Below are 218,372 nucleotides of genomic sequence, written 5' to 3' on the forward strand. Positions count from 1 at the left end.
CGATGTTCAGGGCGTTGGTGACCACGGTGAGCTGGGCGCCCTCGGCGCTGGTGTTGAGGTCCGGCCGGACGGCGAGGGCCCGGGCCACCTCGGTGCTGGTGGTGCCGCCGTTCAGGCCGACCACGGTGCCCGGGGACACCAGCGCTGCGGCGGCCGCCCCGATCCGCTGCTTCTCGGCCGAGTGCTTGGCGGTCTTGTAGCGCAGCGGCAGGTCGTACGACACCCCGTTGGCGACCGCCCCGCCCCGGGTACGCGTGATCATCTGCTGCTGGGCGAGCTGGTCGAAGTCACGCCGGATGGTGGCCTGGGAGACGTCCAGGCGCTCGGCCGCCTCCTCGACGCTGACCCGGCCGCTGTCGGTCAGCATCTCGAGCAGGGCGTTCCATCGGGCGTACCGGTCCACCTCGGGGGCCTCCCCTGACTCTGCACGAACGGTGATTGATTGCGTGCACAGTAGTGCGCGAAACTACCAAGGCGCAAAACCCTGACCTGCGCAATCTGGGAGGCGGTTGCCACAGCCACCCCGGTTCGCGCAGAATGACGCGCGAAAGGCGGCCATAACGCGCCGTATTGCGCAAGGTCTCCCCTTGGCGAGGAGTTGTCATGGCGTACGTGCACGCGGAGATCGCGAGCCAGCCCGACTGCTGGCGGGAGGCCGCGCGGCTCGCCCCGACGGTCGCCGACCGCCTGCCGCGCCCCGGCGAGCGGGTCGCCGTCGTCGGTTGCGGCACGTCGTGGTTCATGGGGACGGCGTACGCCGGGCTGCGCGAGCGCGCCGGCCAGGGCGAGACGGACGCCTTCCAGGCCAGCGAGTTCCCCGCCGGCCGCCGCTACGACCGGCTCATCGCCATCACCCGCTCCGGCACCACGACCGAGGTGCTGGACCTGCTCGCCGCCCTGCGCGGCCAGCTTCCCACCACGGTCCTGGTCGGCGACCCGGTCTCCCCGGCGGTCGAGCTGGCCGACGCCGCGGTGACCATGCCCTTCGCCGACGAACGCTCGGTCGTGCAGACCCGGTTCGCCACCACCGCGCTCGCGCTGCTCCGCGCCCACCTCGGCGAGGACCTGGGCCGACTGGCCGCCGACGCCGAGGTGGCCGTCCGGGCCCCGCTGCCGCTCGACCCGGCCCGGGTCGAGCAGGTCACCTTCCTCGGGCGCGGCTGGACGGTCGGGCTGGCCCAGGAGGCCGCGCTGAAGTGCCGCGAGGCCGCCACCTTCTGGGCCGAGGCGTACCCGGCGATGGACTACCGGCACGGCCCCATCTCGATCGCCGCCCCGGGCCGGCTGGTCTGGGCGTTCGGCGGGATCCCCGACGGGCTGCCCGAGGACGTCGCGGCCACCGGCGCCACCTTCGTGCACAGCCGTACCCACGGCTGCCACACGGTGCTGACCAGCTGGGCGGCCGGGCGTACCCCGGTCGACCCGATGGCCGACCTGATCCTCGCCCAGCGCTTCGCCGTCGCGCTGGCCACCAGCCGCGGCCTCGACCCGGACGCCCCCCGGCACCTGACCCGCTCCGTGGTGCTCGCATGAGCGAGCGCCAGCGAGCGAATCATCAACTCAGTGCGTTGGTGCCTCACGGCGTCGGCGAGCGAAGCGAGACGACGGCGTGAGCTCAGGCGACGAGGTCGTCGTCGCGTTGGACGTGGGTGGCACCGGGATGAAGTGCGCCCTGGTCCGCCCCGACGGCCGGACCGTGCACGCCGAACGGCACGCCACCGAGGCGGCGCGCGGCCCCGAGGCGGTGATCGGGACGATCCTCGACGTCGCCGAGGGACTGGCCGGCAAGGCCCGCGCCGCGGGACTGACCCCGGCGGCCTGCGGAATCGCCGTACCGGGGGTGGTCGACGAGGCCCGCGGGGTCGCGGTCTGGTCGGCGAACGTGGGCTTCCGGGACGTACCGCTGCGGGAGCTGGCGCAGGCCCGGCTCGGCCTGCCGACGGCGCTCGGCCACGACGTGCGGGCGGGCGGCCTGGCGGAGGCCCGCCTCGGCGGCGGCCGCGACGGCGGCCACGTGCTCTTCGTCGCGATCGGCACCGGCATCGCCGCCGCCCACGTGGTCGACGGGTCGGCCGCCGTCGGCGCGCACGGCGCCGCCGGGGAGATCGGCCACATCCTGGTACGCCCCGACGGCCCGCGCTGCGGCTGCGGCCGCCCGGGCTGCCTGGAGGCGGTGGCGTCGGCCTCGGCCATCGGCCGCCGGTACACCGAGCTGTCCGGTGCCCCGACCACGGCGGCCGAGGTGGCGGACCGGGCGGCGGCCGGTGAACCGCTGGCCGGCCGGGTCTGGCGGGAGGCGGTCGAGGCACTCGCCGACGGGCTCGCCACCGCCCAGGCGCTCTTCGACGTCGAGACGATCGTGATCGGCGGCGGGCTGGCCCAGGCCGGGCCCCGACTGCTCGACCCGCTGCGCGGGGCGCTACGCGAACGGCTGACCTTCCACCGCGAGCCGCGCCTGGTCGCGGCCGCCCTCGGCGACGAGGCCGGCTGCCTCGGCGCCGCCCTGCTCGCCCTGGACGCCCGACCCTGACCGTGGAGAAGGAGAGCCGATGACCCTGCGCGTGACCGGCAAGGTGGTGACCCCGACCGGCGTGACCCGGCAGGGCTGCGTCGAGATCGTGGGTGACCGGATCCGGGCCGTCGCCGAGTACCCGTCGGTGCGCGACGGGCACTGGATCGTGCCGGGCTTCGTGGACATGCACACCCACGGCGGGGGCGGGCACACCTTCACCACCGGCGACGTCGAGTCGGCCCGCGAGGCCGCCACGTTCCACCTGCGGCACGGCACCACCACCCTGCTGGCCAGCCTGGTCAGCTCCCCGTTCTCGTTGATGCGGGAGGCGACCACCGCGTTCCGGCCGCTGGTCGAGTCCGGCGTGCTGGCCGGCGTCCACTTCGAGGGGCCGTACCTGTCGGCGGACCGCTGCGGCGCGCAGAACCCGGAGTTCCTCCGCGACCCGTCCACGGACGAGCTGGCGGAGCTGATCGAGCTGGGCGGCGGCGCGGTCCGGATGGTCACCCTGGCCCCGGAGCGGGACGGCGCGCTGGAGGCGATCAAGCTGCTCGCCTCGCGCGGCGTGGTGGCCGCGGTCGGGCACACGGACGCCACCTGGGAGCAGACCCGGGCCGCCGTGGCCGCCGGCGCGAGCGTCGGGACCCACCTGTTCAACGGGATGCGCCCGGTGCACCACCGGGAGCCCGGACCGGTGATCGCCCTGCTCGAGGCGCCGAACGTGGTCTGCGAGCTGGTCGCCGACGGGGTGCACCTGCACGACGGCATGCTCGCCTTCGCCACTTCGGTGGCCGGCGCGGAGCGGGCTGCCCTGATCACCGACGCGATGGCCGCCGCCGGCATGCCCGACGGCGAGTACGAGCTGGGCGGGCAGGCGGTCACCGTGTCCGGCGGGGTGGCCCGGCTGAGCCGGGACGGCGCGATCGCCGGCAGCACCCTGACCATGGACGCCGCCCTGCGGCACGCCGTCGCGGCGGGCATCGCCGTGCCGGACGCCTGCCGGATGGTCGCCACCACCCCGGCCCGGGCGATCGGCCTGGGTGACCAGATCGGTGCGCTGCGGCCCGGGCTCCGGGCCGACCTCGTCGTGCTCGACGACGACTTCAACGTGGTCCGGGTGATGCGCGGCGGCGCCTGGGTGGAGTGACGCCGCGGGCCGCGGCGCGGGGCGAGTCGGCGTCAGCCGGTGGTGGGGACCTCGACGCCGAGCACGGCCTGCTCGTCGGGGCGGTGCACCAGCACGTCCGACAGGTAGGACTGCACCGCGTGGCGCATGCCGACGTCCCGGCCGGCCCGCTCGGACAGCAGCCACTTGTGCTCGATGATCTGGGTGAACAGCTCCTGCGGCTCCAGCTTGCTGCGCAGGTGCGCCGGCACCGCCCGAACCACCGGCTCGAACACCTCGGTCAGCCAGCGGTGGGCCGCCTGCTGCTCGTCGGTCAGGTCACTCTCCACCCGGTACGCGTCCAGGTCGTTGAGGAGCTTGCGGGCCTGGTTCTCCTCGGCGTCCAAGCCGGTGAGGCGGAGCAGCCGCCGGGTGTGGTAGCCGACGTCGACCACCTTCGGCCGGACCCGGTACCGCCCGTCGCCGGCGGTGGACATGGCCACCTCGGCGACGTCGAAGCCCAGCTCGTTGAGGCGGCGGATCCGCCCCTCGATGTCGTGCCGGGCGTCCCGCTCGATCTGCTGCTCGTAGGTGATCTCGTGCCACAGCCGCTCGTACCGCTGCACGACCTCCTCGCAGACCATCTCCGGGTCGATCGACTCGTGCAGCAGCCCGGCGGCCTGCAGGTCCAGCGCCTCGCCGAAGATGTTGACCCGGGCGATCTCCAGGTCCTCGCCGCGCTGCCCGTTGGAGAGCGAGCGGTGCAACGCCCCGGTCTCGGCGTCCACCAGGTACGCGGCGAACGCCCCGGCGTCCCGCCGGAACAGGGTGTTGGACAGCGAGCAGTCGCCCCAGAAGAAGCCGGTCAGGTGCATCCGGACCAGCAGCACCGCCAGCGCGTCGAGCAGCCGGTTCATGGTCTCCGGCCGCAGCGTCCGGGAGAAGAGCGCCCGGTACGGCAGGGAGAACTGGAGGTGCCGGGTGATCAGCACCGGGTCCAGCGGCTGGCCGTCGTCGCCCTGCCGGTCCGCCACAATCGCGACCGCCTCGACCGACGGGAAGTCGATCCGCTCCAGGGCCCGGAGCAGGTCGTACTCCCGCTCGGCGACCCGCTCGCCGGTCTCCTTCACCGCGTAGACGTAGTCGCCGAGCCGGACGAAGCGGACGATGTGCCGCGAGATGCCCTGCGGCAGCGCGACCAGGTGCTGGGCAGGCCACTCCTCCAGCGGGGTCGACCAGGGGAGGTCGAGCAGCGCCGGGTCGACGAGGGCCGAGGTGATCCGCACGGCGACAAGTGTGACGCTTCCCCCGGTGCGGCGCTTCCCATCGTGGGCCGGCCCACAGCCGCGCCGCCCGCCCGCGCCCGGGCGACGGGGGCAACGGCCGGTAGCGTGGTCGCGTGCGGGAGACCACGGGAGTACGCGAGAAGCTGCGGCTCCGGCCCGTCCGGCCGGCTGGCTGGTGGTGGGACGGACTGCTGCTCGCCGCCCTGGTGGCGCTGACCGTGACACTCGCCACCGGCCACCTCCTCGGGGTGGACCGGGCGGTCGCCGACTGGGCTGCGGACCACCGCCCCACCGCCGCCCGATGGACCGCCATGCTCCTCAACCTGCTGGGTCAGGGCACCCCGCTGACGCTGCTCGCGGCCGGGCTGGGGGTGCTGGTGGCGATCCGGCTCCGCTCGGTCCGCCCGGTGCTGCCACCGGTCGCCGGGTTCGTGCTGACCTACCTGACCATCGGGCCGTTGAAGGTGTGGACCGCGCGGCCGGCGCCCAGCGCCAGCGTCAAGGAGCCGTTCCTGCCGCCGGACCAGACGTTGCCGCTGTTCCAGCACGACCTGCCGGTGCGCTTCGCCCAGTCGTACCCGTCGGGGCACGTGGCCAACGCGATCGTCTGGTACGGCGTGCTCGCCCTGCTCCTGGCGCCGCTGCTGCGCACCTTCGGCCGAACCGTCCCGCCCCGGCTGGTCACCGCGGTCCGGGTGCTGCCGCCGCTCATCGTGCTCTGCACGACCACGTACCTCGGCTGGCACTGGCTGACCGACTCGGTCGCCGGGCTGCTGCTCGGCCTGCTGCTGGACCGGCTGCTGCACCGGGTGCCCTGGGACAGCCTGCCGCTACCCCGGGCGCTGCGGAGGTGGGACCGCCCGTTCATCGCGGCCTCGTAGCCGGTCACTCCTCCGGCTGACGCGGCACCGGGGTGCCCGGCGGCTCGGGCGGGAGCGGAGTGGTCTCCCGGAGCAGGGCGCTCAGCCCGGCGCGCCGGGCCACCACGGTCAACCGGTCCCCCGCGTTGATCACCATCCGCGGGTCGGCGGACCACTCGGTGCGCTGCCCGGCGCGGGTGTACGCGAGCAGCCGCACCTCGCCGGGGCGGGCCACCGCGGCGAGGGGGCGGCCGTCCAGCGACGAACCCGCCATGACCGGCACGTCGGTGACCAGCAGCGCGTGCCGGTCGACCGGGATGGTGGCGATCACCGCGCGGTCCAGCAGCGCCGCCGCGAACGCGGGCGCGGCCAGGTACGACACGCTGCGGGAGATGCCGATGCCGAACGCCTGCTGGATCCGCTCGGCGAAGTCGCCGTCGAAGAGTCGCAGCACCACCCGCAGATCGGGGTCGAGGCTGCGGGCATTCAGCGCGGCGCGCAGGTTGGCGCCGTCGTCGGTGGAGACCACCACCAGCGCCTGGCACGTCGCCACCGAGGCGGCCCGCAGCGTCTCCTCCTCGCCGGCGTCCCCGACGATCAGCGGCACCCCGAGCCGGTGCGCGAGCGCCGCGCCCCGGGCGTCCGGGTTGCGGTCGATGGCGACCACCTCGACCCCGAAGTCGTGCAGTTGCGCCATCACCCGGGTGCCGATGTTGCCCAGCCCGACCACCACCACATGGCCCGTACGGTCGGGTTGGATCCGGCCGTTGTGCAGGGCGAGCCGGGCATTGACGATGCCGTCGACCACGGCGGCCGTGATGAGCGGGATCAGCGCCAGCCCGGCCAGGGTGAGCACCACCTGCATGATCTGGGCGGCGACGCTCTTGCCGAGGTCCGGGTCCTGCCCGCTCAACGAGGTGACCAGGGTGAGGTAGAGGGCGTCGGACCAGTTCACGTGCGCGGCGCCGGAGTTCAGCCAGCCGAGGACGGCGATCATCGCGAGCAGCACCAGCACCGCCACGCCGATCTTGCGGGTGGCGAAGCTGCGGACCGCGCGGAGCAGCACCATGGCGGGCTGCCGGCGCCGCCGGGCCCGGACCAGCCGGCGGGCGGCCAGCTCGGCACCGGCCGGCTGCCCGGTCGCCTCGGCCAGCACCACGTCGGCCGCCGCCTCGTCGGCGGGCAGCACCCGGATCAGCTCGGGGTCGGTGGTGACGGCCAGCCCGGTGAGCACGTCCTGCGGGCGTACGTCGGCGCGGCGGGCCACGTAGAGGGTGCGTCCGGCGTGCCGGAAATGGGTGGGGGCCAGCTCGCCGAGCGCGGCCGCGACGAACGCCGGGGCGGCCATCGAGGCGTCGGAGAGCACCGCCGAGTCGGGGAAGAGCTGCCGCAGGCCGTTGGCGAGGCTGGTGTTGAACATGCGTACCACCAGGCGGAGCCGGGGCTCGACCTCCCGGGCGCAGAGCGCGGCGTGCATGTTGCCCACGTCGTCCTGATGCAGCAGGGCCAGCCCGTCCGCGCCGGCCAGCCCGGCCCGGCGGAAGGCGGCCTCGTCGAGCCGGTCGGCCAGGACCACCTGGACGCCCTCGATGTCCCGGCCGTCGGGCCCCTCGGAGCGGCGGCGCTCGGGCACGATCAGCGTGACCCGGATCTGCCCGGTGGGCGAGTCGGTGGCGAGCAACGACCGGACCACCCAGTACGCCAGCGGGTCGGAACCGCAGACCACGTAGTGCGGACGGACCTCGCCGTTCATCCGGAGCCGCCAGCCGGCGCGGCGCGCGCGGTCGCGCAGGGGGTCGGCCATGCTCGGATCGTAGTCACCCGCTCGCGGTGCGCGCAGCCCCATGATCGTGAACGCATGGCGTCCCGGGGTACGGGTAGATGGAGCGCCATGCAGACGTTCCTCCCGTACCCGGATTTTCTGGCGAGCGCCCGGACGCTCGACCAGAAACGACTGGGCAAGCAGCGGGTGGAGGCCATCCAGGTGCTGCGCGGGCTGACCTGGCCGACCTACGGCTGGCGCCACCATCCCGCCGTGAAGATGTGGGCCGGGTACGAGGAGGCGCTGACCCGGTACGGGCTCGACATGTGCGCCGTGTGGGGCGAGCCGGGGCGGGCGGACACCTGCGCGGCCACGCTGACCACGGATCTCGCCACCGCCTGCGGCGTCACCACCGTCCGTACCCAGCTGGAGCTGGCCGAGGCCGGGGAACTGCCGCCCTGGCTGGGCCGGGAGGACCTGCACCGCAGCCACCGGTCGTCGCTGCTGCGCAAGGACCCGGCGCACTACGGCCCCCAGTTCGCCGACGTCCCGCCCGATCTGGAGTACGTCTGGCCCCCGTCGGATCGTGAGCGCCGCTGTCTGAGCTGAGGGAGGGCCGGGCCGCTGGCCGCGCCAGGGATCGAAATGCGTTGCCCGCCTTTCCGGCCCCGATCTACCGTGAGCGCGCAAGGTCAACCACCGCTCCGGGAGCCGTCGATGTCGCTGCCACACCGCACCACCGTGCCGTCGTGGCTGCTCAACGTCGGTTGCCGAGCCGAAGGTCCCCGCCCGGGGTGGCCCGACTGACGCGTGCGCCCGTACGCGCCACAGCCGCCCCGTCGCCAGGACCGGGCGGCTTTTTGCTGCCCGCCACCGATCGTGAAGGGAGAGCCCGGTGGACGCCGTCCTCGTTGTCAACGCCGACCTCGGCCCGCTGCACCGGGTCACCGTCCAGCACGCGATCCGGATGCTCTGCCGTCGGGTCGCCGAGATCCACGAGGCCGAGCCGGATCAGGTGATCGGGATCTTCCCGGTCCCCCGGGTGGTCCGCCTGGTCCGGTACGTGGTCACCCGCTGGCGGTTCAGCGCCGGGCCGGCCTGGTCGCGGGGCGGGGTGCTGCGCCGCGACGGCCGGCGCTGCGCGTACTGCGACGCCCCGGCCAGCACGATCGACCACATCCTGCCCCGCTCGCGCGGTGGCCGGAACACCTGGAAGAACACCATCGCCGCCTGCTACGAGTGCAACCAGCGCAAGGGCGACCGGACGCCGGCCGAGGCGGGCATGCCGCTGCGGCGCGAGCCGGTGACGCCGACCTGGGCGGCGCTCGCGGGGCGGTGACGACCGGCCGGCGGGCACAGGGGGTCGCGTCGGGGGTACGCCTCCGGCGCGGCGCCCGCCGGTCCCACCGGGCGTCCCTGGCTCAGACCGTCACACGACCGTCAGGGACGGCCGGGTGGCGCCCAGCCGAAGCGCGGCGGCCGGCGTTCGTTGGCCGCCGCCACTCCCTCGCGGGCCTCGCCGCTGGCCCGGACCTGGCCGTGCCACCAGGCGATCCGCGCGTCGTCGGCGCGCCCGTCGACGATCTCCTTGGCCGCCGCGACGGTGAGCCGGGAACGCTCGGCGATGGCCCCGGTGACCGCCGCCACCCGGGCGGCCAGCGCGCCGGCCGGCAGCACCTCGTCGACCAGGCCGATGCGCAGCGCCCGCTCGGCGTCGACCAGCTCGCTGGTGAAGAGCAGGTGCTTGGCGGCGGACGGGCCGACCAGCCGGGCCAGCCGCCGGGTGGTCGGCGCGGGATAGACCAGCCCCAGCCGCGCCGGGGGTACGCCGAACCGGGCGTCCGCCGCGGCGAGCCGCAGGTCGCAGGCGACGGCCAGTTGGCAGCCGCCACCGACGCAGGCCCCTTCGACGGCGGCCACAGTGGGCTTGCCGAAAGCGGCCAGCCGTTCCTCGGCGGCCACCGCGATGCTGCCGTCCCCGGCCTCCAGCAGTTCGTCCAGGTCGCCGAGGTCCGCACCGGCGCAGAAGGTGCCGTCGGCGCCGGTCAGCACCAGCGCGCGCACCGCCGGATCCGCCTCCAGGCCGTCGAGCAGCACGGGGAGGTGCCGCCACATCGCCGGGGTCATCGCGTTGCGGCGGGCCGGGTTCCGGATCACCACGGTCGCCACCGGCCCGGTCACCGTGACGGTCAGCTCCGCGTCCGACATGTCTCCCCCTCCGCCGCCGGTCCGGCTGACCATAACGGCGCGGGCCCGGCGACCACCCGTGTGGGGTGGCCGCCGGGCCCGCCGACGGTTCGGTCAGGTCAGGAGACGTTGACCGCGGTGTCGTCGATCACGAAGGACGTCTGCAGCGAGACGTCCTCGGTGCCGAGGAACTTCAGGGTGACGGTCTGGCCGGCGTACGCGGCCAGGGAGAACGACTTCTGGCTGTACCCCGTGGCCTTGTTCAGGTTCGAGTAGGTCGCCAGGGTCGCCAGCACCGTCCCGGACGAGTTGAGCACCTGCACCCGGAGCGTGTCGTACGCGATGCTGGTGGTCGTCTCGGCCGAGTCGATGTGCAGCCAGAAGCTGAAGTTGTACGTCGTGCAGCCGGTCGGCAGGGCGACCGCCTGCGCGACGTTCTCACTGCTGCTGTAGCCGTAACCGTTCAGCCAGGCGAACCGGGTGCCACCGTGCGCGGTCTGGCCGGCGAACGAACCGATCGCGGTGGTGTTGCCCGTCCACGGGCTGGTCCCGGTCTCGAAGCCCGGGTTACCCAGCTTCTGCCCGGCACCCGTGCAGCCACCACCGGTGCCGTTCACGGTCAGCAGGTAGGTCGCCGAGTGGTTCACCGAGGTGCCGGTGCCGGTGACGGTGACCGAGTAGCTGCCGGGCGGGGTGCTCGCCGAGGTGCTGATGGTGAGGGTGGACGAGCCGCCCGAGGTCACCGAGGACGGGTTGAACGACGCGCTGGCGCCGGTCGGCAGGCCGGACGCGGAGAACGTCACGGTCTGCGCGGTGCCGCTGGTGGTCGCGGTGGACACGGTGGTGGAGATCGCGTTGCCTGCGGTCACCGAGCCGGAGGTCGGCGAGAGCGTGACGGAGAAGTCGTTGCCGGTCGATCCGCAGGGCGCGTCGTTGCCGGCCACGTTCACCGCGGTCCACGCCGCCTGGACGGCCTTGTACTCCGTGGAGCAGTTGCCGTACAGGTCGGTCGCCGCCCGCAGCGTGTACGCCCGGGCGGTGTTCGCCGGGTTGCTGGTGTTGACGTACGTCGTGTTGGAGGTGAAGTACACGTCGAGCGCGCGGTACCAGATCTTCTCCGCCTTGGCCCGGCCGATGCCGGTCATCGCCGGGGCGGAGCCGCAGAGCGGCGAGGTGCCGTACGCGGTGGAGCCGGTGCCCTCGGCCAGGTTGAAGTAGAAGTGGTTGCCCGGGCCGGACGAGTAGTGCACGTCGACGTTCTTGGTGCTGGTCGACCAGCAGGTGTGCGACGCGCCGTCCAGGCCGGGGTTGTACATGTAGCGCAGCGGCGTGCCGTTGCCGTTGATGTTGATCTTCTCGCCGACGTCGTAGTCGCCCGGGTCGCTCGGCGCGGCGGCGTAGAACTCCACCATGTTGCCGAAGATGTCGCTGGTGGCCTCGTTGAGGCCGCCGGACTCACCGGAGTAGACCAGGCCGGCGACCGCCTCGGTGACGCCGTGGCTCATCTCGTGCCCGGCCACGTCCAGGGAGACCAGCGGACGGGCGTTGCTCGACCCGTCGCCATAGGTCATCTGGGACCCGTCCCAGAAGGCGTTGACGTAGTTGCTGCCGTAGTGCACCCGGCTCGGCACGCCGGCGCCGTTGCCGAAGATGCCGTTGCGGCCGTGCACGTTCTTGAAGTAGTCGAACGTCTTGGCGGCACCGAAGTGGGCGTCCACGCCGGCCGACTGCCGGTTGGAGTTGGCGCCGTTGCCCCAGACGTTGTCGGCGTCGGTGAAGGTGGTGCAGGTCGACGTGCCGTTGTTCATGTCGCAGGTGCGGCCGTTGCCGTGCGACGGGTCGACCATCTGGTAGGTGCTGCCGGAGAGCGTCGTGTCGATGCTGACCGTGCCGGTGTAGATGCCCTGGCCGCTGCCGACCACCGTCTCGATCTCGTCGTACGAGCCGATCACCTTGCCCGTCGTGGCGTCGGTGATGACGTGCAGCTTGGACGGCGTCTGCTTGTCCGCCTTCCAACCGGCGGCGACGGTCTCCCAGGCCAGGCGGCCCTTGCCGGAGCTGGCGTCGACGAAGAGCTCCGGGGCGCCCACCGAGGTGAGCGTGCCGGAGAAGGTCTTGCGCGCGCTCGCCGCGGCCGCGGCCGAGCTGACCTTGGCCGTGGTGCTCAGGGTGAGCGGCGCGTCCAGGCCGACCGAGGCGCCGGTCATGGTGCCGTTCGGGGCGGTGTGGATGACGAAGTCACCGCCGTAGACGCGCAGGCCGTGGTAGGTCCGGGTGTACTTGGTGTGCGACGCACCGTTCGAGTCCGTCTTCGTCCGGACGGCCTGGTAGGCCTCCCCGCTGGCGCCCTGGACGGCACCGGGGTTTGCGCGGAGCAGGCTCTCGGCACGAGCTGCGGCAGAGGACTCGGGGGCGGGGGCACTGGGAGTTGCCGCGTACGCCGAGGTGGTGACGCAGGTCAGCACGCCACTGGCAAGCAGCGCGGCGCTGACGGCGGCAAGGGGTCTTTTCACGGGCCCTCCTGACAGGAGAAAGTTGTGACGGGGGTAGTCACTGATGTAGATATAGTGATACATCGAAGAAGATGGAAGAGGGCGAACGCTTTCCTGCCGGCAACATTGGCCGTTCGGATGAGGTGGCCCAGGTTGGCGGAACCGGAGGGCCTCACCGTGCGTCCGAGCGGCATGAGAACAGCCCCCGTCGCGGCGGTCATCCTCGCCGTGCTTCTCGCCCCGCTCACCGGCTGCGCGCAGGCCGGCGGGACGACCGCCACGGAGACCGGCGGGACCACCGCCGCCTCGACCGGCGGACCGACCGCCTCGCAGCCCGGCGGCACCGCCACTCCGGCCACCCCGCCCGCGACGGCCACCGACGCCGGCTCGCCGGGCCGCCCGGGCGTCGACGTGGTGCTGACCAGGACCGGCGGGATCGTCGGGCTGGAGGACACGCTGACCGTGACGCCCGACGGCCACTGGACCAGGGTCGACCGGGCCGGGGCCTCCCGCACCGGCCAGCTCAGCCCCGCGGAGCTCGACCGGCTGCGGCAGCTCACCGCCGACCCGCGCCTGGTCGCCAAGGCCACCGCCACCAGGACGACCATGTGCGCGGACGCCTTCACCTACCGGCTCACCGTGGGCCCGGTGACCACCGGCTACGTGGACTGCCCGCCGGAGGTCACCCCGCCCGCCGCCACCGCCGCCGTGGTCGAGCTGCTCACCGGCCTCCTCGACTGACGCCACGGCCCCGCGGCCTGCCGGGGATCGCCCACACGTGGTCGTGCCGGGCGGCGACGGCCATCGCACGAAAGAGTGGTCATCCCGCTCGGATGACCACTCTTTCCGTGAATCAGGCGGGGCGTCCTAGCTCGCCGCCTCCCGCAGCGTCCGCCGCAGCGTGGCCGACACCCAGCCCCAGCCGGCCACCACCGCCACCGCGAAGACCACCATCGCCACCGGGTGCCCGCCGGCCATCAGCGCCAGCCAGGCCGCCGTGAAGAAGCCTCCGGTCACGCCGCTGTACACCGCCCAGCCGCGCTCACCGCGCCGGGCGAAACGGCGCGCGGCCACCAGACAGGCCGCGATGAGCGCCGTGAAGGCGACCGCCCCGGCGCCGAAGTGGGCCGCACCGTGCCAGCTGACCTCGCCCGGACCGCGCGGCGTGCCGGCCGGGAAGCCGTCCAGCGGATCAGCCACGAAGATCCCGGCCAGCACCAGCCCGACGCCGTACTGGCCGATCAACCAGGGTCCGCTGACCGGACCGAGGCCGGGGTGCGGGATCCGCCGCAGGGCCAGGGCCGCCCCGACGCAGAGCAGGCCGGCCACCACGAAGTTGCTGATCTGCACCCAGCCCAGGTCGCCGGTGCTGAGCACGCTCACCGGGTGTCGGCGTGGATCGAAGCCCTCCCGGGTCAGCGCCTGGACCAGCGCGACCGCCACCCAGAGCGGACCGGCCAGGACGCCGCCCGCAAGCAGGGCCCGCTCCGCGGTCACCCGGTCGATGGACCGTTCGATCGCCTCGGTCACCGGCCCGCTCCCCTCAGGCCCGCGGGAACATCTGGCCGATGCGGATCTTGTTGCCGAACGGGTCCCGGATGCCGAAGTCGATGCCGTACGGCTGCTCGGTCGGCTCGTCGTAGACGTCCACGCCCTTCGCCACCAGGTCCTCGTACGTCTTGTGGGCGTCGTCCGTGGTCATGAAGAGGTGACCGCCGAGCGCCCCCTTGGTGAGCAGCTCGCGGACCTGCTCGGCGGTGGCCGGGTCGAGGGCCGGCGGCCCGGGCTTCTCCAGCAGGATCTCGCGGTCCGGCTCGCCCGGCAGGTTGACCGTGAGCCAGCGCATGAAGCCGAGGTCCGCGTCGGTGTTGACCTCCATGCCGAGCTTGCCGACGTAGAAGTCGAGGGCCTCGTCCTGGTCGAGAACGTAGATCTGGGAGCGGGAAATCGAGTTCATCGTCATGCCGAAGACGCTAGGCCAGATCGCCGGTCCCCTGCTTATCCAAAACTGATGGATTGGCTGGTCAGGTGGGGATGCTCGGGCGCATCCACGCCTTGATGAAGCAGTTCGGCACCGCCGCCGGCACCGTCTTCCGCGTCCGGTACGCCGAGGGCGGCTCGCCGACGATGTCCCGGAAGGTACGGCTGAAGGTGCCCAGGCTGCCGAAGCCGACCGCGTGGCAGATCTCGGTGACCGGCTGATCGGTCCGCACCAGCAGGTACATGGCCCGCTCGACGCGCCGGCGTTGCAGGTAGCGGTGCGGGGTCTCGCCGAAGGTGGCGCGGAAGGTGCGGATGAAGTGCGCCTCGGAGACGTGCGCGATCCGGGCCAGCGCGGGAATGTCCAGCGGCTCGGCGTACGCCCGGTCCATGGCGTCCCGGGCGCGCAGCATCGCGCGGTTGGACTCCTCGGCCGCCCGACTCACCGGCCCGCTCCCGCCACCCCGTCGTCGACCACCAGGTCGAGGGCCCCGAGCTGGTCGGGTTCGGCCACCACCTCGATCCCGATGATCCGGTCGGTGACGGTGAAGCTGAGCGCCAGCCGGATCCGGCCGTCCACGACCACCACCGCCCCCGGCATCCCGTCGACGAACGCGGGCACCGCGCCCTGGGCGCGGCCGTTGAAGAAGTCGGCCACCGGGGAGGAGCCGCGGAGCTCAGCGGTCCCGCCCATCCGCACGGCGGCGGCGTCGCCGCGCAGCACCACGTACGGGTCGAGGAGGCTCACCAGGTCGTCGAAGCGGCCCTCCCGCGATGCGGCGAGGAAGGCCTCGACGACCCGGCGCTTCCGGACCGGGTCGGCCTGCGGGTCGGCCGAGCGGGTCTGCACCCGGCGCCGGGCGCGGCTGGCGATCTGCCGTACGGCGATGGAGCTGCGGTCGACCACCGGCGCGATCTCCTCGAAGGAGACGGCGAACATGTCGTGCAGCACGAACACCAACCGCTCGGTCGGGCCGAGGGTGGTCAGCACCACCTCGAGCGCCTGACCGACCGACTCGGAGAGCAGCGCCTCCTGCTCCGGGTCCCGCCCCCCGGGCGCCTCGGTGGCCGGCTCGTCCCCCGCCACGTCCGCCGCCTGTTCGTGCCGGACGCTGCCGGACCGCAGCCGGTCCAGGCAGACCCGCCCGACCGTGGTGGTCAGCCAGCCCGGCAGGTTGTCGATGGTGTCCACGTCGGCGCGGCTGAGCCGCAGCCAGGTGTCCTGCACGGCGTCGTCCGCCTCGGCCGACGAGCCGAGCATCCGGTGGGCCACGGCGCGCAGCCGCGGACGCTGCTCCTCGAAACGCTGGGCCAGCAGATCGGTGTCGCTCACGCCTCGCCATCCCGACCGGACGCGGCCCTCGGGTGACCGCTGTCACATCTGTCACGCCATCCGCCCCACGCTCGACATCCAGGCGACGGACGACAACGCGGCGGCGATGAACGCCGGCCAGCCTAACAAGACAGGACCAACGGACATGGCTCTCGAAGCACGTATCCAGAACCCCGCGGCGCTGCTCCCGGACGCGGTGAAGGGGGTCAACCTGCTCTACAAGGCCGCGCACTCGGCGGGCGTACCGGCCAGCACCCTGGAGCTGGTCCACCTGCGGGCCAGCCAGATCAACGGATGCAGCGCCTGCGTCGACTCCGGGGCGCGCAACGCCCGGAAGAACGGGGAGACCGAGGAGCGGCTGTTCGCGCTGGCCGCCTGGCGCGAGACGCCGTACTTCACCGACGCGGAGCGGTCGGCGCTCGCCCTGGCCGAGGCGGCGACCCGGCTCGCCGACCGGAGCGACCCGGTGCCGGACGACATCTGGGACGAGGCGGCCCGCCACTTCGGGGAGAAGGAGCTGGCGGCGCTGGTGCTCTGGATCGCCACCACCAACTTCTTCAACCGGATCAACGCGACGACCCGCCAGCCCGCGCCGCAGAACTGGGGCTGACCGCCGGCGTACACCCCGCGGGCGGTCGTGGTTCGACGGCGACCGCACCGCGGGGCCGGGTCATGACCGGCGGTCGTCCGGCGGCGGGGCCGCCTTCGAGGCCTGCTGGGCGGCCTCGATCACCTCGGTGAGGGCGGCGTGCAGCTTCCGGAGGTCGTCGAGCGGCATGCCGAGCCGCTCGACGATGGCCGGCGGGATCCGCTCGGCCCGGCTGCGCAGGGCCCGGCCCTTGGCGGTGAGCGTCACGGCGAGGCTGCGCTCGTCGGCCGGGTTCCGCTCCCGCTGGAGGTAGCCGCTCACCTCCAGGCGTTTGAGCAGCGGCGACAGGGTGCCCGGGTCGAGCTGCAGCAGCCGGCTCAGGTCGCGCACGGAGAGCGGCCCGTGCTGCCACAGCGCGAGCATCACCAGGTACTGCGGGTGGGTCAGGCCCATCGGTTCGAGCAGTGGGCGGTACACCGCCACCACCCCGCGGGCCGCGACGGACAGGGCGAAGCAGACCTGCTGCTCCAGAGCCAGCGGGTCGTCGATCCCGCTCAGGTCACCCGATCCTGCACCGCTTCTCGCCACCCTGTTACCGTACCAATAGTTGGTGCACCAATCATTTGCCCACCAACGAGCGGACGCGGGACGGAGCGTGGACGATGGCTGCCGAGGAGAAGAAGGCACCCGGCGAGGGCGGACGCATCCTGTCCTGGGTGTTCAAGAACCTGGCCGGCCCGCCGACCGTGGAGAACGCCGTCCAGGGCGGCTCCCAGCAGGCCCGCGACCTGTGGAAGCAGGACCTCGAGCGGCGTAAGCAGTGGAGCCGGGAGGAGCGGGAGCGCAAGCGCGCCGAACGCGAGGCCCGCCGTTCCAACTGAGGACGGCGGGCAGCCAGGTGCGGAAACCGGCGGTGCCGTTGGAGCCCCCGGCCGGGATCGAACCGGCGACATCTCGCTTACAAGGCGAGTGCTCTGGCCAGCTGAGCTACAGGGGCGCGTGGTGCCGTGGTCAGCATAGCGACTGAGGCCCGGAAATCCCGTTCCGCACGGCTCCCCAGCACGGAAAACGTCAATTTCGTGACCTCGACGCCGACGTATCGACACCGGGCCGCCCGACAGCCGTGGGGATTGATGCCTCGACGTGCCCGACTGACCGGAATGTGTATGCGGTCCGTCCCATCCCACGCACCCCGTCTTGGCACGATCGGAAAACCCGTTTACGGTGCAGTGACACGGACGACACCTCCGGTCCGCCTCGGCTGCCTGGGGTGACCGCCCGTTGGCCGGCACCGTGGGTGCCGGTCGCTCCTTCCACTCGGATCGTCCGGCACGTTCCTGCCGGTGAAAGGAAGCGCTCCACCATGGCTACGGTCACCTACGCGAAGGCGTCCCGGATCTACCCGGGCACCGAGCGCCCCGCCGTCAACAAGCTCGACCTGGAGATCGGCGACGGGGAGTTCCTCGTCCTGGTCGGCCCGTCGGGTTGCGGCAAGTCCACCAGCCTGCGGATGCTCGCCGGCCTCGAGGACGTCGACGACGGCGCCATCTACATCGACGACCGGGACGTCACCCACCTGCCGCCGAAGGCCCGCGACATCGCGATGGTCTTCCAGAACTACGCGCTCTACCCGCACATGACGGTGTACGAGAACATGGCGTTCGCGCTCAAGCTGCGCAAGACCTCGAAGTCGGAGATCGACCGGCGGGTCAAGGAGGCGGCGGCGCTGCTCCAGCTCGAGGACTTCCTCAACCGCAAGCCGAAGGCGCTCTCCGGTGGTCAGCGCCAGCGGGTCGCCATGGGCCGCGCGATCGTCCGGGAGCCGCAGGTCTTCCTCATGGACGAGCCGCTGTCGAACCTCGACGCCAAGCTCCGGGTGCAGACCCGTACGCAGATCGCGTCGCTCCAGGCCAAGCTGGGCGTCACCACCGTGTACGTGACCCACGACCAGGTCGAGGCCATGACCATGGGTCACCGGGTCGCGGTCATGCTCGACGGCGTCCTCCAGCAGGTGGACACCCCGCGGGCGCTCTACGACACCCCGGCCAACGTCTTCGTCGCCGGCTTCATGGGCTCCCCGGCCATGAACATCAAGACGGTGCCGCTGAGCGAGCAGGGCGCCGAGTTCGCCGAGATGCACGTGCCGCTGACCCGCGAGCAGGTCGAGGCGGCCAAGGCCGAGGGCGGCGACGGCAAGGTCACCGTCGGTTTCCGGCCGGAGGACTGCGACCTGGTCAGCCCGACCGAGGGCGGCATGCCGGTCGTGGTCGAGCTGGTCGAGGACCTGGGCTCCGACGCCAACGTCTACGGCCACGCCGCGCTCGGTGGCAGCTCCGAGCGGTTCGTCGTGCGGACCGACCGCCGCACCATGCCGAACATGGGTGACACCGTGTTCGTCAAGCCGCGCCAGGGCCGCAGCCACGTCTTCCACGCCGCCACCGGCAACCGGATCTGACGTACGTAAAAGGGGCGGTCCGCCACGGCGGACCGCCCCTTTTCGTGTCTTCCGAGAAGGGCGTCAGACCTCGACGGCGCGGCGCCGGGCGACCTCGGCGAGGGTGACCGCAGCGGCGACGCTGGCGTTGAGCGACTCGACGTCGGAGATCATCGGGATGCGCACGGTCAGGTCGCACGTCTCGCCGACCAGCCGGGACAGCCCGCGGCCCTCCGAGCCGACCACCACGACCAGCGGGCCGACCGCGGCCTCCAGGTCGTACAGGTCGGTCTCGCCGTCGGCGTCCAGGCCGACCACGACGAAGCCGGCGTCCTTGCACGCCTTCAGCGACCGGGTCAGGTTGGTGACCTGGGCGACCGGCACCCGCGCGGCCGCGCCGGCGCTGGTCCGCCAGGCGGTCGCCGTGATCCCGGCCGCCCGCCGCTCGGGTACGAAGACGCCCTGCGCGCCGAACGCCGCGGCGGACCGGATCACCGCGCCGAGGTTGCGCGGGTCGGTGACCCCGTCCAGCGCGACCAGCAGCGGGCACGCCTGCTCCAGCGCCGCTGCCATCAGGTCCTCGAACGGCTCGTATGCGAACGGCGGGACCTGGAGGCCGACGCCCTGGTGCAGCACCCCGCCGGTCATCCGGTCCAGCTCGGCCCGGCTGACCTCCAGGAGCGCGATGCCCCGGTCGGCGGCTGTCCGGACGATCTCGTTGATCCGGTCGTCGACGTCGATGCCCTGCGCCAGGTAGAGGGCGGTGGCCGGCACCTGGGCGCGCAGCGCCTCCAGCACCGGGTTCCGTCCGACCAGCAGCTCCGGGCTGTCCTTCGCCGGGTTGGACCGGCGGCCCGGAGCGACCCGGGGACCGCCCCGGGCGGCCGGCTTGCCCTTGCCACCCTTCACCGGGACGCCGGCGCGGCTGCCCTTGCCCCAGGTGGTGTCCTTGCTGCCCGGCTGGCCGATCTTGGGGGCGCGCCCCTCCTCGGCCGCCGAGCGGCGCTCCTTCTCCTGCTTCCAGGCGGTGCGCTGGGGCAGCTTCTCGGTGCCCGAGTATGCCTTGTGCCAGGGTCGCTCGTCGGCGGGCAGGGTGCGGCCACGGCCCGCGAGGGCGTCCTTGTTCTTGCCGCCGGAGCCCTTCGGGGCGCATGCCTTCGGCGTCAGTCGCCGGCCACGGCGCTGCGAGTTGCCGGCCATCAGTCCTGCTCTCCAATAGTCCAACGGGGGCCCTGGGGGGTGTCCTCGACCACCACGCCGGCCTGCTTGAGCTGGTCGCGTACGGCGTCGGCGGCGGCCCAGTCCTTGCGGCTGCGGGCCTGGGCGCGCTGCTCCAGGGCCAGCGCGATCAGGGAGTCCACCACGCCACGCAGGTCGCTCGCGCGGCCACCGCCGGTCCAGGCCGGGTCCAGGGGGTCGACGCCGAGGATATCCAGCATCGCCCGGGCGGCGGCCAGGGTCGTGCGGACGGTCACATCGTCGCCGGCGGCCAGCGCGCTGTTGCCGTCCTTGACCACCTCGTGCAGCACGGCCAGGGCGGCCGAGGTGTTGAGATCGTCGTCCATCGCGGCGGCGAAGCCGGCCGGCATTTCGCCGCGCTGCCCGCCGCCGACCCGCTCGGCGGCGCGCTGCACGAAACCCTCGATCCGCCGGTACGCGACGGCGGCGTCGCGCAGCGAGTCCTCCGAGTAGTCGATGCGGGACCGGTAGTGCGCGGCGACGTAGTAGTAGCGCAGCTCCACCGGGCGCACCCCGAGGGACGCCACGTAGTCCAGATCGAGGGTGTTGCCCAGCGACTTGCCCATCTTGGCGCCGCCGATGCTGAGCAGCCCGTGGTGCACCCAGTAGCGGGCGAACGCCAGGTCGGCCGCCTGCGACTGGGCGATCTCGTTCTCGTGGTGCGGGAAGGTCAGGTCGAGCCCGCCGCCGTGGATGTCGAACTCCGCGCCCAGGTAGCGCCAGCACATCGCCGAGCACTCGATGTGCCAGCCGGGCCGGCCCCGGCCCCACGGCGACGGCCAGTACGCGTCCGCCGGCTCGTCCGGCTTGACGCCCTTCCACAGGGCGAAGTCGCGCGGGTCGCGCTTGCCCCGCTCGGGTGTGTCCCCGGCGGGCTGCATGTCCTCCGGCGACTGCCCGGACAGCGACCCGTACGCCGGCCAGGAGGCCACGTCGAAGTAGACGTCGCCGGAGCCGTCGGTGGCCGGGTAGGCGTGCCCGGTCTCGATCAGCCGGGCGATCAGCTCGTGCATCTCCGGGATGTGCCCGGTGGCCCGCGGCTCGTAAGTCGGCGGCAGCACGTTCAACGCCCGGTACGACTCGACCAGGATCTGCTCGTTGGCGTACGCGATCGACCAGAACGGCCGCTCCTGCTCCACCGCCTTGACCAGGATCTTGTCGTCGATGTCGGTCAGATTGCGGATGAAGGTCACCTCGAAGCCGGAGGCGAGCAGCCAGCGCCGCAGCACGTCGTAGTTGACGCCGGAGCGAAGGTGGCCGATGTGCGGCGGGGCTTGGAGGGTGAGACCACACAGGTAGACCCCCACCTTGCCGGTTTCCCGCGGGACGAAGTCCCGCACCGATCGGGCGGCGGTGTCATACAGGCGTAGCGTCACCGTACAAGGGTAGCCGTCCGCGACATTTCGAGGTTGTGCGGAGCCGGTCGTACGCTGCGTGCTGTGGACACGGCGGCACGGGCGGGAGAGACGGCCCAGACCCTGGACCGGGGGCTGCGCCTGCTGCACCTGGTCGCGGACGCACCCGGCGGGCTGACGGTCACCGAGGCGGCGAACCGGCTGGGCATCGGCCGGGCGGCGGTCTACCGGCTGGTCGGCGCGCTGACCGGGCACGGCATGCTGCGGCGCGACGGTGCGGGCAAGCTCCGGCTCGGTGCGGGCGTGCTGCACCTGGCCCGCCGCGCCCAACCACTGCTCGCCGAGGGGGCCCTGCCGGCGCTGCGGCGGCTGGCCGAGCAGACCGGGGCGACGGCCCACCTGACCGTGGTCGAGGGAGGTGAGGGGGTCGCCCTCGCCGTGGTGGAGCCGAGCTGGACGTCGTTCCACGTGGCGTACCGGACCGGGTCCCGGCATCCGCTGGAGCGGGGCGCGGCGGGGCGGGCCATCCTCGCCGGCCGGTCGGGCGCCGCCGGCCCGGTGAGCACCAGCGGCGAACTGCAGTCCGGGGCGTACGGAGTGGCCGCGCCGGTGCTCGGCGTGCCCGGGTTGGAGGCGAGCGTCGGGGTGGTGTCGCTGACCCCGCTCGACGTGGCGGTGGTCGGCGACCAGGTCACCGTCGCCGCCCAGGCGATCGCCACCGCCCTCGCCTGACGCACCGCCCCGCCCCGCCCGATCGGCGAAGCGGCGGTATCCCCCAGGCCGGATACCGCAATGTCAGCGAAGCGGCGGTAGCCGAACATGCGGGATACCGCCGGGTCCGCGACGTGGCAGGCGCTCCCAGTCCGGCCGCGCTTGTCGGTCGGCGCGGGCGGGCCCGTCCCCAGGCCGGATGTCCGGGTCGGCCGTCCCGAGGCCGGCAGGCAGCCGGCTTCCGGACAGCGCCCGCCTTCCGCCAGGTCGGCGCACTGGCGGTATCCGCCGACTCCGGACACCGCCAAACCGGCGACAGAGCGGCAATGCGCGCCCACCGGAGTAAAGGCGGTGGCCACCGCGGGGCCTCTACCACAACGTGCGGGCGGTGTGGCGGTTGTCCACAGGGCGGGGCAGCGAGACCGGCCACCGTTGTCCACAGGGATATCCCTCGCCCGAGCTGCGCCGCCAGGCTTGTTCCCATGCCTCCTCATCCGCACCGGCCGGCCGAGTTGGCCTGGCAGGTCTTCCGTGGCTCGGACGTGGTCCAGCGTGGGCTGCTGACCCGGCATCAGCTCCGGGGCGCATCTTGGCTCCGCATCCGGCACGACGTCTACGCCGACGCCCGGCTCGACCGTGACCACGCGCTGGCCTGCCGGGCCGCCCTGCTCCGGCTGCCACCGGGCACGCTGATCGCCGGGCCCTCGGCCGCGTACCTGCACGGCGTGGCGCACGCCGCTGGTTTCGGGGACGACGTGCACGTTCTGCTGCCGCCGATGGCCCGTGCCGACTCCCAGCCTGGCATCCGGGTCCACCGCATCCGTCCGGACGTGTCCCCCACCTGCGCAGGCCTCGTCATCGCCGGCAGCGCCACCGCCGGGGTGCCGGCGACCGCCAGCAGCAGCGTCGACCGGACACAGATCGCCGCCACGACCACTGACCAGACGAGCACCTCTAGCCGCACCGTCGACCAGATGAGCGCCTCTGCCCGCACCGCCGACCAGACGAGCACCGCGAGCATCGCCGCCGGTCGGATCGACAACACCAGCCGGTCCATTCCGGCGTCGGCGCTCGCCACCTCCGTTCGACCGGTCAGGCGGGCTGCCCCGCCCATCGCCCGTCGGGCCGGCCAGGTCGGAGCAGACCCGATTCGCCCTGGCCGTTCGTCCTGGGTGCCGCGCAGCGACCCGGCGGCGTGTGCCTGGGAGACCGCGGTGTGGGCCGACCCGGTGCGGGCGGTCGGCATCCTCGACGCGCTGCTGGCTCAAGGTGTGGTCAGCCGGAGCACACTCGCCGACATAGCGGACCGCAACGCTGGACGACCCGGTGGCCGACGCGCGAGTTGGGTGTTCGGGTTGGCGGATCCGGCGGCGCAGTCACCGCCGGAGTCGCACCTACGGGTCCGCCTGGTGCTGGCCGGGTTGCCGCGACCGGTCGCGCAGCACCCGGTCCGGTTCGACTCCGGGCTGGTCCTGCATCCTGATCTGGCCTGGCCGCAGTTCCGGGTCGCCGTCGAATACGACGGCACATGGCACGCCGACGCCGACCAGCTGCACCGCGACCGGCAACGGCTCAACCAGGTCGTCGGTGGCGGCTGGCTGGTGCTGCACGTGACCAGCCGCCGCCTGCACCGGGATTTCACCGCCGTGGTCCGCGAGGTCCGGGCCGCGCTCGTCGCCCGGGGATGGCGAGCGTGAGATGCGCCGAAACGTCGATGTGGCGGTATCCCGGGCACCTGGATACCGCCACATCGCCGACACGGTCCGCGGTCGCGGCGCCGGCGCGGGCCCCGCGGCGGGAGGGTGCGGCTGAGGGCCGGAGGACGAGTCAGGGGCGGGCGAGGAGATCGAGAAGGAGGTCGGGGAGGTCGGCGAGCGTGGACACCTCGGCGTCCGGGGTCAACCCGGAGGGGCGGGGCAGGCCGGCCCGGTTCAGCCAGACGGCGCGCAGTCCGACGCGCTGCGCCGCCACCACGTCGTGCGCTGGCGAGTCCCCCACGTACACGATCCGCTCGGGCGGCAGTCCGGCCGCCGTCACCACGGCGGCGTAGAACTCCGGCGCGGGCTTCTTCGGCAGGCCGTTCTCGTGCGCGTACAGCTCGAAGGTGAACTGGCCGGCGAGCCCGCAGCGTTCGGCGCGGCTGTTGCCGTTGGTGGCCAGGCCCAGCAGGTGCCGCGGGCGCAGCGCGGCCAGCGCGGGCACCGCGTCCGGGAACGGCCGGCTCAGCGCGAAGCGGCGGGCGAAGAAGAGCGCGGCGAACTCGTCCAGGTGCTCGTCGAGGCCGGCCCGGGCCAGCGACCGGGCCAGCGCCGCCCGCCGGATCTCCTGCACCGGCGCGGCGCTCAGCGCGCCGAACACCGCACCCCAGTCCGACTCCAGGTCCGCCAGGGAGACCTCGGCGGCCGCCGGGGTCCACCGCCGCATCTCCTCGAGCACGGCCACCAACGCGCCGGTGACCGCCGGGCGCAGGTCGATCAGGGTCTCGTCGGCGTCGAAGACGACCGCGGTACGCGGTGCGCTCACCGCTCGCCGGCCAGCGCTGGCTCGGCCGGGGCCGCCGGGACCGTCTCCGGCGTGCGCAGCTCGTCCAGCCGGACCAGGGCGACCCCGACCACGATCAAGGCCCCGCCGAGCAGCTGGACAGCGGTCGGCAGTTCGGCCAGCACCAGCCAGGCGATCAGCACCGCGAACATCACCTCGGTCAGCCCGACGAAGGAGGACAGGCGCGCGCCGAGCAGCCGGGCTCCCGCGACCCCGGCCAGATACGCGACCACCGCGGCGATCAACGACAGCCCGGCGATCGGCACCAGCCAGCTCACCTGGTGCCCGGCGAAGGTGACGTCGGCGGTGTCGGCCCGCAGCGGCAGCAGCCGGGCCATGCCGAGCAGGGCGAGTGCCAGCGCGCCGATGGCCATCCCGCCGCTCGCCATCACCACGGACGGCAGCGCGGCGTCCACCCGACCGGCGATGACGTAGTAGCCGGCCAGCCCGACCCCGGCGCCGAGCCCCCAGAGCACCCCGATCGGGTCGAGCCGTCCGGCGCCGGTCAGGTCCAGCACGAACACCAGCCCGCCGAGCGCGGTTAGCGACCCGATCACGGTGAGCAGTCGGGGTCGCTGGCCGTGGACCAGCCACATCCAGCCGACCACCAGCACGATGCCCAGATATTCCAGCAGGAGCGCGACACCGACCGGCAGGTAGCGGACCGCGTTGAAGAAGCACGCCTGGGCCACCGCCACCCCGAGCAGTCCGAACACGACGATCGTGCCGGCGTTGCGCCGCAGCACCGGCCACCGCCCGCGCAGTGCCAGCAGCGCCGGCACGGCCAGCACCAGCGCCGCGATGCCGACCCGGGCCAGCACCACCGCCTCGGCGGACCAGTCGCCGGCGATCAGGGAACGGGCGAAGCTGCCCGAGGTGGCGAACGTGAGCGCGGAGAGCAGGGCCAGGCCGAGGCCGACGCCGGACCGTTCACGCATCGACAGCTCCTTGATCGAACGACCGGTCATTGGTGAAACATGGTTATGCTGATGACGCTAGGCCGGCATCCTGACAGGAGTCAAGTTGCTATTCGCCCATGACACCGAGTGTGGCCTGGTCGCCGCCGCGGGACTGGTGAACACCGCCGGGCCGGACCGGGAGGGCCTGCCCGACGTGCCCGCCCTCGACGAGTTCATCGCCGCGCACGGCTGGTCCGGCCGGCACGAGCACACCGACGCGGAGCTGCGCGAGGTCCGCGCGCTGCGCCCCCGGCTCCGCCGGATCTGGTACGCCGACACCGACGAGGTGGTGGCCATCGTCAACGGGCTGCTTCGCGAGTCGCACGCGCTGCCCCAGCTCATCCGGCACGACGGCGAGCCGTACCACCTGCACGCCGTGCCGCGCGACGCGCCGCTGGCGACCCGGATGGCCGTCGAGGCCGCCATGGCGATGGCCGACCTGGTCCGCACCGGTGAGCTCAGCCGACTACGCCTGTGCGACCACCCGGACTGCGACAAGGTGCTGGTCGACCTCTCGAAGAACCGGTCCCGCCGGTTCTGCGACACCGGCTGCGGCAACCGTGCCGCCGTGAGCGCCTACCGGGCCCGCAAGGCGGCGGCCCACTCCTGACCTGCCCGGGGCCAGTCCTCCCGGCGCAGCTCGCACTCGACCTCGCCGTGCTCGGTCCCCTGGATCGGGTCGTCGAAGGTCAGGTGGAAGGACGCACCGCAGCCGGCCTTTGCGCCGGGCAAGGTGGTCGCGTCAGCGCGGCGGTGCCGCGACGAAGGCGCGCCAGGCGTACGGGTCGAAGGCGAGCACCGGCCCGGCCGGGTCCTTGCTGTCCCGCACCCCGACCACGCCCGGCAAGTTCGTCGCCACCTCGACGCACTGGTCGTTGGAACCACTCCGACGGCTCTTACGCCACCGGGCACCGGTCAACTCCATGATTCCGCCACTTCCCTCAGCCGCTCGATCGATTCCTGCGGCGGCAGTGCCACGGCGAGGGTAGCCTCCCAGGTCCGTTGCAGTCGCATGAGATCAGCCGACCTGTCCAGCTCCTGCCCGCCGATCTGGCCACCGAGGAAGGCCAACTCCACTCCGTCAGCCATGCTGGCGAGGATGAATGGGCCGTTCAGGCCTGGATACTCCTCTGCAGCCCACGGCACGACGTGGATCCGGACGTGCGGATGCTCGGCGGCGAGGCGGGCCAGGTGCAACACCTGGTCGCACATGACCTTTCGACCGCCCACCCGCCGTCGCAGCACCGCCTCGTCCATCACAGCCACGAGCCGAGGTGGGCGCTCGGCGTAGAGCACCCCTTGGCTGTCCATCCGGTCGGCGAGCCGCCGCTCGACTTCGTCGGGGTTGAGCAGCGGATCGGATTCGAAGACTGCTCGCGCATACAGCTCGGTCTGCAACAAACCTGGAACGTGGAGCGGGTCGAACCAGCGCAGGGCCCACGATTCCGCCAGGATCGCCCGCCAGCCGAGGATCCAGGGCTGGGCTCGGTCGAGGCTGACCAGGTCGGTGAGCATACGGCCGAAGAGGCCACCGGTGTCGAGAGCCTTGTCGAACTGTTCCAGGTATTTGGGTGTGGGCGGCTGCTGGCCCAGTTCCACCGCGCTGATCATCGACGGTGAGTAGTTGACCGCTTTCGCCAGCTCGTCCTGACTCCAGCCCCGACGAACCCGTGCCCGGCGTAGTTCCGCCACCAGGAACGCCGCCGCGGTCATCTGCCCACCCGCCATCTCCAGCCGCCCTCCAGGAACCGATTGATCGACTCCAGCGCCGCGCCACCGGCGAATCGGCCCACCCCATAGGCCCTCGGACAGCGCGGACAAACCCTTCCGACCGTAGCGGTGTCCTCACCAGACTGTGAAGCGCGACGCCCGCCGCTCATCCCCAGAGGGGCCGGCGCGATCGCAGTGGGACCGCCCGCTCCCCCGGCGGGGCGGTCCCACCAGCCGGGGTGATGTCGCAAACGATTCAGCTCCACAGGAGGGACAAAGCCATGCCCCGGTCGTCCTCGAACCAGCGCCCGGTCCCCCTCGCGCCCCGCCACCGCCGGACCTGGCGCGGCCTGCGCCGGTACTGCTCCTGCGGCCTACGCTGGCGCACCTGCCCGGACCGGCATGCGGCCGTGCCGATCGAGCACGCCGCCCCCGGGGAGCCGAGCCGCCCAGCGTGGGCCAACGCCACGGTGGCGAACCCGCAGGTCGGCCGCGCCGGGCGGCTCACCCTCGCCCAGTCCTGGCGGGCCAACGGCGGCCGGTGGTGACCGGCCCGACGGCGCCGGCGCGGCCGCACCTGCCGCTGCGCCCACTCTGGCTCTGCCGGTCCTGTGCGACCCCGTGGCCGTGCGCCGCCGCCCGCCTCACCCTCGTCCGGGAGTACGCCGACGACCCGGTCGCCCTCGCCGTCTACCTGTGCGGGGTCCTGCACGAGGCGACGGCCGACCTGTATCTCCTGCATCCGAACGACCCGCCCGACCCGGCCGCGCTCTTCGACCGCTTCCTCGGGTGGGCACGGCGGCGAGGCGTGCCGTGAACCGGGTCAGGGGTGGGTCATCCGGAGCAGGTCCAGGGCCTCGTCGAGCTGGGCCTCACTGAGCTTGCCCGAGGCGACGTGCCCCCGGGAGAGCACCACCTCCCGGATCGAGACCTGCCTGGCCAGCGCCTCCTTGGCGATCGAGGCGGCCTCGTCGTACCCGAGGTGGCGGTTGAGCGGGGTGACGATCGACGGCGAGCCCTCGGCGTACGCCAGGCAGACCTCGGCGTCCGCGACCAGGCCGACCACCAGGCGGTCGGCGAAGAGGCGGCTCGACGCGGCCAGCAGCTTGATCGACTCCAGCAGGTTGCGGCCCATCACCGGGAGCATCACGTTCAGCTCGAAGTCGCCCTGCGAACCGGCGAACGCGACCGTGGCGTCGTTGCCGATGACCTGCGCACAGACCTGCCGCATCGCCTCGGCGACCACCGGGTTCACCTTGCCGGGCATGATCGACGAGCCGGGTTGGAGATCGGGGATGCGCAGCTCCCGCAGGCCGGCCCGGGGGCCGGAGCCCATCCAGCGGATGTCGTTGGCGATCTTGTACAGGCCGACCGCGATGGTGCGGAGCTGGCCGGAGGTCTCCACCAGCGCGTCCCGGGCGCCCTGCGCCTCGAAGTGGTTGCGCGCCTCGGTCAGCGGCAGCCCGGTCGACTCGCGCAGCTTCTCGATCACCCGGCCGGCGAAGCCGAGCGGGGTGTTGATGCCGGTGCCGACGGCGGTGCCGCCGAGCGGCAGCTCGGCCAGCCGCGGCAGCGCGGACTCCAGCCGCTCGATGCCGTAGCGGACCTGGGCGGCGTACCCGCCGAACTCCTGGCCCAGCGTGACCGGGGTGGCGTCCATCAGGTGGGTACGTCCGGCCTTGACCACGGTCTCGAACTCGGCCGCCTTCTCCTCCAGCGCCCCGGCCAGGTGCTTCAACGAGGGGATCAGATCCTCCACCACGAACTGGGTGGCGGCCAGGTGGATCGACGTCGGGAACACGTCGTTGCTGGACTGCGAGGCGTTGACGTCGTCGTTCGGGTGCACGTTCCGGCCCAGCTCCCGGCTGGCCAGCGTGGCGATCACCTCGTTGGCGTTCATGTTGGACGACGTGCCGGAGCCGGTCTGGAAGACGTCGACCGGGAACTGGTCGTCGTAGCCGCCGTCGGCCACGTGCGCGGCGGCGGTGGTGATCGCCTCGGCCACGTCCGCCTCGATCACCCCCAGCTCGCCGTTGACCTGGGCGGCGGCCCCCTTGATCTGCGCCAGCGCCTTGATCTGGGCCGGTTCCAGGCCCCGCCCCGAGATCGGAAAGTTCTGCACCGCACGCTGGGTCTGCGCCCGCCACAACGCCTCGGCTGGGACCTCCACCTCGCCCATCGAGTCGCGTTCGATCCGGTAGCCGGTCGCCTCTGGAGTCGTCACGCGTACCATCCTGCCGCGCTGATCGCCGGACCGCAGGGAAAGCTGGTCGGGGCCGCGCTCGTCAGCTCAACTCCGCGAGCAGTCTTGCCGTGCTCTGCTGGTCCGGGGACTCGACCTGCCGGAACAGGGCCAGCGCCCGGCTCGCGTACGTCCGGGCGGCCTGCGGATCGGTGGCGCGCAGGCAGCGGGCCATCCCGTCCAGTGCCCGGGCCTGCTCGTAGCGGAGCCCGAGCTTGGTGGCGTCCTGGAGGACCCGGCGATGCAGGTCGAGCGCCCCCGGCCCGTCCCCCTGGTCGAACAGCGCGCGGGCCAGCAGGTTGCGGGACGCGCACTGGCCGCTCCGGTCACCGGCCCCGGTCATCGCCAGCAACGCCTCGCGGTGCCGGAGCGCCGCCTGCCCGGGGCGCCCCGCGCGGCGTTCCATCACCCCGATCTCGTTGAGCACCTCGCCCTCGCCGAACCGGTTGTGCTCCCTGCGCTTGAGTAGCAACGCCAGTCCCAGCAGCCGCCGGGCGGGCACCAGGTCCCCCATCCGGTGCCGGATCATCCCGAGGTGCCCGAGGGCGTTGGCCGACATGCGCAGGTCGGGGCCGCGCCGGGGGAGCAGGAGCTGGTGCCTGGCGGTCCGTAGCGCCTCCTCGTAGCGGCCGTGGTGCAGCAGTGCCATCGACAGGTTGTTGAGCAGGCTCCCCAGCACCCCGGTCTCGTCCGGGTAGCGGGCCAGTCGTACCGCGGCCTGGATGCACTCCTCGGCGCGGCGATACTCGTCGCCGCTGAGGTATGCGCCGCCCAGGTTGCCCAGCATGATCCGCAGGTCCCGGTGCAGGCCGGCGCGGCGGTACCGGTCGAGGACGGCCTCCATCAGCCGGATCGCCTCGGCGAACCGGGCCAGCCGGTAGTGGGCCGACGCGAGGTAGTTCATGGTCATCGCCGCCGCCCCGTCGTCGCGCAGCGCCTCCGCGGCACGCAGGGCGATGGTGTGCGTCTCGACCAACTCGTCGAGATGACCCCCGTCGAAGTACGACCGCCAGCACACCCGGGCCAGCTGCCAGCAGTGCCGGAGGAAGCCCTCGGTCTCGGCGAGCCGGACCAGGGCGGTCAACGCCGCCCGGTTCTCGTCGAACCAGCTACGGCCCTGGTCCAGAGTGGCCGCGACCAGGTCGGGGCGCGGCGGCGGTGGCAGGCGGTCCAGGGCGTCGGTGACGACCAGTTCCATCGTCCGGGCGATCGCAGCCGCCACGTGCAGGTGGTGATCGAGCAGCCGTTCCATCCCGGCTCGGCACTCGCCGGCTCGATCCGGATCCGTCAGCAGCCCTCGGGCATACTCCCGCAGCAGATCGTGCAGCCGGTACCGGCCCGGCTCCACCTCCTCCGCCAGATGGGCGTCGACCAGTTCGTCGAGCAGATCCGGCACATCGGATAGGGGCAACTCGGCGAGCGCCGCAGCCACCCGGTTGTCGAACCGGACGCCGGGATGCAGCCCGAGCAGCCGGAAGAGCCGCTGCGCCGGAGGCGACACCTGGGCGTACGAGAGGGCGAAGGCCTGCCCGACGGAGCGCTCGCCGGCCGCAAGCTCAGCCAGGGGGTCCCGTCCGGCCGCCAGGCGCTCGGCCAGGTCCGCGATCCGCCACGTCGGACGGTGCGCCAGGCGGGTGCCGGCCAACCGGATCGCCAGTGGCAGGTGACCACAACGGCGGACCACCTCGGCGGCGGCCTCCGGCTCGGCGGCCACCCGGTCCGGGCCGGCGATCCGGGCGAGCAACTCGACCGCCTCGTCGGGCTTCAGCACCGGGAGGGACGACGGCCGCCCGTCGTCGAGCCCGATCAGCCGACGCCGGCTGGTGATCAGGACGAGATTGTCCGGCCCGTTGGGCAGCAGCGGCGCCACCTGCACGCTGTCGGCCGCGTTGTCGAGCACCACCAGGGCCCGCCGGTCGGCCAGCTCGCTGCGCCACATCGCCAGCCGGTCGTCGAGGTCGAGCGGTACCCGCTCGGGCGGCACACCGAGCTGGCGGAGCAGCACCGCCACCGCCGCGGCCGGGGCCAGTGGGTTGCGCTCGCTGTGCCCGTGCAGGTCGATGAAGACGTGCGCGTCGGGGTAGCGGTCACCCAGGGCGGTCGCCACGTGTACGGCCAGAGTGGTCTTGCCGCTGCCGGCCATCCCGTCGATGAGCTGGACCCGGGCCCCGTCCTCCTCGATCTCCTTCACCAGCCGGGCGACGGTCTGCTGCCGCCCGGTGAAGTCGCTGATCGCCCGGGGCAGCGAGCGGACCGGCACCGCGGCCGGGCTCGCCGGAGCGCCGAACGCCGTTTCCCCGGCGAGCACCCGCTGGTGCAGCTCCTGCAGCGCGGCACCGGGCTCGATGCCCAGCTCCTCGGCGTAGATTCGGCGGCCCTCGCGATAGACGGCGAGCGCGTCCGCCTGCCGGCCGACCGCGGACAGCGCGAGCATGAGCTGGCCGCGCAGCCGCTCCCGCAGCGGATGCCGCTCCACGCTCTCGGCCAGTTCGTCGATCAGGTCGGCTGCCTGGTGCAGCCGCAGTTCGACGTCGACGCAGTCCTCCAGCGTGGCGATGCGCTGCTCGTCGAGGGCCTGCGCCCGGCGCCGTACGCGTCGGCTGGCGATCCCGCTCAGCGCCGGGCCGCGCCAGAGGGCCAGCGCGGCCCGGTAGTGCTGGCGCGCCTCGGTGGGCTGGCCGGCGGCCACGGCGGCCCGACCGGCCTCGACCGTACGGGCGAAGGCCGCCGCGTCCAGATCGGCCGGGTCGACCCGGATGCCGTAGCCGACCGGGTCGGTGACGATGGTCTCGGGCGGCAGCCCGAGCAGGGCGAGCCGCTGCCGCAGCCGCGACACGCAGATCTGGAGCTGGGCGCGGGCGGTGGCCGGCGGTCGCTCCTCCCAGAGCGCGTCGACCAGTTCCTCGATGGGCACCACCCGGCCGTTGCGCAGCAACAGCATGGCGAGCACGGTCCGGTCCCGGCCCGCGGTGACGGTGGCCTCGCCATCGCCCACCCGCAGGGGTCCCAGGATCCCGAACCGCATCTGCTTCCCGTACGCCTTCCTGTGCAACTTCGAGCAGAGTAGCCCGGCGGTCACAGGTCGCCGCGCCCGGACGATAGCGATCTGATAGCGGATCGACAGCGCCAGCCCCGAGACTCTTCCCGGGTTGTCGGCGACGACATCCGACGGGGGCGGTGCGCCCGCTGGGAATCCCCCCTCCCGGCGGGCGCACCGACGTCATTGAGCGGGACGACGGCTGCCACGGCCTGGCCGAAAGTCGGGGGCGACCCACGCAGTTATTCACTTAAGATCGTGAAAATTCCTTCACTCCATTCGGAGGCACTCACCTTGCACGTCAACGGGGGTTCCCCCGGCGTGCCCACCGCACGCCGGTGGCGCGTACCGCGCCGTTTCCTCACCATGGGCCTCTCGGCCCTGCTCACCACCGCAGGCGCCCTGGCCGTCACCGGCCAGCCGGCCGCTGCCGGCGTGAGCCGCTGGGTCGTGCCGACCAGCATGAGTTACATCGACGCTCGCCAGCCCACGACGGCCTTCCCGATCGCCGCCGGCGCGGAAGCGCCGGTCGGGACCTGGGAGGCGGACGGGGCCAAGCACACCTCGCGGGCCTACTTCACCTTCGATCTCACGCCCTACCTGGGCAAGGAGATCGTCAACGCCGAGCTGCAGACGGGCGAGACCGCGGTCGACGACTGCACCAAGCCGCGCGAGCTGGAGCTGTGGCGTACCGACACCCCGGCGGCCACCCCCACCTGGGCGGACGCCCCAGCGGTCCGCGAGAAGGTCGGCGATCTGGCCCCCGACTTCACCCCGTGCCCCGCGAGCTATCTGGAGATGCTGGTCACCGCGGCGGTGCAGCGGGCTGTCGACGAGGGGCGGGACTCGCTCACCCTGATGGCCCGGATCGCCGGGGACCACGAGGAGGGCAAGCACCTCAGCCGGCGGATCAAGCGGCCGGGCATCTCGCTGACCGCGAACGCCGCACCGAACGTGCCGGGGAAGCTGACCGTCTCGGGCCTGGCCTGCGCCGACGGCCTGCGGATCGGCACCACCACGCCGACCTTCTCGGCCGAGGTGACCGACCCCGACATGGTGGACGGCCACGCAGGCGACCAGGTGACGGCCACCTTCGCCTGGTGGCCGGTCGACCGGCCGGAGCAGCGGACCGAGTGGACGTCGTACTCGAGGTACGCGCCGGCCCGGTTCACCTACGCGGTCCAGCCCGGGCTGATGGTCAACGCCGGCACGTACGCCTTCGCGGTGAAGGCCGCCGACCAGCGGGCGGACTCCGGCTGGTCGCCGGAGTGCCGGTTCACCGTCGACACCAAGGTCCCGCCGACGCCCAAGGTCACCTCGACCGACTACCCGTCCGGCTGGAACTGGCCCGGGTCCGGCGGCGTCGGCATCCCCGGCCAGTTCACCTTCACCGCCACCGGCGCCGACGACGTCGCTGGTTTCCGGTACGGCTTCTGGTACGCGACGACGTACGTCGCCGCCGACGCGACGGGCACTGCGACGGTCTCCATCACGCCGGAGCAGGACGGCCCGACCCGCCTGTACGTGCAGACCGTGGACAAGACCGGCAACCGCTCCCCGGACACCGTCTACGAGTTCATCGTGCGCAACACGGCGCCGACGGTCACCGATGGCGACCCGGATGCGCGGCTGGGCCACCCCCGCACCTTCACGTTCGCGCCGAACATGACGGGCGTGGTGGAGTATGTCTGGCAGCTCAACGACGGCGCGGAGCACACCGTGGGGGCCGACGCCGAGGGCCGGGCCACCGCCGTGGTGACGCCGACGACGGCGTGGAACACCCTGCACGTACGCAGCCGCACCCGGGATGGCCTGGTCTCCGGGGACGCCGCCTACAACTTCTACGTCCGGAGCGAGCCCCTGGTCAGCTCGGCGCAGTGGCCGCTGGACGGGTCGGTCGGCGCGCCGGTCGGCACCAAGGGCAGCTTCGTCTTCAAGCCGGGCATGGACGGCGTCGCCGAGTACGTCTACTCGATCAACTGGGGTGAGCAGGTGACCGTGCCGGCCGGCGAGGACGGCAGCGCGACAGTCAGCTACACCCCGGAGTCGGCGTACTGGCACAGCATCCAGGTGTTCAGCCGGACCGCCGACGGCGACGAGTCGGCCACCGCCGACCTGTCGTTCGAGGTGGCCTCGCTCGCGCCGACGGCCGAGTCCGCGGTCTACCCCCGCAACGGCACCGGCGGTGGCCCGGGCGTGCCGGGCACCTTCACCTTCCGCCCGCACGAGGGCAGCACCGGTGTCACCTCGTACGTCTACACGTTCCGCGGCGAGCCGGAGCGGACCGTCGCGGCGGGATCGGACGGCACGGCCACCATCGAGTGGACGCCGAGCGGTACCTACGACGAGATGTGGGGCGGCTGGACCGAGCTGCAGGTGCGGGCCCGGACGGCCGACGGGGTGACCACTGATCCGGACTTCTACTCGTTCCGCGTGGACCCGCTGAGCCCGATGGTCTCCTCCGATGTGTTCATCTGGGGCGGCACCGCGACGGTCGGCACAACCGGTGATTTCACCTTCACCGCCCAGCTGCCCGGCACCACCGAGTTCGTCTACTCGTTCGACGGGGGCCCAGAGCAGATCGTGGCTGCCGATGTGGCCGCCACGGCCCGGGTGGGCTGGACCGCTGGGTCGCCGTACAACCACGAGCTGGTCGTGCGCAGTCGCACCGCGGCCGGGGTGACGTCCGGCCCGGCGTACTACCAGATCTGGATCGACCAGGGCTGACCACGGACAACCGAAGGGGCGCCGGGTGGATTCCACCCGGCGCCCCTTTCGGGTCCGCGTCAGCGCCGCCCGACGGTGAGCACCGGCTTGGTGACCTCGGCGAAGAAGTCGTTGCCCTTGTCGTCGACGACGATGAACGCGGGGAAGTCCTCCACCTCGATCTTCCAGACCGCCTCCATGCCGAGCTCGGGGTATTCGAGCACCTCGACGTGCTTGATGCAGTCCTGGGCGAGCCGGGCGGCCGGGCCGCCGATCGAGCCGAGGTAGAAGCCGCCGTGCTGGTGGCAGGAGCGGGTGACCTGGGCCGAGCGGTTCCCCTTGGCCAGCATCACCATCGACCCGCCGGCCGCCTGGAACTTCTCCACGTACGCGTCCATCCGGCCGGCCGTGGTCGGGCCGAACGAGCCGGAGGCGTAGCCCTCGGGGGTCTTGGCCGGACCGGCGTAGTAGACGGCGTGGTCGCGGAGGTACTGCGGCATCGGCTCACCGGCGTCCAGCCGCTCGGCGATCTTGGCGTGTGCGATGTCCCGGGCCACCACCAGCGGGCCGGTCAGCGACAGCCGGGTCTTCACCGGGTACTTCGACAGCTCGGCGCGGATCTCGTCCATCGGCCGGTTGAGGTCGACCCGGACCACCTCGGACGCGTCGAGCTGCGCATCGGTCACGTCGGGCAGGTAGCGCGCCGGGTCGGTCTCCAGCCGCTCCAGCCATACCCCGGACGGAGTGATCTTGGCGACGGCCTGCCGGTCGGCGGAGCAGGAGACGGCGATCGCCACCGGGCAGGAGGCGCCGTGCCGGGGCAGCCGGACCACCCGCACGTCGTGGCAGAAGTAGCGCCCGCCGAACTGCGCGCCGATGCCGAAGTTGCGGGTCAGCTCCAGCACCTCGGCCTCCAACTCCAGGTCACGGAAGCCGTGCGCGCTCATCGAGCCGGAGGTGGGCAGGGTGTCCAGGTACTTGGCGGAGGCGTACTTGGCGGTCTTCAGCGCATACTCGGCGGAGGTGCCGCCGATGACGATGGCCAGGTGGTAGGGCGGGCAGGCCGCGGTGCCGATCAGCCGCAGCTTCTCCTCCAGGAACTGCATCATCCGCGTCGGGTTCAACAGCGCCTTGGTCTCCTGGTAGAGGTAAGACTTGTTGGCCGACCCGCCGCCCTTGGCCATGAACAGGAACTTGTACGCGTCCGGGTGCCCGTCCGGGTCCTCGGCGTAGAGCTCCACCTGGGCGGGCAGGTTGCTGCCGGTGTTCCGCTCCTCCCACATGGTCAGCGGGGCGAGCTGCGAGTAGCGCAGGTTCAGCCGGGTGTACGCCTGGTAGACGCCGCGCGAGATGGCCTCGGCGTCGGTGCCGTCGGTGAGCACGTGCCGGCCGCGCTTGCCCATCACGATCGCGGTGCCGGTGTCCTGGCACATCGGCAGCACCCCGCCGGCGGCGATGTTGGCGTTGCGCAGCAGGTCCAGCGCGACGAACCGGTCGTTCGGCGAGGCCATCGGGTCGTCGATGATCGACCGGAGCTGGGCCAGGTGCGCCGGGCGCAGGAAGTGGGCGATGTCGTGCATCGCCTCGGCGGTCAGCGCGGTCAGCGCGGAGGGCTCCACGGTGAGGAAGCGACGGCCACCCGGGCCGTTGACGACGTCGACGCCCTCGTCGGTGACCAGGCGGTATTCGGTGTGGTCGGGACCGGTCGGCAGCAAGGGGGCGTACGAGAACGCGGCGGCACTGCTCATGACGGAAAAGCCTAGGGCAGCGGCGTCGATCGGTGGCACCCGCCGGGGGCGTCCTGGGATGCCGCTCTCACCCGCCGTTGCCCGCCGAGTCGCACAGCTCCCGCTTCGGTCCGCAGTTCCCCTGATCCGACGGGGGGACAGAGGTGCTGCCATCCGGGTTCGGGCCGGGCGCGCCGTCGTCGTTGACCGGCGGGGGCGCCACCGACGTTCCGGCGCCCCAGCGGACGTACCCGATCTCCCGACCCTCCCCGATGATCATGCCGTTCGGGCCGACCGCCAGGGCGTTCGCCGAGGTGCGCAGCACGGCGAGCTCCCGTCCGGTACGCGGGTCGACCGCGACCAGCCGGGACGGCTTCTCCTCGCCGATCACCGCCGCGTACGGGGTGAGGGCCGCCCCGCTCTTCGATCCGGCGGCCCGGGTCCACCGGTTTTGGTCGACCGACAGCTCCCGGCCGAGGATCGAGCGCTTGTCCGCGCTGCGCACCAGCGCGTACCGGTCGTCGACGGCGAGCAGCTTCTCACCGTCCGCGCCGACGTGGAGCAGCCGGCCGTCGTACCCGTCGAGCACCGCCTCGCGGCCGTCCGGGGCGACCCCGATCAGCACGTTCCGGGCACCCTGCGGGTCCTCCCGCTGCACGCAGCCGGCGTAGTCCGCGGTCCGCAGGTTCACCCCGCTGCGCTGCCACACCTGCCGGCCGGTCGCCGGGTCGACGGCGGAGACGGCGAAGTAGCAGCTGCCGTCCCGGGAGGTGGCGTTGATCCGGAGCAGCCGGCCGCCGATCACGGCCAGCCGCTCCTCCCGGCCGGGCTGGACGTTCTGCAGCACCCGGCCGGTGGCCGTGTCCACCACGTGCACCCGCCCGTCGACGGGGAAGCCGAGCAACGGCGGGACGTCCTCCGGCCCGGCCACGCCGCCGTCGATCCGGGGAGCGCTCAGCCGCCGGGTGCCGAGCAGGTCCGGGTTGTCGGCGAGCAGCCCGCTGTGCACGCCGGGCAGGAAGGCGGTCCACAGCGGCTTGGTGCCGCGCGGTTCCCAGGCGCTCAGCGTGCAGTCGGTGGCGTCCGCGCAGCGCGCGTCGAGCAACAGGTTCCGGTAGGTCCAGACCGCTACCGCCCGGTCGTCGCTCCGGCGCACCGCACCGCTGGTCGGGTCGAGCAGTTCGTACCCCTTCACGAGGAGCTTGCCCACGGCGACGACCGGGTCCCGGTCGCCGCCGGCGACCGCCGCCCAGTCCGCCTTGCGCTCCCAGAGCTGGGTGCCGGTGGCCAGGCTGCGCGCCTCGACCCGGGTGCGTTGCTCGACGACGACGGTGTCGCCGGCGATGGTGACGCTCTTCGGCGTGCCGCCGACCCGCTGCTGCCAGACCACGTCCGGCTCGGCGATCGGCTCGCTCCGGTCGACCCAGTCCCACATGGTCGGGAACGGGTTCCACACGCCGGTGGCGGCGAGCACGATCACGGTGATGAGCCCCAGCAGCAACCAGCCGCGTACGCCAAGGCCCTTCACACCGCACACGGTAGCGACGATCACCGCGCCGCCGAGCCCGCGCGGCTGCGTGTCGCGCCGGTTTCTGCGCCGGCCAGCGTGTTAAGAGGGGCGCCGGGCCGCGTAAGGCGTCAGGCCGGGGCCCGGCGGGCGGCGGAGCGGACCAGGGGAAGCGTGCGGTAGGGGATCTGCTCGGCGAGCGCGATGATCGTGGAGGCGCGCCGGATCCCCTCCGACGAGACGATCTGGTCGATCACCCGCTGCAGGTCGGTGTTCGACCGGGCCACGATCCGGCAGAGCAGGTCGCTGGAGCCGGTGATGGTGTGCGCCTCCAGCACCTCGGGGATGGCGGCCAGGTGCGCGGTGACCGGATCGTGGCCGTGCCGCTGGCTGATCTCCAGGGTCACGAAGCTGGTCACCCCGAAGCCGATCGCGGCCGGGGCGATGTCCGGGCCGAAGCCGACGATCACCCCCCGGTCGACCAGCTTGTCGAGCCGAGCCTGGACGGTGCCCCGGGCCACGCCGAGCCGGCGGGAGCACTCCAGCACCCCGATCCGCGGCTCCTCGGCGAGCAGTTCGAGCAACCGCGCATCCAGTTCGTCGAGCTGTACATCCTGACCAGCGTTCATGGGGTTTCACTTTACGGATTGCACAAGCTGACCAGCAATTCTGGCAACTGTTGCCCAACCGCGGCGGGAAAGCAATCCTCGCCACAACAGCAGTCAACGGCGGCCCACGAGGCCGGCCGGTACGCAAGGGAGGCCACCATGACCCAGGCGATCGACCGACCCCAGTCGACCGAGGAGGTCGACGTCGACGCCCTCGTCGGCGCCGTCGACCACGACATCAGCCGGGACCCGTTCCCGGTCAAGGGTCTCGACCACGTGCACTTCCTGGTGGGCAACGCCAAGCAGGCCGCCCACTACTACTCCACCGCGTTCGGCATGACCTGCGTGGCGTACCGGGGCCCGGAGCAGGGCTACCGGGACCACGCCCAGTACGTGCTGACCAGCGGCTCGGCCCGGTTCGTGCTGACCGGCGTGGTCCGCCCGGACGCCGAGGGCGCCGAGCACGTGGCGAAGCACAGCGACGGCGTCTCCGACATCGCGCTGGAGGTGCCGGACGTGGACGCCGCGTACGCCCACGCCACCGCCCAGGGCGCGACCGGCCTGGTCGAGCCGCACGACCTCAGCGACGAGCACGGCACCGTCCGGCTGGCGGCCATCGCCGCGTACGGCGACACCCGGCACACCCTGGTCGACCGGTCCCGCTACACCGGCCCGTTCCTGCCCGGCTTCGTGGCCCGCGGCCCGATCGTGGACCGGCAGCCGATGATCGACGCGGGCATCCAGCCGAAGCGCTTCTTCCAGGCCGTCGACCACGTGGTCGGCAACGTGGAGCTGGGCCGGATGGACGAGTGGGTCGAGTTCTACAAGCGCGTCATGGGCTTCAGCAACATGGCCGAGTTCATCGGTGACGACATCGCCACCGACTACTCGGCGCTGATGAGCAAGGTGGTCGCGAGCGGCACCCGCAAGGTGAAGTTCCCGCTCAACGAGCCGGCCGTCGCCCGCAAGAAGTCGCAGATCGACGAGTACCTGGAGTTCTACCAGGGCCCGGGCGCCCAGCACATCGCCGTGGCCACCAACGACATCCTGGCCAGCGTCGACGCCATGCGGGCCGCCGGCGTCGAGTTCCTCGACACCCCGGACTCCTACTACGAGGACCCGGAGCTGCGCGCCCGGATCGGCAAGGTGCGGGTGCCGATCGAGGAGCTGCAGTCCCGCAAGATCCTGGTCGACCGGGACGAGGACGGCTACCTGCTCCAGATCTTCACCAAGCCGGTGCAGGACCGTCCGACCGTCTTCTTCGAGCTGATCGAGCGGCACGGCTCGCTCGGCTTCGGCAAGGGCAACTTCAAGGCCCTGTTCGAGGCCATCGAGCGGGAGCAGGAGAAGCGCGGCAACCTGTAACACTGTCCGCGTGACCCAGCCTCCCTCGAACGCGTATCCGCCGCCCGCCGGGCCCCCGCCCGCGGGCGGCGGCTTCGCGCCCCCTTCCGGACCGCCGTACGCGCCCCCCGCGCAGTACGCCCCGCCGGCGTACGCCGGGCTGCCGGGGTACCCCCCGCCCGCGCATCCGCCGTACCCGGGATTCGTGCCGCCGGCGCTGGCGCCGAACGGTCAACCGCTCGCCAGCTTCACCGACCGGCTGCTCGCCTGGCTGATCGACACCGCGGTGGCGAGCGCCCTCGCCATGGTGCTCTTCCTGCCGGTCTTCGTCTGGCTGGTGGTCCGGATGGTGGACCAGATGCCGCCGCCCGGCCCGGACGGGACGGTGGCCGAGCTCGACCCGTCGGTGCTCATCACCGACGTCTTCCTGCCGGTGCTCCTCGCCGAGCTGGGGATCTTCGCGCTCCTGCTCGTCTTCTACTGGCTCTACCACGTGGAGTACGCCCACCGGACCGGCCAGACGCTCGGCAAGAAGGTGATGAAGATCCGCATCGTCCCGGTCGAGCCGGGCGCCACCCTGACCCGGGGCGCGCTGGGCAAGCGGTACCTGGTGGAGTTCGTCGCCGGCTCGCTGGTGCCGTTCCTCAACTACCTCGACGGCTTCTGGCAGCTCTGGGACAAGCCCTGGCAGCAGTGCCTGCACGACAAGTTCGCCGGAACCGTCGTCGTTAAGGTTGCACCGTGAGCGTGAGGAGTGAGCCGGGTTTGCGAGCCCCGCAGTCGCGAACTGAGATGGCACCGTGAGCGTGAGGAGTGAGCCGGGTTTGCGAGCCCCGCAGTCGCGAACTGAGATGGCACCGTGAGCGAGCGCAACGAGGCACGACCGTGAGCGTGGAACCCGGCTGGCACGTGGACCCCGCCGACCCCGAGACCCGACGGTACTGGGACGGCGAGGGCTGGATCGGCGCGCCGATCCCTGTCGACGCCACCCCGCCCGAGGGCCCGCCGCCACCCGAACCGTCCCCCGCCGCCGCGCCGGCCCCCACCGCCCCGGCCCAGCCCCCCGCCGCGCCGTATCCAGGGCAGCCGGTCGGCGGGCCGTACCCCGGGCAGCCGACCGCCGGGCCATACCCTGGGCAGCCGGTCAGCGGGCCGTACCCCGCGCAGCCGGTCGGCGGGCCCTACCCCGGGCAGCCGGTCGGCGGGCCGGCCCAGTGGCCGGGGCAGGCGAGCGGACCGGGCCAGCCGGCGGGACCGCCGCCGGGCTGGCCGTACCCGACCTGGCCGGTACGCCCGCCCGCGCCGCAGCCGCACGGGCTGCCGCTCGCGTCGTACGGCGCGCGGCTGGTCGCCCGGCTGATCGACCTCGGCGTGGTGTTCCTGCTCAACGTCGTGGTGAACGGCTGGTTCGTCTGGCACCTCCTCGGGGCGTGGGCCGCTCCGTGGCAGGAGTACTGGCACCGGGTCAACACGGGTGACCTCAGGAACACCGAGCCGCTGCCACCCCCCAGTGAGCAGGCCACCGGGCTGCTGGTCGCCATCCTGCTGATCGCCACCGCGCTCTGGTACGCGTACGAGGTGCCCTCGATGGCCGCCCGGGGACAGACCTTCGGCAAGCGGGTGATGGGCGTCCGGGCGCTGCCGATCGAGGCCGACCAGCCGCTCGGCTTCGGCCGGGCCACCCGGCGGTGGAGCACCCTCGGCCTGCCGACGCTGCTCTGGTACTGCTGCGGCTTCGGCCTGCTGCTGCAGTTCGTCGACGCGGTCTCCCCGCTCTTCGACCAGCCGCTGCGCCAGGCGCTGCACGACAAGCGGGCGCAGACCGTGGTGGTCCAACTCCCCCGCATCAGGCCCGAAACCCGTACCACCTCGCGCGACAGCGCCAATCCCCCGGGAGACACCCCATGACCGACACCGGACGTCACCAGCCTCCGCTGCGGCTGACCCGCGCCGACCTGGACGCGCTGCCCAACTACGTGCCCGGGCGCAGCCCGGCCGACCTGGCCCGCGAGCTGGGCCTGCCCGAGGCGATCAAGCTGGCCAGCAACGAGGTTCCCTACGGCCCGCTGCCGGGCGTGGTGGAGGCGGTCGCCGAGGCGATGGCCGGCTCGCACCGCTACCCGGACATGGGCGTGGTGGCGCTGCGCCAGGCTCTCGCCGAGCGGTGCGGCGTGGATCCCGACCGGATCGCCACCGGCTGCGGCTCGGTGGCGCTGGCCGAGCACCTGGTCCGGGCCACCTGCCTCCCCGGTGACGAGCTGCTCTACTCGTGGCGGTCGTTCGAGGCGTACCCGATCATCGCGGCGACCAGCGGCGCGACCAGCGTGCGGGTGCCGAACGACGCCGGCCACGGCCACGACCTGGCCTCGATGGCGGCGGCGGTGACCGACCGGACCCGGATGATCCTGGTCTGCAACCCGAACAACCCGACCGGCACGGCGGTCCGCAAGGCGGAGCTGGACCGGTTCCTCGACACGGTGCCGGACGACGTGCTCGTGGTGATCGACGAGGCGTACCGGGAGTTCGTGACGGACCCGGAGGTGCCGGACGGCCTGAGCTACCTGGACCGCCCGAACGTGGCCGTGCTGCGCACCCTCTCCAAGGCGTGGGGGCTGGCCGGCCTGCGGATCGGCTGGCTGGTCGCCGAGCCGAGCGTGGCCGCCGCCGTCCGCAAGGTCGTCACGCCGTTCTCCACCAGCCTGGCCGCCCAGGCCGGCGCGCTCGCCGCGCTGGCCCAGGCCGACGAGGTCGAGCGCCGCTGCGCGCTGGTCGTCGCGGAGCGGGACCGGGTCACCGAGGCGGTGCGCAAGCTCGTCCCGGACGTGCCGGCCAGCCAGGCCAACTTCGTCTGGCTGCCGCTCGGCGAGCGGGCCGTCGAGTTCGGCCGGGCGTGCGAGGCGCGGGGCGTGATCGTCCGGCCGTTCCCGGGCGACGGGGTCCGGGTCACCATCGGCACCCCGGCCGAGAACGACGCCTTCCTGGCCGCCGCCGAGGCGGCGCTGGCCTGACTGAAGGACGGCCCCCGGCGGTGCGGGGCCCCGCCGACCACACCGCCGGCTCGGCCGCCCCGCAGCGGTCGGCGGAGCCGGCGGTCAGGGGGACGTTCCCGTCGCCGCCAGCAGCACCGCCTCCGGCATCAGGTAGTACGCCTGGTCGTCGTCGTCCGGGGTCGCCCGCTGCCGGACCCGCTCCACGGCGACGTAGCCGTCCGCCGCGTACGCCCGGCCGGGCATCCAGCCGACCCCGTCGTGGCCGAGGTCCAGGACGAAGCGGGACCGTTCCGCACCGGTCGCCGGATCGAGGGTGACCAGCTCGTTCCGCTCGGTCAGCAGGTGCACCCGGCCCGGCTCGACCGCGATGATCCGTATCGGCCCCAGGTCCGCCCGGCGCCACAGCTCCTTGCCGGTGCGCGCGGAGCGGCCCGTGATCAGCCCCGCCGACGTGCCGACAGCCCACTCGCCGTCGAGTTCGGTGTCCGTGCCGTCGAGGGCGGGCGCGGCGACCGGGTCGCCCGGGCCGACCAGCCAGCCCCGACCGGTGCCGTCGCCGGGGCCGGAGACCCGCAGCCCCCGGCAGTTCGAGTGCCCGTCCCGGCAGCCCACGGGGGCCACCACCAGGTCCTCCGGGCCGCCGGGCGGCTGCCAGCGGGTACGTACCGCGCCGGTGGCGGCGTCCCGGAACTCGACCCGCGCCGGGCCGTCGCAGGCGTCCACCGCGAGCAGCTCGCCGGCCACCGTGGTCCCCACCTCGGTACGGCAGTCGCCGCCGACGTCGGCCCGCCAGAGCCGCCGGCCGTCGGCCAGGTCGTACCCGCCGACCCGGCCCGGGCCGGCCGCGACCAGCACCCGCCGGCCGTCGGCGGTACGGGTGGCGTACAGGCCGGCCGGGTCCCAGACAGTCGAGGCGTAGGTCCGGCGGGGCTTCGGCACCGCTCCCGGCACCGGCCCGTCGGCCCGCCAGGCGACCCGTCCGGTACGCGCGTCGAGCGCCACGAGGAGCCCGTCCGACCAGCGGCTGACCACGGTGGTGTCGTCGGCGAGCACCCCGACGAGCTGCGCCGGCCAGCGGCGGTACGACCAGAAGGGGGTCACCCGGTGCTGCCCGTCGACCGGCTGGTCGGCGTACACCTGGCGGTTGCCGGCGTAGACGCGGAGCCGGCCGTCCACGACCAGCGGCGCCACCGGCAGGCGGCCGATCACCCCGGTCTGCGGGCTCGGTGCCGGCGGGTACGCGCCCCGGGCGACCGTGTCGACCTCGGCGGGCGCGAGCACCCGGTAGGCCACGGCGGCCGCCGCGCCGACGGCCAGCACCGCCGCGAGCGCCATCGTGATCCACCGCCGCCCCTCGGGCCACCTCATGCCGCACCTCCGCCCGGCACCCTACCCACCGGCGGCGCCAGGTCCCAGCGAGGTGGGGCGGGTCAGGCGGCCTCTGCCGAGCGGGTGGGCCCGACGGCCTGCGCCAGGTCGGCGAGGTCCCGCCGGAGCGCCCCCTCCACGGCCCGGGCGGCCAGGCCGCCGAGGATCAGGGCCAGCATCCGGCCGTATCGTGCGGTCGGCACGGCCTCCTGCTCGACGGTGACCTCGGTGCAGCCGCGCCGCCGGCGCTCGACCCTCCGCAGCGTCCAGGTGATCCGGTAGTCCGCGCCGGCACCCCGCGAGCTGAGCACCAGCCGTCCCGGGGCGACCGCCTCGACCACCACGAACTCCTCCGGCGCCTCGGCGCCGTCCGGCCGGACCCGGGTCTCCCGCCAGGCGGTGCCGGGCCGGAAGTCCCCGGGGGTGAGGACGTCGACCGCGCCGACGGCGGAGAGCCACCGGGAGCGCGCGGGCAGATCGGTGAGGAGCCGCCAGACCTCGACATCCTGCGCTTCGATGAATGCGGAAACCGTGACCGTCGACATGGCACCTCCCGTGTCGTCCACGGTACGGCGCGTGAACGGGAAACGGGGAGCCTGGGGTGACATTTCCACCACCGGTGCCCGGGGGCAGGACACCGGGCGTGCGGCGGGCGGGGGTCAGCGACGGAACGCGTCGGCCCGGATCGCGGTGACGAACGCCGTCCAGCCCGGCGGGCGGACCGCCAGCCTCGGCCCGCTCCGATCCTTCGAGTCGCGCACCCCCACCACGCCGTACGCGGCGACCACGTTCGTCGCCACCTCGACACAGAGACCCTGGTCGTTGGAGCGGCTGCTGGTGCGCCAGACGGCGCCGGTCAGCTCGGTCATCCTCGTTCCCTCCTGTTCCGCTCGGGTGCGCCCCGGCCCGCACCGCCGGGGCGTACCGGATCCCGGACGATCAACGCGGGACGCAACGGCCCCGGTCGCACAGCCGGTGCGACCGGGGCCGGAGGGTGAAGACCCTGCTCAGCGGGGCGGAATGATGGTGCCGGTGACCTCGCCGAGGGCGATGGTGGTGCCGTCCCGGCCCGGGGCGGTGGCGGTGACGGTGACGGTGTCGCCGTCCTCCAGGAAGGTGCGGGTGGTGCCGTCGGCGAACTTGACCGGCTCGGTCCCGCCCCAGGTCAGCTCCAGGAACGAACCGACCTGGCCGCGCTCCGGGCCGGAAACCGTGCCGGAGGCGTAGAGATCCCCGGTACGCAGCGACGCCCCGTTGACCGTGAGGTGGGCGAGCTGCTGGGCCGGGGTCCAGTACATGGTGGCGAAGGGCGGCTCGCTGACCCGCTCGCCGTTCCACTCCACCGACAGCGTCAGGTCCAGCCCGAGGTGCGGGACGTCCTGCAGATAGCCCTGCACCGGCGGGTCCTGGTCGGGGGCGGGGACGAAGGCGTCGGCCAGCGCGTCCAGCGGGGTCACCCACGCCGAGACCGAGGTGGCGAAGGACTTGCCCAGGAACGGGCCGAGCGGCTGGTACTCCCAGGCCTGGATGTCGCGGGCGGACCAGTCGTTGACCAGCACCACGCCGAAGACGTGGTCGGCGAAGTCCGCGACGGACACCCGGTCGCCGAGCCGGCTCGGCAGGCCGACCACGAAGCCGACCTCGGCCTCGATGTCCAGGCGTACGGAGGCGCCGGTGGTCGGGCCCTGCGGGGTGGCCCGCTGCCCGGTGGGCCGGACCACCGGGGTGCCGGAGACCACCACCGTGCCGGCCCGGCCGTGGTAGCCGATCGGCACGTGCTTCCAGTTCGGCAGCAGCGGCGGCTGGCCCGGCCGGAAGATCTGCCCGATGTTGGCCGCGTGGTGCTCGGACGAGTAGAAGTCGACGTAGTCGGCCACCTCGAACGGAAGCAGCAGCTCCGCCTCGCGCAGTGGCACCAGCAGCGGCTCCACCGCCGGGCGGTGCGCGGCGTCGGTGAGCTGCTCGGTGACCCGCTGCCGGACGGCGGTCCACTGCGGACGGCCGAGCGCCATGAACTCGTTCAGCGTGGGCCGGCCCAGCGCCCCGGCCGCCAGCACCAGGCCGGCGGCCTCCGCGCCGGCCAGGTCCAGCACGAAGTCGCCGATGCGTACGCCGATCCGCGGCTCGCGGTCGCCGTGCCGGAACACCCCGTACGGCAGATTGGTCACCCCGTACGCCGAACCCTCGGCACCCGTCACCCAGGTCATTCCTGAAAGCCCCCGTTCACCAGCCCCAGCCGGATCAGATCGGTCAGTGGTTCCTCGATGCTGCACGAGCCGTACCCGACCCAGAGCGGGCGCTCGGTGTCCCGGTGCGCCCGGATCAGCTCTACCACCCGTACCGGGTCGGTGGCGGCGAGCAGCTCGGCGACCGCGTCCACCTCACCGCCGACGGTGGCGGCGAGCGCCGCGGCGAGCACGTTGACGAAGCCGTGGTGGGTGAAGCCGGTCTCCGGATCCCGGTGGCGGATCGCGTGGTGCAGCCCGGCGGTCAGCTTGAACGGCAGCTGCCGGTCCCGGCAGGCGCAGATCACCGCGGCCAACTCGACCGGGGTGGGGAAAAGCTCGGCGGCCAGCCCGCCGGTGCGGAACTTGGCCGCGACCGGCAGCCCGCCGGCCCGCGCCTCGGCGAGCGTGTCCAGGGCACCCAGCAGGCCGAAGGTCAGCGGGATCTCCGCGTAGACCCGGGTGCCGTCGAGCCGCTCGGCGAGTTTCAGCAGCTCGGTCAGGCCGGGCTGCGGGTCCTCACCGCGCTTGGCGACCGGCACCTCGATCTGCCGGGCCGTGACCCCGTCCGGCGCGAGGAACGACAGCGCGAAGGGCACGCCCGCGACGCCGGTGTCGCCGATCAGGCCGGTGACGAATCCCTCCGCCGGATCGACCAGCCCGCTGAGTTCACCGGCGGCGACGGCGGAGGCGGGCAGCAGGAGCGGGCCGACGAGGTCGGCATACCAGGCGGTGCGATGCCCCCGGTGGGCGACCACCGCCTCCGGCAGCGCGGCGCTGCCGGGCGGGAAGACCGCAGCGTCGTCCACCAGGCCGGCGAAGAGTCGGGGCACCTGCGTTGACACGAGACAAGAATGTACGGGACGCTACGAGGAACGGACAACCGCGTCCGATTATCGGACGCTTCTGGCCGGAGAACGGGACATATCGGGAGGCGAGATGCCGTACTACCGCAGGGTCGGTGAGGTGCCCCGCAAGCGCCACACCCAGTTCCGTCAGCCCGACGGCACCCTCTACGCGGAGGAACTGGTCGGCCAGGAGGGCTTCTCCTCCGACTCGTCCCTGCTCTATCACCGGCACGCGCCGACCGCGATCGTCGCCGCCGAGGAGTTCACCCCGCCCGCCGTCACCCGGGTGCCGAACCTCCCGCTCAAGCCGCGCCACCTGCGTACTCACAAGCTCGACGGGGCCGGTGCCGACCCGGTGCTCGGCCGGCAGTACCTGCTCGCCAACGACGACGTGCGGATCGCGTACGTGCTGGCCGACCGGCCGTCCCCGCTGTTCCGGGACGCCACCGGTGACCACTGCCTCTATCTGGAAGCGGGCTCGCTGCGGGTGGAGTCGCCGTTCGGCGTGCTGGACGCGGTGGCCGGCGACTACGTCATCATCCCCACCTCGACCATCCACCGGCTGGTGCCCACCGGCGACGGGCCGGCCCGGCTGCTCGCCATCGAGGCGGCCGGGCACATCGGCCCGCCCAAGCGCTACCTCTCCGTACGCGGGCAGTTCCTGGAACACTCGCCCTACTGCGAGCGGGACGTCCGGGGGCCGGACGCGCCGCTGCTGGTGGACGACGAGGACGTCGAGGTGCTGGTCCGGCACCGTCGGGGTTGGACGAGGTACGGCTACGCCCACCACCCGTTCGACGTGGTCGGCTGGGACGGGCACCTCTACCCGTGGGCGTTCTCCATCCACGACTTCGAGCCGATCACCGGCCGGGTGCACCAGCCGCCGCCCGTGCACCAGACCTTCCAGGGCCCGAACTTCGTGATCTGCTCGTTCGTGCCGCGCAAGGTGGACTACCACCCGGACGCCATCCCGGTGCCGTACAACCACCACAACGTCGACTCCGACGAGATGCTCTTCTACACCGGCGGCAACTACGAGGCCCGGCGCGGTTCCGGCATCGAGCAGGGCTCGATCTCGCTGCACCCGTCCGGCTTCACCCACGGCCCGCAGCCGGGCGCGGCCGAGCGCTCCATCGGGGTGGACTTCTTCGACGAGCTGGCGGTCATGGTGGACACCTTCCGCCCGCTGGACCTCTGCGACGCCGCGTCGGCCTGCGAGGACGACGGGTACGCCTGGACCTGGGCGCGGCGGGTCAGTTGACCGGGCGGGTGAGGACGGCGAATTCGGCGACCAAGGTCACCGTGATGGTGGCCACCAGGGGCCAGGGGCCGCCGACCAGCGCGTAGAGGACCAGCAGCAGGGGCGCGGCGGCGACCGCGTAGACCGCCAGGGCGAGGCTGCGATCGGCCCGCAGCAGCCCGGGCAGGATGGTGTTCAGCAGGGCCGGCGTCCGGGCCGCGTACCGCCACACCACCAGCGCCCCGCCGAGCGCGGCCAGCACGGCGAGGACCCGGGAGAGACCCGGTGCGCCCGGGGCCAGGAAGGCCACCACCACGGTGGCGACCAGCGACCAACCGGCGCCGTAGAGCACCAGCCGGCGCAGGCCCGCGGAGATCGTCCGGCCGGCGTCGAGTCGCGCCGGGTCCATCGCCGCCGCCTGCGTCAGGTGCTCCAGCGCCTCCGCGTAGCGGCGCTGCTCCAGCCGGATCACGCCCATGTCGTGCCGCGCCTCGGCGAGCTGCGGGTCGAGCCGCAGCGCCTCCCGGTAAGCCCGCTCGGCCAGGTCGTACAGCTCCAGCCGGGCCGAGACCAGGCCGAGCACCAGGTGCGCCTGCGGTGCCTCGGGCGCCAGCTCCACCCCCCGCCAGGCGGCGTCGAGCGCCTGCTGCCCGTTCCGCGAGCCGGCCAGGATGGCGGCGGCGCTGCGCTGGGCGTACGGGTCGGTCGGGCCGAGCGCCAGGATCTCGTCCGCGGTGCTCGCGGCGGCCTTCCACCGTGCCAGGTCGACCAGGGCCATCCCGCGCGCCACCAGCGGCGGTACGGCCCCCGGCGCCGCGGCCACGGCCGCCTCGGCGGCGTCCAGCGCCTCGACCGCCCGGTCGGCGGCGAGGTGCACCTGGGCCAGCATGGTCAACGCCTCGGCGTTGCCGGGGCCGGTCGCGAGCGCCGAGCTGAGCTCCCCGGCGGCCTCGTCGTACCGGCCCAGCTCGGCGAGGAGCTGTGCGCGCTGGAGGTAGCCGTCGGCGGCGGACTGGTCGGGGGCGGCGTCACTCGGCATCCCGGCGAGCGTAGCCGCCCGCGCCCCGCCCCGCCGACCTACTCCGTCGGGGCCTCGTACACCAGGGCGACCGCGATGCCGGTCAGCCCTTCGCCACGGCCGGTGAAGCCGAGGCCGTCGGTGGTGGCGGCGGAGACGGTGACCGGAGCACCCACCGCCGCGGAGAGCACCCGCTGCGCCTCCTCCCGGCGCGGCCCGATCTTCGGCCGGTTACCGATCACCTGGACCGACACGTTGCCGATCCGGAACCCCGCGGCCTGGACCCGTCGGGCGCTCTCGGTGAGCAGGGCCACCCCGGAGGCACCCGCCCACTCCGGCTGGTCGACGCCGAAGTTCGCGCCCAGGTCGCCGAGGCCGGCGGCGGAGAGCAGCGCGTTGCAGGCGGCGTGCGCCGCCACGTCGGCGTCCGAGTGACCGGCCAGGCCGTCCTGGTCCGGCCAGTGCAGGCCGGCCACCCAGCACGGCCGCCCGGGCGCGAAGGCGTGCACGTCGGTGCCGATGGCCACCCGAGGAACGATCATGACCCGAGGGTACGCCCGGATCAGTCCAGCCAGCCGGAGACGTGGCTGTCGGGGACGGCGACGCGCTGGAGGTGATGCTCGGGGTGTCCAGCGTCAAACTAGGCGGCGGTGACCTGAAGGGTCTCGCCGTGGACATCGCGAAGCTGGCGCTAACCCGCCTGGCCGGCTGAGAGCAGGTGCTCGGCGAGGGCCAGGTCGAATGGCCGGGTGACCTTGAGGGCGTACTCCGAGCCGGGCACGCAGACCACCGGCACGCCCTGCTTCTCCACCAGGCCGGCGTCGTCGGTCAGCGGATCGCCGGCCGTCGCGTGGGCGGCGGTCAGCACCGCCCGGCGGAAGCCCTGCGGGGTCTGCACGGCCCGCAGGGCGGACCGGTCCACCGTGCCGAGGACCAGCTCGCCCGCGCCGACCTCCTTGATCGTGTCGACGACGGGCAGCACCGGGATCACCGCATCGTGCCCGGAGCGGACGGCTGCGGCCACCGACTCGATCAGCTCCGGCGGGGTCAGCGCGCGGGCCGCGTCGTGCACCAGGACGATCTCCGGGCCGGCGGGGACGGCGGCCAGCGCGGCGGCCACCGACGCCTGGCGCTCCGGGCCGCCGGGCACCACGATCACCGGGGCCACCGGCGCGAGCATCGCCTGGACCGAATCGACGTCGGCGGCCGGGGCGGCCACCACGACGGTGTGCACGGAGGGCGCCGCCGCGATCCGGCGTACTGCGTGCACCAGCAGCGGCTCGCCGGCGAGCGGGCGGAGCGCCTTGGGGGCGCCGGGGCCGAGGCGTACGCCGGCACCGGCCGCAGGAACAAGGACCGCGACGTCACCGCGCGGATTGAGCTGCGCGGTCACGTCGCGGTCCTCGGATTTCTTTGCTACGGGGTGGGTACCGACGATGCTGTGGACCTCAGGCCTCGGTCAGCACCTTGTCGAGCAGCGTCTCCGCCTCGTCCTTGGTGCTCTTCTCGGCCAGCGCGACCTCGCCGACGAGAATGTCGCGGGCCTTGGCGAGCATGCGCTTCTCACCCGCGGACAGACCCCGCTCCCGCTCCCGGCGCCACAGGTCGCGGACGACCTCGGCGACCTTCAGCGGGTTGCCGGAGGCCAGCTTCTCCAGATTCGCCTTGTAACGCCGCGACCAGTTGGTCGGCTCCTCGGTGTGCGGTGCGCGGAGCACGTCGAAGACCTTGCCGAGGCCCTCTTCGCCGACCACCTCACGCACACCCACGATCTCGGCGTTCTCAGCGGGCACCCGGACCGTCAGGTCACCCTGCGCGACCCTCAGGACGAGGTACTGCTTGGGCTCGCCCTTGATGACCCGAGTCTCGATTGCCTCGATGAGTGCGGCCCCGTGGTGGGGGTAAACAACGGTCTCGCCGACACTGAAAACCATAGGTTCGAAACCCCTTTCGCTGTGTCTAGGGTAACACGCTCAGGCACCGATGTCTCACCGCTGTCCTGACCGTTGGCGCAGCTCAGGGGCCCTGTGAGAGGTATTTCTTCAGCTTGACAGGCGGTCAAACCGACGGTTTCCACACGCTCCGTGACCAACGGATGACAACCCGATGCGGGTGACGGAGCGTGGATGTCTAGGGCGATGCGCTCCTCCCATGGTAGCCCGGGAATCCCGAGTGCGCCCAGGTGTGGCGGTACGCCGACCGGTGCGGGACCCTGGGAGGTGGACGCGACGTCCGCTCACCGAGACGGTTCCTGGGGGTCCGATGGGCATGCCTGACGCTGAAGGCCAAGGGCCGCCGGACGGGCTGCCCGACCTGCCCCCGGAGTGGGGTCGGGTGGTCGTCCCCGACGACGCCTCGGCCCTCGCCGAGGAGGCCCGGCAGGTCCGTCGCGAGCTGCGCCGCCGGACCGGCCGCACCGCCCGACCGGCCGGCCGCCCGCCGCTGGGGCTGCCACTGCTGGTCCTGCTGGTGTCCGTGTTGATCACCCTCACCGGGCTGGCCGCGGTCACCTGGCCCCGCTCCTCGCGCTCCGGCGGCAGTCCCACGGTCGTCCCCTACCCGAGCAACTGGGTGGCGGTCGGGCCGCTCCCCGCGCTGGACCTGGTCGGCGCCGACGAGTCCCCAGTGCCGCTGCGCAGCCTGCTGCCGGCGATGATCGTCCTGGTGGACGCCTGCGCCTGCGCCGAACAGGTCACCCAGGCGGCGGCCGCCGCACCCCCGGGCGTCACCGTGGTGACCGTCACCGAGGGCCGCCAGGCCGAGCCCGCCACCGCCCCCGGCGTACGCACCCTCGCCGACCCGGCCGGCGGTCTGCGCGCCTACTCACACCTCGCGGCCCGCCCCGGCACGGCCCCCGCGCTGCTGGTGGATCGGGAGGGCACCCTGGTGCGGGTCGTACCCGAGCTGGGCCAGGTCGAGCAGTATCGCGACGACCTGGCCCGTATCGCCGGCTGACCGACCGGTCAGGACCTGGTCAGGAGCCGGGCATCCAGGTCGACCTCGCCGTCGGCCACGGTGAACCGCACCAGCAGCGGGCCGCCACCGCCGGCGGTGAGCGGGCGGGCGAGCGGCGTCTCCGCACAGGTCGTGGTCAGTGGCGTGCTGTCCTGGTCCGAGCCGGAGTAGGCCACCGTCAACGTCCCCGGGCCGGTGCAGGACACCGCGAGCAGGTGGCGCTCGCCGGCCGACGGATTGGTCTGCCGGACCAACGGAGCGTCACCCGCGCCGAGGTGGGACCGCTCCGACCAGAGGGCGTGCGGGCTGAACGCCTCAGCGGCGGCGCCCGGCTCCTGATGGACGACCAGGCCCTCGTCCGGGTCGGCCTCCGGCCCCAGGGACACCTGTCCGGTGTCCGGGTCGACCAACACCCGCCTGGTGTCCGGGTCGGCCAGCCGCACCCCGGGCTCGAGGAAGGCATCCGCCGACGGGCTGGGTGAGGCGCCGGTCGGGCCGAGCACCGGTGCGGCCTGTCGCCACCACCAGCCACCGGCGGCCAGCCCGGCCACCGTCAGCCCGGCCAGCAACGCACCCCGTACCCGGTCGTCGGCGCCCATGCGGTCAGGGTAGCCGCGCGGCCCGGCCGGCACCGTCCCGCGCCACCGGCCGGTCACCCGGTGCGGTCGAGCAGGGCGGCGTACAGGGTCAGGCCCGGTCCGAACGCGAGCATCACGATCCGCTCCGGCGGCGTCTGGGCCCGGCGCAGCCGATCCAGGATCAGCAACACGGTCGGAGACGAACAGTTGCCGTGCTCGTCCAACGTGGCCCGGGACGCCGCGAGCGCGTCCGGCGGCAGGGCCAGTTCCGCGTCCACCACGTTGAGGATGCGCGGGCCGCCCGGGTGCACCGCCCAGCCGTCCACCTCGGAGACCGTCCGCCCGTGCCGGGCCAGCAGCTCGTCGACCAGCCCCCGGACGTGGCGCGAGAGCACCTGCGGGACCTTCGGCGACAGCCCCATCCGGAAACCGGTGTCGGTGACGTCCCAGGTCATGTGGTCGGCGGTCGAGGTGTCGGTGACCGAGGTGACCTCCCGCAGCGCGTACCCCCGGCCGCCGGGGACGAGCACGGCGGCGACCGCGGCGTCCGAGAAGAGCGCGTGCGAGACGATCTGCTGGGTGTCCACCCGGACGCCGGCGGGCTGGATGTGCAGGCTGGTCAGCTCGGCGCAGAGCAGCAGCGCCGGGCGGCCGCGGGCGCTGACGAAGTCGCTGGCCGCGCCGAGCCCGGGCAGGGCCGCGTAGCAGCCCATGTGGCCGACGAACATGCGCTGGGTGTCCGGGGCCATGCCCAGGTCCCGGGCGAGCAGGATGTCCAGCCCCGGGGTGGCGTACCCGGTGCAGGAACAGACCACGAACAGCCCGACGTCACCGGCGTCCAGTCCGGCGGCGGTGAGCGCACGGCCCACCGCCTCCTTGCCGAGCGGCAACGCCTCGACCTGGTAGCGCCGCATCCGACGCTCGGTCGGCCACTCGGAGACGTCCTCCAGCAGCGGGTTCACCGCCGCCTGTCGCCGGGACACCCCGGAGTTGGCGAAGATGCGCTCGGCCAGGGCGTGCGTGGTCCCGGAGAAATGCTTCGCGAAGAAGCCGTCCCAGAGCTCGTCCTGCGTCGTGGTCGGCGGCAAGGCCGTACCCACACCCGCGATCACCGGCACGGCCATGTCGCCCACCTCTCGTTTCCGATCCCACGCTTCACCAACGACCATCTCCCGTGCGCGACTGCGGGGTTCGCAAGCCCGGCTCACTCCTCGCGGTCACCAACGACCATCTCCCGGTCGCGACTGCGGGGTTCGCCCGCCGCGCTCACCAACGGCCGGCGCCCGTCGCCGGTGCTGGCCCGCCGCGCTCACCAGCGGGGCGTCGCGCCGTCGCGGTCCGGGTCGCCGCCGAGCGCGGCGATGCCGAGCCAGTCGGCGCAGACGTCGGAGGTCGCCGGGTGCAGCGAGCCGCACCGGGCGTCCCGGTAGAGCCGCTCCAGCGGGTGGCCCCGGCGGGTGGCCGAGGTGCCGGCGGCCTCCAGCATGGACGCCGCCACGTCGGCGGCGGTGGTGCCGGCCAGCAGCTTGGCCCGCCACACCCAGCGGTTGGTCTCCGGGTCGCCGGGCGCCTCGTCGACCCGGCGGGCCGCCTCGGCCACCACCAGCTCGGCCGCCGCGACCGCCGCGTCCGCCCGGCCCAGCCGGGCCCGGACCGCGGGCAGGCCGGCGAGGTTACGGGCGTTCAGGTGCTCGGCCGCCGCCTCGATCGCCGCCCGGGCCACCCCGACGTAGACGGCGGCGTAGCTGGCCACCAACCAGTGCGGCATGAGCTGGGCGACCACCAGGGCCAGTCCCTCCACCCCGCCGAGCAGCCGGTCGGCGGGCACGGTGACGTCCAGATGCAGGTCGTGCGAGGAGGTGGCGCGCATGCCCAGCGAGTCCCAGGTGGCCTCGACGGTGATGCCCTCGCCGGCCGGCACGAGGAACTGGGAGACCACCGACTGGTCGGCGGCGCTGCGGGCGGCGACCAGATAGCCGTCCGGATGCCCGGCACCCGAGCAGAAGGTCTTGCTGCCCTTGATGTGCCAGCCCCCGTCGACCGACTCGTACACCGTGCTGAGCTGCGACAGCCGGGCGCCGGCGCCGCGCTCGCTCATCGCCACCGCGTACCAGGCGCCGTCGGCCGCGGCGCGGAGCAGCCGGTCCCGGGCGGCCAGCGCCTCGTCCGGTACGCCGAGCGCCTCGGCCAGTTCCTCGGTGACCGCGCCGAGCGCCCCGGTGACCGAGGCGTGCATGTTGAACACCAGCGCGGTGGCGCCGTTGCCCCGGGCCAGCTCGGTGGCGACGGCGGCGTACTCGGCGAAGCTGGCGCCCGCGCCGCCCAACTCCCGGGGCACCATCAGCCCGAAGAGCCCGGCCTCCCGCAGGTCGGCGAAGTCGTCGACCGGAAAGGAGCCGTCCCGGTCGTGGCCCGCCGCGCGGGCAGCCAGTCGCGGTGCCAACCGGCGGGCCGCCTCCAGCGCGTGCACAGTCATGTAGAGCCCCCTTCTCGACGTCCCCGCTACCCCGGCCCGGCCCCGGCTACCCGTTCCGGACCCCGTGGCCCTGGTAGAGCACGGCGCGGGACCAGGTCGGCACGATCCGTGGCGTCCGCCCCGCCGGACGGTCGGCGGCGCCACTGCGCATCCGGCGCAGCAGCCAGGCCAGCGTCCCGCCCAGCTCCGGCCGGATCCCGCGCAGCCGCAGCGCGACGCCGTGCCGGGCGCACTCGGCGACCAGGGCGTGGGCGTCCACGAACAACCGTGGATCGTGGATGCCGCGCGGCACGGTGGGCAGCCGTTCGCCGATCTCCACCGCGATCAGCCGGGCCAGCACGGTGTCGTTGAGGGTGTCCAGCACCAGCAGGCCGCCCGGACGCAGCAGGCGACACGCCTCGGCCACCGCGCGGCGCCAGTCCGGCACGTGTTCCAGCAGTTCGCCGGCCGAGACCACGTCGGCGCAGCCGGCCGCGAGCGGGACGGCGGTGGCGTCGGCGCGGAGCGCGGTCACCCCGTGCGCGGCGGCCTGGACAAGGGCGGAACGGGTGAGGTCCACCCCGAGGTGCCGGTAGCCCTTGCCGGCCAGGTGCGGGGCGAGCAGCCCGGCGCCGCAGCCGAGGTCGACCAGGACGGCGTCCGGCCTGGACGCCGGGGGCACCAGGTCGGCCCGGGCCCGGGCCAGCCAGTGCAGCATCGCGAACGCGCCGTCGGGCCGCCACCACTCGCCGGCCAGGTCGTCGTACTGGCGGGGGTCGTTGGGTGGCAGCACCCGGAGCGGGGTGGACACGGGGGCCGCGTCGCGCATGGACAGAGCGTGACACGACTCCCCGGTAACGACCAGACTTCTCTTATGTCGTCGTCGGTGTTAGGGCTGGTCAGGGCGAGCCATCCGGAGCCGGCCGCCGCGGTCACCGTGGTGGCCGGGCTGCTGGCCTGGGGGGTCGGGCACCGACCCGTCGGGATCGCCGTCGTGGTGCTCACCGTACTGGCCAGCCAGCTCGCCGTCGGCTGGAGCAACGACCTCATCGACGCCGACCGGGACGCCGCGGTGGGACGTACCGACAAGCCGGTGGCCAGCGGCCTGATCGGGCGGCGTCCCCTCGCCCGAGCCGCGGTCGCGGCCGCCGTCGCCACCCCGCTGGCGGCGCTGCTCACGGGTGGCACGGCGGCGCTCTGCGTGACGCTCGGGCTGGTGTCGGCGCTGCTCTACAACTGGCCGCTGAAGTCGACCCCGGTGTCCGTGTTGCCGTACGCGGTCTCCTTCGGCACGCTGCCCGCGTTCGTGGTGCTGGCCCTGCCCGGCGCGCCCGCACCCCCGGTCTGGCTGGTGACCGCCGCCGCCTGCCTGGGCGCCGGGGCCCACTTCGCCAACGTCCTGCCTGACCTGGCCGACGACGCCCGGACCGGGGTGCGCGGGCTGCCGCACCGGCTCGGCGCGGCGGGCAGCCGGGTGGCCGCCGCCGCGCTGCTCCTCGCGGCCACCGTCATCCTGGTCGTCGGGCCGCCCGGGCCGCCGTCGTGGGCGGGCCTGTCGGCGGTCGCCGCCGCCGTCCTGGTGCCGGCCCTCGGCTGGTACGCCGGACATGCCGCGGCCCGGGCCGGTGGCCGGCAGGTGGCCGCCTTCCGGGCGGTGATGCTGGTGGCGCTCATCGATGTGGTCCTGCTGGTGGCGAACGGACGGGTGGTCTGACGGATCCCCGGAAGGTGGCATAACCGGGTCGGCGTGCGGGCCTCGATCAGCCCCAACTACCCTGGAGCGCGGTCTGCGCGGGTATGACCACCCCGTGCCCGGCGTACGGCCGGGTGGGGATCGTGACGAGGAGGACCGACGTGACGCGCTCGATCAGGGGTTCCCGGCGGGCGGCCCTGTTGCTGGCCGGTACGGCGGCGGCGACGAGTCTGCTGCTGTCCGGGTGTGGCGCCGGCCAGGTGGCCGAGACCGCCAAGAAGATCCCGTCGGTGCAGGGCGTCAACGTCCAGACCCCCGACAACGTCTACGCGGTGCGCGGCCTGTACGTGCAGTTCCCCGGCGTCGAGGGCTACCAGGCGGGCGCCAACGCCCCGCTCAACATGGTGATCTACAACGACAGCGCGTCCCCGGTCACCGTGACGGTCACCACCGACAGCGCCCGGGACGTGGTGCTGGCCGGTGCCACGCCGAGCGGCGCCCAGGCGAGCCCGAGCGAGTCGGCCACCGAGCCGGCGTCCGCGTCGCCCAGCCCGACCGAGCCGTCAGCCTCCGCCAGCGCCGCCGAGTCCGCCAGCGCCTCGGCCAGCCCGTCGGCCTCGCCGAGCGAGTCGGCGCCGACCCAGCCGGCCCGGATCGAGATCCCGGCGCTCGGCTACGCCCAGCTCAACACCAACAGCGGCCGCTTCCTCCAGCTCGTCGGCCTGAACGACAAGCTGCTCTCCGGCCAGCAGGTCGACCTGATCTTCGACTTCGGCAACGGCAAGACCATCAAGACCGCGGCCCCGGTCGGCGTCCCGCTGACCCCGGCCGCGCGCCCCTCGCCGGTCGTGCAGCCCCGCGAGGAGGAGGGTGGCGCCGGCCACCCCGGTGGCCTGGTGGAGGGCGGCGGCCACAGCTGATCGACCCGTTCATCGACGACACCGCCGGTGTGGCCAGCGCCACGCCGGCGGTGTCGTCGTTTCCGGGTGGGCTTTCGTCGTACCGCCCGGTTAGCGTCCTGGGGTGAGCACCTCCCGATCGACGTCCCCCCGCACCACCGCCGCGACCGGCCGGAGCCGGGGCGCCGCCCGCGAGCCGCGCCCGGCGTACGAGTGCGACGCCTGCGGCCACCAGCCACCCAAGTGGGTCGGGCGCTGCCCGGAGTGCGGCGAGTGGGGCTCGGTGGTCGAGTGCACCGTCACCGGGCCGCTGGTCTCCGGCCGGGTGGTCAGCTCCCGGATGCCCGCCGAGCCGGCCCGCCCGATCGCCACCATCAGCGCCGCGCCGGCCCGGGCCCGGCCGACCGGGGTCAGCGAGCTCGACCGGGTGCTCGGCGGTGGCCTCGTGCCCGGTGCGGTGGTGCTGCTCGCCGGCGAGCCGGGGGTCGGCAAGTCGACGCTGCTGCTCGACGTCGCCCAGCAGTGGGCGGCCAACGCCGGCAGCCCGTCGCTGGTGGTCAGCGGCGAGGAGTCGGTCAGCCAGGTGCGGCTGCGCGCCGAGCGGATGGGCACCCTGCACGAGCAGCTCTATCTGGCCGCTGAGAGCGACCTGTCGGCGGTGCTCGGCCACCTCGACGCGGTCAAGCCGGGGCTGCTGGTGCTCGACTCGGTGCAGACGATCTCGACCACCGGTACGGAGGGCGTGCCGGGCGGGGTGACCCAGGTCCGGGCGGTCACCGCGGCCCTGGTGGCGGTCGCGAAGGAGCGGGGCATCGCCACCGTGCTGGTCGGCCACGTGACGAAGGACGGTCAGGTCGCCGGCCCCCGGGTGCTGGAGCACCTGGTCGACGTGGTGCTGCACTTCGAGGGCGACAAGCACTCGTCGCTGCGGATGGTCCGCGGGGTGAAGAACCGGTTCGGCGCGGCGGACGAGGTGGGCTGCTTCGAGATGCACGAGGGTGGCATCAGCAGCCTGGCCGACCCGTCCGGGCTCTTCCTGACCCGCTACGCCGAGCCGGTGCCGGGCACCTGCGTCACGGTGGCGATGGAGGGCCGGCGGGCCCTGGTGACCGAGGTGCAGGCGCTGATCGGGGCCACCGTGGCCGGCTCGCCGCGGCGTACGGTCTCGGGGCTGGACGGGGCCCGGCTGGCGATGGTGCTGGCGGTGCTGCAGCGGCGGACCGAACGGCTGACCCTGCACGACCGCGAGGTGTTCGCCGCCACCGTGGGCGGCATCCGGGTGGTGGAGCCGGCGGCCGACCTGGCCGTGGCGCTCGCGGTCGCGTCCGGCGGCCTCAACCTGGCCATCGCCCCGCACCTGGTGGCGATCGGCGAGGTCGGGCTCACCGGCGAGGTGCGCCGGGTCGGTGCGGTCCCCCGCCGGCTGGCCGAGGCGGCCCGGCTCGGTTTCCGGTTGGCCCTGGTGCCGCCGGGTTGTGGTCCGACCAGCAGCGGGGTGACTCAGGACAACATGCGGGTGATCGAGGTCACCGACGTCCGCGCGGCACTTCAGGCGGCCGCCCGCGCGTCCGCGGAGTGACGCGTGGGACGGCGGGGGCGGACCGGCTGGGCGATTTCGGGACACCGGGCGCACCCGGTTGTTGATCACCGAAGTAGGACATCGTGACACATCACAGTAACCACGAGAGCACCCACCGCACGGCAGTCCGTAGACTGTGCCCGTGCCGATCGACCGCGATGCCACCAAGCCCGCCGCGGCGACGCCGCACGCCCGCACCGGCGCGGTGGGCTCCCCCGCCCGTCCGATCAACGTGACCGTCACCGGAGGCGTCGGCGCCGGCGGAGATCCGCTGCGCGCCAACCTCGCCCTGATGGCGCCGGGCACCGCGCTGCGCGACGGGCTCGAGCGCATCCTGCGCGGCCGCACCGGCGCGCTCATCGTGCTCGGCTACGACAAGGTGGTCGAGCAGATCTGCACCGGCGGCTTCCCGCTGGACGTGGAGTTCTCCGCCACCCGGGTCCGCGAGCTGTGCAAGATGGACGGCGCCGTGGTGCTCTCCAGCGACGGCACGCGGATCGTCCGGGCCGCGGTGCACCTGATGCCCGACCCGTCCATCCCCACCGAGGAGTCCGGCACCCGGCACCGCACGGCCGAGCGGGTGGCCCGGCAGACCGGCTACCCGGTCATCTCGGTGAGCCAGTCCATGCGGATCATCAGCCTCTACGTCAACGGCCAGCGGCACGTGCTGGACGACTCGGCGGCCATCCTGTCCCGCGCCAACCAGGCCCTGGCCACCCTGGAGCGCTACAAGCTCCGCCTGGACGAGGTCTCCGGCACCCTCTCCGCCCTGGAGATCGAGGATCTGGTGACCGTACGCGACGCGGTGGCCGTGGTGCAGCGGCTGGAGATGGTCCGCCGGATCGCCGACGAGATCGCCGGATACGTGGTGGAGCTGGGCACCGACGGCCGGCTGCTCGCCCTCCAGCTCGACGAGCTGATGGCCGGCGTGGACGCCGACCGCACCCTGGTCATCCGGGACTACCTCCCGGTCGGCCGCAAGTCCCGCACCCTCGACGAGGCGCTGGTCGAGCTGGACCTGCTCAGCGCCACCGAGCTGATCGACCTGGTGGCGGTGGCCAAGGCCATCGGCTACCCGTCCGCCTCCGACGCCCTCGACGCGGCGGTGAGCCCGCGCGGCTTCCGCCTGCTGGCCAAGGTGCCCCGGCTCCCCACGGCCGTGGTCGACCGGCTGGTGGTGCACTTCGGCAGCCTCCAACGGCTGCTCGGCGCCACCGTGGAGGACCTGCAGGCGGTCGAGGGAGTGGGCGACGCCCGCGCCCGGGGGGTCCGCGAGGGTCTGTCCCGGCTCGCCGAAGCGTCCATCCTGGAGCGGTACGTCTGAGCCCGCGCCCGCCCCGGCCGCCGGTCAGCCGGCGTCCGGTCAGCCGGCGTCCGGTCAGCCGGAGATGGTCAGCTTCACCGGCTCGCTGAGCTTGGTGCCCACCCGGGCGAAGACCTGGTACGCGCCGGGCTGCGCGTACGGGCCGTCGGCCAGACCGTTCGCGCACTTCGTGCTGTACCGGCCGTTCCAGCCCAGCTCGTAGGAGCGCTCGAAGTTCGGGGTGAACGACTGCACGTCCGAGCCCTTGCCGGTGCCGCAGGTGTCCGAGGACCAGACCTTCTCCGCGCCGACCTTGACGAACAGTTCCTGGAGGTCGGCGCCCACGTCCCGGCTGCAGGTACGGTTCGACACGTTCTTGACCTTGAGCCGGAGGGTGACCACCGTGCCCTGCCGGGCGGTGGCCGGCAGGGCCACCGGGGTCACCCGGATCTCGGAGTCGGCACAGGTGCCGTCGTCGACCACCGGGGCGGCCGGCACGTCGTTGGACCCGCCGCCGCTCTGCCCGCTGTCCGAGCCGCCCGAGTTGCCGCTCGAGTCGCCGCCGGCGTCGCCGGGCGTCGGGGACGGGCTGCCGGAGGTCGGCGTCAGCACCGACCCGGTCGGCTGCGGCGCCGGCCCGGACGCCTTCGCCGAGGGATCGGCACCCGTCGCGCCGGTGTTGTTGCGCTCCGTACCGGTGCAGGAATAGAGCAGGACAATCAGGAAGAGAAGCCCCGCTCCGAGCACGACGGCGCGACGCCGCCAGTACACGGCGGGTGGCAGGGGGCCGACCGTCAGACGCATGATGCGTTCACCGTAGCGGCGTACCGCACGACGCGGCGCGCGACGCGCCGGTACGGGCGAACCCGGCCGAGTCGGCCCTCCACACTCGACGGCAAGTCGTCACCGAACGGCTCCGGGCGGGCGCGCAGCGCCATGACCAATACCGCTCAGAGATAGACCTTGCGCTGGTAGACGGCGTGCGCCCCGGCGACCCGGTCGAGAAAGAGCAGTCCGGCGCAGTGGTCGATCTCGTGCTGGAGCGCCCTCGCCTCGAACCCGTCCGTCACCAGCCGCACCGGCGCGCCGCTGCCCGGCAGCACCCCCTCGACCACGAGCCGGCCGGCCCGCTTCACATCGCCGGTCAGGTCGGGCACCGACATGCAGCCCTCCCGGCCGGCCTTCCAGCGGCTCGCCTCCACCACCTTGGCGTTGCAGAGCACGAAGGTGCCGTGCACCGTGACCGCCTTCGGGTGGCCGGTGACGTCCACCGCGAACACCTGCGCGCCCACCCCGACCTGCGGCGCGGCGAGGCCGACACAGCCCGGCGACACCCGCATGGTGGCGACCAGATCGGCGGCGAGGCGGATCACCTCGGTTGAGGTCGGGTCGACCTCCGGCCCGGGACGGCTGAGCACCGGGTCGGGCGCGGCGACCACCGGACGCACCTCGCCCGGCACGCCGAGCGCCTCGGGGGTCCAGCCACCCAGGCCGACGTACTCGGCGGTCACAGCAGGTCCGGGTCCGCCGGCCGGAGGCTGACGCCCACGCCCAGCTCGGCAGCGGTACGGGCCAGCCTGCCGGCCACCTCGTCGGAGCTGCCCGGCGGCAGTTCCACCTCGGCGACCACCACGTAGAGGGACCCGGTCAGCCGGGTGCTCAGGTCGGTGACGTTGCCGCCCGCGTCGGCCAGCACCCGGGTCATCGCCGCGACGATGCCCATCCGGTCCGCGCCGTGCACCGCCATCACGTACGGCTCACCGGCCGGCGCGGTCCGCCCGTCGGGGGTGACCGCGCGTACGGTGGCCAGCAGTTGGCCGTCCGCGGCGAGCGGGGCCAGCGCGGCCTCGACCTCGGCGGCGGCCGGGCCCACGCAGATCAGGGTCATCGCGAAGTGTCCGCGCAGCCGGGTCATCGTGGAGTCGGTGAGGTTCGCGCCGAGCCGCGCGAGTGCCTCGGCGACGTCGGCCACGATGCCCGGCCGGTCCCGGCCGATGACGGTGATCGCGAGCTCGTTCATCCGGACATTCTGCCCCGTCGGCCCTGGTCGGCCGCGTGGGCCCGGCCCGCCCGCCCATCCTGCGGGAAAGCCGTCCGTGACATGATCGGCGGCGCGATGTCTGAGCCCACCTTCGCCACCCTGGTCAGCCGGTGGTACGAGCGGAACGCCCGCGACCTGCCGTGGCGCAAGCCGGGCGTCGGCGCCTGGGCCATCCTGGTCAGCGAGGTCATGCTCCAGCAGACACCGGTGGTCCGGGTGCTGCCCGCTTGGGAGGCGTGGCTGGCCCGCTGGCCCGTCCCGGCCGCGCTCGCCGAGGACACCCCGGCCGAGGCGATCCGGATGTGGGGCCGGCTCGGCTACCCCCGCCGAGCCGTCCGGCTGCGGGACTGCGCGGTGGCGATCGTGGAGCGGCACGGCGGTGCGGTGCCGGACCGGCTGGACCAGTTGCTGGCCCTGCCAGGCGTCGGGACCTACACGGCCCGGGCGGTGGCGGCGTTCGCGTACGGGCAGCGGCACCCGGTGGTCGACACCAACGTGCGCCGGGTGGTCTGCCGGGCGGTCGCCGGGGAGCCGGACGCCGGACCGGCCACCCGCCCCGCCGACCTGGTGGCCACCGAGGAACTGCTGCCGGCGGAGCCCGCCGCGGCGGCCCTGGCCAGCGCGGCGTTCATGGAACTCGGCGCCATGATCTGCACCGCCCGCGCACCCCGCTGCGCGATCTGCCCGGTCGAGTCCGTCTGCGCCTGGCGGGCGTCCGGGCAGGAGGCCCCGGCCGGCCCGACCCGCCGCCCCCAGCGCTACGCCGGCACCGACCGCCAGGTACGCGGCCTGCTGCTCGCGGTGCTCCGCGAGGCGACCGGCCCGGTGCCGCACCAACGGCTGGACCAGGTGTGGCACGACGACGTGCAGCGGGCCCGGGCCCTGGCCGGGCTGGTCACCGACGGGCTGGTCGAACCCGTCGGCGAGGAGTCCTTCCGCCTACTCGGCGACGGCCCCCCGATCCCCCTCCCCCGCCCCTGATCCCACCCCGGGCCGTGGCGACACCCGGTCGCCGACCTGGCGGCATCACGCCACCGCGAGGGCACCGAATCGCCGACCTGGCGGCATCACGCCGCCGCCGGCCGCCGGGTCGCCGACCTGGCGGCATCACGCCGCCGCAAGGGCACCGAATCGCCGACCTGGCGGCATTGCGCCGCCGCGGACACACCACATCGCCGACCTCGCGTCGATCAAGCGCGACGGCGAGGCGGCCGGTTTGCGCCGAGCCGGCAAGGCGGTCCGGCGAGACGGTGCGGCGGGGCAGGGCGGGGAACGAAAAGGCGACGGCCCCGGTGGCTTTCGCCGACCGGGGCCGTCGCCCTGCCCGATGTGCCTTACTCGTCCGCGCCCGCGGTGGCGGCGCCACCGAGGTCCGCCGGGACGGCGTCCGGCACGGCCACCGGCCGGTCGGCGCCCCGGAAGACGAGCTTGGACTTGTCGATGTTGCTCGGGTCGCCCTCGCAGTCCACCACCACGATCTGACCCGGGGTCAGCTCGTTGAAGAGGATCCGCTCGGAGAGGTTGTCCTCGATGTCGCGCTGGATCGTACGACGCAGCGGCCGCGCGCCCAGCACCGGGTCGAAGCCCTTCTTCGCCAGGTACTTCTTGGCGTTGTCGGTCAGCTCCAGGCCCATGTCCTTGTTCTTCAGCTGGGTCTCGATCCGCTGGATCATGATGTCCACGATCGAGAGGATCTCGTTCTCCCGCAGCTGGTGGAAGACGATGGTGTCGTCGATCCGGTTCAGGAACTCGGGCCGGAAGTGCTGCTTGAGCTCGTCGTTGACCTTCTGCTTCATCCGGTCGTAGTTCGACTCGGAGTCCTCAGAGGCCTGGAAGCCCAGCGAGACCGCCTTGGCGACGTCCCGCGTACCGAGGTTGGTGGTCAGGATGATGACCGTGTTCTTGAAGTCCACGATCCGACCCTGGCCGTCGGTGAGCCGCCCGTCCTCCAGGATCTGGAGGAGCGTGTTGAACACGTCCGGGTGGGCCTTCTCGATCTCGTCGAACAGGACCACCGAGAACGGCCGACGACGCACCTTCTCGGTCAGCTGCCCGCCCTCGTCGTAGCCGACGTAGCCGGGAGGGGCACCCACCAGCCGGGACACCGTGTACCGGTCGTGGAACTCGGACATGTCCAGCTGGATGAGGGCGTCCTCGCTGCCGAACAGGAACTCGGCGAGCGCCTTGGAGAGCTCGGTCTTACCCACACCGGACGGGCCGGCGAAGATGAACGAGCCGGACGGGCGCTTCGGGTCCTTCAGGCCGGCCCGGGTACGCCGGATCGCCTTCGAGACCGCCTTGACCGCGTCCTCCTGGCCGATGACGCGCTTGTGCAGCTCGTCCTCCATGCGCAGCAGGCGCGAGGTCTCCTCCTCGGTCAGCTTGTAGACCGGGATGCCGGTCCAGTTGCCGAGCACCTCGGCGATCTGCTCGTCGTCGACCTCGCTGACGACGTCCAGGTCACCGGCCTTCCACTCCTTCTCCCGCTGGGCCTTCTGGCCGAGCAGCTGCTTCTCCTTGTCGCGGAGCTGAGCGGCCCGCTCGAAGTCCTGCGCGTCGATCGCGGACTCCTTGTCGCGGCGCACCTGGGCGATGCGCTCGTCGAAGTCACGCAGGTCTGGCGGCGCGGTCATCCGGCGGATGCGCATCCGGGCACCGGCCTCGTCGATCAGGTCGATCGCCTTGTCCGGCAGGAAGCGGTCGGAGATGTACCGGTCGGCCAGGGTGGCGGCGGCCACCAGGGCGGCGTCGGTGATGCTCACCCGGTGGTGCGCCTCGTAACGGTCCCGCAGGCCCTTGAGGATCTCGATGGTGTGCGCCAGCGAGGGCTCACCCACCTGGATCGGCTGGAAGCGGCGCTCGAGAGCGGCGTCCTTCTCCAGGTGCTTGCGGTATTCGTCGAGGGTGGTGGCGCCGATGGTCTGCAGCTCGCCACGGGCCAGCATCGGCTTGAGGATGCTGGCGGCGTCGATCGCGCCCTCGGCGGCACCCGCACCCACCAGGGTGTGGATCTCGTCGATGAACAGGATGATGTCGCCGCGGGTGCGGATCTCCTTGAGCACCTTCTTCAGGCGCTCCTCGAAGTCACCGCGGTAGCGCGAGCCGGCCACCAGGGCACCGAGGTCCAGCGTGTAGAGCTGCTTGTCCTTCAGCGTCTCGGGCACCTCGCCCTTGATGATCTTCTGGGACAGCCCCTCCACCACGGCGGTCTTGCCCACGCCGGGCTCACCGATCAGGACCGGGTTGTTCTTGGTACGGCGGGAGAGCACCTGCATGACCCGCTCGATTTCCTTCTCGCGCCCGATGACCGGGTCGAGCTTGCCCTCGCGGGCGGCCTGGGTCAGGTTGCGGCCGAACTGGTCCAGCACGAGGCTGGTCGACGGCGCGGCCTCACCCGGCGCGGCACCCGCCGCGGCCGGCTCCTTGCCCTGGTAGCCGGAGAGCAGCTGGATCACCTGCTGGCGGACCCGGTTGAGGTCCGCGCCGAGCTTGACCAGCACCTGGGCGGCGACGCCCTCACCCTCGCGGATCAGGCCGAGCAGGATGTGCTCCGTGCCGATGTAGTTGTGGCCGAGCTGCAGCGCCTCGCGCAGCGACAGCTCCAGCACCTTCTTGGCCCGCGGCGTGAACGGGATGTGCCCGCTCGGCGCCTGCTGGCCCTGGCCGATGATCTCCTCGACCTGCTGGCGGACGCCCTCGAGGGAGATGCCGAGGCTCTCCAGGGCCTTTGCCGCGACACCCTCACCCTCGTGGATCAGGCCCAGCAGGATGTGCTCCGTACCGATGTAGTTGTGGTTGAGCATCCGGGCCTCTTCCTGGGCCAGGACGACAACCCGTCGCGCTCGGTCGGTGAACCGCTCGAACATGCCCTCGTGCTCCTCACGTGCCGTGCGCCTTGATGGTCTAGATCTTGGCGGGGCCGGTGCGCGGACGTCCGGGACGGGCGTCCGTGCCTCCTTACTCTATCGCCGCGGACCGACTCCGCTGAGGTCGTGCGACCCCGCAAATGGCCGTTCACGCGTCGTTTCTGACAACCGTCCACGCTCAGGAGGTGTTCCGGTACCCCTGCCTGTACGCGCAGAGCGAAATTCGACCGTGGGTGGAAAAGCCCGGTCGGGGGCTCCCCGGACGTCTCCGGGCCGGGGCGGGCGGCGTCGGTGCCGGCCGCCGGTCATCCACAACCTGTGGACAAGTTCTCCACTGCCTGTGGACAACTTGCCCCACGACGGTTTTCTTCCCGGTCCCGGCCCAGGTTTCCCGGCACTCGACCGCCGCTCCCGACGGCCCCGGGACGGACCGGACAGACGGCGCGGCGGGGCGGAAACGGCGACGCCGGCCCGGAGTGGCACTCCGGTCCGGCGTCGTAGTCGCCTGGTAGGGCTCGTCGGCTCAGTGGCCCGCCTTCGCGTGGTACTCGTCGACGATCTCCTGCGGGATGCGGCCCCGGTCCGAGATGTCCTTGCCGGCCTTCTTGGCCCAGGCCCGGATGGCCTTGTTCTGCTCGCGGTCGGCGGTCGCGCCGCCCCGGCCACGCGCGGCCCGGCCACCGACGACCACCCCGCCGCGCCCGACCTTGGTGCCGTGGGCGATGTACTGAGCGAATACGTCGCGCAATTTCTCGGCATTGGGAGCCGACAGGTCGATCTCGTACTGCACGCCGTCGAGCGCGAACTTGACGGTCTCGTCAGCGTCCCCGCCGTCCAGGTCATCGACCAGCTTGTGAATGATCTGCTTGGCCACAGCCCCACATTCCTTTCGAGCAGGGTGGTGCTCCTGTTATTACACCGAGCACGATAACCCGCCCGACACTTGCCGCGTCAATAGGACCCGGTAACGACCCGGTGGTGCTTCGCGGCTACTCGGGGCGGACCAACGGGAACAGGATGGTTTCCCGAATTCCCAGGCCGGTCAGCGCCATCAAGAGCCGGTCGATTCCCATTCCCATACCGCCGGCCGGCGGCATTCCGTACTCCATCGCCCGGAGAAAGTCCTCGTCCAGTCGCATGGCCTCGTCGTCGCCGCGGGCGGCGAGCTGCGCCTGGGCCACCAGCCGCTCCCGCTGCACCACCGGGTCGACCAGCTCGGAATACGCGGTACCCAGCTCGAAGCCGAGCACGTAGAGGTCCCACTTCTCGGCCAGGCCCGGCTCCGTGCGGTGCGCCCGGGTCAGCGGGCTGGTCTCCTCCGGGTAGTCGAGCACAAAGGTGGGCGCCTGCAGCGACGGGACGACCAGTTCCTCGAACAGCTCCTCGGCCAGCTTGCCCGGACCCCACTTGGGGTCGACGCCGAGCCCGACCTTGTCCGCGTACTCGACCAGGCGGGACCTTTCCGTGCGCACGGTGACCTCCTCACCGAGCGCTTCGGAAAGAACACCGAACAGCGTCACCGACCGCCACTCGCCGCCGAGATCGAACTCGCGACCGTCGCCGTGGGTCACCACCGTCGAGCCACCCACCGCGATCGCGGCCTGCTGCACGAGATTACGGGTCAGCTCGGCCATCGTGTTGTAGTCGCCGTACGCCTGGTAGGCCTCGAGCATCGCGAACTCGGGCGAGTGCGAGGAGTCGATGCCCTCATTACGGAAGTTGCGGTTGATCTCGAAGACCCGGTCCACACCGCCGACCACGGCACGCTTGAGAAACAGTTCCGGCGCGATTCGCAGATACAGATCGGTGCTGAGCGCATTGCTGTGGGTCACGAATGGGCGGGCCGCCGCGCCACCGTGCAGCAACTGGAGCATCGGGGTCTCCACCTCGACAAAGTCCTGCGCGTGCAGGGTGTCGCGGAGGCTGCGCACGGCGGCGGCGCGGGTGCGTACCATCTGCCGCGCCTGCGGCCGGACGACCAGGTCCACGTAGCGCTGGCGGACCCGGGCCTCCTCGCTCAGCGGCTTGTGCGCCACCGGCAGGGGGCGGAGCGCCTTGGCGGTGACCGCCCACTCCTCGACCAGCACCGACAGCTCGCCGCGCCGGCTGGTGATCACCTCACCGGTGACCCCGACGTGGTCGCCGAGATCGACCAGGCGCTTCCAGTCCTCCAGCCGCTCCGGGCCGACCCGGTCCAGTGAGAGCATCGCCTGCAGTTCGGTGCCGTCACCGTCCCGCAGCGTGGCGAAGCAGAGCTTGCCGGTGTTGCGTACGAAGATCACCCGGCCGGTGACCGAGACCCGGTCGCCGGTGGCGGTGTCGGTGGGCAAATCGGCGTACTGCGCCCGGATCCGGGCCAGCGTGCTGGTCCGGGGGTATCCGACCGGGTACGGCTCGACGCCCTCGGCGAGCATCCGGTCCCGCTTCTCCCGGCGGACCTTCATCTGCTCCGGAAGGTCGTCGGCGGGGTCGACTGGCACGGCGTTCTGCTCGGTCACGGCACGCTTCCTCAAGCCTTGGCGAAAAATCGGCGGGTCAGCCCATGAGCGTACTCAAGCGGCCTGCTGGCCGTTACGGGATAACCTGCCGCTCATGACGGACCCCACTCAGGCGCTCTCCTTCGGCACGGCCGCCGCCGAGTACGACCGGTTCCGCCCCCGCTATCCCGAGGCAGCCCTGCGCTGGGCACTCGACGGGCTCGCCGTGCCGGCCAAGGTGGTGGACCTGGGCGCGGGCACCGGCATCCTCAGCCGCGGCGTGCTCGCGCTCGGGCACGAGGTCGTACCGGTGGAACCGGATCCGGGAATGCGGGCGCAACTGGCGGTCGCCAGCCCGGGCACGACGGCGCTGGCGGGCAGCGCCGAGGCGATGCCGCTGCCGGACGGGTCGGCGGACGCCGTCCTGGTCGGCCAGGCCTACCACTGGTTCGACAAGGAGCCCGCGCACGCCGAGATCGCCCGGGTGCTGCGGTCCGGCGGCACCTTCGCCCCGATCTGGAACGTCCGCGACGAGCGGGTTACCTGGGTGGCGGAACTGACCCGGATCGCGCACCTCGGCGACACCGCCGGCGACGTGACCGAGAAGTACGGCGACTTCGGCCCCGCCTTCGAGCCGGTCGAACTGGGCGAGTTCGCCCACACCACCACACTCACGCCCGACGAGGTGGTGGGCATGCTGCACACCCGCTCGTACTGGCTCACCGCCTCGCCGGACGAGCAGGAGCGCGTCGACCGGGAGTTGGGGGAACTCTTCGCCACCCACCCCGACCTGGCCGGCCGGGAGACCGTCGAGCTGCCCTACCAGACCTTCGTCTTCAGAGCCCGACGGCGCTGAACCACGAAGGGTTTCCGGGCAGCCCGGCCGGCGGAGGGATCAAGCGTGACCGCCCGGAGCCGGCCGGGCTGCCCGGAAACCCCACCCCCAGGCTCAGAGGTTCCGCTCATAAACCATCCGCAGACCGATGAGCGTGATCATCGGCTCGTGGTGGGTGATCGTGCGGCACTCGTTGAGCACCAGGGCGGCCAGGCCACCCGTGGCGATCACCGCCTTCACCTCGCCCAGCTCCTCGGTCATCCGCTCGACGATCCGGTCCACCTGGCCGGCGAAGCCGAAGTAGAGGCCGGCCTGGAGGCACTCGACGGTGTTCTTGCCGATCACCGACCGGGGCATGGTGGCCTCCACCTTGCGCAGCTGGGCGGCGCGGGCGGCCAGCGCGTCGAAGGAGATCTCGATGCCCGGCGCGAAGGCGCCGCCGAGGAACTCACCCCGGCCGCTGATCACGTCGAAGTTGGTGGTCGTGCCGAAGTCCACCACGATCGACGGCCCGCCGTAGAGGGTGTACGCGGCCAGGGTGTTGACCACCCGGTCCGCGCCGACCTCCTTGGGGTTGTCGATGGCGAGCTGCACCCCGGTGCGTACCCCGGGCTCGACGATCACGCTCGGCAGGTCCGCGTAGTAGCGGGCCAGCATGGTGCGCAGCGAGCGCAGCGCGGCCGGCACCGTGGAGCAGGCGGCCACCCCGGTGATCTCCACGGCGTCACCGGCCAGCAGTCCCCGGAACATCAGACCCAGCTCGTCGGCCGTGGAGCGGGCGTCGGTCTTGATCCGCCAGGAGTGCACCAGCTTGTCGCCGTCGAAGGTCGCCAGCACGGTGTTGGTGTTTCCGATGTCGATGCAGAGCAGCACGCTGGCAGCCTAGACGGCGCTCGCGCCGGGGGTGAGCGCGAGGAGTGAGCCGGGATTGCGAGCCCCGCAGTCGCGAACGAAGCCCAGCACAGCTCATTCCGTGCGCAAATCCAGGGCGATGTCCAGGATCGGCGAGGAGTGGGTCAGCGCGCCCACCGAGAGGAAGTCCACCCCGGTCGCGCCGTACTCGGCCGCCACCGGCAGGGTCAGCCCACCGGTCGCCTCCAGTTCGGCCCGGTCGCCCACCGCCGCGACCACCTCGCGCAGCTGCGCCGGGGTCATGTTGTCCAGCAGCAGGAAGTCGGCGCCCGCCTCGACCGCCTCCACCGCCTCGGCCAGGGTGTCCACCTCCACCTGCACCGGCACGTCCGGGAACGCCTCCCGGACCCGGCGGTAGGCGGCGGCGATCCCGCCCGCGGCGACCTTGTGGTTGTCCTTGATCATGGCGACGTCGTGCAGGCCCATCCGCTTGTTGGTGCCGCCGCCGGCGCGGACCGCGTACTTCTCCAAGGCGCGCAGGCCGGGGGTGGTCTTGCGGGTGTCGAGCACCATCGCCTTGCTGCCGGCCAGGGCGTCGGCCCAGGCCCGGGTGTGGGTGGCCACCCCGGACATCCGGCACAGCAGGTTGAGCGCCGTCCGCTCGGCGGTGAGCAGCAGCCGGGTCGGGCCGGCCACCGTGGCCAGCACGTCGCCGCGGGCCACCCGCTGCCCGTCCTGCGCCACCAGCGACACCTCCACCGTACGGCCGGCGCCGGTCACCTCGCCCACCAGCTCGAACACGGCCGCGGCCACGGCCAGCCCGGCCACCACGCCGTCGGCCCGGGCGACCAGGTCACCGGTGCCGTGCTGGGCGGCCGGGATGGTGGCGACGCTGGTGACGTCGAGGAAGTCGGGACCCAGGTCCTCGGCGAGCGCATCGACGATCACCCGCCGTACCCGCTCCGGGTCCAGGCCACCGGCCCGCAGGGCCCCCTCCGTCGACTCCCTCACCGTTCCTCCCAGCGCTCGGTCAACCGTCCCTCGGTCCCGACCCCGGCGACGAGATGGCCCAGCCACCGGTCGTCGGCCGTTGGGAAGTCCTCCCGCCAGTGGCAGCCCCGGGTCTCCCGACGGGTGTACGCGGCGGCGACCAGCGCCGACGCCACGGTGATCAGGTTCGTCGCCTCCCAGTCGGCGGTACGCGGAACCCCCCGGCCCTGACCCAGCTCGGTGAGCGTGCCGGCCGTCGCGGCCAGACTCCGCGCCGAGCGGAGCACGCCCGCCCCCCGGGTCATCGCCCGCTGCAGGGTGGCGGTGGTCGCGGCCGGCACCACCCAGCCCTGGCCACCCACCCAGGCGCCGGTCTCGGCCGGCTTCGCCTGCTCGGGCAGCCCGGCGGCGACGTCCTCGGCGATCCGGCGGGAGAAGACCAGCCCCTCCAGCAGCGAGTTGCTGGCCAGCCGGTTGGCACCGTGCACCCCGGTGCAGGCCACCTCGCCGCAGGCGTACAGGCCGGGGATCGAGGTGCGGCCGTGCAGGTCGGTACGGACGCCGCCGGAGGCGTAGTGGGCGGCCGGGGCGACCGGGATCAGGTCGGTCGCCGGATCCACCCCGATCGCCAGGCAGGACGCCACGATGGTCGGGAAGCGCCGGGCCAGGAAGTCCCCGCCGAGGTGCCGGGCGTCCAGGAAGACGTGGTCCGCGCCGGTGGCCAGCAGCACCCGGTGGATGCCCTTGGCGACGACGTCCCGCGGGGCCAGCTCGGCCAGCTCGTGCTGGCCGACCATGAACCGCTTGCCGTCGCCGTCGACCAGGTGGGCGCCCTCGCCGCGCAGCGCCTCGGAGACCAGCGGCTGCTGGGCCCGGGCGGCGCCGGGCGCGCCGGCCGGCACGATCAGCGCGGTCGGGTGGAACTGGACGAACTCCACGTCGGTGACCGCCGCGCCGGCCCGCATGGCGAGCGCCACGCCGTCGCCGGTGGAGACCGCCGGGTTGGTGGTGGCCGCGAAGATCTGGCCCATGCCGCCGGTGGCCAGCACCACCGCCCGGGCCAGGAGCGCCCCGACGCCGTCCTCACTGCCCTCGCCCAGCACGTGCAGGGTGATCCCACAGGCCGGGCCGAGCCCGTCCGGACCGTCCCCGGGGGCGCGCAGCAGGTCCAGCACGAGGGCGTGCTCGACCAGCCGGATCCACGGATCGCGGTGGACCGCCGCGTGCAGCGCCCGCTGCACCTCGGCCCCGGTGGCGTCGCCGCCGGCGTGCACGATCCGGTCCGCCCGGTGGCCGCCCTCGCGGGTGAGCATCAGCGAACCGTCCGGGTTCCGGTCGAACTCGGCCCCGATCCGCATCAGCTCGCGCAGCCGGGTCGGGCCCTCCTCCACCAGCACCCGGACCGCCGCCGGGTCGCACAGGCCGACCCCGGCCACCTCGGTGTCGTACGCGTGCGCGGCCGGGGTGTCGGCCGGGTCGAGCACGGCGGCGATGCCGCCCTGCGCCCAGCGGGTCGAGCCCTCGTCCATGTTGACCTTGGTGACCACCGTGACGTGCAGCCCCGCCTCGCGCAGGTGCAGCGCGGCGGTCAGCCCGGCGACCCCGGAGCCCACCACGATCACGTCCGTGGTCTCCACCCAGCCGGGTGCGGGCGCGGCCAGCAGCCTGGGCAGGGCCGGCAGGTCGACGGTCGGAAGGTCCATGAGCACAGTCAACCCGAACGTCCCTCGCCCCGGGCGGCGGGGGCGGGACGAGTGGTTTCGGCTACCTCGTCCGCACCGGCAGGCCGGCCGGCCCGGCACCCTTCAGGGAGGCGGTGACCGTCCGGTCGCTGAGCCACAGGTAGCAGCGGACACCCCGGTCACCGACGGCCCACCGGCCGGCGCCGGGCGGGCGTACCACCACACCGCTGCGGAAGCGCAGGGCCGCATCGTCGGGCACGCCGACGTACCGGGCGAGGACGCTGTTGCAGCCGGCGTAGAGCGGGACCCAGTCGGCGTCCCTCGTCGGGTACGGGCGGTCCGGCGCCGGCCACACCCCGACGAACTCGGCGTCGTGCACGGTGCCGCAGTCCACCGGGGACAGCGTCTGCACCCGCCGGGCGTCGCTGCCGGTGCGCTGGCAGCCCAGCCGCAGCGCGGACGGCCCCTTCAGCGCGTCCCGCAGGCTGCCCGTCCGGGTCACCACCTGCGCCGCCGCCTCGACCGTGGTCAGCTCGGTCAGGTCGCAGCGGTACCACCGGGAGCCGGCCGCCCAGCCGGGCCCGGTGGGCAGGGCCACCGCCAGCCGCAGCCGCCCGGCCCGCCAGTTGTCGCCGACGTACCCGCTGGCCCGGGCGTCGCAGTCGGCGAACGCCGTACGCAGTTCGGGCGAGGCGGGGGCCGGCGGGGCGGTGCGGTCGGCCGGGAAGGCGCCCACGTGCACCGTCTCCACCCGGTGCGGCAGGTCGCAGCCCACCGGGTCGTAGCCGGCCAGGCTGACCGTGGCGGTGAAGTCGGCGACCTGGCAGACCCCGGCCGCCGGGGTGAACGCCCCGGCCGCCGGCAGCGCGGCCCAGTCGTCGGTGAGGTCCCCGTCCAGCCCGCCGGCCCCGGCGCAGCCGGCCAGGGCGGCCCCCGCGACCAAGGCGGCGACCAGGATCGTCATCGCACGGCGCATCGCGGCCTCCCCCAGCGACGACCGTCAACCCGACGGTCCGCCCAGGGTAGCCGGAAATGACCTTCCGGTGACAGACCGTGCTGCCCGGGTCAGTTCAGGGCGGCGGCGAGGGGGTTGGGCACCGGGTCACCGGCGGTGCCGGCGGCGGCGGTGGTCGGGTCGGCAGTCAGGTCGACCACCTTGTTGTCGGCGTCGACGTGCACCACCCGCGGCTGGTACGTCCGAGCCTCGGCGTCGTCCATCTGCCCGTACGAGATGAGGATCACCAGGTCACCGGGGTGCACCAGGTGCGCCGCGGCGCCGTTGATGCCGATCACGCCGCTGCCCCGCCGCCCCGGGATCACGTACGTCTCCAGCCGGGCCCCGTTGGTGATGTCGACGATCGCCACCTGCTCGCCGGGGAGCAGGTCGGCCGCGTCGAGCAGCTCCTCGTCCACAGTCACCGAGCCGACGTAGTGCAGGTCGGCCTGGGTCACCGTGGCCCGGTGGATCTTCGACTTGAGCATGGTCCGGAGCATCGGGTCCCTTTCCGGGGTGTGGTGGTGCGGTTCAGGAGCGCGGCGCGAGCCGGATCGCCGTGTTGTCGATCAGACGGGTGGTGCCCACCCAGGCGGCGATCAGCAGCCGCGCCGGACCGGCTACCGGCCCCGGCTCCAGGTCGGCGTCGGTGAGCACCAGATAGTCGAGGCGGGCGCCGGGCGTACCGGAGTCGAAGGCGCGGTGGGCGGCGGCCAGCACCCCACCCGCGTCCGCGCCCTGCTCGGCGGCCTCGACGCCGGCCCGCAGCGCGGCCGACAGGCTCAGTGCCGAAGCCCGCTCCTCGGGCGACAGGTAGCGGTTGCGGCTGGACAGGGCCAGGCCGTCCGGCTCCCGTACGGTCGGCACGCCGACGATCTCGGTCGGCACGTCCAGGTCGCGGACCATCCGCCGGACCAGGGTGAGCTGCTGGTAGTCCTTCTCGCCGAAGAAGGCCAGGTCGGGCCGGGTGAGCTGGAGCAGCTTCAGCACCACGGTGAGCACGCCGTGGAAGAAGCCCGGGCGGCTCAGCCCCTCCAGGTCCTCGCCGAGCGGGCCCGGGCTCGGCCGGACCGTCGGCTGGCCGTTCGGATACATGTCGGCCACCGCCGGGGCGAAGACCACGTCCGCGCCGGCCCGCCGGCAGATCTCCAGGTCGGCGTCGAGGGTGCGCGGATAGCGGTCGAAGTCCTCGTTCGGGCCGAACTGGAGCGGGTTCACGAAGATCGTGACGAGCACGTGGTCGGCCTGCTCGCGGGCGGCCCGGAGCAGCGTCTCGTGCCCGGAGTGCAGCGCGCCCATGGTCATCACCACGCCGACCGTGCCGGTCAGCCTGTCCCGCGCCGCCGCCAGTTCCTTGCGCGTGTGCACCAGCTCGGTCACAGCGTCACCTCAGTTCGCGACTGCGGGGCTCGCAAGATCGGCTCACTCCTCGCGCTCACGCAGCCACCTTCCCGTAGATCCCGGTCAGCACGTCCAGCAGCGACTCCGCGTCCGTCGGGCGCAGCCGGCCGGCTGCGATGGCGCGGTCTGCCGTCCGCCGGGCCAACGCCAGATAGGGGGCCACGGATTCCGGCGCGGTCGCCGCCAGCCGCTCCAGGTGCCGGCGTACGGTGCCGGCATCGCCCCGGGAGACCGGGCCGGTGAGCGCGTCGTCGCCGAGCCGCAGGGCGTTCTCCAGGGCTGCTCGCAGCAGCGGGGCGAGCACCTTCTCCGGCCGGTCCACCCCGGCGTCGCGCAGCCGGTCGGCCGCCTCGTTGACCAGGGTCACCAGGTGGTTGGCGCCATGCGCCAGCGCCGCGTGGTAGAGCGGGCGGTCGGCCTCCGCCACCCACTCCGGCACCCCACCCAGGTCGGCGACCAGCCGGGCGGCGAGCGGACGCAGCTCCGGCGGGGCGGTCACCCCGTACGAGATGCCGGGCAGGCGGGTCAGGTCGTCCGGCGTACCGGTGAAGGTCATCGCCGGGTGCAGCGCGAGCGGCCGGGCACCGACCGCGGCGGCCGGGGCGAGGACGGCCAGCCCGTGCGCGCCGGACGTGTGCGCGACCACCTGGCCGGGGCGCAGTGCGCCGGCCTCGGCCAGGCCGGCGATCACGCCGGCCAGGGCGTCGTCGGGGACCGCCACGATCAGCAGGTCCGTGGCGGCGCGGGCGACCGCGGTCACGGACCGGTTCGGGGTCTGCGGCAGCAGCAGCGCCAGCCGCGCCTTCGCGGCCCCGGAGGCGCCGGAGGCGGCGGCCACCCGGTGGCCGGCGGCGGCGAGGGCCGCGCCGAGCACGGCGCCGACCCGGCCGGCGCCGAGCACGCCGACGGTGAGGGCACGCGGAAAGACGAGCGGGGCGCCGGCGGGGGCGCCACCCGGCGGTACGGCGAGCCCGCGCGGGGCGGCCGGACGCGGGCGCAGCGGTGCGCTCATGACAATCGATCCAGTCCTCGATGGGGGTACCGGTCGATCGCAAGTATGCGCCGGGGTCACGGACCCTGAACAAGCATGTGTGAAAACCTTCACCGAGCGTGTGGAACGCGGAATTCTGGGCACCGGGCGAGCCGCCTCCGACACCGGCCGCGGCCCGGTCGTACCGTCAGCGGGTGACCTTCCCCGAGCAGCCGCTGCCGTGGCGAGCGGCGATGGAGCGGGCGCTCTACGGTCCCGGCGGATTCTTCGTCTCCGGTGCCGGGCCGGCCGCCCATTTCCGCACCAGCGTGCACGCCTCCCCGGTGTTCTCCGCGTGCCTGCTGCGCCTCCTTCTTGATCTCGATCGTGCGCTGGGTCACCCCCCTCGTCTCGACGTGGTGGACGTGGGGGCTGGGCGGGGTGAGCTGCTTCGGGCGCTGCTCGTGGGGGTTTCCGGGGAGCCCGCCCGCTCCGGGCGGTCAGGCTTGATCCCTCCGCGGGCGGGCTCCCCGGAAACCCTGACCGCCACGGCCGCCGCCCGCCCGTCACCCTCCGGGCTCGGGTCGCTCTCCGCCGGGCCGTCGCCCGACGCACCGGTTCCGCTCGCCGACCGGGTACGCCTCACCGCCGTCGAGAAAGCGCCCCGCCCCGAGGACCTCCCGGCTGAGATCGACTGGCTGGACGAGATCCCGGACGGAATCACCGGACTGCTGCTGGCCACCGAGTGGCTGGACAACGTCCCGCTGGACCTGGCCGTGGACACTCCCGAGGGCTGGCGGTATCTGCTGGTGGACCCGACGACCGGTGAAGAGTCGGTGGGTGACCTGGTCGACGCCGCGGATGCCGACTGGCTGGACCGGTGGTGGCCGCTGACCGGAAGCGACGGTGCCGGCTTGACCGGGTCCGGGTTCCGGGCGGCCCGGCCGGCGGAGGGATCAAGCCTGACCGCCCGGAGCCGGTCGGGCCGCCCGGAACCCCCCACGGGAGCAAGAGCCGAGATCGGGAGGACCCGGGACAAAGCCTGGGCCGACGCCGTCCAGCGAATCGAGAAGGGCTGCGCGCTGGCCGTCGACTACGGGCACCTGAGGGACGGCCGGCCGGTGGACGGAACGTTGACCGGGTATCGGGATGGGCGGCAGGTGCCGCCGGTGCCGGACGGGTCGTGTGACGTCACCGCGCACGTCGCCATGGACTCGGTCGCCGCTGCCGGTGAGCGGGTCGCCGGGTGTGCGTACACCTTGATCACGCAGCGCGAGGGGCTGCGGGCGCTCGGGGCCGACGGCGGGCGACCGCCGCTGAGCCTGGCCGCCCAGGATCCCGCCGGGTACGTCCGGGCGCTCGCCGCCGCGTCGGCGGTGGCCGAGCTGACCGACCCGGCCGGCCTGGGCGGGCACTGGTGGCTGCTGCAACCGGTCGGCGTCTCGGTCGCCCCGGTCATGCCCGGCGGGGATCCCCGCGCCTGCCCGGGATGACCGTCATGGTTGGGCTGCCGGCTTGATCCGCGCTCGTGGCACGATGACGGGCATGACCACGGACGCCGGCGACCTCCGCGAACTGACCGTCGGCACGGGCGCCGGCGGGGAGCAGCTCGGCACCGACATGGTGCTCAACATCGGCCCGCAGCACCCCTCCACCCACGGCGTGCTGCGGCTGCGGCTGGTGCTCGACGGCGAGCGGGTGGTCTCCGCCGAGCCGATCGTCGGCTACATGCACCGGGGCGCGGAGAAGCTCTTCGAGGTACGCGACTACCGGCAGATCATCGTGCTGGCCAACCGGCACGACTGGCTCTCGGCCTTCGCGAACGAGCTGGGCGTGGTGCTGGCCGTGGAGCGGCTGATGGGCATGGAGGTGCCCGAACGCGCGACCTGGCTGCGGATGGCGCTGGCCGAGTTGAACCGGGTGCTCAACCACCTGATGTTCCTCGGCTCGTACCCGCTGGAGATCGGCGCGATCACCCCGATGTTCTACGCGTTCCGCGAGCGGGAGACCCTGCAGACGGTGATGGAGGAGGTCTCCGGCGGCCGGATCCACTACATGTTCAACCGGGTCGGCGGCCTGAAAGAGGAGGTGCCGGCCGGCTGGACGGGCCGGGCCCGGGCGGCCATCGGCGAGGTGCGCCGGCGGATGCCGGACCTGGACCAGCTGATCCGACGGAACGAGATCTTCCTGGCCCGGACGGTCGGGGTGGGCGTGCTGTCGGCGGCGGACGCTGCCGCGTTCGGCGCGTCCGGGCCGGTCGCCCGGGCTTCCGGCCTGGACCTGGACCTCCGCCGGGACGACCCCTACCTGGCGTACGACCAGCTCGACGTGCCGGTGGTGACGAAGACCGCCGGGGACTGCCATGCCCGCTTCGAGGTGCTGCTCGACCAGGTGTACGCCTCGCTCGACCTCGCCGAACAGTGCCTGGACCGGGTGGACCGGCTCACCGGGCCGGTGAACACCCGGCTGCCCAAGGTGGTCAAGGCCCCCGAGGGGCACACCTACGCGTGGACCGAGAACCCGCTCGGCATCAACGGCTACTACCTGGTGTCCCGGGGCGAGAAGACGCCGTGGCGGCTCAAGCTGCGCACCGCCTCGTACGCGAACGTGCAGGCGTTGGCGACCCTGCTCCCCGGCTGCCTGGTGCCGGACCTGATCGCGATCCTCGGCTCGATGTTCTTCGTGGTCGGCGACATCGACAAGTAGCCCTCGGCTTCGGGGCGGCGGCGTCAGCGCCAGCGGTCGGCGGAGCGGGGGCTGACGGCCCGGGCCGCCTCGCCGCGCGGCGGGTAGCCGTGCCGGTCGTCGCCGTACCGCGCCGGTTCCGGCTCGGCCTGGTGCCACTCGGGCTCCACCTGGCGCCACTCGACCTGCCCGCTGCGCTGCGCCGGGGGACGCCACTCGTCGGGTACCCGCACCCCACCGACCGGCAGGGCCGGCCGGTTCTCCCCCGCCCAGCCGGATCCCGCGTCGGCGGGCGCCGCGTGGCCCCGGTGGGGCTCGCGGACGGACGCCCAGCGATCCTCGACCCGGTACTCGGTGCCGGCGCCGTCGGCGTGCACCGCGGCGTGCCGCTCCCCGACCCGGAGCTGCCGGCCATGCTCGTCGTCGCGGACCGACGCCCAGCGGTTCCCCGCGCGCAGCTCGGACCAGTACTCGCCGTCCGGATCGTCGGAGGCGGCCCGGCCGGACGGCGCGGGCGAAACCTCGGTGCCGTCCGGCGACGTCCAGCCCGCCCGCGGGCCGGCCCAGGAGCGCTCGTCCTGCGTCGCCGACCAGGACTGCTCGGCACGGCCTCCGGCCCGGCTCGTCGACCACTGCTGGTCGCCGTCGCGGTCCGCCGACCAGGACCGCTGGTCCGCCGGTCCGGCCGGTTCCGTGGACCGGTCCCGCTCACCGCCCTGGCCGGACCATGCGCCGCCGTCCCGCGCCCCACCCTGCCCGGACCAGGCGCCCCCACCCTGCCCGGACCAGGCGCCCCCGTCCCGCGCCCCACCCTGCCCGGACCAGGCGCCACCGTCCCGCGCCCCACCCTGGCCGGACCAGGTGCCGCCGCCGTGGCCGGTCCGGCGGTCGCCGGACGGCCAGGCGTGGTCGTCCTCCGCCTCTCGGTGCCCGGACCAGGGGCGTTCCTCCGGCTCCGCGCCGGTCCACGGCCGCTCCTCTGGCACCGGGGACCAGCGGCCGGCGTAGCCGCCGTAGTGGCCACCGGTGGCCGGATCCGCGGCACCGTCCACGATGGTGTGCCGGGTGGTGACGTGCACGGTCTCGGTGCGATGCACCACCCCGACCTGCCGGGGTTCCGGCCGCCCGTCCGGCTCCGGCGTACGCGGGGCGCCGTAGACGCCGGGCTGCGAACGGTCGGCGGGCGGGGCAGGCCGCTCCGTGCCGTAACGGGTGCCGGACTCCGGGCGGCGGGCCGGCTCGTCCTCGTCCCGGCCGGCGGGCTGCCCCCAGCCCGGCTGCTCGGGGGCGGCGTAGCTGGCCCGGCCGTCGTCGTAGGTCTCGGTGGACGGCACCCGGGCACGGCCACCGGCGGGTTCCGCGGCGGCGGGGCTGCCGGTCCCGGCGGCGGCCGCCGCCGCCGTCGCGTCCAGCCGGCGGCGCAACGCGGTGACCGTCTCCTGGGTCCGGTGCGCCTGGTCGAGCGCCTGGTTGCCACGCTGCGCGGCCGCCACGATCTCGCTGCGCAGCTCGTGGCGAAGCTGCTCGATATCCTCGCGCACCTCCTCGACGCCGGCCGCGCCGCCGGTGCCCTCAGGGCGCAGCGCGATGGAGAGACCGATCAGTACCACGGCGAGGATCGCCAGCACGGCACCGAACCGCAGCGGACCGCCGCCGTCGGCGACCAGCAGGAGAAGCGCCGCCAGGGGCGCGAGCGCCACCCCGATCCAGAACAGCACGTTCAGTAGCGATGGCGTGCGCTTTTCGGCGGGGGCGACCGGGGCGGGCATGGCTGAGCAGACTACCGAGAGTTGCCCCGGTAGGGAACGGGCCGAAAGCACCGATGTAACGACGGCGACCAGGCATTCGCTGCTGGGCGTCCCGGCCGGGTCCGGTCGCCGACGGACCGGGTTCGGTCCGTCGACGACCGGCGACTTTCCAGGTCGGCGGCACGGCGCCAGAGGCGCCGAGCCGGTCGCGGGAGGTCAGCTCGCGGCGAGCGCGGCGTCGGAGGAGAAGACCAGGCCGACGCTGGCCGCCCCGGTCTTCAGCGCGTTCTTGGTCTGCGGGCCACCCGCGTCCAGCGAGCTGAACGAGCCGGCCTTGAAGTCGTAGACCTGGACCAGGCCGGCCTGGCACTTCGGCCGCTGCGGGCACTCCGGCGGGCCGGCCAGCACGGTGGCCTGGCCGGAGCACTTGCTCGCCAGGTCGGAGAGCGTGGCGAGCTGGTATTTGTCGGCGAAGGCCTTGGTGACCGCGAAGGCGTTCTGGTCCTGGGCCTGGGACGGCTGGCCGAAGGTGATGCCGACCTTGTCGCCCGCCGCCGTCAACGCGCTGACGGTCTTGTCCAGCTCGGGGGAGGAGATCGGCTCGGCGTCCTTGCCGTTGGCCTTGGTGTTGAGGAACTCGGCCATGGTGGCCGCGTACTCGGGGACGACCTGGATCTCGCCCTTTTCCAGGGCCGGCTCGTAGAGCTCACGGTTGCCGATCGTCTGCACCTTGACCTGGTAGCCGGCCGCGGTGAGCGCGATCTTGTAGAGCTCGGCGATGGTCTGGCTCTCGCTGAAGTTGCCCGCGCCGACCGTGACCTGGCCACCCGGGCCCTGCTCCACACCCTGGGTGACGCCGTTGGCGTCGGCGAACGCCTTCGCCGCGACCTGCGGGGTCTTCCGGTCGACGTCGACCGCCCGGTTCAGCTCGATCAGCTTGGGGGTGTCGAGCTTCGCGGAGACCTTGTCCAGCGCGGCGACCAGCTGCGGGGTGGCGGCCTTCTTGTTGATCGCGGGGAGGACGTTGTCGGTGTTCTGCAGCTTCTTGTCGTCGGTGAGGACGACCAGCTGGTCGCCCGCGACCGGGGCGCAGCCGGCCCCGGAGGCACCCTGCTGGGGGGCGTCGGTGCCCGAGGAACCGGCGTCACCGCAGCCGGTGAGCAGGCCCGCCGCGGTGAGGGCGCCGAGCGCCCCGACGGCCAGGCGTGTACGTGCGCGCATCGATTGCCCGCCTTCCGTGTCCCGGCGCGACCCGTCTCGGGCCGGCCGCGTGTCCGACGGGCGATCCGGTCGGCCGCCCGCGATTCCAGCCAATATCCTCCGGGCCGGACCGACAAACTCCGAGCCGATTTCGTCACCGGATCGTCACCCGGCACGCGGTTTGGCCCGGTTCAGGCGCCCGCAGTGGCGTCGGTCACGCGCCGGTTCGCCGCCCCTCGGGCCCGCCGCAGCGGGCGCGGCGTCACGGCCCGCTCCACCAGCGCGAGCACCCCCTCGACCAGCAGCGCCAGCCCGGCGACCAACACCCCGCCGGCGATGATCTGGCCACCGCCGGCCGCGATGTCCAGCCCGAAGCCGGCCCGGATGATCTGCCCCAGCCCGCCGCCGTTGACGAAGGAGGCCAGCGCCGCGGTGGCGACCACCTGCACCGCGGCGGTACGGAACCCGGCGGCCAGGTACGGCACCGCGAGCGGCAGCTCCACCCGGCGCAGCAACTGCCCGCCGGACAGCCCCATGCCGCGCGCCGCGTCCCGTGCCTCCGGGTCGGCCTGCCGCACCCCGGTGTACGCGTTGGCCAGCAGCGGCGGCACCGCGAACACCGCGAGCGCGACCACCACGGCCGGGCGGCCGAAGCCGAGGAACGTGAGCGGCAGGATGGTCAGCAGCGCGAGGGTGGGTACGGCCAGCGTGACGTTGGACACCAGCAGCACGGCACCACCGCCCCGGCCGGTGTGCCCGAGCCAGAGCCCGACCGGCCAGGCCACCAGGCAGCCCAGCAGGACGGCCAGCGCGGAGATGCTCAGGTGCTCGCCGAGCCGGTCCAGGATGCCGCCCGGGTTCGTCCAGTTCAGCGGGTCGTTCAGCCAGACCACGGCCTGCTCGACGGGGTTCATGCGGCCCGCCGCCGGAGCCAGGGGGTGAGCAGCCGACCGACGCCGGCGAGGACCAGGTCCAGCACCAGCGCCAGCAGGACGCAGAGCACCGTGCCGGTCATGATCTCCGCCTTGTAGAAGTTGTTCTGGAAGCCGGCGAAGATGAGCTGCCCGAGGCCGCCCCGGCCGACCACCACCCCGACCGTGACCAGCGCCACCGTGGAGACGGTGGCCAGCCGTAGGCCGGTGAGGATGCCGGGCAGGGCCAGCGGCAACTCGATCCGGAACAGGCGGCCCCAGCGGCCGTACCCCATCCCCTCGGCGGCCTCCCGGACCTCGGGCGGCACCTGGTTGAGCCCGGCCAACGCGTTGCGCACGATGACCAGCAGCGCGTACAGCGCCACCACGCTGAGCACGGTGACCGCGCCGATGCCCAGGTATGGCGCGAGGAAGGCGAACAGGGCCAGCGACGGGATCGTGTACAGCGCCCCGGCCAGCGCCAGGATCGGCCCGGACAGCGACCGGAACCAGTACGCGGCCACCGCCAGCGGCAGCGCCACCAGCGCGGCGATCAGCACGGCCCGGCCGGTCAGCCAGGCGTGCTCGCGCAGCGCCGCGAGGATCGTGTCAGAGTTGTCCCGCACGTACTGCCAGGAGAACCACGGGTTACCCGGCGCGGCCCGGTAGCTGAGGTGGAGGGACACACGTGGACGTTACCCCGGGATCCGCCGGCGGACACAGCGCGGCATCGATCACTCTCGAGCGCATCCGCAAGCGCTACCCCGACGGCACGGAGGCGGTGCGGAAGCTGAGCCTGGAGGTGAAGGCCGGCGAGCTGGTGGTGCTGATCGGCCCGTCCGGCTGCGGCAAGTCCACCGTGCTCCGCATGATCAACCGGCTGATCGAGCCGACCGACGGCCGGATCCTGCTCGGCGACGACGACGTCACCCGGGTCGACCCGGTGGCGCTGCGCCGCCGCATCGGGTACGTCATCCAGAACGTCGGCCTCTTCCCGCACCAGACGGTCGCCGCCAACGTGGCGACCGTGCCCGGGCTGCTCGGCTGGCCGCGCGGGCGGACCCGGGACCGGGTGAACGAGCTGCTGGAGCTGGTCGGCCTCGACCCGGCACAGTTCAGCCGGCGCTACCCGCACGAGCTCTCCGGCGGCCAGCGGCAGCGGGTGGGGGTGGCCCGCGCGCTCGCCGCCGACCCGGTGGTGCTGCTGATGGACGAGCCCTTCTCGGCGGTCGACCCGATCGTCCGGACCCGGCTGCAGGAGGAGTTCCTGCGGCTCCAGGCCGAGGTCCGCAAGACCATCGTGCTGGTGACCCACGACCTCGACGAGGCGGTGCGACTGGGCGACCGGATCGCGGTGCTCTCCGAGGGCGGCCAGCTGGAGCAGTACGACACTCCGGCCGCCCTGCTCGGGTCGCCCGCCTCGCCGTTCGTGCGCGAGTTCGTCGGCGCCGACCGGGGCATCCGCCGGCTGGCGGTCACCCCGGTCACCCACGAGGTGCTGGAGCCGCTCCCGGCCGGTGACGGGTCGGACCTGCCGGCGGTGCCGCTGGGCGGCTCGGCGTACGACGCACTGGCCGCGCTGCTCAGCTCGGCCGCCGAGCACGCCGTGGTCACCAAGGAGGGGCGGCCGGTCGGGCTGCTCAGCCGGTCCCGGCTGCTGGAACTGGGCGCCGTGGCGGACTGAGCGGCGGCGGGGGCGGAACGCCGTGAGTCGCCTCAGGCGCGGCCGCCGAGGCTGGCCAGGCCGATGATCCAGCCCGCGAAGAAGCCGTAGCCGACCCCGGCGCTGGCGGTCTGGAAGGCGCCGAGGAGCGATCCGCCCGGCCCGAGGAGGGTGGCCAGCAGCCCGGCGAACCCGCCGGCCAGGGCGTACGCCGCCCAGCCGGAGAGGAACTGGCTGGCCGAGCCCTGCACCCGGGCCACCTGTGTGGCCGGCAGCAGGTAGAGGAGGGCGGCGGCCAGGACCACCAGCAGGATCGCCCGCAGGTCGGCGGCGAGCACCCCCTGGGACGGGTCGTCGGCGTGCAGCCGCCAGGCCGGCCAGGCGAGCAGCCGCAGAAACCAGCCGCCGGCCCCGTTCGGGTCGGTGTGATCCTGCACCCAGCCCACGTACACCGGGCTGCCGCACACGCCGACGAGGAGGAGCGCGGCGAGGGCGCCGGTGCCGGCGGCCGTGCCGTACCTGCTGACGATCCGGGGGCGGTTGCGCAGCGCCATGGGACGGTCGGTGCCCGACGCACCCCGCCGGGCAAACCTGCGCGCGACCGCCCTGGGTCGGCGGACGGCCATCCGTCAGTGCTTCAGCAGGTAGTCGATGAACGCGGCCCGCAGCAGCGGGGCGGACTCCTCGTAGCCGTGGCCGGTCAGCTCCCGCCACAGCGCGTTGGCCTCGTCGATGGTCGGCCCGACCGAGTTGGGGGCGCCGTCCAGGGCGGCGGCCTCGTCCGAGTTGGGCAGGTGCCGCAGCACCGACCAGAAGAACCCGACGTCGCGGCGTTCCCGGGCCAGGGCGAACGCCTGCTCGCGCAACTCCTCGGTGGAGAGCCTGTCGAGCTCGCCGAAGGTACGGCCGCCGGCGCCGGTGGCATTAGTCTCGCTCATGCCACCGCCTCGCTTCGCTCGGCGACGGCATGAGGCACGACCGGGCTGTGCTGATGATTCGCTCGCTGGCGCTCGCTCATGCCGCCGAGCCTAACCGGCGAGATCAGGTTCGGCCCGTCATCGCCGGCGGCGACCGCGACCGACCCGTCCGGTGCCGTCAGCGGTCGTCGGCGTCCCAGCGGCGCGGCTCGCTCTCCCAGCGCGGGGCGTCCCACCTGTCGACGGTCGGGTCGGTCCGTACCGGCAGCACCGAGGGCCAGTCGTCGGCCGGCTCCGGCGGCCGGGTCAACGCCCAGCCGGAGCTGATCGTGGGATCGCCGGGCGGCCCCAACTCCGCCGGGACGAGGGCCGGCCGCGGCCGGCCGAACTTCTCGACCAGCCGGGTGACCAGCAGCCCGACGCCGAGCGTCGCCCCGCCGACGGCCCACCGGCTGATCGTCCAGCCCTGCGCCGCCGCCCAGACCAGGAAGACCTCCACCAGGCTCACCGCGAACAGCGTGCCGAAGATCCCGCCGCGCCGGCCGTACGCGCTGGTGCCGCCGAGCATGGCGGTGCCGACCGCCAACACCGACCAGTCCAGCCCGGTGGCCGGCGCGACCGGGCCACTGCCGTTCGCCGCGATCAGCATGCCGCCGAGCATCGCCAGCACGGTGGAGCCGATCATGGCGAACGCCGCCACCGTGGCGGCCACCGCGCCCCGGCGCCGGGCCGGGTCGGCGACCGGCCGGAACCGCCCGACCAGCCGCCGGATCGGCCGTATCGCGCCGAAGAGCCCGCCGAGCACGGCCACCGCGGCGAAGCCGATGACGAGGTACAGGGCGGTGGGCCGGGGGTCGTACCCGCCCTGGACCACGACCGGGCCGGTACGCCGCTCGATGTAGACGATCACACCGGCCGCACCGGCCAGGCTCGCCGCCCAGGCCGGCACGTGCAGCACCACCACCGCCAGGGCCAGCGCCAGCCCGCCGAGCACCGCCACCGCCAGCGCGGGGAGCAACGCCTCCCGGACGCCCCGGTCGCCCTGCTCGGCGAAGTGCAGGGCGGCGGCCACCGCGACCGGGCCGACCGCCAGATTCACCACGGCGGCGCGCAGGCTCAGCCCGGCGGCGAGGGCGAGCAGCCCGAGCCCGGCCACGGCGACCAGGAGGGTCTTCAGGCCGCTGTCGCGCAGCGCGTCCGCGTCCGCGCGCCAGAGCAGCCAGGTCAGCCCGGCCAGCCCGGCCAGCAGCAGGAACTCCCAGACCACGTGTACGGCGATCCGGTCGCGGCCGGGTTCGCCGTGCGCGGGGTCGTCGAAGACGTTCTCCAGCACGGCGGCGGGCACCCCGGACGACTCGGCCCGGCCCGTTTCGTCGTACCCCATGACCCGCGCCTCCCACGTCGCCCGGCCGTGCCGCCCGACGCTCGGGCGGACCGGCGGCGGCCGTTGCTCTCCGGTCGCCAGGCACGGTACCTGCGGGCGCGGATGGTGGGAACCCCTGATCAGAGGCGGCCGCGCGGAGTCTCCCGGTCGCCGGGATCGCGGTCCTCGTCGTCCTCCTGCTCCGGCACCCGGCAGGACCGCTCCAGCCAGAGCGCCGCCGCGACCAGGGCGAGCGAGGCGACCAGCCCGGCCACGGCGGCCGGCCGGTCGCCGACGGCGGCGTTGGTCCGCTCGACGAAGAGCCACCCGGTCAGCCCGGCGTAGAAGCCGGCGAAGATCGCCCCGGCCAGCGATGACGCCTTGGCCAGCACCACGAACCGGGCGACCAGCAGCGGATTCACCGGGTCCCGCCCGGGTCGGCGTTCGATCCGGCCGCGGGTGTTGACCGCCGCGTACCCCTCGAGCACGGCGAGGCCGGCCAGCGTGACCACCGGCAGCCAGGGCAGGTTCGGCGCGCTGGGGTAGTAGAAGCTGCTGATCAGTAGCCAGGCCAACGCGGCGGCGGCCAGCCCGGCCACCACCAGTGTGGAGATCCGGGTGGGACCCATCCGCCATCGTTCGGGGTCGCGCGGGAACTGCGCCTGACTCATGCGGTCGCCTCGCTCCGCTCGGCACCCGCCTGAGGCTCCGCGGCACAGTGCCGGATGATTCGGTCGCGGCGCTCGCTCATGCCGCCCGGCTCCACTGGGTCATGGGTCCGACTGTAACGCCAGATCCGGTCGAGGGCTGAGTTCCAGGGCGTCCCCGGCCAGCGGCTCGGCGTTGAGCAGGTCGGTCAGCCAGCCGTGCCCGGGCAGCCGGCCGTGCGGTTCGATGTCGATCCACGGCCGCAGCACGAAGGCCCGCAGGTGGGCGCGGGGGTGCGGCAGAGTCAGCTCCGGGTCGTCGCTCAGCACGGGCGCACCGGCGTCGTCCCAGACCGCGATGACATCGACGTCGAGGGTGCGCGGCCCGTACCGGCGCTCCGGGTCCCGGGTCCGCCCGGCCGCCCGCTCCGCGGCCCGGGCCCGGGCCAGCCAGTCGCCGGGGGTCGCCGCCGGGTCCCCGACCAGCATCGCCGCGTTCAGGTACGCGGGCTGGTCGGCGTCCCCCCACGGTGGAGTCTCGTAGACGCCGGAGACGACCAGCACCGCGTCGCCGAACGCGGCCACCGCCGCGCGGAGGTGGGCCAGCCGGTCACCGAGGTTGCTGCCGATCGACAGCACGGCCCGGGTCATCGGGTACGCCGCATCGTCACGGCCACGTCCCGGAAGGTGTGCGGGATCGGGGCCTCGGGCTTGTGGACGGTGACCGCGGCGGCGGCGACCAGCGGTTCGGCCAGGCAGACCGCGAGCAGCCGGTCGGCGAGTGTCTCGATCAGGTTGACCGGCTCGCCGGTGATCACGGCGACCAGCCGCTCGGCCAGCTCGCCGTAGTGCACGGTGTCGGTCACCTCGTCGGAGCGCGCGGCCGGGGCGAGGTCGAGTTCGAGCACCGCGTCGACCACGAACTCCTGCCCCTGGGCACGCTCGAAGTCGTACACCCCGTGCCGGCCGTGGGCGCGCAGGCCGGTCAGCTCGATCCGGTCGGTCACCGGTCCCCCTTCGTTCGCGACTGCGAGGCTCGCAAAACCGGCTCACTCCTCGCGCTCACCGTGCCCCCTTCGTTCGCGACTGCGGGGCTCGCAAACCCGGCTCACTCCTCGCGCTCACCGGTCCCCCTCCCGCATGGTGGTCGCCAGGCACGGGCGGCCGGTGGCCCGCCAGACGGCGAGCGCGTCGGCGGTGCCGCGGACGTCGTGCACCCGTACCCCCCAGGCCCCGGCCGCCACGGCGAGCACGCTGGTGGCGATCGTGGCCGCCTCGCGGCCGGAGGTGGGCCGGGGGGTGCCGTCGGCGTCGGCGAGCAGCCGGCCCAGGTACGACTTCCGGCTCGACCCGAACAGCAGCGGGAAGCCGAGGTCCACCAGCTCGGGCAGGCGGGCGCTGAGTTCCCAGTTGTGCGCGGCGGTCTTCGCGAAGCCCAGTCCGGGATCGACGATGATCTTCTCGGCGGCGATCCCGGCGGTGAGCGCCTCGTCCACCCGCTGGCTCAGCTCGGTCCGGACGTCGGCCACCACGTCGCCGTAGCTGGCCAGGTCGCGCATCTCGCGTGAGTGCCCCCGCCAGTGCATGAGCACCCAGGGGCAGCCGGCGTCCCGGACCACCCGGGCCATGTCCGGGTCGGCGAGGCCGCCGGAGACGTCGTTGACCACGTCCGCGCCGGCGGCGAGGGCCGCCTCGGCCACCCGGGCCCGGCTGGTGTCGATGCTGACCGGGATGCCGGCGGCGCTCAGCTCGCGGATGACCGGCAGCACCCGGGCCGTCTCGGTCTCCGCGTCGACCCGGTCGGCGCCCGGCCGGGTGGACTCGCCACCCACGTCGACCAGGTCCGCGCCGGCCGCACGCAGTCGCACTCCGTGTCCGACGGCCGCGTCGAGATCGGCGTACCTGCCGCCGTCGGAGAAGGAGTCGGGCGTGACGTTGAGGACGCCCATCACCACCGGGGCCTGCGCCCGTACCAGCTCGGTCACGACCCGACAGTACCGGTCGCCAGCAGGGCTTCCGGCGGCCCGGGCGGCAACCGGCCACGACGGCCCTGACATGCGGATTAGAACAGGTGTACGATCGGTCGTCCGGGTCGCTCCGGGTCGACTCTTCGCGGGTTGTCGCAAAGGGGGCCGGCCCGTACGCTTTGGAATTGCCCAGCATCGAGATGGCGAAGCCTGGAGGGAGGGCCGAAGCGGGAAGAATCCCCCCAAAGCTCGCCACTCTCCGTGGTGGGTGACGAACACAGCGTCGCGCACGCTGTGCCCAATGAGCACCATCCCGCCAGGCTTGCCTACTGCACCGCCGCGGCGCCGCCGGCCGCGACATGGGGAGGTTTCCAGTGATCGCCACCGAGCTCATGGGGGCGGCGACGGCAGCCGTCGACCACGCGCTCCACACCCTGGCGTCGACTCCACTCGCCGAGCCGGCCCCCAAGGGCATCGCCACCGAGAGCATCGTCAGCTTCTTCGCCAGCAAGATCGCGCCGATCCTGCTCGCGGTGCTCGGCGTCATCTTCATCGGGCGGGCCAGCCGGGGCGAGATCTCCAAGGTGCTGACCAGCTCCGCGATCGCCATCGTCGGCCTGGCCTTCATCGCCGGCGCCGCCACACTCTTCTTCGTCGGCGACTACCTGATCAACCTGATCTTCGAATAGGCGCGGGCGACCATGCGGCTGCGCACCGACGACGACATCTACCGGGCTCGTCTCGTCTACCTCGGGCCGCCCGGGTACACCCTGCCCGTCCACCTGCCGTACGCCCAGTACGGCCTGTTCATGCTGCTCGTACCCCTCTACATGTTCATCCACTGGCTGTTCACGTTGCAGGTGGAGCTCTTCCCCGCCTGGGAGATCTCGCTGGCCATCGTGACCACCTCGTTCATCTTCCGGCACGTCGACCCGGACCGACCGGCGCGCATGGTCATCCGGACCGCGCTGACGGACTGGCGACGCACCCGGGAGCCGGCCGCCGAGCTGCGCGACCCGCGGCTGGTGGCGAGCCGGATCAGGATCCGGGAGGAACTGGCATGACCGGGCGTACGCCGCCGGCGCGGACGAACGACGCGGGTGAGGCGGTCGCATGAGTCGCTCTTCCACGCCGGGTTCCCCGGCCGGACGTCCGGCCGGGCCGCACGGTAACCGAGCGCGATCGTTCGAGTACCCGCAGGACGAGGAGCTCGACGAGGTCGCGCTCGACCCGGCCCTGGTCACCAGCCCCGGGCAGGGTCGGGTCGGGGTCTTCCAACCGCCCCGCCCGGTGTCGCCCCGCCCGCCCGGCTCGGAGCAGCGGATGCCGGCGGCCGGCGACAGCGGCGACATCGACTCGCCGTTCCTCGACCTGTTCGGCGGCGCGCAGCCCGGCGTACGGCGCCCGGCCCGAGCCGCCAGCCCGCCGGCCGGTCCACCTCCCGCGACGGAGCCGACGCCGGTGGTGGCGCCGCCCCGCCGGGGCGTCGGGCGGGAGGCGCTGCCCATCCCGCACCAGCCCGCCGCCCCGGCCGAACCGCTCCCGCCGTCGCAGGGCGAGCACGGTGGCGCACCGGAGGACGAGCCGCCCAGCGCCCGGCGCCGGGAGAGCGCCCCCGGCGTACGGCCGGTGGGCCGACCCCGGGAGGCCCCCGAGGCCGCGCCGTCGCACGGCGCCTCGCCGGTGGAACGGCCGGCCGCCCTCGACCCGGCACCCGCCCGTACCCGGGTACCGCACCAGGCCGGCGACCGGCTCCCCGCGCTCCGGCCGACCACCGAGCCGGACCTGGCCGACCCGGCGCCCCCGGTCGACCGCCCGGCCCGCCGCACCGACCGGCGCGTGGAACCGGCCACCCGGTCGAACGGTCGCGAGGTGGCCACCGCGCCCGGCCGGGAGGTGACCCCGCCGCGGCAGCGGTCCGCCGAGCTGAGCAGGAAGCCCGTCAAGCCGGTTCGGGTCCGCCCCCCGAAGATTAAGTTCGGCGACCGGGACCCGTCGGTGGAGCTGGCTGTCACCGAGATCGCCGGTCACCTCACCTTCACCCCGAACACGGTCACCGCCTGGTACTGGCTGCCCGAGGTGCGCTGGGCGTTCCGCCCCGACGCCGAGCGCGAGGCGCTGCTCTCGGCGATCTCCGAGCAGTACGCCGGCCTGGCCGGCTTCCGGCTGCACCTGCGACGCACCACCCGGCCGTTCCCGGCCGACGAGTGGGCCCGCACCATCGACGCGCACACCGCCGCGCCGCTGCCCGACGTGCCCGGTACGCCCGGCTGGGCCGACCACCTGGTCGCCGCGCAGCGGCACCTGATGGCGGTCAACCACGCCGAGGGGCAGACCTACCTCGGGGTCACCTTCGCCCGCCGGTCGCTGGGCGACTCCCTCACCGAGCGGCTGCTGCGCACCTTCGGCCGGGGCACCGCCGACGGCGAACGCCGCCGGCTGGGCCGCACGGTCGAGCAGTTCGACGAGGTGCTCGGGGCGTTCGGCATGCGGGGCCGCCGGGTCACCGCGCAGGAGCTGGAGTGGCTGCTCTACCGCTCCGTCGCGCTCTGCATGGCGCCACCCGGCGCGCTCTCCCCGGTGACCAACGGCCGGTGGGAACGCGGCGACCTGCTCGCCCTCACCGAGCAGGTCGAGCGCTACCGCACCCCGTACGGCTCGACGGTGAAGCTGGTCAACCGGATGACCGGCGAGGAGCGGCACGTGGCCGTGCTCGCGGTCGGCCGGATGGAGCCGCTGGAGATCCCCGAGCGGCACGAGCCGTGGCTGCACTTCCACGAGCGCCTGCCATGGCCGATGGAACTCTCCACCCGGGTGGACATCCTCGGCCCCGGCGACTCCTTCCGGAACCTCGAGCACCGGCTCCGGATGATCCGCTCCCAGCAGCTCGACTACGCCGAGCACGGCATCGACGCCCCGCCGGAGCTGGAACGGCTCGCCAAGCGGGCGCTGGTGATCGGCGACGAGATGACCACCGGCCTGCCGGTCGACTCGGCCCGCGCGCACGGCTGGCACCGGATCGCGGTCGGCGGCCGGACCCGCGAGGAGTGCCTGGAGCGGGCCCGGCGGCTCATCCAGCTCTACTCCCGCGAGCTGCGGATCTCGCTCCAGCATCCGAAGAACCAGGACTGGCTGGCCCGCGAGTTCATCCCCGGCGAGCCGATCGCCAACACCGGTTACGTCCGGCGGATGCCGGTCAACCTGCTCGCCGCGGCGCTACCGCAGGCCGCGTCCACGGTCGGCGACCGGCGCGGCGACCTGATCGGCCGCACCGCCGGCACCTGCCGCCGCCCGGTCTTCCTCGATCTGCACTTCCCCATGGAGGTGCGGGAACGCTCCGGGCTCGCCGTCTTCGTCGCCGAACCCGGCGGCGGCAAGTCGACCCTGCTCGGCGCGCTCGGCTATCTGGCCGCCCGACGCGGCGTCCAGGTGACCCTGCTCGACCCGTCCGGCCCGCTGGCCCGGCTCTGCGCGATGCCCGAGCTGGCGCCGTACGCGCGGGTGCTCAACCTGACCGGCTCCGACCAGGGCACCCTCGCCCCGTACGCGCTGATCCCGACGCCGCTGCGCAGCGAGTTCGCCGCCGGCTCGGCGGGTGACCGGGAGTTCGAGATCGCGGTCTCCAACGCCCGCGCCGAGCGCCGGATGCTGGTGCAGGACATCTGCATGATGCTGGTGCCTCCGCAGGTGGCCCGGGAGGCGTCCACCGCCACCCTGTTCCGGCACGCCGTACGCCAGGTGCCGGCCGAGGAGACCGCCACGCTGGACGACGTGGTCGCCTGCCTCCAGGGGCTCGACGACGACGCCGGCCGGGAACTGGCCAACCTGCTGCTGGACACCGCCGAGATGCCGCTGGCCATGCTCTTCTTCGGCCGACCACCGGAGGGGCTGCTCGGCGCGGACGCCGCGCTCACCGTGATCACCATGGCCGGGCTGCGGCTGCCCGACCTCAAGATCGAGCGGGAGTACTGGTCGGCCGAGGAGGCCCTCGCCCTGCCCATGCTGCACACCGCGCACCGGCTGGCCGTCCGCCGCTGCTACGGCGGCTCGATGTCCTCCCGGAAGCTGGTCGGCCTGGACGAGGCACACTTCATGGAGGGTTGGCGTTCCGGGCGGTCGTTCCTGGTCCGCCTCGCCCGCGACTCCCGCAAGTGGAACCTCGCCGCCCTGGTCGCCTCGCAGAACCCGAAGGACATCCTCGGCCTCGACGTGCAGAACCTGGTCTCCACCGTCTTCGTCGGCCGGATCGCCGAGGACACCGAGATCGCCTCCGAGGCGCTGCGGCTGCTGCGGGTGCCGGTCAACGACGGCTACGAAGCCACCCTGGCCTCGCTCTCCCAGGCGGACTCCGGATCGGCCGCCCGGCTCGGCTTCCGCGAATTCGTGATGCGCGACGTCGACGGGCGGGTGCAGAAGGTCCGGGTCGACGTGTCGTACGTGGACGGACTGCTGGACCACCTGGACACGACCCCCGCCGCCGCCCAGGCAGCCGGGCAACTGCCGACCGTCCTGGCTGATCTGGAGGCGTGACATGGCGAGGGCCCGGGCACGGATCACGGCGCTCCTCCTCGCGCTCGGCGTACTCGCCGTGGCCACCATCGCCTGGCCGGTGGTCGGGGCGACACCCGCGTACGCCACCGAACCCACCCCGGCACCGGCCGAACTGTGTACCACCAAGCAGTGGCAGGCCGACTTCCGCGCCTGCGTAGCCAAGCTGAACGCAGTCACCGAGGATGCGGCGACCTGCCGCAACGCACCCGTACCCGGCGCGCCCGACTCGGGCCTGGCCGGCTGGTTCGCCTCCCGCCCCGACTCCGCCAAGCTCCCCGGCCCCAAGGGGCTCTACAGCGACTACGGCTACGCCGGGTACAGCTACACGACGTACGACATCGACGGCGGCTGCGCCTCGGCCGTGCTCCACCCCGACTACCGCTTCACCACCATGGTCGCCAACGGCGAGTTCATGTTCGCCAACGCGGTCATCGGCGCGTCCAACGCGTTGCGTGAACGGGCCTGGGACCCGCGCTCCATGTGGGCCTGGGCCGACCCACTGGTGGAGCAGGCCACGAAGGCCGTCTACCAGAAGGTGTTCAGCGTCTTCGGCATCATCACGCTCTGCGTGGTCGGCCTCTACCTGCTCTGGCGGTCACGCCAGTCGGACATGAGCAACGCCATGACCACGGCCGGCTGGGCGTTGCTGGTGATGGTGGCGGTGACCGCCCTGGCCGCCTGGCCGGTGAAGTCGGCGAACGTCGCCGACAGCACCCTGATCACCACCCTGGGCGTGGTGCACGACGCCGTCGGGCCGGGTGCCCGGGACACACCTGCCGACCAATGCGACGACTCGACTCGGGATGCGTGCAAGGACCACCGGCCGCCCGCCGTACGGGCCAGCGACACCGCTACCGAGACGATGCTCTACCGGAACTGGCTGCGGGGCGTGCTCGGCTCGGCCGACAGCGAGACCGCCAAGAAGTATGGTCCGGCGCTCTACGACGCCAAGTCGCTCACCTGGGAAGAAGCGGAGAAGCTCCGCCAGAACCCCGCGACGCGGCAGGCCACCATCAAGGCCAAGCAGCAGCAGTGGGCCCGAGTCGCCGAGCAGATCAAGACGGAGGACCCCGAGGCGTACGAGTACCTCCAGGGCGTCCGCGACATGGACCGGATCGGGGCCGGGTTCATCGCGGTGCTGGCCTCGCTCCTCTTCGCGATGTTCGACCTGACCGCCTCGCTGCTGGTGCTGCTCGGCTTCCTGATCTTCCGCTGGGCGGTGATCGCCGCGCCGATCCTCGGCACGGTCGGTCTGCTGCGTCCGGCGAGCGCCGGCCTCCGCCGGCTGGCGAACGCGGTGGTCGCGGCGGTCTTCAACATCGCCATCTTCGGCACCGGCGCGGCGATCTACCTGTTCGCGGTCGACCTCATCATGAACACGCCCGCCCTGCCCGGCTGGCTCCAGGTGGTCCTGGTCTGGCTCTGCGGCGTGGTGGGTTGGCTGCTGCTCCGCCCGTACCGGCGGATCACTCAGCTCGGCGGCAAGGACAGCAGCGAGGCGATCAGCTCGGCCGGCTCCTGGCACCGCCGGTTCTTCCGCGACATGCGGGTGGCGGCGCGGCTGGACGTGGCCGAGCCCGGCGGCACCGCCGAGCCGACGATCGGCCGGCGGCGCGGCGTCGCGCTCGAGCAGAGCAGCCTCCGGCCGGAGGCCCGGCACGAGGACCCGTCGCACGCCGGGGTCGCCGAACGCCAGCGGCCGGACGGGCGGGAGCGAGCCGAGGAGACGCCGGCGCCCGAGCCGCAGGGCGGACGCCGCAGCACCACGCCACGCCCCCGCCGGCAGCCGGCGAGTTGGACAGCGCCCGACGTGCCCGAGGAGGCTCCCTCCTTCGCCGTCTACCGGCCGGGCTCGACCGACCGCGCGCCGGCCGACCCGGCCCCCAGGGTGCGCTCCGAGGCGCGGTGAGGCCGATGCGTCGGGCGCTGGAATTCCTGGTCACCCGGGTCCTGCGGTCCCGGCTCGGCGTCGCGCTCGTGATCGCCGCCCTGGTCTTCGGCGTGATCGGCGCGGCCCGGCTGTTCTCCGGTCCGGTCGACCCGACCGCCGGCCTGAGCAACCGGCCACGCGAGCCGATCAGCACGGTCGACCCGGAGGCCGGTGACGACGGCGTGCTGGCGAGCTCGGCGCCGCCGCCCTCGCCGAAGACCCGGCCGGGCGAGTTGACCCCCGAGCAGACCGCCGGCCGCTTCACCACCGCCTGGCTGACCGGCCCCGGCAGCAGCGGGGAGGACTGGCAGAGCCGCCTGCGGCCGCTGTCCACGAGCGCGCTGACCGAGAAGCTGACCGGCGCGGACCCGGAGAGCGTGCCGGCCCGGCGGGTGGCCGGCCAGGTGACCCTCCGGCCCCGGACGGAGTCGTTCGTGGAGGTGCTGGTCCCGCTCGACAACGGCCGGCTCCGGCTGGAACTGGTGGTCTCGGACGGGCGGTGGCTGGTGGACGTGGTCGACTGGGAGCGGCAATGAGCGCCGCGGCGGACGAGACGGTCCCGCGCCGGCGGTTGCGGCTCGGCGTGCTGGTCACCGCGCTGACCACGGTGCTCGCCCTGCTCTGCTGCGTCGGCGGCGCCGGCGCGTTCTTCCTCACCGAGCTGGGCGGCGACGAGAAGGACGGCCTGACCGCCGGCCTGGGCTGCGACGCCGCCTACCAGGTCGACGTCACCGGGGACATGCCGCGCTTCACCGAGTACGGCGAGGGGCAGCTGCGCAACGCCGCCGTCATCATCAAGGTCGGCCAGGACATGAAGGTGCCCGCCCGGGGCTGGGTCATCGCGCTGGCCACCGCCATGCAGGAGTCCGCCCTGCGCAACCTCGCCAACAGCACCGTGCCGGCGTCGCTCAGGCTGCCGCACGAGGGCGTCGGCTCCGACCACGACTCGCTGGGCCTGTTCCAGCAGCGGCCCGGTTGGGGCAGCGTCCAGCAGCGGATGACGCCGTCCTACGCCGCGGGCAAGTTCTACGAGAAGCTGCTAAAGGTGCCGAACTGGCAACGGCGCCCACTGACCGTGGTGGCGCAGCGGGTGCAGGTCAGCGCCTTCCCGGACGCGTACGCCAAGCACGAGGACCTGGCCGGCCGGATCGTCGACGCGCTCGCCGGGGGCGCGGCCCGCACGGTGGAGATCGCCGGAAAGGCGGTCTGCGACGCCGCCGCCGGCGCCCGGATCGCCGCCTCCGGCTGGACCGCTCCGCTCCCGGGCGGCATCGTCTCCGGCTTCCGCACCACCGAACGCCCCAGCCACAACGGGGTCGACCTGGATGCGGACAAGAGGACGCCGATCCACGCCGCGGCCGCCGGCCGGGTGCTGGTGGCCCGCTGCGACCCCGACCGCTCGGGACGGCGGGACTGCGACCGGGACGGCTGGCCGGGCAAGGGCGGCTGCGGCTGGTTCGTGGACATCCTGCACGCCGGCGGTTACGTCACCCGCTACTGCCACCTGATCCAACGGCCCGCGGTGGCGCCCGGGCAGGCCGTGGCGGCGGGCCAGGTGATCGGCTACTCCGGCAGCAGCGGAAACTCCTCCGGTCCGCATCTGCACTTCGAGGTGCACACCGACGGCGACCGGTCCAGCCGGGGTGCCATCAATCCTGTGCCGTTCATGCGGGAGCGCGGCGCACCGCTGGTCGGCACCGCGTGAGGCTCGCCGGCACATGAGCAATCCCCTGCCCGACCCCTTCGCGGACCAGCCCGACTGGGCGCCGCGGCCGCCCCGACCGGTCGAGATCGTCCCCGCCGCCGGCCGCGTCGACCTGCGGGGCCGTCGGGTGCTGGTCGGCCTGCCCGGCCTCGGCTGGCGCGGCGACCTGCGCGCCGACGAGCAGGTGGTGCAGGGCAGCCGGACGTACGTGCCGGTCATCCCGGAGCACGAGTGGTACCGCGCCGAGGCGGAGCAGGTGGAGGTCTTCGCGCCGCTGGTGCCCGTGGACCGGGTCTGGGTGGAGACGGTGGGCGGGCGGGAGCCGGCGGCCCGACCGGCCGGGTCGGGTCTCCGGCTGGTCTCCCTCGACGCGCCCACCCGTCGCCCGCCCACCCCGGTCGTCGAGGCGGACTCGGTGGCCGGCCGGCGCGTTGTGCACGTGACGGGAGCGACCGAGCAGCGCGACCTCCGCGCGGTGACCGAGACCTACGCCGGCGCGGACGGGGACATCTGCGTCCGGGTGGCGCCGGAGCTGGAGTGGTACCGGTGGGCGTGGCGCGGCCAGGCACCGATCACGTTGGAGGTCCCGGTCCACCTGCTCTGGCTCGAATGAGCCGAGCTCACCCGATCCTTTTGCCCCCGCAGACGCGCCAACCATCCTTGTCGACCACCTGGAACTGCCAGTCCTCGCGTCGGCTGCTTCGCATCTGGCCGTTCGCCGAACTGGAAATGGTCAGCGTGGTGGTCACCGATTCGCCATCACCGTTTTTCACGCTGGTGAGCGGCCCCCAGCTGACCCGGACGACCACGTTGAAGTTCGCTTCGCGCCGTTCCAACTCCTCCCGCAGACCACGGACTGCATTCAGATCATCCCCGGCGTCACAGGCGAATTCCTGGGCCTTCGTGTCGTTGCGGTCCAACAGGAACGCACGAAGGTAGTTGTCCACCACCACGTCGGGGGCGCTGCGGTCGGGCGCGGTGGCGCGGTCGTACAGCACGAAACCGACGACGGCACCGCCGGCACAGAGCAGCGCCAGCACCCCGGCGACGACCGTGAGGGCGGTACGCAGCGGCCGGCGCGGACGTTCCGGCGCCGGGGCCGGCGCGGGCGGCGCCAACTGCTCGGGCGGGGTCCGCTGCGCCGGTACGCGGGAGACCTGGGAACCGGCGGGGGGCTGCACTGATTCCACCTCCTGAGGTTATCGGCTGCGCGCCGCGTACCCAATGCCCCAGATCCCCGGATCGTGGCGAACCGCCGGGCCGGCCGCCGCCGGTGTGGACGCCCCCGGCGGCGCGGTCGGGCGGGATCGGGTGAGCCGGCTCACCACCACGGCAAAGACCGGCGCAGCGCCGACCGACATCCCGGTGGACGGCCCTCGGCTGGGATACCGTCACACCTCGGGGAGGAGATGTCGGCCTCGGGAAGAGAGGTGGACGCGGTGGCGAGTCCGAAGGCGCGAGCCGGTCGGGCCGCCGCGCTGCATCGGCGGGCCGAGGCCGCCGCGACCGCCGCCGCCGGCATCCTCGACGAGATCCGTCCGGCGCCCGCGGACCATCACCGGCAGTACGAGTTGGCGGAGCGGCTCCGGGCGGCGGCGGCCCTCGCCGCACCCGGCTGGGCCGGCGATCCGCTGGAGACCCTGGCCGTGGCCACCCCGCCCGGGGACGGCCCGCCGCCCGTCGTCCGGGTCGGCACCGCCGCGCCACTGGACGACGCCCGGTTCCCCGCGCTGGTGCCGCTGTTCGGCAGTGGACATCTGAGCATTGATGCCGGCGCCGACGATCCGCGGGTGGCCGGCCTGCTCCGGGCCCTCCTGCTCCGGCTGTTCGCCGCGACGCCGGCCGGTGCCCTGCTGGCCCGCGCGGTCGACGGCACCGGCGCCGGGGCGACCTTCGCCGGGTTCGCGGCGCTCGCCGATGCCGGGCTGCTGCCCCCGCCGGCGACCGACGTGGCGGGACTCCGGGCGGTCCTCACCGAGGCCGAGCAGTGGGTGGCCGCGGGCACGGCCCGGCAGCGTGGGCACGACCGTACGTTGTTGCTGGTGGTGGCCGCGCTGCCCGACGGCACGGCCTCCGCCGATCTCACCCGGATCGGGGAACTGGCCGCCCAGGGGCATCGGGCCGGGCTACACCTGGTGGTGGCCGGCTGGCCGGCGGAGGACCTACTGCCGCAGGCCACCCCGCTGGCGGTGCGCACCGCGTACGCGTTGCTCGGCGATCCGCCGGGCGCGGGCTTCAGCAGCCCGGGCGCGGAGCCGCCCGGCGGGCTCAACTGCCCGGTCTTCGTGGCGGAGGACCCGCCGGAGGAACTGGTCGTCGGGGTCTGCCTGCGGCTGGCCCGGCAGATCGAGGACGGCAGCCGGCTCGCCCTGACCGACCTGCTGCCAGCGGGCGAACTGTGGGCCGACAGTGCGGTCGACGGGCTGTCCACCATGGTCGGTGACGCCGCCGGGCGACCGGTCAGCCTCGGCTTCACCGAGCTGACCCCGCACTGGCTGGTCAGCGGCCGTTCCGGGGCGGGGCGGTCGGCGTTCCTCACCAACGTGCTGTTCGGCTTGTCCGCCCGCTACGGCCCCGACGAACTGGCCCTCTACCTGGCCGATCTGGGCGACGGCGAGTCCTTCGTGGAGTTCCTCCAGACCGAGCGGGACCGCTCCTGGGTGCCGCAGGTCCGGGCCGCCGGGATGGCCGCCGACCGGGAGTATGTGGCGGACCTGCTCGGCGAACTGACGGCGGAGCTGCGTCGCCGGGAGGAGGCCGGCCGGCGGGCCGGCGGGCAGCGCTACCCGGAGCTGCGCCAGCACCAGGAGCTGCCCCGGATCGTCTGCGTGATCGACAACTTCCCGTTGCTGCTGCACGAGCGGGACCGGTTGGCCACCGACACCCTGGCCCGGCTGGACGCGCTGGCCCGCGCCGCCCGGGCGTACGGGATCCATCTGGTCCTGGCCGGCGAGGGCGACCTCGGCATCGGCGGCCCGCGCGACCCGTTGCTCGGCCAGTTCCCGGTCCGGGTGGCGCTGGCCGGCGGCTCGGCGGTGCTGGAGCCGACGAACGACGCGGCCGCCGGCCTGCCGGTGGGCAGCGCGGTGGTGAACACGGCCGGCGGGCTGGGCGGGCCGCGCGGGGCGACCCGGGGCCACGAGCGGATGATCCGGTTCCCGGACCCGCACGCGGATCTTGAGGTCCTCGCCGAGCTGCGGCACCGGCTCTGGTCGGCCCGGCCCGAGAACGCCACCCCGCCGGTGGTCTTCGCCGGGTACGCGCGCCCGCTGCTCGCCAACGACCCGCGCTACCGGGCCGCGCTGGCCGGTCGGGCGCACACTCCGGCCGCGTTGCCGGGCCGGGCGGTGGATGTGCGCCGCTCGACGGTGGCCGTACCGCTCGGGCCGGCGGCCGGCCGGAACCTCGCCGTGCTGGGCCGGGACGAGGAGGCGGAACGGCTGCTGCTGACCGCCGCACGGAGCGTGGCGGCACACCACGGCGCGGCCCGGTTCGTGCTGGCACCACTGGCGCACGGGTCGGTCGAGCCCGCTGCGGCGCTCGCCGCCGAGCTGGCGGAGCGGCACGAGGTCGACACCGTCGACGTGGCGGGCCTGCGGGCGGCGATCGAGGCGGACGAGCCCGGCTACCTCGTGGTGTTCGGGTTGGACGTGCCGGACGCGGCCGAGCTGCCGCCCGATCGGCTGCGGTCGCTGCTGCTGGAGGGGCCGCCGGCCGGGCGGCACCTGCTCGGCTGGTGGCGCTCGGTGGGGCCGCTGGTCGGGGTGCTCGGCCCGGAGGGCGAGGTGGACAAGCTCACCGCCGTGGTGGTGACCGACGTGCCGGGCAGCCGGCTGGAGCAGCTCTTCGACCGGCCTGTGCTGTGGCGGCCCCGGCCAGGGCGGGCGATGCTCTGGGACGGCCCGGGCGAGCAGGGGACGGTGCTGGTGCCGTTCGGGGAGGGGCCGGTGCCGTGAGCGCGGACGTTCGGCTCGGCAGCGTGACGCCGCGCGCCGCCGGGGAGCGAAGCGAGGCGACGGCGTGAGCGAGACCGGCACGCCCGTGCCCACGCCCCGGTCCGGCGGACCGACGGCCGACGTCGACCCGGCCGAGGCGGCCTGGGCGGACTACGTCGCCGCCGCCCGGCAGCTCGACGGGGTACGCCGGGCGGCGGCGACCGCCGCCAGCGAGCAGGCCCGGTCGGTGGCGGCGGCCCGGGAGGAGCTGACTGCCGTCCGGGAGCGGCTGGCCCCGCAGCAGTCGCGGCTGCGGGAGCTGGGCGTACCGGCGATCTCGCTGGTGCCGACGCCGCCGGAGGTGACCGAGGCGGCCCGGTCGATGGCGGCCGGTCCGGCGGCGGTGCTGGCCGGCCTGCGGACCGCCCACGGGTGGGCGGACGCCGCCGACGACACGCTTGCCGCGCGCGGCCTGCCCCGGCTGGCGCGCTGGCCGGCGCGCCCCCGCAACCTGCTGGTGTACGGGCCGCTGGCGCTGATCGTCCCGCTGATCCAGGTGGTGCTCTTCCTCGCCACCGGCACCAGCCCGGCGAGCGTGCTGGCGCTGGTGGTCGGGCTGCCGATGCCGGCGGTCGCGTTCATGGTGGGCTGGCTGGCGGTCGGACGGCTGTTCCGGCCCCGTCCGGCGGACCGGGTGGACCGCACCCCCCGGTTCGGCGCGTTGGTGTGCCTGGTCCCGGCGGTGCTGGCCAGCGCCGGGATCGTCCTGGCCATGCTGGCCGCCTGAGCGCGGCCCGCCGCCCGGACGACGACGGGCGCTCCGCCGCAGGAGGGCGGCGCATGCTCCGGGCAGTCGCCCTACGACGGCGGCCGCGCGCTCCGGGGCGGGAGCACGCGGCCGTCGGGATGTCGAGCGGTCAGCGGGGGATGATCAGGGACATCGCCTCGGCCCGGGACTTGGCGTCGTGCTGGAGGGTGCCCCGCACCGCCGAGGTGATCGTTTTGGCGCCGGATTTCTGGATGCCGCGCATCGCCATGCACATGTGCTCGCACTCGAGCACCACCACGACGCCGCGCGGGGCCAGCCGGCTCATCAGCAGGTCGGCGATCTGCGAGGTGAGCCGCTCCTGCACCTGCGGTCGGCGGGCGAAGACCTCGACCAGCCGGGCCAGCTTGGACAGGCCGGTGATCCGGCCGTCCGGCCCGGGGATGTAGCCGATGTGCGCGCTGCCCCGGAACGGGAGCAGGTGATGCTCGCAGAGGCTCATCACGTCGATGTCCCGGACGAGCACCAGCTCTTCGTGGTTGGCCTCGAAGGTGGTGCTGAGCACCTGCGCCGGATCGACCCGCAGGCCGGCGAAGAGTTCGGCGTACGCGCGGGCGACCCGGGCGGGTGTCTGCTGGAGGCCGTCCCGGTCCGGGTCCTCACCGACGGCGATGAGGATCTCCCGGACCGCCTTCTCGATCCGCGCGAGGTCGATGGTCTCCTCCACCGGACGCCCGGTCAGCTTGCCGCTGATCAGGCGCGCGGCGACGTAGTCCAGGCCGTCCTCGCCATCGGGCTCGGTCGCGGAGACGGCCAGCTCCCGGTTAGGGGAGCTGGCCGTCGGGTCGGTGCTCAGTGGGTACCGTCCGAGTTGTTCGCGGACCCGCCGACCGAGGCGCCGTCGGCCTGGGCCTGCGCCTTCAGGGCCTCCTTCTCGGCGGGGGTGAGCACGGGCGGCTCGGTGGAGGGCTGGCGCTTGCCGAAGCCGTGGTACGGGGCCATCGGCGGGCGCTTCGCCACCCGGGCGCAGATCCGGGCCATGTCGGCCGTGGAGAGGGTCTCCTTCTCCATCAGCTCGAGCACGATGTTGTCCAGGACGTCCCGGTATTCCACCAGGATCTCCCAGGCCTCGTCGTGCGCCAGCTCGATCAGCGCCCGCATCTCGCCGTCGATCTCGGCGGCCACCGCGTCCGAGTAGTCCCGCTCGTGGCCCATGCTGCGGCCGAGGAACGGCTCGTCGCCGCTGGTGCCGTACTTGATCGCACCGAGCTTGGAGCTCATGCCGTACTGGGTGATCATCGCGCGGGCCAGTTGGGTGGCCTTCTCGATGTCGTTGCCGGCACCGGTGGTCGGCTCGTGGAAGACCAGCTCCTCGGCGGCCCGCCCGCCCAGCGCGTACGCCAGGGTGTCGACCATTTCGGCCCGGGTCTGGGTGTACTTGTCCTCGGTCGGCAGGACCAGGGTGTGGCCCAGCGACCGACCCCGGGACAGGATCGTCACCTTGTGCACCGGCGCGGCGTGCGGCAGCGCCCAGGCGACCAGCGCGTGCCCACCCTCGTGGTACGCGGTGATCTTCTTCTCCTGGTCGCTCATCACCCGGGTCCGGCGCTGCGGACCGGCGATCACCCGGTCGATCGACTCCTCCAGGGAGTCGTTGGTGATCGCCCGCTGGTTCTTGCGGGCGGTGAGCAGGGCGGCCTCGTTGATCACGTTGGCCAGGTCGGCACCGCTGAAGCCGGGGGTACGCCGGGCGACCGAGTCGAGGTCGACGTCGGGCGTGAACGGCTTGCCCTTGGCGTGCACCCGCAGGATGGCCTTGCGGCCCTCCATGTCGGGGGCGTCGACCGGGATCTGCCGGTCGAAGCGGCCCGGACGCAGCAGCGCCGGGTCGAGGATGTCCGGCCGGTTGGTGGCGGCGATCAGGATGACGCCGCCCTTGGTGTCGAAGCCGTCCATCTCGACCAGGAGCTGGTTGAGGGTCTGCTCCCGCTCGTCGTGGCCGCCGCCCATGCCGGCGCCACGGTGCCGGCCGACGGCGTCGATCTCGTCGACGAAGACGATCGCCGGCGCGTTCGACTTGGCCTGCTCGAAGAGGTCGCGGACCCGGCTGGCGCCGACACCGACGAACATCTCCACGAAGTCCGAGCCGGAGATGGAGTAGAACGGCACCCCGGCCTCACCGGCCACCGCCCGGGCGAGCAGGGTCTTACCGGTACCGGGCGGGCCGAAGAGCAGCACGCCCTTGGGGATCTTGGCGCCCAGGGCCTGGTACTTCGCCGGGTTCTGCAGGAAGTCCTTGATCTCGTGCAGTTCCTCGACGGCCTCGTCCGCCCCGGCCACGTCCGCGAAGGTGGTCTTCGGCGTGTCCTTGGTGATCATCTTGGCCTTGGACTTGCCGAAGTTGAGCACCCGCGAGCCGCCGCCCTGCATCTGCGACATGAAGAACAGCAGCAGGAGCACCAGCAGGGCGATCGGTAGCAGGTTGACCAGCAGGCTCACCCAGATGCTGTCCGACGACACCTTGGTGTCGGCCGGACCGGTGATCTTGTTTTCGGACTTGGCCTTGAGAACCTCGTTCCAGACCTGGTTGCCCACCTCGTACGGGAACTGAGCCTGGATCTTGTCGGTGGTGGTGTCGTCGAACTTGGCCTTGTCCTTCAGGTCGAGCTGGAGCGTCTGCTCCTTGTCCTGGAAGACGACCTTCTCGATGCCGCCCTTGTTGAGCTGCTCGAGCGCGACCGACGTGTCCACCCGGTGGTAGCTGGGGCCAGCGGTGAACAGCTGACTGAGTACAACGGCGCCGAGGATGACCAGGATGATCCAGACCACCGGTCGGCGGAAGAAACGCGTACGTTCCATACTGTCGTCGGGCATCGAGACGCCCGCATCCTCCTGATCGACGTCCTGACCGTCTGAATGGTGTCGCCGCCTCGGGCGGCGGCCGCAGCCGCCGTGCGGGCCGGCCCCGACCCCGAGGCGCGCCTACTGCCGCGCCGCGGTCATTCGACGGTACACCGTTCGTGCCAGATGTGAGCTCGCGAGCCCGGCACTTACGCGTACGGCGAACCCGGGTTTGAGCCGGCGTGGCGGGGAGCTCCCCACCCGGCCCGCCCGAGCGCCCGGTCACGCGGTTCGAGGGGTCGGGCATGGAGGGTGCCTCCACGTCACCGACATCTACCGTAGACCGGAAGGCTGAAAGCCCGCTGAACGTCCGCTTGACGTAACCAGAGTCTCCCCGGACGGGTCCGGCCGGCGGGGGGCTCAGGCCCGGGCGTACACCTCGGGCTTCAGGACGCCGACGTAGGGCAGCTCCCGGTACCGCTCGCCGAAGTCCAGGCCGTAGCCGACGACGAACTCGGTCGGGATGTCGAAGCCGACGTACTTGACCGGAACGGGCACCTTGACCGCGTCCGGCTTGCGGAACAGGGCGACCACCTCGACGCTGGCCGCGGAGCGGGACTCCAGGTAGCGCAGCAGCCAGGAGAGGGTCAGGCCGCTGTCGACGATGTCCTCGACCACCACCACGTGCCGGCCGGCGATGTCCCGGTCCAGGTCCTTGAGGATCCGGACCACGCCCGAGGAGGTGGTGCCCTGGCCGTACGAGGAGATGGCCATGAAGTCCAGCTCGGCGGGCGGGCCCTGGCGGCCCAGCGCGCGGGCGAAGTCGGCCATGAACATGACCGCGCCCTTGAGCACGCAGACGAGCAGGAGACCGTCGTCGACGTGCGCGTAGTCCGCCGAGACCTGCTTGGCGAGTTCCGCCGTCTTCTCGCGGATCTGCGCCTCGGAGATGATCACGTGGTCGATGTCGGCGTCGTACCAGGAGCCGTCAGCCATGCTCCTAGCCTGCCGTACGCCGGATCTCCTCCGTCGGCGGGGCCGCCCCTTTTGGCGCGGTCCCGCCAGGGGATTTTCGGTACGGGACGGGCAAATCACCTCAGCAGGTACGGGAGTTCCACCGGCGGCCGTCGTCGGTGGGCTTCCAGTCGGCCGAGTCCCGCGAGTCCGCGGTCAGCCCGGCGGCGCTCGCGACGACGAGGGAGAGCAGCAGGAGCAGGAGCAGGAGGACGGTCATGGCGGCGCTCACTTTCATGTGGTTGATGTCGGTTTCGCCGCCGGTGCGCACCGGATGTAACCAGTCTGCCCCCGGATTCCCGGCTCGGACAGCGGCAGGAATGCCACTGGGCATCGATTTCCTGCCACCTGTCGGGTTACCCTCGTCACATGCTCCGATCCGTGGCCGTCATCGCCCTCGACCAGGTCGCCGCGTTCGAACTCGGCGTCCTCGCCGAGGTTTTCGGCACCAACCGCACGGCCGACGGCTTCCCCGGCTACCGCTTCGACGTCTGCACCGTCGACGGCCGGCCGGTCCGCAGCCGCTCCGGCTTCCTGCTCACCCCGCACGCCGATCTGAGCCCGGTGGACGAGGCGGATCTGGTGGCCGTGCCGGCGCACGCCGAGGGGGCGCCCGTCCCGGAGCCGGTCCTGGCCGCGCTGCGCCGGGCCGCCGACCGCGGCGCCTGGCTGCTCAGCGTCTGCTCCGGCGCGTACGTGCTGGGCGAGGCGGGACTGCTCGACGGGCGGGACTGCACCACCCACTGGCGGCACGTGGACGACCTGCAACGCCGGTTCCCGGCGGCCCGGGTGCAGTGCAACTCCCTCTACGTCCAGGACGGGCGGCTGCTGACCAGCGCCGGCACCGCCGCCGGGATCGACGCCTGCCTGCACCTGGTCCGCCAGGAACACGGCTCGGCGACCGCCACCCGGCTGGCCCGGCGAATGGTCGTCCCCCCGCACCGCGACGGCGGCCAGTCTCAGTACGTCGAGGCACCGATCCCGAAGGCGCCGGAGGCACCCACCCTGGAACCGGTGCTGGAGTGGCTGATGGGCCACCTGGACCGGTCGGTGACCGTGGACGAGTTGGCCGCCCGGGCCGGCATGGCGCCGCGTACCTTCGCCCGCCGGTTCCGCGCCGAGACCGGCACCACCCCGCACGACTGGCTCACCAACCAGCGGGTGCTGCTCGCCCGGCGGCTGCTCGAGGAGACCCGGCTGAGCGTGGACAGCGTCGCCGACCAGGCCGGCTTCGGCGACGCGGCGGCGCTGCGACACCACTTCACCCGCCGGGTGGGCACCACCCCGCACGCCTACCGGACCACGTTCCGGGAACGGGTCGAGGCCTGATCACCAGCCCAGCATCGCGCCGTCGACCCGGGACTCGGACCCGGCCACGTACCCGCCGGACGGCGAGCGCCAGATCGCCTGGCCGTACCCGAAGACCGACGGCTCCGCCGCGACGGTGACCTCGTGCCCGCGGGCCCGCAGGCCGGCGACCAGCTCCGGGTCGAGCGCCGGCTCGACCAGCAGGGTCCGCCCCGCGTGCCAGTACCAGCGCGGGGCGTCCAGGGCGGCCTGCGGGTCGCGCCCGTCGTCCAGGGTCCCGGAGACCAACTGCACGTGCCCCTGCGGCTGCATGTGCCCGCCCATCACACCGAACGGGCCGACCGGAGCGCCGTCCCGGGTCAGGAAGCCCGGGATGATGGTGTGGAACGGGCGCTTCGCCGGACCCACCACGTTCGGGTGGTCGGGGTCGAGCCGGAAGCCGAGGCCCCGGTTCTGCAGCGCGAAGCCGTGCCCGGGCAGCACCACGTGCGAGCCGAAGGCCAGGTAGGTGGACTGGATCAGGCTGACCATCATGCCGCCGGCGTCCGCCGTGCAGAGGTAGACGGTGCCGCCGCGCTCCGGCTCGCCGGCCACCGGCTCGCCCGCGCGCCCGGTGACCAGCGCCCGGCGGGCCGCCGCGTACGCCGGGTCGAGCAGGGCCGCCGTGGGCACCTCCGCCCGTTCCGGGTCGGCGACGTACGCGTGCGCGTCGGCGAAGCCGAGCTTCACCGCCTCGATCTGCCAGTGCAGCCGTTCCTCCGGGCTCAGCGCGGCCAGGTCCACCCCGTCCAGGATGTCCAGCGCCAGCAGCGCCGCGATCCCCTGCCCGTTCGGCGGCAGCTCCCACACCTCGTGCCCGCGGTAACGGACGCACACCGGATCCACCCAGGTGGACCGGTGCCGGGCCAGGTCGTCGCCGGTGACGAACCCGCCGGTCCGGGCCGCGTGCCCGTCGAGCGCCGCCGCGATCCGCCCCCGGTAGAAGTCCTCCGCACCGCTGTCGGCGATCCGCCGCAGCGTCCCGGCCGCGTCCGGGTTGCGCCACCGCTCGCCCGGTCGCGGCGCCCGCCCGCCCACGGTGAACACCCGGCGGAACTCGGCGTACTCCGCGCCCACCAGCCCGTCGTGGGCGGCGACGCCGCGCGCCCAGGTGGCGGCGGTGCCGGCGGCGACCGGGTAGCCGTGCTCGGCGTAGCCGATCGCGTCGGCGAAGAGGTCGGCGAAGGGCAGCGACCCGAACCGGTCGTGCAGGTCCCGCCAGCCGGCCGGCGCGCCCGGCACGGTCACCGGCAGCCAACCCCGGGCCGGCATGCTCGGCCCGGCCGCCTGCGCGCCGCCGAGCGCGTCGACCGGTGGCGCGCCCCGCCGGCCGGTCGCGGCCAGCACCAGCTCCCGGGTCAGCGCCGCGGGCGACCGGCCGGAGGCGTTCAACCCGTGCAGCCGCTAGCCGTCCCAGACGATCGCGAACAGGTCGCCGCCGATGTCGTTCGACGGTGGCTGCACCACGGTCAGGGTGATCGCGGTGGCCAGCGCGGCGTCGACGGCGTTGCCGCCGCGCCGCAGCACGGCCAGGCCCGCGGCCGCCGCGAGCGGCTGGCTGGTCGCGACGGCACCGTTGGGGGCGAGGAGCGGCTGTCGGGGGTACGCCATCCGCCCTGTCTACCGCCTCCGGCGGCTCCCGGCGAGACCCCGGCCCGCTGGCCACCGCCACCTCGGCGATGTGGGGGCATCAGTGGTCGGCGGTCAAGGCCACCTCGGCGATTTCGCGGTCCGCCGCTCCGCCTCGGCGACCTGGCGGCATCCCGCTGCCAGGTCACCCCGAGCTCGGCGAACTGGCGGGCCGCGGCACCCGGAGGCGGGCGGCCACCGGGTCAGGTGGTCAGGCGGCCGTCGCGGCGGAGCACCGGCAGCCCACCGGGCAGGTGCACGGCGCCCTGTCCGTGCCAGTCGGTGACCAGGGCGTCCAACGCGGCGACGTGCCGGTGCGACAGGGCGGCCGGAACGGCGCCCAGTTCCCGGGCCCAGGCGTGCAGCACCCGGGTGCGGACCGCCGGCGGCAGCGCGGCCAGCGCCTCGACCGCGAGCCCGCCCCCGGCCGCCCGTACGTCGGCGAGCGCGGCGGCGGCGCGGGCGTCGAGGGCGGCGGCGTCGGCCGCCACCAGGCGGGCGGTCCGGGCCAGGTTGTCCACCACCCCCGGGCCGAGCGCGCGGACCAGCGCCGGCAGCACCTCGGCCCGGACCCGGGACCGGGCGTACGCCGGGTCGGTGTTGTGCGGATCGTCCCACGGGGTGAGCCCGAGCGCCGCGCACGCCTTGCGGGTGTCCTCCCGGGAGACGTCGAGCAGCGGACGCAGCAGCGGCACCCCGGCCAGCTCGCGGCGCTCCGGCATGCCGGCCAGGCCGCGCGGGCCGGCGCCCCGGGCCAGCGCGAGCAGCACCGTCTCGGCCTGGTCGTCGCGGGTGTGCCCGAGCAGCACCGCGACGGCCCCGTGCCGCCGGCCGGCGGCGACCAGCGCCTCGTACCGGGCCTCGCGGGCGGCCGCCTCCGGGCCGCCGGTACGCCCGTCGACCCGCACCGGCACCGCCTCCACCGGATCCAGACCCCGCTCGCGGGCCCACCCGGCCACCGCCTCGGCCCGCTCCGCGGAGCCGGGTTGCAGGCCATGGTCGACGGTCACCAGGCCGGCGCGCCGGCCGAGGCGGGGTGCCACGAACGCGGTGGCCGCGGCCAGCGCGAGCGAGTCGGCGCCGCCGGAGCAGGCCACCAGCACCGGCCCGTCCCCGGGCAGCCCGGTCAACGCCCGGCGGACGGCGACCCGGACGGCGGCGACCGGCGGGGCGAGCACGGCCACGGGCTCAGGAGGCGGCCGGGGTGGCGCCGGTCGGCCCGTGCACCCGGGCCACCCAGGCGTCCGGGTCACCCAGCTCGTCCAGCCGGGGCAGGGTCAGCGGCGAATCGAAGATCTTGTTGAAGCCGGCCATGCCGACCCGGTCGACCACGCCGTGCACGAACTTCCGGCCCTCGGCGTACTGGCGCATCTTGACCTCGATGCCGAGCAGCCGGCGGATCGCCTTCTCCAGCGGGTTGCCCGACTCCCGGCGCCGGTTGAACGCCGCGCGGATCGACTCCACGCTCGGGATGACCTGCGGGCCGACGCCGTCCATGACGAACTCGGCGTGCCCCTCCAGCAGGGTCATCAGCGCGGTGAGGCGGTCGAGCACGGCCCGCTGCGCCGGGGTCTGCACGATGTCCAGCACGCTCGCCCGGCTGTCTGGGTCCTTCACCGCGTCGGAGAGCGTGGCGATCCCCCGGCGCAGCCGTTCCACCAGGTGTTCGCCCGCCTGGGCGGCGTCCACGAACGCCTGCACCTCGCTCAGGAAGTACGCGCGCATCCACGGCACGGCGGTGAACTGGGTCCGGTGGGTCACCTCGTGCAGGCAGACCCAGAGCCGGAAGTCCCGGGAGTCGGCCCCCAGCTTCCGCTCCACCTCGACGATGTTCGGCGCCACCAGCAGGAGCTGGCCGGGGTCGCCGGCGAAGACCTCGTACTGGCCGAGCACCCGGCCGGAAAGGTACGCCAGCACGGTCCCGGCCTGCACCCCGGTGAGCCGGGAGCCGATCGCCTCGGTCAGCGGCCCGGGGCGCTTGTCCCCGGAGAGGCGGTTCACCAGCGGGCTGATCACCTCGCGCAGCCCGGCGATGTTCGCGGCCGCCCAGTCCCGGCGGTCGACCACCCGCACGGGCGGGTGGGTGACCTGGGCCCGCAGGCCGGTGTAGTCGGCGACGTGCCCGGCCGCCTCCTCGGTCAGCCGTCGCAGCTCGCTGACCACGTCGGTGGCCTCGGCGTACGACACCCGGGGGCCCGACTTGCCCAGTGCCCCCGCGGTGGCGGCGGCCAGATCCCAGTCCACGAACTGCGCCATGAACCCACCGTACCCGCGCCGCGACACCCCGACCTGCGCTCGCGCCCGCCGATCGACGCCGGTCGCGCCGGTCAGCGGCAGCCGCAGCGGGCCAGCGCGGAGCTGATCCGGTCGAGGGCCTCCCGGGTCTCGTCGAGGCTGCCGGTGGTCCGATCGGTGAGCACGGCGAAGGTGAGCAGCCGGTTGTCGGCGGTGGTGACCAGGCCGGCGATCGCGTTGACCCCGGTCAGCGTGCCGGTCTTGGCCCGGACCACGCCGGCCCCGGCCTTGGTCACCGACGCCTGGTAGCGGTCGCCGAGGGTGCCGGACCAGGCGCCGACCGGCAACCCGCCGAAGATCGCCGCCAGCTCGGGGTGGCTGCCGTTGCCGGCGAGGGCGATCAGGTCGGTGAGCAGCGACGGGCTGATCCGGTTGGTCCGGGACAGGCCGCTGCCGTCCGCCAGACTGATCTCGTCGGCCGGCAGGCCCAGCTCGCCGATCACCTGATCGGTTGCGGCCGCACCCCCGACGAACGACGCCGGTTTGTCCTTGGCGAGGGCCACCTGCCGGGCCAGGTACTCGGCGATCACGTTGTCGCTGTCGCTGATCATGATGTCGACCAGCCGGACCAGCGGCAACGACTCGACCTTGCCCAGCTCGGCGCCGGGCGCGGGCGCCGCCCCGGCCGAGGCGCCGGGGGCGCTGCCCCGCTTCACCTCGGCGGCGGCGCCGGAGAGCCCGAGCAGCTTCGCGAACTGCCGGCCGGCGGTCAGGTCCGGCTGGGGCACCCGCTCGGCCGCGCCGTGGGTGTCGTCGAAGTTCTTCCGGGCCCCCTCCGGGTCCTTCCGGGCGGCGTCCGTCGTCAGCGCGCTGATCGCCGCGCCGAACCCGCCGGTGGGGATGTCGTCGTCCCAGCCGGGCTCGTACACCGGGCCGCTGAACAGCGACGAGTCGACGGTGACCTTCGTCGGGGCGGTGCCGCCGAGCGCCTTGCGGACCTGGGCGGCGAGGTCGTCCAACCGCGCCGCGTTCGGGTAGAAGCCGTTCTTGTCGACCGCGAGGGTCGGGTCGCCGCCGCCCACCAGGACCACCTCGCCGGGGGTCGCGCCGGCCACCGCGCGGGTGGGGATCCGGTACGCCGGCCCCCGGGCGACCAGCACCGCGACGGCCGTCGCCAGCTTGGTCACCGACGCGGGAACGGTGGGGGTGTCCTGGCCGCGACCGTAGAGCTGCTGGCCGGTGCTCACGTCGGCCACCGACAGGTTCACCCGGTCACCGAGCGCCGCGGCGCCGACCAGCGGTTCGAGCGCGGCGCGTAGCCCGTCGGGGGTCGGCAGCGGCGCGTTGGCGTCGAGGCCGGCCAGCACGGCCGGCGGGTCGGGCTCGGGTGGCTGGGCGCTCGCCCGGGGCGCGCCGGCCTCGCCGCCCAGCCAGCCGGCGAGCGGGCCGGGGCGGACCACGACCAGCCCGACGGCCGCCAGGGCGATCACCAGCACGGTGGCCAGCACCGTCAGCAGCCGCACCCGGCTCCGGCGCGGGGGCGGGGGCGGGGGCGGAACCGGTGCGGGACCGTACGGCGGGGCGGGTGGGCTCACCGGCATCCCACCGGCCGGCGGGCTCACCGGCACCCCACCCGGCGTGTCGTGCGTGGGCCAGTTCAGCAGGCCCGGGCCGTACTGCCCCGGGTCGGCCCGGCCCACCGGGTTGGCGCCGTACCCCTGGGGGCCGCGGCCGACGGAGGCGGACCCGGTCGCCCGCCCCGGGGTACGCGGAAGATGCGCGTCGGGGACCGGTACCCGGCCGGTGGCGCCGCCGGAACCGGAACCGCCGAAGTTCCGCCCGTCAACCCCCTCCGGGCGGTAGTGTGAATCTTCCCTCCCCACGACCCCCTCCTCCCCCGCTCAAAAGCACCCTGGGTGACACTACTTCGGTCCGAACACTATGCGGCGGCCGGAGCCGGCGGGGGTCATTCACCCTTCCCCGGGAGCGGCGCCACTGGTTTCCGTTAGCCAGCGTGGGCAAACGAGGGAGCGTGCGAGATGGATTTCGACGTCACGGTTGAGATCCCCAAGGGTCACCGCAACAAGTACGAGGTGGACCACGCGACCGGCCGGATCCGGCTGGACCGCACCCTCTTCACCTCCACGCAGTACCCGGCTGACTACGGCTTCATCGAGGGCACCCTGGGCGAGGACGGCGACCCGCTGGACGCGCTGGTGCTGGTCCCCGAGCCCACCTTCCCGGGCTGCCTGATCCGCTGCCGCACCATCGGCATGTTCCGGATGACGGACGAGAAGGGCGGCGACGACAAGGTCCTCTGCGTCCCCTACGAGGACCCGCGCCAGGAGCACCTGCGGGACATCCACCACCTGGGCGAGTTCGACCGGCTGGAGATCCAGCACTTCTTCGAGGTGTACAAGGACCTCGAACCGGGCAAGTCGGTCGAGGGCGCGACCTGGGTGGGTCGTACCGAGGCCGAGGCCGAGATCCAGGCCTCGTACCAGCGCGCCAAGGAGGCCGCCGAGCGCGGCGAGCACCACTGATCTTCGACGTCGACGGGCCCGGGCCGCTCAGCCGAGCGACCCGGGCCCGCGCGTTGGCTCAGCCGAGCAGGCCGCGGGCCCGGTCGTAGAGGTCGAGCACCGCGCAGGCCACCGGCACCAGGGACACCACCAGCGCGGTGTCGGTCAGGTCGGCCAGCCGACCGAGGTACGGGGAGACCGGCCGCTGGGCGTACCGGGCGCCGGCCGCCACGGCGACCAGGGCCAGGGCGAGCCCGCCGACGGCCAGCGCGAGCCGGCCGGTCGGACCGGCGCGGTCGGCGAGCACCGCGCCGAGCAGGGCGTACCCGGCCAGCCCGGCGGCCACTGCGGGCACCCGGTGGCGGACCGCCACGAAGAGCCGGGAGCGCAGCAGCAGCACCGCGCAGCCGGCCGCCGCCAGCAGCCGCCCGGCCAGCCCGCCGGCGGTGGCGAGCACCACCGTGGCGGCGACCGCCAGCACGGCGTGCCCGAGCAGCATCCCGGTCAGCATCTCCTCGGTCCGGGCCACCGCCGCGTGCACCCGCCCCTGATCCGGCAGGTCGCGGACCCCGTCGGGAGCGCCGGCCGGGGCGGTGACGGGCAGGGTGATCGGCGGCAGCGGCAGCTTGCCGAGCCGGATGGCCAGCAGGGGCAGCCCGCCGAGCGCGAAGACCAGCCCGCAGAACAGCACGGCGGCGGCGCCGGCCGGGTCGAGCAGGAACCCGCCGAGGGCGGCGAGCACGCCGCCCGCGCCGGTGGTCGCGCCGGCCACGACGACCCGGGACCGGCTGGCCACCCCGAGCAGCCCGAGCCCCGACACCAGGAGCAGCGCCACCGAGCCGGCCAGCAGCTCGGGCGCGCCGACCCAGCGCAGCGGCCCGAACGGGCCGACCGGGTCGCCGGAGCCGACCGCGAGGGCGCCGGCCGCAGCGGCGTACGGCAGGGCGTACCCGCCGAGGGTCGCGCCGGTTGGCGCGTCCCCGTACGCCCGGGAGGCGGCGGTGGCGGCGAGCACGAGGAGCAGGGCCACCGCGGTGGCGACCGGCCAGCCGCTCCGGTGCTCGGGCCCGGCGGCGAGCACGGCGAGCAGCCCCACGGCGAGCGGCACGCCCGCCCCGGCCAGCGTGGCGGCCCGGGTGGCCGCGGGCGACCAGGCGGCACCCCGGCGGCGCGCGCCAACGGCGATCGCCTCGACCACGTCGTCGTACTCCAGCTCGGGCCACTCGGCGCGGGCCGGGACGAGGTGCAGCACCTCGCCGTCGCGGACGCCCTGGGGCAGCAACGCCTGCGCCGTGGCCAGCACCGCGCCGTCGGTGCGGCGCAGCACCCAGCCGCCGTGCCGCTCCCCGTCGTCGGCCAACCCCTCGCCGGCGTGCCGGAGCACCTCCGGCAGCAGCTCGGCCAGGGGGACCTGCTCCGGCAGGGCCACGTCCACCCGGCGCTGCGGAGCGCTGATGGTGACCCGGACCAGCCCGCTTGTCATCGATATCTCTCCATGGTGAGCGGCAACGGCGGCTGACGGACGACAGGACTTTACCTACGATGAGCCAGGCTCAGGTTACCGAGAGCCATGGGAGGTTGTGTGTCCACTGTGGTCATCAAGCGGCCGGCACGCCGTCCGGCGCCGGAGATACCGGCCGGCGAGCTGCCCGTCGAGGCACCACCGGAGATCCCGGTGGCCACCGGCGGGCGCTGGCAGCAGGCGCTGATGGTGCTGCCCATGCTCGGCGGCACGGTGGCGATGGCGATGATGTTCGGCCGGGGCGGCGGGGCCTACTCGTACGTGGTGGGCGGCATGTTCGGGCTCTCCTCGCTGGCGATGCTGGTGACCTCCTGGGGCAGCGCCGGCCCGAGAAAGTCGGAGCTGATGGCCGCCCGCCGGGACTACCTGCGGCACCTGGCCGCACTGCGGCGCCGGGTCCGGGAGACCGCCGGGGCGCAGCGGGCCGGGCTCTACTACCGGCACCCCGACCCCGGCCGGCTCTGGTCGACAGTGGACAGCCATCGGGTCTGGGAGCGGCGGCCGGGCGACCCCGATTTCGCCGTGGTCCGGGTCGGGGTCGGACCGCAGACGCTGGCCACCCCGCTGGTCCCCCCGGTCACCCGGCCGCTCGAGGAGCTGGAGCCGATGACGGCGGGGGCGCTGCGGCGCTTCCTCGACGCGTACGCGGTGGTGCCGGACCTGCCGGTGGCGCTGTCGCTGCGCAGCTTCGCCCGGGTGTTCGTGCGTGGCCCGGACCTGCGACAACTCGACCCACGCGGGCCCGGCTCGCCGGCCGCGCAGGCGCTGGCCCGGGCCATGCTCACCCAGCTCGCCGTCTTCCACGCCCCGGACGAACTGCTGATCGCGGTCTGCGCCGGTCCCGAGCGGCGGGCGCGCTGGGAGTGGGTCAAGTGGCTGCCGCACGCCCACCACCCGAACCGTACCGACGCGCTCGGCCCGGTCCGGCTGGTCACCAGCTCCGCCGCCGAGCTGGAGCGGCTGCTCGACGAGGTGCTGGCCAGCCGCTCCCGGTTCAGCCCGGCCGGTCCGGCCACCGACGGCCCGCACGTGGTGGTGGTGCTCGACGGCGGCGACCTGACCGGGGCCACCGACCTAGCCGGGGACGGCGGCATCGACGCGGTCACCGTGCTCGACCTGGACACCCCGCCGCCTCGCCTGCTCGACCGGTACGCCCTCCTGCTCGACCTGGCCGACGGCCGGCTGCATTCGCACTCCGCCGAGGGGCACGCCGAGGTCGGCACCGCGGACGGGCTGGCCCTCGCCGACGCCGAGGCCGTCGCCCGCCGGCTCGCCCCGCTGCGCCTCGCCGGCACGGTACGCGGACCCGACGCCCCGCCCGGCGCCGAACCCGGCCTGCCCGAGTTGCTCGGCACCGGTGACCCGGAGAACTTCACGGCCGAGCAGGGCTGGGCCCCCCGGGCCGCTCGGGACCGGCTGCGGGTGCCGATCGGGGTGGGCGCCGACGGCGGTGCGATCGAGCTGGACCTCAAGGAGTCCGCGCAGGACGGCATGGGCCCGCACGGTCTGCTCATCGGCGCGACCGGCTCCGGCAAGTCGGAGCTGCTCCGGACGCTGGTGCTCGGGCTGGCCGCCACGCACAGCTCGGAGCAGCTCAACTTCGTTCTGGTCGACTTCAAGGGCGGGGCCACCTTCGCGCCCTTCGAGCGGCTGCCGCACACCGCCGCGGTGATCACCAACCTGGCCGACGCGCTGCCCCTGGTCGACCGCATGGTCGACGCGATCAACGGTGAGCTGACGCGCCGACAGGAGTTGCTCCGCCGGGCCGGCAACTTCGCCAGCCTGCGCGACTACGAGCGGGCCCGGGCGGCCGGCAGCCCTCTCGCCCCGCTGCCGTCGCTGCTGCTCATCTGCGACGAGTTCTCCGAACTGCTCTCGGCCAAGCCGGACTTCATCGACCTCTTCGTCCAGATCGGCCGGGTCGGCCGGTCGCTCGGCGTACACCTGCTGCTGGCCTCGCAGCGGTTGGAGGAGGGGCGACTGCGCGGGCTGGACACGCACCTGTCGTACCGGATCGGCCTGCGGACCTTCTCGGCGCTGGAGTCCCGGACGGTGCTCGGGGTGCCGGACGCGCACGAGCTGCCCCGCTCCCCCGGGCACGGCTACCTGCGCTCGGGCACCGACCCGCTGGTCCGGTTCAAGGCCGCGTACGTCTCCGGCGCGGTGCGCCGCCGGTCCGACCCAGCGGGTAGGCCCGGTGCCGGACCGCCCCGGCTGCACGCCTTCTCCACCCATCCGGTGCCGTTGCCCGAACCGGCCGCCCCGGCCGCGCTCCCCGCCGCGGAGGAGGTGACCGAATCCCTGCTCGACCTGCTGGTCGGGCGGCTGGCCGGGCAGGGCCCGCCGGCGCACCAGGTGTGGCTGCCGCCGCTGGACGAGTCCCCCGCCCTGGACGAGCTGTTCGGTCCGCTGGGTCCCGACCCGGTTCGCGGGCTGACCGTGGGCAACCCCGAGCTGCACGGCGCCCTCCAGGTGCCGGTGGCCGTGGTGGACAAACCGCTCGAGCAGCGGCGGGACCTGTACTGGCTGGCCCTGGACGGGGCGGCCGGGCACGTCGCCGTGGTCGGCACCACCCGCAGCGGCCGGTCCACCCTGCTGCGGACGCTGATCTGCGCGCTGGCGCTCACCCACACCCCGGCCGAGGCACAGGTCTACTGCCTGGACCTCGGCGGGGCGCTCGCCGCGCTGCGCGACCTGCCGCACGTGGGCGGGGTCAGCGGGCGCGCCGACGCCACCGCCGTACGCCGGACCGTGGGCGAGATCGCCGCCCTGCTGGCCGAGCGGGAGCGGCGCTTCGCCGAGGCGGGCGTGGAGTCGATGGCGGCCTGGCGCCGGCGGCGGGCGGCGGCGCTGGCCGGCGGGCAGCCGGGCACCGACCCGTTCGGCGACGTCTTCCTGGTCGTGGACGGCTGGAACAGCCTGCGCAACGACTACGAGGACCTGGAACCGCTGGTCACCGAGTTGGCCACCCGGGGCCTGGCCTACGGGGTGCACGTGGTGGCCACCGCCCTGCGCTGGTCGGACTTCCGGCCGGCGATCCGGGACCTCTTCGGCTCGCGGCTGGAACTGCGCCTCGGCGACCCGGCCGACTCGGTGGTGGTGAAGCGACCGGTCGCCGCGACCGTGCCGGAGGAGCAGCCGGGACGCGGGATCACCGCGAGCGGCCTGCACTTCCTCGCCGCCGAGCCGCGCGTGGCCGGCCTGGGCGCGGAGACCACCGACCTGGTCAAGGCGGTCGCCGGGGCCTGGGCCGGGCCCTGCGCGCCCCGGGTCCGGCTGCTCCCGCCGGTGCTGCCGTACGCCGAGCTGGACCAGCAGGCGACCAGCGGGCTGGCCTTCCCGATCGGGGTGGCCGAGGCGGACCTGCGCCCGGTGGTGCTGGACTTCGCCACCGAGCCGAACTTCGTGGTCTTCGGCGACGCCGAGTGCGGCAAGTCGTCGTTCCTGCGCGCGCTGGCCACCTCGATCGTCAACCGGTTCACCCCGGAGCAGGCCCGGGTGATCCTGGTGGACTACCGGCGCAGCCTGATCGGCACGATCGAGACGGCGCACCTGATCGGGTACGGCACGGCCGCGCCGCACACCACCGAGCTGATCGAGTCGGCGGCCGGCTACCTGCAGGGGCGCCTCCCCGGACCGGAGGTCACCCCGGCCGAGCTGCGCAGCCGGTCCTGGTGGACCGGGCCCGAGCTGTTCGTGCTGGTGGACGACTACGACCTGGTGGCCGGTGGCCCCAGCAACCCGTTGCGCGCCCTGGAGGAGCACCTGCCGCACGCCCGGGACGTCGGCCTGCACCTGGTGCTGGCCCGCCGCTCCGGCGGTGCCGGCCGGACCTCGTACGAGCCGATCATCCAGCGGCTGCGGGAACTCTCCACCGCCGGTCTGGTGATGTCGGGCGCCCCGGAGGAGGGCCCGCTCGTCGGTCAGGTGAAGGCCGGTCCGCTACCGCCCGGCCGGGGCCGCCTGGTCACCCGCCGGGAGGGCGTACGCCTGGTGCAGCTGGCCCACCTGCCGGCCGGGTGACGGTGTCCGTGACCGGCACCGTGGCGTACGGGAAAACCGGTAATCTCCGAGCAGCATGTTTCGGTGGCGATGAACGGCTGGGGAATGTGACCGGGGATCGGCAGTCAGCGAGGGCGGCCCGACGGCTCGTCGGGCGCGCGCTGCTCGGTGCGGCGGGTGCGCTCGCCACCGTGGCCGGCCCGCTGGCCCCGCCCGCGCACGCCGCCCCGGCCACCGCCGCCCCGGGGCCGGCCTGGCTGTCGCCGGCGCCCAGCCGGGTGGACCAGGTCCGCGAGGAGCAGTGGCAGCTCGACGAGTTGCGGGCGAAGACCGCCTGGCGTGGGTCGACCGGACGCGGTGTGGTGGTCGCGGTCATCGACTCCGGAGTGGACGGTTCCCACCCGGACCTGGCCGGCCAGGTGCTCCCCGGCATCGACATGGTCTCGCCGGACGGGGCCGACGGCCCGGACCCGGTGGGTCATGGCACCACGGTCGCCGGGCTGATCGCCGGACGCGCCGACGACGACCGGGGCGTGGTCGGCCTCGCGCCCGATGCCAAGATCCTCCCGGTCCGGGTGCTCGACGACGAGAACCGGTACGACGACGCGATGATCGTCGCCAAGGGGGTGCGCTGGGCGGTCGACAACGGCGCCCGCGTGATCAACCTGTCCCTCGGCGGCAGCAGCGACAGCCCAGCCCTGGCCGCCGCCCTCGACTACGCCTTCGCTCGCGACGTCGTGGTGGTCGCCTGCACCGGCAACCTGGCCACCTCGAACAGCCCCAAGGTCTGGTACCCGGCCCGGGAACCGGGCGTGATCGCCGTGGCCGGCCTGGAACGCAACACCAAGAACCTGTGGTCCGGCTCGATCACCGGCCACGAGACCGTGGTCACCGCGCCCGCGACCGCGCTCTACGGAGCCCGCCCCGACAGCGGCTACTGGCGGGTGCAGGGCACCAGCTTCGCTTCCCCGCTGGTCGCGGCGACCGCCGCCCTGATCCGCGCCCGGTACCCGCGGATGTCCGCCGGGGACGTCGTCAACCGGATCATCAAGACCGCGCGGGACCTGGGCCCGACCGGCCGCGACGACCGGTTCGGCTACGGCATGGTGGACCCGGTGGCCGCGCTGACCACGGAAGTGCCGTCGGTGGGGCGCAACCCGCTCGACGACAACGACTCCCCCGGGGTGGTGGGCTTCGGCCCGGCACCCGGCACCGGGCCGGACACCCGGGCCGCCGCCGGGCAGGGCGCCAATCCGTTCGACTTCGCCGCGCCGAAGAAGCAGCCCCCGTGGGCGGCCCACCCGGCCGGCCAGACCGACGACCCGGCGCCGGAGCGGCTCTGGACCGGGCTCGCCCTGTTCGTCGCCCTGGTCACCGGTGCCGCGCTGGTGGTCCGCCGGTTCCGCCAGTCGCGCCGCTGACCGGGCCGCGGTCTGGCCGGGAGCTGCCGTGGGTAGTGGTCAGCACATGAACGCGTCGGCTGCGGGCGGCCAGCGGTCCTGGCGGACCCGCCGGTTGGACCCGGACGATTCGCTGGGGCTCCGGCTCACCCTGGCCGCCGCCGCGGCGTTCCTGGTGCTGGTGCCGTTCGCCCTGCTGGCGCTCCTGGTGCTGGCCGCCTGGCCACCCCTGTTCCGGCTGGACGTCACGGTCACCGACGCGCTGCACCGGTACGCCCTCCACCACCCGGCATGGGTGCGGCTGATGAGCGTCTGGACGGACGTCTTCGCGCCCAACCCGCTGCGCGCCGCCACGGCGGTCGTGGTGGCCTGGCTGCTGCTCCGCCGGGCCCGGCGGCTGGCCCTCTGGGCGGTCACCACGATGACCGTCGGCGGCCTGCTCGGCGCCCTGCTCAAGGTGCTGGTCGGCCGGCAGCGGCCGGACCTGCTCGACCCGGTGGCCCGGGCGGCCGGGTTCGCCTTCCCGTCCGGGCATGCGTTGAACGCGACCCTGGCCGCCGGGGTGCTGCTGCTGGTCTTCCTGCCGTTCACCCGGAGCCGGCGGCTGCTGCGCTGGGCGCTCTGGGCCGCGGCGGTGCTGATCGCCGTGGTGACCGGCCTCAGCCGGATCGCGCTGGGAGTGCACTGGACCAGCGACGTGGTGGGCGGGTGGCTGCTCGGCGTGGCGGTGCTCGCCGCCACCACGGCCGCCTTCAGCACATGGCGGGCCCGGACCGGTCACCGCCGGGCGCGGACCGTCCGCGAGGGCGTCGAGCCGGAACTCGCCGATCCCCGCCGGAACGGCACGCAACTGTAGGTCGGTCCGACCGACCGCCCGGGCGTGGGGCTGCCCGCGCCGGTCGGGCGGTCGGGCGCCGCCGGTCGGCTCAGGTGCAGTCGCCGGTGCCGACCGCCCGGGTACGCTCCGCCCCGGCCAGCGCCACCGACCGGGCCTCGGCGGCGGTCACCGCGAAGCCGGTGTTCGGGTCGTCGGCCGCCGCCGCGAAGATCACCCCGAGCACCAGCCCGTTCGAGGAGACCAGCGGCCCGCCCGAGTTGCCGCTGCGCACCAGCGCCCGGATCGTGTAGATCTCCCGGGTCACGTCCCCGGAGGAGTAGATGTCCGGCCCGGTGATCCGGTCGACGTCCCGGATCCGGGCCGGGCGGGCGTCGTACGGGCCGTCGAGGGGGAAGCCCAGCACGATGGCGTCCGCCCCGCTGCCGGCCGACCCGGCGGCGAAGCGCAGCGACGGACCGGGCAGCCCCGGCACGTGCAGCACGGCCAGGTCCCGGGCCGGGTCGTAGACGACCACCTCGCCGTCGTACCGCTCGCCGCGCAGCTCCACCGCCACCGAGCGGGTGCCCGCCACCACGTGCGCGTTGGTCATCACCCGGTCGTCCGCGTACACGAAGCCGGAGCCCTCGATGCGGCGGGCGCAGCTCGGCGCCGAGCCCAGCACCTTCACCACCGACCGCTGGCTGTTCGCCACCACCTCGGAGCCGGCCAGCGCCGGGTCCGGCGGGGCGACCTGGCGGGCGCGGGTCGGCGCCAGGTCACCGAAGACGTCCGGGAAGCCATTGGTGTCGACCGTGTCGCGCAGCGCCGTGGAGAGCTGCTGCGCCTTGTCGGGCAGGACCCGGTCGACCACGGTGAGCAGGGCGCTGTTGCGGACCGAGGAGGCCAGCCAGGGCAGCGACGAGGAGCCCAGCGGCACCGCCACCAGCCAGGCCACCAGCATGACCGCGAAGACCGAGATGAGCGCCCCGCCGATGTCGTCGATCTTCCGCCCGGCGCGGCCGGTGATCGCGGCCCGCAGGTTGGCACCGAGCCAGCCGGCGAGCGCCTGGCCGATCACGGCGAGCCCGAAGATCGCCACCAGGGAGATCAGCACCCGGGCGCCGCTGTCGGTGAACTGCCGGGCCGCCAGCGGGCCGACCTGGAGCCCCAGCAGCGCGCCGAGGAAGAAGCCGGAGAAGGACAGCGCCCCGATGACGAAGCCCTGGCGGTATCCGCTGATCGCGAACACGAGCATGAGCAGAAGCAGGACCAGATCCACGGCCGACACCCGTCAAGGGTACGGGCAGCGGGCCCGCCGGGGGCTCAGCGCTCGCGGAACGTGACCGTCCGGTCGGTGGAGGTCACCGCGACGGCTCAGCGGACCGGGCTCTCGTCGACCTCGTCGGTGCCGGCCGAGGGCGCTGGGGCAGCCCCGGTCGGGGGCAGCTCCACCACCCGGGAACGCGGCCACGGACGGGCCCAGCCGCCCATCTCCAGCAGCGTGTTCAGCACCCCGGCGGTGAAGCCCCAGACCAGCAACCCGCGTACCGAGAAGGCCGGTCCGATCCAGCCGCTCGGATGGCGTACCCGCATCCGGTTCTCCGGGTCGACCAGCTCGGCGACCGGCAGCCGGGCGACGTGCGCCACCTCGGCCGGCTCGCGGGGGTGCACCGGGTGCGGGGCGTGCCACCAGGCAAGCACCGGGGTGACCACGAAGTCGCTGACCGGGATCCAGAGCCGGGGCAGCTCGGCCAGGACGGTGACGCTGCCCGGGTCGAGCCCGACCTCCTCGTTCGCCTCGCGCAGCGCGGTGGCGCTGGCGTCGGCGTCCTCCGGGTCGGCCGCGCCGCCGGGGAAGGCCGGCTGCCCGGCGTGGTTGCGCAGCGTTGCGGCGCGCTGGAGGATCAGCACGTCCGGGCCGGCCCCCGGCTCCTCGCCGAGCAGCACCAGCACCGCGCTCTCCCGGCCGCCGCTCTCCGGGGTGGTGAGCCGGGTGAAGTCCTCGGCCCGGGCGGTGCCGAGGCGGTCGAGCAGCGGGTCCAGCCACCCCGGCGGCTGCCGGGTCTCGCTCCGCTCGCTCACGCCGCCGCCACGCTGCTGAGCCGGATGGTTCGCTCGCTCCGCTCGCTCACGCCGCCGCCACGCTCCGCTCTGCGGCGGCGCGAGGCGCCACGCTGCTGAGCTGAATGGTTCGCTCGCTCCGCTCGCTCACGTGACCTCCACGCCGAGGTGCTTGCGGACCAGCTCGGCGAGGCGGGCGTCGTCCAGCGCGCCGGTCGAGTCGGTGTGCCGGATCCGGCCGTCCGCGTCGACGAAGACGGTCAGCGGGAAGGCGTTCCGGCGCAGCGCCCGCTCGAACGCGTCCCCCTGGTCGACCAGCATGGGGAAGCGGACGTCGAAGTCCTCGCCGATCGACTGTGCCCCGCCGCGGCTGTCCCGGCTGTTCACCCCGATCACCTGGAACCGGCCCTCGGCCCGCTCGCTGAGCCGCTGGAAGGCGGGCAGCTCCTTACGGCAGGGCGGGCACCAGGACGCCCAGACGTTGATCACCGCCGGCCCCTTGACGTCACGCAGCGACACCGGGGCGCCCCCGGTGAAGCAGGAGAGGGTCAGCTCGGGCAGCGGGTCACCCGGGCTGCCGGCCGGGACCGGGGCGGCCGAGGGCGGCGCGACGGTCAGCGGGGCGCAGTCGGCGAACGGCGAGGGGCGCTCCGGCCGGGCCGCCGGCACCGGGCTCTCCTGCTGGGCGGTGGTGCCGGTGCAGCCGGCCACCGCGAGCAGCAGCGGGACGAGCAGGTACGCGAGGCGACCGGTCACGGCACGTCCGCCGCGACCGCCTGCTGCGGCACCAGGTCCGGGTCGAGGCCGACAGCCGCCGCGAGATCCCGGGCGCGGGGCCCTTTGAGCAGCTTGGCGGCGGCCACCGGGTCGGTCGGCCCGGTGCCGTACGCCGGGCAGAGCTTCGCCAGCGTGCAGGCGCCGCAGGCCGGCTTGCGGGCGTGGCAGACCCGCCGCCCGTGGAAGATGATCCGGTGCGACAGCATCGTCCAGTCGCGCTTCGGGTACAGCGCGCCGATGGCGTGTTCGATCTTCACCGGGTCGGTCTCGGTGGTCAGCCGCCACCGCTGCACCAGCCGCTGGAAGTGGGTGTCCACGGTGATGCCGGGGACGTCGAAGGCGTTGCCGAGGATCACGTTGGCGGTCTTGCGGCCGATCCCGGGGAGGGTGACCAGGTCGGCCAGCCGGCCGGGGACCTCGCCGTCGTACCGCTCGCAGAGGGCGCGGCCGAGGTTGATCAGCGAACTGGTCTTGTTGCGGTAGAAGCCGGTCGGCCGGATCAGCTCCTCCAGCTCCGCGCGGTCCGCCCCGGCGTAGTCGGCGGCGGTGCGGTAGCGGGCGAAGAGCTTCGGGGTGACCTCGTTGACCTTCTTGTCCGTGCACTGGGCCGACAGGATCGTGGCGACCGCCAGCTCCAACGCGTTGGAGTGGTCGAGTTCACAGTGCGCGTCGGGGTGCGTCTCGGTCAGCACTCGGCCGATCCGCCGGGCGCGGCGGGTACGGCCGAGGTCGGTCTCGGGGGAGCGCGTGGTCACGCCGGCCAGCCTACGTCGCGCGGCCGACCTCCTGGCGGGCCCACGCGGGGGCCGGCGCTACGCGCCCGCCGGGGGACTGATCCGGCCCGACTCGTCGATCTCGGGGCCCGTCTTCGGGAAGTCGGCCCCGCTCACCTGGCGGACCAGCCCGAGGCCACGGTGCTGCCGGTCGATCGCCGGCCGCCCCACGCTGTTCATCGCGGTCGAGGTGAACTGGCCCTCGACGAAGCTGCCGTCCGCCTTGACCGACACCTTCAGCACCCCGCCCCAGCCCAACCGGCCGGACGGGTTCAGCGACCTCCCACCGCCGGCGAAGTTGCCCAGGCTGTAGGCGATCAGCCGCCCCCGGTAGACCTCCATCCCGCGCAGCACGTGCGGGCCGTGCCCGATGACCAGATCGGCACCGGCGTCGATCACGGCGTGCGAGAACCGGATCGGGTCGCCCCGGTTCTCCCCGAAGAACATCTCGGTGCCCAGCTTGACCCGGGTCTTGTCGGCGCCCTCGGCGCCCATGTGCACCTGCACCACCACCACGTCGGCCAGGTCGGTGGCCGTCTTGACCACCTTCTTCGCCGCGTCGAGGTCGACCAGGCTGTTCGACCACGGGTACGACGAGAAGCCGAGCACCGCGACCTTCACGCCCTGCACCTCGGCCACGGTGATCTGGTCCGGCGCGCCGGTGTGCTTGAGCCCGTGCGCCTCCAGCGCGGCCTGGGTGTTCTCGTAGCCCCGCTTGCCGTAGTCGTAGCCGTGGTTGTTGGCCTGGTTGAGCATCTCGAACCCGGCGTCGCGCAGGTGCGCGGCATAGCCGGGGGGCGCCCGGAACTGGAAGCAGTTCGTCGCGTTGGCCCCGCACTTGCCGGTGCCGGTGTCGTCGGTGAGCGGCTCCTCCAGGTTGCCCATCACGAGGTCGGCCTTGAGGGCCGCCTTGACGTCGTCGAAGAAGCCCTTCCCGCCGTTGGCCGGCAGCCGGGCCGGGGCGTTGCCCATGATCACGTCACCGGTCGCGGCCAGCGAGATCGTCTTGCCCGACTCGTCCGCCGACTTGGCCGGCTGGTCCGCCTCGTTCGGGACGGTGCTGCCGGCCGACCCGTCGGCCGCACCCGGGTGCCAGGTCGAGCCGTCCCCGCCGGACTCGCCGCAGCCGGCGGCGAGCAGGGCGACGAGCAGGACGCCGAGGATGGTGGTGCGGCGACGCGGGAGACGGGAGGCGCGAGTGGCGGAAGCGTACATCGACCGCGACGCTACCGTCCGGAAGGCGCTCCGACGATGGCCGATCGGTCGGAAAACCCGTCTGGTCGAGCGGGAACCCATCCGGCTCAGCCTGCCTGACGGTCGGACCAGGGCACGACCGCGCCGGTGCCGCCGGCCCGCACGGCCGCGTGCACGGCCCGGGCCAGCGGGGCACCCCAGGCCGACCGGGGGCCGCCGTACGGGGCGGCCTCGCCGTCGGCCCGGCAGAGCACGGTGACCGCGTCGGTGGGGGTGCCGGTGGCCGGCAACCCCAGTTCCCAGATCGCCTGCGCCTTCGCCTCGGTGGCCGTGGCCACCGCGTTGACCAGAGCCGCCTCGCTGAGCCGGGCCGGGACGTACACGACGATGTTGACCGTGCCGACGCGCTGGGCGGGGGTGGCGGGCGCGGGCGCGGCGGCCCAGACGGGCGTGCCCAGCCCGACGGTCGCCCAGGCCCGTACGCCGGTGTCGGCCCGGGCCACCACCTCGGCCACGTCGACCCCGGTCAGCAGCCCCACCCCGGGCCCGGCCAGGTCGAGGCCGTCGGCCAGCTCGGCCAGATGGGCGGCCGGGTCGTCCCGGGCGTACGACATCGGCACGGTCGCGTTGACCACCCACCGGCGTACGCCGATGCCACCGCCCAGCGGGGCACTGCCGACCGCCAGCAGCGGCTCCGCGGCCCGCCAGACCAGCAATGGGATGTTCCACCCGTCCTCGGGACGGGTGGTCAGGAACGGCTCGCTCAGCACGCCCCAGAGCCTATGATCCGAGGGGGTGCACCTCTGATTCCCGCTCAAGTGGGCCTAGACTGGCGGCGCGCGAGGGATCAGCGGACGGCGGACCCGGCCGACGGACGGCACGCGCAGGCGGAGGTGCGCGATGGACGAGGTACTGGCCCGCAGCGGGATCTTCCAGGGTGTCGACCCGGAGGCTGCCGAGGCGCTCGCCAAGGAGATGGAGACGATCGAGGTCCGCAAGGGCGAGGTCGTCTTCAACGAGGGTGAGCCCGGCGACAGTCTCTACATCCTCCTGTCCGGCAAGATCAAGGTGGGCCGCCGCGCGGCGGACGGTCGGCAGAACCTGATCGCCGTGATGGGCCCTTCGGACATGGTCGGCGAATTGTCGCTCTTCGACCCCGGCCCGCGTACGGCGACGGCCACCGCGGTGACCGACACCCGGCTGGTCCGGCTGCGCAAGCAGGCGCTCCGGCCCTGGCTGAACAACCGCCCGGAGATCGCCGAGCAGCTGTTGCGGGTGCTGGCCCGCCGGCTGCGCCGGACCAACGACTCGCTGGCCGACCTGATCTTCACCGACGTGCCGGGCCGGGTCGCCAAGAACCTGCTCCAGATGGCCGGCCGGTTCGGCACCCGGGACGGCGGCGTGCTGCGGGTGACCCACGACCTGACCCAGGAGGAGATCGCCCAGCTCGTCGGCGCCTCCCGGGAGACCGTCAACAAGGCCCTCGCCGACTTCGCCTCGCGCGGCTGGCTGCGGCTGGACGGCAAGAGCATCATCATCCTCGACCCGGAGCGCCTCGCCCGCCGCGCGCGGGTCTGACACCCCGCCCGGCCGGTCCGACCCGGCCTTCGGCTCGTTCCCGGCCCGGCCCGCCCTGAGCGGTCCGGGCCGTGCCGTTCCCGGCCCCGACCCACGCCTGGCAGACCGGGCCGATGCCGATCCGTCTGCCCGGCGCAGAATCGCTGGACCGCGCCCCGGTGCGGCGGGAACGCTGGGGCGATGCTCGAACGTGTCGCAGTCCTGTCCGACATCCACGGCGCGCTGCCGGCGCTGGAGGCCGTCCTCGCCGAACCGGACGTCGCCGCGGCGGACCTGATCGTGCTCACCGGTGACATCGCCAGCGGCCCGCAGCCGGTCGAGGTGCTCGACCGGCTCGCCGCGCTCGGTGACCGGGCCTGCTGGGTGGGCGGCAACGGCGAGCGGGAGCTGGTCGAGGCGCGGGCCGGCGGGAAGTCGCCGTTCGAGGTCGCGAACTGGGCGGCCGAGCAGCTCCGGGACGACCAGCTGGCCCGGCTGGCCGCGCTGCCGCTGACCGTCACGCTGCCCGTCGCCGGCCTCGGCGACGTGCTCTTCTGTCACGCGACGCCCCGGGACGACGAGGAGGTCGTGCTGGTGGACTCGCGGATGGAACGTTGGGCGGAGGTCTTCGCCGGCGTACCGGCCGAGGTGGGCACGGTGGTCTGCGGGCACACCCACATGCCGTTCACCCGGCTGGTCGACCGCCGGCTGGTGGTCAACCCGGGCAGCGTCGGCATGCCGTACGGCGGGGCGGGCGCCTGGTGGGCGTTGCTCGGCCCGGGCGTGCAGTTGCGCCGGACCGGGTACGACGTGGACGCCGCCTGCGCCCGGGTGGTGGCCGAGTCCGGCTTCCCGGACGCCGCCGAGTGGGCCGACGAGTACCTCCGCGCGCGGCACAGCGACGCCGAGGCCCTCGCCGTCTTCGGCCCCCGCGACGGCCGCTGACGCCCGCCGACGGCTCTCGCGACCGCCGCTGGCGCCCGCCGATCGACTCTCCCGACCGCCGCTGGCGCCCGCCGATCGACTCTCCTGACCGCCGCTGGCTTCTCGGCCATGGGTCGCTCGTCGCCGAGGTCGGCCGCACGCCGTGCGGCGACGCGGACAACAGGGTCGGAGAGGTTTGTGCGCGGCGCCGCCGACCCGCCGCAGGCTGCGGCCGGATAGTCGGGCGTGCGATATCGCAGACGATTCAGCTCCAGAGCGGCTGCGAAGCACTGGGGCGCCGCGCCCCGCACGCCCCCTGCCGCGCCGACGCCTGAAAAGTCAGTCTTGACTGTTTGTTTCGCGGGCGGCACCCTGTCCCCGTGTCCGTCGCATCGATCCGCGTCCCTCAGCAGGAACGCAGCCGCGCCACCCAGGCCCGGCTGCTGGCGGCGACCGTCGAGTGCCTGGTCGAGCGCGGCTGGTCCGGCACCACCACGACCGTCGTGGCGGCCCGGGCGGGCGTCTCCCGGGGCGCCCAGCTGCACCATTACCCGACCAAGGCCGCCCTGGTCACCGCCGCCGTCGCCCACCTCACCGAGCGCCGGGCGGCGGAGCTGCGCACCGAGGCCGCCGCCCTGCCGGCCGGCCCACGCCGGCTGGACCGGGTGGTCGACCTGCTCGCCGCCGCCTTCACCGGGCCGCTCTTCGTCGCCGCCCTGGAGCTGTGGGTGGCCGCCCGCACCGACGCCGAACTGCGGGACGCCCTGGTGCCCCTCGAAGCCCGGGTCGGCCGGGAGATGCACCGGCTCACCGTGGAGCTGCTCGGGGTGGACGAGCGCCGGCCCGGCGTACGGGAAGCGGTGCAGAGCACGCTCGACCTGCTCCGCGGCCTCGGCGTGGCCAACCTGCTCAGCGACGACTCGGCCCGCCGTACCGCCCTGCTGCAGAGCTGGAAGCGCCAGCTGACCGCCCTGCTCACGCCCGACGACGGCCCGCCGGACGCCGGCGGAGCCTCCGGGAGCGCGCGGCCCTGACCCCTGACCCGCCCACCCCACCCGGAGGCACCATGGTCGACCTGACCGCACTGCTCGCGGACCTGGCCGCCGAGTCCGCGCAGCTCGACGCCCTCGTCGCCCCGCTGCCCCCGGTGGAGTGGGACCGGCCCACCCCGGCACCGGGCTGGTCGGTCGCCCACCAGATCGCCCACCTGGCCTGGACCGACCACGTGGCCCACCTCGCCGCGACCGACGCCGCCGCGTTCTTCGCCTCGGTCACGGCCGCGCCGGACCCGGCCCGCCTGGTCGACGACGGCGCGGCGGCGTTCCTCGCCCCGCCGGCCGAGCTGCTGGCCCGCTGGCGGGACGGCCGGGCCGCGCTCGCGGCGGCCCTGGCCGCCGCCCCGCCCGGCGAGAAACTGCCCTGGTACGGCACCGGGATGTCACCCGCCTCGATGGTGACCGCCCGGATCATGGAGACCTGGGCGCACGGCGAGGACGTGGCCGAGGCGCTCGGCGTCGAGCGTGTGCCGACCGCTCGCCTGCGGCACGTCGCGCATCTCGGCTTCCGTACCCTCGGGCACGGCTTCGCCGCGCACGGCCGCCCGGTGCCGGCGGCCCCGGTGCGGGTGGAGCTGGCGGCGCCCGACGGCGCGCTCTGGACGTTCGGGCCGGCGGACGCGGCCAACCTGGTCACCGGGCCGGCGCTCGACTTCTGCCTGCTGGTCACCCAGCGCCGGCACCGCACCGACCTGGCCCTGGTCGCCACCGGGCCGGTCGCCGACGAGTGGCTGGACGTGGCGCAGGCGTTCGCCGGCCCACCCGGCGCCAAGCGGGCCGCCGGCAGCGGGCATGCCAAGGAGACGGCATGACCCCGGTGCTACGGGTCGGCAACGCCTCCGGCTTCTACGGCGACCGGCTCACCGCCTGGCGGGAGATGCTCGACGGCGGCGAGCTGGACGTGCTGACCGGCGACTACCTGGCCGAGCTGACCATGCTGATCCTCGGCCGGGACCGGATGCGCGACCCCGCCCTCGGCTACGCGAAGACCTTCCTCCGCCAGCTGGAGGGCTGCCTCGGCACCGCGCTCGACCGCGGGGTACGGCTGGTGACCAATGCCGGCGGGCTCAACCCGGCCGGCCTGGCCGCCGCGATCGCCGCGCTCGCCGACCGGCTCGGCCTCCGCGTCCGGATCGGGTACGTCGAGGGCGACGCGCTCGCCCGGCCGGACGCGCTGACCGCCAACGCGTACCTGGGGGCGTTCGGCATCGCGGCCTGCCTCGACGCGGGAGCGGACGTCGTGGTGACCGGCCGGGTCACCGACGCCTCGCTGGCGGTCGGCCCGGCCATCGCCCGCTTCGGCTGGTCCCGGGACGACCTGGACGCGCTGGCCGGGGCCACCGTCGCCGGGCACCTGATCGAGTGCGGGGCGCAGGTCACCGGCGGCAACTTCAGCTTCTTCACCGAGCTGCCCGACGGGGGTCACCGGCCCGGCTTCCCGATCGCGGAGATCCACGCGGACGGCTCCGCGGTGCTCACCAAGCACCCTGGCACCGGGGGCGCGGTCACCGCCGAGACGGTCACCGCCCAACTGCTGTACGAGGTGGGCGGGCCGGCGTACCTCGGGCCGGACGTGGTGAGCCGGCTGGACACGGTGCGGCTCAGCCCGGACGGCCCGGACCGGGTACGGGTCCACGGCGTCCGGGGCACGCCCCCGCCGGACACGCTCAAGGTGGGCGTCAACAACCTCGGCGGATTCCGCAACTCGATGACATTCGTGCTCTGCGGGCTGGACATCCCGGCCAAGGCGGCCCTGGTCCGGGGACAGGTGGAGGAGGCGGTCGGCACGGAGGGGCTGGAGTTCGTGCTGGCCCGTACCGATCATCCGGACGCCTGCGACACCGAGGCGGCGAGCGCGCTGCTGCACGTACACCTGCGGGACGGCGACCGGGCGCGGGCCGGACGGGCCTTCTCGGCGGCGGCGGTGGAACTGGCGCTGGCCTCCTACCCGGGCTGCACCCTGACCACCGTGCCCGGCGACGCGACGCCCTACGGCGTGTTCACCGCCGACACCATGCCGCAGGGCGCTGTCGCGCACGTGGCGGTGCTGCCCGACGGGGTACGCGTGCCGATCGCCCCGCCGGCGCGGACGACGACCGCACCGGGGGCCGCGCTGCCGCACGGGACCACGGCGGCGTCCGCCATCGGGCCGGCCATCGGGGACGGGCGGCCGGCGGGCCCGACCCGGCGGGCGGCCCTCGGCGAACTGGTGGGTGCCCGGTCCGGGGACAAGGGCGGGGACGCCAACCTGGGCGTCTGGGCCCGGACCGGCGCGACCTGGGCCTGGCTGCGCGGCTGGCTCACCGTCGAGCGGCTGGCCGAACTGCTGCCGGAGACCGCCCCGCTGGCCGTCGAGCGGTACGAGCTGCCGAACCTGCGCGCGGTCAACTTCGTGATCCGGGGCCTGCTCGGGCCGGGGGTGGCCGCCTCCACCCGGTTCGACCCGCAGGCCAAGGCGCTCGGCGAACTGCTCCGCTCCCGGATCGTGGACCTGCCGGCGGACCTGCCCGCCAGGCCGGCCATGAAGGAGGGACAGTCGTGACCATCGTGGACACCCCGGAACGCCGGCAGCTCCGCGAGCTCGCCCGCACCTTCCTGACCAAGGAGGTGCTGCCGCACCTGGACGCCTGGGAACGGGCCGGCGAGGTGCCCCGGTCGCTGCACGAAACCGCTGCGAAGGTCGGGCTGCTCGGCATCGGCTTCCCCGAGAAGGTCGGGGGCAGCGGCGGCGACCTGCTCGACTCGATCGTGGTCACCGAGGAGATCATCCGCTCGGGCGGCTCGTCCGGGCTGGTCGCCGCCCTGTTCACGCACGGCATCGCCCTCCCCCACATGGTCGCGGCCAGGAACGAGGACCTGATCGACCGGTACGTCCGGCCCACCCTCGCGGGGACGATGATCGGCGCCCTGGCGATCACCGAACCGGACGGCGGCTCCGACGTGGCGGGCATCCGCACCACCGCCCGCCGGGACGGCGACCACTACGTGGTGAACGGGTCGAAGACGTACATCACCAGCGGCGTCCGGGCGGACTTCGTGACCACTGCGGTGTGCGCCGATTTCCCGGGCAGCGGCGAGCTCAGCCTCCTGGTGATCGAGAAGGGCACGCCGGGCTTCGCGGTCGGCCGGCCGCTGGAGAAACTGGGCTGGCACTGCTCGGACACCGCCGAGCTGTCCTTCACCGACGTCCGGGTGCCGGTGGCGAACCGGGTCGGCCCGGAGGACACCGGCTTCATCGCGATCATGCAGCACTTCGCCACCGAGCGGCTGTCCCTGGCCACCCAGGCGTACGCGATCGCGCAGCGCTGCGTCGAACTGGCCGTCCGCTGGTGCCGGGACCGATCCACCTTCGGCCGGCCGCTGGCCAGCCGGCAACTGATCCGGCACCGGCTGGCCGAGATGCACACCCGGGCCGAAGTCGCCCGGGCGTACGTGCACGACGTGGCCGAGCGGGTCGCCGCCGGGCAGCCGGTGGTGACCGAGGTGGCGATGGCCAAGAACGTGGCGGTGGCCGCCTGCGACCACGTGGTCGACGCGGCCCTGCAACTGCACGGCGGCTTCGGCTACCTGCGCGACGCCGAGGTGGAGCGGCACTACCGGGACGCCCGGATCCTCGGCATCGGCGGCGGCACCACCGAGATCATGAACGAGATCATCGCGAAGGGCATGGGGCTGTGAGCGCGAGGAGTGAGCCGGGTCTGCGAGCCCCGCAGTCACGAACGAAGGCGCCCCGGTGACCACACTGGACAGCTCGCTCGATCCGTCCTCGCCGGCCTACCAGGCCAACCGGGCGGCCCTGCTGGCCCGCCTCGCCGAGTTGGACGCCGCGCTCGACCAGGCTCGGGCCGGCGGCGGCGAGAAGTACGTGACCCGGCACCACAAACGCGGCAAGCTGCTGCCCCGAGAGCGGATCGAGCTGCTGCTCGACCCGGACAGCCCGTTCCTGGAGCTGTCGCCGGTGGCCGGGTACGGCACCGACTTCCCGGTCGGCGCCAGCGTGGTGACCGGCATCGGGGTGGTCGAGGGAGTGGAGTGCCTGGTCGTCGCCAACGACCCGACCGTACGCGGCGGCGCGGTGAACCCGTGGTCGCTGGCCAAGACCCGGCGGGCCGGCGAGATAGCCCTGGCCAACCGGCTGCCGATGGTCAACCTGGTCGAGTCGGCCGGCGCGGACCTGCCCACCCAGGCGGAGATCTTCATCCCGGGCGGCCGGGTGTTCCGCGACCTGACCCGGCTCTCCGCGGCGAAGATCCCCACGGTCAGCGTGGTGTTCGGCAACGCCACCGCCGGCGGCGCCTACATCCCGGGGATGTCCGACTACACGATCATGATCCGGGACCGGTCCCAGGTCTACCTGGCCGGGCCGCCGCTCGTGAAGATGGCCACCGGCGAGGTGACCGACGACGAGTCGTTGGGCGGGGCGGCCATGCACGCCACGCGGTCGGGCCTGGCCGACTTCCTCGCCGAGGACGAGCGGGACGGCATCCGGCTGGCCCGGCGGTGCGTACGCCGGCTCAACTGGCGCAAGCAGGGCCCGCCGCCGCACACCGCGCACCCCCAGCCGCCGAGGTATGACCCGGAGGAACTGCTCGGCCTCGCCAGCGCCGACCTCAAGGTGCCCTTCGACCCCCGCGAGGTGCTCGCCCGGGTGCTCGACGGCAGCGAGTTCGACGAGTTCAAGCCCAGCTACGGCAGCGCGCTGGTCACCGGCTGGGGCGAGCTGCACGGGTGGCCGGTCGGCGTGCTCGCCAACGCCCGCGGCGTGCTGTTCAGCGCGGAGGCGCAGAAGGCGGCCCAGTTCATCCAGCTCGCCAACGCCACCGACACCCCGCTGGTCTTTTTGCAGAACACCACCGGCTACATGGTCGGCACCGAGTACGAGCAGCGCGGCATCATCAAGCACGGCGCCCTGATGATCAACGCGGTGGCCAACTCGACCGTGCCGCACCTGACCGTCAACCTGGGCGCCTCGTACGGTGCCGGCAACTACGGCATGTGCGGCCGGGCGTACGAGCCGAGGTTCCTGTTCACCTGGCCGAACGCCAAGTCGGCGGTGATGGGCCCGGCACAGCTCGCCGGGGTGCTCTCCATCGTGGCCCGGCAGGCCGCCGCCGCCCGGGGCCGGGAGTACGACGAGGACTCCGACGCCGCGATGCGGGCGATGGTGGAGGAGCAGATCGAATCCCAGTCCGGGGCGCTCTTCCTCTCCGGCCGGCTCTACGACGACGGGGTGATCGACCCCCGGGACACCCGTACCGTCCTCGGGCTCTGCCTGTCGGCGATCCACAACGGACCGGTCCGGGGCGCCGACGGCTTCGGCGTCTTCCGAATGTGAGGCCGAGATGATTCGGAGACTGCTGGTGGCCAACCGGGGCGAGATCGCCCGCCGGATCTTCGCCACCTGCCGGGCGCTCGGCGTCGAGACGGTCGCCGTGCACTCGGACCCGGATGCCGGGGCGCCCTTCGTCGCCGAGGCCGACCGGGCCGTACGCCTGCCCGGGCACGCGCCGGCCGAGACGTACCTGCGGATCGAGGCGATCCTCGACGCGGCCCGCCGGGCCGGCGCGGACGCCGTCCACCCGGGCTACGGTTTCCTCGCCGAGAACGCCGAGTTCGCCGCCGCGGTGACCGACGCGGGGCTGACCTGGGTCGGGCCGAAGGCCAAGGCGATCGCCGCGATGGGCGACAAGCTGGCGGCGAAGGCGCTGCTCGCCGACGCGGGCGTGCCGATGCTGCCGAGCTGGACCGACGGCGACCAGGTCACCGGCTTCCCGGTGCTGGTCAAGGCCGCCGCGGGCGGCGGCGGGCGGGGCATGCGGGTGGTCCGCGACGCCGCCGGGCTGGCCGAGGCCGTCGCCTCGGCGCGGCGCGAGGCGGCCGCGGCGTTCGGCGACGGCACGGTCTTCATCGAGCGGTACGTCGAACGCGGCCGGCACGTGGAGGTGCAGATCTTCGGCGACACCCACGGCACCGTGGTGGCCCTCGGCGAACGGGACTGCTCGATCCAGCGCCGGCACCAGAAGATCGTCGAGGAGGCCCCGGCCGTCGTGCCGTCCGAGCTGCGCGAAGGACTGCACGCGGCGGCGGTGGCCGCCGGCCGGGCGGTCGACTACGTCGGCGCGGGCACGGTCGAGTTCCTGCTCGCCCCGACCGGCGAGTTCTTCTTCCTGGAGATGAACACCCGGCTCCAGGTGGAGCACCCGGTCACCGAGGCGGTCACCGGGCTGGACCTGGTCCGGCTGCAACTGCTGGTCGCCGAGGGCGAGCCGCTGCCACTGGCGGCGACCCCGGCGGCCGACGGACACGCGATCGAGGTACGCCTCTGCGCCGAGGAACCGGGCCAGGGCTTCCGCCCGGCCACCGGCACCCTGCACCGGTTCGCGATTCCCGGGGTGGCCGGCGAATTCACCCCGACTAAGGGGCTGCGGCTGGACTCCGGCGTGACGGACGCCTCGACGGTGAGCGTGCACTACGACTCGATGCTGGCCAAGCTGGTCGCCTGGGCGCCCACCCGCGCCGAGGCCGCCCGGGCCCTGGCCGGCGCGCTGGCCCGGGCCGAGCTGCACGGCGTCGCCACCAACCGCGACCTGCTGGTCCGGCTGCTGCACAGCCGGGAGTTCGGCGCGGTGGAGATCGACACCGGCTTCCTGGAGCGGCACCCGGAGGTCTTCGCCCCGCTGCTCCCGGCCGACCAGCTCCCGCTCGCCGCGCTGGCCGCCGCGCTCGCCTCCGCCGCCGGTCGGCGCGCCGCGGCGACCGTGCTCGCCGGGCTGCCCTCGGGCTGGCGCAACGTGCCGGCGTTTCCACAGGTCACCCGGTATGCAGGGACGGACGGCGGCGAGATCGAGGTGCGGTACCGGCTGGACCGCCGCGGGATGCTCGCCGAGTGGTCGACCTCGCCGAGCGCGGCGCCTACCTCACTGGAAGCGGCAGTGGTGGGCCGGGACGCCACATCGGGCGGCGAGGCGGCCCGTGGCCTGCCGCCGGCCGTGACCCTGGTCGAGGCGGCTCCGGACCGGGTGGTGCTCGACGTCGGCGGGGTACGGCGCACGTTCCGCGTACACCGGGTCGGGTCGGCGGTCTTCGTGGACGGCCCGGACGGGGCGGCGAGCCTCACCGAGCTGCCGCGTCTCCCGCTGCCCACGGCGGAGCTGGCGGCGGGGTCGCTGCTCGCGCCGCTGCCCGGCACGGTGACCCGGGTGCACGTCGAGGTCGGCCAGCGGGTCGCCGCCGGTGACCTGCTGCTGACCCTGGAGGCGATGAAGCTCGAACACCCCGTGCTCGCCCCGGCCGACGGCGTCGTCGTCGAACTGCCGGTGCCGTCCGGCGGCCAGGTCGACACCGGGGCCGTGCTGGCCGTGGTGGACAACTCCAGCTCGGCGCGCCGGGACCTGGAGCCGTCCGACCCCGAGGAGGATCCGCGATGAACTTCGACCTCACCTCCGAGCAGGAGCAGCTCCGCGACGCCGTGCGGGCGCTGGGCCGCCGGTACGGCCACAGCTACTTCGTCGAGAAGGCCAAGGCCGGCGCGCACACCACCGAGCTGTGGCACGAGGCCGGCCGGCTCGGCTACCTCGGGGTCAACATCCCCACCGAGTACGGCGGCGGGGGCGGCGGCATCACCGAACTGGCCATCGTCTGCGAGGAGTTGGCCGCGGCCGGCTGCCCGCTGCTGCTGCTCGTGGTCTCCCCCGCCATCGCCGCCACCGTGATCGCCAGGCACGGCACGGAGGCGCAGCGCAAGCGGCACCTGCCCGGGCTCGCCGACGGCTCCCAGAAGATCGTCTTCGCGATCACCGAACCGGAGGCCGGGTCGAACTTCCACCGCCTCGACACGGTGGCCCGCCGGGACGGCGACGGCTGGCTGCTCTCCGGCCGCAAGTGCTACATCTCCGGCGTCGACGAGGCGGGGCATGTGCTCGTCGTCGCCCGGGTTGCCGTCGGAGACGGCCCGGCCAGCTCGGCGGAGGCGGCTCCGCAAAAACTCAAGCCCGCGCTGTTCATCGTGCCCACCGACGCACCGGGGCTGACCTCGTCCAAGCTGGACATGGAGATCGTCTCTCCGGAGAACCAGTTCCTGCTCTACCTGGACGACGTCCGGCTCCCCGCCGACGCGCTGGTCGGCGAATCCCTGGACGCCGGGCTGCCGGCGCTCTTCTCCGGGCTCAACCCGGAGCGGATCACGGTGGCCGCGATGGGTGCCGGCACCGGCCGGTACGCGATCGAGCGGGCCAGCGAATACACCACCACCCGCAAGGTGTGGGGTGGCCGGAGCATCGGCTCGCACCAGGGCGTCGCCCACCCGCTCGCGCACGCCGCTGTGCAGGTGGAGCTGGCCCGCCTGATGATCTACAAGGCGGCCACCCTCTACGACGCCGGCCGCGACCTGGAGGCGGGCGTCTCCGGCAACATGGCCAAGTACGCGGCCGGCGAGGCCGCCGCGCTCGCCGTGGACACCGCCGTCCAGGCGCTCGGCGGGGCCGGCATGACCACCGAGTACGGGGTGGCCACCCTGCTCGGCGCGGTACGGGCCGGCCGGATCGCCCCGGTCAGCCGGGAGATGATCCTCAACTTCGTCGCCCAGCACGTGCTCGGCCAGGAGAAATCCTACTGACCCGGCGGCCGAGGGCCGGCGGGGTTACACCGGCCCTCGGTCTACCGTCCGGCAGGCGGCGTCGATGCGGTTCACCGGGCGCACCCGCCGACCCAACCCCTCCAGCAGCGAGTCCTCGACATGGAAGTCGCGGATGCGCAACTGGCGGCGGGGCAGTTCCTCCTCGCTCGGGCAGAGCACCTGGGCCCGGACCTGGTCGACCGGCAGGTAGCGGACGCCGCCGCGCTCCTGGAGCAGCACGACGTTGACGTCGTCCACCGTCACCACGTGGCCGCGGATGTCCTCGCTGACACCCGGGGCCGACTCGATCGTGGTGACGGTGAGCGGCAGCACCGGGGTGCTGATCACCGGGAGCGCGGCCCACACCAGCGTGGCCAGCACCGCCGCCTCGGTCACCGAGGCCAGTGGCCGGATCACCGCCGCCGGCAGCGGCCCGGTGACGAAGAGAGCCAGCACCGGCGGGACGACGAGCAGCACCAGGGCGAGCAGCTCCCGCTGCTGCCAGGCGTCCAGCAGGGTCGGCGCGAGCAGCCACAGATAGCCGGTGAAGCCGGCGCAGAGCAGCAGCACCCGGGGCACCACCTGCTCGTGCAGCCGCTCCGGGCTGAGCTGGAACGCCGCCGCGAACGCCGGGACGAGCAGCGGCAGGTAGAGCAGCGGCCAGGTGACCAGGGCCAGCAGGAAGCTGGCCACCGCGAACCAGGCCGGGGTGGCGTCCACCCAGCGGACGAAGAGCGGGCGGCGGACGCCGGGCGGCATCCGGTCCACGCTGACCCGGAGCACCGCGCCGAGCGCGAAGACCGCGACCAGCCCCGCGGAGAGCAGCCGGGCGGCCGTGGTGAGGAAGCCGGCGAGCAGGTTGACCGTGCCGACGTTGGCGACGAGCAGCAGGGTGGTCTGCAGTTCCCCGCCGGCCTCGACGCCCAGCCGGAGCACGGAGAACACCGCCGGGACACCGACCACGGCCGTCCAGAACGACTGGCTGGCCCGGGCCCGCCGTTCGGCCTGGTCGTGGCCGGCCGGGACGGGCGGGAGCGGACCTGCCTTGGCCGGGACGGTCGCCGCTGGGGCGCTCATCGCCGGGGTGCCTTGTCGTCGAAATCGACAAGCTTGGGCACGTCCAAGGGCTGCGGCTGCGACCGGCCGCCCTTCAGCCACGGCCCCAGCGTCCGGTTGTACGCGGTGAGCCACGGGCTGCTGATCCCGCTCCGCCCCTCCAGATAGCTCTTGTGCAGGAAGAACGCGACCAGGTCCCGCAGCGCCGGGTCGCCGATCGGCACCCCGATGCCGAGCTGTTCGCTGGTGCCGAAGGGCATGTCGACGATCTCGAACTCGGTGGGATACCGGGAGAGGAAGCCGGCGAGGATGGTCTCGTCGGAGCTGACCGCGTCGAAGCGCCCCTTCCGGATGCCCTCGACGCAGTCGCCCACGTCCTTCACCACGTACGCCTTGACCGCGTGCTTCTCCAGCTCGGCCTCGGTGGTGGAGCCGCCGCTGGTGCAGATCCGGTAGCCCGGCTCGCGAAGGTCCTCGATGGTACGGATGCGGTCCTTGAGCCGCGTCGGCACCATCACCTCCTGGGTGGTGACGAAGTACGGCCCGGCGAAGCTGACCAGCTTCTTGCGCTCCTCGGTGATGGAGAAGCTGGACACCACCAGGTCCACCGTGCCGGCCTGCAGGGCGGGGATCCGATCCTCGGTCGACAGTGCCACCCACTCGATCCGCTGGTCGCCCTCGTAGCCGAGGGACGAGGCGATGTAGCGGCCGATCTCGACGTCGAAGCCGGTGTGCGTGCCGTTGCGCAGCTCGCCCATCAACGGCTCGGTGGTGGCTACCCCGATCTTGATCCGGGGTTGACCGTCGAGGTGCGACTCGCGCAGCTTGTCGAGCACCGACGGCAGCGGCGGTTCCCGGCGGTTGTCACAGCCGGCTGCGGCGGCCAGGGTCAGGGTCAGCGCCACCGCGACGGTGGTGGCGACGGACCGGAGCCGGTGACGGGGAGGAACCTCGTTCATGGGCGACCTCGATCACGGACACGGCGGGGTACCCAGGGTAGCGGCACAGGCGAGCGGCGTGACGGTTCACAGTGGTCGGTTCAGTCCGACGTGGAGGTGGCCGGCCCATCGGGTCGGCGTCGCCGGGAACTCGTCGCGGACGGACCGAACCGTCTCGGTGAGCACCTGGGCCGCCGCGGCCGTGTCCGGGCGTCGGGTGCCGCCGTTCGTCAGTCCGGCGTAGAAGGCCTCGGCGATCCGGGCGCTGTCCGTGGTACGCCAGGTCGTGCCGATCACGCCGCGGAAGCCCGCGAGCTGGAACGCCGCGGCCAGGTGCAGCGGTTCGTCGGTGAACGTCGGGTGCGTCTCGGCGGTGCTGCACGCGGAGAGAAAGGCCAGTTCGGCCCGCTCGAGGTGGAATGAGCCGACCCGGTGCGGGCTGAGCGTGCCACCTCCGCCGAGGCGCAGGCCGCCGGTCAGCATCGCGCTCAGGCCGGCGTCCGCCTCGCCATGGCAGGCGAAGTGCGCGATCGGGTGTGCCCGCAGCGCTTCCTCGACCGCGCGCGCCGCCACTTCGGTCCCGGTGAGCACCCTCGAGCCGGGGACCAGGCGCGCGACGTGCTCGACCTCGGCACGAACCTGGGACAGCGCCGGCAGGTCCCGCGCGGTCGGTACGCCGACGACGGCGGCCGTGGCGGTCGCCGGTGGCCGTGGGCGGTCCGCGGCGGCGTGCGCCAGGGCGGTGAGGGTCGGCGTGTAGGACGACACGGTGCGGTCGAGGACGGTACGCCTGCGGCCCGGGTCGCGGTGGTGACCGGCGGCGTGGAGCGGGAGGCGGGCCAGCGCGCCGACCGGGGACCACCAGATCCGGGGTGCCGGGTCGTCCACGGGAGCGACCCGGTCGAGCACCGGCCCGGTGACGGCGTCCCAGAGCCAGGCCAGGATGCCGTGCAGCTGCTCTTGCGCGGAGGCGCGCCGGTCGAACGGCACCGCCGGGTCCGTCGCCTCGGACAGCGCCGCGTACCACCCGACGACGTGCCGCCGGACGGCGGTCTCCGACAGCTCGGGCAGGCGGATCACCTGCACGGGTCGCCCCGGGTCCGCCGGCACGACGAGAGCGTCGCCCTGGTCGCCGTGCGTGTTGACCACGACGACCGGCATTCCCGCGAGCCGCTGGCGCAGGCGCGGCACCGACGGTGGACGCAGGAAGTCGGCGAATCCGGGGAGCCCGCGGATCCGCTCGATCAGCCGGTCCCGTTCGACGGCGAGCTGCCGGGTACGGGCCTGCCAGACCGGTCGGGGGTCCCATTCCGTCGTCGAGCTGCCCAACACGTCGCCGGCCGCCGACCGGCGTTCCACCTCGATGGTGAACTTCCGGACGTGGGTGTAGGCGTCCGCCTCCGCCAGCTCCCGGTCGACCCGGTCGAGTTCTGTGGCGAGTTGGGGGCTGACGGTGCGCAGCTCCGCCCGCCCGCTGCGGATGCCCAGGGCCTCGTGGAACAGCAGGCCACGGCCGCGTTCCAGGAGCTCGACGGCTCCGTCGGCGTCCCCAGCCGCGATCGCGACCGCGGCGGCCTCGGCCGCCAGCCCGCCCAGTGCGGCGACGGCTCCGAGCCGACGGCGGGCGCTCGACGACCGGCTGACCGACGTCGGCATGCGCCGCACCGCCCGCTCCAGGGCGGCCAGTCGGGCGGCCGGGTCGCCGGCCTCACGGGCCAGCGCGGCCTGCTGGCGTTCGGCGTCGATCCGGGTCTGCGCGTCCGCCCTGGGCGACGCGGCGATCGCGGCGTACGTGGCGATGGCCTCGGCCCTCGCCCAGTTGGCATCCGGCTCTTTCGATCTCGACAGTTCGGCGGCCGCCCGGGCCAGCAGCCCGGCCCGCAGCGACCACCAGTGGTGCTCGGGCGGGGTCTCCTCGACCGCCTGCCTGGCCAGCTCCACGGCGTCGGCCAGGACCATGAGGTCGCCGCCGACCAGGTAGCGCTGGTACCGCGTCTCGGCGACTGAGCTGAGGATCCGGGGCTGGTCGGGGTGGTCCGGCGGCAGCAGGGCGAGCGCCTCGCGGTAGGCGCGCTCGGCCATCGCCAGGCCGGCCTCGTCGTTGCGGCGGACGGCCTGCCGGGACAGGCTGCTCGCGTGGTTGAACAGGAAACCGATCCGGCGGGAATCGTGACCCGGCAGGGCCTCGACGGCGCGCCGGCTGGTCGCCACGGCTTCGGCGAGGAGCGTGTCGTCGGGTGCCAGCACGTCCCGGTGGGACAGCAGGTTGGCGAGCTTCATGAGCCGCAGCGGATACAACCCGTGCCGGGTGGACGTTTCGCTGAGGGCCTCCCGCTGGTACCGCAGCGCCTCGTCGAGGAGGTCCGGGTCGTCGGCCAGCCAGCCGGCGTCGGCCAGCGTGTCGGCGAGGACCACGAGCTGGAACGGGCGCAGGTCCGGCTGCGCGTCGGTCAGTTCCAGTGCCGCGCGGGCCGCCGACACGGCGGCCGCGACCATTTTCTCGTCCCGCCCGTGCACTCCTGCGTGGCCGGCGCCACCCGCCAGCAGGTTCAGCGCGTCCCGCCACAGCGGATGCGCCGGCCCGGTGGCGTCCAGGGCCACCTGCGCCCAGGTTGCCGCCCACGCGGCGCCGTCCAGCTCACCGCCGTGTTCCCAGCGATCGAGCTCGGCCCGGCCGAGCGACAGCAGGGCCTGGGGTCGGGCCGGATGGAAGCCGGGCACCGTGGCGAACAGCAGGGCGGCCGACTCGTGCCGCTCGGCCAGTGCCCGTGCTGAGGCGTCCACCGCGATCCGCGCGTCCGTCTCCTCGACCCGCTGCAGGAGCCGGTCGATCACCTCGGCTTGGTTGGCTGCGGTGGCGACCGTGAGGGCCGGTTCGGGGCCGATCTCTCGGGCCAGCAGGTTGACGACCGAGTTGAGCCGCTCAAGAGCCGAGGCCGCCTCGGGCCGGTCCGGCGCGGCGGCGTGGACCGTGTCCCGCCAGGCGGCGGTCGCCTCCAGCAGGAGCAGGACCGATGCCTTCTCCGGAACCTCGTGCAGCCGGCACAACGCCCCGCCGAGCTGCGCCACCACCTGCGGATCGGTGGGATGCCGCTGCCAACTGAGCTGCGCCGCCCGGCGATATTCCCCGACGGCCAACTGCAGCGCCTTGGGTCCGGCGCCCCGGTCGAAGTAGAGCTCCAGCAGGCGACCGCGGCGGACGAGCCGGTGCATCCGGTGCGGGTCCTGGGCGGAGGTGTCCGCCAAGGCCTCCGTGGCGGCGTCCAGCGCCTCGTCGTACGTCGGCCCGTCCCCGGTCGCCTCGGCCAACGTGACCAGTGCTTCGGAGAGATCGGTCAGCAGCGCGGCACGGATCAGGACGGCCGACGCGTCGCGCTCCCGTTCCAGGGGCCGAAGCCATTCCCGGTACAGCGTGACGAGCATCCGGAGGGCTTTCTCCGAACCGGCCCGGTACCGCTGCCAGAGCCCCGCGATCCGGTCGGCCTGCTGCGGGCTGAGCAGGACATCGGACAGTCGCGGTGAACCCGGCCGATCGGTCCCCCGGCATTCGTCCCGGATCAGCTCGGGCACCAGGTCCGGGTCGCGGCGGCACCCGCGCCGGAACTGCTCGACCGCCGCTCCGCGCTCCCGCAGACCGTCCAGACCGGGCAGGTTGAGGTAGCGGTTCCAGTGGAGCCCGGCCAGTGCCCGCGCCGCCTGGCGTCCGGTTCCGCGGTCACCGGCTGCCGCGGCGAGGGCCTGCTGTTCGTGGGAGAGGTCCGCTCGGAACAGGACGCTCGGGTCGCCGGTGCGTTCGTACTCTGCGATGACCGCCGTCACCCGCTGCGCGGCACTGTCGGTGGTCCATCTCGACATCGCTGCTCGATTCCCCGTGGCTGGCGTCGGCCGGCGATCTGTCCCGCAACGATCCTGCCCGCTCCGGACCGGTCGACGGAAGCGGAAACACGACCCCCGTCCGGGAATGGTGTGCTGGCTTCCCGCGATCGTTACTGTGACAACGGAAGCACCCAACCGGGGTACGGGGAGCGGCCTTGGAAATCGTTCCGGAGCGCATCGGTCGGCTGTGCCGACAGGCCGGCGGGCAGTTGCGCGAGCATGCCGAGCGGTACGGCGTCGCCGACGTGCTCGACCGGATCGTCGACGCGGTCGGCCAGGGACGCCTGGACGGGCAGCTGGAGGAGGACCTCGACCGGCTCGACGGGGCATTCGCCCGCAACGGCATCGACGGGCTCACCACCGGCGTACGCGGGTTCGAGCCGTGGCTCGGCGGAGGCGGCCATCCGGTGGTCCTCGCCTGGGGCTGTCCGAGTCCGGGACCGTGCCCGAGGAAGGCCCCGATCGACGACGGCGACCGGCCGGTGTGCGGCCTGACCGGCACGCCGTTCGTGGAGAGCCGGACCACGTTGTGAACGCGTTCCTGGCCGAGTTGGGCAAGCAGCTGGTGACCCGGTGGGCAGTGGCGCTGATGCTGCCGGGGGCGCTGTTCGCCGCCGCGGTGGTCCTGGCCCACGTCCTCGGCCACCAGCACGCCGTGGCTCTCCGGATCCTGCCGGTCTGGTTTGCCGGGCTGGCCGGTGGACGCGGCGGGCCCCTGCTGATCACCACGGCCGCGTTCCTGCTCGGTGCGGCGGCGGCCGGGCTCACCGCGCAGTCGGTGGGCGTGTTCGTCTCGTGGACGTGGAGCCTGACCGGATCCGTGCCGGTGCTGCGCCGGCTCGCCGACCGGCGCCGCCGCCGGTGGGAGCGGGCGGACGCCGAGGTGGTGGCGGCCGAGCGGGCGCTCCTCGCGGACACCGCCGACCCAACGGCGCGGGACCGGGCCCGCCGGGCCATCGCCCGCCGCACGGCGGTCTGCCTCGTGGAGCCGGCGCGACCCACCTGGGTCGGTGACCGGCTGCACGCCGCCGACGTACGGGTGCACCGAAGCTACGGGATCGACCTCGCGGCCGTGTGGCCACGACTGTGGCTGCTCCTCCCCGTCGAGGCGCGCGGCGAACTGACGGCGGTGCAGGACCGGTGCGCGTCGGCGGCCCGGCTGGCCGGCTGGGGCGTCCTGTACGCCGCCCTCGGGGCGTTCTGGTGGCCGGCCCTGGCCATCGGCCTGGCGACCCTGCTCATTGCCCGGTACCGCGCCCGCCTCGCCGTGAGCGTGTACGCCGACCTGGTCGAAGCCGCCGTCGACCTGTACGTCCGGGAGTTGGCGGTCCAGCTCGGACTGTCGTGTCCGGACCGGCTCACCCGGGAGGTCGGCGAACAGCTCACCGCGATCGTCCGCAAGGACGGCGTCGTTCCGCACGCCCGCCGGGCCAGATCCGCCGAGCCATCGCCGCCCCGCACCTGACCTGCGGCTCTCGGGCCGTCACGGTTGCCAGGACGGATTGTGCAGGATGGCCAGGTTCTGCCGGGCGTTGACCGCCAGGCTGTGGTCGCCGGCGATCTCCTGCACCGAGTCGAGCACCGTCCAGTACAGGTCGATCGCCCGGTTCCGGTACCCGGCCAGCGCAAGGGTGGCGGCCAGGTTGTTGCGCCGGCCGATGGTGCCGAGGCTGTCCCGCCCGAGGCTCCGCTCGCTGTGCCGGATGTTCTCCGTGTGCAGCTCGATGGCCTGCGCGTACTGGCCGGCGTGCTGGTAACCCACCGCCAGGTTGTTCCGGACGACGAGGGTCAGTTCGCCGTCGCTGCCGTGCAGCTGCTCGGCGGCGGCCACGACCTCCCGCAACACGTCCAGCCCGTCGTCGACCTGCCCGGCTTCGAAGTACGCCTGACCGAGCGCGTTGCGGACCTTCAGGGTGTCCTCGTCGACCGGGCCGAACGCCTGCGCCGCCCCGGCGGCGAGGGGCGCAAGCAGGGCGATGGCCTCGGTGAACCGTCCCCATCGGCGGTGGTCCTCGGCGAGGCTCAGCCGGTACGCCAGCGTGGCACGGTCGCGGACCGCCTCCGCGCCCAGTCCGGCCGCACGCCAGATGTCGAGGGACGCCCGGACCACGTCGAGCGGACCGCCCGCCGTGCGCGGGGGCGGCGGGGGCATGGCGGGCAGGGGCTCGGGCGGCCCTGCCTCGTCCGCCACCCACGCCGCGAGCCGCGCCCGCAGTTCCTCGGCGGGGACGCCGTCGACGTACAACCGGCACACCCCGTGGTCCAGGGACAGGTCCAGGAGCGAACCACCGCCGACCACCAGGCGGAGGTGAGTCAACGCCATGAGGTGGCCGGGGGCTCGGACGTCCAGCCCGCGCAACGTGGGCCAGGCGACGGTCAGGAACTGACGGATCCGCCGGCGTAGCCGGATGCCGGTGCGGTCGAGGACCACGGTGAGCCCCGGTGTCTCGCCCGCCCCGCGCGGATGCCCGCCGAGACAGGTCACCTGGGGTATCGCGAGCGACGACATCACGTCATCCTTTCAGCCGGACGCGCAGATGCCCACGGCCCGGGGTACGGCGAGCGCCCGATCGCCCGCCGTACCCCGGGGGTCCGTCAGCGGACGGTCAGCGTGCCGACCGCAGGCAGCGGCGCGACCACCGGCGGGAGCCGCTTCGGCTCGCCCCGGCCCGGCGCGCCCGCCCGGGCGAGGTCGCTCTTCGACGCGGTCGCCCGCGCGTCCGGCGTCTCCGGCGCGGCCACGAACGGCTGGTCGTCACCGGTGCAGACGGAGCCCTTCGCCGGCAGCGTCCCCTTCACCAGGTACGCGTCGACGGCGCCGGTCACGCAGGCCGAGGTGCCGTACGCGGTGTGGCCCCAGCTGTCGCTGCTGAGCAGGCGGCTGTTGGGCAGTAGCGCCGCCGAGCTGACCGCACCCTGGTAGTTGGTCGCCGGGTCCCAGTAGTTGCCGACCACCAGCACCGGGGCGCTGGTGCGCCGGTTGAACGGGCCGGTGTAGGCGTCCTCGTCCCGCACGGTCCAGGTGTTGCGGGCGCAGGGCGACGTGGCCCACGCCCAGGTCCGCCCGAAGTACGGGGCCCGCTTGTCCTCGTTGGCGGCCAGCGCCGGCCAGGCGTCGGCGCTCTTCGGGTGGTACGCGTCGGTGCAGTCCACCGTCAGGAACGTCTCCAGCCCGTTGTCGTACGGGAAGTCGTAGCCGCGCTGCTTCCGGGCCTGCGTGGCGCGCTCGGCCACCGCGGCCTGCGCCTGCGACCGGCGGGCCGCCGACGCCGACCCCGGATCGGTCAGCACCAGCAGCTCGCTGGTGAGCCCGTCGATGTCCGCCCACCCGTACGGGCTGTACAGCGCGCTGAGGCTGGCGCCGACGAAGTCGGCGTAGCTGATGGTGAACGTGCCCTGGTCCGGATCGTCGATCACCACCGGCTTCTTGCGCAGCCGCTTCGCCACCGTCTCGTACGCGGCGACCGGGTCGCCGGAGGACGCCAGCTCGCACTTGTCCACGCCGGCCTTGGCGCAGCGGACCAGGATCTCGTGCAGCGCCCGGTAAGCGCCGTCGGCGCTGCGCAGCCGGCTCTCCTGCAGCTGGTCGCGGGCCTTGCCCTGGCCGACCCAGGCGTTCGGGTTGAGCACTCCGTCGATGACGAGGGCGCGAACCCGGTCCGGGAACATGTTGGCGTAGTACTGGCCCAGCGCCGTGCCGTAACTGAAGCCCAGGTAGGTCAGCTTCTTGTCGCCGACCGCGCGGCGCAGCACGTCCATGTCGCGGGCCACCTCGGCGGTGGACGCCGCGCCGGTGAGCGGCTTGCCGGTGGTCGAGCAGGCCTTGCCGACCGCCTTGGACGAGGCGATGTACGCCTTCTCCTCGGCCTTCGTCCACGGGAAGGCCACGTTCAGCCCGGCACCCGCCTTCATCTGGTCCTTGACCGAGCGGAAGCATTTGACGTTGTCGCTGGCGGCGACGCCGCGCGGGTCGACGCCGACGATGTCGAAGCGGTCGAGCAGGCTGTCACCGAGGAAGTACGGCGCGGCGAGCGCGATGCTGGTGCCGGAGCCGCCCGGGCCACCCGGGTTGAGGAAGAGGCTGCCGATCTTGTGCTGCTGGTCGCGGGCCTTGACCCGCAGCACCGCGATCTCGGTGCTGGCGCCCTTCGGGTTGTCGTAGTCCAGCGGCAGGCGGACGGTGGCGCACTCGGCGTAGCCGTAGCAGGCGTACCAGTCGAGCTTCGGCGTCGGCACGCGGTCGACCCGGCGCGCCTCGACGGCGCTGGTCCGGTCGGACGCGGCCGGCTGCGCCGTGGCGGCCGCGGCGGGCGTGACCGCCGATCCGGCGAGGACGATGCCGGCGATCCCTGTTGCGGTCAGGGACCGGATTGCACGTGGCATGTGGCTGCCTTCCGGTGGGGAACGGGATCTGTCAAGGTGACCTCGACCCCCGTCACTCTAGGGATCACCGCCAACGCAGGCCGCCCGTCAAACGCGGACTGAACCGACAAATTGCCGATTGATGTAACGAAATTTTCTCGATCGACGCTTTTATCGCTCCCGCCGTCCTCTTGCGAGGGTGGTCTTGGGTCATGCTTGTCGGGTGAGTTCGTTTCCGAAGCCCGATGCGCGGGTGAAGGCCCTCGTCGCGTCCCTGGCGGCGGTGGCGGCGTTGGTGACGCTGGTGGTGTGGCGCCCCGCGGGCATCCGGTCGGTGATCCTGGCCCTGCTCTGCGTGGTGCTCGGGATGATCGCCGGCGTGGCGGTGGCCGCCGCCCGGCAGGCCCCGCGGCAGGCCCGCGGCGACGGCGCCCCGACCGATGACTCGCCGGCACCCGGTGGGCACCCGGTGGACGCCGACACGCTGGAGGCGCTCGATCCCCGGGAGGTCCGGGAACATCGGACGGTGAACGGGCTCAGCGACCGGTGAGGGTCGGCACGGCGAGCGCGTTCACGCCCTGCCCGGCCAGGCAACGGTAGGTGCGGTCCCCGTCCTGGTCGGACGGCGGCAGCACCTCCAGGTTCCACCCGGCCGCCTGGTTGATGCCGCTGACCAGGCGGAAGGTGCTGACATTGCAGACCTGCCGGACGGCGGGATCGGCGGTGACCGCGTGGTGGCCCGCCCCAGCCAGGGTCGCCGGCAGATCACCCTCGGCGTACGTCTCCCAGGTGTGCTGGCCGTCGCACGACACCCGGTCCGCCTCGGCCCGATCGCGGCGCAGCCGTACCGGTCCGAAACACTCCAGTTCGGACGCACAGCGGGCGCCCGCCGGCAGCCGCACCCCGCCGGCCGCGCAGCCCGGCAGCACCTTGCCCGCGTCGACGACCCCGCTGACCGCCGGCGTGGGCGACGCCAGCGGGACGGGCGGGCCGCCGGCCAGCCACGCCCCGAGGCCGGCCGAGGCGGCCAGCGCGAGGACCCCCGCACCGCCGAGGAACCAGCGGCGCCGCCACCGGCGGCCCGGCGTGGGCACGGTCGGGTGGGCGTCGTCCGCCGGCGGGCGCGGGCTCGGCCCGCCGCTGCGCCCCACCGTGTACGGCCGGCCGGTGCCGGGACCGCTGACCGGAAACGCGGAGATCGGGGCGCCGCTGACCGGGGCGGCGCCCGGGTCGAGCGGGAGGGCGGCGAGCATCCCGCCCAACTCCACGGCGGACGGGCGCTCGCCCGGGTCGTTGGACATGCCGAGCCGCAGCACGTCGATCAACTCGTCGGGAATCCCGGGCAGGCCGGGGATCGGCTGGTGGAACATCTCCAGCACGGTGACCAGGCTCGGGTTGCGCTCGGACTGCCAGCGCGGTGGCCGGCCGTGCATCACCGCGTAGAGGGTGGCGCAGAGCGCGTACACGTCGACCGCGGGCGTCGGCGGGCTGTGGTTGAACATCTCCGGCGGCGCGTACGCCGGAGTGAGCACCTCCAGGGTGACCGAGGCGTCCCGCACCTCGGCCAGCACCGCCAGCCCGAAATCGGCCAGCACCGCCGGATTGAAGTGGGAGTAGAGGATGTTGGCCGGCTTGACGTCCCGGTGCAGCACCCCGGCCGCGTGCGAGTGGGCGAGCGCATCGGCGATCTTGACGCCCAGGTCCCGCGTCTCGACCGCGCCCAGCGGCGACGTACGCATCCGCTCCGCGTACGACCCGTCGCAGAGCTCCATGATCAGATACGGATGCTGGTCGACGGTGACCCCGACGTCGAAGAGGTCGACCACGTGCGGATGCGACGACATCTTGCCGGCCGCCCGCGCCTCACGCAGGAAGCGTGCCTGGTCCCGCTCGCTGTCCAGCGTGCGGTTCTCCACCTTGACCGCGACCTCGCGCCCCACGGAGATCTGGGTGGCCCGGTAGACGGTGGCGTAGCCACCCCGGGCAAAGACCCTCAAGTCGGTCAGACCGGGCACGATGGGCAGCCGCAGGGCACCGGGCGGGGTCTCGGTCACGACTCGAAAATACCCAACCAGTCGGGTCGCTCAGCGCACCGCGTCGGCCGCCGGCACGGGGCCGGAGCCGGCGGCGTCGTCGTCCAGGCCGCCCGCGGCGGCCGCCCGCCGGGCGTCCCACCGGAGGCCGACCGCGGTCGCGACCGCACCCAGCCCCTCCCAGGCGGCCACCCCGAAGAACCGGTCCGGGGCGACGTCGGAGAGCACGGCGATGCTGAAGACGGTGAACGTGACCAGCCGGAACCAGACCGTGAACCGGTAGAACGGCCGCCACTCGGTGGCGACGGCGAGCAGGTAGTAGACCCCCATGTTGAACGAGGCCATCGAGGACGCGGTGAGGAACGTGCCGGTGTAGTCACCCGGGGCCCGCTCGGCCGGCACCTCGAAGCCGAGCATGCGCAGCTGCGCCTCCGGCCAGATCAGCCCGAGCGCGCCGAGGAGCAGCGCCAGCACGCCGAAGACCGCCATCGTCCAGCCGGCGCCCGAGCGCGGCAGCCTCATGAGTCCTCCCCACCCACGACCGCCGACGTGTGCGGCCTCCTCGGCCACCGAGGCTAGCCGCCACCCGCGCCGCCCACATCCCCGAAACCGCCAAAACTGCCCGCACCGCCCCACACGTAGCGGCAGATTCACAGCGGGCGTGGCGCGTTTTCCGTGAAACTGCGCGGACCTCGGCGCGGGGGGTGGGTCAGGGGGTCAGGCGGGTGAGGAGCGCGTCGGCGATCGCCCGCTCGCTGCGCTGCTCGGTGGCGTACGCCAGGCGTACCGCCTCTTCGGCGCTGGCCAGCGCCTCGGCCGGGCGGTCGCACGCGGCCAGCGTCTCGGCCAGCACGCAGGCCCCGATCACCTGGCTGCGAACGTCCTCGGCCGGGGCGGCGACCGCCCGCTGCGCCCAGTCCAGCGCCTGCACCGGCTGGCCGTGGGCGAGCAGCGCGGAGGCGTACCGGGCCATGGTCTGGCGGCGGGAGAAGAGCAGCGAGGGGGTGTGGGCGGCGGCGGTGGCGACCGGGGCGAGCAGCCCCACCGCGGTCGCCGGATCGTCGTCGGCGAGCCGGGCCAGGGCGAGCAGCACCCGGGGCGCCACCTGGGCGGGGGCCTGCGGGTTGTGCGGCTCCACCGTGGTGAGCACCGACCGGGCCGACTGCTCGGCGGTCTCCCAGTCGCCCAGGTCCAGCGCCACGAACCCGCGCAGCGTGCCGGCCATCCCGGTGAGCAGCGGGTGCGACGTCCGGCCGGCGTACGCGAGGGCGTCGGTGAGCAGGTCGGCGGCGTGCTCCGGCTCGCCCAGCCCGCGTGCCACCACACCGCGTACCACCAGGGCGAAGCCCTGCCCCCAGTCGTCGCCGACCTCGGCGAAGTCCCGGTACGCGCGCCGCGCCGCCCGGTCCGCCTCGGCCAGCTCACCCAACTCCGCGGTGGCGTACGCCTCGACCGCGCGCAGCGTGCCGACCGCCCACGCCTCGCCGACCCGCTCGCCGAACGGGAGAAAGACCTGCGCCATCCGGCAGGCCTCCCGGAGCCGGCCGGCGAGCAGCCGGGCGAACGCGGTGGTGCCGCGCAGCCAGGCCCGACCGTACGGGTCCTTCAGCTCGGCGAAGAGCCGGGCGGCCCGGCCGAGCACCGCGTCGGTGCCGGCGAAGTCGCCCCGGGTGGTGGTCACCCAGGCCAGGTTCTGCAACGACCAGGCCTGTCCGCGCGGGTCCTTCGCGGCGAGGCTGACCTGGTAGGAGGCGGCCAGCCGGCTGCTCGCCTGGCCGAGCCGGCCGGCGACGAAATCGGCCATGCCGAGCCGGCGCATCGCCGAGGCACGCATCGTCGGCAGCTCGGCCGCCGTGGCCACCTGAAGGGCCTCCTGCCAGCAGCGTTCCGTCCGGGCCTGATCGCCGAGGGTCTGGTGGGCCTGCCCGGCGAGCAGCAGGGCACCGGCCCGGGTGGTCGCGTCGCCGGTGTTGGCCGCGATCTTCTCCGCGAAGGCGAGCGCGTCGTGGGGGCGGCCGACCTGGAGCAGGGCCCGGGCGTGCACCACCTGGTCGGCCAGCGGCACGCCGTCGCGGGCCAGCTCGGCGGCGCGCTCGGCGTACTCGACGGCCAGGGCCGGCTCCCCGGAGCGCAGCGCGCGGCGGGCGGCCCGGCCGAGCGCGGCGACGCCCAGCGGGGCCACCGCGCGGGCCGGTGCGTCGGGGCGCAGCTTCACCGCGTCGGCGAGCGCAGCGGCCCGCGCCACGTGTTCGGCCACGAAGTCGTCCCGGGCCGCCTCGCTGAACCCACCGGGCAGGGCGGCGCCGTCGGCGCTCTCCGGGGCGGCCCAGCGGGCCAGCGCCGCGTGCCGCTCGGCCAGCTCCGCCTTGCTCACCCCCGCGTACGCGGCCTCGCGCATCAGCGGGGTGGCGAAGGCGAAGCCGGTGCGGGTGCGGTGCAGCATCCGGCGCTGCAGCAACTCCTCCACGGCCCGCTCCAGCTCGACCGCGACCACCGCCGCCGGGCGCCCGTCCCGGCCGGTGCGCTGCTCGCGGAGCGCCTCCAGGGTGCCGGCCGGCACGGTGTCGCCGACCACCGCCGCGTCGCGCAGCACCGAGCGGGCGTCCACCGGCAGCGCGTCGATCCGCGCCGCGAGCACGGCGGCCAGGTCCCGGGAGAGCAGCCGGCTGCCCAGCGAGCCGGGTGCCAGCCGCCAGCCACCGGGAACGTCCCGGTCCGCGCCCGCGGTCAGCGCGCCCCGCTCCATCAGCAGGGTGACCAGCTCGGCCAGGTAGAACGGGTTGCCCTGGGCGGTGGCCAGCAGCCGGTCGGCGTCGGCCTGGGGCAGCTTCCCGCCCCCCAGATAGCTGGTGAGCAGTCGGGCCGCGTCGGCACCGCGCAGCGGCGGCAGCGCGTGCACCTCGGCGTCCGCGACCCGGGTCAGCGCGCCGGCGGTACGCACCAGCTCCGGGCGGCCGAGCAGCAGCACCAGCACCGGGCCGGTGAGCCGGTTGAGGGTCACGCCGAGTGCGTTGACGGTCTCGGCGGTGGCGTCGTGCAGGTCGTCCACCACGATCACCAGTGGCGCCTCGACCGCGAGCGCGCTGAGCAGGCCGGTGACCGCGTTCGGCACCGCCTCGGCGTCCGGCGGCGGGGCGGCCGGGTTCCACTCGCCGTTGCCGGTGGCGGGCGGGAGTTCGGCGTAGCCGAGCAGCGCGAGGAGCTGGTCGACGGCGAGCGGGGGCAGGTCGCCGGGGAGCCGGCCGAGCCGCTGGCCGAGCCGGCGTAGCCGCTCCTCCACGGCCGGACGGGTGAGCGCGGTGGCGGCGTCGTTGGGCAGACCGACCGCGGCCCGGACCAGATCGGCCAGCGGGGCGAGCCGACGCCGCTCGCCGAACGCGGCGCAGCGTACGGAGAGCACCCGGGCACCGGTGTGCGCGGCGTACCGGCCGGCGCCCACGTCGTAGCCGGCGGCGAGGCGTTCCACCTCGGCGGCGAACCGGGACTTGCCGATCCCCGCCTCGGCGGTCATCAGCAGCACCCGGGGCTCGCCCCGGTCGATCACCTCGGCGAGCCGGCCGGCGACCCGGCCGATCTCGGTCTCCCGGCCCACGAAGGGCGCCTCGTCGCCGAGACCGGACCGGGTGCCCGGCGCGTCCAGGAGACCCAGCAGCTCGTACGCCTCGACCGGCTCGCGCTTGCCCTTGAGCCGCAGCGGGCGCAGCGCCCGCCAGGAGGCGACGTGCCGGGTGGCGGCGGCGGTCCGCCCACCGGCGTAGACCGCACCGACCGCGGCGGCGTCGGCGAGCCGGGCCGCGGTGTTCACCGTGTCGCCGATGACGGTGTATTCGATCGCCGCCTGGATGCCGGCGATCACGTCGCCGGTGTTCAGCCCGACCCGCAGGCCGAGCGGCGCACCGCCGCCCCGCTCGTCGTCGAGCACCCGGCGGACGGCCCGCTGCATGGAGAGCGCCGCCCGGACCGCGCGCTCGGCGTCGTCCTCGTGCGCGACGGGCGCACCGAAGACCGCCATGATCCCGTCGCCGGTGAGCTTGTCGACGTGGCCGCCGAAGGTCTTGACCGCGCCGGCGAGGGCGGCGAGCACCCGGTCGGTCACCGCGCCGACCCGTTCCGGGTCGAGGTCCTCGGACCAGGAGGTGAAGTCGGAGAGGTCGCCGAAGAGCACGGTGACCACCCGCCGTTCGGCAGCGGGCAGCGTCGCGGCGGCCGGCAGCGCAGCCCCGCAGTTGTGGCAGAACCGCGCGCCGGGTACGGCGACGGTTCCGCACACCGGGCAGGTCACGGCTGCTCCACTCCGAGGTACTCGAGCTGCGCGCGGACCGACCACTCGGCGGCCCACCAGAGCGACCGGTCGACGTCGGCGTACACCTTGGCGACCACCTCGGGCGCGGTGGTGGCGCCCGCGGCGACCGCCGCGCGGACCTGGTCGAGCCGGGCCCGGCGGTGGGCGAGGTAGAAGTCGGCCGCCGCGCCGCAGTCGGCCAGCGCCGGGCCGTGCCCCGGCAGCGCCGGCACCCCCCGGTACGTCGACAGCAGCTCCAGGCTGGTCAGGTAGTCCCCGAGGTGCCCGTCAGGGTGGGCGACCACGGTGGTGCCCCGACCCAGGATGGTGTCGCCGGTGAGGACCACCCGCTCGTCGCCGTGCTCGACCAGGAAGCAGACCGAGTCGGCGGTGTGTCCCGGGGTGGCCAGCAGGCGGATCTCCAGGCCCGAGCCGTCGACGGGCCCGGTCAGCGGCTCACCGCCGATGGTGTGCGCCGGGTCGGCGGCGCGGACGGGCGCGCCGCCGAGCAGCTCGTGCAGCTGGGCCGACCCCTCGGTGTGGTCCGGGTGCCCGTGGGTGATCAGCACGGACCCGACCGGCCCGTGCGCCGCGATCGCGGCCAGGTGCTCCTCGTCGGCCGGGCCCGGATCGACGACGACCGCGTGCTCGGCGCCGGGGGCGCGCAGCACCCAGGTGTTGGTGCCGTCGAGCGTCATCGGCCCCGGGTTCGGGGCGCGCAGCAGCGTCACCCACCCCGGCAGCTCGTCCGCGAGGGCACCTGCCGCCCCGGTCACATGCCCGCCCATGGCAGCGATCGTACGACCCCGCCCGCCGCTCCCCGCGATCTTGCAGCTCTGGCCTGTGATTTGTGGTCGTTCACGGCTTTCGCTGGGCCGGAACCAGCAAGATCACGGGGATGGAGCGTGAGCGGCGGCTCAGCCGACCTCGACGATGACCTCGACCTCGACGGGGGCGTCGAGCGGCAACTCGGCGACGCCGACCGCGCTGCGGGCGTGCCGGCCGGCCTCGCCGAAGACCGCGAGGAACAGGTCGGAGGCACCGTTGATCACGCCCGGCTGGCCGGTGAAGCCCGGCGCGCTGGCCACGAAGCCGGTCAGCTTCACGATCTTGACCACGTTCTCCAGCCCGACCAGCGAGTCGATCGCGGCGATGGCGTTCAGCGCGCACCGCTGCGCCAGGTCCTTCGCCTGGTCGGCGGAGACGCCGTTGCCGACCTTGCCGGTGGCGAGCAGCTTGCCCTCCGCCATCGGCAACTGGCCGGAGACATAGACGTGCTGCCCGGACTGGACGGCCGGCACGTAGCTGGCCACCGGCGGCACCACCTCGGGCAGGCTCAGGCCGAGTTCAGCGAGCTTCGCGTGCGGTCCGTTCGCCATGCCGGTCACGCCTTCGGCCGCTTGAGGTAGGCGACCAGCTGCTCCGGGTTCGGGCCGGGAACCACGGAGACCAGCTCCCAGCCATCCTCGCCCCAGTTGTCGAGGATCTGCTTGGTCGCATGGACCAGCAGCGGGACCGTGGCGTATTCCCACTTCTGCATCAGGTAAAGGCTCCCTTGCCTGGCGTGGATTCGTCAGGCACAGCCTACGGGCCGACGGTGTCAGCGGGACGCCGGACGTTGCCCCGGCGTCGAGGGCGGCTCGCCACAGGGGCCCTCGTGCTCGTACGGCTGGGGGCAACGGGACCGGTCGGGCAGCGGCAGGTCGCAGAAGACGCGGTGCCGGTTGTTCTGGTCGTCCGCCGTGGAGACCGTCGTCTCACCGGCGTCCAGTTCGCTGAGGAAGCCGAGCGAGGTGGCCACGGTGCCGGCGAGCGCGGTGGCCGCCGCCAGGTCGGCGACCCGGACCGGCAGGTGGATGACGTACCCGGGCTCCTCCTCGTCCCGAACCCGGTCGCCTGACCGGACCAGCGTGCGGAGCGCCTCAACCGGGTGGCGGTACGACCGCTCGTTGAACGGCAGCGCCAGACCGATCGCGTCGGCATCACCGGGCCGCCCCACCCGGTCAGCGGGGACGAACTGGGCTCGAGGGGTGTTCTCCGCGTCGCGCATGCGATCCTCCGGGCGTCGTACCTGCTCACCGTCAGCACCATCCGGCTCGGACCCACCGCCGCTCCGGTCCCGCGTCGCGACGAACGTAGGACCTGATGGCAGTCCCAGCAACGGGACGCGCAGGCGCGATCACGTTCAGTCACATATGCGACACATCTCTCGACCGGAATGCGACGGCAGGACCGCCTCCGACCCGCTCGTGCGGGCGACGGGCCGGTACGCGGGGCAGGCAAGGCGCCCATCGACCGCTACCCTTCCGATCTGGACGGGCGCCAGCGCTCGCCCGCCACGCTGGTCCACGTGTCCGCCGCCTGGGGCGGCGGCGCGCCGCACCCCGGGGGATGACATGACCCAACCGCCCATCGGTGGCGCCGCCGGTTCTCCCGGCGGTCCGTCCCACCAGGAGCCGCCCGCCGGCGCCGCGCCGCCTCCCGGGGCGGCGTACCCCCCGCCGCCCCCCGGGGCATTCCCCGCGCCGCCGTACCCCCCGCCGGCCCCCGGGGCATTCCCCGCGCCGCCCCCTGCGGCCTACCCCCCGCCCGCTTCCGGGGCGTACCCCCCGCCGGGCCCGGGGGCGTTCCCCGCGCCGGCGCCCGGCTACCCGCCACCGCCGGCGCCGGCGGCTCCGAAGAAGCGGCGCGGGCTGCTGATCACCTCGATCGTGCTGGCCGCGGCGATCCTGCTCTGTGGCGGTGGCGGCACCGCCGCGTTCCTGACTCTGCGCAAAGCCGAGGAGGGGAAGGGCGCGAAGGAGCCGGCGGTCGCCGTGGACGGCTTCCTCACCGCTGTCTACAAGGACCAGGACGCCCGGAAGGCGGCCACCTTCGTCTGCTCCGCCGCGCGGGACGACAAGAAGATCGCCGCCAAGGTCGCCGAGGTGCGGAAGTACGCGACGCAGTACCAGAACCCCCGGTTCCGCTGGACCACGCCGAAGGTGGACAACCAGACCGGGGAGCGGGCGACGGTGACCACCAAGGTCACCATGACCACCTCCGACGAGAAGGTCGCCGACCAGGAGTTGCGCTTCACCGTGGTGCAGAAGACGGGTTGGTGGGTCTGCGAGGTCGGCTGAGCCGGGCGGCCGGCACGCGCTCTAAGCTCAACGGGTGGCAGCAGCTGAGCACCCGGCCGAACCGGCCGGCACCGCATGGCCGGCCCGCCTGCACGTGGTGACCGGGAAGGGCGGTACGGGCAAGACCAGCGTGGCCGCGGCGCTGGCCCTCGGGCTGGCCGCCGGCGGCCGGCGCACCCTGCTGGTCGAGGTGGAGGGGCGGCAGGGCATCGCCCAGCTCTTCGGCACCGATCCGCTGCCCTACGAGGAGCGGCACCTGACCGACGCCCGGGGCGGCGGCGAGGTGCGGGCCCTGGCGGTGGACGCCGAGGAGGCGCTCCTCGAGTACCTGGACATGTTCTACAAGCTCGGCGCGGCCGGCCGGGCGCTGCGCAAGTTCGGCGCCATCGACTTCGCCACCACCATCGCCCCGGGCCTGCGGGACGTGCTGCTCACCGGCAAGGTGAAGGAGGCGACCACCCGCACCAACGGCCAGCGCCGGGCGTACGACGCGGTGGTGCTGGACGCGCCGCCGACCGGGCGGATCGGCCGCTTCCTCAACGTCACCGCGGAGACCGCCCGGCTGGCCAAGGTCGGCCCGATCAAGACCCAGAGCGAGGGGGTCGCCGTGCTGCTCCGCTCGCCCATGGCGGCGGTGCACGTGGTGACACTGCTCGAGGAGATGCCAGTCCAGGAGACGGTCGACGCGATCGCCGAGCTGACCCAGCTGGGCTTCCCGGTCGGCCGGGTGATCGTCAACGGCGCCCGGCCGCCGGTGCCGACCGGCCGCGCGGTGACCTCCGCCGAGCTGAAGCGGGGGCTGGCGGCCGCCGGCCTGCCGACCGACGCGCGCACCGTCGCGGCCCTCACCGGCGAGGCGCGCGACCAGCAGGTACGCCGGGAGCTGGAGGACTCGCTCCGGGGCGACCTGGTGGAGTTGGGGCTGCCCCTGACCGAGCTGCCGCTGCTCCCCGACGGGGTCGACCGGGCCGGACTGGAGACGCTGGCCGAGGCGCTCGTCCGGGCGGATTGACTCACACCTGCGGCCGGCACGGAGCAGAGAGGCCCGGAAGACCGATACGCTCGATTGGTGCCTTCCGAAGACGCGGCGCCACCCCTGGACGTCGACCAGATCCTCGCCGACCCCGGCGTACGGATCGTGGTGTGCTGCGGGGCGGGCGGAGTGGGCAAGACCACCACGGCGGCCGCGTTGGCGCTGCGGGCCGCCGAGCGGCACGGCCGGCGGACGGTGGTGCTCACCATCGACCCGGCCCGCCGGCTGGCCCAGTCGCTCGGCCTGACCGAACTGGACAACACCCCGCGCCAGGTGAAGGGCATCGACGTCGAGGCCAGCGGCGGCGAGCTGCACGCCATGATGCTCGACATGAAGCGCACCTTCGACGACGTGGTGCTCCAGCACACCGATCCGGCGAAGGCGGCGGAGATCTTCGCCAACCCCTTCTACCAGGCCATGAGCTCCACCTTCGCCGGTACCCAGGAGTACATGGCGATGGAGAAGCTGGGTCAGCTGCACGCCCGGGGCGAGTGGGACCTGATCGTGGTGGACACCCCGCCGTCCCGTTCGGCGCTGGACTTCCTGGACGCGCCGGCCCGGCTCTCCCGGTTCCTCGACGGCCGGATGCTGCGGCTGCTGCTCGCCCCGGCCCGCAGCGGGGGGCGGAGCATGTTCAGCTTCGTGACGGCCGGCTTCGGGATGTTCTCCAAGGCCGTGCAGAAGGTGCTCGGGGCGCAGCTGCTCACCGACCTCTCCGGCTTCGTCGCCGCGCTGGACTCGATGTTCGGCGGTTTCCGGCAGCGGGCCGAGCAGACGTACCGGATCCTGCAGGCACGGGAGACGGCGTTCCTGCTGGTCGCGGCGCCGGAGCCGGACGCGGTGCGGGAGGCCGCCTACTTCGCGGGCCGGCTGCGCGAGGAGCACATGCCGCTGGCCGGCCTGGTACTCAACCGGGTGCACCGGCCGGCGGTGCCGGAGCTCAGCGCGGCCGACAGCCGGGCCGCCGCGGCCCGGCTGGAGGAGGCCGGCGGGCACGAGGGCACCGTCGAGGTGTTGCGGGCCCACGCGGCGCTGGCCCAGCAGGCGGTACGCGAGCAGCGGGTGGCGGCCCGGTTCACCGAGGCGTTCCCGGCCGTGCCGACGGTGTCGGTGACGGCGCAGCCCGCCGACGTGCACGACGTCGACGGGCTGCGGACGATCGGCGAGGCGATCAGCCAACGGTGAGCCGCGGTGACCGACGGGCCGGACGGCGCGGCGGTCAGTTCGCGGTGGTCACCAGGACCTTGTCCTTGCCGGCCTTCTCCTTGGCGTTCTTCTTCATGGCCGCCTCGAACATCTTCCGCCAACTGGTCACCTGCGGGTGGCGGCGCAGCAACGCCCGGCGTTCGCGTTCGGTCATGCCACCCCACACCCCGAACTCGATCCGGTTGTCGAGCGCGTCGGCCAGGCACTCGTACCGCACGGGGCAGCTCCGGCAGATCCGCTTCGCCACGTTCTGTTCAGCGCCCTGTACGAACAACGCATCCGGGTCACCGTTCTGACACGCCGCCAGTGACGGCCAGTCAGTGATCATGCCCATGTGTAAACGTCCCCCCTTGCAGTACCTACCGACGTCACGCGACCAGCCGTCGAACTCCCCCCGGTCGTCCGGCCTGCCTCCCCAAGGCGGCACGGACGACATGCGGCTCTGTCGCCGCCAACCATCATGCTGTGTAGTCACCTGATTACGCAACGTTGTCGGCGAAATCCATCATTCCGGACACTCCCGGCTTCCCGGGCTCTCGCCCGCCGTCTACCCCACCCGAGTACGTGAAAACGCTGCGCGGCTCCCCCTTTCGGGGGAGACTTCTGCGGGTCCACGCAACCACCCGCCAGGGTTCGTGCGTTTAGCACAACGAGGCCGGCGCGTGCTGGAAATGGGGAAAGTTCCCCGCGCGCCCCTCATTCCCTACTCGCGTACCCTGTCGAGGTGACCTGGATGCGGAAACGTGACCACAATGTGCTGACCAACGCCGCATCGCTACTCATCTGTGGCCTGTTGGCCGGCGTGGTGGTCGCGGCGGCGGCCTTCCCCGCAGTGGCGATGTCCGGACTGGCCGCCAAGGCGGGGGCCGAGACCTTTGGCGCGCTGCCCAAGGAACTGACTGTGGCCCGGTCCCCGCAGGCCAGCTATCTGGTCGCCGCGGATGGCAAGACCCCGTTGGCCGCGATGTATGACGAGTACCGCAAGGAGGTCAAGCTCAAGGACGTCTCGCCCTACATGCAGAAGGCCATCATCGCGGCCGAGGACCACAACTTCTACAAGCACAACGGCGTCGACCTCAACGGCGTCGCCCGCGCGTTCGTCAACAACAGCTCCGGGGTCAACTCCCGGCAGGGTGCGTCCACCCTGACCATGCAGTACGTCCGGCTGGCCATCTCGTACTCGGCCACGCACCCGGCCGACGTGGTCGCCGCGACCGAGGACACCAGCGCCCGCAAGCTGCGCGAGATGTCGCTGGCCATGCAGGTCGACAAGGAGTTCTCCAAGGACGAGATCCTGGAGCGCTACCTGAACATCGCCGCCTTCGGCAACGGCGCGTACGGCATCTTCGCCGCGAGCCAGACCTACTTCGGCAAGCCGCCGAGCAAGCTCGACATCCAGGAGTCGGCGCTGCTGGCCGGCCTGGTGAAGGCGCCGACCGCGTTCGACCCCACCACCAAGTCCGGCTACACGGAGGCGGTCGGACGGCGCGACTACGTCATCCAGAACATGGTGCAGATCGGCGCCATCACCCAGGCGCAGGCCGACGAGGCCAAGAAGATCAAGCTGGTGGTCAAGGACAAGCGCGCTCCGAACGGCTGCGTCGCCGCCAACACGCAGAGCTGGGGCTTCTTCTGCGACTACTTCTACCGCTGGTGGATGCAGCAGGAGACGTTCGGCGCCACCACGTACGACCGCGAGCGCCGGCTGAAGAGCGGCGGCTACACCATCAGGACCAGCCTGGACGTGCAGGCGCAGAAGGCCGCCGACAAGGCGGTCCGCAACCACCTGAGCGTGAACAGCAAGGCCGCCCGGATGGTGGCGGTGGTCGAGCCCGGCAGCGGCAAGGTCCGTGCCGTCGCGGTCAACCGCAACTTCAAGCTCGATGATCCGACGAATCCGCAGAACAAGATCTCCAGCGACCCGAAGAAGGCCAAGAAGAAGATCCGGGGCACCTACCCGAACACGGTCAACCCGCTGATCACCGGCGGCGGTGGCGCCAACGGCTACCAGGCCGGCTCGACCTTCAAGATCTTCACGCTGGTGGCGGCCCTGGAGAAGGGCATCCCGCTCAGCTACACCATCAACGCGCAGCAGCAGTTCAAGTCCGACTACATCATCAAGCAGGGCTCGCCGGCGGCCTGCCCCGGCACGCACTTCTACTGCCCACAGAACGCCTCGAAGTCGATGGCCGGCGTGCACAACATGTGGAGCGCGTTCGGCTCCTCGGTCAACACCTACTTCATCCCGCTCCAGCAGCAGGTCGGCGCGGAGAACGTGGTGAAGGCCGCCGAGAAGCTCGGCATCACCTTCCGCTCCTCCGACGACGCCAAGCTCGCCGCGGACGCGCACCAGTGGGGTGCGTTCAGCCTGGGTGTCTCGCAGACCACGCCACTGGAACTGGCCAACGCGTACGCCACCCTGGCCGCCGACGGCAAGTACTGCGAGCCGATCCCGGTCGAGGAGATCCGCGACCCGGACGGCGACAAGCTGGACATCGCCAACCCGCGCTGCGAGCAGCGGATCGACACCCAGGTGGCCCGGGCCGCCGTGGACGCCGCCCGCTGCCCGGTGGGTGACCGCTCCTCGACCACTGAGTGCAAGACCGCCACCGCAGGCGAGGTCCACCGCATCGTCAAAGCGCCGGTCGCGGGCAAGTCCGGCACCACCGACTCGGACAAGACCTCCGCACTGGTCGCGATGACGAAGCAGTACGCGGTGGCGGGCATCATGGCCGACCCCGACTGGCCGCAGACCAACCAGAAGATGGGCCACAAGGAACTCAACGGCATCAACCCCGCGGTGACCGAGACGCTGCGGGACGCCATGAAGGGCAAGGAGCGGAAGGAGTTCACCCCGCCGAGCGGGAAGATCATCAAGGGCGACCAGCGCTCCATCCCCAATGTGAAGTGCCAGTCGATCGATGCCGCCAAGTCGCGGCTGCGCGGCGCCGGCTTCGACCCGGTGGTCTCCAGCAACCCGAGCCCGTCGGAGTGCCCGGCGGGCACCGCCGCCGGCACCAGCCCGGACGGGCGCACCATCAAGGGCGGCGTGGTGATGATCGAGGTCAGCTCCGGCCAGCCGAAGCCCGGCACCGGCGGCCCGACGGTCCCGCCGGCCGGCAACGGCAACGGCCGGGGGCCGCGACCGCGCGGCTGACCCGGCCAACGACGAAGCGGGCGGGCACCCTGGTCGGATGCCCGCCCGCTTCGTCGTTCGTCAGAGACCGAGCTGTCGGCGTACCTCGGCGGCGACCCGGCCGCCCTCGGCCCGGCCGGCCACGGCCGCCTGGGCCGCCTTCATGGCCGGGCCCATCTGCGCCTTGCCGGTGAAGCCGCCCGCGGCGAGCGCCCCGGTGACCAGCTCGGTCAGCTCGGCGTCGGAGAGCTGCTTCGGCAGATAGCGCTCCAGCACCTCACCCTCGGCGGTCTCCTTGCCGGCCTGCTCGGTGCGGCCCGCGTCGGCGAAGGCCGTGGCCGCCTCGCGCCGCTTCTTCGCCTCCTTGGTCAGCACCGCGAGGACCTCGTCGTCGCTGAGCTCGCGCTTTTCCTTGCCGGCGACCTCGGCGTTGCCCACGGCCGCGAGGGCCATCCGCAGGGTGGAGGTGGTCAGCTCGTCGCGCGCCTTCAGGGCGGCGCGCATGTCGGCGGTGAGGCGATCCTTCAGCGTGCTCATGGACGGTCAAACTACCCTGAACGGCATGCGAAAGCGCACACTATTCCGGCTCGCCGCCGGGACCGTCGCCGCCGGCGCGGCCACCCTGGCGTACGCGTCCCTCGTCGAGCGCAACCTGTTCACCCTGCGGCGGTACGACGTACCGGTGCTTCCGACCGACGCCGAGCCGCTGCGCGTGCTGCACCTGTCGGACCTCCACATGATGCCCAACCAGCGGCGCAAGCAGGACTGGGTGGCCTCGCTGGCCGCCCTCGACCCCGACCTGGTGGTGGTCACCGGGGACAACATGGCGCACCCCGACGCCGTCCCCGGCGTGCTGCGGGCCCTGCAACCGCTGCTCGACCTGCCCGGCGCCTTCGTCTTCGGCTCCAACGACTACACCGGGCCGGTCTGGAAGAACCCGTTCACCTACTTCCTGCCCGACCGCGAGTACACCGAGGGCGTGCCGCTGCCGTACGAGGAACTGCGCGACGTGTTCACCGGCGCCGGCTGGGTGGACCTCAACAACGCGCGGACCACCCTGAAGGCGGGCGGCCGGGAGATCGAGCTGGCCGGCGTGGACGACCCGCACGTCGAGCGGGACGACTACGACGCGGTGGCTGGCCCGGTCAGCTCCGGGACGACGCTCTCCATCGCCCTCAGCCACTCCCCCGAGCCGGCCGTGCTCGACCGGATGGCCGCCGACGGCTTCGGGCTGCTGCTGGCCGGCCACACCCACGGCGGCCAGGTCTGCGTGCCCGGCTACGGCGCGCTGGTGACCAACTGCGGCCTGCCCCGCTCGATGGCCCGCGGGCTGCACCGCTGGCCCGGCTCGGACTCCTGGCTGCACGTCTCCGCGGGCCTCGGTACGCACCCCACCGCGCCGGTACGGTTCGCCTGCCCGCCCGAGGCGAGCGTGCTGACGCTGATCTCCCGCTGACCGGCCTGCGCCCGGGGTGGGGGTACCGAGTTTGACCATCGGAGCGGGTGGGCTACTATTTGTCGGCACGCCTCGGGGTGTGGCGCAGTTTGGTAGCGCGCTTCGTTCGGGACGAAGAGGTCGTCGGTTCAAATCCGGCCACCCCGACCAGAGGTAAATGCATCAGGGCCCTTCCACGGAGGGGCCCTGATGCATATCTGTCCTCGGCCCGGCGGCCGAGGACGCGATCCTGCCCACGGGCAGATGATCAATTTTCCTGGCAAGGTTGGTGGCATGCCCGGCCTCATCCGCTCCCGCCTGACCGACTGGACCACCCTCGTACCCCTGATCGCGGTCCTGGTGCTCGCGGCCGCCTGGGGCCGCCAGCTGCCCGGCCCGTTGATCGCGGTGGTGGCCGCGCTGCTGGCCGGTGCGGTCCTGGCCGCCGTGCACCACGCGGAGGTCGTGGCGCACAAGGTGGGGGAGCCGTTGGGCTCGCTGCTTCTCGCCGTGGCGGTCACGGTGATCGAAGTCGGACTGATCGTCACCCTCATGATCAGCGGCGGGGAGAAGACGCAGGCGCTGGCCAGGGACACCGTCTTCGCCGCCGTGATGATCACCTGCAACGGGATCCTCGGCCTGTCCCTGCTGATCGGCGCGCTACGTCACCGGGTCGCGGTCTTCAACCCGGAGGGCACCGGTGGGGCCCTCGCCACCGTGGCCACGCTCGCCACCCTCAGCCTGGTGGTGCCCACCTTCACCACCAGCCGGCCGGGCCCGCAGTTCTCCCCCGCGCAGCTCACCTTCGCGGCGGTGGCGTCGCTCGCCCTCTACGGCCTCTTCGTGCTGGTGCAGACCGGCCGGCACCGCGACTACTTCCTCCCGGTCACCCACGAGGGCAGCATCCTGGCCGTCGACGCCGACGGCGACGGGCACGCGGACCCGCCGTCGGCCCGTACCGCGCTGGCCAGCCTGGTGCTGCTGCTGGTGGCGCTGGTCGCGGTGGTCGGCAACGCGAAGATAATCTCTCCGGCGATCGAGGCGGGTGTCTCGGCGGCCAACCTGCCGCAGGCGTTCGTCGGGGTGGTGATCGCCCTGCTGGTGCTGCTGCCGGAGACCCTCGCCGCGGCCCGGGCCGCCCGGCGGGACCGGGTCCAGATCAGCCTCAATCTGGCCCTCGGCTCGGCGATGGCCAGCATCGGACTGACCATCCCGGCCATAGCGCTGGCCTCGATCTGGTTGGAGGGGCCGCTGCTGCTGGGCCTCGGCGGCACGCAGTTGACGCTGCTCGCGCTCACCGCCGTGACCGGCGTACTCACCGTGGTGCCGGGCCGGGCGACCGTGCTCCAGGGCGGGGTGCACCTGGTGCTGCTCGCCGCGTTCGTCTTCCTGGCGGCCAGCCCCTGAGCGTTCCGTCCCGCCGCCGTCAGTCGTGCAGCTCGGTGCGCGCGACCTCGGTGAACGCGGCGGCCAGGTAGTCCGCCAGCGGCCGGTCGGTGGCGGCCAGCAGGTCGGCGACGAGCAACGGCGCGTGCCGGGCGACCGCGGCCGGGTCGGGTGGCGCGTCGTCGTCGCCGGGTTCGTACACGCCGAGGGCGCTCGCCAGCAGGACCAGCAGCACGTGCGGGTCGACGTCGGCCCACCACGGCGCGGTGGACCGGGCGCAGCGCTCCAGCACCTGGCGCACGTCGTCCCCGTCCAGCCCGTCCGGGTGGGTCTGCTCCAGCAGCAGCCGGACCACCCCGCCGAGCACCAGGCCGGCCCGGTCGGCGGCGGCCAGCCGTTCCACCGCCGGCCGGTACGCCTCGGCGTCCCGCTCGCGGGCGGTGGCCACCGCCTCGGTGCAGGCCGCGGCGATCTCGCGGGCCGGTGCGGGCAGGTGGCGCCAGGTCACGGTCACCGGGCCAGCATGTCAGACAGCGTGTTCTTGCTCACCGACCGGCTCTGCCGGACGCGGAGCCGGCCGAAATCCGCTCGCCGCCTGTCACACCCGGGCAACAGAATCCAGGCATGCTGCGCCGCGCCCTACCCGCCCGCCCGGAAGCCCGTCGGATCCTGCTCGGCACCCTGTTGTCGGCCATCGGGCGTGGCCTGACCCTGCCGTTCCTCTTCATCTACCTCACCGACGTACGCGGGCTGACCGACAACCAGGCCGGCCTGGTCATCGGTTGGTTCGGGGCGGTGACGCTCGCCCTGTCGCCGCTGGGCGGGACGCTGATCGACCGGTTCGGCGCCCGCCGGGTGGTGCTGCCCTGCCTGGCGATCGAGGCCGTCGGCACCGGCTCGCTCGCGCTGGTCGACTCGATCGGCACGGCCTTCGCGGTCAGCACCCTGATCGCGATCGGCGGCTCGGCACTCTGGGCCGGGCAGACCACCATCCTCGCCTCGTTGACCGGCGACGGTGAGCGGCAGCGGGTGTTCGGGCTCCAGTTCGCCCTGCTCAACCTCGGCATCGGGGTGGGTGGCCTGATCTCCGGCGCGGTCGTCGACATCGCCCGCCCGGTCACCTTCCAGGCCATCTACCTGCTGGACGCGCTGAGCTACCTGACGCCGGGCCTGATCCTGCTGACGCTGCCGCACGTCGGGCACCGGCTGGTGCAGGCCCCGACGGCGGCCGCACGGTCGGCCGGGGGCTACCTCACCGTGCTGCGGGACCGGCCGTTCCGGCGCCTGGTCATCTTCGGTCTGGTGCTCACCACCTGCGGCTACGCGCAGATCGAAGTGGGCTTCACCGCGTACTCGGTCCGGGTGGTGGAGGTGACGCCGCGGGTGGTGGCCTGGGCCCTCGCCTGCAACACCGTGATGATCGTCCTCTCCCAGCTGCTGGTGATCCGCCGGATGGAGGGGCGCAGCCGGACCCGGGCGCTCGCCGGGGTGGGCGCGGTCTTCGCGGCGGCCTGGCTGGTCCTCGGCGCGGCCGGCCTGGTCGGCACGGGCAACGCCCTGGTCGCGGCGCTCGGCGTGGTGGCCTGCGCGGCGATCTTCGGGTTCGGCGAGACCATGCTCTCGCCGGTGATGCCGGCGCTGACCAACGCGCTCGCCACCGACGAGCTCCGCGGCCGGTACAACGCGATGAGCTCGATGATCTTCGGAATCAGCGGGATCATCGGCCCGGTCACTGCCGGCCCGCTGCTCGGGGCGGCACACGGGCGGCTCTGGGTGGCCGTCGTGGTGGGCGGCTGCCTGGCCGCGTCGGCGCTGGCCCTGTCGTTGCGCCCGCTGCTGACCGCCGCCCAGGACGGCCGCACCGCCCCGGCCCCGGCGGCCCAGCCGCAGCCCGTCGTCGCCTGAGGGCATCCTCGGGAAACGTGCGTCCTCAAGTTGACACTTTCCCCGAAGTTGCCGCCTGCTGGCGGCCTCTTGAGGCGAGCGTAGGACCGGACGCGAACGGGCCCCGGAGCGGCTGCTCCGGGGCCCGTCGTGGTGCGGGTCGCCGTCAGGCGGCGGGAACCTCCGCGGTGGTCTGGATCCGGTCCAGCGCCGGCGGCGAGACCGGCGACTTAGCGGTCAGGTACGCGGTGAAGGCGTCCAGGTCGATCATGCCGGTGACCTGGTTCTTCCCACCCGGGAGGACGCTGAAGCCGTCGCCGCCACCGGAGAGGAAGTTGTTCACCGTGACCCGGTAGGTCGCGGTGTCAACGACCGGGGTGCCGTTGATGGTGAGGCTGCCCCGGACCACCCGGGTGCCGCTGCACGGCGTCCCGGCGGGCGCGGTGGTGCCGTTGACGTCGACGACGTAGTGCACCGTCGAGGACGCGTACAGCACCCGGGCGACGGTGAACTGCTGCTCCAGCATGCAGTAGAGCTGCGCGCCGGTCAGGTCCAGCGTCACCAGGTTGTTGGCGAACGGCTGGACCGTGAACGCCTCGGCGTAGGTGACCGGGCCCGCGTCGACGTCGGCGCGGACGCCACCGGGGTTCATGAACGCGGCCACCGCGTTCTGCTCGTTGTCGGTGGCGGCGAGCTGGGCGTCGGCGATCAGGTTGCCGAGCGGCGACTCACCGGTCTGGTACGTCGGCTTGCCGTTGGCGTCGACCCCGGTCTGGTACAGGTTCTCCTGGGACTTGGTGATCGCGGTGGTGGTCTCGCCGACCACCTTGTCGGCCACCGGGCCGAGCGCGGTCTTGTAGTGGGTGATCAGGTCGGTGGTGGCGGTGTCCTTCGGGACGTCCCGGGTGACCACGACGTTGTTCGCCTTGGCGCTGATGACGTCCTTGGTACGCCGGTCGATCTTCAGGTCGATGTCGGTGACCAGGCGACCGAACGAGCTGGCACTGGTGACCAGCTTGCCGTTGACGTTGCAGTTGTACGCGGCGTGGGTGTGCCCGCTGACGATCACGTCGATGGCCGGGTCCATCCGGTTGGCGATGTCGACGATCGGGCCGCTGAACCCGGTGCAGTCGTTGATGCCGCCGCCGTTCTGCACGCCGCCCTCGTGCAGCAGCACGACGATGGCCTGCACACCCTGGGCCTGCAGGATGCGGGCGTACTTGTTGGCGGTGTCGGCCTCGTCGGCGAAGCTCAGGCCGGCGACACCCTGCTGGCTGACGATCTGCGGGGTGCCCTCCAGGGTCATCCCGATGAAGCCGACCTTGATGCCGTCGACCTTCTTGATGCCGTACGGCGGCAGCAGCGGCTGGCCGGTGGCGGTCTTGAAGGCGTTCGCCGAGAGGTACTGGAACTTGGCGCCGTTGAACGGAGTGCCGTCGGCGCAGCCGTCGACCGGGTGGCAGCCGCCGTTCTGCATGCGCAGCAGCTCGGTGGCGCCCTCGTCGAACTCGTGGTTGCCGACGCTGGTGAAGTCGAGGCCGGCGAGGTTCATCGTCTCGATGGTCGGCTCGTCGTGGAAGGCCGCGGAGAGCAGCGGCGAGGCGCCGATCAGGTCACCGGCGCCGACCGTGATGGTGCGCTCCCGCTCCTCCTCGGTGGTGCCGCGCAGCTTGTCCAGCTGAGTGGCCAGGTATTCGGCGCCACCCGCGGTCTTGCCATCGATGGTGCCGCTGGATCCGGTCGGCGGCTCGAGGTTGCCGTGGAAGTCGTTGATGGCCAGCAGCTTGACATCAACCGGCTTCGGATCGGCCTCAGCCTGATTCGGGTGGACGGCGACCGCGGTGAACGCGGTCGCGGCGAGTGCGGCCAGGCCGACAGCGGCCCGGCGCATGCCGGGGACGGACATGGGACTCCTCGTGAGATACCGGCGCGTGGCGGGTCCGGACGATGGTTCGCCCGGCGACCCTGCTGTGTGCCGTGACAGGGGTCGGTCGGCGGACGGCGTGAATCGGGGGAAACGCCGCCCCGCCGGGGGCAAGCTTCTCATCCGCCGGGCGATCGGTCGACTGGGGCGGCACACCTGGATGCTGGACGGAGGCGGCGACGTGCACCGGTCTGCCCGAAGAGTCCGACATGACGGGCAGATGAATTCCTTCACGGCCCCCCACGGTCCCGGGCCGGCAGTAGAAAGTAGCCATGACGTCGAACGGGACCACCTGGACGGTGGATACGGTGCGGTCCGCCGATGGCACCATGATCGCGTACGAGACCGCCGGGGAGGGACCGCCGATCATCCTGGTCGGCGGGGCTTTCAACGACCGCGGCACCACCCGTCCGCTGGCCGCCGCGCTGGCGTCCGACTTCACGGTGTACGGCTACGACCGGCGGGGACGCGGCGCCAGCGGCGACACCGGGCCGTACGCGGTGCAGCGGGAGATCGAGGACCTGGCGGCCCTGATCGACCGGACGGGCGGCCGGTCCCACCTCTACGGCCTCTCCTCGGGGGCGATCCTCGCCGCGTACGCGGCCGCCGAGGGGCTGCCGGTCATCGCGCTGGCGCTCTTCGAGCCCCCGTTCCAGGCCGGGCCGCACGGCGGCCCCAAGCCGGGGCTGGCCGTACGCCTGGCCGAACTGGTGTCGGCGGGCCAGCGCGACAACGCGGTCGGGCTGTTCCTGATCGAGGCGGTCGGGGTGCCGGCCGAGGCGGTCTCCGGCATGCGCGGCACGCCGGAGTGGGCCTGGATGGAAGGGCTGGCGCACACCCTGGCGTACGACACCACGGTGACCGGCGGCGGCGAACTGCCGGCCGCCCGGCTCGCCACGATCGCCGTACCGACGGTCGTGGTGGACAGCACGGGCAGCCCGGGCTGGCTGCGGGACGCGGCCGCCGCGACGGCCGGGGCGATCCCCGGCGCCACCCACCTCAGCCTGGCGGGTGGTTTCCACGAGGTGCCGCCGGAGACGCTGGCCCCGGCGCTGCGCGCCGCCCTGCTGCACTGAGCCGGCCGGCTCGTAACCGACGGACCAGAGCCGGTCCGCGGCTTCAGAACCAGCAGGTCTGCCCGGCGGCGTGGCTGACCTGGACGGTGTGCGTGACACAGCCGCCGTCGGCCACCCGGTGCAGCAGGAAGGCGGTCGGCTCGGCGACCAGCCCGATCTCCTCGTCCTCGCTCATGGTCAGGCTGGCCTGCACCCAGGTGCTCGGCGCGGTGGTCAGCACCGTCCCGGCGAACGCGCTGGTCACCGCCCGGTGCAGGTGACCGGCGGTGACCCGGACGACATGGGGGTGCCGCCCGATCACCGCGGCGAGCGCGTCGGCGTCGGCGAGCCGGATGGCGTCGGCGGCCGGGACGCCGACGGCGACCGGCGGATGGTGCAGACACACGACGGCGGGCGCGTCCGGCCGGCCGGCGAGCACCCCGTCGAGCCAGCCGAGTTGCTCCTCGCCGAGCCGCCCACCGCTGCCGCCGGGGGCGAGCGAGTCGAGCACCACCAGCGTCGCGTCCGGGTGGTCGACGTGGTAGTACGCCGAGAAGCCACCGCCCAGGCAGGGAGTGCCGCCGAAGGTGTCGAGCAGGGACTCCCGATCATCGTGGTTGCCGGTGGCGAGGTGCACCGGCAACGGGAAGCGCCCGATGATGTCGCGCAGCGCGACGTACTCGTCGGGGCGGCCGTTGCTGACCAGGTCACCGGTGATCACCACGCAGTCCGGCCGGGGTCGCAGGGCCAGGACCCGGCCGAGGGCGCGGTGCAGCCCGGACGCCTGCTCGGCGGCGAGCGGGCCGGTGGTCACGTGCGGGTCGCTGAGCTGGGCGATGAGCATCGACGCCTCCTCGGGCCCGGGACCCTCACGCTATCGTCGCGGGCCCCGCCGCGCGGCCCCGCCTTACCCACAGGCGGCGTCCACACCCTGTGGATAGCACATGTGTACGAAGGTCGGTGGACCGTCCGCTGAGTACCCTTGATCGCACCCCGGCCCCCTGACCAGGAACGACGTGGATCAAGAGCGAGTCCTCCGAGACGTCACGGTCCGCCTCCCGATGGCGTCGACCGCCCTGGAGGCGTGCCGATGGACGGTCACCGCGCTGGCCCGGCACACCCCGGCGGCCATCTCGATCCTGCTCCAGGTCCACGACCGGCTCCGTTGCGTCGCGGCCACCGGCGCCTGGCAGGTCTTCTCCACCGTGCCGCCGAAGACCGGAATCGTCGGCCGGGTGTACGCCTCCGGCGAGCCCGCCATCGTCGCCGACGTCACCGCCGACCCCGACCACCTCCCGGTACGCCCCGATGTCACCGCCGAGGTCTGCGTGCCGCTGCGCGGCCCGACGGGCCGGCCGATCGGCGTGCTCGACCTGCAGTGGAGCGGCCCGGTCGAGCTGGACCGGTGGCGGGAGACCGCCGAGCGGCTGGCCGCCCGGCTGGGCGCCCGGATCGTGGCGCTGGACGGCCCGCCGGCCGAGAGCCGCAGCGAGAAGCTGCTCCGGCACGCCGCCGCGATGACCGCCGCGCCCACCGAGTGGGACCTGGTGACCGCCGCGATCGCCGCGGCCCGGGACGTCTCGGGCCTCTCCGCCGCCGTGCTGGTCCTCGCCGACCGGCAGGAGCCGCGGCTGAGCGCGCCGACCGGCACGCCCGGCGAGCTGGAGTCCCGGCTCCGGGCCGAGCTGACCGAGGCCGACCCCGCCGTGCTCGGCCGGCTGATCGCCCGGGCGCACCGGCAGGGCTCGGCGTACACGCTGGGCGAGGCGGGGCACCCGCCGACCGAGGACCACCTGCCGCTGGCCCGCGCCGGGGCGCGCACCCTGGTGACGGTGCCCGTCGGGCCGCCGGACACCGGCGGGGTGCTGCTGGTCGCCGACGAACGGCTGCTGCGCCCCGACCCGACCACGGTCAACCTGATGGAGTTGCTGGCCGGGCAGGCGTGGACCTGCCTCGACCGGCTGCGTACGCTCGCCCGGCTGCGCGAGCAGGCCAACTCCGACCCGCTCACCGGGCTGCGCCACACCGGGCCGTTCGGCCGGCGGATCGCGAGCGCCACGCCGGGGCGTACCGCCCTGCTGGCGATCGACGTGGACGGCTTCAAGGACGTCAACGACACCTACGGCCACCAGGCTGGGGACCGGCTGCTGGTCGGGCTGGCCCGGGCGCTGGAGGGGGCGTTGCGGCAGGGCGACGAGCTGTACCGGACCGGCGGCGACGAGTTCGTCGCGGTGATCGAGGTGAGCCGCCCGGAGGAGGCGGTCCGGATCGCCGAGCGGCTCACCGAGGCGGCCCGGCGGACCGGCCGTACGATCAGCGTCGGCGTCGCCCTGCCCCAGCCCGGCGAGTCCCCCGACCTGACCCTCCGCCGCGCCGACCAGGCCCTTTACGCGGTCAAGCGGCACGGCCGCGACGGCGTCCGCCTCGCCGCCGCCTGACCGCTCATGTCCGCCGCGCCCTGGCGCGATCCGCTCCACCTCGGCGAAGTGGCGGCCTCCCCCGCCCCCTGATCCACCCCACTTCGGCGAGGTGGCCAGCGTCCGCTACCGGCTGGTCGTCGCCCGCCGGGGCCGACGCTGGCGGCGCCCCGGGCCGGGTCAGGAGCGGGTGAGTTCGGCGGCGAGGAGCTCGGCGATCTGGGCGGTGTTGAGGGCGGCGCCCTTGCGCAGGTTGTCGCCGGTGACGAAGAGGTCGAGCGCCCGCGGGTCGTCCACGGCGCGGCGGATCCGGCCGACCCAGGACGGGTCGGTGCCGACGGCGTCGATCGGCATCGGGAACTCGCCGGCGGCCGGGTCGTCGACCAGGATCACGCCGGGCGCGTTGCGCAGCGCCTCCCGGGCCCCCTCGGCATCCACCTCGGTGGCGAAGACCGCGTGCACGGCGATCGAGTGGCCGGTCACCACCGGCACCCGTACGCAGGTGGCGGAGACCTTGAGGTCGGGCAGCCCGAGGATCTTGCGCGACTCGTTGCGCATCTTCAGCTCCTCGGACGACCAGCCGCCGTCGGCCAGCGAGCCGGCCCACGGCACCACGTTGAGCGCGAGCGGGGCCGGGAACGGGCCCAGCTCGTCGCCGACCGCCTGCCGCACGTCGCCCGGACGGGAGCCGAGCACGCGGTCCCCGGCGATCTTGCCGAGCTGGGCGTGCAGCGCGTCCACGCCGGCCTGCCCCGCCCCGGACACCGCCTGGTACGACGCGAGCACCAGTTCCCGCAGCCCGTACTCGCGGTGCAGCGGGGCGACCGCCACGATCATCGCCAGGGTGGTGCAGTTGGCGTTGGCGATGATCCCCTTGGGCCGGTTGCGGACCTGCTCGGGGTTGATCTCCGGCACCACCAGCGGGACGTCCCGGTCCATCCGGAACGCGCCGGAGTTGTCCACCGCGACCGCACCCCGGTTGACCGCGATCGGCGCCCACTCGGCCGAGACCTCGTCCGGGACGTCGAACATCGCCACGTCCACGCCGTCGAACGCCTCGGGGCTGAGCGCCTGGACGGTGAGCAACTCACCCCGGCACTGCACCTGCCGGCCGGCCGAACGCTCGGAGGCGAGGAGCCGGATCTCGCCCCAGACGTTGCGCCGGGAGGAGAGCAGCTGGCACATCACCGTGCCGACGGCACCGGTCGCCCCGACCACGGCGAGGGTGGGCAGCGACGGCATGGCCGGCTACCGCCCGGTGCCCGCGTAGACCACGGCCTCGGACTCGCCGCCCAGGTCGAAGGCGTCGTGGATGGCCCGGACCGCCTTGTCGAGGTCGGTGTCCCGGCACACCACGGAAACCCGGATCTCCGAGGTGGAGATCATCTCGATGTTCACGCCGGCCGCGCCGAGGGCCGCGAAGAAGCCGGCCGCGACGCCCGGGTGCGAGCGCATGCCGGCGCCGATCAGGGAGACCTTGCCGACGTGGTCGTCGTAGAGCAGGCCCTTGAACTTGACCACGTCCTGGATCTTGCTGAGCGCGGCCATCGCGGTCGGGCCGTCGGTCTTGGGCAGGGTGAACGAGATGTCGGTGCGGCCGGTGCCCTCAGTGGAGACGTTCTGCACGATCATGTCGATGTTGATCTCGGCGCCGGCCACGGTGTCGAAGATCCGCGCGGCGGCACCCGGCTCGTCGGGCACCCCGACAATGGTGATCTTCGCTTCGCTGCGGTCGTGGGCGACCCCGGTGATCAGTGCCTGTTCCACAGGAAGGTCCTCCATCGATCCGGTGACCATCGTGCCGGTGTTGGTCGAGTATGACGAACGGACGTGGATCGGCAACCCCGCGCGCCGGGCGTACTCGACGCTGCGCAGGTGCAGCACCTTGGCGCCGCAGGCGGCCAGCTCCAGCATCTCCTCGTAGGTGATGTGCTTGATGTGCCGGGCGTTCGGCACGATCCGCGGGTCGGCGCTGAAGACGCCGTCCACGTCGGTGTAGATCTCGCAGACGTCCGCGTCGAGCGCGGCGGCGAGCGCCACGGCGGTGGTGTCCGATCCGCCCCGGCCCAGCGTGGTGACGTCCTTGGTGTCCTGCGAGACGCCCTGGAAGCCGGCCACGATGACCACCGCGCCCTCGTCCAGCGCGCCCTTGAGGCGGCCCGGGGTGACGTCGATGATCCGCGCCTTGCCATGCACCGAGGTGGTGATCACGCCCGCCTGCGAGCCGGTGAACGAGCGGGCCTCGTACCCGAGGTTGTGGATGGCCATGGCGAGCAGCGCCATGGAGATCCGCTCCCCGGCGGTGAGCAGCATGTCCAGCTCGCGGCCGGGGGGCAGCGGGCTGACCTGGTTGGCCAGGTCGAGCAGCTCGTCGGTGGTGTCCCCCATCGCGGAGACCACCACGACCACGTCGTCGCCGGCCTTGCGGGCGGCCACGATGCGCTCGGCCACGCGCTTGATCCGCTCGGCGTTGGCGACGGAGGACCCGCCGTACTTCTGCACCACGAGTGCCACGACGGTGCACTCCCTCCCAGCGAAGACCCTGAGCGTGCCGACGCCGCCGGATTCCGGTCCGGCGGCGTTTGTCAGACCTCCTCAGGGTATCGGGCGGCGCGCGTCACCGGGCCGGGTGATCCCACCATCCGGCCCGGCGTGGGGCGGCTCACCAGGGCCGGACACCCCGCCGGCGGGTCCCGCGACACGCCGGCGGAACAGCCGTACGGCGGGCTCCTCCGACCCGTCCGGCACCGCAGAATGTTTCGGTGCACGCTCACCTCCGCAGGGCCCGGCGGCTGGCCGGCGCCCTGGCGATCGTCCTGCCGGCGCTGCTGGCCGCCTGCACCGCCGCCCCGCCGGAGCCGGTCCCACCCGGCGCCACCGACCCGGCGCCCGCGGAGGTGGACGCGGCCCGCGACGAGCTGGCCGCCCTGGCGGCCGCCGCCCAGGACCGGCACGTCACCGCCACCTACACGTTGACCGGCACGGACGGCTCGGCCCGGACGGTCTCGGTGACCAGCGCGAACGACGGCACCTGGCGGGTGGACGTGCCCGGTTGGGGGCTTGGCGGCACGGTCGACGTGTCGCTCGCCGCCACCGCCGACGGGCTGTTCCAGTGCGCGCTGCCCTCGGCCGGCCGCCCGGAGCCGGCGAGCTGCGTACGCCTCGGCGAGCCGGACGACGCCGTGCCCCGGAAGCAGGACGTCCGGGTGCAGCACCCGTTCACCGACTCGCTGGAGGTGCTCACCGACCGGCGGGCCCCGCTCGCGGTGTCACCGGCCACGCCGCCGGCCGGGGTCAGCGGCCAGTGCTACTCGGTCGAGTCGACCTCCGCGTCGCTGAACGCTCCGCTGGACGTGGGCATCTACTGCTACCGGCCGGACGGCACCCCGACCGCGGTCCGCGCCGCCTTCGGCACCCTGACGCTGGCCGGCGAGCCCGGCCCGGCCCCGGCCACCGTACGGTTGGCCGGCCCGATCACCGAGGGCGAGCCGATCGGCACCGACTCGCCCACCGTCGGCCCGAGCCCGGCAACGCCTTGACCCTATTGTCCGTTACGGGTGCTCTTAACCACATCTGACCGGCCCGGCCGAGGGCAGCCAACGCCCCTCCGGGACGCTCTATCCCATGGCCGACCTCACACCGCTGCTCGCCTTCCGCTGGAGTCCCCGCGCGTTCGACCCGGAGGTCGAACTCGCCGGCGACGATGCCGCCTCGCTGCTGGAAGCCGCCCGCTGGGCGCCGTCGGCCGGGAACGCGCAGCCGTGGCGGTTCGCCCTGGGGCACCGGCAGGACGAGACCTGGAAGCGGATCCTCGTCAACCTCCCCGAGCACGACCAGACCTGGGCCCGGCACGCCGCCGCGCTGGTGGTCGGCGCGCACACCGGCGGCGACCCGGAACGGGCCGCGTACGACCTGGGCCAGGCGGTCGCCCACCTGACCGTGCAGGCCAGCGCGCTCGGCCTGCACGTGCACCAGCTCACCCGCTTCGACCGGGCCGGCCTCGCCACCGAACTGGATCTGGCGCCCGGGATCCGGCCGCTGGTGGTGGCGGCCGTCGGTCGCCTCGGCGACCCGTACGCGCTCCCCGCGGAGCTGCGCGCCCGGGAGACCGCGCTGCGCCGCCGCCGCCCCCTCGCCGCGCTCCTCCTCAGGTGACCCGCGCCGCGCCGAAATCGTGCTCGATCCAGGAAGTAGTGCCCTCGGAGTGACCGGGATGCCACTCGATCCAGGATCGAGCACGATCTTGCAAAGCCGGGCCGGGAGGGCGCGGGTCAGCCGCCGCGGCTGGCGCGGAGCAGGGCCATGCCGGCCTCGGAGTTCCGGTAGAGGACATGCCGGCCCTGCCGGGTCCGGGTGACCAGCCCGGCGGCGAGCAGCGCGGAAAGGTGCTGGGAGACGTTCCCGCCGGACATCCCCACCCGGCGGGCCAGATCGGTGGTGGTGGCCGCCGTGTCGAGGAGGTTGAGCAACGCGGCCCGGCCCGACCCGACCACCCGGGCCAGCGGGTCGCCGGGTGGCACGGGGGACACCTCCCAGAGCGTCCCCACCGCCCGGACCGGGTACGTCCCGGCGGGCGGCGAGTCCTCCAACAGGTTCCACAGCACCCGGCGGTCGGTGAAGATCCCCGGGTTGAGCACCAGCCCTCGCCCACCCAGGTCGAAGTCGAGCCGCCACGGATCGTCGCTGACTACGCGGTCGCCGAGCCAGCGCAGGGTCGGGTGGAGCTGGCCGAAGAACTGGCCCGCGCCGGCGTCGGCGAGCAGGGCGGCCCGGTGGGCTATGTCCGCCTCCAGCAGCGCGCGGATCCGCGGCCAGTCCGGGGCGATCGCCTCGTCGTACCAGACCCGCAGGGCGGTGACGAGCTGCGGCAGCAGGCCACGGGGGTCGTTGAGCAGGGCCCACCCGAACGGACTCAGCGGGCGCCTCGGCACGGTGGCCAGCAGGTCCCGGACCACCACATCCGGCGGGGTGGCGGCGATCTGGTCGAGCTGCTCCGCCAGCTCGACGTCGGGGCGGGCCGCCGCTGGGGTGAGGAAGTCGGGCAGCCAGCGGCGCGGCCGGGTCAGCTCGACCAGTGGCCGGACCCGGACCGCGACGTCCGGGCGGCGCAGCGTCGCCCGGGCCCGGTCGATCCAGGGCAGGTGCACCGCGTGCCGGACCGGGTCGTCCAGCGCCCACATGCTGGAGACGGTCTCCCCGACCGGGGAGATGGCGAGGCGTACCCCCGCTACGTCGGCCGCACCGAACCGCAGCTGTGACATCACCACCCCCGTCGAGGATTCGGCTCAGCCTAAAAGGCTCGACCGGGCCGCGGGGGGCACGGTTTGCTCGACGCTCATGGGGGCCAGGGACACCATCCGCATCGCCGTCCGGCACGTCGTACCGCCGGCCGGCCTGACCCGCGCCCTGGCCGTGCAGGCCATGGTGTACGCCGTCGGCCATGGCCTCTTCCAGGCCGGCAGCGCGGTCTTCTTCACCCGGGCGCTCGGGCTCAGCCCGACCCAGGTCGGACTCGGCCTCTCGCTGGCCGCCGGGGTATCCCTGCTCGGCACGGTTCCGCTCGGCGCGGTCACCGACCGGTACGGCGCGCAGCGGGTGTGGCTGGTCGGCATGCTGGCGGAGGCGGCGCTCTTCGGGGCGTACCCGTTCGTGGGCGGCTTCGCCGGGTTCCTGGCCGTGGTGGTCGCGCTGGCCGTGGTGGACGCGACCACGGGGGTGGCCCGGCAGGTCTACTCGATCAACGTGCTCCGCCCGGAGGACCGGGTGACCGCGCTGGCCTACCAGCGCTCGGCGCTCAATGTCGGCTTCGGGCTGGGCGCGGTGATCAGCGGCGTGGTGCTGGCCGTGGACACGCTGGCCGCGTACCGGGGGATGGTCTGGTTCAACGCCGCGATGCTGCTGGTCACCGCGATCTTCGTGCACCGGCTGCCGCGGGTGCCGGTCGCGGCCGCACCGGCTGACGGGCCCAGTCGCTTCGCCGTGCTGCGCGACCGGCCGTTCATGGCGGTGTCCCTGCTGGCCGGGCTGCTCGGCGCGCACGGAACGCTCTACCTGGTGGTGCTGCCGCTCTGGGTGCTCAGCCACACCGACGCACCGCGCATCCTGATCGCGGCGCTGGTGCTGCTCAACACGATCCTCGCGGTGCTGCTCCAGGTACGCGCCAGCCGGGGCGCCGACACGGTGGCCGGCGCCGGTCGGGCGCTGCGCGTCGGCGGCCTGTTGATCGCCCTGTTCTGCCTGGTCCTGCCGATCTCGGCGGTGACTGGTGGGGTGCTGACGATCGTGGTGCTGGTGGTGGCGGCGGTGGTGCTCACCCTCGCCGAGATGGTCCAGTCGGCTGGTGCCTGGGGGATCACCAGCACACTTCCGCCGGCCGCGCACCGGGGCGCTTACGTCGGCGCGTTCCGGCTCGGCGGGCAGCTCCAGTATCTGGCCGGCCCGGCCGGGCTGACTGCGCTCGGGGTCACCACCGGCGGCTGGGGCTGGTTCCCGATGGCCGCGCTCTTCGCCGGCGCCGCGGTCGCGGCGGTGCCACTGGTCGGCTGGGCGGCCCGCCGCCCCCGCCTCGGCGAGACCGCGCCGGTCGGGCCGGGCGCCGGTGCGGTGAGTGGACCAGAGGCCGACACGCCCACCCGCGTGCCGGGTTGATCAGGGGCCGGGCGGCGCGCCTGCGGTCGTCGAGCGACCCTGGATCCCTCCCCGAGCCCTGGCGCGGACGCTCTGCCGTGGCACGGCGGTGACTGGGATCCACGTCTCACATGACGGACCCAGCTACCACCGGGCCTCGTGATCACGTAGGGTCACCTTGTCATGTGGCAGGCGCACCTTCTCCTTGGCTGCCGCGACGAGGCCTGACCGGCCGGCACCTCGTCGCGGAGTTGAACCGCGCCGTCCAGCACATCCGATCTTTCTCTCGGCACCGCCCGGCAACGTCGCCCGGCATCTCGCCGACACCTTCCGATCTGCTGACGCCACATGCCCCCAGGGAGCACTCCGAGATGGCTGAAACCGCCACCGAAGCTGAGACCGATCCGATCGCCCGGCAGCGCCCCAGCCGGATGCCGTTCCACCGTTACCTGCCGTACCACCAGCAGTTCCGCCTCGACCTGCCGGACCGCACCTGGCCGACCCGCCAGGTCGAGGCCGCGCCGCGCTGGTGCGCGGTGGACCTCCGCGACGGCAACCAGGCGCTGATCGACCCGATGTCGCCGGAGCGCAAGCGCCGAATGTTCCAGCTGCTCGTGCAGATGGGTTACAAGGAGATCGAGGTCGGTTTCCCCTCGGCCAGCCAGACCGACTACGACTTCGTCCGGCAGCTGATCGAGCAGGACCTGATCCCGGAGGACGTCACCATCCAGGTGCTCACCCAGTGCCGGGAGCACCTGATCGACCGGACCTTCGAGTCGCTGCGCGGCGCTCGCCGGGCCATCGTGCACTTCTACAACTCCACCTCGACGCTGCAGCGGCGGGTGGTCTTCGGCCTGGACCGGGACGGCATCACCGACATCGCCACCACCGGCGCCCGGCTCTGCCAGAAGTACGCGGAGATCCACACCCCGGACACCGACATCCACTACGAGTACTCGCCGGAGTCGTACACCGGCACCGAGCTGGAGTACGCGCTGGAGGTCTGCGCCAAGGTCATCGAGGTGGTCGACCCGACCCCGGACCGGAAGCTGATCGTCAACCTGCCGGCCACCGTCGAGATGGCCATGCCGAACGTGTACGCCGACTCGATCGAGTGGATGCACCGGCACCTGCCCCGGCGGGACAGCCTGGTGCTGAGCCTGCACCCGCACAACGACCGGGGCACCGGCGTGGCCGCCGCGGAGCTGGGCCTGCTGGCCGGCGCGGACCGGATCGAGGGCTGCCTGTTCGGCAACGGCGAGCGCACCGGCAACGTCGACCTGGTGACGCTCGGGTTGAACCTGTTCTCCCAGGGCATCGACCCGATGATCGACTTCTCGAACATCGACGAGGTCAAGCGGGCGGTTGAATACTGCAACCAGCTGCCCGTGCACGAGCGGCACCCGTACGCCGGCGACCTGGTCTACACCGCCTTCTCCGGTTCGCACCAGGACGCGATCAAGAAGGGCTTCGACGCGCTGCACGTCGACGCCGCCGCGGCCGGCGTGCCGGTCGACGAGTTCACCTGGGCCGTGCCCTACCTGCCGATCGACCCGAAGGACCTGGGCCGCACCTACGAGGCGGTGATCCGGGTCAACTCGCAGTCCGGCAAGGGCGGCGTCGCGTACATCATGAAGAGCGAGCACCAGCTCGACCTGCCGCGCCGCCTCCAGATCGAGTTCTCCGGCGTGGTCCAGCAGGTCACCGACCACGACGGCGGCGAGGTCGAGCCGGGCACCATGTGGGAGATCTTCGCCCGCAACTACCTGGTCGACCACCAGGTCGACCCGGCGGTCGCCCTGACCAGCTACGCCATCGGCACCGCCGACGGCAAGGTCGAGATCGAGGCCCAGGTCGGCTTCGGCGGCGAGGTCCGCCCGCTCACCGCGGTCGGCAACGGCCCGATCGACGCGTACGTCAACGCGCTGCAGTCCCTGGGCGTGGCGGTGCGCGTGCTCGACTACCACGAGCACGCCCTCTCCTCGGGTGGGGACGCGCAGGCCGCCGCGTACGTGGAGTGTGAGGTGGACGGCCGCCCGGTCTGGGGTGTCGGGGTGGACCCGAACATCGTGACCGCCTCGGTGAAGGCGGTCACCAGCGCGGTCAACCGCGCCCGCAACTGAGTGGCAGGGAAGGGTCCCCGGTTGGCGCCTCGGGCACCAGCCGGGGACCCTTCCCGCACGCCGGTCCCGGCCCTTCCGCCTTTGAAGACGTCGAGAAACGGTCCGCCCTTCACCGCTTGTCGGGCGGGGTGGAAGCGGGCAGCGACGGGCACGGCTGGGCGCCGGGCGCCTTCCTGGGCGGCCGGTGGATCAGCAGCCCGGCCATCGCGGCGCCGACCAGCAGCAGGCCGGCACACCAGAACATCGCCGCCCGGAAGGCCCCGGTCAGCGCAGGCTTCTGCTCGTAGCCGGTGCCGGAGAGTCCGACCAGCAGGGGCAGTGCGGCCACCGCCAGCAGGTTTCCCGCCCGGGAGGCGGCGTTGCTGAGCCCGCTCGCCACCCCGGCGAACCGGTCGGCCACCGAGGCCAGCACCGAGGCGGTGAGCGGGGCCACCACCAGGGTCAGCCCCGCCCCGAACAGGCCGACCCCGGGCAGCACATCGGTCCAGTACGACGCGCCCGGGCCGACCCGGCGCAACAGCAGCAGGCCGACCGCCGCCACCAACGGGCCGACGGTGAGCGGCAGCCGGGGACCGATCCGGGCGGAGAGCGCGCCGGCCCGGGGCGAGCCCACCAGCAGCAGCAGCGTCATCGGCACGGTGGCCAGGCCGGTGAGCAGCGCCGACCACCCGACGACGTTCTGCAGATACACGGCGAGGAAGAACGTGAAACCGCCGAGAGCCGCGTAGACCACCACGGTGAAGACGTTCAGCACCGAGAAGAGCCGGCTGGAGAAGAGGCCGGTGGGGAGCATCGCACTGTCCCCGCGCCGTCGTTCGGCCAGCACGAAGAGCACCGCCGCGACCACCCCGACCAGCGCCGTCGCGAGCACCGCCGGCGAGCCGGCGCCGCGCGCCGGGGCGTCGATCAGGGCGTACGTGACCCCGCCCAGGGCGAGCGCGCCGAGCAACGCGCCGGTCATGTCGAACCGCCGCCCGCCGCCGGTACGCGAGACGGTCTCGTCCCGGCTCTCCGGCACCCAGCGCAGCGCGGCGAGCACGACACCGACCGCCAGCGGCAGGTTGATGAAGAAGATCCACCGCCAGGAGAGCGCGTCGATCAGCCAGCCGCCGAGGAGCGGGCCGAGCGTGGTGGAGACCCCGGAGAGCCCGGACCAGATGCCGATCGCCCGGCCCCGGTCGTCCGCGTGGAAGCTGGCCTGGAGCACGGAGAGCGAGCCCGGGGTCAGCAGCGCCCCGCCCGCGCCCTGGAGGACCCGGGCCACGATCAGCCAGCCGGTCCCCTGGGCCAGGCCGCAGAGCACGGAAGCCGCGGCGAACCACGCCACCCCGAGCAGGAAGAGCCGCCGGCGGCCGAACCGATCGCCGAGCGCACCGCCGAGCAGGACGAACGAGGCCAGCATCAGCAGATAGCCGTTGACGGTCCACTGCAGATCGGCGACGGTCGCGTGCAGCGCGGAGCCGAGGTGGGGCAGCGCCACGTTGACCACCGTGCTGTCCAGAAAGACCATGCCGGAGGCCAGGATCGTGGCGAACAGGGTGCCCCGCCCGGCGGCGTTACTGGTCCGGAGCGCGGGAGCAGGTGCCGTCATGGGTATCCACTCTGCCCGGCACCCCCACGCGACGCCACGAATCACAGAAACCGAGGCCGGGGTACTGTGCGGACTCGCCGGGAGCCCGCAAGCTGGAGAGGTGTCGTCTGTGCGTACGAGAGCAGTGGTCCGTACCGGGTTGGCGGCCGCGCTCGCCGCGGCGCTCGCCCTCGTCTCGGCCGGTTGCGTGCCGGTGGTCGACGAGCCGGACGCGGCGCCGAGCGACGCCGGCAACGCCATCCAGCAGCTCGACGAGCTGACCGTCGCCACCGCCGGCTCGATGAAGGGCTACAGCCGCACCCGTTTCCCGCACTGGCGGGGCACCGGCAAGAACTGCGACGTGCGGGACAGCGTGCTGCAACGGGACGGGGGGAGCATCAAGCTCTCCGGGTGCAACGTGGTGGGCGGCCACTGGGAGAGCCGGTACGACGGGCTGGTCCTGACCGACCCGGCCGACGTGGACATCGACCACGTGGTGCCGCTGGCCAACGCCTGGCGCTCGGGCGCGGACGAGTGGGACGACTCGAAGCGCGGCGACTTCGCCAACGACCTGACCCGGCCGCAGCTCGTGGCGGTTTCCGCGCGCTCCAACCGGGCAAAGGGTGATCAGGACCCGTCCCAGTGGAAGCCGGCTAACCGGTCGTACTGGTGCCAATACGCCGCGGACTGGGTGACGGTCAAGCACTACTGGCGGCTGACAGTGACGGCTGCCGAGAAGGCCGCCCTGACCGACATGCTGGAGGGCTGCAAATGAGCGAGCGGAGTGCCGGCATGAGCGAGCGCGGGACGCCGACGGGGCCGGCCACGGCCGGGATGTCCGCGGACGGCACTCCGCCCGCCCCCGCCGACGTGTCCGGGGCGGGCATGTCCGCGGACGCCGTTCCGGGAGCGCCCACCGGTGGGGCGCCGGCCGGGCCGCAGCAGCGGGTCACCGACATCACGGCCGGCCCGGGCGGGGTGATGACGGACGAGGTCGGTGTGGTGACCGGCGAGCTGACCCTGCGCACCGAACTCGCCGGCGGCCAGGTCACCCTGTCCGTGCAGTACAAGGACGCCGACGAGTGGTACGCGGTGACCGGCGGCCGGGCACCGCTGGCCGACCCGGCCGGGCTGGACGCCGTGCACACGATTGCGGTGGCCCTGCTCAACCGGCCCGAGGGCTGACCCGTGCTCGTCGTGGCTGGGAGCTGGCTGGTCGGGAGCGATCCGCCATCTCGGGTCGCCGTTGCGGATCCAGTTGGCCGTACGCCCCGAATGACGCAATCGGCGGGTAGGCCTGGACGCTTGGTCCGGGCCCACCCGCCGGTTCGCAAATGTGGCCGGTGGCCGACCCGGTGGGGACGCCCCCGTCCGGGCCGGACGACGAATCGTCAGAGTGTTGGGATCAGCTCGCCGGGGTCGCCCGGCGCCGCGCCCTCGTCCGGCCGCACCAGCTCCGGCTCCACCTCGTGCGGCCGGATCCGGCCGGCGGCGATGTCCTCGGCGTAGTGGCAGGCCACCCGGTGTCCGCTGAGCACCTCGCGCAGCACCGGCCGCTCGTCGGCGCAGCGGGTCGGCTGGGCCCACGGGCAGCGGGTGTGGAACCGGCAGCCGGCCGGCGGGTTCGTCGGCGAGGGCAGGTCACCGGCGAGCAGGATCCGCTCCCGGCGGTCCTCCACCACCGGGTCGGGCACCGGCACCGCCGACATCAGCGCCTTGGTGTACGGGTGCATCGGCTCGCGGTAGAGGTCGTCGCTGGACGCCTCCTCCACCAGGCCACCGAGGTACATCACCCCCACCGTGTCGGCGATGTGCCGGACCACCGCCAGGTCGTGGGCGATGATCAGGTACGTCAGGCCGCGCTCGTTCTGCAGGTCCTCCAGCAGGTTGAGCACCTGCGCCTGGATCGACACGTCCAGCGCGGACACCGGCTCGTCGGCGACGATCAGGTCGGGGTCGAGCACCAGCGCCCGGGCGATGCCGATCCGCTGCCGCTGGCCGCCGGAGAACTCGTGCGGGTACTTGCTCAGCGCGGAGGCGGGCAGGCCGACCGCGGCCAGCGCATCCCGGAGCTTCTTGGCGGTGGCCGCCTTGTCGCCGGCCAGGCCGTGCGCCTTGAGCCCCTCGACCAGCAGCGACTCCACCGACTGGCGGGGGTCGAGGCTGGACAGCGGGTCCTGGAAGATCATCTGCATCCGGCGGCGGGCCCGGCGCATCGACTCGCCCTTGAGCGAGCGGATGTCGGTCCCGTCGAAGACGATCTCGCCGGCGGTGGGCTCGACCAGCCGCAGCAGGCCCCGCCCGAGGGTGGACTTGCCACATCCCGACTCGCCCACCAGGCCGTACGTCTCACCCTTGTTGATCGACAGCGACACGCCGTCGACGGCGTACACGTAGCCGACGGTGCGGTCGATGAACACGCCGCTCTTGATCGGGAAGTGGACCTTGACGTCGCGCAGTTCGACCAGTGGTCCGGTCCGCTCGGTCACGGCACCGCCACCTCCTCGGAAACGGGGTTGTTGCAGCGCAGGTCGCCGCCGGTGGCGGTGGGTTCGAGCGGAGGCGTGCCCTCGAGACAGGCGTCCACCACGTTGTTGCAGCGGGGGGCGAAGGCGCACCCCTCGACCCACGGGATGTTGTCGGCGACGGAGCCGCGGATGGCGTGCAGGGGCTCACCCCGGGGCGAGTCCAGCCGCGGCACCGAGTTGAGCAGCCCGTGCGTGTACGGGTGCCGCGGCCGGGCGAACAGCTCGTGCCGGGCGGCCCGCTCGACCACCTTGCCGCCGTAGAGCACGTTGACCGTGTCGCAGAGGCCGGCCACCACGCCCAGGTCGTGCGTGATCATGATGAGCGCGGTGCCGGTCTCGTCGACGAGCTGCTTGAGCAGGGTGAGGATCTGCGCCTGGATGGTCACGTCCAGCGCGGTGGTCGGCTCGTCGGCGATCAGCAGCCGCGGCTTGCAGGCCAGCGCGATGGCGATCAGGGCGCGCTGCCGCATGCCGCCGGAGATCTGGTGCGGATATTCCTTGAGCCGCCGGTTCGGGTCGGGGATGCCGACCGCGTCGAGCAGCTCCCGGGCCTCCTTCAGCGCCACCTTGCGGTCCATGCCGCGGTGCCGCTCCAGCACCTCGGCGACCTGGACGCCGATCGGCACGACCGGGTTCAGCGAGGAGAGCGGGTCCTGGAAGATCATGCCGATGTCCCGGCCGCGCCGGTCCCGCATGTCGTTCGGGCGGAGCTGGAGCAGGTCGATGCCGTCGAAGAGCACCTCGCCGGTGACCTTGTTGCCGCGCCGGGGCAGCAGGCCCATGATCGCCAGGCTGGTCACGCTCTTGCCGCAGCCGGACTCGCCGACCAGGCCCACGGTCTGCCCCGGCTCCACACTGAAGCTGACCTTGTCGACCGCGGTGAACGACTGCTCACCGCGACGCTGGAACACCACGCTCAGATCGCGTACGTCGAGCAGGCTCATCGGGTCACTTCCTCTCGCCGATCGGCGGCGGTCGTGCTGGTCCCACGCATCGCCGTCACCGCCGGTTCTTCGGGTCGATCGCATCGCGCATGCCCTCACCCAGCAGGGTGAAGCCGAGCGCGACCATGATGATCGCCAACGCCGGGTAGTAGGCCAGCTCGGGCCGGACCTCGAAGTAGCGGACGCCGTCCACACCGAGCATCAGGCCCCACTCGGCCCGGTTGATGTCCGGGTCGCCGAGCCCGAGGAAGGAGAGCGACGCGGCCTCCAGGATCGCGGTGGAGAGGGTCAGCGTGGCCTGCACGATCACCGCGGTCATCGCGTTGGGCAGCATGTGCCGCAGCACGATGGACCGTTGCTTCACGCCGAGCGCCCGGGCGGCCAGCACGTGGTCGCTCTCCCGCTGGGCCAGCATCGAGCCGCGCAGCAGCCGGGCGAAGATCGGCACGTTGACGATGGCCACCGCGAGGATCACCGTCCACTGGCTCGACCGGCTGGCCATGGCGACCAGGCTGATCGCCAGCAGCAGAGCCGGCAGGGCCAGCATCACGTCGGTGAGCCGCATCAGGACGTTGTCGACCCAGCCGCCGAAGGCGCCGGCGACGGCGCCGATCAGCGCCCCGAGCGCCAGCCCGATCAGCGTGGCGAACACGCCGACGAAGAGGGTCTGCCGGCTGCCGTAGATCAGGCGGGACAGGAAGTCCCGGCCGAGCGGATCCGACCCGAGGGGGAAATCGCTGCTGGCCCCGGGAATGCTGTCGACGGTGAGGTTCTTGGTGAGCTCGTCGAAACGCTGCGCCGGGTCGTGCGGCGCGAGCAGCGGCGCGAAGATCGCCACCAGGACGAACACCGCGACGATGGCCGCGCCGAACATGGCGACCGGGTTGCGCCGCAGCCGGCGGAAGGCGTCCCGGACGAGGCTCACGCCGCCCTTGTCGGCGCTGGCGCGAGCCAGCTCGTCCAGCCGCGCCTTCTTCCGGTCGCCGAGCCGGCCGATGCCGCGCTCGGTCGCGCCCGCCGGCCGTTCGCCGGTGCCGGTTGGGTCGGCGCCGTCGCGGGGGGCGGCCACCCCGGGCCGGGTGATCGGGTCGCTCATCGCACACGCACCCTCGGGTCGATGACGGCGTAGGAGAGGTCGACCAGGAGGTTGACCACCACGAAGACCAGCGCGGCCAGCAGGATCAGCGCCTGCAGCACGGGGTAGTCGCGGCCGCCGCTGATCGAGTCGGTGATCAGCGTGCCCAGGCCGCCCCAGTTGTAGACCTTCTCGGTGAGCACCGCGCCGGAGAGCAGCGCGCCGGTCTGCAGGCCGATGGTGGTGACCACGGGCAGCAGGGCGTTGCGCAGGACGTGCCGGCCCCGGATGGTCTTGTGCCGCAGGCCCTTCGCCTCCGCGGTGCGGACGTAGTCCTCGTTGAGCACGTCCAGCACGCTGGCCCGGGTCATCCGGACGATCACCGCCAGCGGGATGGTGGCCAGGGTGAACGCGGGCAGGATCAGGTGCCACAGCGCGTCGGCGGTGGCGTCGAACTCCCGGGTGAGCAAGCTGTCGAGGAGGAAGAACCCGGTGATGTTGGTGTTGTCCACGCCGGTGCTGATCCGCCCGGAGGGCGGGAACCAGTGGATGTTCTGGGTGAAGACGTCCTTGAGCAGGTAGCCCAGGAAGAAGATCGGGATCGAGATGCCGAGCAGGGTGCCGGCGATGCTCAGGTTGTCCAGCAGCCGGCCACGGAAGCGGGCGGCGAGGTAACCGAGCGGTACACCCAACCCGATCGCGATGATCATGGCGGCCAGGGCCAGCTCGATGGTGGCCGGGAAGGCCCGCCCCATCACCTCCGTGACCGCGTCGCCGGTCCGGATCGAGTTGCCGAAGTCGCCGGTCAGCACCCGCTGCATGAACTTGGCGTACTGCACCAGGATCGGCTGGTCATAGCCGAGCGCCTTGGTCAGCAGGGCGCGGGTCTCGGGGGTGGCCCGCTCGCCGAGCAGCGCGTCGACCGGACCGCCGGGCAGGTTCCGCAGCCAGATGAAGATGAGCGCCGACAGCGCTATCAGGGTCACCACCAGCTGGAGCAGGCGGCGGACTATGACTCGCAACATCTCTCACACCAGATTCTCGATAACAGCGGGTCGGCCCGGGCCGGGGAAACCCGGCCCGGGCCGATTCCGCGTACGGCGTCAGTGGCGGTGTCAGCCGACGCTGACGCTGTTGAACCGCTCGTCGGTCAGCGGGCTGGCCACCATGCCCTTGACGTCCTTGGTGACCACGATGGCCGGCGGGGCGTGCCAGACCGGCACGGCCGGCAGCCACTTGGCGGCGATGTCACGGTTGACCTGCTCCCAGGCGGCCTTCTTGCCGGCCTCGTCGACCGTGCCGTCGGCCTTGGTGATGGCGTCGAACATCTCGGTCATCGCCTGGTCGCCGAACTCGACCTTGCCGCGGCCGAAGAACGTCCCGACGAAGTTGCCCGGGTCGTTGTAGTCACCGGTCCAGCCGAGGATGTGCAGGTCCTGCTTGCCGAAGGTCTGCACGTCGTCCTTGAAGCCACCGTTCCACGGGCGCGGCACACCGTTGACCTTGATGCCGACGGCCTGCAGGTCGTTGGCGAGGACGGTGAAGATCTCCTGCGGGTTCGGCATGTACGGCCGCGAGACGTCGGTCGGGTAGAAGAAGTTGAGCGTCAGACCCTCGGCGCCCGCCTCCTTGAGGAGCTGCTTGGCCTTCTCCGGGTTGTAGTCGTACTTCTGTACGTCCGGCGCGTAGCCGAGCACGGTGTCCGGCATGAACTCGTCGGCGACCTTGGTGCCACCCGGGCCCTTGGTCTGGACGAGCTGCTGACGGTTGAGGGCGTAGGCGATCGCCTGACGCACCCGCAGGTCCTTCAGCTTCGGGTTCTTCTGGTTGATGCCCAGGTAGAGGATGTTGAACGCCGGGCGGTTGATGACGTTGAAGCCCTCACCCTCCAGCGCCTTACGGTCGGCCGGGGCCGGGAAGTCGATGCCCTGGACGGTGCCGGCCCGCAGCTCCTGCTTACGGGTGTTCTCGTCCTTGATGACCTTGATGATCAGCTTGTCGACCTTGGCCTTGTCGCCGAAGTAGTCGGGGTTCCGGTTCAGGGTGATCTCACCCTTGGCCTTGTCCCAGCCGCCGAAGGTGAACGGGCCGGTGCCGACCGGGTGCTCGTTGGCGAACGCGCCGTACTCGAAGGAGTCGCCGTTCTGCTTGACCGTGTCGGCGTCGTACTTCTTCAGCGCGTCCGGGCTGGCGATCGACAGCGAGGTCAGCGCGAAGGCACCGGGGAAGGCACCCTTGTACTGGTTGAGGGTGAGGACGGCGGTGTTGTCGTCCTTGGCCTCGCACTTGTTGTAGAGCGCCTTGCCGGCGCCCTCAACCTCGTTGTTGGCGAAACCGCCGAAGACGTCCATGTAGTAGATCATGTTCGCCTGGGCCGCGGCGCCCTTCATGTTGTACCAGCGGTCGAAGTTGAAGCAGACCGCGGCGGCGTTGAAGGCGGTGCCGTCGTGGAACTTCACGCCCTTGCGCAGGTTGAAGGTCCAGACCTTGCCCTCGGCGTCGTGCTCCCAGCTCTCCGCCAGGCCGCCCACCAGGTCCGCCGTGCCCGGCTTGTGCGTGACCAGGGTGTCGAACATCTGCCGGATAGGACGGAAGGACTCGCCGTCGTCGTTGAAGATCGGGTCGAAGTTCTTCGGGTCACCGGCACCCGCGAAGACGAAGGTGCCGCCGGTCTTGGCCCCACCGCTCTCACCGTCGCGCTCGCTCTTGGCGCAGCCGGACGCCCCGACCGCCAGAGCGGCTGCGGCCGCGAGGGCCACGGCCGCTTTACGCCTGCTCGCCTGCATCTCTCACCTCTGTCATGCGCCTGTCCACGCCGAAGTTGTGGCTCAGTCCGTGTGCGGGAGGCTATGACACGACACACAGAAGCGGAACGCCCGTTAGGCAATCTCTATCAAGCCGACACCAAGCCGCCGGTCTGACAGAGACCTATCTCGCGACAAACAGGACTGTCACAGTCGTGAGCAGATGGTGGGATCGGGCGCATCCCCGCAAATCGCCCCGGCCGGCCAACGATGTGCCGAACGGCACTCATCCCACATTCCGGTTACGGCACCATCGGTGCCGTCAAGCGGGTCAGCGGCCCGAGCGGGGCGGGGCCGGAGGCGTGGCGCCGGCCGGGCAGGCGCCCGCCACCACCCCCGTGCCCGGAGCGGGCGCTCAGATCGCCCGACGCCCCTCGAACGCCCGGCCGAGGGTGATCTCGTCGGCGTACTCCAGGTCGCCGCCGACCGGCAGGCCGCTCGCCAGCCGGGTCACCGCGATGCCCATCGGCTTGACCATCAGCGCCAGGTACGTCGCGGTCGCCTCGCCCTCGGTGTTCGGGTCGGTGGCGAGGATCAACTCGCGGACCGCGCCCCCGCCCAGCCGGGTCATCAGCTCGCGGATCCGCAGGTTGTCCGGGCCGATCCCCTCCAGCGGGTTGATCGCCCCGCCCAGCACGTGGTAGCGGCCCCGGAACTCGCCGGTCCGCTCGATCGCCACCACGTCCTTCGGCTCCTCCACCACGCAGAGCACCTCATCGGTACGCCGCGGGTCCCGGCAGATCCGGCACTGCTCCGACTCGGCCACGTTGAAGCAGGTGGTGCAGAACCGCACGAGCTCCTTGACCTTGCGCAGCGCACCAGCCAGCCGGTTGACGTCGGCCGGATCCGCCGACAGGACGTGGAACGCGATCCGCTGGGCGCTCTTCGGGCCCACGCCCGGCAGCCGGCCCAGCTCGTCGATCAGGTCCTGGATGGCACCCTCGTACATCTGCCGGCTCAGAACCCGGGCAGGCCGAGGCCGCCCATCCCGCCCGCGACCGGGCCCATCTTCTGCTCGGTCAGCTCCCGGGCCGCCTCGGCGGCGTTGTGCACCGCGGCGACGACCAGGTCCTCCAGCGTCTCCACGTCCTCCGGGTCGACCGCCTTGGGATCGATCTTGATCGCCTTCAGCTCACCGGTGCCGGCGACGGTGGCCGTGACCAGGCCACCGCCCGCGGTGCCGGTCAGCTCCGCCTCGGCCAGCTCGGCCTGAGCCTTGGCGATCTGCTGCTGCATCTTCTGCGCCTGCTTCAGCATCTGCTGCATGTTCGGCTGTCCACCTGGGCGCACGGATGGCTCCTTCTCGCACTCGTCTGTTCGGCCGCGCCCAGCCTAGTCGGGCGACGGCACTGCTCCTCGGCGGTCGACCCGCGCTCAGCGCGCGTCCACCTCGTCGATCTTCTCGGCGCCGAACGCCTCCCGGAGCAGCTGCACCGCCTGCTCCTCGCTGGACTGCCGGGCGGTCCGCTCGTCGATCACGTCGTCCAACGGCTCGTCGCCGGGATCGAAGCCCTCGTATACGGGGGCGGCGGTCGATGCGCGCACACCCGCCGGCCCGTCGTAGTCCGGGTCGTAGGGCGGCTCCCCCGCCCAGTCGGCATCCGCGGTCTTCGGGGCCGCCTGCGCCGCACGCGGTCCCTTCCCCGGCCCACCACCCGCCGCGGCCGCCGCAGCCGCCCGGGCCGCCGCGATCGCGCTGCTCGCCGGCGCGCCGCCGGCCGCACCCGCCGCGGGCTGCGGCGGCGCCGGCGGCGGACCGGCCGGCCTGGGTACGGCGGAAGCCGCCGGCACCGTGCTCGTGGCGCCCCCCGGCCGGGTCGGCTCGGGCCAGTCGTCCGCACCGGCGGCGGTCGCGGCACCGCCGGGGCGGGCGGCCTCCGGCCAGTCCTCCTCGGCGCCGCCCGGCCGGGCCGGCTCGGGCCAGTCCTCGTCGTCACCGCCCGCCTCGGTCACGTCGCCCGCCCGGGCGCCCGTCTCGCGGGCCGCTCCGGCCGGGGCGGCACCGGCTCCGTTGCGCGCACCGCCCGCCGGGGCGTCGCCGGCACTCTGAACGCCGCCGGACGGACCGGCAGCGGTCGGGGCACCCGGACCCGCCGGACCGGCGGACCGAGCCGTCGGACCACCGCCCGGACTCGCCGAGCCGCCGGACCGGCTTGCCTGAGCACCGGCCGGACCGTCGGGCGCCGGTCGGGTGGCGGCGGGACGCGCCGGGCCACCGAGCGAGGCGGCGCCCCGCTCACCGGCCACCTCGCAGCGGATCTGCCAGCGACCACCCAGCTCCTCGTAGAGCGCGTCGGTGAGCACCGCGGCGTGGTCGGCCATCATCCTGGCCAGCACCGTCGACTTCACCGTCAGCACCAGCGTGTCGCCGTCCAGCTCGCGGACCACTGCATCGCGCATCAGGGCCGCGATCCGCTTGTTGGTCCGGTTGACCTTGCCGACCACCTCGGGCCAGACCCGGCGTACGGCGACGGCGTCCAGCGCGCCGGCCGGGGCGGAGCCGGGGCGCGGCGGCTCGGGGGTGGCCGGGTCGGGCATCACCGCCGCGGTCGGCACCGGACGTCGGGCGGAGCCTCCGGACGCCGGAGCACCCGAGGCCGAGCCGCCGGATGACGGGCCGCCGGCGGCGGGGGCCGTCGGGGTGCCGGCAGCCGGGTCGGTCGCGCCCGGAACGGTCGCGGGCCGGGTACCGGCGGCCGCGGCAGCGGCCCGCGCGGCCGCCACCCCGGACGGGGCGCCGGCAGCCGCCGGCGGGCCGGCGGTCTCCGGGTCGGGCGCGGCGGCAGCTGCGGCCGGGGCGGGAGGCTCGGGGCGTACCTCGGGAGCGGGGGCGACCGGCGCGGGGCCGGCGGCGGCCGGCGGCAGCTCAGCGCCACCCAGGGTGAGCCGCCGCTCCATCCGCTCCAGGCGCTGGAGCAGGCCACCGGTGGAGTCGTCCACGCCGGGCAGCAGCATCCGGGCACAGATCAGCTCCAGCACCAGCCGGGGCGCGGTGGTGCCGCGCATCTCGACCAGGCCGTTGTGCACGATGTCGGCGCACCGGGACAGGGTCGCCGGGCCGAGCCGCTGGGCCTGGGCGGCCATCCGCTCGATCTGATCCGAGGGGCCGTCGATCAGGCCCTTGGCGGCGGCGTCCGGCACCTGCTGCATGACGATCAGGTCGCGCAGCCGTTCCAGCAGGTCAGAGGCGAACCGGCGCGGGTCGTGGCCGGCCTCCGCGACCCGGTCGACGGTGGCGTACGCGGCGGCGCCGTCGCCGGCGGCGAGCGCGTCGCACATCTCGTCGATCAACGCGGAGTCGGTGACGCCGAGCAGCGCGGCCGCCCGGGCGTAGCTGACCCCCTCCGGGCCGGCGCCCGCGATGAGCTGGTCGAGCACGGAGAGGCTGTCCCGGGCGCTGCCGCCACCGGCGCGCACCACCAGCGGGAAGACCGCCGGCTCGACCTTGACCCCCTCGGCCTCGGTCAGCTGCTCCAGGTAGGGGCGCAGCACCTTCGGCGGGATCAGCCGGAACGGGTAGTGGTGGGTCCGCGACTTGATGGTGCCGAGGACCTTCTCCGGCTCGGTCGTGGCGAAGATGAACTTGACGTACTCCGGGGGCTCCTCGACCAGCTTGAGCAGGGCATTGAAGCCCGCCGACGAGACCATGTGCGCCTCGTCGATGACATAGATCTTGAAGCGGCTGCGGGCCGGGGCGAAGAACGCCTTCTCCCGCAGCTCGCGGGCGTCGTCAACGCCACCGTGGCTGGCCGCGTCGATCTCGATGACGTCGATCGAGCCGGCGCCGTCGGTGGCCAGCGAGCGACAGGACTCACACTGGCCGCAGGGCTCGGGCGTGGGGCCCTGCTCACAATTGAGCGAGCGGGCCAGGATCCGGGCGCTGGAGGTCTTGCCGCAGCCCCGGGGGCCGGAGAAGAGGTACGCGTGGTTCAGCCGCCCGCTGCGCAGCGCCTGCGACAGCGGCTCGGTGACGTGGTCCTGGCCGATGATCTCGGCGAACGTACGGGGCCGGTATTTGCGGTAAAGGGCCAATGCCACCCGTCCCGCCTCCTCTCGACCGAGCCATTCTGCGCCGGTCGGGCGCGGGTGACCAACCACCACCCCGTGACCTGACCCGCAGGGACGTTACCGGCACCCGGAGACAGAAAGGCCTCCCGTGCACCCGGCAGAGCCCGCTTATCCTTGCTGCCTTCCGGCCCTGGGGAGGTTCACGAGATACCGCCGCACGGGAGGTACCACCAAGCGTACCCGACTCCGGGTCGATCTTCAGGGGGTGGTGGGGTGGCCCGCCCGGCGGAGACCTGTATCCTGGCTCGCGGAGGATTCGCCTAGAGGCCTAGGGCGCACGCTTGGAAAGCGTGTTGGGTTCACACCCTCACGAGTTCGAATCTCGTATCCTCCGCCATCGACGAAGGGCCGGCCCCAGCTGGGGCCGGCCCTTCGTCGTCACCCCGAGCGCGCCGATCGCCCCGGTCCGATCACCGCCAGAGCGGCTGCGCCCGTCCGACCAAGGCTGGTGGCATGAATCCTCACCAGAATGGACCGGACCGCGACCCCCGCAAGACATTCGTACGGGAGCGCCTCGCACGCGCGGCCGTCAATTCACGTTCCGCCAGTATGCGGTGTCGTGGAACGACGGGTAGTTACCTGCCTGCTGCATCCAGATGGTGAACTCGAACACGTTGCCCTCACGCAGGTCGTACGGGCCACCGAACGAGGCCCGAGTCTCGATGCAGTTGCCGTTGCCACCGACCGCCAGGTCGTACTTGTAGAGGTTCTGGGTGTAGTCGTAGACCCTCAGATAGACCTTCCACCCGTCCGCCTGGATGTCGCAGAGCTGCACGACGTCGCCATCGGCACGGAACCGGACGACCCCGCCCGGGTTGGCGTCATCGGTGTACATCCACTCGTCCCAGGTGGCGGCGGAGGCCGGGGCCGCGAACGTCAGGGACGCGGCGACGGCGAGCGCCGCTGCGCTTATTCCGGACAGGACACCTCGAAGTTTCATGTACTTCCTTCCCGATGATCAACAGGGCACCCAACGCTATCGAGGCGAAACCGGACAGGCAATCGCACTCCCCGCGTGACCGGGCTTTCTGCCTGACGTCGAGACCCCTCAAGCCCGGCCTCCCGGCCGGACCGAAGCCAGCGTCTGACCCGGACCGGGCATGATCGGCGGCGTCGAGTGACTCCCGCCGCGCAGCGCCCAGCCGGCGACCAGCACCGCGCCGGCCGCCGCCCCCAGCAGGATCGCCCGGTGGTCGACCAGCACCAGCAGGCCGGCGGCGGCCAGGACGGCGACCGTGCCGGGGCCGAAGGTGAGCGTGTTGACCGTGGCGGCGACCCGGCCGACCAGCGCGCCCGGGGTCTCCCGCTGCACGGCGGTCCAGACGGTGATCAGCACCAGTGGCACCCCGACCCCGACGGCCAGGGTGCCGACGGCCACCGGGACGAGGGCGGGCACGGCGCGCAGCGCCAGGCCGGCGGCGAACACCGCGACCGCCGTCGCGGTCAGCCGCCGGTCACCGAGGCGGCGTAGCAGCGCTCCGGCGGCCAGCCCGCCGACCAGCGACCCCACGCCCTGCACCATGGCGAGCACGCCGTTGAACTCCGGCGGTCGGTGCAGGCCGTCGTCCACCACGGCGTACGCGACGGTGCCGTTGATGCCCATCAGCAGCATGGTCGCGCCGGCGCAGGCGACGAGGTGCCGTAGCGGGCCGTGCCGGCGCAGGTGCCCCAGCCCGTCGGCGAGCTGCCGGCCCCAGCGCTCGGGCGGGGGCGGTGGCGCCTCGCGTACCCGGATCAGGGTGAGGGCGAGCGCGGCGAGGGCGAAGGTGGCCACGTCGAGCAGCACCACCGGGTGCCCGCCGTACGCGGCGAACAGGGCCGCGCCGATCAGCGGGGCGAGCAGCTTCATCCCCTCGTTGACGGTCATCCGCAGCCCGTTGAAGTCGCCGAGCAGTTCGCCGGGGACCACTGCGGGCACCAGTGCCGCCTCGGCGGAGTCGATCAGCACGAAGCTGACCCCGTACGCGAGCATCACCACGAAGATCAGCCAGACCCGGGCGGCGGAGTCCACCAGCAGCAGCACCGGCAGCAGCGCCGCCATCGCGACGTGCAGGGCGATCAGCAGGGGCCGGCGGCGGAACCGGTCGACCAGCACGCCGATCAGCGGGCCGACCAGGGTGGGCCCCCAGAGGCCGAGGGTGACCAGGCCGGCCAGGCTGCTCGATCCGGTCAGCTCCTTCACCCAGATCGCGGCCACCAGCAGCATCGCCGCCGTGCCGAACCCGGAGACCAGTACGGCACCCAGATACAGGCCGGCCGGACGGTTGCGCAGGACCCTTGCCGTACCCCAGCTCATGCCACCACCTCGCGGCGCTCGGCGCCGGCCTGCGGCACCAGCGCCCCGCACCGCCGATTCGCTCGCTGACGCTCACTCATGGCACCTCCCCCGGGCAGCCCGATCCTGGCCGCCCGCCACCCCCAAGTCAATGCTTGGGGGTGGGCCGGGCCACCTGATGCGGTTCAATGGCGGCCGTGAGCAGCACCGATCCGCGCCTGCGCGCGCTGGCCCACCCGGTACGACTGCGGATGCTGTCGCTGATGTGGAGCGCGCCGCTCTCCGCCGCGGCGCTCGCCCGGGAACTGGCCATCTCGCACGCCCTGGCCAGCCAGCACCTGCGTCGGCTGGAGGCCGCCGGCCTGGTGGAACTGGCCGACGTCCGCAGCCGGCGCGGCGGCCGGGAGCGCCGCTACCGCGCGGTACGCGGCCCGTGGCTCACCGACCAGCGGGAGGGGCAGGCGCTGCTCGCCGAGTCGCTGGCCCGCAACCTGCTGGACCGGGTGGCACACCGGGCCCCGGACGCGGCCGGCCTGACCATCGACGCCGAACTCTGGGTCGACCCGGAGGAGTGGGAGGCGGCCCGGCGCAGGCTGCACGCGATCATGACCGAACTGCACGACGCGGCCCGACCTCCGCACGCCCCCGGTACGGTCCGGGTGGGCGCCACGATGATGGCCTTCCCGATGACCGACGCCCCGCCGCCCACGGCAGACTGACCACCGTCGTACACATGTTCCATCCACAGCCTGTGGACGCCGAGAGGATCGGATGAGTTACCAGCTCAGCGCGGTCGTCGCCGATGTCGAGCTGCTCCGCGAGCAGACCGCCAACCTGGATCATGCGGTCCTCGCCGCGCTCCGCCAGGACTTCGCGCTGCTGCCGGTCACCCCGCAGCTCGTGACGGAGCTGACCGGCGAGCTGCCCGACTTCTGCACCGACGAGCCGTCCGCGGCGCAGCCGTTCCAGCTCGTCCTCTCGTCGCTCGTGTCAGAGATGCTGGCGGGGTGGTCGCGGCAGGGACCGGTGGCGTACCTGGAGGCGGAGTTCGCCGGCGGCCTGGGCCACCAGTCGGCGGTGGTCTGGCTGGGCGGCGCAATCAGCTGGGGCCCGTGCTTCGACGGCACCCTCGACGGACCTCGCGCGCAGTGGCCGATCAACGCGGCGCTCGCCCGGCTGGGTGCCGAGCCCGGCCCCTGGATCGACCCGTTCGCCGAGCTGGGCCTGCACCTGGAGCGCGCCACGGCCGGCTGGCTGGCGCACGGCCGGCGCGGCCTGTCCGCCGACTACTGGGACGACCTGGCCGAGGAGTGGGAACTGCGGCAATCCGAGCAGCACCAGCAACCTCCGCGCCCCGGTCCCGTTGGGGACTGGGGGAGTGCATGAGACTGCGACAGTTCGGATTCATCGCCGCGTTGATGGCAGCCGCCTCGATCGCCGGCAGCGGCGTCCGTCCACAGGGGCTGGATGTGCCCGCCCGCCCCGTCGGGGCCGCCGAGGTGGTCGGGCTCGACGGGCTGCACAACGCGGAGTTCGGCGTCACGGAGCAGGAACTGACCCGGCGCGGGGTGCTGCGTACCGACGTGGAAGCGTGCGGGCCGACGCTGGCCGGACACGAGTCGGTCAGCCCGATCTTCGTCGACGACCGCCTGGTGCTGCTCTGGCTCGACGACCCGATGAGCACGCCCGAGGGCATCACCGCCGGCACGCCGGTCAGCGAGGTGCGCGACCACTACCCGTCGGCGGTCGACCTCACCGCTCCACAGGGGACGCACCGGTTCGACGGGCTGCTCGCCCGCGACGGCGACCGGGCGTACCTCTTCCTCCACGACCGGACCGCCGTCCGGAAGATCATCGCCGGGTACGCGGACTGGGCCCGCCGCCTCTTCGACGAGGGCTACGGCCCCTGCTGACCGGAGGGAGCGGCGAAGCGCCCGGGAAGAACCCGGGCGCTTCGACCGCCAGGAGCGGGCTCAGTACAGCGGGCCGCCGCTCTGCGGCCCGGCGATACGCAGGCCGTACCGCTGGGGCCAGACGTGGTCACTGCGCAGGCCCAACCCGGTCACCGTGACGGGGTGCGGTACGAGCCCGCCCTTGGAGCCGTAGAACCGCGTTACCGACCCGGACGGGTAACCAGCGAGATCGCCGGCTACCTCTTCACCAGGCGCCGCGACGACGGCGTCCAGCCCGCCGTTGAGGTTGAGCAGCGCGACGGAGGCACCGAACTTGTCCCCGCGCTCGGCCGTATTCGGGACGGCCGATTGGCTCTGGTCGAAGGCCTGGGCACCGCTGCCGGTCAGGCCGGCGGTGGAACCCTTGAGCAGGGTGACCGAGCCGGCTTCCGCCGCCGTCCCGACCCGGTCGCCCGGCGCACCGACCAGCACGTCCGCCTTGCCGTCGCCGGTCACGTCGCCGGCCGCAAGCGCCGCACCGAAGCGGTCGCCGGCCGCCGGCTCCCCGGGTACGCCGGAGGTGCGCTGCGTGATGACCCGTACGGCGCTGCTGGACAGGCCACCGGAACGGCCCGTGAAGACCGCGATGAGGCCGCCCGTGATTTCCGGGGTCTGGGCGCTGGGCGCCCCGGCGATCACCTCGCCCAGCCCGTCGCCGTTCACGTCGCCGATAGCGAGCGCCTCACCCAGGTACCAGGCGTAATTCTCGGCTTGGCCCATCGCCCCGCGCAACGCAGCACCGGTGACCGACGTGGCGCCGGTGGATGACACGCCCGTGGCCGAGCCCCACATGAGGGTGACCAGGCCGCTGCCGTTCCAGGCAGTGCTGTCGTCCTCCTGAGGAGCGCCGATGACCAGGTCGGCGTACCGGTCACCGTTGACCTTCCCGATTGCCAGCGTGTAGCCGAAGTGGTCATTCGACTCGGACACCCCAGGCACCGCCGACTGGTCCTGAGTGAAGTATTGGGCGCCGGTGGCCGTCAGGCCGGCCGAGCCGCCGAAGAGGACAGTGACCGCGCCAGCCTCCGTCTTGCTGCCGACGCTCTCTCCGTGCGCGCCGATCGCGAGGTCGTCGCGGCCGTCCCCGTTGATGTCGCCAGCGGCGAGCGCCCCGGCAAACCAGTCGTAGTCCTCCGCGTCGTCGGGAACCCCGGGCGAACTCTGGTTGAAGTGGCGCGCCGAGTCGACCACCAGCCCTCTGCTGCTGCCCGGGATGACCCAGACCCCGCCGGCGTGGAGCCCGTTGCGGGGATCCACCTCGTCCTGGTCACCGATCGCCAGATCGTCGTAGCGGTCGCCGTTGAAGTCCCCCGCCACGAGCGCCGTGCCGAAGCAGCCGCAGCCGCCGGTTGAGCCCAGGACGCCCAGGAAGTAGTCGACCTGCGGCACGGCCGAATAGCGCACGGTCACCACGCCGGTCGGCGTCTTCGGCAGGGTGTAGTTGAAGGGATCGCCCATGGCCGCGATGTCGTCGATGCCGTCGCCGTCGAAGTCGGAACGGGTGACCCAGTTCGCCTTCATCCGGGGACGCAGCTTCACCGGGGGGGTCGCCACCCGGTCGTACTGCAGGACGACACCATCCCGGGTGATCGTCTGGACCTGGTCCGCCGCCTCGGCGGGGGCACCGAGTGCCAGCCCGGCCAGGAGCGCGATAACCGACATGCTGGCAGTTTTCCGTCGCAAATGAACCCCCCGCTCAGAATGGACGTGCCGACACCCTAATGGAGTGGATCAATGATCACCGTCGACCAAACGGCCAGTGCCGGAGACGCAGACCCGGAGCAAGCTCGGCCGGCGCCGACCCGGACCGCCAGCCAAAGCGGAAAAGCCCGGCCGATCGTTGATCAGCCGGGCTTCCGGTTGGCGGTGGCGGCGGGATTTGAACCCGCGGAGGGCGTAAACCCTCACACGCTTTCGAGGCGTGCTCCTTAGGCCACTCGGACACACCACCGCCGAGTAGGGTACAGGACCGCCGGTCCGGACGCCGAACCGGTATCCCCGGGCCCGGCCTGGCAGGATCTTTGCCATGAGTACGCACATCGGCGCTGAGCCGGGAGAGATCGCCGAGCGGGTCCTGATGCCGGGCGACCCGCTGCGGGCCAAGTGGATCGCGGAGACCTACCTCGAGGAGCCCCGCTGCTACACGACGGTCCGCGGCATGCTGGGCTTCACCGGCCGCTGGAACGGCGTCGAGGTCTCCGTCCAGGGCTCCGGCATGGGCATGCCCTCGGCCTCCATCTACGCCCATGAACTGATCAACGAGTACGGCGTGAAGACGCTGATCCGGGTCGGCTCCTGCGGTGCCCTCCGCGAGGACCTCCAACTGCGCGACGTGGTCGCCGCCATCGGCTCGTCCACCGACTCGAACATGAACCGGATGCGCTTCGACGGGCTGATCGACTACGCCCCGGTCGCCGACTTCGGGCTGCTGCGTACCTCGGTCGAGGTGGCCGAGCGGCGCGGCATCACCATGCACGTGGGCCCGATCCTGGCGGCGGACGCCTTCTACACCGACCGCCCGGACCTCTACGACACGCTGGCCGACTACGGCGTGCTGGCGGTGGAGATGGAGTCCGCGGCGCTCTACACGATCGCGGCCCGGTTCAACGCACGCGCGCTGACCATCCTCACCGTGAGCGACCACATCAAGACCGGCGAGAAGACCACCTCCGCCGAGCGCGAGCAGACCTTCAGCCAGATGGTCGAGATCGCCCTCGACACCGCCATCGCCTGACGGTCCAAAATCCTGTGCCGCCCCGCCCGCCGACTCCGGCGGCGGGGCGGCGGCGTTCCAGCTCACAAAAATAAATACGACCGGTCGTGCTTTTTTCGGTACGCTGACCGCATGACCTCCGACGGCCGGGTCGCCCGCGGCGACCGCACCCGCACCGCCGTGCTGGACGCCGCCGTGTCCCTGGCCACCGAGGCCGGCCTCGACGGCCTCTCGCTCGGCCAGCTCGCCGACACGCTCGGGGTGAGCAAGTCCGGCCTGTTCGCGCACTGGCGCTCCAAGGAGTCCCTCCAGCTCGCCACCGTCGACCGGGCGGTGGTGCAGTGGCAGGAGCGGATCATCGCCCCGGCCCTGCGTGCCCCCCGGGGCGTCCGCCGGATCTGGGCGCTGCACGACGCCCGGATCGAGTTCTACGCCGCCCGGGTGCTCCCCGGTGGTTGCTTCTTCGCCACTACGGAGTTCGAGTACAACGCCCGCCCCGGCCCGGTACGGGACCGGATCGCCGAGGCGTTCCGCCGCTGGACCGCCTTCCTCGAACGCCTCGTCCAGGAGGCGGTCGACCTCGGCGAGCTGCCCGCCGACGTCGACGTCCCGCAGCTGGCCTACGAGATCGACGCGCTCGGCATCAGCGCCGTGATGCGGTCCCGGCTGCTGGACCCGGACGCCGCCTACCGGCACGCCCGCCAGGGCCTGCTGGCCCGCCTGCGGGCCCTGTGCCCCGAACCCACCCTGCTACCGGAAGGCCCCTGATGAGCGACCCCACCGCCGCGCCGTACGGCCACGTCGAGCACGTCCCGGTCCACTTCGACGACCTCGACGCCCTCGGCATCCTGCACAACGCCCGGTACGCGGTGCTGCTGGAACGCGCCCTCACCCCGTACTGGGCCGAGCACGGCGTGTCCTTCCAGGGCGGGCCGCACAGCTCCCCCGACGTGTTCCACGCGGTACGCGAGTTCACCATCACCTACCGGGCCCCGATCAGCGGGACCGGGCCGGTGGCGGTGCATTTCTGGCTCGAACACTTCGGCACCACCAGCGCGCGGTACGCCTTCCAGTTCCGCTCGGTCGACGGCCACACCCTGCACGCCGAGGGCACCCGCGCCATCGTCCGGCTCGACCCGGCGACGATGCGCCCCACCGCGTGGACCGAGGCCGCGCGGACGATCGCCGCGACCCTCCTCCGTCCGGCCCCGGTGCCCGCCTGACGTCGGGGCAGGGGGACAGCGCAGGGCAGGGGGCAGCGCGGGGCGGTCAGCGGAAGAAGGCGCGCAGCAGCGCGGCGCTCTCCGCCTCGAGCACCCCGCCGTACACCTCCGGGCGGTGGGTGAGCCGGCGGTCGCGCAGCACGTCCCAGAGCGAACCGACCGCCCCCGTCTTCGGCTCCCAGGCGCCGAAGACCACCGTCGTGATCCGGGCCAGCGAGATAGCGCCCGCGCACATCGTGCACGGCTCGAGCGTCACCACCAGGGTGCAGCCCTCCAGCCGCCAGCGGCCCAGCCGCTCGGCGGCCCGCCGCAGCGCCAGCACCTCGGCGTGCGCCGTCGGATCCCCTCTCAGCTCCCGCTCGTTACGCCCGACGGCCAGTTCGGCGCCGTCCGGGCCGTAGACGACCGCACCGACCGGGACGTCCTCGACCACGGCGTCGGCGCCCTCCGCCGGGCCGCTGTCGGGGCCGGTCACCGCGACCTCCAGCGCCCGGCGCATCCACAGCTCGTGCCGCTGCCGGCGGCCCCCGCCGCCGGGATCGGCCAGCCCCTCGTCCGCGCCCGGGCCGACCCGGCCCAGCCGGCCGGGGGTCGGCTGCCCGGGGCGTACGGTCTCCAGCGCCGGGTCGGTGGCGTCGGCCGGCTCCGCGGCACCGGGCACCACCGGCTCGGGCGGCTCAGACCTCACGCAGCTCCTCGACCTCGTCCGCGCAGCCCAGCACCTGGCAGATCTCGGCGGTGATGTCGGCCGGCATCATCCCCTCGTGGGCGCAGAGCGAGAGCAACTTCTGTGCCGAGATGCCCAGGTCGGCCAGGAGGTCCGCGTCGCCCACCGGGTCCGCCTCCGGGTCGACCGCCGGCTGCTCGTTCTCGTCGTCGCCGCCGGTGGCCGCCCGCGGTTCCTCGGTGTCCTCCAAGCCGGTGACCGAGGTCTTCAGGTCGCCGACCAGCAGGGCACCGAGCCGGGACTCCTCCGCATACGCCGAGTCGGAGCCGAAGACGCGCAGGTCCTCACCCTCGTCGAGGCGCAGGATGACCAGGTAGGTGTCGTCGGCCTCGACGAAGAGCAGCGACAGGTCGGCGTCCGGCTCGACGTCGCGCAGCCGCTCGGCGACGTCGTCGATGTCGGTGACACCCCGCAGGTTCACCTCGTCGGCGGTCCATCCGCCGTCGACTCGTGCCACGGCAGCAGCGAAGTACGACACGGTCCCCCCAAATTGGCCTCGGCAGCACGCCGACTCGTCACGCGTGCACGTTAACCGGTCGGGTCGGCAGGCGACCGGTCAACGCCCCGAAGGGCCGGCCGTTCCTGGAGAAAGTCGGTCAGCCGGCGATGCGCCGGCGGGTGGCGATGAGCTGACGCAGGTGTTCGGTGCGGACCCGCTGCGGCCGCTCGCGCTGACGTGCCGTGCGGGCACCGGCCAACTCGGCGAGGAGTTGCAGGCGACGGCGGCTCCGGTCCGGGTCGAGCCGCGGCGGGGTGGTCCAGGCCATACCGCGAGGGTGGACCGTCACCACGCGTACGTCAAGCCGGTCTTCGCTGCGCAGCGAACCGTTCACCGCTGGTCACCAGAGCGGCCAGTCCCCGCTCTGCGCCCAGCGGACCGCGACGACGGCCGCCGCGATGCTCCACCCGCCCGCCGTGACGATCGCCACCCCGGCCGCCACCCCGCGGTCGCCGTAGCGGACCAGCACGGCGGCGGCCAGCCAGGCCAGCCCGCCGGCGACCAGCGTCCACCACGCGTAGCTGGGCACGTCGTGGCCGAGCAGGCCGAACAGGAGCAGCCAGGCGAAGGCGGTCACCGCGCCGACCGAGACGCCGCCGCCGGTGATCGGGTACGGCTCGCGCCAGGTGGGCCGCATCGGCGCCCCGGCGGGGAAGAGCCCCGACGGGGTACGCGCCGGCGGATGGACCGGGCCCGGACCGGGCTGACCGGATACGGCGGGCCACCCGTTCATCGCCTCTGCTCCCTTCACGGTCCGTAGACCTACCCAGGTGCGGCGGCGTGACTCCGCTCGCCCCCGCACGGACGCGCACCGGGTCTCGCCGTTCGTTCCTACCGTAGTGCTCTGTCAGGATGGCCGGATGCGCTCGCGATCGATCGGACGCCGGCCGGGGCCGGCGTACCCGATCCTGCTGCTGCTCGTACCGGCCCTGGTCGCCGGGTGCGGTCCCGCCGACCGCCCCACGCCGGCCGGGGGCACCGCGTGGCAGAGCCCGAGCGCAACCGCCCCGGCGCCGCCGTCCCCCGCGCTGACCACTGCCGAGCCGACCACTCCCACGCCGGCCGCCCCGTCGGCCACGCCGACCCGCTCCGACCCGCGGCACGTCTTCCCGGTCCGCGCGGACAACGTCGCGTACCACCCGACCCACTCGACGTACCCGGGGACGGACATCTTCGCCGACTGCGGGGAGCCGGTCGTCGCGGTCACCGACGGCGTGATCCTCGAGGTGAGCCGGGTGGACCGGTTCGACAAGCGGGGCCCGCGCGGGCCGTACAACGGTGGCCTCTCGGTCGCGCTGCTCGGCGACGATGGCGTCCGCTACTACGGCTCCCACCTGAGCGCCATCGCCGCCGGCGTCGACCCGGGCGTACGCGTCCGCGCCGGCCAGGCCCTCGGCAAGGTCGGGCGCACCGGCAACGCCAACAACGTGTGCCACCTGCACTTCGGCCTCTCGCCGAAGTGCCAGGGCCACGACGACTGGTGGATCCGGCGGGGCGTGATCTGGCCGGCCCCCTACCTGAACTCGTGGCGGAAGGGGGGCAATCGCGGGCCGGCCGCCGAGGTGGTCGCCTGGCAGCGCAAGCACGGCTGCCCGAAGGCGCCCACCACGACCGGCGGTGCCGGGTGACCGACGTCCACTCCCGACACTCCGCGACCCACCCGGCGACCGGCGGCGCAGGCGCGTAGGTTGCAGGACATGAGTGCCCGGGATCCCATCGCCGACCTGCGCCGGATCGCGTTCCTGCTGGAGAGGGCGAACGAGGCCACCTACCGGGTCCGGGCGTTCCGGTCGGCGGCCAAGGCGCTCGGTGCCCTGCCCGCCGGCGCGGTGGCCGATCGCGCGCGCAGCGGCAAGCTGACCGAGCTGAGCGGGGTCGGCGACGTCACCGCCCGCTGCGTGGTCGAGTCGCTGGCCGGCGAGGAACCGGTCTACCTGCGGCGGCTGGTCGCCACCGAGGGGACCGACCTGGACGCGGCCGCCGCCGCGCTGCGGGACGCGCTGCGCGGCGACTGCCACACCCACTCCGACTGGTCCGACGGCGGTTCACCGATCGAGGAGATGGCCCTCGCGGCGGTCGAGCTGGGGCACGAATATCTGGTGCTGACCGACCACTCGCCCCGGCTGACGGTGGCCCGGGGGCTCACCGCCGAGCGGCTGCGCCGGCAGCTCGACCACGTGGCCGCGGTGAACGAGGCGCTGCCGAAGGGCTTCCGCATCCTCACCGGCATCGAGGTGGACATCCTCGCGGACGGGTCGCTGGACCAGGACGAGGAGCTGCTGGCCCGGCTCGACGTGGTGGTCGGCTCGGTGCACAGCGGCCTCAACGACGACCGGGCGAAGATGACCCGGCGGATGCTCACCGCGATCGCCAACCCGCACCTGGACATCCTCGGTCACTGCACCGGGCGGATGGTGTCGTCCCGGCCGGCCGGGGTGACCGGGCCGGGCGACCGGGGGCACCGGGCGCGTACCCGCAAGGAGAGCGACTTCGACGCGGACGCCGTCTTCGCGGCCTGCGCGGAGCACGGCGTCGCCGTCGAGATCAACTCCCGGCCGGAGCGGCAGGACCCGCCCAAGCGGCTGATCCGCCGCGCCCTGGAGGCCGGCTGCTGGTTCGCCGTCAACACCGACGCGCACGCTCCCGGCCAGCTCGACTGGCAGCGGTTCGGCTGCGAGCGCGCGGCCCTCTGCGGCGTCCCGCCGAACCGGGTGGTCAACACCTGGAAGGCGGACCGCCTGGTCAAGTGGGCCCACACCCGCCGCTGACGCATCCCCGCTTCCGGACGCCACCCGCATCGGCGACCCAGCGGCATCCTCGGTGCCCGCACCACCACCTCGCCGATCTGCCGGCCCCCGGGGCGGCTCAGCGGCGGCCCCGGGCGCCGGCTCACCGGTGAGCGGCGGCCTCGGCGGCCGGCGCGGCCGCGGCGCCGACCAGCGAGCGCGACCGGGGCCGGCCCAGCATCCCCTGCGCGACCGCCACGCCGAGCAGCACGACCAGCGCACCCACCGGCTGATGCCAGTTCATCCGCTCGCCGAGCACGAGCGCGCCGACCAGCACCGCGAAGACCGGGATCAGGTACGTGACGGTGGACGCGGTGCTCGCCCCGGCGAGCCGGATGTTGCGCAGGTTGATCACGAAGGCCAGCCCGGTGCCGAGCGCGCCGAGCGCCAGCACGCTGGCGACCACCCGGGCGGACAGGCCGGCCGGCACCGGCGGCGCCCCGGCCACCAGGGGCGCGACCACCGCGAGCTGCGCCGTCGCGACCAGCAGCTGCGCCGCCGACAGCGACACACCGGAGTACGCGCTCCCCGCGATGAACTTCTTCTGGTACGGGATGGCCACGCCGTAGCAGGCCGCCGCCCCGAGGCACATGAGCTGGCCGGTGAAGTGCGACCCGCCCACACCCTCCCAGACGCCGAGCACCACCAGCACGCCGGCGAAGCCCAGCCCCAGCCCGACGGCCCGCCGCACGGTCAGCCGCTCGGTACGGAACACCAGCACCGCCAGCGGCAGCACGATCAGCGGCGTGGTGGCGTTCCAGATGCCGGCGAGCATCGACTCCACCCGCTGCTCGCCGAAGCCGAACAGGGTGAACGGCAGGGCGACGCCGAAGGCGGCGACCACGAACAGATGCGCCCAGACCCGGGGCTCCCGGGGCAGCCGGTCGCGCAGCACGGCCAGCACGACCAGCAAGGTCGCCGCGCCGGTCGCGACCCGGTAGAGGGTGAGGTGCAGCGGGTGCAGCTCGCTCACCCCCACCTTGATGAAGAGGAAGCTGGAACCCCAGATCACGCCGAGCGCGAGGAAACCGGGCAGCCAGCTACGGAGTGCCGCCCGGTCAGGAGTCAAATGCGCTGTCACCCCTGACACTCTGCCGGAGGGGTACGACGAAGTCCCGCGAAAATCGGACCCCGTGTCGACCGTCACGGCAACCCTCCGGCAACAGCCCCGCCGAACCATCGTGAACACGGCAAACACCGTCGACAACCGGGTACCACCGTCACGTAGGGTCGCAGCGTGGGACGAATCGATGACCTCGCCAACCGGTACGTGGCCGACTGGGCCCCGCTGACCCCGACCGGCGCCACCTATGTCGGCATCGCCGGCTACGACGACCAGCTCGACGACCTCACCCCGGAGGGGTACGCGGCCCGCGCCGACCTGGTCCGGCGCACCCTGGCAGATCTCGACGTGACCGAGCCGGACTCGGAGGCCGAGCGGACCGCCAAGGAGGCCATGCAGGAGCGGCTCGGGCTGGAACTCGCCCGCTACGAGGCGGGCGAGAGCAGCAGCGAGATCAACGTGATCGCCAGCGGGCTGCACGAGATCCGCATGGTCTTCGATCTCATGCCGACCGAGGGCGACGACGCCAAGGCCAACATCGCCGCCCGGCTCAACCGCTTCGCCGGCGCGCTGGAGGGTTACAAGCGCACGCTGCGCGAGGCGGCCGCGGCCGGCCACGTCAGCTCGCAGGTGCAGCTGGTCGAGGTCGCCAAGCAGTGCGACGTGTGGACCGACCCGAACGGCGACAACTTCTTCCACGGCCTGACCGAGCGGCTCGGGGCCGACGGCACGCTCGGCGCCGAGCTGCGCAAGGGTGCCGCCGCGGCGACCGCCGCCACCGCCGAGTTCGGGCAGTTCCTCCGGAACGAGCTGGCCCCGCAGGGCCGGCAGAAGCAGGCCGCCGGGCGGGAACGGTACGAGCTGGCCTCGCAGTACTTCCTCGGCGCCAAGGTCGACCTCGACGAGACGTACGCCTGGGGCTTCGCGGAGCTGGCCCGCCTGGAGTCCGAGATGCGGGCGGTGGCCGCCCGGATCGTCGGCCCGGGGGCGACCATCGACGACGCGGTGCAGGCGCTGGACTCGGACCCGGCGCGGACCATCAAGGGCAAGGAGGCCTTCCGGGACTGGATGCAGGCGCTCGCCGACAAGGCGATCAGCGAGCTGCACGGCACCCATTTCGACATCCCCGAGCAGGTCCGCCGGATCGAGTGCTGCCTCGCCCCGACCAGCGACGGCGCCATCTACTACACCGGCCCGAGCGAGGACTTCTCCCGGCCGGGGCGGATGTGGTGGGCGGTGCCGCAGGGCATCACCGACTTCTCCACCTGGCGCGAGGTGACCACCGTCTACCACGAGGGCGTGCCGGGCCACCACCTGCAGGTCGCCCAGACCGCCGTCCGCGCCGACCTGCTCAACCGCTGGCAGCGGCTGCTCTGCTGGGTCTCCGGGCACGGTGAGGGCTGGGCGCTCTACTCGGAGCGGCTGATGGACGAGCTGGGCTACCTGGAGGACCCGGGCGACAAGCTCGGCATGCTCGACGGGCAGGCGTTCCGCGCGGCCCGGGTGATCGTCGACATCGGCATGCACCTGGAACTGGAGATCCCGCGGGACAATCCGTTCGGCTTCCACCCGGGCGAGCGCTGGACCCCGGAGCTGGGCTGGGAGTTCATGCGGGCGCACTGCCGGGTGCCGGACGAGAACCTGCGCTTCGAGCTCAACCGCTACCTGGGCTGGCCGGGGCAGGCCCCCTCGTACAAGGTGGGCGAGCGGATCTGGCTCCAGGCCAGGGAGGAGGCGAAGGCCCGCAAGGGCGCCGACTTCGATCTCAAGGAGTTCCACCGGCAGGCGCTCGACCTGGGCGCGCTGGGGCTCGACCCGCTGCGCCGGGCGCTGGCCCGGCTCTGAGCGGACCGGCGGCCGGGCGTCGAAGGGTTCCTCCGGTGCCCGGCCGCTTCGCGTACTCGGCGGGCTCAGGCCAGGTCGAGCTTGAGGGTCGGCTTGGCGGTGAGCACGTTGCTGTCGACGAACGCCAGGTCGATCACCGGGTCGGTGAAGGTGATCGGCACCGGCGAGGTGATCGGGAGGCCGTCCGGGAGCGGCAGGTCCGGGGTGAGGGTGACCCGGATGCCGAGGAGCCGCCCGGAGAACCGGGTGGCGTAGAAGGCGACGTCGCCCTCCACGGTCAGCCGGTCGGTGACGTACCGCAACGTCTTGCCGGACGGCCCGTCGGCCTGGAGGACGAAGTCGTCCGTCACGCCCTTGTCCATGGTGAACTTCAGCGCCTTGAGCGTGCCGTCGTGGGTGGGCAGGTCGACGATCCCCTCGAAGCGCAGCCCGGTCATGGTCACCTGGGAGCCGGTGAGCTTGGACGGTTTGGCGGCGACGCGGGGCTGCCCCGGCTCGGCGGCGATTCGGGGCAGCGGGGTCTTGACCGGCTTCGGCTTGGTCGGTGCCGGGCTGGCACACGGATCGGCGCCCGGCCTGGTGGGCACGCCGGGCCTGGCCGAGGGGCTGCTGCTCGGCGTCGGCGCCGCGCTGGTGGTGCTCTCGGCGGGGGTGGGGCCGGTCGTGGTCTCGGTTGGCAGCGGCTCCGCGGCGGCGACCCCCGTGCTGGCCGGCTGCGGCGCGGGCGGGGGTTCCGTGCCGGCGTCACCGGGGTCCCCGCCGGCGAGGAGGCCGGTGATGCCGTCGATGATGTTGGTCAGCGGGTTGCCGTCCGACCTCTTCTTCGCCGCCAGGGGATTCGGGCTGGTCGAGGCGGACGCGGAGGCCGTCGGGCTCGGCGCCGGCGAGCTGGCGGTCGGGCAGGCGGCCGGGGCGGCGACCGCCGGCTGCTCGCCGCGGAGCGCGAGCAGGCCAACCGTGGAGACGGTGGCGAGCACCAGCAGGATTCCGTACAGCTTCGGGTCGCGGTGGCCGGAGCCGGGCGGCGGCCCCGCCGGGTCGACCACCGGCAGCACCCGGGTGCTGTCCGCGCCCGCCCCGGCCTCCCGCTCGGCCGTGGTCGACTCGCGCAACGGGTTGTACGGCTGCGGAAGCGTGTCGGTGAGCGGCCCGGTGGTCTCCTCCTCCCGCTGCCGGGGCAGCAGCTCGTCAAGGAGGGCCCGCTCGTCCTCGACGTCGTCGGCGTCCTGCGGCTCGTCGACGGCCGGTCCGGGCTGCTCGGTGCCGGCCGCCGGGCGGCCGGGCACCCAGGCGAAGCCGAGCGCGGCACCCGAGATGCCGAGCAGCATGCCGATGAAGAAGCCGCCGAGGTTGACCCCGATCAGCGAGTAGACCGCCGTCACCGCCGCCACGACCGAGTAGAAGATCCGCTGCTGCGGGGTGAACCACATGAGCAGACCGCAGACCACCAGGATGGTGGGGATCAGCCAGGCGAGGAAGCCGGTCGGCCCCATCTTCAGCGTGAGGCCGGCCAGGTTCGCCTGGGTGGTGCCGAAGATCTCCGCTCCGGCGAGCACGGTGAACAGGCCGCCCCAGAAGGGCCGGCTCCGCCGCCAGCGCCGGAAGCTGCGCCAGGCCCGGGTGACCCGGCCGGGTCGGGCGTGCTGCGCGTCCGCGGTCGTCACGTGCTCCTCCTACGAACGGTGCGGTGATACGAGGGGATTGCCGAACACGAGGGGAGGTCCGCGGAGGGCGCCCTCCGCGGACCTCCCGGTCCGATCAGGAGAAGCACTCCTTGCCAGCGGCGTCGCCGAACGCGTGCACCTTCAGCTTCAGGCCCGTCAGCTTGAAGGTGCCGGCCGTGGTGTAGCGGGCGACCTGCTCCAGCCCGGTGATGGTCACGTGCTCCGAACTCTGGCCGAACGAACCCGCCTGGGCGGCCGCGCTCAGGTCGGTGGCGTCCTGGCCGATCTTGATCTTGGTGAACGTCGCATCGCCCGCCAGCGAGTCCATCGCGATCAGCATGCCGTCCGCAGTCGCGGGCTGCCTGCCACCGCCGGCCTCGATCCGGAGCACGACGGGCAGACCAGGCACGCTCGCGTTGACCGACTGGCAGAGGTTGTACAGATCCGCGTGGCCGATCTCGGAGATCGCGACCGGCTGCGGCACGGGGTTGCCCTTCTCGTACACGACGCCGCCGTACTGCTTGAAGCCGTCGCCCTCGAGCCGGGTCGCGCCAACCTTGAACGCGGTGCCGGACACGGTGATGTTGGCGGCGATGGCGCCGTTGGCCATGCCGAAGACGATGCCGCCGGCGACGGCCGCGGCCGGAACCGCCATCGCGGCGAAGCGACGCCAGCGGGTGCCGCCACGCAACTGGCAGTCTTCCGAATCCTTCACGGGGCCCTCCTCGAAGGGATGACGTCACCGATCGCGGGACGCGACTCGGGACAAGGGGAAAGCGTGGGGCGCTTGCGGATGCCGTTGTGCCGACGGACCGCACGGTTACGCGGATGGATGCTCTCGCGAAGCGACAGAGCTCACAAGTGCCTAGCTACTGACCGGTAACAGGCCGGGAATATCAAGATCGCCTGTGGTTACCGGCGGTTAACATCCGGACGGCGATGAGCCGCGGGCAAACCATCGCGATTACGACACGACGGCAGAGAGGTCTCACCTGCGGTAGCGACCACCGGTCTTCGTCACAGTTCGGTAACGGACGGCTGGCAAACCGCTGAGGATGACAGGCCCATCACCCGTCCGGCGGGCACCGACGGACCGTCCGGCGTACGGTCAGCTCCGCCCGTTCAGCCACGACTCCAACAGATGGTGGTCGATTGAGTCGATTCGGCCCAGCGGACGCCCCTGCGCCAGCCGCGCCCGCAGTTCCCCCCGGCTGAACCAGCGGGCCGCCACCAACTCCTCGCCGTCGACCCGGACGTCGGTGGAGGCCGCCGTGGCCCGGAACCCGACCATCAGCCCCGCGGGGAACGGCCAGGCCTGCGACCCCTGGTAGGCCACGTCGACCACGCTCACCCCGGCCTCCTCGGCCAGTTCCCGGCGGACCGCGTCCTCCAGGCTCTCGCCGATCTCCACGAAGCCGGCCAGCGTCGACCAGGAGTCCTCCGCCGCGCCGCGGTGCCGGGCCAGCAGGCACCGATCGGGGTCGCCGGGCGCCTCCACCAGCACGATGACCGCCGGTTCGATCCGCGGAAAGAGCAGCCGACCACAGTCGGGGCCGGTGCAGGTGCGGACGTGCCCGCCGTCCCGGGCCGCTGCCGTCGCCCCGCAGCCGCCGCAGTACCGCTGGCCCCGGTGCCAGTGCAGCAGCCCCTTGGCGTACGCCTGCACGGCCGCCTCGGCCGGCGTCAGGCCGCCCACCAGGGCCCGTACGTCCACCGTCTCGACCGCCCCGGCCAGCTCCAGCGCCTCCGGCTCGGTCCGGCCGGAGAGGTCCACGGCGAAGACCGCCCGCCCCGCGTCCAGCCCGAGAAAGACCGTCTCGTCGGCGGCGGCGCACAGCCTTGCGGCGTCGACGGCGGCGTGTCGCACCGGCGCCCGATCCGCCGAGACCAGGCAGCGGTCCCGCCAGAACGGCAACAGCACGCTCTCCCGGTCGGCCAGCCGCGCGTCGATCCACTCCGGGTCGGCCCGCAGCGCCCCCGCCCGGTCCAGCCACCCGCCGCCGTACGCCAGAGCCTGCTCATCGGTCCGCACCCGCCCACCGTCCCACGGCCCGCTCCGGCATCGCACCCCGGGTGGAGGTGACCACCGCGACACGCTTCCCGGCGCCCCGCGACGGCGGACTCCCCGTCCGGCTCGGGCGTTGGTTACCGTAGGTGTCTTCCGGGTGGGGGAAGCGGCCCCCACGTGGTTTTCGTGATCGAGGTTCCTGTGACGCTGTACGGCGAAAAACTGCCGCCCGCCGACGACCGGCCCACTGTGCGGGTCACCGCGGTGAACTGGCCGGACGACGGGTCGGAACCAACTGTCGCGCCGACATCCGAGCCGCCCGGGGGCCGCCGGCGGTCCCGCCGGGGACGGCTGCTGCTGGCCGGCGGGATCGTCGCGGCCGTGGTCGCCGCCGGCACCGGTCTCGGCGCCTACGCGTACGCCGGGGACGTGCCCCGGGGCACCACGGTCCTCGGCGCCGAGCTGGGTGGCCGGAGCCGGGCCGAGGCGGTCCGGGCGCTGCGGGCCGAGCTGGACCGCCGGGCGGCGGCGCTGAGCGCCCCGATCAACGTCACGGTCGGCGAGAAGAGCGTCGAGGTGAAGCCGGCCGACGTCGGGCTCGCGATCGACGTGGACGCCACCGTGGCGGCGGCGGCCGCCGCCGAGGCGCACCCGGTGAGTCGCCTCGTCGGCTCCCGTACGGTCGACCCGGTGGTCACCGTCGACGCCGCTCGACTGGACGTCACGCTGCAGAAGGCGAAGGGGGGCCAGGGCCGGGAGATGACCATGCCGGCCATCATTTTCACCGGCACCACCCCGAAGCCCGTCTACCCGAAGCCGGCGCTCACGGTGGATTCGGCCGGCGCGGTCGACGTGGTGAAGGCGGGCTGGCTCGCCGGCAAGCCGGTGACCGTGCCGTTGGTCGAGAAGTGGCCGGCGACCACCCGCGAGGAGGTCGACCGGCTCGTCGCCGAGCTGGCCAAGCCCGCGGTGGCCGCCCCCGTCACGCTCACCACCGGCCGGGGCTCGGTGACCATCCCGCCCGCCGCCATCGCCAGCGGCCTGCGCTTCTCGGCCGACGACGCGGGCAAGCTGACCCCGCGGGTGGACGTCAAGCGGCTGCGTGCCGCCCTCGGCGACCGGCTGGCGAAGATCGAGGTCGAGCCGAAGGACGCCGGCCTGACCATCAGCGGCGGCAAGCCGAAGGTGATCCCCGGCCGGTCCGGGCAGCAGGTCGACTCGGCCACGCTCGGCCGGGAGCTGCTCGCCGTCCTACCGAAGGCCGACGGCCGTACGGTGACCGCCGAGCTGAAGCCCGCCGAGCCGGAGCTGACCGAGGCGAAGCTCGCCGAGCTGGGCATCAAGGAGCGGGTCTCCACCTTCACCACCCGGTTCCCCGGCGGCCTCTCCTCGCCGCGCAGCCAGAACATCGTCCAGGCGGCCAAGGACGTCGACGGCACGATCGTGAAGCCGGGCGAGACGTTCTCGCTCAACGGCCACACCGGCGAGCGCGGCTACGACCAGGGCTACCAGGACGCGCCGACCATCGTGAACGGCAAGCTGGTGCCGGGCGTCGGCGGCGGCGTATCGCAGTTCACCACGACGCTGTTCAACGCGACCTACTACGCCGGCCTGGAGGACGTCGAGCACAAGCCGCACTCGTTCTACTTCAGCCGGTACCCGGCGGTGATCGAGTCGACCATCTACTGGCCGCAGCTGGACTTCAAGTTCCGCAACAACACCCAGTACGGCGTCCTCATCGACACGTCCTACACCGCCAGCACGATCACCGTGTCGATCTGGAGCACCAAGATCTACGACAGCGTCACCACCGAGTACGGCCCCCGCCGCGACATCACCCAGCCGAAGACGGTCTACCTGGACCCCGGCCCCAAGTGCATCGCCGCCGCGGGCAGCGTGGGCTTCGCCCAGGACGCGTACCGGGTCATCAAGAAGGGCGGCAAGGTCATCAAGCGGGAGAAGTTCAGCTGGCGCTACGACCCCGAGCCGCGCTTCATCTGCGCCCCGAAGCCGGCCGGCTGACGCCCGTCGAGGTCAGACATGAGAATGCCCCGCCGGCTCGGTCGCCGGCGGGGCATTTCTGTTGAGTACGCGTCGTCAGGGCCGCGCCTCGGCCAACCCCTGCCGTACGCCGTCGGCGTCCCGGTCGGTCCCGTAGACGGGGGAGCCGGGCTGCTGCCGCCAGCTCTCGTCGAGCGAGCCGGCATCGACCGGCTCGAAGCCCAACTCGTCGACCAGTTGCATGACCAGCCGCTTGGCGTCCGGGTCGTCCCCGGCCACCGGCAGGCCGATCCGGTCCGGTGAGCCGGCCGGCCGGCCGTTGTCCATCAGGTGCGCGGCCTGGATGTTGTTGAAGACCTTCACCACCCGGGCGCCCTTGAGGTGCTCGGCGGTCCACCGGCTGGAGCTGAGGCTCCGGTCGAGCAGCTCCGCGATGTCACCGTCCCGCTGGGGGTAGTAGTTGTTCGCGTCGGCGACCAGGGCACCGTCGAAGAGCTCCGCCGGCAGGTCCGGTACGACCTTGACCGGCACGGCGATGACGACGAGGTCCGCCCCCTGCACGGTCTCCTCCAGCGTGCCCGCCATGGCGCCGGTCTCCGTCGCCAGGTCGGTGAGGCTCTGCGGCCCGCGCGAGTTGGTCACGACCACGTCGTGTCCCAGTGTCCGCAGTCGACGGGTGAGGGTGCCACCGATGTGGCCCGAGCCGACGATTCCGATCCGCATGACCACTCCTGCCCCTTCGCCGGCGTCCGGCGGTCAGTTTCCGGTCCCGTCCCGACGGTACGAGACCCGACCGCTGGTACGCGTGGATTCACCGAAGCTGTGGCGTGGCGAGCAGTGCCGGAAACGCAGTCAGGGTCACCCGAAACCGGGTGACCCTGACTGGAATGTTTGTCCGGCGGTGTCCTACTCTCCCACACCCTCCCGAGTGCAGTACCATCGGCGCTGGAGGGCTTAGCTTCCGGGTTCGGAATG

The 218,372-nt window shown here is 73.5% G+C and carries 198 protein-coding genes, 4 tRNA genes, 1 rRNA gene, 1 other RNA gene and 1 pseudogene (1 of these 205 cut by a window edge); 85 read left to right on the forward strand and 120 right to left on the reverse strand.

All coding sequences use genetic code 11. From position 1 onward, the window contains the following. Positions 1-403 carry the 5' portion of a DeoR/GlpR family DNA-binding transcription regulator gene (locus ACFYML_RS02215; RefSeq protein ID WP_387418850.1) on the reverse strand. It extends 383 nt beyond the left edge of the window, so only the first 403 of its 786 coding nucleotides appear in the window; it begins with the start codon at positions 401-403; its stop codon lies beyond the left edge, outside the window. A gap of 200 nt (positions 404-603) precedes the next feature. Here ACFYML_RS02215 and ACFYML_RS02220 point away from each other — a divergent pair, with 200 nt between their 5' ends. From ACFYML_RS02220 to nagA, 3 genes are all read left to right on the forward strand, one after another. Beyond that, positions 604-1,533 carry an SIS domain-containing protein gene (locus ACFYML_RS02220; protein ID WP_387418851.1) on the forward strand — a complete coding sequence of 310 codons (930 nt, stop codon included), beginning with the start codon at positions 604-606 and terminating at the stop codon, positions 1,531-1,533. 76 nt (positions 1,534-1,609) lie between these two features. Beyond that, complete coding sequence (locus ACFYML_RS02225) at positions 1,610-2,530, forward strand: ROK family protein (protein WP_387418852.1); 921 nt, start codon at positions 1,610-1,612, stop codon at positions 2,528-2,530. A 19-nt stretch (positions 2,531-2,549) separates the two neighbouring features. Next, on the forward strand, positions 2,550-3,659 hold the full coding sequence (nagA, locus tag ACFYML_RS02230; protein ID WP_387418853.1) for an N-acetylglucosamine-6-phosphate deacetylase: 1,110 nt from the start codon (positions 2,550-2,552) through the stop codon (positions 3,657-3,659). A gap of 32 nt (positions 3,660-3,691) precedes the next feature. On the opposite strand, the gene ACFYML_RS02235 is transcribed toward nagA, so the two are convergent. After that, positions 3,692-4,903, reverse strand: a complete 1,212-nt coding sequence (locus tag ACFYML_RS02235) for a DUF4032 domain-containing protein (RefSeq protein WP_387418854.1) — start codon at positions 4,901-4,903, stop codon at positions 3,692-3,694. Between the two features lie 143 nt (positions 4,904-5,046). Here ACFYML_RS02235 and ACFYML_RS02240 point away from each other — a divergent pair, with 143 nt between their 5' ends. Next, on the forward strand, positions 5,047-5,784 hold the full coding sequence (locus ACFYML_RS02240; protein WP_387419016.1) for a phosphatase PAP2 family protein: 738 nt from the start codon (positions 5,047-5,049) through the stop codon (positions 5,782-5,784). A gap of 4 nt (positions 5,785-5,788) precedes the next feature. Here ACFYML_RS02240 and ACFYML_RS02245 read toward each other — a convergent pair whose 3' ends face one another. Then, the gene (locus ACFYML_RS02245) at positions 5,789-7,567 is read right to left on the reverse strand and encodes an NAD-binding protein (RefSeq protein ID WP_387418855.1); all 1,779 of its coding nucleotides are present in this window, start codon (positions 7,565-7,567) and stop codon (positions 5,789-5,791) included. Positions 7,568-7,654: 87 nt separating this feature from the next. Here ACFYML_RS02245 and ACFYML_RS02250 point away from each other — a divergent pair, with 87 nt between their 5' ends. Continuing rightward, on the forward strand, positions 7,655-8,134 hold the full coding sequence (locus ACFYML_RS02250; protein ID WP_387418856.1) for an MSMEG_6728 family protein: 480 nt from the start codon (positions 7,655-7,657) through the stop codon (positions 8,132-8,134). Between the two features lie 286 nt (positions 8,135-8,420). Next, positions 8,421-8,864, forward strand: a complete 444-nt coding sequence (locus ACFYML_RS02255; RefSeq protein WP_387418857.1) for an HNH endonuclease — start codon at positions 8,421-8,423, stop codon at positions 8,862-8,864. A gap of 101 nt (positions 8,865-8,965) precedes the next feature. On the opposite strand, the gene ACFYML_RS02260 is transcribed toward ACFYML_RS02255, so the two are convergent. Further along, complete coding sequence (locus ACFYML_RS02260) at positions 8,966-9,733, reverse strand: enoyl-CoA hydratase/isomerase family protein (RefSeq protein WP_387418858.1); 768 nt, start codon at positions 9,731-9,733, stop codon at positions 8,966-8,968. Between the two features lie 98 nt (positions 9,734-9,831). Then, positions 9,832-12,225 (reverse strand): M4 family metallopeptidase, encoded by a 2,394-nt coding sequence (locus tag ACFYML_RS02265; RefSeq protein ID WP_387418859.1) that lies wholly within the window; start codon positions 12,223-12,225, stop codon positions 9,832-9,834. Between the two features lie 171 nt (positions 12,226-12,396). Here ACFYML_RS02265 and ACFYML_RS02270 point away from each other — a divergent pair, with 171 nt between their 5' ends. Next, positions 12,397-12,945, forward strand: a complete 549-nt coding sequence (locus tag ACFYML_RS02270; protein WP_387418860.1) for a hypothetical protein — start codon at positions 12,397-12,399, stop codon at positions 12,943-12,945. Positions 12,946-13,071: 126 nt separating this feature from the next. On the opposite strand, the gene ACFYML_RS02275 is transcribed toward ACFYML_RS02270, so the two are convergent. The 4 genes from ACFYML_RS02275 to ACFYML_RS02290 form a co-directional block, all read right to left on the reverse strand. Then, positions 13,072-13,734, reverse strand: coding sequence for a DUF998 domain-containing protein (locus ACFYML_RS02275; protein ID WP_387418861.1), 663 nt, complete (start codon positions 13,732-13,734; stop codon positions 13,072-13,074). Positions 13,735-13,747: 13 nt separating this feature from the next. Further along, positions 13,748-14,167: a VOC family protein gene (locus ACFYML_RS02280; protein ID WP_073837834.1), complete on the reverse strand. Its 420-nt coding sequence runs from the start codon at positions 14,165-14,167 to the stop codon at positions 13,748-13,750. 61 nt (positions 14,168-14,228) lie between these two features. Further along, positions 14,229-14,630: a helix-turn-helix domain-containing protein gene (locus tag ACFYML_RS02285; protein ID WP_387418862.1), complete on the reverse strand. Its 402-nt coding sequence runs from the start codon at positions 14,628-14,630 to the stop codon at positions 14,229-14,231. After that, the gene (locus ACFYML_RS02290; protein WP_387418863.1) at positions 14,627-15,517 is read right to left on the reverse strand and encodes a sigma-70 family RNA polymerase sigma factor; all 891 of its coding nucleotides are present in this window, start codon (positions 15,515-15,517) and stop codon (positions 14,627-14,629) included. The genes ACFYML_RS02285 and ACFYML_RS02290 overlap by 4 nt, the downstream gene beginning before the upstream one ends. Before the next feature lie 145 nt (positions 15,518-15,662). On the opposite strand from ACFYML_RS02290, the gene ACFYML_RS02295 reads away from it, so the two are divergent. Then, on the forward strand, positions 15,663-16,127 hold the full coding sequence (locus ACFYML_RS02295) for a carboxymuconolactone decarboxylase family protein (RefSeq protein WP_073837832.1): 465 nt from the start codon (positions 15,663-15,665) through the stop codon (positions 16,125-16,127). 60 nt (positions 16,128-16,187) lie between these two features. On the opposite strand, the gene ACFYML_RS02300 is transcribed toward ACFYML_RS02295, so the two are convergent. After that, a complete protein-coding gene (locus ACFYML_RS02300) occupies positions 16,188-16,655 on the reverse strand; it encodes a MarR family winged helix-turn-helix transcriptional regulator (RefSeq protein WP_387419017.1) in 468 nt (155 codons plus the stop codon). A gap of 113 nt (positions 16,656-16,768) precedes the next feature. Between ACFYML_RS02300 and ACFYML_RS02305 the strand changes: the two genes are divergently transcribed. Then, a complete protein-coding gene (locus ACFYML_RS02305; RefSeq protein WP_387418864.1) occupies positions 16,769-16,987 on the forward strand; it encodes a hypothetical protein in 219 nt (72 codons plus the stop codon). Between the two features lie 39 nt (positions 16,988-17,026). Here ACFYML_RS02305 and ACFYML_RS02310 read toward each other — a convergent pair. Beyond that, positions 17,027-17,103 (reverse strand) — tRNA-Thr (locus tag ACFYML_RS02310). A gap of 366 nt (positions 17,104-17,469) precedes the next feature. On the opposite strand from ACFYML_RS02310, the gene ACFYML_RS02315 reads away from it, so the two are divergent. Beyond that, on the forward strand, positions 17,470-18,561 hold the full coding sequence (locus ACFYML_RS02315) for an ABC transporter ATP-binding protein (RefSeq protein WP_387418865.1): 1,092 nt from the start codon (positions 17,470-17,472) through the stop codon (positions 18,559-18,561). Positions 18,562-18,624: 63 nt separating this feature from the next. On the opposite strand, the gene rlmB is transcribed toward ACFYML_RS02315, so the two are convergent. After that, on the reverse strand, positions 18,625-19,740 hold the full coding sequence (gene rlmB / locus ACFYML_RS02320) for a 23S rRNA (guanosine(2251)-2'-O)-methyltransferase RlmB (protein ID WP_387418866.1): 1,116 nt from the start codon (positions 19,738-19,740) through the stop codon (positions 18,625-18,627). Then, positions 19,740-21,155: a cysteine--tRNA ligase gene (gene cysS, locus ACFYML_RS02325; RefSeq protein WP_387418867.1), complete on the reverse strand. Its 1,416-nt coding sequence runs from the start codon at positions 21,153-21,155 to the stop codon at positions 19,740-19,742. Before cysS ends, rlmB begins: the two co-directional genes overlap by 1 nt. A gap of 63 nt (positions 21,156-21,218) precedes the next feature. Here cysS and ACFYML_RS02330 point away from each other — a divergent pair, with 63 nt between their 5' ends. Next, positions 21,219-21,866, forward strand: coding sequence for an IclR family transcriptional regulator (locus ACFYML_RS02330; protein WP_387418868.1), 648 nt, complete (start codon positions 21,219-21,221; stop codon positions 21,864-21,866). Positions 21,867-22,327: 461 nt separating this feature from the next. Then, a complete protein-coding gene (locus ACFYML_RS02335; RefSeq protein ID WP_387418869.1) occupies positions 22,328-23,542 on the forward strand; it encodes a hypothetical protein in 1,215 nt (404 codons plus the stop codon). Between the two features lie 130 nt (positions 23,543-23,672). Here ACFYML_RS02335 and ACFYML_RS02340 read toward each other — a convergent pair whose 3' ends face one another. Both ACFYML_RS02340 and ACFYML_RS02345 read right to left on the reverse strand, forming a co-directional pair. Continuing rightward, the gene (locus tag ACFYML_RS02340) at positions 23,673-24,368 is read right to left on the reverse strand and encodes an HAD family hydrolase (protein ID WP_387418870.1); all 696 of its coding nucleotides are present in this window, start codon (positions 24,366-24,368) and stop codon (positions 23,673-23,675) included. Beyond that, positions 24,365-25,324: a DMT family transporter gene (locus ACFYML_RS02345; protein WP_387418871.1), complete on the reverse strand. Its 960-nt coding sequence runs from the start codon at positions 25,322-25,324 to the stop codon at positions 24,365-24,367. Before ACFYML_RS02345 ends, ACFYML_RS02340 begins: the two co-directional genes overlap by 4 nt. A gap of 85 nt (positions 25,325-25,409) precedes the next feature. On the opposite strand from ACFYML_RS02345, the gene ACFYML_RS02350 reads away from it, so the two are divergent. After that, complete coding sequence (locus ACFYML_RS02350) at positions 25,410-25,955, forward strand: CGNR zinc finger domain-containing protein (RefSeq protein WP_387418872.1); 546 nt, start codon at positions 25,410-25,412, stop codon at positions 25,953-25,955. On the opposite strand, the gene ACFYML_RS02355 is transcribed toward ACFYML_RS02350, so the two are convergent. From ACFYML_RS02355 to ACFYML_RS02365, 3 genes are read right to left on the reverse strand one after another with little or no spacing between them, the layout of a single operon-like run. Further along, positions 25,922-26,077 (reverse strand): hypothetical protein, encoded by a 156-nt coding sequence (locus ACFYML_RS02355; RefSeq protein WP_387418873.1) that lies wholly within the window; start codon positions 26,075-26,077, stop codon positions 25,922-25,924. The genes ACFYML_RS02350 and ACFYML_RS02355 overlap by 34 nt on opposite strands. Positions 26,078-26,087: 10 nt before the next feature. Next, complete coding sequence (locus tag ACFYML_RS02360; protein WP_387418874.1) at positions 26,088-26,270, reverse strand: DUF397 domain-containing protein; 183 nt, start codon at positions 26,268-26,270, stop codon at positions 26,088-26,090. Then, on the reverse strand, positions 26,261-27,073 hold the full coding sequence (locus ACFYML_RS02365) for a Scr1 family TA system antitoxin-like transcriptional regulator (RefSeq protein WP_387419018.1): 813 nt from the start codon (positions 27,071-27,073) through the stop codon (positions 26,261-26,263). Before ACFYML_RS02365 ends, ACFYML_RS02360 begins: the two co-directional genes overlap by 10 nt. A 263-nt stretch (positions 27,074-27,336) precedes the next feature. On the opposite strand from ACFYML_RS02365, the gene ACFYML_RS02370 reads away from it, so the two are divergent. Together ACFYML_RS02370 and ACFYML_RS02375 are read left to right on the forward strand one after the other, a co-directional pair. After that, positions 27,337-27,603 carry a hypothetical protein gene (locus tag ACFYML_RS02370; RefSeq protein WP_387418875.1) on the forward strand — a complete coding sequence of 89 codons (267 nt, stop codon included), beginning with the start codon at positions 27,337-27,339 and terminating at the stop codon, positions 27,601-27,603. Beyond that, positions 27,597-27,872, forward strand: a complete 276-nt coding sequence (locus ACFYML_RS02375; RefSeq protein WP_387418876.1) for a hypothetical protein — start codon at positions 27,597-27,599, stop codon at positions 27,870-27,872. Before ACFYML_RS02370 ends, ACFYML_RS02375 begins: the two co-directional genes overlap by 7 nt. 6 nt (positions 27,873-27,878) lie before the next feature. Here the strand turns inward: ACFYML_RS02375 and ACFYML_RS02380 are convergent, their stop codons facing one another. After that, positions 27,879-29,288: a class II fumarate hydratase gene (locus ACFYML_RS02380; protein WP_387418877.1), complete on the reverse strand. Its 1,410-nt coding sequence runs from the start codon at positions 29,286-29,288 to the stop codon at positions 27,879-27,881. Between the two features lie 52 nt (positions 29,289-29,340). Then, positions 29,341-32,322: a BTAD domain-containing putative transcriptional regulator gene (locus tag ACFYML_RS02385; protein ID WP_387418878.1), complete on the reverse strand. Its 2,982-nt coding sequence runs from the start codon at positions 32,320-32,322 to the stop codon at positions 29,341-29,343. Positions 32,323-32,655: 333 nt separating this feature from the next. Here ACFYML_RS02385 and ACFYML_RS02390 point away from each other — a divergent pair, with 333 nt between their 5' ends. Then, complete coding sequence (locus tag ACFYML_RS02390) at positions 32,656-35,061, forward strand: hypothetical protein (RefSeq protein ID WP_387418879.1); 2,406 nt, start codon at positions 32,656-32,658, stop codon at positions 35,059-35,061. Positions 35,062-35,120: 59 nt separating this feature from the next. Here the strand turns inward: ACFYML_RS02390 and ACFYML_RS02395 are convergent, their stop codons facing one another. The 3 genes from ACFYML_RS02395 to ACFYML_RS02405 all read right to left on the reverse strand — a co-directional run bounded on the left by ACFYML_RS02395 (position 35,121) and on the right by ACFYML_RS02405 (position 38,903). Beyond that, entirely contained in the window at positions 35,121-36,788 is a 1,668-nt protein-coding gene (locus tag ACFYML_RS02395; protein ID WP_387418880.1) for a fumarate hydratase, read from the reverse strand. Positions 36,789-36,855: 67 nt separating this feature from the next. Further along, entirely contained in the window at positions 36,856-38,253 is a 1,398-nt protein-coding gene (locus ACFYML_RS02400) for a PQQ-binding-like beta-propeller repeat protein (protein WP_387419019.1), read from the reverse strand. 152 nt (positions 38,254-38,405) lie between these two features. Further along, entirely contained in the window at positions 38,406-38,903 is a 498-nt protein-coding gene (locus ACFYML_RS02405) for an Lrp/AsnC family transcriptional regulator (protein ID WP_387418881.1), read from the reverse strand. Positions 38,904-39,041: 138 nt separating this feature from the next. Between ACFYML_RS02405 and hppD the strand changes: the two genes are divergently transcribed. From hppD to hisC, 4 genes are all read left to right on the forward strand, one after another. Beyond that, entirely contained in the window at positions 39,042-40,247 is a 1,206-nt protein-coding gene (gene hppD, locus ACFYML_RS02410) for a 4-hydroxyphenylpyruvate dioxygenase (RefSeq protein WP_387418882.1), read from the forward strand. Between the two features lie 10 nt (positions 40,248-40,257). Continuing rightward, the gene (locus ACFYML_RS02415) at positions 40,258-40,971 is read left to right on the forward strand and encodes an RDD family protein (RefSeq protein ID WP_387418883.1); all 714 of its coding nucleotides are present in this window, start codon (positions 40,258-40,260) and stop codon (positions 40,969-40,971) included. A 140-nt stretch (positions 40,972-41,111) separates the two neighbouring features. Then, entirely contained in the window at positions 41,112-42,134 is a 1,023-nt protein-coding gene (locus ACFYML_RS02420; RefSeq protein ID WP_387418884.1) for an RDD family protein, read from the forward strand. After that, positions 42,131-43,234 carry a histidinol-phosphate transaminase gene (hisC, locus tag ACFYML_RS02425; protein WP_387418885.1) on the forward strand — a complete coding sequence of 368 codons (1,104 nt, stop codon included), beginning with the start codon at positions 42,131-42,133 and terminating at the stop codon, positions 43,232-43,234. The genes ACFYML_RS02420 and hisC overlap by 4 nt, the downstream gene beginning before the upstream one ends. An 84-nt stretch (positions 43,235-43,318) precedes the next feature. Here hisC and ACFYML_RS02430 read toward each other — a convergent pair whose 3' ends face one another. The 5 genes from ACFYML_RS02430 to ACFYML_RS02450 form a co-directional block, all read right to left on the reverse strand. Further along, a complete protein-coding gene (locus ACFYML_RS02430) occupies positions 43,319-44,584 on the reverse strand; it encodes a PQQ-binding-like beta-propeller repeat protein (protein ID WP_387418886.1) in 1,266 nt (421 codons plus the stop codon). A gap of 62 nt (positions 44,585-44,646) precedes the next feature. Beyond that, positions 44,647-45,129, reverse strand: coding sequence for an SRPBCC domain-containing protein (locus ACFYML_RS02435; RefSeq protein WP_387418887.1), 483 nt, complete (start codon positions 45,127-45,129; stop codon positions 44,647-44,649). Positions 45,130-45,243: 114 nt separating this feature from the next. Next, positions 45,244-45,453 carry a DUF397 domain-containing protein gene (locus ACFYML_RS02440; protein WP_387418888.1) on the reverse strand — a complete coding sequence of 70 codons (210 nt, stop codon included), beginning with the start codon at positions 45,451-45,453 and terminating at the stop codon, positions 45,244-45,246. A gap of 138 nt (positions 45,454-45,591) precedes the next feature. Continuing rightward, positions 45,592-46,791 (reverse strand): fumarylacetoacetase, encoded by a 1,200-nt coding sequence (gene fahA, locus ACFYML_RS02445; RefSeq protein ID WP_387418889.1) that lies wholly within the window; start codon positions 46,789-46,791, stop codon positions 45,592-45,594. Next, positions 46,788-47,654: a hypothetical protein gene (locus ACFYML_RS02450; RefSeq protein ID WP_387418890.1), complete on the reverse strand. Its 867-nt coding sequence runs from the start codon at positions 47,652-47,654 to the stop codon at positions 46,788-46,790. The genes fahA and ACFYML_RS02450 overlap by 4 nt, the downstream gene beginning before the upstream one ends. A 94-nt stretch (positions 47,655-47,748) precedes the next feature. Here ACFYML_RS02450 and ACFYML_RS02455 point away from each other — a divergent pair, with 94 nt between their 5' ends. After that, entirely contained in the window at positions 47,749-48,918 is a 1,170-nt protein-coding gene (locus ACFYML_RS02455; RefSeq protein WP_387418891.1) for a homogentisate 1,2-dioxygenase, read from the forward strand. Here the strand turns inward: ACFYML_RS02455 and ACFYML_RS02460 are convergent. Both ACFYML_RS02460 and ispF read right to left on the reverse strand, forming a co-directional pair. Next, on the reverse strand, positions 48,911-49,936 hold the full coding sequence (locus tag ACFYML_RS02460; RefSeq protein WP_387418892.1) for a tetratricopeptide repeat protein: 1,026 nt from the start codon (positions 49,934-49,936) through the stop codon (positions 48,911-48,913). The two genes, ACFYML_RS02455 and ACFYML_RS02460, sit on opposite strands and share 8 nt — an antisense overlap. Positions 49,937-49,974: 38 nt before the next feature. Further along, positions 49,975-50,457 (reverse strand): 2-C-methyl-D-erythritol 2,4-cyclodiphosphate synthase, encoded by a 483-nt coding sequence (gene ispF, locus ACFYML_RS02465; protein ID WP_387418893.1) that lies wholly within the window; start codon positions 50,455-50,457, stop codon positions 49,975-49,977. Positions 50,458-50,498: 41 nt separating this feature from the next. Here ispF and ACFYML_RS02470 point away from each other — a divergent pair, with 41 nt between their 5' ends. Further along, a complete protein-coding gene (locus tag ACFYML_RS02470) occupies positions 50,499-50,627 on the forward strand; it encodes a hypothetical protein (RefSeq protein WP_387418894.1) in 129 nt (42 codons plus the stop codon). Here ACFYML_RS02470 and ispD read toward each other — a convergent pair. Further along, entirely contained in the window at positions 50,607-51,308 is a 702-nt protein-coding gene (gene ispD / locus ACFYML_RS02475) for a 2-C-methyl-D-erythritol 4-phosphate cytidylyltransferase (RefSeq protein WP_387418895.1), read from the reverse strand. The two genes, ACFYML_RS02470 and ispD, sit on opposite strands and share 21 nt — an antisense overlap. A gap of 55 nt (positions 51,309-51,363) precedes the next feature. After that, on the reverse strand, positions 51,364-51,849 hold the full coding sequence (locus ACFYML_RS02480) for a CarD family transcriptional regulator (RefSeq protein WP_007073334.1): 486 nt from the start codon (positions 51,847-51,849) through the stop codon (positions 51,364-51,366). A gap of 328 nt (positions 51,850-52,177) precedes the next feature. Here ACFYML_RS02480 and ACFYML_RS02485 point away from each other — a divergent pair, with 328 nt between their 5' ends. Beyond that, the gene (locus ACFYML_RS02485; RefSeq protein ID WP_387418896.1) at positions 52,178-52,870 is read left to right on the forward strand and encodes a hypothetical protein; all 693 of its coding nucleotides are present in this window, start codon (positions 52,178-52,180) and stop codon (positions 52,868-52,870) included. A gap of 8 nt (positions 52,871-52,878) precedes the next feature. Here ACFYML_RS02485 and ACFYML_RS02490 read toward each other — a convergent pair whose 3' ends face one another. The 4 genes from ACFYML_RS02490 to ACFYML_RS02505 all read right to left on the reverse strand — a co-directional run bounded on the left by ACFYML_RS02490 (position 52,879) and on the right by ACFYML_RS02505 (position 56,732). Beyond that, positions 52,879-53,469, reverse strand: coding sequence for a hypothetical protein (locus ACFYML_RS02490; RefSeq protein ID WP_387418897.1), 591 nt, complete (start codon positions 53,467-53,469; stop codon positions 52,879-52,881). Positions 53,470-53,522: 53 nt separating this feature from the next. Beyond that, on the reverse strand, positions 53,523-54,572 hold the full coding sequence (locus ACFYML_RS02495; protein ID WP_387418898.1) for a type III polyketide synthase: 1,050 nt from the start codon (positions 54,570-54,572) through the stop codon (positions 53,523-53,525). 185 nt (positions 54,573-54,757) lie between these two features. Continuing rightward, a complete protein-coding gene (locus tag ACFYML_RS02500; protein ID WP_387418899.1) occupies positions 54,758-55,924 on the reverse strand; it encodes an acyl-CoA dehydrogenase family protein in 1,167 nt (388 codons plus the stop codon). Positions 55,925-55,970: 46 nt separating this feature from the next. Continuing rightward, positions 55,971-56,732 (reverse strand): methyltransferase domain-containing protein, encoded by a 762-nt coding sequence (locus tag ACFYML_RS02505; protein ID WP_387418900.1) that lies wholly within the window; start codon positions 56,730-56,732, stop codon positions 55,971-55,973. Positions 56,733-56,777: 45 nt separating this feature from the next. Here ACFYML_RS02505 and ACFYML_RS02510 point away from each other — a divergent pair, with 45 nt between their 5' ends. The 4 genes from ACFYML_RS02510 (at position 56,778) to disA (ending at position 61,398) form a co-directional block, all read left to right on the forward strand. Continuing rightward, positions 56,778-57,617, forward strand: coding sequence for a UbiA family prenyltransferase (locus ACFYML_RS02510; RefSeq protein WP_387418901.1), 840 nt, complete (start codon positions 56,778-56,780; stop codon positions 57,615-57,617). Positions 57,618-57,757: 140 nt separating this feature from the next. Next, positions 57,758-58,516: a hypothetical protein gene (locus ACFYML_RS02515; protein WP_387418902.1), complete on the forward strand. Its 759-nt coding sequence runs from the start codon at positions 57,758-57,760 to the stop codon at positions 58,514-58,516. A gap of 103 nt (positions 58,517-58,619) precedes the next feature. Beyond that, positions 58,620-60,074: a DNA repair protein RadA gene (gene radA, locus ACFYML_RS02520; RefSeq protein ID WP_387275301.1), complete on the forward strand. Its 1,455-nt coding sequence runs from the start codon at positions 58,620-58,622 to the stop codon at positions 60,072-60,074. Positions 60,075-60,216: 142 nt separating this feature from the next. After that, entirely contained in the window at positions 60,217-61,398 is a 1,182-nt protein-coding gene (gene disA, locus ACFYML_RS02525; protein ID WP_387275299.1) for a DNA integrity scanning diadenylate cyclase DisA, read from the forward strand. A 54-nt stretch (positions 61,399-61,452) separates the two neighbouring features. Here the strand turns inward: disA and ACFYML_RS02530 are convergent, their stop codons facing one another. The 3 genes from ACFYML_RS02530 to ACFYML_RS02540 form a co-directional block, all read right to left on the reverse strand. Continuing rightward, on the reverse strand, positions 61,453-62,181 hold the full coding sequence (locus tag ACFYML_RS02530; RefSeq protein WP_387418903.1) for a hypothetical protein: 729 nt from the start codon (positions 62,179-62,181) through the stop codon (positions 61,453-61,455). 146 nt (positions 62,182-62,327) lie between these two features. After that, positions 62,328-62,888 (reverse strand): peptide deformylase, encoded by a 561-nt coding sequence (locus ACFYML_RS02535; RefSeq protein ID WP_357439581.1) that lies wholly within the window; start codon positions 62,886-62,888, stop codon positions 62,328-62,330. Further along, the gene (locus ACFYML_RS02540) at positions 62,885-63,397 is read right to left on the reverse strand and encodes an ACT domain-containing protein (RefSeq protein WP_357439579.1); all 513 of its coding nucleotides are present in this window, start codon (positions 63,395-63,397) and stop codon (positions 62,885-62,887) included. The genes ACFYML_RS02535 and ACFYML_RS02540 overlap by 4 nt, the downstream gene beginning before the upstream one ends. Before the next feature lie 96 nt (positions 63,398-63,493). Here ACFYML_RS02540 and ACFYML_RS02545 point away from each other — a divergent pair, with 96 nt between their 5' ends. Continuing rightward, positions 63,494-64,399 carry an A/G-specific adenine glycosylase gene (locus tag ACFYML_RS02545; protein ID WP_387418904.1) on the forward strand — a complete coding sequence of 302 codons (906 nt, stop codon included), beginning with the start codon at positions 63,494-63,496 and terminating at the stop codon, positions 64,397-64,399. A 353-nt stretch (positions 64,400-64,752) separates the two neighbouring features. Here the strand turns inward: ACFYML_RS02545 and ACFYML_RS02550 are convergent, their stop codons facing one another. From ACFYML_RS02550 to lysS, 3 genes are all read right to left on the reverse strand, one after another. Next, complete coding sequence (locus ACFYML_RS02550) at positions 64,753-67,284, reverse strand: ATP-dependent Clp protease ATP-binding subunit (RefSeq protein WP_073837748.1); 2,532 nt, start codon at positions 67,282-67,284, stop codon at positions 64,753-64,755. Positions 67,285-67,807: 523 nt separating this feature from the next. Beyond that, a complete protein-coding gene (locus tag ACFYML_RS02555; protein WP_148793152.1) occupies positions 67,808-68,158 on the reverse strand; it encodes an Lsr2 family protein in 351 nt (116 codons plus the stop codon). 115 nt (positions 68,159-68,273) lie between these two features. Continuing rightward, entirely contained in the window at positions 68,274-69,782 is a 1,509-nt protein-coding gene (gene lysS / locus ACFYML_RS02560; RefSeq protein WP_387418905.1) for a lysine--tRNA ligase, read from the reverse strand. Between the two features lie 94 nt (positions 69,783-69,876). On the opposite strand from lysS, the gene ACFYML_RS02565 reads away from it, so the two are divergent. Further along, positions 69,877-70,617 (forward strand): class I SAM-dependent methyltransferase, encoded by a 741-nt coding sequence (locus tag ACFYML_RS02565; RefSeq protein WP_387418906.1) that lies wholly within the window; start codon positions 69,877-69,879, stop codon positions 70,615-70,617. Between the two features lie 93 nt (positions 70,618-70,710). On the opposite strand, the gene ACFYML_RS02570 is transcribed toward ACFYML_RS02565, so the two are convergent. The 7 genes from ACFYML_RS02570 to ACFYML_RS02600 form a co-directional block, all read right to left on the reverse strand. Next, a complete protein-coding gene (locus ACFYML_RS02570) occupies positions 70,711-71,469 on the reverse strand; it encodes a type III pantothenate kinase (RefSeq protein WP_357439568.1) in 759 nt (252 codons plus the stop codon). A 93-nt stretch (positions 71,470-71,562) separates the two neighbouring features. Next, positions 71,563-72,459 carry a carboxylating nicotinate-nucleotide diphosphorylase gene (gene nadC / locus ACFYML_RS02575; RefSeq protein WP_387418907.1) on the reverse strand — a complete coding sequence of 299 codons (897 nt, stop codon included), beginning with the start codon at positions 72,457-72,459 and terminating at the stop codon, positions 71,563-71,565. After that, positions 72,456-74,141 (reverse strand): L-aspartate oxidase, encoded by a 1,686-nt coding sequence (locus ACFYML_RS02580; protein ID WP_387418908.1) that lies wholly within the window; start codon positions 74,139-74,141, stop codon positions 72,456-72,458. The genes nadC and ACFYML_RS02580 overlap by 4 nt, the downstream gene beginning before the upstream one ends. Before the next feature lie 61 nt (positions 74,142-74,202). Beyond that, entirely contained in the window at positions 74,203-75,096 is an 894-nt protein-coding gene (locus tag ACFYML_RS02585; protein WP_387418909.1) for a septum formation family protein, read from the reverse strand. 89 nt (positions 75,097-75,185) lie between these two features. After that, the gene (gene panD / locus ACFYML_RS02590) at positions 75,186-75,614 is read right to left on the reverse strand and encodes an aspartate 1-decarboxylase (RefSeq protein WP_357439558.1); all 429 of its coding nucleotides are present in this window, start codon (positions 75,612-75,614) and stop codon (positions 75,186-75,188) included. 31 nt (positions 75,615-75,645) lie between these two features. Beyond that, positions 75,646-76,494, reverse strand: coding sequence for a pantoate--beta-alanine ligase (gene panC, locus ACFYML_RS02595; RefSeq protein ID WP_387418910.1), 849 nt, complete (start codon positions 76,492-76,494; stop codon positions 75,646-75,648). A gap of 55 nt (positions 76,495-76,549) precedes the next feature. Next, positions 76,550-77,527 (reverse strand): Rossmann-like and DUF2520 domain-containing protein, encoded by a 978-nt coding sequence (locus tag ACFYML_RS02600; protein WP_387418911.1) that lies wholly within the window; start codon positions 77,525-77,527, stop codon positions 76,550-76,552. A 212-nt stretch (positions 77,528-77,739) separates the two neighbouring features. Here ACFYML_RS02600 and ACFYML_RS02605 point away from each other — a divergent pair, with 212 nt between their 5' ends. Continuing rightward, entirely contained in the window at positions 77,740-78,978 is a 1,239-nt protein-coding gene (locus ACFYML_RS02605) for an SAM-dependent methyltransferase (RefSeq protein ID WP_387419020.1), read from the forward strand. A 43-nt stretch (positions 78,979-79,021) separates the two neighbouring features. Then, positions 79,022-80,191, forward strand: coding sequence for an NADH-quinone oxidoreductase subunit D (locus tag ACFYML_RS02610; RefSeq protein WP_387418912.1), 1,170 nt, complete (start codon positions 79,022-79,024; stop codon positions 80,189-80,191). A 23-nt stretch (positions 80,192-80,214) separates the two neighbouring features. Here the strand turns inward: ACFYML_RS02610 and ACFYML_RS02615 are convergent, their stop codons facing one another. The 4 genes from ACFYML_RS02615 to ACFYML_RS02630 all read right to left on the reverse strand — a co-directional run bounded on the left by ACFYML_RS02615 (position 80,215) and on the right by ACFYML_RS02630 (position 84,715). Beyond that, the gene (locus tag ACFYML_RS02615) at positions 80,215-81,939 is read right to left on the reverse strand and encodes a hypothetical protein (protein ID WP_387418913.1); all 1,725 of its coding nucleotides are present in this window, start codon (positions 81,937-81,939) and stop codon (positions 80,215-80,217) included. A gap of 195 nt (positions 81,940-82,134) precedes the next feature. After that, a complete protein-coding gene (locus ACFYML_RS02620) occupies positions 82,135-83,139 on the reverse strand; it encodes a glycine betaine ABC transporter substrate-binding protein (protein ID WP_387418914.1) in 1,005 nt (334 codons plus the stop codon). A gap of 170 nt (positions 83,140-83,309) precedes the next feature. After that, the gene (locus ACFYML_RS02625) at positions 83,310-84,032 is read right to left on the reverse strand and encodes an ABC transporter permease (protein ID WP_073837733.1); all 723 of its coding nucleotides are present in this window, start codon (positions 84,030-84,032) and stop codon (positions 83,310-83,312) included. Next, positions 84,029-84,715, reverse strand: coding sequence for an ABC transporter permease (locus ACFYML_RS02630; RefSeq protein WP_073837732.1), 687 nt, complete (start codon positions 84,713-84,715; stop codon positions 84,029-84,031). The genes ACFYML_RS02625 and ACFYML_RS02630 overlap by 4 nt, the downstream gene beginning before the upstream one ends. Positions 84,716-84,717: 2 nt before the next feature. Here ACFYML_RS02630 and ACFYML_RS02635 point away from each other — a divergent pair, with 2 nt between their 5' ends. Further along, positions 84,718-85,713, forward strand: coding sequence for an ABC transporter ATP-binding protein (locus ACFYML_RS02635; protein WP_387418915.1), 996 nt, complete (start codon positions 84,718-84,720; stop codon positions 85,711-85,713). A 32-nt stretch (positions 85,714-85,745) separates the two neighbouring features. Here ACFYML_RS02635 and ACFYML_RS02640 read toward each other — a convergent pair whose 3' ends face one another. From ACFYML_RS02640 to folP, 7 genes are all read right to left on the reverse strand, one after another. Continuing rightward, positions 85,746-86,246, reverse strand: a complete 501-nt coding sequence (locus tag ACFYML_RS02640) for a hypothetical protein (protein ID WP_387418916.1) — start codon at positions 86,244-86,246, stop codon at positions 85,746-85,748. A 75-nt stretch (positions 86,247-86,321) separates the two neighbouring features. Then, complete coding sequence (locus ACFYML_RS02645) at positions 86,322-86,630, reverse strand: hypothetical protein (RefSeq protein WP_387418917.1); 309 nt, start codon at positions 86,628-86,630, stop codon at positions 86,322-86,324. A gap of 157 nt (positions 86,631-86,787) precedes the next feature. Next, on the reverse strand, positions 86,788-87,993 hold the full coding sequence (locus ACFYML_RS02650; RefSeq protein WP_387418918.1) for an ABC transporter permease: 1,206 nt from the start codon (positions 87,991-87,993) through the stop codon (positions 86,788-86,790). 119 nt (positions 87,994-88,112) lie between these two features. Then, on the reverse strand, positions 88,113-88,601 hold the full coding sequence (locus ACFYML_RS02655) for a DUF3180 domain-containing protein (RefSeq protein ID WP_198940496.1): 489 nt from the start codon (positions 88,599-88,601) through the stop codon (positions 88,113-88,115). Positions 88,602-88,742: 141 nt separating this feature from the next. Further along, entirely contained in the window at positions 88,743-89,270 is a 528-nt protein-coding gene (gene folK / locus ACFYML_RS02660; RefSeq protein ID WP_387418920.1) for a 2-amino-4-hydroxy-6-hydroxymethyldihydropteridine diphosphokinase, read from the reverse strand. Further along, entirely contained in the window at positions 89,267-89,626 is a 360-nt protein-coding gene (gene folB, locus ACFYML_RS02665; RefSeq protein ID WP_387418921.1) for a dihydroneopterin aldolase, read from the reverse strand. The genes folK and folB overlap by 4 nt, the downstream gene beginning before the upstream one ends. A gap of 114 nt (positions 89,627-89,740) precedes the next feature. Further along, a complete protein-coding gene (gene folP / locus ACFYML_RS02670) occupies positions 89,741-90,604 on the reverse strand; it encodes a dihydropteroate synthase (protein ID WP_387418922.1) in 864 nt (287 codons plus the stop codon). A 356-nt stretch (positions 90,605-90,960) separates the two neighbouring features. Between folP and ACFYML_RS02675 the strand changes: the two genes are divergently transcribed. Genes ACFYML_RS02675 through ACFYML_RS02705 form a run of 7 tightly spaced genes read left to right on the forward strand, consistent with a single transcriptional unit; the run spans position 90,961 to position 99,385 of the window. Further along, positions 90,961-91,275 carry a hypothetical protein gene (locus ACFYML_RS02675; RefSeq protein WP_387275260.1) on the forward strand — a complete coding sequence of 105 codons (315 nt, stop codon included), beginning with the start codon at positions 90,961-90,963 and terminating at the stop codon, positions 91,273-91,275. Positions 91,276-91,287: 12 nt separating this feature from the next. Beyond that, positions 91,288-91,650, forward strand: a complete 363-nt coding sequence (locus ACFYML_RS02680; protein ID WP_073837722.1) for a hypothetical protein — start codon at positions 91,288-91,290, stop codon at positions 91,648-91,650. A 49-nt stretch (positions 91,651-91,699) separates the two neighbouring features. Next, positions 91,700-95,116 (forward strand): ATP-binding protein, encoded by a 3,417-nt coding sequence (locus ACFYML_RS02685; protein WP_387418923.1) that lies wholly within the window; start codon positions 91,700-91,702, stop codon positions 95,114-95,116. A gap of 1 nt (position 95,117) precedes the next feature. Then, positions 95,118-97,046 (forward strand): MFS transporter, encoded by a 1,929-nt coding sequence (locus tag ACFYML_RS02690; protein ID WP_387418924.1) that lies wholly within the window; start codon positions 95,118-95,120, stop codon positions 97,044-97,046. 5 nt (positions 97,047-97,051) lie between these two features. Continuing rightward, the gene (locus ACFYML_RS02695) at positions 97,052-97,603 is read left to right on the forward strand and encodes a hypothetical protein (protein ID WP_387418925.1); all 552 of its coding nucleotides are present in this window, start codon (positions 97,052-97,054) and stop codon (positions 97,601-97,603) included. Then, positions 97,600-98,772, forward strand: coding sequence for a M23 family metallopeptidase (locus tag ACFYML_RS02700; RefSeq protein WP_387418926.1), 1,173 nt, complete (start codon positions 97,600-97,602; stop codon positions 98,770-98,772). Before ACFYML_RS02695 ends, ACFYML_RS02700 begins: the two co-directional genes overlap by 4 nt. A 13-nt stretch (positions 98,773-98,785) precedes the next feature. Further along, positions 98,786-99,385: a hypothetical protein gene (locus tag ACFYML_RS02705; protein ID WP_387418927.1), complete on the forward strand. Its 600-nt coding sequence runs from the start codon at positions 98,786-98,788 to the stop codon at positions 99,383-99,385. 7 nt (positions 99,386-99,392) lie between these two features. Here the strand turns inward: ACFYML_RS02705 and ACFYML_RS02710 are convergent, their stop codons facing one another. Continuing rightward, positions 99,393-99,953: a hypothetical protein gene (locus ACFYML_RS02710; RefSeq protein ID WP_387419021.1), complete on the reverse strand. Its 561-nt coding sequence runs from the start codon at positions 99,951-99,953 to the stop codon at positions 99,393-99,395. 249 nt (positions 99,954-100,202) lie between these two features. Between ACFYML_RS02710 and ACFYML_RS02715 the strand changes: the two genes are divergently transcribed. Together ACFYML_RS02715 and ACFYML_RS02720 are read left to right on the forward strand one after the other, a co-directional pair. Further along, a complete protein-coding gene (locus tag ACFYML_RS02715; protein WP_387419022.1) occupies positions 100,203-102,728 on the forward strand; it encodes an FtsK/SpoIIIE domain-containing protein in 2,526 nt (841 codons plus the stop codon). Positions 102,729-102,792: 64 nt separating this feature from the next. After that, entirely contained in the window at positions 102,793-103,494 is a 702-nt protein-coding gene (locus tag ACFYML_RS02720; protein ID WP_387418928.1) for a hypothetical protein, read from the forward strand. A 130-nt stretch (positions 103,495-103,624) separates the two neighbouring features. On the opposite strand, the gene folE is transcribed toward ACFYML_RS02720, so the two are convergent. The 4 genes from folE to ACFYML_RS02740 form a co-directional block, all read right to left on the reverse strand. Beyond that, on the reverse strand, positions 103,625-104,290 hold the full coding sequence (folE, locus tag ACFYML_RS02725; RefSeq protein WP_073837713.1) for a GTP cyclohydrolase I FolE: 666 nt from the start codon (positions 104,288-104,290) through the stop codon (positions 103,625-103,627). A 35-nt stretch (positions 104,291-104,325) separates the two neighbouring features. After that, positions 104,326-106,332 carry an ATP-dependent zinc metalloprotease FtsH gene (gene ftsH, locus ACFYML_RS02730; protein ID WP_073837712.1) on the reverse strand — a complete coding sequence of 669 codons (2,007 nt, stop codon included), beginning with the start codon at positions 106,330-106,332 and terminating at the stop codon, positions 104,326-104,328. 402 nt (positions 106,333-106,734) lie between these two features. After that, entirely contained in the window at positions 106,735-107,310 is a 576-nt protein-coding gene (gene hpt, locus ACFYML_RS02735; protein ID WP_073837711.1) for a hypoxanthine phosphoribosyltransferase, read from the reverse strand. 100 nt (positions 107,311-107,410) lie between these two features. Beyond that, positions 107,411-107,548 carry a hypothetical protein gene (locus ACFYML_RS02740; protein WP_387418929.1) on the reverse strand — a complete coding sequence of 46 codons (138 nt, stop codon included), beginning with the start codon at positions 107,546-107,548 and terminating at the stop codon, positions 107,411-107,413. A gap of 149 nt (positions 107,549-107,697) precedes the next feature. Between ACFYML_RS02740 and ACFYML_RS02745 the strand changes: the two genes are divergently transcribed. Continuing rightward, entirely contained in the window at positions 107,698-108,657 is a 960-nt protein-coding gene (locus tag ACFYML_RS02745; protein ID WP_387418930.1) for a GlxA family transcriptional regulator, read from the forward strand. On the opposite strand, the pseudogene ACFYML_RS02750 reads toward ACFYML_RS02745, so the two are convergent. The 4 genes and pseudogenes from ACFYML_RS02750 to dacB all read right to left on the reverse strand — a co-directional run bounded on the left by ACFYML_RS02750 (position 108,658) and on the right by dacB (position 114,140). Continuing rightward, a pseudogene (locus tag ACFYML_RS02750) lies at positions 108,658-110,286 on the reverse strand (gamma-glutamyltransferase family protein). It lies immediately after the preceding gene. Between the two features lie 221 nt (positions 110,287-110,507). Further along, a complete protein-coding gene (tilS, locus tag ACFYML_RS02755; protein ID WP_387418931.1) occupies positions 110,508-111,488 on the reverse strand; it encodes a tRNA lysidine(34) synthetase TilS in 981 nt (326 codons plus the stop codon). 4 nt (positions 111,489-111,492) lie between these two features. Further along, the gene (locus tag ACFYML_RS02760; protein ID WP_387418932.1) at positions 111,493-112,560 is read right to left on the reverse strand and encodes a zinc-dependent metalloprotease; all 1,068 of its coding nucleotides are present in this window, start codon (positions 112,558-112,560) and stop codon (positions 111,493-111,495) included. A 71-nt stretch (positions 112,561-112,631) separates the two neighbouring features. Next, positions 112,632-114,140, reverse strand: a complete 1,509-nt coding sequence (gene dacB / locus ACFYML_RS02765; protein WP_387419023.1) for a D-alanyl-D-alanine carboxypeptidase/D-alanyl-D-alanine-endopeptidase — start codon at positions 114,138-114,140, stop codon at positions 112,632-112,634. A gap of 438 nt (positions 114,141-114,578) precedes the next feature. Between dacB and ACFYML_RS02770 the strand changes: the two genes are divergently transcribed. Further along, positions 114,579-115,082: an inorganic diphosphatase gene (locus ACFYML_RS02770; protein ID WP_357439498.1), complete on the forward strand. Its 504-nt coding sequence runs from the start codon at positions 114,579-114,581 to the stop codon at positions 115,080-115,082. A 58-nt stretch (positions 115,083-115,140) separates the two neighbouring features. On the opposite strand, the gene eccD is transcribed toward ACFYML_RS02770, so the two are convergent. Continuing rightward, positions 115,141-116,544 (reverse strand): type VII secretion integral membrane protein EccD, encoded by a 1,404-nt coding sequence (eccD, locus tag ACFYML_RS02775; RefSeq protein ID WP_387418933.1) that lies wholly within the window; start codon positions 116,542-116,544, stop codon positions 115,141-115,143. A gap of 99 nt (positions 116,545-116,643) precedes the next feature. Between eccD and eccCa the strand changes: the two genes are divergently transcribed. The 3 genes from eccCa (at position 116,644) to ACFYML_RS02790 (ending at position 122,841) form a co-directional block, all read left to right on the forward strand. Then, entirely contained in the window at positions 116,644-120,606 is a 3,963-nt protein-coding gene (gene eccCa, locus ACFYML_RS02780) for a type VII secretion protein EccCa (protein WP_387418934.1), read from the forward strand. An 86-nt stretch (positions 120,607-120,692) separates the two neighbouring features. After that, entirely contained in the window at positions 120,693-122,006 is a 1,314-nt protein-coding gene (mycP, locus tag ACFYML_RS02785) for a type VII secretion-associated serine protease mycosin (protein WP_387418935.1), read from the forward strand. A 46-nt stretch (positions 122,007-122,052) separates the two neighbouring features. Further along, a complete protein-coding gene (locus ACFYML_RS02790; RefSeq protein WP_387419024.1) occupies positions 122,053-122,841 on the forward strand; it encodes a phosphatase PAP2 family protein in 789 nt (262 codons plus the stop codon). A gap of 70 nt (positions 122,842-122,911) precedes the next feature. Here ACFYML_RS02790 and ACFYML_RS02795 read toward each other — a convergent pair whose 3' ends face one another. The 6 genes from ACFYML_RS02795 to ACFYML_RS02820 form a co-directional block, all read right to left on the reverse strand. Further along, positions 122,912-124,090: a MarP family serine protease gene (locus ACFYML_RS02795; RefSeq protein ID WP_357439488.1), complete on the reverse strand. Its 1,179-nt coding sequence runs from the start codon at positions 124,088-124,090 to the stop codon at positions 122,912-122,914. Positions 124,091-124,176: 86 nt separating this feature from the next. Continuing rightward, the gene (locus tag ACFYML_RS02800; protein WP_387418936.1) at positions 124,177-124,884 is read right to left on the reverse strand and encodes an NUDIX hydrolase; all 708 of its coding nucleotides are present in this window, start codon (positions 124,882-124,884) and stop codon (positions 124,177-124,179) included. Between the two features lie 126 nt (positions 124,885-125,010). Beyond that, positions 125,011-125,619, reverse strand: coding sequence for a TlpA family protein disulfide reductase (locus ACFYML_RS02805; protein ID WP_387418937.1), 609 nt, complete (start codon positions 125,617-125,619; stop codon positions 125,011-125,013). Further along, a complete protein-coding gene (gene nth / locus ACFYML_RS02810; RefSeq protein WP_357439480.1) occupies positions 125,616-126,395 on the reverse strand; it encodes an endonuclease III in 780 nt (259 codons plus the stop codon). The genes ACFYML_RS02805 and nth overlap by 4 nt, the downstream gene beginning before the upstream one ends. A 57-nt stretch (positions 126,396-126,452) precedes the next feature. Next, entirely contained in the window at positions 126,453-127,628 is a 1,176-nt protein-coding gene (locus tag ACFYML_RS02815; RefSeq protein WP_387418938.1) for a CapA family protein, read from the reverse strand. Between the two features lie 86 nt (positions 127,629-127,714). After that, positions 127,715-128,377, reverse strand: coding sequence for an adenosylcobinamide amidohydrolase (locus ACFYML_RS02820; RefSeq protein ID WP_387418939.1), 663 nt, complete (start codon positions 128,375-128,377; stop codon positions 127,715-127,717). 130 nt (positions 128,378-128,507) lie between these two features. Between ACFYML_RS02820 and ACFYML_RS02825 the strand changes: the two genes are divergently transcribed. The 9 genes from ACFYML_RS02825 to ACFYML_RS02865 all read left to right on the forward strand — a co-directional run bounded on the left by ACFYML_RS02825 (position 128,508) and on the right by ACFYML_RS02865 (position 139,757). Beyond that, on the forward strand, positions 128,508-129,185 hold the full coding sequence (locus ACFYML_RS02825) for a Crp/Fnr family transcriptional regulator (protein WP_007073398.1): 678 nt from the start codon (positions 128,508-128,510) through the stop codon (positions 129,183-129,185). Between the two features lie 180 nt (positions 129,186-129,365). Next, entirely contained in the window at positions 129,366-130,109 is a 744-nt protein-coding gene (locus ACFYML_RS02830; protein WP_387418940.1) for a metallophosphoesterase family protein, read from the forward strand. Between the two features lie 359 nt (positions 130,110-130,468). After that, positions 130,469-131,122 (forward strand): TetR/AcrR family transcriptional regulator, encoded by a 654-nt coding sequence (locus ACFYML_RS02835; RefSeq protein ID WP_387418941.1) that lies wholly within the window; start codon positions 130,469-130,471, stop codon positions 131,120-131,122. A 32-nt stretch (positions 131,123-131,154) separates the two neighbouring features. Next, on the forward strand, positions 131,155-131,955 hold the full coding sequence (locus ACFYML_RS02840; RefSeq protein ID WP_387418942.1) for a TIGR03084 family metal-binding protein: 801 nt from the start codon (positions 131,155-131,157) through the stop codon (positions 131,953-131,955). Then, positions 131,952-133,685: an acyclic terpene utilization AtuA family protein gene (locus ACFYML_RS02845; protein WP_387418943.1), complete on the forward strand. Its 1,734-nt coding sequence runs from the start codon at positions 131,952-131,954 to the stop codon at positions 133,683-133,685. The genes ACFYML_RS02840 and ACFYML_RS02845 overlap by 4 nt, the downstream gene beginning before the upstream one ends. Then, positions 133,682-134,821: an acyl-CoA dehydrogenase family protein gene (locus ACFYML_RS02850; protein ID WP_387418944.1), complete on the forward strand. Its 1,140-nt coding sequence runs from the start codon at positions 133,682-133,684 to the stop codon at positions 134,819-134,821. The genes ACFYML_RS02845 and ACFYML_RS02850 overlap by 4 nt, the downstream gene beginning before the upstream one ends. A 55-nt stretch (positions 134,822-134,876) precedes the next feature. Further along, a complete protein-coding gene (locus ACFYML_RS02855) occupies positions 134,877-136,478 on the forward strand; it encodes an acyl-CoA carboxylase subunit beta (protein ID WP_387418945.1) in 1,602 nt (533 codons plus the stop codon). Positions 136,479-136,485: 7 nt separating this feature from the next. Next, a complete protein-coding gene (locus ACFYML_RS02860; RefSeq protein WP_387418946.1) occupies positions 136,486-138,570 on the forward strand; it encodes a biotin carboxylase N-terminal domain-containing protein in 2,085 nt (694 codons plus the stop codon). After that, the gene (locus ACFYML_RS02865; RefSeq protein ID WP_387418947.1) at positions 138,567-139,757 is read left to right on the forward strand and encodes an acyl-CoA dehydrogenase family protein; all 1,191 of its coding nucleotides are present in this window, start codon (positions 138,567-138,569) and stop codon (positions 139,755-139,757) included. The genes ACFYML_RS02860 and ACFYML_RS02865 overlap by 4 nt, the downstream gene beginning before the upstream one ends. Positions 139,758-139,781: 24 nt before the next feature. On the opposite strand, the gene ACFYML_RS02870 is transcribed toward ACFYML_RS02865, so the two are convergent. The 3 genes from ACFYML_RS02870 to ACFYML_RS02880 all read right to left on the reverse strand — a co-directional run bounded on the left by ACFYML_RS02870 (position 139,782) and on the right by ACFYML_RS02880 (position 145,606). Then, positions 139,782-140,834 (reverse strand): hypothetical protein, encoded by a 1,053-nt coding sequence (locus ACFYML_RS02870; RefSeq protein WP_387418948.1) that lies wholly within the window; start codon positions 140,832-140,834, stop codon positions 139,782-139,784. Then, positions 140,831-141,772 (reverse strand): transporter substrate-binding domain-containing protein, encoded by a 942-nt coding sequence (locus ACFYML_RS02875; protein WP_387418949.1) that lies wholly within the window; start codon positions 141,770-141,772, stop codon positions 140,831-140,833. The genes ACFYML_RS02870 and ACFYML_RS02875 overlap by 4 nt, the downstream gene beginning before the upstream one ends. Positions 141,773-141,838: 66 nt before the next feature. Next, entirely contained in the window at positions 141,839-145,606 is a 3,768-nt protein-coding gene (locus ACFYML_RS02880) for a CHAT domain-containing protein (protein WP_387418950.1), read from the reverse strand. Between the two features lie 176 nt (positions 145,607-145,782). Here ACFYML_RS02880 and ACFYML_RS02885 point away from each other — a divergent pair, with 176 nt between their 5' ends. Both ACFYML_RS02885 and ACFYML_RS02890 read left to right on the forward strand, forming a co-directional pair. Next, a complete protein-coding gene (locus tag ACFYML_RS02885) occupies positions 145,783-146,160 on the forward strand; it encodes a hypothetical protein (protein ID WP_387418951.1) in 378 nt (125 codons plus the stop codon). After that, on the forward strand, positions 146,157-147,092 hold the full coding sequence (locus ACFYML_RS02890) for a hypothetical protein (RefSeq protein ID WP_387418952.1): 936 nt from the start codon (positions 146,157-146,159) through the stop codon (positions 147,090-147,092). The genes ACFYML_RS02885 and ACFYML_RS02890 overlap by 4 nt, the downstream gene beginning before the upstream one ends. An 18-nt stretch (positions 147,093-147,110) precedes the next feature. Here the strand turns inward: ACFYML_RS02890 and ACFYML_RS02895 are convergent, their stop codons facing one another. Together ACFYML_RS02895 and ACFYML_RS02900 are read right to left on the reverse strand one after the other, a co-directional pair. Beyond that, entirely contained in the window at positions 147,111-148,136 is a 1,026-nt protein-coding gene (locus tag ACFYML_RS02895; RefSeq protein WP_387418953.1) for a tetratricopeptide repeat protein, read from the reverse strand. An 86-nt stretch (positions 148,137-148,222) separates the two neighbouring features. Beyond that, the gene (locus tag ACFYML_RS02900; RefSeq protein WP_387418954.1) at positions 148,223-150,010 is read right to left on the reverse strand and encodes an alpha/beta hydrolase; all 1,788 of its coding nucleotides are present in this window, start codon (positions 150,008-150,010) and stop codon (positions 148,223-148,225) included. Between the two features lie 202 nt (positions 150,011-150,212). On the opposite strand from ACFYML_RS02900, the gene ACFYML_RS02905 reads away from it, so the two are divergent. Further along, positions 150,213-150,539 carry a hypothetical protein gene (locus ACFYML_RS02905; protein WP_387418955.1) on the forward strand — a complete coding sequence of 109 codons (327 nt, stop codon included), beginning with the start codon at positions 150,213-150,215 and terminating at the stop codon, positions 150,537-150,539. Here ACFYML_RS02905 and ACFYML_RS02910 read toward each other — a convergent pair. The 7 genes from ACFYML_RS02910 to ACFYML_RS02940 all read right to left on the reverse strand — a co-directional run bounded on the left by ACFYML_RS02910 (position 150,526) and on the right by ACFYML_RS02940 (position 158,354). After that, a complete protein-coding gene (locus ACFYML_RS02910; RefSeq protein ID WP_387418956.1) occupies positions 150,526-152,043 on the reverse strand; it encodes a serine/threonine-protein kinase in 1,518 nt (505 codons plus the stop codon). The two genes, ACFYML_RS02905 and ACFYML_RS02910, sit on opposite strands and share 14 nt — an antisense overlap. 30 nt (positions 152,044-152,073) lie before the next feature. After that, positions 152,074-152,544 (reverse strand): hypothetical protein, encoded by a 471-nt coding sequence (locus ACFYML_RS02915; protein WP_357439424.1) that lies wholly within the window; start codon positions 152,542-152,544, stop codon positions 152,074-152,076. Positions 152,545-152,731: 187 nt separating this feature from the next. Then, entirely contained in the window at positions 152,732-156,304 is a 3,573-nt protein-coding gene (locus ACFYML_RS02920) for an adenylate/guanylate cyclase domain-containing protein (protein WP_387418957.1), read from the reverse strand. Next, on the reverse strand, positions 156,301-157,092 hold the full coding sequence (locus tag ACFYML_RS02925; RefSeq protein ID WP_387418958.1) for an MBL fold metallo-hydrolase: 792 nt from the start codon (positions 157,090-157,092) through the stop codon (positions 156,301-156,303). Before ACFYML_RS02925 ends, ACFYML_RS02920 begins: the two co-directional genes overlap by 4 nt. A gap of 129 nt (positions 157,093-157,221) precedes the next feature. Beyond that, positions 157,222-157,683 (reverse strand): RidA family protein, encoded by a 462-nt coding sequence (locus ACFYML_RS02930; RefSeq protein ID WP_387418959.1) that lies wholly within the window; start codon positions 157,681-157,683, stop codon positions 157,222-157,224. Between the two features lie 5 nt (positions 157,684-157,688). Further along, positions 157,689-157,844, reverse strand: coding sequence for a DUF4177 domain-containing protein (locus ACFYML_RS02935; RefSeq protein WP_013736319.1), 156 nt, complete (start codon positions 157,842-157,844; stop codon positions 157,689-157,691). A gap of 60 nt (positions 157,845-157,904) precedes the next feature. Further along, positions 157,905-158,354, reverse strand: coding sequence for a hypothetical protein (locus tag ACFYML_RS02940; protein WP_387418960.1), 450 nt, complete (start codon positions 158,352-158,354; stop codon positions 157,905-157,907). A 346-nt stretch (positions 158,355-158,700) separates the two neighbouring features. On the opposite strand from ACFYML_RS02940, the gene ACFYML_RS02945 reads away from it, so the two are divergent. From ACFYML_RS02945 to ACFYML_RS02955, 3 genes are read left to right on the forward strand one after another with little or no spacing between them, the layout of a single operon-like run. Then, complete coding sequence (locus ACFYML_RS02945; protein ID WP_387418961.1) at positions 158,701-159,426, forward strand: hypothetical protein; 726 nt, start codon at positions 158,701-158,703, stop codon at positions 159,424-159,426. Positions 159,427-159,460: 34 nt separating this feature from the next. Further along, positions 159,461-160,438 (forward strand): ArsA-related P-loop ATPase, encoded by a 978-nt coding sequence (locus ACFYML_RS02950; RefSeq protein ID WP_357439407.1) that lies wholly within the window; start codon positions 159,461-159,463, stop codon positions 160,436-160,438. A gap of 54 nt (positions 160,439-160,492) precedes the next feature. Then, the gene (locus ACFYML_RS02955) at positions 160,493-161,644 is read left to right on the forward strand and encodes an ArsA family ATPase (protein ID WP_387418962.1); all 1,152 of its coding nucleotides are present in this window, start codon (positions 160,493-160,495) and stop codon (positions 161,642-161,644) included. A gap of 34 nt (positions 161,645-161,678) precedes the next feature. On the opposite strand, the gene ACFYML_RS02960 is transcribed toward ACFYML_RS02955, so the two are convergent. Beyond that, positions 161,679-161,999, reverse strand: a complete 321-nt coding sequence (locus ACFYML_RS02960) for a WhiB family transcriptional regulator (RefSeq protein ID WP_046564004.1) — start codon at positions 161,997-161,999, stop codon at positions 161,679-161,681. A gap of 399 nt (positions 162,000-162,398) precedes the next feature. On the opposite strand from ACFYML_RS02960, the gene ACFYML_RS02965 reads away from it, so the two are divergent. Continuing rightward, the gene (locus ACFYML_RS02965) at positions 162,399-164,822 is read left to right on the forward strand and encodes a transglycosylase domain-containing protein (protein WP_387418963.1); all 2,424 of its coding nucleotides are present in this window, start codon (positions 162,399-162,401) and stop codon (positions 164,820-164,822) included. A gap of 60 nt (positions 164,823-164,882) precedes the next feature. Here the strand turns inward: ACFYML_RS02965 and ACFYML_RS02970 are convergent, their stop codons facing one another. Continuing rightward, the gene (locus tag ACFYML_RS02970; protein WP_073837670.1) at positions 164,883-165,338 is read right to left on the reverse strand and encodes a GatB/YqeY domain-containing protein; all 456 of its coding nucleotides are present in this window, start codon (positions 165,336-165,338) and stop codon (positions 164,883-164,885) included. Positions 165,339-165,363: 25 nt separating this feature from the next. Between ACFYML_RS02970 and ACFYML_RS02975 the strand changes: the two genes are divergently transcribed. The 3 genes from ACFYML_RS02975 (at position 165,364) to ACFYML_RS02985 (ending at position 167,643) form a co-directional block, all read left to right on the forward strand. Next, a complete protein-coding gene (locus ACFYML_RS02975; RefSeq protein ID WP_073837669.1) occupies positions 165,364-166,257 on the forward strand; it encodes a metallophosphoesterase in 894 nt (297 codons plus the stop codon). 73 nt (positions 166,258-166,330) lie between these two features. Next, a tRNA-Pro gene (locus ACFYML_RS02980) sits at positions 166,331-166,407 on the forward strand. 123 nt (positions 166,408-166,530) lie between these two features. Beyond that, positions 166,531-167,643 carry a calcium:proton antiporter gene (locus ACFYML_RS02985; RefSeq protein ID WP_387418964.1) on the forward strand — a complete coding sequence of 371 codons (1,113 nt, stop codon included), beginning with the start codon at positions 166,531-166,533 and terminating at the stop codon, positions 167,641-167,643. 19 nt (positions 167,644-167,662) lie between these two features. Here ACFYML_RS02985 and ACFYML_RS02990 read toward each other — a convergent pair whose 3' ends face one another. Further along, on the reverse strand, positions 167,663-168,136 hold the full coding sequence (locus ACFYML_RS02990) for a hypothetical protein (RefSeq protein WP_387418965.1): 474 nt from the start codon (positions 168,134-168,136) through the stop codon (positions 167,663-167,665). A 110-nt stretch (positions 168,137-168,246) separates the two neighbouring features. Between ACFYML_RS02990 and ACFYML_RS02995 the strand changes: the two genes are divergently transcribed. After that, the gene (locus ACFYML_RS02995; protein ID WP_387418966.1) at positions 168,247-169,527 is read left to right on the forward strand and encodes an MFS transporter; all 1,281 of its coding nucleotides are present in this window, start codon (positions 168,247-168,249) and stop codon (positions 169,525-169,527) included. Between the two features lie 145 nt (positions 169,528-169,672). Here the strand turns inward: ACFYML_RS02995 and ACFYML_RS03000 are convergent, their stop codons facing one another. Next, on the reverse strand, positions 169,673-171,412 hold the full coding sequence (locus tag ACFYML_RS03000) for a bifunctional metallophosphatase/5'-nucleotidase (RefSeq protein WP_387418967.1): 1,740 nt from the start codon (positions 171,410-171,412) through the stop codon (positions 169,673-169,675). Between the two features lie 290 nt (positions 171,413-171,702). On the opposite strand from ACFYML_RS03000, the gene ACFYML_RS03005 reads away from it, so the two are divergent. Continuing rightward, positions 171,703-172,506, forward strand: a complete 804-nt coding sequence (locus tag ACFYML_RS03005) for an alpha/beta fold hydrolase (RefSeq protein WP_387418968.1) — start codon at positions 171,703-171,705, stop codon at positions 172,504-172,506. A gap of 43 nt (positions 172,507-172,549) precedes the next feature. Here the strand turns inward: ACFYML_RS03005 and ACFYML_RS03010 are convergent, their stop codons facing one another. After that, positions 172,550-173,329: a metallophosphoesterase gene (locus ACFYML_RS03010; protein ID WP_387275164.1), complete on the reverse strand. Its 780-nt coding sequence runs from the start codon at positions 173,327-173,329 to the stop codon at positions 172,550-172,552. 217 nt (positions 173,330-173,546) lie between these two features. On the opposite strand from ACFYML_RS03010, the gene ACFYML_RS03015 reads away from it, so the two are divergent. Next, the gene (locus tag ACFYML_RS03015; RefSeq protein ID WP_387418969.1) at positions 173,547-174,923 is read left to right on the forward strand and encodes a diguanylate cyclase; all 1,377 of its coding nucleotides are present in this window, start codon (positions 173,547-173,549) and stop codon (positions 174,921-174,923) included. A 159-nt stretch (positions 174,924-175,082) separates the two neighbouring features. On the opposite strand, the gene ACFYML_RS03020 is transcribed toward ACFYML_RS03015, so the two are convergent. Beyond that, positions 175,083-176,144: an aspartate-semialdehyde dehydrogenase gene (locus ACFYML_RS03020; RefSeq protein WP_387418970.1), complete on the reverse strand. Its 1,062-nt coding sequence runs from the start codon at positions 176,142-176,144 to the stop codon at positions 175,083-175,085. Positions 176,145-176,150: 6 nt separating this feature from the next. Beyond that, positions 176,151-177,416: an aspartate kinase gene (locus ACFYML_RS03025; protein ID WP_357439372.1), complete on the reverse strand. Its 1,266-nt coding sequence runs from the start codon at positions 177,414-177,416 to the stop codon at positions 176,151-176,153. 248 nt (positions 177,417-177,664) lie between these two features. Between ACFYML_RS03025 and ACFYML_RS03030 the strand changes: the two genes are divergently transcribed. Together ACFYML_RS03030 and ACFYML_RS03035 are read left to right on the forward strand one after the other, a co-directional pair. Continuing rightward, positions 177,665-178,441, forward strand: coding sequence for a hypothetical protein (locus ACFYML_RS03030; protein ID WP_387418971.1), 777 nt, complete (start codon positions 177,665-177,667; stop codon positions 178,439-178,441). Positions 178,442-178,526: 85 nt separating this feature from the next. Continuing rightward, positions 178,527-179,057, forward strand: coding sequence for a nitroreductase family protein (locus ACFYML_RS03035; RefSeq protein WP_387418972.1), 531 nt, complete (start codon positions 178,527-178,529; stop codon positions 179,055-179,057). A 116-nt stretch (positions 179,058-179,173) separates the two neighbouring features. On the opposite strand, the gene ACFYML_RS03040 is transcribed toward ACFYML_RS03035, so the two are convergent. Further along, the gene (locus tag ACFYML_RS03040) at positions 179,174-180,163 is read right to left on the reverse strand and encodes an ArsR family transcriptional regulator (protein WP_387418973.1); all 990 of its coding nucleotides are present in this window, start codon (positions 180,161-180,163) and stop codon (positions 179,174-179,176) included. A 76-nt stretch (positions 180,164-180,239) separates the two neighbouring features. Between ACFYML_RS03040 and ACFYML_RS03045 the strand changes: the two genes are divergently transcribed. Further along, the gene (locus ACFYML_RS03045; RefSeq protein WP_387418974.1) at positions 180,240-181,550 is read left to right on the forward strand and encodes an MFS transporter; all 1,311 of its coding nucleotides are present in this window, start codon (positions 180,240-180,242) and stop codon (positions 181,548-181,550) included. Between the two features lie 350 nt (positions 181,551-181,900). Next, on the forward strand, positions 181,901-183,652 hold the full coding sequence (leuA, locus tag ACFYML_RS03050) for a 2-isopropylmalate synthase (protein ID WP_387418975.1): 1,752 nt from the start codon (positions 181,901-181,903) through the stop codon (positions 183,650-183,652). A 109-nt stretch (positions 183,653-183,761) separates the two neighbouring features. Here the strand turns inward: leuA and ACFYML_RS03055 are convergent, their stop codons facing one another. Further along, positions 183,762-185,243 (reverse strand): MFS transporter, encoded by a 1,482-nt coding sequence (locus tag ACFYML_RS03055; RefSeq protein WP_387418976.1) that lies wholly within the window; start codon positions 185,241-185,243, stop codon positions 183,762-183,764. A gap of 109 nt (positions 185,244-185,352) precedes the next feature. On the opposite strand from ACFYML_RS03055, the gene ACFYML_RS03060 reads away from it, so the two are divergent. Both ACFYML_RS03060 and ACFYML_RS03065 read left to right on the forward strand, forming a co-directional pair. Continuing rightward, on the forward strand, positions 185,353-185,997 hold the full coding sequence (locus ACFYML_RS03060) for an HNH endonuclease family protein (RefSeq protein ID WP_387418977.1): 645 nt from the start codon (positions 185,353-185,355) through the stop codon (positions 185,995-185,997). Then, entirely contained in the window at positions 185,994-186,407 is a 414-nt protein-coding gene (locus tag ACFYML_RS03065; protein WP_387418978.1) for a hypothetical protein, read from the forward strand. The genes ACFYML_RS03060 and ACFYML_RS03065 overlap by 4 nt, the downstream gene beginning before the upstream one ends. A 206-nt stretch (positions 186,408-186,613) precedes the next feature. Here the strand turns inward: ACFYML_RS03065 and ACFYML_RS03070 are convergent, their stop codons facing one another. The 9 genes from ACFYML_RS03070 to ffs all read right to left on the reverse strand — a co-directional run bounded on the left by ACFYML_RS03070 (position 186,614) and on the right by ffs (position 196,808). Further along, complete coding sequence (locus ACFYML_RS03070; RefSeq protein WP_387418979.1) at positions 186,614-187,711, reverse strand: ABC transporter ATP-binding protein; 1,098 nt, start codon at positions 187,709-187,711, stop codon at positions 186,614-186,616. Then, complete coding sequence (locus tag ACFYML_RS03075) at positions 187,708-188,694, reverse strand: ABC transporter ATP-binding protein (RefSeq protein ID WP_387418980.1); 987 nt, start codon at positions 188,692-188,694, stop codon at positions 187,708-187,710. Before ACFYML_RS03075 ends, ACFYML_RS03070 begins: the two co-directional genes overlap by 4 nt. A gap of 55 nt (positions 188,695-188,749) precedes the next feature. Continuing rightward, the gene (locus ACFYML_RS03080; RefSeq protein ID WP_387418981.1) at positions 188,750-189,790 is read right to left on the reverse strand and encodes an ABC transporter permease; all 1,041 of its coding nucleotides are present in this window, start codon (positions 189,788-189,790) and stop codon (positions 188,750-188,752) included. Beyond that, entirely contained in the window at positions 189,787-190,794 is a 1,008-nt protein-coding gene (locus ACFYML_RS03085) for an ABC transporter permease (RefSeq protein ID WP_387418982.1), read from the reverse strand. Before ACFYML_RS03085 ends, ACFYML_RS03080 begins: the two co-directional genes overlap by 4 nt. Positions 190,795-190,884: 90 nt before the next feature. Next, positions 190,885-192,555 (reverse strand): ABC transporter substrate-binding protein, encoded by a 1,671-nt coding sequence (locus tag ACFYML_RS03090; RefSeq protein WP_387418983.1) that lies wholly within the window; start codon positions 192,553-192,555, stop codon positions 190,885-190,887. Between the two features lie 373 nt (positions 192,556-192,928). After that, the gene (gene recR / locus ACFYML_RS03095) at positions 192,929-193,522 is read right to left on the reverse strand and encodes a recombination mediator RecR (protein WP_089004880.1); all 594 of its coding nucleotides are present in this window, start codon (positions 193,520-193,522) and stop codon (positions 192,929-192,931) included. Positions 193,523-193,530: 8 nt separating this feature from the next. After that, positions 193,531-193,839, reverse strand: coding sequence for a YbaB/EbfC family nucleoid-associated protein (locus tag ACFYML_RS03100; RefSeq protein ID WP_018786541.1), 309 nt, complete (start codon positions 193,837-193,839; stop codon positions 193,531-193,533). Positions 193,840-193,947: 108 nt separating this feature from the next. Next, the gene (locus ACFYML_RS03105) at positions 193,948-196,611 is read right to left on the reverse strand and encodes a DNA polymerase III subunit gamma and tau (RefSeq protein WP_387418984.1); all 2,664 of its coding nucleotides are present in this window, start codon (positions 196,609-196,611) and stop codon (positions 193,948-193,950) included. Between the two features lie 107 nt (positions 196,612-196,718). Further along, an RNA gene (gene ffs, locus ACFYML_RS03110) (signal recognition particle sRNA small type) lies at positions 196,719-196,808 on the reverse strand. Positions 196,809-196,890: 82 nt separating this feature from the next. Between ffs and ACFYML_RS03115 the strand changes: the two genes are divergently transcribed. After that, a tRNA-Ser gene (locus tag ACFYML_RS03115) sits at positions 196,891-196,978 on the forward strand. Positions 196,979-197,170: 192 nt separating this feature from the next. Here ACFYML_RS03115 and ACFYML_RS03120 read toward each other — a convergent pair. Further along, positions 197,171-197,581 carry a hypothetical protein gene (locus ACFYML_RS03120; RefSeq protein WP_387418985.1) on the reverse strand — a complete coding sequence of 137 codons (411 nt, stop codon included), beginning with the start codon at positions 197,579-197,581 and terminating at the stop codon, positions 197,171-197,173. Positions 197,582-197,689: 108 nt separating this feature from the next. Next, positions 197,690-198,937 (reverse strand): MFS transporter, encoded by a 1,248-nt coding sequence (locus tag ACFYML_RS03125; RefSeq protein ID WP_387418986.1) that lies wholly within the window; start codon positions 198,935-198,937, stop codon positions 197,690-197,692. Positions 198,938-199,113: 176 nt separating this feature from the next. Between ACFYML_RS03125 and ACFYML_RS03130 the strand changes: the two genes are divergently transcribed. From ACFYML_RS03130 to ACFYML_RS03140, 3 genes are read left to right on the forward strand one after another with little or no spacing between them, the layout of a single operon-like run. Further along, positions 199,114-199,635: a helix-turn-helix domain-containing protein gene (locus ACFYML_RS03130; RefSeq protein ID WP_387418987.1), complete on the forward strand. Its 522-nt coding sequence runs from the start codon at positions 199,114-199,116 to the stop codon at positions 199,633-199,635. 52 nt (positions 199,636-199,687) lie between these two features. After that, on the forward strand, positions 199,688-200,302 hold the full coding sequence (locus ACFYML_RS03135) for a hypothetical protein (protein WP_387418989.1): 615 nt from the start codon (positions 199,688-199,690) through the stop codon (positions 200,300-200,302). Between the two features lie 32 nt (positions 200,303-200,334). After that, on the forward strand, positions 200,335-200,829 hold the full coding sequence (locus ACFYML_RS03140; protein WP_387419025.1) for a hypothetical protein: 495 nt from the start codon (positions 200,335-200,337) through the stop codon (positions 200,827-200,829). 60 nt (positions 200,830-200,889) lie between these two features. Here the strand turns inward: ACFYML_RS03140 and ACFYML_RS03145 are convergent, their stop codons facing one another. Then, on the reverse strand, positions 200,890-202,530 hold the full coding sequence (locus tag ACFYML_RS03145) for a hypothetical protein (protein ID WP_387418990.1): 1,641 nt from the start codon (positions 202,528-202,530) through the stop codon (positions 200,890-200,892). Between the two features lie 199 nt (positions 202,531-202,729). Beyond that, positions 202,730-202,819 (reverse strand) — tRNA-Ser (locus ACFYML_RS03150). A gap of 75 nt (positions 202,820-202,894) precedes the next feature. Between ACFYML_RS03150 and deoD the strand changes: the two genes are divergently transcribed. The 3 genes from deoD to ACFYML_RS03165 all read left to right on the forward strand — a co-directional run bounded on the left by deoD (position 202,895) and on the right by ACFYML_RS03165 (position 204,804). Beyond that, the gene (gene deoD, locus ACFYML_RS03155; RefSeq protein ID WP_387418991.1) at positions 202,895-203,602 is read left to right on the forward strand and encodes a purine-nucleoside phosphorylase; all 708 of its coding nucleotides are present in this window, start codon (positions 202,895-202,897) and stop codon (positions 203,600-203,602) included. Positions 203,603-203,713: 111 nt separating this feature from the next. Further along, positions 203,714-204,349, forward strand: a complete 636-nt coding sequence (locus ACFYML_RS03160) for a TetR/AcrR family transcriptional regulator (protein ID WP_387418992.1) — start codon at positions 203,714-203,716, stop codon at positions 204,347-204,349. Next, complete coding sequence (locus ACFYML_RS03165; protein WP_387418993.1) at positions 204,349-204,804, forward strand: acyl-CoA thioesterase; 456 nt, start codon at positions 204,349-204,351, stop codon at positions 204,802-204,804. Before ACFYML_RS03160 ends, ACFYML_RS03165 begins: the two co-directional genes overlap by 1 nt. A 46-nt stretch (positions 204,805-204,850) precedes the next feature. Here the strand turns inward: ACFYML_RS03165 and ACFYML_RS03170 are convergent, their stop codons facing one another. The 4 genes from ACFYML_RS03170 to ACFYML_RS03185 form a co-directional block, all read right to left on the reverse strand. Continuing rightward, positions 204,851-205,303 carry a nucleoside deaminase gene (locus ACFYML_RS03170; RefSeq protein ID WP_387419026.1) on the reverse strand — a complete coding sequence of 151 codons (453 nt, stop codon included), beginning with the start codon at positions 205,301-205,303 and terminating at the stop codon, positions 204,851-204,853. Between the two features lie 178 nt (positions 205,304-205,481). Continuing rightward, positions 205,482-206,009 carry a tRNA adenosine deaminase-associated protein gene (locus ACFYML_RS03175; protein ID WP_357439312.1) on the reverse strand — a complete coding sequence of 176 codons (528 nt, stop codon included), beginning with the start codon at positions 206,007-206,009 and terminating at the stop codon, positions 205,482-205,484. A gap of 118 nt (positions 206,010-206,127) precedes the next feature. Then, positions 206,128-206,298: a hypothetical protein gene (locus ACFYML_RS03180; protein WP_357439310.1), complete on the reverse strand. Its 171-nt coding sequence runs from the start codon at positions 206,296-206,298 to the stop codon at positions 206,128-206,130. A 72-nt stretch (positions 206,299-206,370) separates the two neighbouring features. Further along, positions 206,371-206,667 carry a hypothetical protein gene (locus tag ACFYML_RS03185; RefSeq protein WP_387419027.1) on the reverse strand — a complete coding sequence of 99 codons (297 nt, stop codon included), beginning with the start codon at positions 206,665-206,667 and terminating at the stop codon, positions 206,371-206,373. Between the two features lie 223 nt (positions 206,668-206,890). Between ACFYML_RS03185 and ACFYML_RS03190 the strand changes: the two genes are divergently transcribed. Both ACFYML_RS03190 and ACFYML_RS03195 read left to right on the forward strand, forming a co-directional pair. Then, positions 206,891-207,658: a M23 family metallopeptidase gene (locus ACFYML_RS03190; RefSeq protein WP_387418994.1), complete on the forward strand. Its 768-nt coding sequence runs from the start codon at positions 206,891-206,893 to the stop codon at positions 207,656-207,658. Between the two features lie 69 nt (positions 207,659-207,727). Beyond that, positions 207,728-208,798 carry a PHP domain-containing protein gene (locus ACFYML_RS03195; RefSeq protein WP_387418995.1) on the forward strand — a complete coding sequence of 357 codons (1,071 nt, stop codon included), beginning with the start codon at positions 207,728-207,730 and terminating at the stop codon, positions 208,796-208,798. Between the two features lie 121 nt (positions 208,799-208,919). Here the strand turns inward: ACFYML_RS03195 and ACFYML_RS03200 are convergent, their stop codons facing one another. Beyond that, a complete protein-coding gene (locus ACFYML_RS03200; protein ID WP_387418996.1) occupies positions 208,920-209,897 on the reverse strand; it encodes a DMT family transporter in 978 nt (325 codons plus the stop codon). 156 nt (positions 209,898-210,053) lie between these two features. Here ACFYML_RS03200 and ACFYML_RS03205 point away from each other — a divergent pair, with 156 nt between their 5' ends. After that, positions 210,054-211,724: a DUF885 domain-containing protein gene (locus tag ACFYML_RS03205; protein ID WP_387418997.1), complete on the forward strand. Its 1,671-nt coding sequence runs from the start codon at positions 210,054-210,056 to the stop codon at positions 211,722-211,724. A gap of 65 nt (positions 211,725-211,789) precedes the next feature. Here ACFYML_RS03205 and ACFYML_RS03210 read toward each other — a convergent pair whose 3' ends face one another. The 3 genes from ACFYML_RS03210 to nudC form a co-directional block, all read right to left on the reverse strand. Continuing rightward, a complete protein-coding gene (locus ACFYML_RS03210) occupies positions 211,790-213,388 on the reverse strand; it encodes a DUF6114 domain-containing protein (RefSeq protein ID WP_387418998.1) in 1,599 nt (532 codons plus the stop codon). 94 nt (positions 213,389-213,482) lie between these two features. Further along, entirely contained in the window at positions 213,483-214,043 is a 561-nt protein-coding gene (locus ACFYML_RS03215) for a DUF6230 family protein (protein WP_387419028.1), read from the reverse strand. 453 nt (positions 214,044-214,496) lie between these two features. Beyond that, positions 214,497-215,420 (reverse strand): NAD(+) diphosphatase, encoded by a 924-nt coding sequence (nudC, locus tag ACFYML_RS03220; RefSeq protein WP_387418999.1) that lies wholly within the window; start codon positions 215,418-215,420, stop codon positions 214,497-214,499. A gap of 177 nt (positions 215,421-215,597) precedes the next feature. Here nudC and ACFYML_RS03225 point away from each other — a divergent pair, with 177 nt between their 5' ends. Continuing rightward, positions 215,598-217,418, forward strand: coding sequence for a VanW family protein (locus tag ACFYML_RS03225; protein ID WP_387419029.1), 1,821 nt, complete (start codon positions 215,598-215,600; stop codon positions 217,416-217,418). Positions 217,419-217,493: 75 nt separating this feature from the next. Here the strand turns inward: ACFYML_RS03225 and ACFYML_RS03230 are convergent, their stop codons facing one another. Next, positions 217,494-218,120, reverse strand: a complete 627-nt coding sequence (locus ACFYML_RS03230) for an NADPH-dependent F420 reductase (RefSeq protein ID WP_357439292.1) — start codon at positions 218,118-218,120, stop codon at positions 217,494-217,496. A 170-nt stretch (positions 218,121-218,290) separates the two neighbouring features. Further along, a 5S ribosomal RNA gene (gene rrf, locus ACFYML_RS03235) occupies positions 218,291-218,372 on the reverse strand; the annotation flags it as partial.

The sequence above is a fragment of the Micromonospora sp. NPDC007230 genome (assembly GCF_042869115.1).
GTDB lineage: Bacteria > Actinomycetota > Actinomycetes > Mycobacteriales > Micromonosporaceae > Micromonospora.

What these genes read in the sequence shown, in the direction of transcription:
- ACFYML_RS03135 (WP_387418989.1), top strand. Translation starts at nt 199,688, where the DNA reads ATGAGTTACCAGCTCAGCGCGGTCGTCGCCGATGTCGAGCTGCTCCGC.
- ACFYML_RS03140 (WP_387419025.1), top strand. Translation starts at nt 200,335, where the DNA reads ATGGCAGCCGCCTCGATCGCCGGCAGCGGCGTCCGTCCACAGGGGCTG.
- folK (WP_387418920.1), bottom strand. Translation starts at nt 89,270, where the DNA reads ATGACCCGGGCCGTGCTGTCGATCGGCAGCAACCTCGGTGACCGGCTG.
- ACFYML_RS02315 (WP_387418865.1), top strand. Translation starts at nt 17,470, where the DNA reads ATGGCTACGGTCACCTACGCGAAGGCGTCCCGGATCTACCCGGGCACC.
- ACFYML_RS02815 (WP_387418938.1), bottom strand. Translation starts at nt 127,628, where the DNA reads ATGTACGCTTCCGCCACTCGCGCCTCCCGTCTCCCGCGTCGCCGCACC.
- panD (WP_357439558.1), bottom strand. Translation starts at nt 75,614, where the DNA reads ATGCTCCGGACCATGCTCAAGTCGAAGATCCACCGGGCCACGGTGACC.
- ispF (WP_387418893.1), bottom strand. Translation starts at nt 50,457, where the DNA reads ATGATCGTTCCTCGGGTGGCCATCGGCACCGACGTGCACGCCTTCGCG.
- ACFYML_RS02945 (WP_387418961.1), top strand. Translation starts at nt 158,701, where the DNA reads ATGACCCAACCGCCCATCGGTGGCGCCGCCGGTTCTCCCGGCGGTCCG.
- ACFYML_RS02550 (WP_073837748.1), bottom strand. Translation starts at nt 67,284, where the DNA reads ATGTTCGAGCGGTTCACCGACCGAGCGCGACGGGTTGTCGTCCTGGCC.
- ACFYML_RS02760 (WP_387418932.1), bottom strand. Translation starts at nt 112,560, where the DNA reads ATGGCGCAGTTCGTGGACTGGGATCTGGCCGCCGCCACCGCGGGGGCA.
- ACFYML_RS02270 (WP_387418860.1), top strand. Translation starts at nt 12,397, where the DNA reads ATGAGAACAGCCCCCGTCGCGGCGGTCATCCTCGCCGTGCTTCTCGCC.
- ACFYML_RS03190 (WP_387418994.1), top strand. Translation starts at nt 206,891, where the DNA reads ATGCGCTCGCGATCGATCGGACGCCGGCCGGGGCCGGCGTACCCGATC.
- ACFYML_RS02840 (WP_387418942.1), top strand. Translation starts at nt 131,155, where the DNA reads ATGGTCGACCTGACCGCACTGCTCGCGGACCTGGCCGCCGAGTCCGCG.
- hppD (WP_387418882.1), top strand. Translation starts at nt 39,042, where the DNA reads ATGACCCAGGCGATCGACCGACCCCAGTCGACCGAGGAGGTCGACGTC.
- ACFYML_RS02895 (WP_387418953.1), bottom strand. Translation starts at nt 148,136, where the DNA reads ATGTCGTCGCTCGCGATACCCCAGGTGACCTGTCTCGGCGGGCATCCG.
- ACFYML_RS02500 (WP_387418899.1), bottom strand. Translation starts at nt 55,924, where the DNA reads ATGACTGTGCACGCGCTGGAGGCGGCCCGCCGGTTGGCACCGCGACTG.
- ACFYML_RS02645 (WP_387418917.1), bottom strand. Translation starts at nt 86,630, where the DNA reads ATGAGCGAGACTAATGCCACCGGCGCCGGCGGCCGTACCTTCGGCGAG.
- ACFYML_RS02875 (WP_387418949.1), bottom strand. Translation starts at nt 141,772, where the DNA reads ATGAACGAGGTTCCTCCCCGTCACCGGCTCCGGTCCGTCGCCACCACC.
- ACFYML_RS02695 (WP_387418925.1), top strand. Translation starts at nt 97,052, where the DNA reads ATGCGTCGGGCGCTGGAATTCCTGGTCACCCGGGTCCTGCGGTCCCGG.
- ACFYML_RS02380 (WP_387418877.1), bottom strand. Translation starts at nt 29,288, where the DNA reads ATGGTACGCGTGACGACTCCAGAGGCGACCGGCTACCGGATCGAACGC.
- ACFYML_RS02610 (WP_387418912.1), top strand. Translation starts at nt 79,022, where the DNA reads ATGACGGGCATGACCACGGACGCCGGCGACCTCCGCGAACTGACCGTC.
- ACFYML_RS02360 (WP_387418874.1), bottom strand. Translation starts at nt 26,270, where the DNA reads ATGGAGTTGACCGGTGCCCGGTGGCGTAAGAGCCGTCGGAGTGGTTCC.
- ACFYML_RS02455 (WP_387418891.1), top strand. Translation starts at nt 47,749, where the DNA reads ATGCCGTACTACCGCAGGGTCGGTGAGGTGCCCCGCAAGCGCCACACC.
- ACFYML_RS02460 (WP_387418892.1), bottom strand. Translation starts at nt 49,936, where the DNA reads ATGCCGAGTGACGCCGCCCCCGACCAGTCCGCCGCCGACGGCTACCTC.
- ACFYML_RS02335 (WP_387418869.1), top strand. Translation starts at nt 22,328, where the DNA reads ATGCCTCCTCATCCGCACCGGCCGGCCGAGTTGGCCTGGCAGGTCTTC.
- ACFYML_RS02480 (WP_007073334.1), bottom strand. Translation starts at nt 51,849, where the DNA reads ATGGTTTTCAGTGTCGGCGAGACCGTTGTTTACCCCCACCACGGGGCC.
- ACFYML_RS02705 (WP_387418927.1), top strand. Translation starts at nt 98,786, where the DNA reads ATGAGCAATCCCCTGCCCGACCCCTTCGCGGACCAGCCCGACTGGGCG.
- ACFYML_RS03075 (WP_387418980.1), bottom strand. Translation starts at nt 188,694, where the DNA reads ATGAGCCTGCTCGACGTACGCGATCTGAGCGTGGTGTTCCAGCGTCGC.
- rlmB (WP_387418866.1), bottom strand. Translation starts at nt 19,740, where the DNA reads ATGGCCGGCAACTCGCAGCGCCGTGGCCGGCGACTGACGCCGAAGGCA.
- nagA (WP_387418853.1), top strand. Translation starts at nt 2,550, where the DNA reads ATGACCCTGCGCGTGACCGGCAAGGTGGTGACCCCGACCGGCGTGACC.
- ACFYML_RS02305 (WP_387418864.1), top strand. Translation starts at nt 16,769, where the DNA reads ATGGCTGCCGAGGAGAAGAAGGCACCCGGCGAGGGCGGACGCATCCTG.
- fahA (WP_387418889.1), bottom strand. Translation starts at nt 46,791, where the DNA reads ATGACCTGGGTGACGGGTGCCGAGGGTTCGGCGTACGGGGTGACCAAT.
- ACFYML_RS02925 (WP_387418958.1), bottom strand. Translation starts at nt 157,092, where the DNA reads ATGGGCGGGCATGTGACCGGGGCGGCAGGTGCCCTCGCGGACGAGCTG.
- ACFYML_RS02650 (WP_387418918.1), bottom strand. Translation starts at nt 87,993, where the DNA reads ATGGGGTACGACGAAACGGGCCGGGCCGAGTCGTCCGGGGTGCCCGCC.
- leuA (WP_387418975.1), top strand. Translation starts at nt 181,901, where the DNA reads ATGGCTGAAACCGCCACCGAAGCTGAGACCGATCCGATCGCCCGGCAG.
- ACFYML_RS02970 (WP_073837670.1), bottom strand. Translation starts at nt 165,338, where the DNA reads ATGAGCACGCTGAAGGATCGCCTCACCGCCGACATGCGCGCCGCCCTG.
- ACFYML_RS02605 (WP_387419020.1), top strand. Translation starts at nt 77,740, where the DNA reads ATGGAGCGGGCGCTCTACGGTCCCGGCGGATTCTTCGTCTCCGGTGCC.
- ACFYML_RS02700 (WP_387418926.1), top strand. Translation starts at nt 97,600, where the DNA reads ATGAGCGCCGCGGCGGACGAGACGGTCCCGCGCCGGCGGTTGCGGCTC.
- ACFYML_RS02530 (WP_387418903.1), bottom strand. Translation starts at nt 62,181, where the DNA reads ATGCGTCTGACGGTCGGCCCCCTGCCACCCGCCGTGTACTGGCGGCGT.
- hpt (WP_073837711.1), bottom strand. Translation starts at nt 107,310, where the DNA reads ATGGCTGACGGCTCCTGGTACGACGCCGACATCGACCACGTGATCATC.
- ACFYML_RS02295 (WP_073837832.1), top strand. Translation starts at nt 15,663, where the DNA reads ATGGCTCTCGAAGCACGTATCCAGAACCCCGCGGCGCTGCTCCCGGAC.
- ACFYML_RS03195 (WP_387418995.1), top strand. Translation starts at nt 207,728, where the DNA reads ATGAGTGCCCGGGATCCCATCGCCGACCTGCGCCGGATCGCGTTCCTG.
- ACFYML_RS02510 (WP_387418901.1), top strand. Translation starts at nt 56,778, where the DNA reads ATGTCGTCGTCGGTGTTAGGGCTGGTCAGGGCGAGCCATCCGGAGCCG.
- ACFYML_RS02545 (WP_387418904.1), top strand. Translation starts at nt 63,494, where the DNA reads ATGTCTGAGCCCACCTTCGCCACCCTGGTCAGCCGGTGGTACGAGCGG.
- ACFYML_RS02405 (WP_387418881.1), bottom strand. Translation starts at nt 38,903, where the DNA reads ATGAACGCTGGTCAGGATGTACAGCTCGACGAACTGGATGCGCGGTTG.
- ACFYML_RS03185 (WP_387419027.1), bottom strand. Translation starts at nt 206,667, where the DNA reads ATGCGGCCCACCTGGCGCGAGCCGTACCCGATCACCGGCGGCGGCGTC.
- ACFYML_RS02245 (WP_387418855.1), bottom strand. Translation starts at nt 7,567, where the DNA reads ATGGCCGACCCCCTGCGCGACCGCGCGCGCCGCGCCGGCTGGCGGCTC.
- ACFYML_RS03145 (WP_387418990.1), bottom strand. Translation starts at nt 202,530, where the DNA reads ATGTCGGTTATCGCGCTCCTGGCCGGGCTGGCACTCGGTGCCCCCGCC.
- ACFYML_RS02435 (WP_387418887.1), bottom strand. Translation starts at nt 45,129, where the DNA reads ATGTCGACGGTCACGGTTTCCGCATTCATCGAAGCGCAGGATGTCGAG.
- ACFYML_RS02865 (WP_387418947.1), top strand. Translation starts at nt 138,567, where the DNA reads ATGAACTTCGACCTCACCTCCGAGCAGGAGCAGCTCCGCGACGCCGTG.
- ACFYML_RS02600 (WP_387418911.1), bottom strand. Translation starts at nt 77,527, where the DNA reads ATGAGCGCACCGCTGCGCCCGCGTCCGGCCGCCCCGCGCGGGCTCGCC.
- ACFYML_RS03065 (WP_387418978.1), top strand. Translation starts at nt 185,994, where the DNA reads ATGAGCGAGCGGAGTGCCGGCATGAGCGAGCGCGGGACGCCGACGGGG.
- ACFYML_RS02995 (WP_387418966.1), top strand. Translation starts at nt 168,247, where the DNA reads ATGCTGCGCCGCGCCCTACCCGCCCGCCCGGAAGCCCGTCGGATCCTG.
- ACFYML_RS03005 (WP_387418968.1), top strand. Translation starts at nt 171,703, where the DNA reads ATGACGTCGAACGGGACCACCTGGACGGTGGATACGGTGCGGTCCGCC.
- ACFYML_RS02585 (WP_387418909.1), bottom strand. Translation starts at nt 75,096, where the DNA reads ATGCGCCGTGCGATGACGATCCTGGTCGCCGCCTTGGTCGCGGGGGCC.
- ACFYML_RS02940 (WP_387418960.1), bottom strand. Translation starts at nt 158,354, where the DNA reads ATGCGCGACGCGGAGAACACCCCTCGAGCCCAGTTCGTCCCCGCTGAC.
- ACFYML_RS03045 (WP_387418974.1), top strand. Translation starts at nt 180,240, where the DNA reads ATGGGGGCCAGGGACACCATCCGCATCGCCGTCCGGCACGTCGTACCG.
- ACFYML_RS03000 (WP_387418967.1), bottom strand. Translation starts at nt 171,412, where the DNA reads ATGTCCGTCCCCGGCATGCGCCGGGCCGCTGTCGGCCTGGCCGCACTC.
- ACFYML_RS02565 (WP_387418906.1), top strand. Translation starts at nt 69,877, where the DNA reads ATGACGGACCCCACTCAGGCGCTCTCCTTCGGCACGGCCGCCGCCGAG.
- ACFYML_RS02580 (WP_387418908.1), bottom strand. Translation starts at nt 74,141, where the DNA reads ATGGACCTTCCGACCGTCGACCTGCCGGCCCTGCCCAGGCTGCTGGCC.
- ACFYML_RS02880 (WP_387418950.1), bottom strand. Translation starts at nt 145,606, where the DNA reads ATGTCGAGATGGACCACCGACAGTGCCGCGCAGCGGGTGACGGCGGTC.
- ACFYML_RS02655 (WP_198940496.1), bottom strand. Translation starts at nt 88,601, where the DNA reads ATGGGTCCCACCCGGATCTCCACACTGGTGGTGGCCGGGCTGGCCGCC.
- ACFYML_RS02395 (WP_387418880.1), bottom strand. Translation starts at nt 36,788, where the DNA reads ATGAGCAGTGCCGCCGCGTTCTCGTACGCCCCCTTGCTGCCGACCGGT.
- ACFYML_RS02825 (WP_007073398.1), top strand. Translation starts at nt 128,508, where the DNA reads ATGGACGAGGTACTGGCCCGCAGCGGGATCTTCCAGGGTGTCGACCCG.
- ACFYML_RS02345 (WP_387418871.1), bottom strand. Translation starts at nt 25,324, where the DNA reads ATGCGTGAACGGTCCGGCGTCGGCCTCGGCCTGGCCCTGCTCTCCGCG.
- ACFYML_RS02260 (WP_387418858.1), bottom strand. Translation starts at nt 9,733, where the DNA reads ATGTCGGACGCGGAGCTGACCGTCACGGTGACCGGGCCGGTGGCGACC.
- ACFYML_RS03085 (WP_387418982.1), bottom strand. Translation starts at nt 190,794, where the DNA reads ATGTTGCGAGTCATAGTCCGCCGCCTGCTCCAGCTGGTGGTGACCCTG.
- ACFYML_RS02250 (WP_387418856.1), top strand. Translation starts at nt 7,655, where the DNA reads ATGCAGACGTTCCTCCCGTACCCGGATTTTCTGGCGAGCGCCCGGACG.
- ACFYML_RS02615 (WP_387418913.1), bottom strand. Translation starts at nt 81,939, where the DNA reads ATGCCCGCCCCGGTCGCCCCCGCCGAAAAGCGCACGCCATCGCTACTG.
- deoD (WP_387418991.1), top strand. Translation starts at nt 202,895, where the DNA reads ATGAGTACGCACATCGGCGCTGAGCCGGGAGAGATCGCCGAGCGGGTC.
- ACFYML_RS03170 (WP_387419026.1), bottom strand. Translation starts at nt 205,303, where the DNA reads ATGCGCCGGGCGCTGGAGGTCGCGGTGACCGGCCCCGACAGCGGCCCG.
- eccD (WP_387418933.1), bottom strand. Translation starts at nt 116,544, where the DNA reads ATGACAAGCGGGCTGGTCCGGGTCACCATCAGCGCTCCGCAGCGCCGG.
- ACFYML_RS02625 (WP_073837733.1), bottom strand. Translation starts at nt 84,032, where the DNA reads ATGAACCCCGTCGAGCAGGCCGTGGTCTGGCTGAACGACCCGCTGAAC.
- ACFYML_RS02690 (WP_387418924.1), top strand. Translation starts at nt 95,118, where the DNA reads ATGGCGAGGGCCCGGGCACGGATCACGGCGCTCCTCCTCGCGCTCGGC.
- ACFYML_RS03100 (WP_018786541.1), bottom strand. Translation starts at nt 193,839, where the DNA reads ATGCAGCAGATGCTGAAGCAGGCGCAGAAGATGCAGCAGCAGATCGCC.
- ACFYML_RS02280 (WP_073837834.1), bottom strand. Translation starts at nt 14,167, where the DNA reads ATGACGATGAACTCGATTTCCCGCTCCCAGATCTACGTTCTCGACCAG.
- ACFYML_RS02985 (WP_387418964.1), top strand. Translation starts at nt 166,531, where the DNA reads ATGCCCGGCCTCATCCGCTCCCGCCTGACCGACTGGACCACCCTCGTA.
- ACFYML_RS03055 (WP_387418976.1), bottom strand. Translation starts at nt 185,243, where the DNA reads ATGACGGCACCTGCTCCCGCGCTCCGGACCAGTAACGCCGCCGGGCGG.
- ACFYML_RS02220 (WP_387418851.1), top strand. Translation starts at nt 604, where the DNA reads ATGGCGTACGTGCACGCGGAGATCGCGAGCCAGCCCGACTGCTGGCGG.
- ACFYML_RS02900 (WP_387418954.1), bottom strand. Translation starts at nt 150,010, where the DNA reads ATGCCACGTGCAATCCGGTCCCTGACCGCAACAGGGATCGCCGGCATC.
- ACFYML_RS02790 (WP_387419024.1), top strand. Translation starts at nt 122,053, where the DNA reads ATGAACGCGTCGGCTGCGGGCGGCCAGCGGTCCTGGCGGACCCGCCGG.
- ACFYML_RS02845 (WP_387418943.1), top strand. Translation starts at nt 131,952, where the DNA reads ATGACCCCGGTGCTACGGGTCGGCAACGCCTCCGGCTTCTACGGCGAC.
- ACFYML_RS02430 (WP_387418886.1), bottom strand. Translation starts at nt 44,584, where the DNA reads ATGAGGTGGCCCGAGGGGCGGCGGTGGATCACGATGGCGCTCGCGGCG.
- ACFYML_RS03165 (WP_387418993.1), top strand. Translation starts at nt 204,349, where the DNA reads ATGAGCGACCCCACCGCCGCGCCGTACGGCCACGTCGAGCACGTCCCG.
- dacB (WP_387419023.1), bottom strand. Translation starts at nt 114,140, where the DNA reads ATGCCGGTGAGCCCACCCGCCCCGCCGTACGGTCCCGCACCGGTTCCG.
- ACFYML_RS02960 (WP_046564004.1), bottom strand. Translation starts at nt 161,999, where the DNA reads ATGGGCATGATCACTGACTGGCCGTCACTGGCGGCGTGTCAGAACGGT.
- ACFYML_RS02965 (WP_387418963.1), top strand. Translation starts at nt 162,399, where the DNA reads ATGCGGAAACGTGACCACAATGTGCTGACCAACGCCGCATCGCTACTC.
- ACFYML_RS02975 (WP_073837669.1), top strand. Translation starts at nt 165,364, where the DNA reads ATGCGAAAGCGCACACTATTCCGGCTCGCCGCCGGGACCGTCGCCGCC.
- ACFYML_RS03040 (WP_387418973.1), bottom strand. Translation starts at nt 180,163, where the DNA reads ATGTCACAGCTGCGGTTCGGTGCGGCCGACGTAGCGGGGGTACGCCTC.
- ACFYML_RS02490 (WP_387418897.1), bottom strand. Translation starts at nt 53,469, where the DNA reads ATGGGCGCCGACGACCGGGTACGGGGTGCGTTGCTGGCCGGGCTGACG.
- ACFYML_RS02870 (WP_387418948.1), bottom strand. Translation starts at nt 140,834, where the DNA reads ATGAGCGCCCCAGCGGCGACCGTCCCGGCCAAGGCAGGTCCGCTCCCG.
- hisC (WP_387418885.1), top strand. Translation starts at nt 42,131, where the DNA reads ATGACCGACACCGGACGTCACCAGCCTCCGCTGCGGCTGACCCGCGCC.
- ACFYML_RS02485 (WP_387418896.1), top strand. Translation starts at nt 52,178, where the DNA reads ATGGGCATGCCTGACGCTGAAGGCCAAGGGCCGCCGGACGGGCTGCCC.
- ACFYML_RS02930 (WP_387418959.1), bottom strand. Translation starts at nt 157,683, where the DNA reads ATGGCGAACGGACCGCACGCGAAGCTCGCTGAACTCGGCCTGAGCCTG.
- ACFYML_RS03015 (WP_387418969.1), top strand. Translation starts at nt 173,547, where the DNA reads ATGGCGTCGACCGCCCTGGAGGCGTGCCGATGGACGGTCACCGCGCTG.
- ACFYML_RS02440 (WP_387418888.1), bottom strand. Translation starts at nt 45,453, where the DNA reads ATGACCGAGCTGACCGGCGCCGTCTGGCGCACCAGCAGCCGCTCCAAC.
- ACFYML_RS03090 (WP_387418983.1), bottom strand. Translation starts at nt 192,555, where the DNA reads ATGCAGGCGAGCAGGCGTAAAGCGGCCGTGGCCCTCGCGGCCGCAGCC.
- ACFYML_RS02740 (WP_387418929.1), bottom strand. Translation starts at nt 107,548, where the DNA reads ATGACCGTCCTCCTGCTCCTGCTCCTGCTGCTCTCCCTCGTCGTCGCG.
- ACFYML_RS02505 (WP_387418900.1), bottom strand. Translation starts at nt 56,732, where the DNA reads ATGCGCGACGCGGCCCCCGTGTCCACCCCGCTCCGGGTGCTGCCACCC.
- ACFYML_RS02685 (WP_387418923.1), top strand. Translation starts at nt 91,700, where the DNA reads ATGAGTCGCTCTTCCACGCCGGGTTCCCCGGCCGGACGTCCGGCCGGG.
- ACFYML_RS03230 (WP_357439292.1), bottom strand. Translation starts at nt 218,120, where the DNA reads ATGCGGATCGGAATCGTCGGCTCGGGCCACATCGGTGGCACCCTCACC.
- ACFYML_RS03020 (WP_387418970.1), bottom strand. Translation starts at nt 176,144, where the DNA reads ATGCCGTCGCTGCCCACCCTCGCCGTGGTCGGGGCGACCGGTGCCGTC.
- ftsH (WP_073837712.1), bottom strand. Translation starts at nt 106,332, where the DNA reads ATGGAACGTACGCGTTTCTTCCGCCGACCGGTGGTCTGGATCATCCTG.
- ACFYML_RS03125 (WP_387418986.1), bottom strand. Translation starts at nt 198,937, where the DNA reads ATGAGCTGGGGTACGGCAAGGGTCCTGCGCAACCGTCCGGCCGGCCTG.
- ACFYML_RS02620 (WP_387418914.1), bottom strand. Translation starts at nt 83,139, where the DNA reads ATGCGCGCACGTACACGCCTGGCCGTCGGGGCGCTCGGCGCCCTCACC.
- ACFYML_RS02935 (WP_013736319.1), bottom strand. Translation starts at nt 157,844, where the DNA reads ATGCAGAAGTGGGAATACGCCACGGTCCCGCTGCTGGTCCATGCGACC.
- ACFYML_RS02830 (WP_387418940.1), top strand. Translation starts at nt 129,366, where the DNA reads ATGCTCGAACGTGTCGCAGTCCTGTCCGACATCCACGGCGCGCTGCCG.
- ACFYML_RS03120 (WP_387418985.1), bottom strand. Translation starts at nt 197,581, where the DNA reads ATGAAACTTCGAGGTGTCCTGTCCGGAATAAGCGCAGCGGCGCTCGCC.
- recR (WP_089004880.1), bottom strand. Translation starts at nt 193,522, where the DNA reads ATGTACGAGGGTGCCATCCAGGACCTGATCGACGAGCTGGGCCGGCTG.
- ACFYML_RS02860 (WP_387418946.1), top strand. Translation starts at nt 136,486, where the DNA reads ATGATTCGGAGACTGCTGGTGGCCAACCGGGGCGAGATCGCCCGCCGG.
- ACFYML_RS03035 (WP_387418972.1), top strand. Translation starts at nt 178,527, where the DNA reads ATGGCCGACCTCACACCGCTGCTCGCCTTCCGCTGGAGTCCCCGCGCG.
- ACFYML_RS03080 (WP_387418981.1), bottom strand. Translation starts at nt 189,790, where the DNA reads ATGAGCGACCCGATCACCCGGCCCGGGGTGGCCGCCCCCCGCGACGGC.
- ACFYML_RS02385 (WP_387418878.1), bottom strand. Translation starts at nt 32,322, where the DNA reads ATGCGGTTCGGGATCCTGGGACCCCTGCGGGTGGGCGATGGCGAGGCC.
- ACFYML_RS02745 (WP_387418930.1), top strand. Translation starts at nt 107,698, where the DNA reads ATGCTCCGATCCGTGGCCGTCATCGCCCTCGACCAGGTCGCCGCGTTC.
- ACFYML_RS02370 (WP_387418875.1), top strand. Translation starts at nt 27,337, where the DNA reads ATGCCCCGGTCGTCCTCGAACCAGCGCCCGGTCCCCCTCGCGCCCCGC.
- ACFYML_RS03215 (WP_387419028.1), bottom strand. Translation starts at nt 214,043, where the DNA reads ATGGCGGTTCCGGCCGCGGCCGTCGCCGGCGGCATCGTCTTCGGCATG.
- ACFYML_RS03010 (WP_387275164.1), bottom strand. Translation starts at nt 173,329, where the DNA reads ATGCTCATCGCCCAGCTCAGCGACCCGCACGTGACCACCGGCCCGCTC.
- ACFYML_RS03160 (WP_387418992.1), top strand. Translation starts at nt 203,714, where the DNA reads ATGACCTCCGACGGCCGGGTCGCCCGCGGCGACCGCACCCGCACCGCC.
- ACFYML_RS02495 (WP_387418898.1), bottom strand. Translation starts at nt 54,572, where the DNA reads ATGGCCGTGCCGGTGATCGCGGGTGTGGGTACGGCCTTGCCGCCGACC.
- ACFYML_RS02540 (WP_357439579.1), bottom strand. Translation starts at nt 63,397, where the DNA reads ATGAACGAGCTCGCGATCACCGTCATCGGCCGGGACCGGCCGGGCATC.
- ACFYML_RS03180 (WP_357439310.1), bottom strand. Translation starts at nt 206,298, where the DNA reads ATGGCCTGGACCACCCCGCCGCGGCTCGACCCGGACCGGAGCCGCCGT.
- ACFYML_RS02915 (WP_357439424.1), bottom strand. Translation starts at nt 152,544, where the DNA reads ATGAGGCTGCCGCGCTCGGGCGCCGGCTGGACGATGGCGGTCTTCGGC.
- ACFYML_RS02365 (WP_387419018.1), bottom strand. Translation starts at nt 27,073, where the DNA reads ATGGCGGGTGGGCAGATGACCGCGGCGGCGTTCCTGGTGGCGGAACTA.
- ACFYML_RS02640 (WP_387418916.1), bottom strand. Translation starts at nt 86,246, where the DNA reads ATGGCGCTGCGCAACCGCCCCCGGATCGTCAGCAGGTACGGCACGGCC.
- ACFYML_RS02680 (WP_073837722.1), top strand. Translation starts at nt 91,288, where the DNA reads ATGCGGCTGCGCACCGACGACGACATCTACCGGGCTCGTCTCGTCTAC.
- ACFYML_RS02770 (WP_357439498.1), top strand. Translation starts at nt 114,579, where the DNA reads ATGGATTTCGACGTCACGGTTGAGATCCCCAAGGGTCACCGCAACAAG.